Below are 230,686 nucleotides of genomic sequence, written 5' to 3'. Positions count from 1 at the left end.
TCGATGATGATCTCCGGCAGCTCCGCGCCAAAATCCTCGTGCAGGAACCGGGCAATCTCCTCCGCGTACACCTTCAGCTCGTTGGTGCGGGTGATGTAATTGGCCGGGAAACCGCCACCCATGTTGATCATCTTCAGCTCGATGCCGTCCTCTTCCTTCAGGCGCTCGAAAATCACCTTCACCTTGTTCAGGGCCGCGTCCCAGGCGCCGATTTCCCGCTGCTGGGAACCCACGTGGAACGACACACCGTAAGGTACCAGGCCCAGGTCACGGGCCAGGATCAACAGATCCATGGCCATGTCAGTCTGGCAGCCGAACTTGCGGGACAGCGGCCAGTCGGCGGTCAGGGTGCCTTCGGTCAGGATGCGCACGTACACCTTCGAGCCGGGGGCCGCCTTAGCGATGTTGCGAAGGTCTGCTTCCGAGTCTGTGGCGAACATCCGAACACCCTTCTCGTAGAAGGTGCGAATGTCCTTCGCCTTCTTGATGGTATTGCCGTAGCTGATCCGCTCACCGGTCACGCCCAGGGCCATCACCTTGTCCAGCTCATACACCGATGCGATATCGAAACAGGCACCTTTATCACGCAGCATGGTCAGTATCTGCGGCGCCGGATTGGCTTTCACCGCGTAGTAGACCTTGGCGTAGGGAAAACCCTCGATGAGCTCGTCGTACTGACGATCAATCGTTGCGGTATCAATCACCACAAACGGGGTTTCCTTGCCGTCGGCAAAGTCCTTGATGCGCTTGAAAGTCTCAGCTTCGTAGTAATCGGCGATGTTAGCGTTAGCGGCTTCGGTCATGGGTGGTGTGTCCCTCCACAGGGCAAACAGACATAAAAAAAGGCGCCACAGCAAGGCTGCAGCACCCATAAGATGGCGCGATCATCGGGCTTTTTTTCAGGCCCGGATATGAGCATATCTACCCATAAGTAATGAACGACGTCAGCACCGCCAATGGCATGAAATCTCGCGGGAAAACCCTCAGACGGCCACTGGCCAGAGTGGCGTCGGCTCTGTGGGCCCATCCGGGTCTTCCGGCGCAGTCTGCTTCCTAAGATAGCCCAGTATCGCCTCCTGCAATTCGGTACCCTGACCGAGACCCTGATTGCCAAAAAGCCGGTTGAATTCCAGCACGTAGGGATAGCCTTCCACCAGGGCAATATCAAAACCGGCGTGATCAACACCCAATTCCCGGGCAAGTCTTAACGCCAGATCGGTCATTACCTCGGGTACCGGACTCGTATCGATGCGGCCGCCGCGAGCGACGTTATTGTAGAAGCCCTGATCAGCCTGAGTTCGCCAATAGGCCGTCAGCACCCGATCACCAACCACCACAACACGGGCATCGCGGTCGAGAGGCAGGTATTCCTGGGCATACAGAACATCAGTGCACTCGCAATAGCGCCGCCAATCCTCACGGGTTTCGATCAGCCAAACCCCCTCGCCCATACTGGCCTTCGGCAGCTTCGCCACGAACGGATGGGACATGGTGTCCCAGATCATGTCCCGTTCCAACGGGCCATTCGCCTCGACCATCGTCCAGGGTGTGTGCTCCGGGGCCACCGCCTGAAACGCCCGGGTCATCTCGACCTTGTCATGGCCGATGCGGTAGCTTGCAACACTCGGAAATACCCGGCATTTGAGTCCATGAACCAGGGCGTTCAGCTGCCAGTATTCGGGGAACAGGACCCAATCAGCCTCCCGCAACAATTCTTTATGGCGCAGAAACTGGTCCGGCTTCAGAACGGTGGTGTTGGGAAAGCCCAGGGTCCGGAAAATATCGAAGGAAACAAGGTGCATGGATACTGCGCACTCAAGGATTGAATTGCGCGTATTTTATACAGGGATACACTTCAGGCAAGCGGTATTTTCCCGGCGGGGCATCAGGAAAAAGCCTTACTGGTGCTACCCTTGAATCATGCAAGGTGAAGGGACAGACAGAATGCAGGGACTTGATTCCAGAGCACAGTCCATCCTGACCGGGCTACGAGCAGACGTTCAGTCCGGCGCGACCCAGTTGGCGCTGAATACCCTCAACGAACTTTTGTCCTACCTGGACGAGGTTGCGCCGGACGTCGAGATCCTTTCCCGTCTGCTAGCGGAACTGAGGACGGCCCGACCTAGCATGATCGTGATCGACAATGCGCTGGCCATGATCGAACAGCGATTGAGCAGCGATCCACACGCCGCGCGAGCGGCCATCCTCGATACGCGCGATCAGTTACAGGACGCCACCACCACCATTGCCCGGCACGCCCGTGAGCATTTGCCGACAACCCCCGTGATCATGACCCACAGTGCCAGCTCAGTCGTCCTGGCCCTGTTCCGGAGCATGGCCGAGAACCAGCAGAGCTTTTCCGTTATCTGTACCCAGAGCAGTCCGGGGTTTGAGGGTCACTCCCTGGCACGTGCCCTGGATGAACTCTCAGTGCCTGTCACGCTGATTACGGATGCGCAGATGGGCCTCTTTGTCCCGGAAGCCGATGTGGTGATCACCGGGTGTGATACCTGGCTGGACGATGGCTGTTTTATCAACAAAAGCGGAACCTACCTGCTGGCCCTGGCAGCACGGGCTGCCGGCAAATCTTTCTGGGTTCTCGCGGACAGCTTCCGCAATAGCGACGCGAATCCCGGTTTGGTCGAGCTTGAGGAAATGCCAGCCGACGAGCTCAACGCACCTGAAGGGGAGTGGATAACTCACCGGAACGTCTATTTTGAGCGGGTGCCACACGCCTTGGTCAGCCATCGGATCAGCGAGCAGGGCGTTTTTTAGTACCCTGCTGGGCCTCGGCGGTAAGGGGATCTTCCGGCCAGGGATGCTTGGGGTACCGTCCACGCATGTCCTTGCGCACCTCGGGATAGGTGTTGCACCAGAAACTGGCCAGATCCGCGGTGACCGCAAGGGGGCGCTGGGCCGGTGACAGCAGATGGATCACCACCGGTTTCCGCCCGCCTGCCACGGTCGGAGTCTCCGTCCAGCCGAAAAGGGCCTGCAGCTTGGCCGCCAGAACCGGACCATTGTCGGCGGTATAGTCCAGGCGCACCCGCTGTCCCGTCGGGATGGTCAGGTGCGTCGGCGCCAGGGCCTGAAGCTGCTGCTGGGCCGGATAATCAAGCAAACTGTTCAGGGCCTGCAGCAGGTCGATCCGGGCCAGATCAGACCACCGGTTCATGCCGGCCAGAAACGGTCCAAGCCAGTGCTCCAGATTTTCCAGCAAGGCCGCATCGCTTGTGTCCGGCCAGCCATCATCCGGGAAAGACCCGGCGAGCAACCGCACACGGGCCCGCCACTGAAGGCCATCGTCAGTCCAGGGCAGGCTTGCCAGGCCCTTTTTCCGGATGGCATTGATCAGGCCCTGCTGAACCAGTTCCGGGTCCACCTGCGCAATGGGTTTTTCCTGCAGCACCAGTTCGCCCAGCTTACGGACCTCTCTGGCGATAATCTTGCCCTGCCCCTCGTCCCACAGTGCCTCATCGGAGTCGTGGATATGGTCAGCCAGATCCGACTCCAGATCCGGGATATCCACCGGCGCCGCAAGGTAAATGGTGGCTTCCCGGGCCCTGCCATCCAGCTCCGCAGCCACCAGCCACTCGTGCCGCGCCAGGGGATCATCCTCTCTCAGTGCGGCGCCTTTGCCATTGCTGAGTTGATACCTGGGCGCCTTGCCAGGGCGTCGTCGCGCGATACGATCCGGATAGGCCAGGGCCAGCAACCGCCCTACCTCCGTCTCGGACGGCATGGGCGCATCCGTCGCAGCAGGCCCGGCAAGACGCCTGGCCGACTGGCGCACGGCCTTCAGGCGAGCAGCATCCAGCGTGCGATCACGTCGCTCCCCATAGAAAACACGAATCCGCTCGTGCATGTCTGCCCCGGCACCAGAGCCCAGAAGATCCCGCTCTTCCAGCAGGGCAGCCAGTGCAGCAGCAGGCCCTCCAAGCCCGATTACCCGACCTTTCAACACCATATGTGCGAGGCGCGGGTGAGCCCCCAGTTCCCGGGCCGCCTTGCCATGATCCGTAATGGCCCCATTGGGTTCGAGCAAGTCCAACCATTGCAGCAGTGTCACCGCCTGTTGCCAGTGAGCGGCCGGTGGCTGATCGATCCAGGCAACGGACGCGGCCTCCCGGGCACCCCATTGGGCCAGCTCCAGAACAAGAGGCGCCAGATCGGCCTCCAGGATTTCCGGGGGCGTGTAGTCGGCCAGACCGAACTGTTCCGATTCGCTCCACAAGCGATAACAGACCCCCGGTTCGACCCGACCGGCCCGGCCCTTGCGCTGCTCCGCCGACGCTTTCGACACCCGACCGGTCACCAGTCGCGTCATGCCGCTGTTGGGATCAAACACCGCCCGGCGCTGCTGGCCGCTGTCGATCACAACCCGGACGCCTTCAATCGTCAGACTGGTTTCGGCGATGGCCGTGGCCAGCACCACCTTTCGTTGGCCCACGGGCGCGGGAGAGATGGCCTGATCCTGCTGCTCCGATTTCAGGTTGCCGTAGAGCGGTGCAACCATCACACGGGCTGGCAGGTTGCCAATCAGCTGCTGCTCGACCCGGCGAATCTCTCCGGCACCGGGCAGGAACACCAGCAGGGAGCCGGTTTGATCCCTCAAGGCCTCCTGAACCACCGACGTAACCTGGTCCACCGGGCGGCTGTTGCGAGACATCGGCCGGTAATGGACCTCCACCGGAAACGCGCGCCCCTCACTGGTAATAACGGGCACGTCGCCCAGCACCCTTGCGATGGGTGCGGTATCCAGGGTCGCGGACATCACCAGCAGCCGCAGATCCTCCCGCAACGCCTGCTGCGATTCCCGCACCAGGGCAAGGCCAAGATCCGCCTGAAGCGAGCGCTCGTGGAACTCGTCGAAGATGACCGCCGCGTAGTCCTCCAGCATCGGGTCGGCCTGGATCAGCCGGGTCAGGATGCCCTCGGTCACCACTTCAATGCGGGTCGCGGGAGAAACCTGTGTATCCAGCCGTGTGCGATAGCCAACCGTCTGGCCTGGCTTTTCACTGAGTTGCCTGGCCATGAATCGGGCCGCAGACCGCGCCGCCAGGCGACGGGGCTCGAGCATGAGGATCCTGCCATCGCCACGCCAGGACGCATCGAGGAGCGCGAGGGGAACACGGGTGGTTTTGCCGGCGCCCGGTGGGGCCTGCAGGAGCACGGTACTGGTTTGCTCCAGAGCTGCTTGTAACTCTGGGAGAATGGCATCAATCGGGAGCATCGGTTCCGGGTTCTATGGCGTCAGGAGCTTACCCGGTCGCGATTGGCTTTCGCCCACTGGTAGATCCGCTCGAAGGCCTCGGCCAGGTTGTGCGGATTATGGGGTGGCTGGATCACCGCAGCCAGTTCGCCATCAGGATTCAGCAGGGCGAAGTGGCCGCTGTGATCCACCAGCAGCTCGCCGTCCACCTCCCGGTGCACGAACACAGCGCTCAGGCTTTTGGCCAATGTCCGGAGGGTGTCGAGATCGCCGGTCAGGCCGTGGAAGTTCTCACCGAAGAAACCGGTGTAGGCTTTGAGTTTTTCCGGAGTGTCATGCTCGGGATCGGCGCTAACCAGTAGGTAATCGGGCTGGGGCAGCTCCTTCGAAAGCAGCTTGTCGGTCTGGCGCAGATTGGCCATGGCCGCCGGGCAGATATCCGGGCAATTGGTGTAGCCGACGAAGGCAAAGGTCCATCGACCCCTCAGGCTTTCCCGGGTGACCGTTTCACCGTTCTCATCCGTCAGCGTGAACTCTGCCAATTGCCTAGGCTGATCATAGACATAGGTATTGAAATCGGTCAGCTCCGGCGCCGGAATCGGTTCCTGGTTACCCACCAGAAATACCTGCCGACCCACAACCAGTCCAAAGATCAGAACAACGATTAGCAGAAGGAAGAACAGGGTAAGGCGAATAGAGCTGGAGCTTTTCATGCGTGGTCCACGTCGTTGATCAGATAAGCAGGCGGGGATGGCTTTCCGAAACCGTGCGGAGCCATGGATGGCGGAGCCGAGAATACACGGACGTATTTACAGCGTGTTTCGGAAAGCCATCCCCGCCTGCGTCAGCACAATGTCTGACTCAGAAGAATACAAAATGATCCACAAGCAATACCACAAACAGCGCCATGAGGTAAGTGATGGAATACTTGAAGGTATTCAGGGCTACCCGCCGGTCATCACCCTTCAACAGCCGCACTGCGTACTGCAGGAAGCGCAGGCCAAGGGCCAGGGCGCCCATCAGGTAAATGCCGCCGGACATGCCTGTGACAAAAGGTAGCAGGCTGACCGCCAGCAACATCAGCGTGTAGAGCAGAATGTGAAGCTCGGTGAACTTGTTGCCGTGGGTGACCGGCAGCATCGGAATACCCGCCTTCGCGTATTCTTCCTTGCGGTGGATGGCCAGTGCCCAGAAATGCGGAGGCGTCCAGGCAAAAATGATCAGCACCAGCAACAGGGCATGGCCCTCAACCTGGCCGGTCACGGCGGTCCAACCCAGCAGCGGGGGCATGGCACCGGCCAGACCGCCTATGGTGATGTTCTGGGGCGTAGCACGCTTCAGGAACAGGGTATAGACACCGGCGTAGCCCACCAGGGAGGCGAGGGTCAGCCAGGCGGTGAGATGATTCACCTGCCACATCAGTACCGCCATACCGACACACGCCAAGATGGCCGCAAAAAGGAACGCGTCCATGGGCGCAATTTTGCCGGTGGCCACTGGCCGCTTGCGGGTACGTGCCATCACCGTGTCGATTTTCTGGTCCACCACATGGTTCACTACTGCGGCAGCGCCGGCCAGCAGGGCAATACCCAGGTTACCCCATATCAACACGCCCCAACCGGGCACCCCCGGAGCCGCCAGCAGCATCCCGATCACCGAGGTGAGGATCATCAGCGCGACCACCCTGGGCTTGGTCAGCTCCAGGTAGTCACGCCAGGAAATGGTTGTTCTGGAGTCGCTCGCAATTGCCTGGGCCGGCAGTGCTTCCACTTGCTCGCTCATGCCGTAACCTCCTGGGTCATTGTTGTTGTGTTTGGTGCTGTGGCTGTGTGCGTTTTTGGCAACAGTTGATGCTGCCAGATCAGGTGAATCACTGACAAAAGAAGTCCCGCGCCCATGGCGTTATGGGCCACGGCAATGGACAGGGGAATATGGAAGATAACGTTGGCCAGCCCCAACAGGATCTGGGCCGCCAATACCACCGCCACCAGCTTGATGGCGTTGTCGAGTCCCGAATCGCCGCGTCGACGCCCCATCAGTGCCAGCAATGCCGTGAAATAAACCAGCACCACCATGGCGCCTAGCCTGTGGGTGACATGGATGGCGACTCGCCCGTCCGCCGTAAGCTGCCCCCCGAGATAGTTGGGGCCCACGTGCTGGGTGACATCAAAGCCGTGCCGGAAATCCATACCCGCAGGCCACCACTGACCCTGGCAGGTAGGCAGGTCGGTACAGGCAACGGCGGCGTAATTGGCGGCTGTCCAGGCCCCCAGGGCAATCTGCATCACCACCAGGAGGAGCCCGCCATACAGCCAGGGCCGGAAACCGGCCAGTGCAGTCTTTGGCGGCGGCTCCTGGTCCCGCTTCTGGCTGGCCTGCCGTCGCAGCCGGAAGGTAAGCAGTGTCAGCAAACTCAGGGTGGTAAAGCCACCGAGGAGGTGTAACGCCACCACCTGGGGCCAGAGTTTCAGGGTAACGGTCCACATGCCGAAGGCACCCTGAAGGATGATAAACCCGGCAATAAACAGCGGCAGCTTCACAGGAACACCGTCGCGACGGCGGCGAACGGCATAGGCCGCCAGCCCGAAGACCACCAGACCGAGAGTCCCGGCGGCATAGCGATGGATCATTTCCGGCCAGCCCTTTTCCACGTCCACCGGCGTATCCGGGAAACGGGCATTGGCGATAGCAATGCTGGATTCGCTCTGGGGTACCGTCAGAAAGCCATAGCATCCGGGCCAGTCCGGACAGCCGAGCCCGGCATGCACCAGACGGGTCCAGGCACCCAGCATGATGACGACAACCGCCAGCAGAACGGCGAACGTGGCCCACTTGGCCATCTTCCGGGCGGCTTGGGAGGATGATTGAAGAGACTGATTCAAGGCTGGATCCCCACTGTGACCATTAACCGATCTGCGACAGTTTGAGCAGATGCTTGAGATCCTCCAGCATATCCTTGCCGGTATGTTCGGAGCCGTAATGCATCATCACATTACCGAAGGGATCGACCAGCAGGATGCGGGGCTCGGCGTCCGGATTGATACCGGATGGCCAGTTGGGCTGAGCACCTGCTGCGGGCACAAGCCGTTCCATGGAGCTGTATTCGGAAGACCAACGCGCCTGCAGATCGGAAGGCACACTCCCCAGTGCCGCCGCCCTGGAGACACGATTGGCGTTCTTGCCAAGGGCAATATTCACCTGTCTGGCCAGATAGAGCAGTTCCTCGCACTGGCTGCCACACTGTCCGGCAGCCACGATCATCAGCCAGTCCGGGTCGGCTTTATCCGGACCGAAGCGCTCTGCCAGCGGAGTGCCGGACGCGGTTTCAAGGTTGAGCGTCGATACCGGCGCCACGGGCTGAAGCAGAACGCCGTTGTTGGTATGGCCGGCAGGGTTCAGCCAGCCGGTGTAAAACATGATGGTTGCGACAATCATCGGCCCAAAACCCAGTGCAAACAGCAGGAACGCTGTGCGGCGGCCGCGACGGGCCTGCTCCGGGGTTGGCCCTTCGTTCTGTTCCTGGTTGGATATCCGGTTAGCCATTGTCATTGTCATTATTGGCTCCTGTCTTTCGATAACTCGCGCTTTCTATAGCTCGCCACTACCGTCAATATAGTCAGCGCCACGGCCAGCGCAAACCATTGCGTGGCATATCCGTAATGGGTTTGCGGCCCCATCAGGTCCGGTTCCCAATCCGCGCGGTAAGCGCCCGGTTGGCCCTCCCCGGAAAGCCGCACAATCCTGTCGGGAAGTTCCGGGATCTCCAGCCGCGCAGCCTGCTCGGAGAGACTCTGCACTCGTTGGGGCCATTGATCCTCGGCCGCCGGCTGGTCCACCAGCACCGGAGGTACCGGGTAATCGCTGATCCGCCCTTCCAGGGTGAAAATGCCCTCGGGCGTTGCGATGTCCGGGAGCTCAGCCCGGGTTCGCGGCGCCTGTACCCAACCGCGATTGATGACCACCGGCGGCCCCTCAAGCGGTCGAAACTCTGCAAGCACCTCATACCCGGGAGCTCCGTCCCGGGTCCGGTTGTCCAGAAGCCAGGTTCGGCTTCCGTACATGCCGGTTAATGTCACTGGCCGGCCACTGGTCAGATCTCCGGACACCATGTCCTGCCATGCCAGGTTTTCTGCTTCCTGCTGCCACTGCTCCAGCAGGACCTGCTTTTCCTCGGCCCGGTTCAGCTGCCAGACACCCAGGCTGACCAGCAAAGGCAGAAATACGCCGCTGAACACCAGCAACCGCCAGTCAAAGTGCCATTGGCGGTGTGTACGCTGCGAATCAGACATGCTCTGCTATAGTGACCTCAGCGAGCCCGGAACCTGTTCCGCCCCGTACATTCACAACACCAATAAAAACAGGAATTCTCATGCTCAAGGCCTTTATCGTTTTCCTGATGCTTGCCGTGGTGGTGAGCCTGTTCAGCGGCCTTTTCTTTCTGATCAAGGATGGCGGCAAGACCCATCGGGTGGTCAACTCCCTTGCCGTCCGGGTCGCGCTTAGCATACTGCTCCTGGCGGTGATTCTGATCGCTCTGTGGCAGGGCGCCCTGACATTAAATCCGACGCCCTGACCCGCAAACCTCAAATGATGTAGACGAAAACGAACAAGCCCAGCCAGACAACATCCACGAAGTGCCAGTACCAGGCCGCTGCCTCGAAGCCAAAATGCTTTTCGGCGGTGAAGTGCCCCTTGTTGATGCGAACAAGCATGATGATCAGCATCAACGAACCCAGCATTACATGCGCACCATGGAACCCGGTTAGCATAAAGAAGGTGCTGCCATATATGCCGGAGGCGAGGGTCAGGTCCAAATCCTGATAGGCGTGCATGTACTCATAGCCCTGTACGAACAGGAACACCAGTGCAAGAGCAATGGTTATTGCCAGCCAGAGCTTGGTTTTCGCCCGATTACCCACTTTCAGGGCATGGTGGGCCACCGTAATCGTGAATGACGAGGTGACCAGCAAAATGGTGTTCATCAGCGGCAAACCCCAGGCGCTGATCACTTCCTTGGGGCCGGGGTAAGCTTCCGGATTGGGGTTGTTGATCAGCGGCCAATTGGCGGAAAACCCCTCCCACAACATATTGGTACTGCCTTTGTCACCCTCGCCGCCGAGCCAGGGCACGACAAACACGCGAACGTAGAACAGGGCGCCGAAAAACGCCGCGAAAAACATCACCTCCGAGAAGATGAACCAACTCATCCCCCATCGGAACGAGCGGTCCATCTGTTCGCTATATAGCCCAGCCCGGCTTTCTTTAATAACGTTCCCGAACCAGCCAAACAGCATATAAGCCATGATCAGGGCGCCGATCAGGAACATGATCCAGGCGCCGGTCGTGCTCTCCCCCTGCTTGCCATTGACCATGATGGCGGCCACCCCGTAGAGGGTCACCCCCAGGCCAACGGTCGCGATGATGGGCCACTTGCTTTGTTCCGGAACGTAATAGGTCTGGTTTTCCGCCATGACAGTCTCCGATGGCTTATCCGTTATCGTTTGTTGTTGTGTCTTTCCGGGAAGTTTGCGTTACCGCCGGCTGCTTGCCCTGGTCATACAGCGTGTATGAAAGCGTAAGCTTGGTGATGTGTTCGGGCAGGTCCTTGTCGACGATGAAAATGAGCGGCATTTCAGTGCTTTCACCCGCTTCAAGCGGTTGCTGGTTGAAGCAGAAGCATTCGGTCTTGTGGAAGTACAACGTGCCTTCCGACGGGGCAAGGCTCGGGACCGCCTGCCCGACCATAGCCTCGGTTGTCGGGTTTTCGGCGTAGAAGTTCACGGTCGTCGGCTCCCCGGGATGTACCTCCACGGAACGCACAACCGGTCGAAACTTCCAGGTCATTCCCGGGCCATTGGAGGCCAGAAACTGGACTTTCACCGTGCGGGTCATGTCCGCTTCGGCCACCTCGGTGGACTCGTACCTGCCACCGGTCTTGCCGTTGATCCCGGTAATCTCGCAGAACACGTCGTAGAGCGGCACCATGGCAAAGCCGAAGGCAAACATGCCAACCACCCCGGCCAGGCACCAACCGACAACCCGGTTGGTGCTACGGGAAGAGCCTGCATTATTTGCCTGCTGGTTCGACATGGCACCGGCCTCCGGTTACTTCACTTCCGGTGGTGTCGAGAAGGTGTGGTAAGGCGCCGGCGAAGGCACGGTCCACTCAAGGCCTTCAGCACCATCCCAGGGCTTGGCCGCAGCCTCTTTGCCACCTTTGATGCACTTGACCACAATCAGCAGGAACAACAGCTGAGTCGCGCCGAACATGAACGCTCCAACACTGGAAACCATATTGAAGTCCGCAAACTGAAGGGCATAGTCCGGAATCCGTCGCGGCATGCCGGCCAGACCCAGGAAATGCATCGGGAAGAACGCCAGGTTCATACCGATAAACGAGAGCCAGAAATGGGTCTTGGCCAGGGTTTCGTCGTACATGTGGCCGGTCCATTTGGGCAGCCAGAAGTAGGCGGAAGCGAAAATCCCGAAGATGGCGCCCGGCACCAGCACATAGTGGAAGTGGGCAACCACGAAGTAGGTATCGTGGTACTGGAAGTCAGCCGGCGCAATGGCCAGCATCAGGCCAGAGAAACCACCGATGGTGAACAGGATCACGAACGCCACGGCAAACAGCATTGGCGCTTCGAAGGTGAGGGAGCCCCGGAACATGGTGGCCACCCAGTTGAACACCTTTACCCCGGTAGGTACCGCAATCAGCATGGTGGCGTACATGAAGAACAGCTGGCCAACGATGGGGATCCCGACGGTGAACATGTGGTGCGCCCAGACCACGAAGGAGAGCAGGGCGATGGCACCCACCGCATAGACCATGGAGGCATAGCCAAACAGCGGTTTGCGCGAGAACGCCGGAATAATATGGGACACCGCCCCGAATGCCGGCAGGATCATGATGTACACCTCGGGATGCCCGAAGAACCAGAACACATGCTGGAACAGCACCGGATCACCACCGCCAGAGGCGTCAAAGAAGCTGGTGCCGAAGTTGATGTCCATCAGCATCATGGTGACCACCCCGGCCAGTACCGGCATCACCGCAATCAGCAGGAACGCCGTGATCAGCCAGGTCCAGACGAACAGGGGCATTTTCATCAGGGTCATGCCCGGGGCCCGCAGGTTCAGGATGGTGGCGATCACGTTGATGGCGCCCATGATCGAGGAGATACCCATGATATGGACCGCGAAGATGAAGAAGGTGGTGCTGGGCGGCCCGTAGGTCGTCGACAGGGGCGCGTAGAAGGTCCAGCCGAAGTTGGGCGCACCACCTTCCATGAACAGCGTGGAGACCAGGATCAGGAAGGCACAGGGCAGCAGCCAGAAGCTCCAGTTGTTCATCCGTGGCAGCGCCATGTCGGGTGCCCCGATCATCAGAGGCAACATCCAGTTGGCCAGGCCGACAAAGGCCGGCATGACCGCACCGAAGACCATGATCAGGCCATGCATGGTGGTCATCTGGTTGAAGAACTCGGGCTGCACAATCTGCAGGCCGGGCTGGAAAAGCTCTGCCCGAATGACCATGGCCATGGTTCCGCCCAGAAGGAACATGGCGAAACTGAATATCAGGTACATGGTCCCGATATCCTTGTGGTTCGTGGTCAGCAGCCAGCGGCTGATGCCTTTGGCCGGGCCGTGATGATGATCCTGGGCGTGGGTATCTGCAACCGCACTCATGAAAACCCCCGTTACCGCCATTTATTGTGGCTGGTGATATCTGTTATCTGGCGATGATTACTGCTGGTTCTTGTAATCAAAAATTTCTTTCGGAGTGACCATTTCACCCGTGTTGTTACCCCAGGCGTTGCGCTCATAGGTAATCACCGCGGCGAGGTCCACCTCACTGAGCTGACCGCCGAAGGCCTGCATGGCCGTTCCGGAGACACCGTTAACCACAATATCGATGTGGGCGGCCATGTCTTCCAACACTACCTGGCTGCCTTTGAGCGCCGGGAAGGCTGGGGGCGCGCCGCTGCCATCAGCCTGGTGACAGGCGGCACAGGCGGTCTGGTAGGCTTTCTCGCCGCGCTCCATCAACTCGGCCAAGGTCCAGTCTTTCTGGGTCAACTGGCGTTCACGCTCCGCAGCCTCTTTCTTCTCGGCGACCCAGGCGTTGTATTCCTCCTCGGGAACCGCCTCGACAACCACCGGCATGAAGCCGTGGTCCTTGCCGCAGAGCTCGGTGCACTGGCCACGGTAGATGCCGGGCTTGTCGACCCGGGTCCAGGTCTCATTGATAAAGCCCGGAATGGCATCTTTCTTGACGCCGAAATCCGGCACCCACCAGGAGTGGATGACATCGTTGGCCGTCAGCAGGAAGCGGACCTTCTTGCCCACCGGAATCACCAGCGGGTTATCCACCTCCAGCAGGTAATTCTCGCCTTTGGCCTGGCGGTTCTCGATCTGTTCCCGTGGCGTGGAAAGGTTGGAGAAGTAGCCAAAATCCTCATTGATGTATTCGTATTGCCACTTCCACTGGTAGCCGGTGACCTTGATGTCCACCTCCGATTCGGTGGTGTCATACATATCGACCAGGGTTGCCGTGGCAGGAATCGCCATAACAACCAGGATGACAAAAGGTATGATGGTCCAGAGAATCTCTACCAGGGTGTTCTCGTGAAAGTTCGCCGGTTTGGCGCCCTGGGATTTTCGGTGGGCAAATATAGACCAGAACATGACTCCGAAGACCACGACGCCAATGACGACGCAGATCCAGAGTATGGTCATGTGAAGGCTGAAAATTTCATTACTGGTGCCGGTCACCCCCGGGGTCATGTTCAGTGTCCAGTCCGCCATGGACCAGGCGGGGAACATCAGACCGCCTAAAAGGGCACCTGCCCGCTGAGCGTGCACGCGCATACTGTGTCTCCACAGAGTGTTATTCTTGTCGGATTTTGCGTTATCCCACCGGTCTCTCTGGCGCTCGCATACACCGGAAAAACCAGAGTGGAAGCCTGCTTACGGATACCTCAGATTCGAGTATAGACACAGATCAAAAAAAGACTAAAAAATCGGCTAAATCCAAAAAAGCTAACCACGGAATTTTAAGAATCAAAAAGAATATGACTTTTCACCTCCCGGCAACCGACCGACGCCTTTGGGCTCTGGCATGGCCTCTGATGCTCACCAACCTCACCGTTCCTCTACTGGGGCTGGTGGATACTGCCGTGCTCGGACATCTGGAAAGTCCCGAATACCTGGGCGCCGTGGCCGTTGGTGCCAATCTGTTCAGTATCCTGTACTGGACCTTTGGCTTCATGCGGATGGGCACGACCGGCCTGGCGGCCCAGGCATGGGGCAAGCGCGACAGCTTCAGCCAGGTGGCATTACTGCTGCGCTCGGTGCTGCTGGCAACGGGTATTGGCGTGCTGCTGATTCTGTGTCACCAGCCACTGATCCAGACCGGGCTGACCCTGATGAATCCCAGTCAGGGCGTGACCGAGCTGGCAGCCGAGTATGCGGCTATCCGGATCTGGAGCGCGCCGGCCGTTCTGTGCCAGTACACGCTGGTTGGCTGGCTGATCGGCACCCAGTTTCCCCGGGGCCCCATGATCATGCTGATTGCCGCCAATGGCCTGAACATCGTGCTGGATATCCTCTTTGTTACCGTGCTTGGCTGGAACAGCAGAGGCGTGGCCATCGCCACGGTGATTGCCGAGTACGGTGCCGCCACGATCGGATTCCTGATCGTGCTGAGCCGGATGCCCGAGGGGCAGACACTCACCCGGGCTTTATTTGGCAAGCTGGAGGATTACCTGAAGATCCTCCGGGTGAACCGCTACATTATGGTTCGCACCATCGCCCTGCTGTTGGTGCTGGCTTTCTTTACCGCCCAGGGCGCCCGACAGGGAGACACCATCCTCGCGGCAAATGCGGTTCTGATCACTTTTCTGCTATTGATTTCCAACGCCCTGGACGGTTTTGCCAATGCCGCCGAGGCGCTGATTGGCGAAGCCATTGGCAAAGGCAGCCGGCGCCGGTTCCGGGTGGTCTTCCGCAGTGCCCTGAGATGGTCACTCTGGGGCGCCCTGCTACTGACCATTGTTTTTGTCGCCGGCGGGCACTGGCTGATCTCGCTGCTTACCGGTATCGAAGAGGTCAGGGCTACCGCCTGGCGCTTCCTGCCCTGGCTATGGCTGCTACCGTTTGCCGCAGTCTGGGGTTTTCTTCTGGACGGCGTGTTTATCGGGGCAACCCGGACCCGGGACATGCAGAACACCATGCTGTTTTCCGCCCTGGCCGTTTTTGCGCCGGTCTGGTGGCTCACCACAGGTTGGGGCAATCACGGGCTCTGGTTCGCATTGATCTCCCTGATGATCGCGCGTGCCGTGAGCATGGGGTGGCTATGCTGGTCCCACACTCGTCATGACCGGTGGTTCCAGAGCCAGTGACCCGGATTCAATCTGTAACACTACGGCTCACTATTTACACCATGGCATAAAAGCAGTTGGAAAAATCTCGGCTACACTTGTCTGAACAGGCAGGCAAGATGTGGTAGCCAGCCCTCCTCTCCTGCCCGGGAACTCGTTGCTATCAGTTGCTAACAACGGGAGGCGCCTTGCGACCTCAATTCGTTCAGACATCGGCTTCTCCTGAAATGACACCACAGGTAGTCTTAGAGATTATTGATCAGGCGCGACGCAAGGAAGCCCGCTCCGGAACCTTCCTCCGGCAGCTTCATGAAAAGGTTGCTGTGTTGCCGTCTGCCGTTACCATCGAGGGTTACCAGCCTGCCACCTGCCTGTTCCAGTTTGTGGTCGAATACATTGAAATGGCGCCGAGGCTGATTGAGTGCGTCGAAGCCTGCGCCCGTGAGGCGGGGAAAGCCGATCTGTTTGAGCCATTCGTGAACGCCGCCATCCGCTATTTCACCCAGCCGTCGGCGCTTCTGGTGCGCTATGACGGCCTTGATGGCCTGCTGATTCGCGCCTACCTGTGCCACAGGCTGATGGAAGAAATGTACGAAAATAACCGGTGTACCCGGGCCAGTGAAATCGTGGATATAGAAGCCACTCGTGCTAACCTTCTGGCTCATCAGCTGATCGGCGAGCCCTTTGCCAATGAGTTGGACGACTCCATCACCGTAACCGTGTTGCAGATAGCAGGCACGCCGGACTATTACGAGCTGAACCTCGACCCGTTTGTCGAGCAGGTGAACAACGCCGCGTGGGACTGGATGCGGCATTACTGGGAAAATCTGCTGGTAAGGAACCACATTCGATTTTCCCTCGGTTCCGGTATGGCCTGACAGGTTCAGAGGATTAATGAGAGTATCAGCGATTGCAGTACTGGCGGGCCTTTTGATGTCTGCCATGGCAGTGACAGCCAACGCCTACGAGTTGTCTGTAACCGTTACCCTGGATGGCAGCACCGAGCCCGTGGCCAATGCCGTGGTTTCCGTGGACAGCGGCCGTCAGGGCACCCCGGTTTCTGCCGAAATTTATCAGAAGGATCGCGCCTTCCATCCTCATGTGCTGGTGGTTCCCGTTGGCTCCAGCGTGGATTTCCCGAATCGCGACAATACCCAGCACCACGTTTACTCCTTCTCGCCGGCAAAAACCTTCAACATTGAACTCTACGCCGACCGCCCGGCGGCTCCGATCGTATTCGATAAACCAGGTATCGTTGAGCTGGGCTGCAACATTCACGATCACATGCAAGGGTTTGTGGTGGTTACCGATACCGCCGCGACCAGCCAGACGGATGCCTCCGGCCAGGTCACCCTGTCCATCGAGTCGCAGGGTACCGAAGGCAGCCCTGAGAAGGTGACAGTGGAGATCTGGCACCCACGACTGCCGGACAACACCCGCCCGGTCACCCGTGAAATCGAGGCTGGCGATAAGCCAGCAATCGTAACGCTCAACCTCGAACCCGAGCCTGCCGCAGAAGGTTCGCTGGACCGACTCCAGCAGCGCTTCCGGGAGCTTTGATGGGTTTGGCGTCTCGTCTCGGATTCCGCGGCCGACTGATTGCCGCCATGATTTCACTGGTGGCCCTGGTCAGCCTGGTGATCGTGGCCCTGCTGATGGTGTACCTGTTCGAGGATGAAAAAAGCCGGGCCCTGGAGCAACTGGCCATCGGTGAGCGGCTGACCAACGAAGTCATTGACCGGCGCACCGAACTGGAACTGTCCCGGCTCGGCGTCGTGGTTCAGGATTTCGGCTTTCGCTCGGCCATTGCCAGCCGCGACCCGGCCACCATCGACAGCGCGCTAGAGAACCACAGCGGAAGGGTAGGTGCCGACTTCGCGCTCCTGCTGGACAGTCAGGGGCAGCCCCTGGCCTCGACCTTACAGCGCCCGTTTCCTGAAATCACACCCGACCAGCTCGCCAACACTCGGCGCAACGGGTTTACCCGGTCATTGCGCGCTATCGACGGCATGGGCTTTGAGGTTCTTGTAACGCCGGTTGAGGCTCCGGGTCTTCGGGCCTGGCTGGTTACCGGCTTTGCCCTGGACCAATCCCTCGCGGAAGTGATCGCCCGTCTCAGTGGGACCTCGGTGATTTTCCGGGCGCGATCCGATCAAACAGAGGGCCTGAGCAGCTTTGCCACCACCACCCGCATCGACGACAATCTAGAACAAGAGCTCAAAGGGGCACCCGGCAACGCCAGGTTCATCGAAAGTGCTGGCTATTTCACCCGCATCATCAACCTTGGCGACTCGGAACCTGCAGCCATCCAGGCCGTGCTGCTGATCAGTCGCGATGCAACGCTCCAGAATTATTACCGGCGGGCCGTGGAAATCGCCCTGTTGGTGAGCGCCATCCTTGTTTTCGCCATCCTGCTTGCCCTGGTTATTGCCCGGAATCTGGGTCGTCCGGTGTTGCAACTGGCAAGCTACGCGCGGGCCATCGGTGAGGGCAATACGCCCCGGGCTCCAGCCATCCGGGCCGGCGGCGAACTGACCCAGCTCCGGAACGCCCTGAGGGACATGCTGTCCGGCCTTCGGGAACGGGAAGCCCAGATCCGGTATGCGGCGACCCATGATGATGTCACCGGGCTTAAAAACCGAAACGCCCTGATGCAAGACGCCGCCACGCTGTTTGAGCAGGGTGAACGGGGCACACTGGTGGGAATACGGCTGAACGACCTCTCCGACATCAATGATACCCTGGGCCTGGAATTCGGCGACAAAGTCCTGATTGGCATCGCCACGCGCCTGCAGGAAGAGCTTCCAGACGCGCGTATCGTCGCCCGTACCGGGGGCGGTGAGTTCTTGGCCCTGATTCCGCAACTGCCCCCGGAGCAAAGTAGTCACCGGATCCGACAACTGCACGAGCTGGTTGAATCCCCTCTGCAGGTAGACCAGACCCCCTTCTCCCTCAGGGTCACCATCGTCACCATGGAACTGCCGGAAGATGCCTCGGATACCGATGCCCTGCGTCGCAGGCTCAATCTTACCTTCGAGCAGGCCGAGGCCCACCCCGATGCCTTCACCCGTTACAAGCCCGGCCAGGATGAAAGCCATCTCCGGGAACTGAAGCTGATCACCGATCTGCACGCGGCAATCCTGAATAACGGGTTGCATATGAACTATCAGCCGAAACTCGACAGCCAGACCGGCGAGCTGGTTCAGGTAGAGGCCCTGGTGCGGTGGATTCACCCGGAGCTCGGATTCATATCCCCGGAGGAGTTCATCTTCCTCGCCGAGCAATCCGGGCAGATTCATGATCTGACAGCCCATATCCTTCAACGGGTGGCCAGCGATGCGCGGCAATGGCATAACCAGGGTGTTGACGCGGGTGTGGCCATCAACCTGTCCGCCATGGACCTGACCTGGCCTGCCCTGATCCAATACATCCGCGATACCTTCAAGGACTGGCACCACGATCTGGCGCGGGTCACCCTGGAAGTCACCGAGAGTGCGCTGATGGAAGATCCGGAAGAGGCCATGGCGACCCTGAATCGGCTCCGTGAGTTGGGCGTGACCTTGTCGGTCGATGACTTCGGCACCGGCTATTCCTCGCTGTCCCAACTGCGCAAGCTGCCGGTACAGGAGCTGAAAATCGACAAGTCCTTCGTCTTGAAACTGGATTCCGAGCCTCAGGACCAACTCATCGTGCGCTCCACCATCGATATGGCCCACGGCCTTGGGCTAAAAGTCGTCGCCGAGGGCATCGAGAATCTGGAGGCCTGGCAGCTATTGCAACACTGGGGCTGCAATCTGGGCCAGGGCTTCTACCTGAGCCGGCCGGTAGCCCCTGAGGATTTGCCAGAGACTGCCCGGTCCCTGGCCGCCCGAGAACGGGAACTGACCCACCGCAACCCGGAGTATTCAGAATGACAGCCAGACCCTTCATAACCCTGACCCTGGCGCTTCTGGTAGCCCAGACCGCGGTGGCCGACATCGGCAGCCGGATCTGGGCGACCGGAGGTGTCACTACCATTGAAGGCAGTGCCGGTGGTGGCCTGGTCCCCTGGGCCCTTCTGGGAAGTTACGCCAGCGATGAAGAGTGGGGCGGCACGCTGGCGCTCAGCCGGGCCGAAGTGGACGATTACTCGCTCTCGGTCACCGGCGCGGGACTGAACTGGAACAACCGTCTGGAAATCACCGTGGCACGGCAGACCCTCGATCTGGACAGCCTGGTGTTTACCCTCAAAGACGGCTTCGGACTTGAGCAGGACGAACTGAATCAGGACATTTTCGGTGCCAAGGTTCGGCTCGCCGGTGATGTCCTTTACACTCCCTGGGGCCAATGGTCTGCCGGCATTCAGTATAAACGCCAACGTGATTTCACCGTGCCTTCGGCCATCGGCGCCCGGGATGACAGTGGCACCGATGTGTTTGTCAGCGGCAGCAAGCTGTTCTTCGCGGCGGTGATGGAGAGGAACCTGTTGGTTAATCTGACCGCCCGGGCAACCAGGGCCAACCAGGGCGGCCTTCTGGGTTTTGGCGGTGACCGGAATAACAGCCACGAACTGATGATGGAGGGCAGCGTAGGACTGTTCCTGAACCGTCAGTGGCTGGTGGGTGCGGAGTACCGGCAAAAGCCGGACAATCTGGGTTTTGCCACCGAGGATGACTGGTGGGACCTGTTCGTAGCCTGGGTGCCGGACCGGCGCCTGGCGGTCACCGGAGCCTTGGTCAACCTGGGTGACGTCGCCACTCTGGAAGACCAGCAAGGTCTGTATCTCTCGCTGCAGGGGAGCTTTTGATCATGACAAACCTGAACCCCAAGCGCTTGATCGCCCCCCTGATGCTGGGGATGGCAATGGTTCTGGTGGGCTGCCAGAGTATGAACAGCCAGCCTGATGCATCCCTGTATCAGCAACTCGGTGAACGTGAGGGCATTGCCAACGTGGTCGAAGACCTGCTGTATCTGATTGTCGAGGACGATCGCATCAACCAGCAGTTCAAGGGCATGGATGTCGCCCAGTTCCACCACAACCTGACGGATCAGCTGTGCGAGCTCAGTGGCGGGCCCTGCACCTATACCGGTCGGGAGATGCGGGAGCTGCATTCCGACATGGCCATCACCGACACCCAGTTCAATGCCCTGGCGGAAAACCTGATACTGGCCATGGAACAGAACGACATACCCACCGGCGCCCAGAACCGGCTGATCAAACGGCTGCTGCCGCTGTACCCTGACATTCGCAATCTATAGAACGGAGAACCCTACCTTGCTCGAAAACGCTGATCTGGGAAAACTGATTGTCCGCCTGACGCTGGGCGGCCTGATGCTGTTCCATGGCATAGCCAAGCTGCTGAACGGCGTCGGCTTCATTGAGGGCGAGCTGGCCAGCCATGGCCTGCCGACCGTCCTGGCCTACGGTGTGTACGTGGGCGAAATCATTGCACCCCTGATGGTCATTCTTGGCTATCAGACCCGGATCGGTGCGTTGCTGATTATTTTCAACATGCTGTTTGCCATCATCCTCGTCCATGGTAACGAGCTCCTCAGCCTTGGGCGCAGCGGCGGATGGGCCTTGGAACTACAGGGTTTCTTCCTGTTCACGGCGGTGGCAGTGATCTTCCTTGGGCCGGGCCGGTACAAGCTGAAGAACTGAGTATCCAAGGGACGTCAGGTGCCGGGCACAGTCGCGGCCCTGAAGTCCCGGGCTACCATGACCCGGTTACGGCCGGACTCCTTAGCTGCGTACAGCGCCTCATCGGCCTGACGGATCAGCTCCTGGGGCTCCGTGTCCGGATCTGGTACCAGGCAGGCAACGCCCACGCTGATGGTAAGGTTGACCGGAGCTACCCGTTCGCCTGAGTGCACTGGCGAACGGGCCACCGCCTGACGCACTCGCTCGGCAACCCGAACCGCTCCCTCTTCCGGGGTGGCCGGTAGCAGAATGCTGAATTCCTCACCGCCGTAGCGGGCCAGCAGATCCCCGGATCGCTGGACCTCGGCGGCACACAGGGCGGCCACTTCCGTCAGGCAATCGTCGCCGACCAGGTGGCCCAGCTCATCGTTTACCCGCTTGAAGTGATCAATGTCCAGCAGGAGCAGGCTCAACGGATGACCGTGCCGCTGGGCCCGCTTCCACTCATCCTGCAGTTTTTCATCAAACCGTCGCCGGTTGGCCACATGGGTCAGCCCATCGGTGAGGCTGATTGCTTTGAGCTGCTCGTTGGCCCGTTCCAGTTCGTCGGTACGCTCCTGAACCCGCAGTTCAAGAGTCAGGTTTGCCTGTTGCTGGATTGCCAGCGCCTGTTCCTGAGCTTCGTGGCGTTTGCGACGCTCCAGGTTGATGCGGTAGGCAAGGGCAAAGGACAGCAGGACCACCTCCAGCGCCACGCCGATTTGCGGCATGAACTCGGTAAGGAAACTGCGCGGCATCATACCGAGCTTGCTGACCGCCAGAATCAGGTGGCCAATCAACAGAGGTGTCCAGGCCAGCACATAGAAACCACCCAACAACTGACCCTTGCGCCAGACCAGGAAACCGATAAGCCAGGCCGCCGGGGTAAACACAGCCGCAATCCCGCTCACCAGCACAATACCGGTCTGGTAACTGCCGAACAGGCCAAAAACGAAGCAGGCACTAATTGCAATCAGAACGCACTGCAAAAACCGGTAGCTTCTCAGGCTGTAGGACCGGATGTTGAGGAAACGAATCGCGAAGATAATGGCTGAGAAGAGGGCGAAACAGATAACCGGAATAGTAAAGTATCGGTTGATACCGGGAGCATCTGGCCACAGCCACTGAAACAGCAGGCCATTGAAATTCAGCTGAACCAGCCCGCTAAATACAACGGTCAGCACGTACCAGAGGTAAGTGGAATGGCGCACAATAAGAAACAGGAACAGATTATAGAGCGCCATGGCAACGATGATGCCCAGAAACATCGTCTGCCAGCCATAAGACAACTGCTCATTGGCAAGAAATTCAGCCGACGGAATCACCTCCATAGGGATCTGCACCGATCCCAGAGTTTTTACCCTCACGAAGGCGATGACCGGCTCGGTGTTCGACGGCACCAGGAAGACAAAGTTGCGATGGTGGATCGGACGGCTGCTGAACGGCAGTGTATCGCCGGTGTGATGGGTCTGGACCAGCTCGTCATTGAGCACCCAGTGCACTGACACTTCATCCAGCAACGGATATCCGATCTCCATTACCCGGTTTGCTGGCTCCGGCGGAATCTCGACCCTCAGCCAGAAACTGCCATCACTGAAACCACGATTGAACACCTCGCTGGAACCGGATCTCTGCCAGTCCTCGGGCGGCAGGGCGCGAACGTCTTCCAGTGCCAATTCATCAGCGGGCGCTTCCAGCCAGTCGAATGCAACGGGAGCGGCCTGAACAGGCACGCTGGCCAGACATGCCAGCGAGAATATAATCAGAAAGACGCAGTATAACTGCCGCACCATAGCTGTTTCCGGTTTCCGGGTCCGTCCTGGTGTTCTACACTTTCAGGCCCTGACTGAGTCGTACGCATCCCTGCAATTTTTTCCAGTCTAGACGGTTGCGAATGCTACGTCCTCCGTAACGACAGGGCCAGCATAGCCCGAATCCATTGAGGCCGATAATGACCGAACGCAAGAACGAGATACGTCCGGGGAAATACCGACATTACAAGGGCAAGGATTATGAAGTCCTTGGCGTTGCCCGACACAGTGAAACCGAAGAGCAGATGGTGGTGTATCGCTGTCTGTACGGCGATTACAGCCTCTGGGTGCGCCCACTGACCATGTTCCGCGAAACCGTGGAAGTAGCCGGCGAGCAGGTACCCCGATTTGCCCGCCTCGACGAAGCCTGACGGTTACACAACCGTTTTGACTACCGCGATCATTTCCTGCACATTACCGCGCTTTTCATGATGCCGGCCCCCAGAAGGGGCCGGGATAACCATTAATTCCTACCCGGAGTTTTGCCATGAATGCCGTTGTAGCTGCGGTTGCCATCATGCTCGTCCTGAGTTTGTGCCGCATTCACGTTGTTGTTGCCCTGATCATCGGCGCCGTATCCGGCGGCCTGATTGCCGGAATGTCCCTGGAAGCCACCATCGAAGCCTTCAATAATGGCCTGGGCGGCGGTGCCACCGTGGCTCTGTCCTACGCGACTCTCGGTGCCTTTGCCGTTGCCATCGGCAAATCCGGCCTGGCCCACGCCCTGGCCGACAGGGCCCTGGCACTGGTCGGACGGCAGGAAGAAGGCGCCGCCGTGAATGGCATGCGCTTTCTGATCATCGGCCTGCTGCTGGCCATTGCCATCTCGTCCCAGAACATCCTGCCGATTCACATCGCCTTCATCCCGCTGGTGGTTCCGCCACTGCTGTACGTGATGGCCAAACTGAACATGGACCGCCGCCTGGTGGCCTGCGTGCTGACCTTCGGCCTGATCACCCCCTACATGTTCCTGCCCGTCGGCTTTGGCGGCATCTACCTGAACGAAATCCTGATCGCCAAGATCAACGCCAACGGTGTCGACGCCTCCGGCCTGAGCGTCATGAAAGCCATGGCGCTGCCGGCACTGGGCATGCTCTTCGGTTTGCTGATTGCCGTCTTTTTCAGCTATCGCGGCGGCCGCTCCTATAACCTGGAAACGATTACCCAAGCTGAACGGGTGGACACCAGCTACAGCCCGCGCACCCTGATTATGGCCCTGGCGGCCATCGTTACCGCGTTCGTGGTACAGCTCTGGCTGGGCTCAATGATCCTCGGCGCCCTGGCCGGATTCGTGCTGTTCAACCTGTCCGGGGTGGTGCGCTGGAAAGAGGCCGATGACCTGTTCACCGAGGGCATGAAAATGCTGGCCATGATCGGCTTCATCATGATCGCCGCGTCTGGTTTTGCCGAGGTGATGCGGGAAACCGGAGAAATCGCCAGCCTGGTGGACAGCTCCGTGGGTGTAATTGGTGAGAACAAGGCGATGGCCGCACTGCTGATGCTGGTGGTAGGTCTGCTGATCACCATGGGTATCGGCTCGTCCTTCTCCACCATCCCCATCATCGCGGCCCTGTATGTGCCCCTGGCCCTGCAGCTGGGGTTCAGTCCCCTGGCCATCGTGGCCCTGGTCGGCACCGCCGGCGCCCTGGGTGATGCCGGCTCCCCGGCCTCCGACTCCACCCTCGGCCCCACCGCCGGCCTGAACGCCGACGGCCAGCACAACCACATCTGGGATACCGTGGTGCCGACGTTCCTGCACTACAACCTGCCATTGCTTGGCTTTGGGTGGTTGGCGGCTATGGTTCTTTGAGTTCGGAGGTGGCTTTGTAGCCTTCGTGTTGAGGGGAGTTGCGAGGGGGCCGGATTATTTTTCCCTTGGAAATGGCAACTCGCTGCGCTCAGACATCAATTTCCGGCGGGAAAAATAATCCGGCCCCCTCACATAAGAACTCACGGATATCGCTGAAAAGACCTTGTCCTAAAGAAATATCATTTGAGTCAGAAAGAGAGGGTGTGGGTGTGCTTTTCTGGCGGGGAAAAGATGTCTGAGCGAAGCGAGTTGCTTTTCCCCATAAGAAAAGCACCCCCATGGCCTCTCAGACTCTCACCAATCAGGCTGCAAAAGCCGGCCTACTCTCCATCTTCCGCAGCAGACTTGAAGAACACCACCTGCTTGACCGTGTGATCGTCCTCGTTCTTGCGCTTGTTCACCCGCGTTTCGAGTTCCGGATTGGCAGGTTGCTCGGAGTCCGACATAGCATCCGTGAAGCCACAGGCGACGCATTCGCGAATCTGCTCATCGTCGTCGGTGGTGTACATCATGATCTTGTCCATCTCCGCGCAGCGGGGACAAACGGCGCCGGCGATAAAGCGTTTTGGACTCGCCATAGTAAAACTCCCGATAAAACATCCGGCAGCCATTACGACTGCCGGCTCAGATTGGGTCAGGCAGCTTCGTCCGTGATGCCGGTTTGTTTCAGCAGCGCATCCACTTGTGGTTCTCGACCCCGGAAGGCCTTGAACAGTTCCATGGGCTCCTGTGAGCCACCTTTCTCCAGGATGTTGTGGAGGAAGGCCTTGCCGGTTTCGGGGTCGAAGATGCCTTTTTCCTCGAACAGGGAGAAGGCATCGGCCGCCAGCACTTCCGCCCACTTGTAGCTGTAGTAACCCGCCGCATAGCCGCCGGCAAAGATGTGCGAGAAGGCGTTCGGGAAGCGGTTGAATTCCGGTGCTTCCACCACGGCGATCTCGCTGCGCACCTTCCGGTGCATGTCCAGCGGGTTGGTCGGCGCCTCGTCCGTGAATTCCGCGTGTAGTCGGAAGTCGAACAGGGAGAATTCAAGCTGGCGCACCATGCCCATGCCAGACTGGAAGTTCTTGGCCGCCAGCAGTTTCTGAAGCAGGTCTTCTGGCAGCGGTTCGCCGGTTTCGTGGTGCGAGGCGATCAGGGCTAGGGATTCCGGGTTCCAACACCAGTTTTCCAGGAACTGGCTGGGCAGCTCGACGGCATCCCAGGCCACGCCGTTGATGCCGGAGACATCCAGCACATCCACCTGGGTCAGCATGTGGTGCAGGCCATGGCCGAATTCGTGGAACAGGGTGGTGACTTCGTCGTGGGTCAGCAGCGACGGCTTGCCGTTCACCGGCGGGGTGAAGTTACAGGTCAGGAAGGCTACCGGCAGCTGGAGCTGGCCACGGAGGTTGCGCCAGCGCACCCGGCAGTCTGCCATCCAGGCGCCGCCACGTTTGCCCTGACGGGCATAGAGGTCGAGATAGAACCAGGCCAGGGGCTCGCCGTCGCGACTGATGCAGTAGGCCGTCGCGTCCTCGTGCCAGGTTTCTACTTCCGGTTTCGTTTCGATCTGTACGTCGAAGAGCTTCTCTGCCACCCGGAACAGGCCGGGCACCACTTTGTTCACCGGGAACCAGGGGCGCAGGGTTTCCGGGGAGATGTCGTAGCGCTTCTGGCGGAGCTTTTCGCTGTAGTAGCCGATATCCCACGCCTGCAGGTCTTCCACGCCGTACTCGTCCTTGGCAAACGCTTTGAGCTCGGCAAACTCTTTCTCGGCCTGGGGTTTGGACTTGGCCGCCAGCTGGTTCAGGAAGCCCAGCACCTCATCGCTGCTGCGGGCCATCTTGGTGGCCAGGGAGCGCTCGGCGTAGTTGTCGAAGCCGAGCAGTTTGGCCTGGGCGTGGCGGCGCTTGAGGATTTCCGCCATCACCGGGGTGTTGTCCCACTGGCCGGCATCCGGGCCCTGGTCAGAGGCACGGGTTACAAAGGCCTCGTAGACTTCTCGGCGCAGTTCCCGGTTGTCGCAGTAGGTCATCACGGGGTAAAAGCTGGGGAAATCCAGGGTGATCACATAGCCATCCAGCTCTTTCTGGCGGGCGGTCTGCTTGGCGCTTTCAATGGCTGTCTCGGGAACGCCAGCCAGTTCATCCACGTCAGTGATCTGCTTGTACCAGTGCTGGGTGGCATCCAGCACGTTGTCGCTGAACTTGTTGGACAGCTCGGACAGCTCCCGGGACAAGTCGGCATACTGCTTTTTCTTGTCTTCCGGCAGGTCGACGCCGCCGAGGTGGAAATCCCGCAGGGTGTTTTCCACGGCCTTACGCTGGGCTTCGTTCAGATCCTTGAAATCGTCCCGTTCGGCAAGCTTCTTCCATGCGTTGCAGAGGGTCGCGTTCTGGCTCACCTCGGTGCTGTATTCGGTGAGCTTTTCGAGGCAGTTCTTGTAAACCTTGCGCAGCTCGTCGTTGTTCATCACACCGTTGAGGTGGGAAATCACGGCCCAGGCATTGCTCAGTTTGTCGTCCAGCGCTTGCATGGGCTGTGCGAGGGTCTCCCAGGTGGGATCTTCCTGCTCGGCAAGCTGGCTGATTTTCATCCGGTTTTCACTGAGAATCTGGTCGATTGCCGTTTCCATGTGCTCGGTGCGAACATGGTCGAACTTCGGCAACAGGTCGTCAGTCAGTAACGGGTTATTCATAGGTCCCCTTCTCAGCTAGTCGAATCTTGGGTAGTTTGGTTTATCAAATCTGCGGGGCAGGCACTTGTGGGAGAGGTTCTTCCAAAACGCGCTCCTGGCGGCACATCCATGTGGCGCTTGACTGTCGCCATCCATGGCGACAGACAGTTTTGGAAGAACCTCTCCCACAAGTGCCCCGGGCCTCCGGGTTAACGCTTGTAAAAACAATCTTGCAGGTAGTATGTAATGACGAATATACGTTCACACAAGGGTATCACGCCACATTTTGGGGAACGGGCATGGGTAGATCCAAGTGCCGTGGTGATTGGCGATGTCGAAACCGGGGATGATGTTTCTATCTGGCCGATGACCGTGGTGCGTGGCGATATGCACAAGATCCGCATTGGGCACCGGTGCAGCATCCAGGATGGGTCGGTTCTGCATATTACCCACGCCAGTGACTACAATCCCGGTGGTTATCCGCTCACCCTGGGCGACGATGTGACGGTGGGCCATAAGGCGCTGCTGCATGGCTGCACCATTGGCAGCCGGGTTCTGGTAGGCATGGGTTGCATCATTATGGATGGCGCCGTGGTGGAGGACGAGGTGATTGTTGCAGCGGGCTGCCTGGTGCCGCCGGGCAAGACCCTGAAATCCGGGCACCTTTACGTGGGATCCCCCTGCAAAAAAGCCCGGGCGCTGACCGAGAAGGAGCGGGGGTTCTTCAAATACACCGCCGCCAATTACGTCCGCCTGAAGGACGAATACCTTAACGATCAGTAAGCCAGTGGTCTGAACGTGAGCCCGTAGCCGTATGAATCGGGGTAACCCTGCTGCATGGCGGAGGCCTCTGTGGACACATCGGACGAACCCTTTAATAGAGCTTTGCTTTACCTGCGCGCGGCAGGCCACGATACCGGTCCCGAAACCCGGGCACGGTTGCAGAGCATGCTGCAGGCTCGAGGGGCTGGACGCCGGGCTTTGAGTACCGGCCAGTTGCTGGAGCTGATGCCTCAGTGGTTCGCCCTACCCGGGCCTCGACAGGGTCATCATCTCCCACCCATTACCCGGGCCAGTATCGGATACCCCCGTGAGTAGTTCCGATTCCTGGCGCAACGTTGCCCTGCGGCGGCGCTTGCTGCTTGTCTTCCTTGTGGCCACTCAGACACTGGTGGGCATGTTGCTGTTTTCCCGGACTGTGCCGGAGCAGGCAGGTTCCGTAACAATCGCGGCGCTGTTGACGGTGTTCGGGGTTCTGTTTGCCTGGATTGGGGTGGGTTTCTGGACGGCGGTTTTCGGGTTCGTCGCTCTGCGCTTCGGCGGGGACGGCTGGAGCCTTTCCAGGCGCGTAGGGCCCATTGGGTGCAGGGAGTTATTGTCGGCCCCAACCGCCGTTGTGATGCCCATCTGCCATGAACCGGTGCAACATACTCTCGGTGGCTTGAAAGCAATCATCGAGGACCTTGGGCAACGTGGACAAGCCCGCGCCGTGGATTTCTACGTGCTATCGGACAGTCGGGACCCGGACATCTGGCTCGAGGAACAGGCAACCTGCGAGCAAATTCGTCGGGAGCTTGGCCCCCATCAACATTTGTTCTACCGGCGTCGCAACGTCAACCTGAACTACAAGAGCGGCAATATTGCCGATTTCCTGCGTCGATGGGGCCGCCGCTACCGCTACATGGTCGTTCTGGACGCCGACAGCCTGCTCAGTGCCAACTGCATTACCCGGCTTATCCAGCTGATGGAGGCCCGGCCTGAGGCCGGGATTATCCAGACCACACCCCGACTGGCCCGTGCAGAAACCCGGTTTGCCCGCCTGCAACAGTTTGCCAACCGCTGCTATGGCAGGCTCTACAGCGCAGGACTGGCCGCCATTCAACTGGGTGAGGCCACCTACTGGGGCCACAATGCGATCATCAGGGTAGCCCCGTTCATGGCCCACTGCGGTCTGCGCAAGCTTCAGGGCCCGGGCCTGTTCCGGGGGCCGGTACTCAGCCATGATTTTATTGAGGCTGCGCTGATGGGCCGGGCAGGCTACGAAGTGTGGCTGGAACCTGCCATCGCCGGCAGTTTTGAGGAATCACCGCCAACCCTGGAAGACGACCTGATCCGCGACCGTAGGTGGTGTCGTGGCAATCTCCAGCACCTCTGGCTGCTGGCAACCATGGGCAAACTACGGCTGGCCCACCGGATGGCCCTGGTAACCGGCATTCTCTCTTACCTGGCTTCTCCACTCTGGCTGGTTTTCCTGGGCCTGTCCGGATTTGTGGCGTTGGCCGGACCGTCAGCAACGCCGGCACTGCCGGGGGTGATGGCCACAACGGAGGCGGGCTCAAGCGCAGGGGCACTGCTGGTCGCCGTGACCGCACTGCTACTCTTTGGGCCACGACTTCTGGCCGTAGGGGACCATTGGTTGGCTGGAAGAACTGCCAGATTCGGAGGTCTGTTCAGGCTCTGTGCCAATACCTTTCTCGAAACACTCGCGGCCCTGGCACTGGCGCCCATCCGGATGCTGGTTCACACGCTCCATGTGGTTCAGGCTGTGCTGAATCTCAACGTGGGCTGGCAGGGGCAAAACAGGTCCGGCGGCCTCAGTCCGGGGCTGAGTCTCCGGCTCTATGGCCTGCTCCTCGCCTCGGCGGCGGCAGGCCTGACCCTCATTCACTGGCATGCGCCAACGCTGACGCCCTGGGCCCTGCCGGTCATGGCACCGGTGTTGTTGGCACCTGCTCTGGCCTACTGGCTTGGTCGAACCCCAGGCTTGGGCACCTGGCTGCAAGTGCCAGAGGATGAGCAAACCACCCGAGTGATTGAGCTGGCCGAGACCACCGGCTCACTCAGCCATGATCCGGGTCGTTTGAGCTGGTTTGAACAGGTGGTTCTGTCGCCTGTCTTTGCCGGGGTTACAGACTACGACGCACTGCCAGCCACCGGTAGAAAGGCACGGGCGCTGGCGTGCCTGGTTGATCGCTGCGCCATTGAAGGCAAAAAGGCCCTTAATCACCGTGAACTCAGTCTGATCTGCAACCATCCGGAAGCCCTGAAAGCGCTGCATTGGCGAGCCTGGCATGCCTCGCACGAATCACCCTGGCGGGAGGTGCTGGTCCGCATGGCCCGGTCTCTTGAGCGAAGGCCTCCGGCACCGGTGTCCTTGCCCCGCCAGCCAGCAGCCCTGACATGGGCAGAGGCAGCTTCGTGATACTGGTCTGGCTGCTGCTTCTGAACGGATTATTCCTTTTGCCTTCCTTGGCTTTGCCCGGCGACACGCCCTGGTTTTCTCTGGAGGCCCTGATCGTCTGGGCCCTAATTTGCGGACTCAGTAAGCCAGAGCAAAAGTATCGCGTCGGCCAGATACTGGCTGTTCTTTATGGACTACTGGTTCTTCTTGTCCTGGCCGATGCCCTGGTGCGGGAAAGCCTGGGCCGTGGTCTTAACCTGTATCTGGAGTTGGGTCTGCTGGACGCAGCCTGGAACCTCCTGGATACCAACCTGGGTGCCGGTCTGGCGGTGCTGGCCCTCCTCATTCTGGCAGCCTTACTTGCCGGGGTGGGTCACCTGTTTCGGTACGGACTGGAACGGCTGGCACAGCACTCTCCGGCTCGCCTTGGCAAACCGCTCTGGCTGGTATCCGGACTGTTCCTGGCCGGGGCCGTAACCCCGTGGATTGGCAGCCCGGCGCTGGCCTTCGTTGCCAATCAGGCCTCCCTGATCACTCATACACACCAGACCACCCGGAACTTTGCGAAAGAGCTGAACGCCGGGCCCGGTCGACAGAGCCAACCCTCACCGCTGGCGAAGCTGGCGCAAACGGATGTGATTCTGGGGTTCATTGAGTCCTATGGCGTCTCGACCGTTACGGACGAACGCTACCGCTCCCTGGTCGGCCCGGGCCTCGAAGCGATGGGCCAGTCGCTTGACGCTGCGGGGCTCACGGTCGCCACAGGCCGACTGCAGTCGCCAATCCAGGGTGGCCAGTCCTGGCTCGGCCACCTTTCCGTTCTCAGCGGCCAGTGGATTCACAACCAGCTTGCCTACGAAACCCTGCTCAGCAGCGGCTACGCCACCCTGATCGATGATTTCCGAAGTACCGGACACAAAACCCTGGCCGTGATGCCGGCGATCACCCGGGCCTGGCCCGAGGGACGACTGTTTCGCTATGACCGGATCTACGATCACGACGACCTGGATTACCAGGGGCCACCGTTCAACTGGGTCACCATGCCCGATCAATATACCTGGCACCGGTTCCAGGCCATTCGCGACAGCCATCAGGGTCCTTTGTTCGCTGAACTTGCCCTGATCAGCAGCCACGCGCCCTGGGTTCCAATCCTGCCGGTGCTTGATGACTGGCAAAGCATTGGCAACGGAGAGGTGTTCCAGCGCTGGAAAGGCGCTGGCGAGGCACCGGTTTCGCTATGGCGCGACCCGGACCGGGTCCGCAAGCATTACGGACAGGCCATTGCCTATGCCCTGGAGGTTGCCGGAGGCTTTGCCGCCCACTATCTGAGCCAGAACGCGCTGATGATCATCCTGGGTGACCATCAGCCAGCTCCCCTGATCACGGGTGAGGAAGCCAGCCGCGATGTCATTGTTCATGTCGTCAGTGCAGACCCGAAACTGGTAGAACCGTTTTTGTCCGGTGAATTGCCGGGATTTCGACCCGGTATCCGGCCCGATCCGGAAACACCCGGAGCCACAATGAGCCGTTTCCGACCCTTTCTGCACCGTCATTTCGGTCAACCCTGAACCCGATTTGACCCTGATCAAAATTCCATCAACCTCACCCTTGAAAACATCCGCTATGCACCTACATTCGGAAATAGCAGAGGTTCACGGATAACCATCCGGCTGGCGCCACCGGCATGGAGCAGTTCCGCGATCGAAGCTGATGCTCAACTATTCAGATTCGTTTCGTTTAAAAAAGGAGGGCTGCCTTATGAGCAATCTTACCCGCTGGAATCCGGTCAATGAGTTCGAAGACCTGATGAACCGTTATAACCGCATGTTCGGCCTGACCCGCTCAGGCGGCGAGCGCGAAGGCAAGGACCTGTTCAGCCGCAGCGACTGGGCTCCGGCCGTGGACATCAAGGAGACTCCGGAAGCCTTCACCATTGAGGCCGAGCTGCCGGGCATGTCCAAGGAAGACGTGAAGGTGACAGTGCACGAGGGCGTTCTGAGCATTCAGGGTGAGCGCAAGAGTGAAGATGAAACCAAGGACAAGAAGCATCACCGGATTGAGCGCTTCTACGGTAGCTTCCTGCGTCGCTTCACGCTGCCGGAGAACGTTGATGAAAACAGCGTGAAGGCGAACTTCAAGGACGGTATGCTGACCCTGACACTCCAGAAGGCCGAGCCCAAAGAGCCCAAGGCCATCGAGGTCGACGTGCAGTAAACGCCGGAAATCTCAGTCAGCGACAGACGGCCGCACCGGGTTCAGTTTCCGGCTGCGGTCGTTGTTCTGGCGCCGGCCTTTTCCAGGGCACTGGCGTACTCCACACTGCGCCGATGCTGGGAGATCAGGTCCAGAATGGTCTCTCCGTCCGGACCTGGGGCGTTCAGATCCCGATTTTCGGCAACAAAAAACCCGATAAAGCGTTCAAAGTCTTCCGCCCGCATGGCCTGGTAGGCTTTCAACAGGGCATGGTAATCAGCATTCTCGTCAGCATCCCAGGGGCGGATATCCAGAAAACTCCTCACCCGCTCGTCGCTCCATTCTTCGCCAATCACTTTCGGCTTGTCCGGTCCACTCATGGTTGCTCTCTCGCTTTGCTGTGCCAGTCAGTTATCGGTCGCACAGTATAAAGCCCTGAAAGCAGGACAGTTATATGGATTGCTCATGAGAAGCTACGCACCGGCTATAAGACTCAGGGCATGATTTCGACAGGCAGGTCGCCAGTGGGAACCTCATCGCTGCATTCGGGGTTGCGGATGGCGATTTCCACTCGCCGGTTCAGGGCCCGGTTCTCCGGCGTGTCGTTGGGCGCAAGCGGGTTGGTCTCGGCACGCCCGGCCGCCACCACCCGCTCAGCCGGTACCTGACGGTTCATCACCAGCTCGTGCACCACCGACACGGCACGGGCCGCGGAAAGATCCCAGTTGGAGCGGTAGCGGTCGCTGGAAATCGGCCGGTCATCGGTGTAACCGGACACCAACACATCGCCGGTACACGCCGAGAGCACGTTCACCACCCGTTCGATGATCGGGATCATTTCCGGTTTGATGGCGGCATCACCGGATCGAAAAGTAGCCTCCTCGGAAAAGCGGATCACCACCTGGTTCTGGTCGTAATTGACACTCAACGCTTCGGAGGCCACCTCCGATTCCAGCTCCCGGATCATCCGGCTGGCCAGATCAATCACACCACCGGGAATCTGCGTGGGCGCGGCCCCCTCGGCCCGCTCATCGATGAATTCGGGCTCCCGGGTCTGGGACTCGGTGGGCTCGGGCAGGGAGACGGTATCCGATTCGATCATGGTCAGTGGGGAGCCGCCGATATCCTCGGCCAGGACGTTGCTGGAGCCAAAAGCCACCGCCATGGAATTCGCCATGGCACGGTACTTCTCAACGTCCATTTCGGCAAACGACAGCAGCAGGATGAAAAAAGTCAGCAGTAGGGTGGCCAGATCGGCGAAGGTAACGATCCAGCCCGGCGTCTGGTTCTGCAAACGCTTCCGGTTTTTCTTCTGGACCAGTTCCAAACCCTCAGGCCTCCCGCTCCGGCGCCAGGCCGGTGCGCTGTTCCGGGTGGACAAACGAGGACAGCAGTTCGGTCATCACCCGGGGATTCTCGCCGCGCATGATGTTCTTGATGGACGTGATGATTAGCATCTGGTTCCGGGACTCATCCTCGGCTTTCAGTTGCAGCTTGTCGGCCAGGGGCAGGGCAATCAGCTGGGCAATGAACGCACCGTAAAGGGTAGTGAGCAGGGCGATCGCCATGGCCGGACCAATGGAGGATGGGTCATCCAGGGTATTAAGCATCTGTACCAGGCCCACCAGGGTGCCCAGCATGCCAATGGCCGGGGCGGATTCACCGATACCCCGGAACACCCGCTCGGCCACTTCGTACCGCTCGGCAGTCTGTTGAGTTTCCTGGGCCAGCGCCTCTTCCACCAGTTCCGGCGGGTGACCGTCGACACACAGATTGATCGCCTTCTGAAGGAACGCGTTGTCAGTCTGGTGGTTCTCCAGGCCCAGAATGCCTTCCTTACGCACCACCATGGCCAGCGAGCCCACTTCCCGGATCAGTTCCGTTGGCCGCGCCATACGGTCGGTAAAGGCAGCAGACATGGCCAGCCGGAAAGCGCTCATCACCGATGCCATGCGGAATTTGATCAGGGTAACCGCAAAGGTGCCACCCAACACGATGGCCAGCCCCGGAAGATTCAGGAACGTCAGGAAGGAGGCATTGGCCAGCATCGCCAGAATGACGATAAGAACACCGGCGACAAGCCCGACAAGGGTAAGAATATCCATCGAAAATCCCTACGGAAGTTGACCATGAGCATAGCCCATCACGGGCACAACGGCTCAGTCGTTACGCAATTCATCGATGACGGGGCCGGTGGCAGGGCTCACCCCGCGCCAGATCCGGAACGATTCCGCTGCCTGCTCCACCAGCATACCAAGCCCGTCGTGAACGATCTGTGCGCCCTGTTCAAGTGCCCACCGGTTAAAGGTGGTGGTCTGCAGAGAATACATCATGTCGTAGACCACGGTTTTCTCTGCAATCACCTTCGGTGACAGCGGGGGCAAATCGCCCTGGAGGCTGGCGCTGGTACCGTTGATGATCAAATCAAACGGCTCAGAGGGCTGTTCGAATCCGCAGGCAGAAAGCCTGGTCTCGCCAGCCACGGGTGTAAACAGTTCAACCAGGGCCTCAGCCTTGGCTACGGTTCGGTTGGCGATGGTAATAGCGCCAGGATGCTCTGCCAGGATCGGACCCAGAACACCCCGAACGGCGCCTCCGGCACCGAGCACCAGGATCCGCGCTGCGTTCAGGGTGACACCGTGGTTTATGAGCAAGTCACGGACAATACCGCACCCGTCGGTATTGTCAGCGACAAGCACGCCATCACCATCCAGGTACAGGGTATTGGCGGCCCCGGCATTCTCGGCACGCTCGGTACGACGGTCCGCCAGCTTCCAGGCTTCTTCCTTGAAAGGCACGGTCACATTGAGGCCCTTCCCGCCCCGCTCGAAGAACTGTTTTACGGTGCCGGCGAAATCATCCCGCGGCGCCTGTATCGCCGTGTACTCAACCGGCTCACCGGTCTCGCTGGCAAACAGGCTGTGAATCCTGGGTGATTTGCTGTGGCTGATGGGGTTGCCAACCACCGCGTATAGATCGTTAGTCATGCTGCGCCTCCAGCCAGTCCCGGCCGGTCAGGAAATAGTCGGTTAGCCGGGCTTCCTCCGAGCCAGGCTCCGCGGTCCGGTTGTAATCCCAGCGCACCAGGGGCGGCAGGGACATCAGGATGGATTCCGTCCGACCGCCGGATTGCAGGCCAAACAGCGTACCGCGGTCATAGACAAGATTGAACTCCACGTACCGTCCTCGACGATAGAGCTGGAAGTCCCGCTCGCGGTCACCGTATGGATGGTCCATGCGGCGCCGGACTATGGGCTCGTAGGCTTCAATATAGCTGTCACCTACCGCTTTCATCAGGCCGAAATCCTGCTCGAAGTCGCCTGTGTTGTGGTCGTCAAAAAACAGACCACCAACGCCGCGGGGTTCATCCCGGTGTTTCAGATAAAAGTAATCATCGCACCAATGCTTGAAGCGCTTGTAGGTGCCCTCTCCAAACGGCTCGCAGGCGTCGCGGGCTGTCTGGTGCCAGTGCACACAGTCTTCTTCGAAACCGTAGTAAGGCGTGAGGTCGTAGCCACCACCAAACCAGTACACTGGCTCACTGCCCTTCGGTGTGGCGATGAAAAACCGGACGTTGGCGTGGGACGTCGGCACAAAAGGGTTGTTGGGGTGGATAACCAGCGACACCCCCATGGCCTGCCAGGGAGCACCGGCCAGATGCGGGCGGTGGGCGGTGGCGGAGGCCGGCATGGTGTCACCCATCACATGGGAAAAATTGACACCGCCTTTCTCGAACACGCGACCCTCTGTAATAACACGGCTGATACCACCGCCACCCTCAGGTCGGTCCCAGGCATCCCGAATGAAAGATGCGCCCTCATCGAGGGCCTCCAGCCGGCTACAGATCGACTCCTGCAATCCCAGCAGATACTGCTTTACCGCCTGGCTATCGGGTTGCTGTGGCATAAACGCTCCTAACGAAGTTGCTGACCGCTGACAATATCAATAATACGGCTGGGTTTGCGATTACCGCCCAATGCGCCGGGCACGATCCAGTCAAGCTGATCGCCGAAATAGCGCCGGACTTGCCAGATATGCCGGGCCGGCTGGCGCCCTGCCGGGTTGCAGGAGGTGGAAACCAGGGGCATTCCCGCCGCCTTACACAGGGCGCCCACCACGGGGTGCTCGCTGACCCGCACCGCGATGGAGGTGTGCTTCCCGCGCACCCATTCCGGGATCTGCCGCTCGACATCGGGCAGGAGGCAGGTCACAGGTCCCGGCCAGTAGCGCTCTGCCTCGTCTTGAAGCGCCTGAGACAGGGGCTCCAGAAGGAAGCGGATCTGGTCGACAGACGAAGCCACCAGAATCACGCCTTTCTCAACCGGGCGCTGCTTCAGCTCCAGAATCCGCTCCACCGCCTCCTGATCCCAGGGATCACAACCCAGGCCCCAGACAGCCTCGGTAGGATAGGCGATAACACCGCCACTGAAAATCGTGCGGCGGGCACAATGCAGTTGCCAGTCAGAAAGGGGATGGGAATCGGGCATGCGCCTCTGTCAGGGTTGATCAGGGTAGATGTTCACACCGGTTTCACGCGACTTTCTGATAGCCCCCCGGAGCCGAACTGATGAGCCCCTGCAACTCGAGAAGCAACAGGGACTGCATGAGCTGGTCGGCAGGGAGACCGGTCGCTGAACTCAGTGCATCGGTTGATTGTGGATCATACCCTAAAGCCTCAAACACCGCGATTTCCCGGCTGTCCAATCCGGCCAGGAGTCCTTTACCCTGCGGCTTTGGCTCTGGCGCCGAGTCAGGGCTGGCCTTAAGCGGCGCAGACCACCAGGCACCCAACTCTTCGAGAATGTCGTCCACCGTCTCAACCAGTCGAGCCCCCTGTTTGATCAAGTGATGACAGCCCCGGGCAACCGGACTGTGCACCGACCCGGGAATAGCGAAAACTTCACGCCCCTGTTCCAACGCCATTCGCGCAGTAATCAGGGAGCCACTGCGCAGACCCGCCTCCACCACCAGCACGCCTCGGCTCAGGCCGCTGATAATACGGTTGCGCTGGGGAAAGTGGGCGGCTCGTGCCGGCGTACCGGGGGGATACTCGGAAATCATCAGACCATGCTGAATGACCCGCTCACCAAGCCGTCGATGCTGATGGGGGTAGATGCGGTCCAGGCCGCGACCAACTACCGCGATGGTCGGAAACCCGGTAACGAGCGCACCGGCGTGGGCAGCACCATCAACACCAAGCGCCAGACCACTGGTCACCAGTAATTCCCGGGAACTGAGTTCCGCAGCAAACCGTCGGGCATGGTCCAGGCCGGCCGGCGTGGCCTTCCGGCTGCCGATTATGCCGATCTGGTCCCGGGCCATAAGCCCCGTATCACCGAGGGTATACAGCACCAGGGGCGCGTCGTGGATGTGCCGCAACTGCTCCGGGTAATGACTATCCGGCCAGGTCAGAATCCCGATGCCATGCTTGCAGCAATTGTCCCTGATCGCCCGGACCTCGCGTACCGCCGGATGGGCATCATCCTGCTTTTGCCAGGCCTGGATTGCCGCCGTGGCGTCTGCAGTCATGCCCATGGCCCGCAAGGTGGCGGCATTCATTGAAAGGAGTCGGGGCAGGTCAGGAAATTCTGTCAGCAGTTCACGCCGACGGGCACGGCCAACGTCTGGCAGGCATGTCAGAAACAGCCATTGGGCTGTGGCAGAGGAAAACACGGCATCGTCCTTGGAAAAAGCGAGGCCGGACCTTCCTGGTCCGGCCGTTGCATCTGTCGGTAATCAGTCAATCAGGGGTTGGTAACCTTGTCACCCACTGTCAAAGCACGGGTGGCCTGAAGTACCAGGCCGTAGCTCATTTTTTCGTAGGCCTGGAATACCATCAGCAGCCCGGCACGCTCGGAGGGCAGTTCGATGGTTTCTCCGGTTACCGGATCGCGAACCAGATTGCCGCTTTTCAGCACGGCCATCACGTTGCCCGCTTCCAGCCCTTCGCGGGTACCTCGGTTGATGGCCACCACATCGAACTGACCGATCTGGCTCACACCGCCGTCGACGGAGATCATCTGTCCTTCCACATCCTGGTCAGGAGCGCTGGGCACAAAGCTGGTGGTCAGACGACGGTCTTCGCTCACCATCAGCCGGTCACCAATGCGAACTTCTTCGCTGGAGCTGGTCAGATTTACGGTCAGCACGTCGCCGTTTTCCCGGGCCACGTCACCACGGGCAATACTCCGGGCCTCCAGACCAAGGAATTCGCCAGTTTCCGGGTCGCGGAACTCCTTGCTGCGGCGGAAGATACCCACTTTGTCCGCAGGCTTCTCGCCACGGGCATAGAGTTTGTCGCCGGCACCGGTAATAATCCGGCCATCTTCCCCTTCCAGAACGTAAGGGGCGCCATTGATTTCTTCCGGGCTGACAATACGGGTGTCGGTGAGGAAGCTGCCAATGGCATCCAGCGGGATAGCCGGGATCGGCGTGTCGATGGGCTCGGACCGAACCTTCGGCGACAGCTTCACCACATCGCTGCTGGCCACCTTGGTAATTCGGGGTTTGCCGTCGATGTAAACCAGGGCAAGGCGATCACCAGGATAAATAAGGTGAGGGTTGGCGACCTGCGGGTTCACATGCCATATTTCCGGCCAGTACCAGGGATTATTCAGAAAACGGGCCGAGATGTCCCAGAGGGTGTCACCCTTCACAACGGTGTAACGCTCGGGATGATCGGACCGCAGCTCCGGTGCAGCATGGGCCCAGGAGGTTATAAGCAGCGTAGTTGCTGCCAGAGCGTACAGCAGTTTCCTCATTGTGTAAGTCCTTGATCGCGTGCCTTGATTCTTTGCATTCTGTTGGGATGCAGTCAGTTACCTGCAGCTTATTACGTTGTTATTCCAGTTACTATAGAAGAAGTCTCGCAAATTGTGATGTTATCTTTTGTTCTTCCAGTAAATTCTATCCCGCCGCTGAAAGATTTTAACTATTAACTGATCAGTTTGTACTCAATCGACGAATTGTTGGATAATACGCTTATTGGCGCTGATAACCCTTCCAGCCGTTGAAAGCTGGGGCCTTGCCCCGATAATAGTAGAGGCAGGGCGGAAATTTGCGCAGTACGCTGTCGCATTTCGAAGATCGGTTTCACATTGTTACAAACAGCAGCAAAGTCATGAGGGGTGCCGCCCTGTAAACTGGGGGCATCCCGACATACAGGCAAAAGATCGACCTATGATACTAGAGATTCTCGAATACCCGGATCCCCGTCTGCGCACCATTGCCAAGCCGGTAGAAGAGGTCACGGACGCCGACCGCAAGCTGATCGACGACATGTTCGAGACCATGTACGATGCGCCCGGTATTGGCCTGGCGGCGACTCAGGTCAACGTTCATAAACAGATCATTGTCATGGATCTGTCGGAGGACAAGAGCGAGCCGCGGGTGTTTATCAATCCGGAGGTAACCGTGCTGGATGGCGAGAAAGAGGCCATGCAGGAGGGCTGCCTGTCGGTTCCGGGATTCTACGAAGATGTCGAACGGATTGAACACTGTATGATCCGGGCGCTGGACAGGGACGGCAAACCGTTTGAACTGGAGGCGAAAGGTCTGCTCGCAGTCTGCATCCAGCATGAGATGGATCACCTGAACGGGAAGCTGTTCGTTGACTACCTCAGCTCGCTAAAGCGTAACCGGATTCGCAAGAAGCTGGAGAAGCAGCACAAGAAGAGCGCCTGATCAGGCTGCAGGCGAGCGAATAACCAGACACTATCTTCCGGACCGGGTCATGACCCGGTCTTTTCGTATTACAACGAAACAGAGATCACAACACCGTGCGACTTGTTTTTGCTGGCACCCCGGATTTCGCGGCAACCGCGCTCAAAGCCTTGATTGCCGCCGGCCACACCATCGTTGGCGTTTATTCCCAGCCGGACCGTCCCGCCGGCCGTGGCCGGAAGCTGCAGCCCAGCCCGGTCAAGCAGGTGGCGCTGGACCATGAGATCCCGGTCTTCCAGCCCGAAACACTGAAAACAGCCGAAGCGCAGAAGCAGTTGGCCGACCTGAAGCCGGACGTGATGATCGTCGCCGCCTACGGCCTGATCCTGCCAAAGGCGGTGCTCGACATTCCCACCCACGGCTGCCTGAACATCCACGCCTCGCTGCTGCCGCGCTGGCGCGGTGCCGCTCCCATCCAAAGGGCCATAGCCGCGGGCGATGCGGAAACCGGCATCACCATCATGCAGATGGACGAAGGCCTGGATACCGGGGCCATGCTGTTGAAATCCCTGACCGCTATCGATACGAGCGACACCGGGGGCAGCCTGCACGACCGTCTCGCGGAGCTTGGTGGCAAGGCCATCATCAAGGCCCTGGAGCTTTTAAAGAAAGGGGAACTTACCGGGGAACCGCAGAACGACGACCTCGCCTGCTACGCCAGCAAACTGAGCAAAACCGAGGGCCATATTGACTGGGCCACGGACGCCACAGCCATTGAACGGCTGGTTCGCGCTTTCAACCCCTGGCCCGGAACCTACACCGATCTGGGCGATCAACGGATCCGCATTCACGAAGCCAGGGCCCTTGTGACAGACAGCGACGCGTTTCCCGGCACCGTGGTGCATAGGGATCGGGACGGGATCGATATTGCCTGCGGCAACGGCACCCTGCGCATCACCCGCCTGCAACTGCCAGGCTCCCGCGCCCAGAGCGTGAATGACCTGATCAACGGCGGCAAAGAACTGCTGATGCCCGGCCAGGAGCTGCGCTGACATGGGGGACCGACAACAACCCATGCGCGCCATCGCCGCAGGCGTGATGCTGGCCGTGGAAAACGGCCAATCCCTGTCCCAGTGCCTTCCGCCAGCCCTGAACCGCCTGCCCGCCAACGAACGCCCCGAACTCCAGGCGCTTTGTTATGGTACGTGCCGCTGGTTTCACCGACTGGAGGGCGAACTCAATGGCCGGCTGAAAAAGCCCCTGCGCAAACCGGACCGCGTCGTCCATCACCTGATGCTGGTGGCCCTGTTCCAGTTACGCTTCAGCCAACAGGCCACCTACGCCATACTCAATGAAACCGTCGAAGCCTGCCGGGCCCTGGACAAACCGCACCTGACCGGCCTGGTGAACGGGGTACTCAGGGCCGCGGAACGGGAAGGCGCACCCGAGCCAGCAGACGATTCTGCCCGTTTCAGTCACCCCGTCTGGATGGTGGAAAAACTCCGCCATAACTGGCCGGAAGACTGGCAGCAGATTCTGAACGCCAACAATGCCCAGGCGCCCATGACATTAAGGGTGAACGCGTTGCGTTTTTCCCGTGACGAGTATCTCGGCCTGCTGAAAGAGGCTGGCATTGAGGCGAGCCCGACCCGTTTCGCACCCCACGGCATTCAATTGGCCCATCCTGTGCCTGTCGACCAACTACCCTGGTTCGCTGACGGCGCCGTGAGCGTGCAGGATGAAGCGGCGCAGCTGTGCACCACACTGCTGGATCTGGCCCCGGGCCAGAGAGTTCTGGATGCCTGCGCCGCGCCTGGGGGTAAAACCTGCGCAACCCTGGAAAGTTGTGGCGAACTGGCAGAAGTGGTCGCCATAGATGAATCCGCGGAACGCCTGCCCCGGGTCCAGGAGAATCTGGATCGCCTGGATCTGGACGCCACTCTGAAACAGGCCGATGCCGCGGCCACCGACCAATGGTGGGACGGCGAGGCATTCGATCGCATTCTGCTGGACGTGCCCTGCAGCGCCAGCGGCGTGATTCGCCGTCATCCCGATATCAAGTTATTACGCCGTGAATCGGACATTACTCCCCTTGCTGCTATACAGCTCGGGTTACTGGACGCGATGTGGGCTATCCTGAAACCCGGAGGCCGGCTGGTGTATGCCACCTGTTCGGTGTTCCCCCAGGAAAACCACCGTATAATTCAGCGGTTCTGCAAGCAGCAGACCGATGCCATCCTTGTTGAGCCAGAGGCTCAGTGGGGGCGCGATATGGGTGCGGGGCGGCAACTACTCCCCGATCCGGACAGCCATGACGGCTTCTTCTATGCCGTGCTGGAGAAACCCGAACCATGAAAATCCTGATTCTCGGGGCCGGCCAGGTCGGCGGAACACTCGCCGAAAACCTTGCCAACGAAGCCAACGACATCACCATCATCGACTCCGACAGTGCCCGGTTGCGGGAGCTGCAGGATCGGCTTGATATCCGCACGGTCCAGGGTGCGGCGTCCTATCCGACGTCACTGCGCCAGGCCGGGGCCGAAGATGCCGACATGCTCATCGCAGTGACCAACAGCGACGAGACCAACATGGTGGCGTGCCAGGTCAGCAAGCTTCTCTACAAGACACCGACTACCATCTGCCGGGTGCGGGCCAACGCCTACCTGGCAAAATCGGAGCTGTTCTACCAGCGTGACCAGACCAAGGATCTGGACAGTCTCCGCGGCTTCCCGATCGACGTTCTGATTAGCCCCGAGCACCTGGTGACCAAGCACATTACCCGGCTGATCGAAAACCCCGGCGCCCTGCAGGTGCTTGAGTTCTCCAAGGGGCTGACCCGTCTGGTGGCCATCCGCGCCACGAAGGGCGGGCCACTGGTGGGCCATGAGCTGTCTTACCTGCGCACACACATGCCCAAGATCGATACCCGGGTGGCGGCAATTTTCCGGAAAGACCGGGCAATCATGCCGGAAGGAAACACGGTAATTGAGGACGGCGATGAGGTGTTCTTCATTGCTGCGGCCGACCACATCAAGTCTGTCATGAGTGAGCTCCAGCCGCTGGTAAAACCTTACAAGCGCATCTTTATCTGCGGCGGTGGCAACATTGGCCAGCGCCTGGCCAACACCCTGGAAAGCCGTTACCAGGTCAAGCTGCTGGAACGGGACCACGAGCGCTGTGTGATGCTTTCAGAAAACCTGCGCAAGACCGTGGTGCTCGAAGGCAACGCCGCCAACAAGGACATCCTGCTGGAAGAGAACATCGAAAACACCGATGTATTCTGTGCGGTGACCAACGACGATGAAGCCAACATCATGGCCTCACTTCTGGCCAAGCGCCTCGGTGCCCGCAAGGTACTGACCCTGATCAACAACCCGGACTACGTGGACTTGATCCAGGGTGGCGACATCGACGTGGCCATCTCGCCCCAGCAAACCACCATCGGCAGTCTACTGACCCACGTACGCCGGGGCGACGTGGTAAACGTTCACTCACTGCGCAGGGGCGCTGCCGAGGCGATCGAAGCAATTGCCCACGGCGACCATCGATCGTCCAAGGTAGTGGGCAAACGGCTGGATGAAATCAACCTGCCGGAAGGCACGACCATCGGTGCCATTGTCCGTCGCAACGAAGTTCTGATCGCCCACGATCACCTCCGGATACAGCCGGATGACCACGTTATCCTGTTCCTGGTCGATAAAACCCGCATCCGCGATGTGGAAAAACTGTTCCAGGTTGGGCTCACCTTCTTCTGACTTAGAAATACACAGCCAGCACGCGTATAATGCGCCTTTCTTTTTTCAGAGCGTCCCGAAGGATAACCGGGGCGCCACACACAGACTGATCAGCAGGCAACCGTCGTGACAGACAAGGCAACAAAACAGACTACTCCGGATATCGGGACCTTCCAGGGCCTGATCCTGGCTCTGCAGAATTTCTGGGCGCAGCACGGCTGCGTGGTGCTCCAGCCACTGGATATGGAAGTGGGCGCGGGCACCTTCCACCCCGCTACCTTCCTGCGTGCTATCGGGCCGGAAACCTGGAACGCCGCCTACGTTCAGCCCAGTCGCCGGCCTACGGATGGCCGCTATGGTGAAAACCCCAACCGCCTGCAGCACTATTACCAGTTCCAGGTGGTTCTGAAGCCATCGCCCGATAACATCCAGGAGCTGTATCTGGATTCACTGCGCGCGCTCGGCCTGGACCCGCTGGTGCACGACATCCGGTTTGTGGAAGACAACTGGGAGTCCCCGACGCTGGGTGCATGGGGGCTGGGCTGGGAAATCTGGCTGAACGGTATGGAAGTCACCCAGTTTACCTACTTCCAGCAGGTTGGCGGCCTGGAGTGCTTCCCGGTCACCGGCGAGCTGACCTACGGGCTGGAGCGCATCGCCATGTACCTGCAGGGCGTGGACAGCGTATACGATCTGGTCTGGACGGAAGGCCCTGACGGTGTGGTCACCTACGGTGACGTGTTCCACCAGCAGGAAGTGGAGATGTCCACCTACAACTTCGAGCACGCCGACACCGAGTTCCTGTTCCACAGCTTCGATGTTCACGAGCGGGAAAGCGCTCGCCTGATTGAAGCGGGCCTGGCACTGCCAGCCTACGAGCAGGTACTCAAAGCCTCCCACACCTTCAACCTGCTGGACGCCCGCCACGCCATCTCGGTGACCGAGCGTCAGCGTTTCATCCTTCGGGTTCGCACCCTTGCTCGAGCCGTTGCCCAAGCCTACTTCGACAGCCGTCGCTCGCTCGGCTTCCCGCTCGCCCCCGAGGCGCTGCGTAAGGAAGTCCTCGCCGCTGCTGACGCCGCCGACGACAAGGCGAAAAGCAAGAAGGGCAAAAAAGCGAAGAAGGCACAGCAGGAACAGGGGAACGCATAACCATGGCTACACAGGATTTTCTGGTCGAACTGGGCACCGAAGAGCTGCCCCCCAAGGCCCTCAAGCCGCTTTCTGATGCCTTCACCCAGGGCATTGCCCGGGGTCTGGAAGAAGCAGGCGTCGAATTCGCAAAGGTTGAAAGTTTTGCCGCTCCGCGCCGTCTGGCCGTGCGCATCCGGGATCTGGCCGATTCCCAACAGGACAAGTCGGTTGAAAAGCGTGGTCCTGCCGTCAAGGCGGCATTCGACGATGCAGGCAACCCGACCCGCGCGCTGACCGGCTTTGCCACCTCCCTGGGCGTCACCCCGGATCAGCTCGACACCCTGGAAACCGACAAGGGTGCCTGGGTGGTATACCGCACGGTCGAGCAGGGCAAGCCCACCGTGGAACTGATGCCGGAACTGGTGGAGCAATCCCTGGCCAGCCTGCCGATTCCCAAGCGCATGCGCTGGGGCGCCCACCGCACCGAGTTCGTTCGCCCGGTGCACTGGGTCGTCATGCTGTTTGGCAACAAGGTGATTGAAACGCCGATCATGGGGCTGAACCCGGGCAACAAAACCCGCGGCCATCGCTTCCACTGCCCGAAATCCCTGATCGTGCCCACGCCGAATGATTACGAAGTCGTTCTCAAACAGGAAGGCTATGTGATCGCTGACTTCGCGGAGCGTCGGGAACAGATCCGTGCCGGCGTGACCCAACTGGCCGAAAAGGAAGCTGGTGGCAAAGCGGTCATTGATGAAGACCTGCTGGACGAAGTCACCGCACTGAACGAGTGGCCTGTGCCTTTGATGGGCCGCTTCGAGGAGCGTTTCCTCGAGGTACCGGCAGAAGCGCTGATTTCTTCCATGAAGGAACACCAGAAGTACTTCCACGTGGTGGCCGCCGACGGGGAAATGCTGCCGCTGTTCATTACCGTTGCCAACATCGAGAGCAAGGATCCGTCCCAAGTGATCTCCGGTAACGAAAAAGTGATCCGGCCCCGTCTTTCCGACGCCGCGTTCTTCTATGAAACCGACCGCAAGACCAAGCTTGAGGATCGCATCGACGCCCTCAAGCCCATCGTGTTCCAGGAGAAGCTGGGTAGTATCTACGATAAATCCGTACGCGTAGCGGCCCTGGCCAGGAAAATTGCCGACGCAATCGGCAGTGATCCGGCCCTGGCAGAGCGCGCCGCCATGCTGGCCAAGACCGACCTCGTCACCGAAATGGTCCTGGAGTTCACCGATCTTCAGGGCATCATGGGCCAGTACTACGCTGCCAACGATGGCGAGCCGGAAGACGTGGCCAAGGCACTGAACGAACAGTACATGCCCCGTTTCGCCGGCGACGACCTGCCGACTACCCTCACCGGCTGTGCCATCGCCATTGCCGATCGGCTGGACTCTCTGGTGGGTCTGTTCGGCATCAACCAGCCACCGTCCGGTACCCGGGATCCGTTTGCCCTGCGCCGGGCATCCCTGGGTGTGCTGCGGATCATCATTGAGCGTGAGCTGCCGCTGGACCTGCAGACCTGCTGCGAGTGGGCAGAAGAGAACTTCACGGTGCTGACTGAGCAGAATACCGCGAGCACGGTTGTCGACTACATGCTGGAGCGTTTCCGCGCCCATTACGACGAGCAGGGCATTGGTGCCGAGGTTTACCTGGCCGTTCACGCCCGCCGTCCGACTCGCCCGCTGGATTTCGACCGCCGAGTTAAGGCGGTGGAAGCCTTCCGCCAGCTGCCTGAAGCGCAGGCTTTGGCCGGCGCCAACAAGCGAGTTTCAAACATCCTGACCAAGCAGGGTGGTGACAGCATCGGAGAAACCGTCGACGCCAGTCTGCTGCGGGACAGCGCGGAAAAGGCATTGGCCGAGCAGGTCGACCAGCAGTCCGCCAGGGTTCTGCCGCTGTTCGAGAACGGCGATTACGCCAGCGCCCTGAGTTCTCTGGCCAGCCTGCGGGAACCGGTGGACAGCTTCTTTGACGAGGTGATGGTGATGGCCGACGATGAGGCCACCCGGAACAACCGTCTGGCCTTGCTGAACCGGCTGCGGAACCTGTTCCTGCGCGTTGCGGATATCTCCCTCCTGCCCACAGCAGGTTGAGGCCGGACGAAGGGGCGCGCACACAGCGATGCTGATCATTCTGGATCGGGATGGGGTCATCAATGAATACGATGGCAATTACATCTGCTCGGCGGATGAATGGCATCCCATTCCCGGCAGCATAGAAGCGGTGGCCCGGCTGTGTAATGCCGGCCACCGTATTGCCATCGCCACCAACCAGTCCGGCATCGGTCGGGGCTATTACGACACCGACGAGCTGGATGCCATGCATGAAAAGCTGGAGCAGCTGGTGGAAGCCCAGGGCGGCTGCATCGATTTCATTGCCTTTTGTCCCCACCATCCCGACGATCAGTGTGGCTGCCGCAAGCCACTGACCGGCCTGCTGGAACAGATTCGACAGCACTTCCACCTGACCAGCCTCCAAGGGGCCATCATGGTCGGCGACAGCCGAAAAGACCTCGAAGCGGGGCACGCCGAAGGTTGCCACCCGGTACTGGTACGAACCGGTAATGGCGAGGAAACCGAGCGCCACCTGGACACCAGGCCCATACCGGGCGCCGATGTCAGTATCTACGATAATCTCAGCAAATTTACGGATGCCCTTTTGTCCGCCGAGGGCTGGTAAAACCAAAGCGAATCCGTATAATACCGGCCGTTGATCGGCGTGTGGCGCAGCTTGGTAGCGCACTTCGTTCGGGACGAAGGGGTCGCAGGTTCGAATCCTGCCACGCCGACCATTTTCCCGCGCTCTCTCCCCTGTTTATCTCCTACTTGAAGCTTCACGGAAGCACAGCAATGACGACGCATCTGGTGTCGGCTTTGTCGTTACCTCCTTAAAGCAAAGGCTCCACCGGCAACAGCGAAAACAGATACACCAATGCCCTCTTGAAGGCGCCGACATTGGGCTCATGATGGTGCTCAATCGTCTCCGATCCATTGAATTCCAGCCAACGCAGTTCGCCGTCCTCGCCCAGTATTACTTCGTAGGCCGCCAGCCTGACCTGTTCGGGAAAGGCCGACTCCAGAGCATCGGCCAGTTCCGGGCTCTTGATCAGAAAACCCAGCTCGGTGTTGAGGTTTGCTGAACGGGGGTCGAAGTTGAAGGAACCGACAAAGAGCGTCTCACCATCCACGGCAAAGGTTTTGGCGTGGAGGCTGGCCGCAGAGCTCCCAACCATACCGCCAGAGCTCTGGTGCTCGTCTTCATTTTCCGACCTGAATTTACGCAATTCGAACAGTTCGACACCCGCTTCTAATAGAGCCTCCCGGTATTTCGCATAGCCTGAATGCACCAGGGCAACGTCGTTGGCTTCCAGGGAATTGGTGAGAATCCGCACCTCCACGCCGCTCGCTTCCAGATCGCGGAACAACTCTACGCCGGGGTTACCCGGAACGAAGTAGGGCGAAACCAGGGCTACTGTCTTTTCGGGTTCACCCAGGGCCAGGGCCAGCTGTTGGCTCAATAAACCGTGTTCCTCTTCGAGCCCCTGGGCTTTGGCCGGATCATCGCTCACCATCTCGACCGGTGCCCAGACAAACGAAACCTCCTGGTCCAGTAACTCTTGAAGGAAATCTGAATTGCGCAAAGCCGCTACAAAACGACGGGCCTCGGCATTCTGTTCAACGGCCGCAAGACTGGTTTCCAACGCATCCAGATCTTCATCGCCGACTGCAGACAACAACCGATCCGCCGGATACGAGGACTCACTTGCCCAGTAACGATCAAAATCCTGCGAAACACGGTCCACGACAGGCCCGATGGCCAGGACATCCAGGTCCGAGAACAGGGCACCGCTGCCAACCCCGAAATACTCATCGGCAACATTCCGGCCGCCAATGATGGTGGCCTGGTTGTCAGCCGTAAATGACTTGTTGTGCATCCGGTGGTTCAGGCGGCCGAAGTCGGTCAGGAAGCCGAGGGCCCGGGAACTGCGAATGACGAACGGATTGAACAGCCGAACCTCGACGTTGTCATGATGATTCAGCGCAGAAAGCCACTCATCCATGCCTGCGATGCCGTTGTCATCCAGAAGCAGCCGGACCCGCACGCCGCGCTCGGCGGCCCGATACAGCGAGTACAGAAGCAGCTTGCCAGTAATATCGTCCTGCCAGATATAGTACTGAACATCCAGGGATCGATCGCTGGCCTCGGCAAGCAACGCTCGGGCAACGAAAGCATCAAGGGGATTCTGCAGTGCAGCAATACCACTCAGGCCAGGGTGGTTTTCGAATTCGTAGCCAACTGCCCGGCCAAGGCGGGTGCCTGCTGTCTGCTCCTGCGAGAAAGCTTCAGACTGTGACCGGTCTTTCAGAGAGGGCAGTGCGCAGCCGGTCAACAGACTCGTCAGCAGGAAGAGCGTCAGCGTGAAGGTTGTTCGGCTTTCGGTCATTTATACAAGGAGCCATCGCGTGATGAATCAATCAATTGAAATCATGGCACAAAGAAACCTGTTGGACTGGTTGCAGAGCCGCGTTTCAAAAATATTGCCAGTTCAATACTGAGGGTCGCGGCTTCAATTCGTTAAACCTATTTGTTCTATAGATATAACTATATTGGATAACGACTGCTGAACGGGTTATTGTTATTCCGACATCAAGAGGCCAACAGCCTCCACCAGTAAAACCCGACAGGAGATTCATCATGAGTTTATTGCTTGGCTCAACCGCCCCGAACTTCACCATCGACAGCACTGCAGGCCAGATCAACTTCCACGACTGGGCCGGCGATTCCTGGGTATTCTTCTTCAGCCACCCGGCCGACTTCACGCCGGTGTGCACCACTGAAATGGGCCGCACCGCTCAGCTGGCGCAAGAATTCGAAGCCCGCAATGTAAAGCCCCTGGGCCTGTCCACCGACACCGTGGAAGAGCACGTAAAGTGGATTGACGATGTCAACGACACCCAGAACTGCAATCTCCAGTTCCCGATCGTTGCGGACGCAGACCACAAAGTGGCCGAACTGTACGAAATGATCCACCCCGGCGAGAGCGAAACTGCGGCCGTACGCAGCGTGTTCATCATCGACCCAGACAAGAAGATTCGTCTGACCATGACCTACCCGATGGCGGTGGGCCGCAACTTCGACGAAATCCTCCGGGTCATCGATGCCCTGCAAACCGGTGATGCCAACAAGGTTGCCCTGCCGGCCGACTGGCGCAAAGGAGGCGATGTGATCATTCCGCCCTCCATTTCCAATGAGGAAGCCAAAGGCCTGTTCCCACAGGGCTGGAATGAGATCCGTCCGTACCTCCGCACCACCAAGCTCTGATCCGGTTCGCGGATAATATCGGGGCCCGCCGTTTGGCGGGCCTCCCCAATGCAGGAGGCCCCCCAAATGAAACAGATTCTGACAGTTCTGCTTGTCACTCTTGCCATCGGCTTCAACGCCCAGGCGGAAGACGCGCTTTACCTGACCTCACAGGAAACCTATGACCTCGTTCAGGAGCAAGGTGATCGCCTGCTATTTGTCGACGTCCGGGATCCAATTGAAATTATGTTTATCGGCTTCACCGATATGGTCGACAAGAATATCCCGTTCAAACTGGCGGATCGCTCAGACTTTCTCTCGGATAAAGGCCGGTTTGCCATGAACACCAATCGGGATTTCGCTTCACAGGTAGAAGAAGCCCTGAGAGAAAAAGGCCTCACCAGGGATGACCTGGTCATTACCATGTGTCGTTCCGGTTCCAGCCGCGGCAAGCCCAGCGCCGAATACCTGATGGAGCGGGGCTTCACCAATGTGAAATACATTGACCACGGCTTTCAGGGCAGTGGTGCCAAAGAAGGTAAAAAGAAAGGCATGAGAATTGTGAATGGCTGGCAGAATGAAGGCCTGCCATGGTCTATGACGCTCAATCCAGAGAAAATCTATCGTCCGTGATTGGAATGTAAACGCCCGGGGTCGGCCCAGCCCCGGGGCTTCCGCCCTCAGAAGGTGAATGTACGCATCTTCGGGTTCAGCATCTGGCCGGCCATTTCCGGCGGCATGGCCACCCCAACGCCATCAATCAGATCATCTTTGCTGTATTCACTGTTCGGTAGATACAGCGCACAGACTTTAGCATCACCACCGTTTTTCAACAGGCCGCGCAGCATCTGCCCCGGCGTTACATTCTTGGGTTTGAGGGCAGGCGCTTCGTAGGACTTGAGTGCCAGGTCACCGGCTTTGTCACAAAGCAACACGTTTACCTTGGCTCCCTGCTGGGCCATGGTGTTCGAAAGCACCATTGCCATGCCCTGGGTTTGCAGCGAATCGCTGGACAGGATGACCAGCACCTCTTCGACGCCGCCTTTGTGGCTGTCGGCCTGAACACTGAAAGGTACGGCTGCAATCAGTGCAGCTGCGGCGACGGCCTTGATTGATTTGATCATGGGAAAAACTCCTTTTTGGTTGATCGAAAGACTTCAAAATCAATGTATCTGGCCAGGGAATGAGCTTCAGTGACAAAGTCACTTTCAGAGCTATGCCTGCCTTAAAGCTGACCCCGCCCTTATATTTCCTTTTATTCTAACGATAGACTCATAAGTTTGGTACCCTTTGATATATCTCAAGCTCACTCGCGCGCAGCAAACAAAGACAAGAGGTTCGAGGCATGACCAGCAACACAACCACCACGGGCAACGTCAAAACCCATACGGTCGTAATCGTAGGCGGCGGGGCGGCCGGTATCTCGGTGGCGTCCAGCATTCATAAGCGGGACAGCAATATCGACATTGCCATCATTGAGCCCGCTACCCGGCATCATTACCAACCGGGCTGGACCATGGTGGGTGGTGGGGTTTTCCGGCCGGAAGTCACCTCCAAGCCTATGGCAGAAGTCATGCCCGCTTTTGTTTCCTGGTACCAGCAACCGGTAAGCGCCATCGACCAGGACAACAACCGGGTTACTCTGGGTGACGGTTCTTCCATGGAATACAAAGCCCTGGTGCTCGCTCCAGGGCTGGAGCTGAACTGGGGCGGCATCGAAGGCCTGGAGGAGGCGTTGGGCTCCAATGGGGTCACGTCCAATTACCGCGAGGGCATGGCCAGCTACACCTGGGACCTCGTCCAGAATCTCAAGAACGGCCGAGCGCTTTTCAGTCAGCCTCCCATGCCGATCAAATGTGCAGGCGCGCCCCAGAAAGCCATGTACCTGTCTGCCGATTACTGGCTCAAACACGGCGTGCTGAACAATCTGGATATCCAGTTCCATAACGCCGGCGCCGTTCTGTTCGGTGTGGCCGATTACGTCCCGGCCCTGGAAGCCTATATCGAAAAATACGGCATCAACCTGAATTTCCAGAGCACACTGGTTGCCGTAAACGGGCCCGCACAGACAGCGGTATTCCGCTCAACCGACAGCGAGGGCAACAGCCAGGAGCGCGAGATCAGCTTTGACATGCTGCACGCCGTCCCACCCCAGCGGGCACCAAAGCTGATTCGTGAATCTGCCCTGGCCAACGAAGGCGGCTGGCTGGATCTTGAGGACGATACCCTCCGCCATAAAACCTACACCAATGTCTTTGGGCTTGGGGACGTTAGCGGAACCGGCAACGCCAAAACCGCCGCTGCAGTGCGTAAACAGGCGCCAGTGGTGGCTGAGAACCTGGTGGCCACGCTCCGAAACCAGCCGCTTGAGGCCGCGTATCTGGGCTACGGCTCCTGCCCGCTGACGGTGGAAAACGGCAAAATTGTACTGGCGGAGTTCGGATACGGCGGAGTACTGCAGCCCAGCTTCCCGAAATGGATCAACGATGGCACCAAGGCCACCCGGGCCGCCTGGTGGTTGAAGGCCAAGCAGCTGCCAACGCTGTATTGGCACGGGATGTTGAAGGGGCATGAGTGGCTGGCCCGGCCCGCAAAGCGTTAACCCCTGGGAGAGGCTTACCAATGGAGGCTGCCCCACGAACAAACAGCCCGCCAGCGCCATGTGTCGCGTTGGCGGGTAGCGCCTCGGGCGTTGTCATTAGGGAAATTCCTGAGGCCCTTCACCGTTCCCACCGATAGAGTTATTGCAATATTTGTCCTACCCTGACTTAGTAATAAGTCTTTTACGCTAATGTCAGGGTTGATAATGCGCAGAAACCTACCGGTTACGGACAACGAAAAAACCTTCTCACCCAATCAGAAACTTATTTCCTCCACAGATCTCAAAGGTAAGATTAGGCACTGTAATTCGGCCTTTGTAGAGGTAAGTGGTTTCAGCCGGGACGAGCTGATTGGCCAGCCTCACAATATTGTCCGGCATCCCGATATGCCACCCGCCGCCTATGAGAACATGTGGGCACACCTTAAGGCCGGACAGCCCTGGATGGGCCTGGTAAAGAACCGTTGCAAGAACGGCGATTTCTACTGGGTCAGTGCCTACGTTACCCCGGTCACCGAAAACGGCAAGGTAGTCGGCTACGAGTCCGTGAGATCCTGTCCCGACAGGAAGGACGTCGAGCGCGCAGAAAAGCTATACGCAGCCCTGAGGGCGGGCAGAACAGGAACCCCTTTCTGGCGCCGTGTCCAACCCCCCACCATCTTTTTGGCGCTTGTTTTCATTGTCACAGGGGCACTGTTTCTTGCCGATCAGAAAATGTTGTCCGAGCTTGTGCTGGCTGGGGGCGTGATTGCCTATGCCGGCTGGATGCATCTGGCCAGAAAACAGCTGATGGGCTCGGTCACCAGGCTACTGGCACACAGCTTCACAGATGATCTGGCCGCAAGAAGCTACACTGATGACGATTTGCCACTTGGACGTATCAAGGTTGCAGTAAAGGCCCAACAAGCTCACCTTGATGCGGTACTCACCCGGCTTGAAGACTCCGCCGATGAGATGCGACTGTATTCTGTGAAAGGTCGCGAAGTCAGCTTCGAAGCTCAGGAGGCCCTCAAACAGCAGCAGGCCGAAACCGAACAGGTTGCGGCAGCCGTACACGAGATGTCCCATACCATTGCGGAGGTCTCCTCGAACGTCCAGTCCACGGCAGAGCGGGCGGATGGCGCAAAAGAGTTTGCCAATGAGGGGCGTTCCGTTGTGCGCGGGACCCGGGAAGCCATTGAATCTCTCAAAGGTTCCGTTCATGGCATTAGCGCTTCCGTTGGCGAGTTGGCTCAGCAGACTCAGCAGATAGCCTCAGCCGCAAAAATTATCGAAGAGATTGCAGAGCAGACCAACCTGCTGGCCCTGAATGCCGCCATTGAAGCGGCGAGGGCCGGCGAGCATGGACGCGGATTTGCCGTTGTGGCCGAAGAGGTAAGGGGCCTGGCATCCCGGACCCGCAATTCAACGAGTGAAATCCATGGCATTGTCAGCGAACTGATTGCCCGCTCCGAGGAGGCCAACCAGAAAGCCGACGATGGCAAGCTTTCGGCAGACGAGGGCATGGAAAAAATGCTTTCGGCCGAGAGCACCCTTAATGACATTGCTGAATCCGTCTCCAACATTGCCGAAATGGCAATGCAGATGGCAGCTGCCGTGGAGGAGCAGGCCCAGGTGTCGGATCAGATCAACGAGCAAGTGGAGAAAATCTCGGATCTGGCATCCAACAACCTGTCCAAAGGTGAAGAGTCCACCGAGTGCGTTAAAAACATTGAGCAGATTGCGAACGATTTGCACGAGCTGGTCGTACGTTTCAAGTGACAGGAGGATGGACGCCGCCGAGCTTTGTTCAAAAAATAACCACCTGGCCTAGCAAAGTGAGTCACGACCATGGATAGCAGTACCCTGGAAAAACGACGGCTCACCGCCCTTGAGCGTTTGGGCATTCTCGATACGCCCCCGGAAGACCGTTTTGAAAGGCTTACCCGGATTGCCCGCCAGTACTATGGTGTAAAAACGGCGCTTTTTTCGGTGCTTGATGCCAACCGTCAATGGTTCAAGTCGCGTCAGGGCCTTGATGTCAGCGAGACCCCCCGCCCTGTTGCTTTCTGTGATTATGCCATTCAGCAGGACAAGGCGTTTATCGTCTGCGACGCTACAAAGGACCCTCGCTTTTCACAGAACCCACTGGTTACAGGACATCCCAACATCCGCTTCTATGCCGGCATGCCGGTACGTGAGCCGACCGGTTTCAAAATTGGCACCATTTGCATCATCGACGATCAGCCCCGTGATTTCGGGGAGCTGGATCTGGACATCCTCCGAAACCTTGCCACGATGATCGAGGACGAGCTCGAGCGAACGTACCTGTCGATCGAGAACCATGAATTCGTGGAAGTGTCTCACCTGAACCGATCGATCCAGCGAGCTTTGAATGTCTTTCTGACCAGTGACAACCAGAATGCGGCCTTCGAGCAGATGCTCAACGATCTCCTGTCGCTCACCGGCAGCCAGTTCGGGTTTATTGGCGAAACCCTGTCAAAAGAGAATGGCGTCCCTTATCTGAAAATCGGAGCGATCACCAATATTGCCTGGAACCCCAAAACCCAGGCGTTGTATCAACAGGTCGAACGACGGGGGCTTGTGTTCGATCGCCTGGACACCCTGATTGCACTTCCCATGACCTCGGGGGAGGTGGTCATTTCCAGCGATGTCGCGACCGACCCTCGCCGCGGCGGGCTCCCTCAGGGGCACCCAGATATTGATGCCTATATCGGTATTCCGGTGTTTTCCGGAGATCAACAAGTTGGACTGGTGGGGCTGGCGAACCGTCTCGGCGGATACAAAGTAAAACTGGCCGAAGAGCTCGAGCCTTTGCTGCAAACCCTCGGCAACCTGATCGAGCGCAAAAGGTTGCACCATGAGAAGCAGCAACACCAGAAACGCCTTGAAAAAGCGGCGAACTACGATGCCCTCACCGATTTGCCCAACCGCCGGAAACTCACTGAGATTTTCACCCAGGAGCTGCACGAGGCGAACCTGCGAGAAGGCACAGTTGCCCTCTGTTTTATCGATCTGGATGGCTTCAAAGGCATCAACGACCAACATGGCCACGCAGTTGGTGATGCAGTCCTGAAAATCATCTCCGAACGCCTGAAAGCAACTGTGAGGCAACATGACGCCATCGGTCGTCTCGGGGGAGACGAATTTGTCGCCATACTCCGGGATGTGGAGGATTCGACGGTCTACAACCGCATTCTGGAAGTTGTACGCCGCCCGATCAGTTACCAGAATTCTGTCATGAAACTGTCGGCCAGCATGGGTGTGACCGTTTATCCTGACGACGCCGAGGATCCGGATACACTGCTCCGGCATGCCGACCAAGCGATGTATGCGGCAAAAGATGCGGGCAAAGACAGCTACAGCCTGTTTGACCTCGCCTCCCACTATACCCGGAAAGAGCGTGTCCGCGTTCTCGAGCAGGTTGACGAGGCACTGGCGAAAAAGCAGTTCGAGCTCTACTACCAACCCAAGATCAACTACCGCACCGGATCGGTAGAGGGTTTTGAGGCACTGATCCGTTGGAACCACCCGGAGGAGGGGCTTCTGTCGCCGGCCCGATTCCTGGAGCACCTTGAATTCACCGAATACGCCAGACAGGTTGGCCTGTTCGTGATGGAAAGCGCAGTCGGCGTGATCTGCGAATTCATGAACCTGGGGTTGCCGTATACCGTCAGCATCAACCTGAGCCCCTCCCACTTCCTGAGCGAACACTTCCCGGATGACATCACCGGCACCATGAACGAATGCCCTCACGAGGTGCGGGACCGGCTGATCATAGAAATCCTTGAAACCACTGCCCTGGACGACACCACCACGGTCATGAAAAACCTCAGTGTTTGCCGCAATGCCGGACTGGGCATTTCCCTGGACGATTTCGGCACCGGTTACTCATCATTGAACTATTTCCGGACGTTGCCGGCCCAGGAAGTGAAAATAGATCGAACCTTCGTGGGAGATCTGATCGGGAACCAGGATAACTCGATGATCGTAGAAGCGATTTTGCGCCTGTCCCAGAGTTTTCAGAGGCGTACTGTGGCAGAAGGGGTAGAAACGGCCGAACAGGAGGAGCGTCTACTGTCTCTTGGCTGCGATGTTGGCCAGGGTTATCGTTACAGCCCACCGCTTCCACTTGCAGAAGCGCTCGAATGGGCCAACACTTTCACTTGGGCCCGTTATCGTTCGGGCCAGAACTAGCCGCGAAATCGCGGCCTTCGTGTGAGGGATCACATGCATCTGTCTGCAGAAACAAGGCTCAATGCCATTCTCGATGGTACTGGCGCGGGTACCTGGGAATACAATCTGGACACCGGCGAAATTATCTTCAACGAACGCTGGGCCAGTATGCTCGGCTATACCCTGGAAGAGCTTGAACCTCTATCCTTCGAGACGTGGGAGCGCCTCAGTCATCCCAGCGATGTCGAATCAGCGCACGAGGCTCTCAATGCTTACCTTAACCGGGAGGCCACCAAGTTCGAGTGCGTAGTTCGCATGCTTCACAAGGACGGTGACTGGCGTTACATCCACACCCGCGGAACCCTGTTCAACAATGACCAGACGGCAGAAAGCCGTTGGCTGATGGGTACGCATCTTGATGTCACGGAAGAGAAAGTTTCCCAGCACCAGCTGCAGCAGCTTGCCGAATCTCTCCCCGGGGTCATATATACCTTTACTCTCAATAAAGATGGCAGTTTTCACTTCCCCTATATGAGCCGCAAGGCCAAGGATTTCTATGGCGTAACGGCCGCGGAAACCCAGAGCAACCCGGAACGGATGTTCGAAACCATTCACCCAGAGGATGTCGCAAAAGTTCACGAGACTATCGAACTCTCCCGCAAGACGCTAAGCGAATGGGTTTGTGAATACCGCATCATCAAAGATGGCCAGCCCCGATGGTTGCGAGGGGTTTCCCAGCCGGAGAGAAATCCCGACGGTAGTACTACCTGGCATGGCGTTATTACGGATATCGACGACCAGAAGCGCCTGGAATTCCAGCTGGAGGCCCTCACGATTACCGATGAACTGACAGGGCTCTACAACCGGAGATACCTGCTCAGAAAACTCGAGGAACTGGCTGACCAATCCGCCCGCTATAACCATCCGTTCTCATTGCTTTCCCTGGACATCGATTTCTTCAAAAGCGTCAACGATTCCTGGGGCCATCTCACCGGCGATAAGGTATTGCGCACGGTGGCCAATCTGATCGAAACGCGGACTCGCAAAACCGACATTGTTGCGCGCACCGGAGGCGAAGAGTTTATCGTTCTGATGCCTCACACCACCTTGGGTGATGCTCGCCAAGTTGCCGAGTCCCTGCGTATCGGTATGGAGACAGAGAGTTTTCTCAGTGAAGATGACACTCCCTTCAACGTTACCTTGAGTGCCGGGGTCGTATGCTGGGACCAAAGCATAAACGGTGTGCGGGATCTGCTGTCCACATGCGACCAGTTGCTTTACCAGGCAAAACGGGCAGGCAGAAATCAGGTCGTCGTCAGCGAAATCGGCGCTGAATAGAGCTGACAGCCAAAAAACAGCGTATTCTGGCGTTCGACAACAACCCGAATGGAGAAAAAGCATGATCGGATACGTCACCCTTGGCGTCAGTGATATGGAACGGGCAAAGGCCTTCTATGCGGAACTGTTGAGCGACCAGGGAGCGAGGCTGCTGCTGGATATGGGGCGTATCGCCTTTATCGGTAAGAGCATGAAAGCGCCCATGATCGCGGTTTGCGTTCCCTTCAATGAAGAACCCAACCATCCCGGCAACGGCAACATGGTTGCCCTGCCTGCGGAGTCGAAAGAAGGTGTGGATGCCTTGTACAAGAAAGCCATCGAGCTGGGTGCCACCTGCGACGGTGAGCCGGGGCAACGGATTCCCAACCAGTTCTACGGCGCCTACGTGAAGGACCCCGACGGTAACAAGCTGGCGTTTTTTGTATTCGGTTAACAGCATGCAGAAGGCCCTCAGTTGAGGGCCTTCGCTTGTTAAGGTTCAGCTTGTTGCAGCCGCCACTTCCGCCTTACCGGTTTTCAGCAGTGCATAGCCGAAACCGATTACCAGGGACCCCACTGCAATCGCAATCAGATAGGGCAGCACCGCACTTACCGCATTGGGAATGGCCAACACAAACAGCCCACCGTGTGGTGCCATCAGCTTGACGGTAAACAGCATCGACAGGGCACCGGTTATTGCTCCTCCGACCATGCACACTGGAATAACCCGCAAAGGATCCTTTGCCATAAATGGAATGGCACCTTCAGAGATAAAGCACAAACCCAGTACGAAGGAAGCCCGACCGGCCTGCCGTTCCACCTCTGCAAACTTGCGGCGCGCGATAAAGGAAGCCACGCCCATGCCAATGGCCGGCACCATACCCGCCGCCATAATGGCCGCCATGGGTGCAGAGCCGCCACTGCCCTCGGATAGCAGGCCAACGCCAAACGTGTAGGCAGCCTTGTTAACCGGCCCCCCCAGGTCAAAGCACATCATGGCGCCCAGAATGCCGCCCAGCAGGATCGCATTGGTGGTTCCCATGCTCTCAAGGAAGCCGGTCAGACCATCCATGATCGCGGCCATAGGCTCGCCGATCACATAGATCATCCCCAGACCTGTCACCAGGCTGGCGAACAGAGGAATGATAAGAATGGGCTTCAGCGATTCGATGCTCTCCGGCATTGGCAGTTTCTGGCTGATAAAGCGCGCGACATAACCAGCAAGGAAACCCGCCACAATACCGCCGAGGAATCCAGCTCCCAGTTCACCCGCCAGAAACCCACCGATCATTCCCGGCGCCAGGCCGGGACGGTCGGCAATAGACCAGGCAATGTATCCGGCCAGCAACGGAATCATCAGTTTGAAGGCGGTGCCACCACCGATCTGCATCAGGGCGGCAGCCAACGTACCTTCCTCCTGAAACGCTTCAATCCCGAACACGAAGGACAGGGCGATCAGCAAACCGCCAGCAACCACCATGGGCAGCATGAAGGAGACGCCGGTCAGCAGGTGCTTGTAAGGCCCTCTTTTCTCACCACTTCCGGAGGTGCCCGAGGTTTTCTTCTGGCCAGCGTCCAGAACCACGGCTTCTTCGAGGGCGTCGTGGATGGCATCGGCTGGTTTTTTCAGGGCGGCACCGGTCGAGGTCCGCCAGACCCGCTTGCCAGAGAAGCGACCCGGATCTACCTCAATATCACAGGCCAGGATCACCACATCTGCCGCCGCAATTTCCTCCGCCGTTAGCGGATCCTGGGCGCCGACAGAGCCCTGGGTTTCTACGCGGATCTTGTGGCCTGCGGATTGCGCCGCGGCGGTCAGTGCCTCTGCCGCCATAAAGGTATGGGCGACGCCAGTGGGACAGGCAGTAACGGCAACGATCCGTTTACTCCCGGCGGCGCTGCCGCAAGACGAAGCTGACCCCACCGGTTCCTGACTGGTGCTCGCCGGGTCCCAGGGTGTTGCTTCTGACTCGGCCTTGACCAGCACAGCATCGGGATCAGGGAGCGCGGCCGTGACCGGAATCTGTAGCAGGCGTTTGCCCGCGTACGCGTCGAGATCGACCGGGACGCCGACCGCTGCAATAACCAAATCGGCCTGCCGGATTGTTTCGTCGCTGGGCTTGCTGTTCGCTTTACCATCCGGACCGCGAGTATCGGTAGTCACGGACCAGCCACGCCGGTTCGCCGCCCGCTCCAGGGCGCGGGCGGCCAAAAAACGGGTTGCCACGCCCTGCGGGCAGGCAGTCACAATGATCAGATTCATAACCGTATCTCTCCGGTGTTATTTTGCCCAGGCCAAGGCTGCACCCGGGTTTGTTGGAGAAGGGAAGGAAAGTCCGGTGCCTCAGGGTCTCCGACACCAATGTGTTGCACGCATTCGGCAGACAAGGCTGTCGCGTACCGCAGAACTGCTTCATCACGCTCGCCACCAAGTACGCCATGAAGCATCCCTGCCAGCAAGGTGTCGCCGGCACCAACGGTGCTGACCAGCGAGACCGGAGGCACCCGGGATCTCAAGAGGCCGCTCGGCGATGACCACAACACGCCATCTGCACCCATGGACACCACCACGTGCGACACGCCGTGAGTGCGCAGGCGGGCAACGGTCGTTTCCACGGCTGCCACATCGTTTATGGGCAGGCCGGCCCAGCCAGCCAGCTCATCCGTATTAGGCTTGATAGCAAACGGTCCCGCCTCGATACCCGCTTTTAGTCCCTCGCCACTGGTATCCAGCCATACCGGCTTGCCTGCCTCGGACGCCTGCTGAACGAGTTCCGCCACGCCAGAAGGCAAAAAGCCGTCTGGCAAGCTGCCACCGATGACAACCACGTCACACTCCGGCAGCAGCGATTCCAGGCGATCTTCAAGACTCTGGAGGGCAGTTTCCGGCGCGCGGAAACCTGGGCCATTCAGATCAGTCACCCGTCCGCCGGCCTCAGCAATCTTGATATTGATTCGGTTTCGGCCAGGAACACGGACAAAACGGTCCTCGAGGCCTTCCGCCTCAAACAGACGTTCAAAGGGCCCGGGATTAGCGTCACCCAACAGTCCTGCCACGGTGACCGAGTGCCCCAGACGGGCCAGCACCCGGGCCACATTGATGCCTTTCCCAGCCGGCTCAATCAGGGTATGACCCGTTCTGTTAACTTCTCCGAGGGTGAGGGGCGGCGTTTCAACGCTGAGGTCGAGGGCCGGATTCAGGGTGATTGTCAGGATACGCGCCATCACCAGGCCTCCAGGGCATCGCGTACCTCTGAGGCGGTTGCCAGCGACAGAGCCTTTTCCGCCTGTTGTCGGGCTGTTTCCAGGTTCAGACCACGGATGCAGGCCTTAACCAGGGGTACCCGTCGACTGGTCACAGACAGCTCGTCTACATCCAGCCCAACCAGAACCGGAATCGCCTGGGGATCAGACGCCAGTTCCCCGCACACACCTACCCAGCGATTGTGAGCATGAGCGGCTTCCACAGTCATCCGGATCAGCTTCAGTACCGAAGGATGTAAGCCATCCGATTCCGCTGACAGCTGGCCGTGACCACGATCGATGGCCAGAGTGTACTGGGTCAGGTCATTGGTTCCGACCGAAAAGAAATCCACTTCCGGCGCCAGGGTAGATGCCAGCAGGGCACAGGAGGGTACTTCGATCATCACGCCAACCTGAACGTCATTGGCCAACACCTCGCTCTGGACCTTTGAAACAATGGCCCTGGCCGCTCGGAACTCCTCAAGATCCTTGACCATGGGGAACATGATGCGAAGGGGGCGATCACCTGCCGCAGTCAGCAGGGCCCTGACCTGGGTTTCCAGGATGTCCGGGCGGGTCAAAGACAATCGAATACCACGCATGCCCAGAAACGGGTTGTCTTCCTGGGGCAAAGGCCAGTAATCCAGCGGCTTGTCGCCCCCCACATCCAGGGTGCGGGCCACCAGAGGCAGGCCGTTAAGGGCATCAAATGCGTGCTGATATTCACGTACCTGAGTCGCCAGATCCGGCGCCTCCGGATGAGCCATGAAGATGAACTCGGTACGAAGCAGGCCGACACCGTCTGCGCCGCGGTCCACCGCATCCGGAGTGTGGGCTGTATTGCCAAGGTTGGCACCCACCTGAACGGTGTGACCGTCTTCGGTAGTGGCAGGCTGGTTGCGGTTCTCGTGGGCCTGGGCCTGCAGGGCTTCAAGTTGTTGCAGGCGGCGGCGTATCTTGTCGCACCGCTCGACACCCGGGTTCGGCACCACACAGCCCCGTTCACCATCCACAACGAGGTCCGCTCCGTCCGCGATGGCGAGTATGGATTCACCAGCACCGACGACCGCTGGCAAACCAAGGGCACGTGCCAGTATCGCGCTATGGGAGGTTGCGCCGCCTCGGGCAGTAACGAGACCGCGCACGCGAGAGGTATCCAGGCGGGCGACATCGGAAGGCCCGAGATCGTCGGCCACCAGAATATACGGGGCATCAGGCGGAGTCGGCATTGTCACGCCGCACAGATTGGCCAACACCCGACGGCCGACATCCCGCAAATCCGCTGCGCGCTCCGCCAGCAACCGGTCTGCCAGGGCTTCCTGGGCCCGGGCTGCGGTATCAATGGCTCTCCACCAGCCCGCCTCGGCAGACGTGCCTTCATTAATCGCTTCCAGCGTTGCCTGATAGAGGTCTTCGTCCTGAAGCATTTCAACGTGAACCGAGAGTATGGGCGCCGCTTCACCGCCTTCCGCCTGCCGGATCAGGGTACGAAGCTGGCCATCGGCATCGTCAATGGCCTGATTGAGACGCTGGATCTGTTGCTCGCTGTCTTCGGCAGACTGCTCGTACCTGAGTTTGGGCTGGCGCATCACGAAGGCCGATGCGAGGGCCAGTCCGGGTGAGGCTGCAACAGCTTTCAGGGGCTGATCATCTGTCAGTTCCCGAGCTGGCTCAGCTTCAGGCACCACCATCCGCTGTTCCGCTGATTGCAGCGGAGCGACTGTCTCGCCCAGCCCCTCATCAATGGCTTTCGTCAGTGCCGCGATGGCTTGACGTGCCTCGTCGCCAGTCGCTGAAAGCAGCAGGGTCTGGCCCCTGCGGGCGCCCAGGCCAATCACCCGGGTCAGACTGGTTGCAGAGACCGCACTGCCGTCGCCTTCGAGAAGACGCAGGCGAATGCTGGCATTGTGGCGACGAGCCTCCTGGACGAGTTGCTTGGCGGGCCGTGCGTGAAGGCCGTGGGTATTCAAGAGGGTCACTTTAGCGGTAACCGCATCGGCGGCTTCACCGGACAGCCTCGCCAGCACTGCCTCCGCATTCAGCCCGTCAATCGGCTCGTTACGAGCAAGGAAGTTATCTATTCGCTCCAGCAGGTCATGGCACTCATCACCGGGCCCCGCCAGGCAGAAAACACCCCGGAGTTCCGAGCTTGGCCGCTTTGGAGTTGCCAATGACAGGGTCGGACGCCTGGCACCAACGGTGTGATGCGTCAGCCAGAACCCCTCCCCGAGATCCACTGGCGGTTGGCCGATAATGCTGGCCAGAAAATCTGTGTCTACGCATCGCAAACTCTGCAGACGCGCAGCAGCAATCAGGGCCAGTTCATTAGGGGTAGATGCATCAATACCGAGACAGAGAGTCTCCGTATCGCATTTGGCAACCGCCGGCGCTTTGGAGAGCAGGGCAACCAGTTCCGCGGCATCCGAGGCGTGACCCAACTTCTCAGCCAGCCCTGGCTTATCCAGTACACGGGTCAAATGCCGGAGAATATCCAGGTGCTCATCGGACTGGGCCGCAATCGCAACCAGCACATACACCCGCGCACCATCGTGCCAGGTGATCCCCTCGGGGAACTGAAGAATACGGATACCGGTGTTCAGAACTGCATTCCGGCTTTCCGGTGTGCCGTGGGGAATAGCAATGCCGTTGCCCAGTACCGTGGAAGATTGCTGTTCACGGGCGCTCATTCCGGCCAGGTATTCCGAAGAGGTCCGGCCAGCGCTCTCAAGGTCCCGAGCAGCCTGTTGCAGCGCGTCCTGCCAGTCATCGGCAGTTGCACCCAGGCGAACGTCATTGGCAGTCAGCGTCAGCATAATGTGTGCCTCGCTTTTTGTTTTGATGGTGCGCATCTGTTTTTGTTTGCTGAATCGTGTCAGCATGCTTAAAATCGATGATGAAACAGATATGATCAGAAATCAAGCAATCTTTTTATCGGAGCTGTCGTCCATGACCCTTGCGGAACTTGCCCGGCTTGCCGGCGTTTCAAGAACCACCGCCAGCTATGTCATCAACGGCCAGGGGGCTGCCCGGCGCATCAAGCCGGACACCATCGAGAAAGTGCTGGCGGTGGCTCGTGAGCAGAATTTTCAGGTGGACACCCAGGCCGCCGCCCTGCGAGGCGGCGCCAGCCGGACTCTGGGCTTTATACTGCCGGACCTTGAGAACACGAGTTATGCCAGGCTGGCCAAGCTGCTCGAGCAGGGTGCGAGGGCAAAAGGCTACCAGCTCCTGATTGCAGGCTCCGATGACGATCCCGAGACGGAAAAGTCCCTGGCCCGCGCGCTGAGAGCCAGACGCTGCGACGCGCTCATTGTTGCCAGCGCCCTGGCCGGGGATGACCCTTTCTATCGACAATTACAGAAAGAGGGTCTACCAGTGATCGCTGTTGATCGGGCGCAGTCACCCGATGAAATCCGTTGCGTGGTGAGCGATAACCACGCGGCTGCTGAAATCCTGACCCGTTCGGTGTTGGATTCAGGAACCGCCAGTATCGCCTGGCTCGATGCCGTACCGGAGATTGCCATGACCCAGGAACGTCGAGCAGGTTTTCTGGCCGCTGCCGATAAGGCCGGTACCCGTGCCCGGGTTGAGAGCGGCCGACATTACGACCGCGCGTCTGGTGCAGAAATGATGCGGCGGATCCTGAGCGAGCATGGTCTGCCGGATGCTCTGGTTACGGCCTCGTACACCCTTCTGCAAGGGGTCCTGGACGTGCTTCTGGAACAGCCGGATGGACTACCGGAGACGCTGAAGCTTGCAACTTTTGGCGACGACAGGCTTCTGGACTTTCTCCCACTGGCGGTGAACTCTTTACCGCAGAATCACGAGGCCATTGCCAGGTCCACCCTGGAACAGGCCTTCTCAGCTGTCACACAGGAAGGTCCCGTGGACACCGTTGTTATTAGCCGGACTCTGAAGATTAGGCGTACTGATCGTTCTGGCGGGGTTCGTCGAACCACCAGCGGGGCAACAACCCCTTGATGCCCGAACTGAGGAAACGGTCATCTATCAGCCAGATCACACCCCGGTCCTCCGGGGTGCGAATCACCCGACCGGCCGCCTGGGCCACTTTCTGCAAGCCCGGAATCAGATAGGTGTAGTCATAACCGGCGCCAAAGCGCTGTTCGAGTCGAGCCTTGAGAATGTCGTGCCAGGCATCAAACGGTGGCAAGCCCAGGGTCGCAACAAACGCCCCGATGAGCTGATCCCCGGGCAAATCGATGCCTTCGCTGAACACCCCACCCAGAACAGCGAACGCCACGCTGCCACCCGGCTCCCTGAAACCTGCCAGAAACTCAGCTCTCTGTTGCGGCGACATGCCCGGCGCCTGTGCCCGCTGGGGAATATCCGGCGCCTGCCGGGCCAGGGCATCACTAACCTGCTGCGCGTACTTGAAGCTGCTGAAAAACGCCAGGTAATGCCCGGGCCGCTCCGTGAACTGCCGGGCGATCAGCTCGGCGATGGGTTTGAGTGATGCCTCCCGATGAACCTGGCGCGTGCTAATTCCCGGCGTGAAGTGCACCTGCAACTGGTCTGCGCTGAACGGACTGGGTAGCGTGGTAAAACGCGAATCCTCAGGCAGCCCGAGCAAATCCCGGTAGTAAACACCGGGACTCAGGGTGGCGGAAAAAAGCAGAACCGAATGCGCTGCCTCGAACCGCTCCCGCAGGAAATCCGCCGGAATCAAATTCTGGATCGTCAGGCTGGCCCGCCCCCGACCGGCGCGCCGGAATTCACACAGGGAATGATCTCCAAAGGAGTCGGCCAGCTTCATGAAGGCAACACTCTCAAACAACAGTTCCTGCAGGGACAAATCCGGCGGATTGTCCGCCAGGTAGTCGGTCAGGCTGGAGACCATCGACTGCAGCGCACCCAGCAACTGGGCTGGCAGTGATTCCAGAAACACCGGGGTTTCATCCGCGGCCTGGTGATCGCGGATGAGACTCTGCCAGGCGCGGGCTGTGCGGTCGATCGCAGACTTCAGCGGTTTTGGCGCTGTCTTCTTGATCCTCAGCAAACGCTGCTGATCCAGCCGAACCGAGTACATGCCCCGCCCCCGGTCCACCAGATTGTGGGCCTCGTCCACCAGTACACTGGCCTTCCAGTTGTTCTGGCGAATCAATCCATGGAGCAGGGCGGATTGATCAAACAGCCGGTTCACGTCACCGATCACTACATCGCTCCACCGCGCCATTTCCTGGGCCAGAAAATACGGGCAGATATCGTGACCGGCAGCAATCTTCGCGAGCGTGTGCTGATCCAGTATCCCTTCGGTCTGGGCCGCTTCCGCCCGGGCATCCGGCAGTCGGTCGAAAAATCCTTTGGCCAGTGGGCAGGAATCGCCATGACAGGCTTTGTCCGGATGTTCGCAGGCGTCGTCTTTGGAGACCAGTTCCAGGGTTCTCAGGGGCCAGGTCGGGCCGGCTTGAGCCGAACGCAGGCGAGCCACCGCATCCATGGCCAGCTGACGGGCAGTATTGCGACAGGTGAGATAGAACAGTCGGTCCTGTCCGGCAGAGGGCATGGCCATCAGCGCCGGAAACAGGGTGCCGAGGGTCTTGCCCAGGCCGGTCGGGGCTTCCAGAAGCAGAGTGCCGGACTTTACCGCGTTCTTGTATACCGTCTCCGCCAGCTGGCGTTGCCTGGGACGAAATTCGGGGAAGGGAAAGGCAAGGCCGGCGAGCAGCGCATTGCGCTGTTCGCGGTGATGCTCTTCCTGTTCCGCCCAGGCCTTGTATTGACCGCATAGGGTTTCCAGTTCCTGCCAGAGCTCATCGGCACTGGCGGTCTCCACCACCGGTGTTTCCTTGTCCCTGCCGGTGTCGTAATAGATCAGCGCCAGCTCCAGGGTTTTGACGTTTTCCTGTCGACACAAAAGCGCGCCGTAGGCTCGCAACTGGGCCCGGTGGAGCGCTCGCTGATGCTCACGGATCCGGGACAAGTCACCGCGATGGGTCTTGATCTCCTCTAGCCGGCCGCGGTGCGGGTTGTAGATATCGGCGCGCCCGGAAAGCAATAACCCCAGGCATTCACCAGTCAGTAAATACTCGCTTTTATAGCCATAGCCGCGACGGGATTGTATTGCCTGGTGGCCGGCGATGCCCTCTTCGGCACTGGGAGCCGGGGTGTAGCGGAAGTCCAGATCGCCCCTGCGCGCGGCAAATTCGCACAGGGTTCGGACGGCTACCTTCAGCGTCATTCCATTACCCCATCGTCTTGCCAGCGCACGTAGCAGACACTGGCGGGGATACCCTCAACGGCAAAAAATTCGAGCCAACGTATCTGATGGTCCTGCAGCCGATCGCCCGGACCTTTCACTTCAACCATTTCATAACGCTTTTCGGTATCGGTGACGCCGGGAAAGAAACGAATCAGATCGGGGAAGCCACTGCGGTGCTCCCGGACATTCCGTAACAGGCGGCGGAAGAGGGTTTCCAGATCCTCTGCTGGAATGCAGTCCAAGGCCAGGCTGAGGAGTTCCTCGTTGATGACGGGCCAGATCACGAAAGGATTGGTGGTGCCCTGTTTCGCCCGGTAATTCGCCAGAATTCGCTCCGGGTAGCTGCCATCGGCTAGTAGAGCGAAGCACTGTTCGAAGGCGGCCTGACGGCGGCTGACGAAATCCTCCCGGGTCAGGTCCGCAGGGCCAACATGGAACGGATGGAAAAACGCCCCCGGCACCGGGGCAAAGATGGTTTGCCAGCAGAGCAGGCCAAACAGGCCATTGATCAGGGTGTTTTCCACATAGAACGCAGGCGTCTCTTCCCGATGCAGGTGTTGCTGTACGGCGTATTCAACCGATCCCATTGCCGGCTTCGGCAAGGTAAGGCTGATGTCCCGGATTGCTGGTCGCGCTGGCGGCACTGGTGGTGTCTTTCCAAGCCTGCTTGCGAGCCGTTTCAGGATCCGTGCCAGGCCCTGGGCTTCGGCGTCGCTCAGATCATGGCTCCGCCACTCCGACGCAATGGCCCAGGCTTCCTGATGACGTTTCAGCCGCACGAGCAATCGAAGCTGCTTCAGTCGCGCTTCCCGATGGCCGCTGCTGGCGAAGGCATCTAACGCCAGCTCCCGATCTCCCTGGCGCTCCGCCTGCCGGCCCAATTCCAGCAACAACCGGTCCCGGCGGCTGGTCAACCAGGCATTTTCACAAGGGCCAGGTACGTCGAGCCAGACCTCTGCGGCAGGTACGCCTTCATCCAGCCTTTCCCGGCACCGATGCATGGCGAGGTAAAGGTCAACCTCGGAACGATGCTGGAACGCCCGGGAATCCGGTGTAAACGGGACTGGTTCGTACTGCTGATGACCCAGTTCCACCAGCACGAAATCCGACCAGCTCTGGCGAAGATTGCCAAAGAACATCAGGCGAACCCGATCAAACAGCGCCATGGTTTTGAGCCGAACCACTGGCTTGGCGTGCTGACCCAGCCAGTCGCCAACGGTAAGAGGGTCGGGAAATTGCGAAAACAATGCATCGCGCATCTGGCCCTTGGGCAGGTTGGCAGGCTTTCCGGCCGCCTCCAGCAAAGGCCTCGCAGCAGGCCGCAGCTCTCCCAAGGTAAACAGCCGGAAAAGTTCATCCAGGCTGAGCAGGGGGTCGGTATCCAGCCAGTCCGCACCATCAAGTTCTTCCAGGGCGCGGCTTTCCGGAACGCCCAGCTCCGGGTAATTGAGTTTGTCCGAGCGAAACAGATCGCCTGTGCGCATCACCATGCGGGTCAGCAGAGCCCGCGCCGGCCGGGAAAGGGAATGGAAGCTCGCAAGTCGATCCAGCTCGTCCCCGGTCAGCAAGTCGCCGTGGTGGCTCTGCACCCAGCCAAGGACGGTTTCCATATTTTCAAGGTAGTACAGCGGATTGTTGAGATCTGCGGTACCCGGTTGTTTGCTCTGTGGCTTCGCCGATGACATGGCCTGGAGGATCTTCCTTCGAGTTGGTTCCGGAGTATGACGCTACCACGTTGAGCCGGAGACCGGACATTAACGTAAGTCTATGACTGATTACAGGAGAGCATCATGACCGCACCCATTCTGATCACCGGCGCCGGCCAACGAATTGGCCTGGCCTTCGCCAGGGCCTGCCTGGACCGGGACCAGCCCATCATCGTTACCTACCGCACCTATCGACCGGCGATTGATGCACTACAGAAAGCCGGTGCCGAATGTATCCACGCGGACTTTGCCACAAACGAAGGTATCGAAGCGTTCATTCAAACTCTGAAATCCCGGACCGACAGCCTGCGTGCGATTATTCACAACGCTTCGGACTGGCTGCCAGAAAGCGAGGATTCAGATCCGGCGGATGTGATGAGCGCGATGATGCAGATTCATGTAACCACGCCCTACCTGATCAACCTTGCCTGCCGGTCGATGCTGGAGCAGGGTGAGTCGACAACCGACATCGTCCATATGACGGACTATGTGGTGGAGAAGGGCAGCGCAAAGCATATCGCCTACGCCGCCAGCAAGGCCGCACTGACCAACCTCACCTTGTCTTTTTCACGGTTACTGGCGCCCAGTGTGAAGGTTAACGCCGTAGCGCCGTCCCTGATCATGTTCAACCAGGGCGACAGCGAGGCTTACCGGGAGAAAACCCTGAAGAAGTCGCTTATGGGCATAGAGCCCGGGGCCGAGGTCGCAGTCGCCACCCTGCAGTTTCTACTGGACAACCCCTACATCACCGGTCGGACGCTACCTTTAGATGGCGGACGACATCTGGTCTGAGACCATTAAATGCCCAGTTCGGCCGGCTGGAGTCTCACGCCGGCCACCTTCCAGGCACCTTCAGTGAGCACCATCCGGTAATAGGCATCCCAACGCTTGCCCTCTGGCCCCTGCAACCGAACCACCTGGATCTCGAAGGCGCCGTGGGGCACGCGCTGGGTAAATTCGATGGCCGTGGCGTTGTGCACGGCCGGGTAGGCTTCACGAACCATGTCGACAAACACCTGTGACGAGCCGAATCGACGCTTGATGCCCTCTGAGGCGTGAGCCCAGGCCTGTTCCTGATCGTTGTTGGCGAAGGCTTCGATCTGGCGAAGGATGGTGTCTCGAATTTCCGCGTCCTTGTCACTGGCGACGGTCTGTGATGACCCGAAGATGGCCAAGCCCATGAAAGCCAGCAGGACGGGAATCAGCCACTTTCCGAAACGGATATTTTGGTGACCCATGATGGCACCTCGCTATTGTTCATCTTTTAAACAATACGCCCAGATCAGGACTCCGGATTCGCCCACCTGTCAGGGCGTTGAACTCACCGACTCCCGCGCTCCGGCCAGATGATCTTCATCAGTGCCCGACGCTTTGGATCCGGGAAGGCGATAGCCGGTCTGCAGCCTCTCCGGGTACACGTACAGATCCTTGATTTCCTGTTCAATTTTTACTTCTACGTGATCCGGGGGAAACAACAGTCTCATGGCCAGCAAATCGTAGCTGTCATCCAGATGCTCACCGACGGCGGTTTTGACCAAATCAATCCTGCTCATAATTGCTCGTTTTATGACCTGTAACGAAAAGCTTTCCGTATTGTTTCTTACGACAACGAACCTGCGGGAGACTTCCGATGCATATGGACACTGGCGAATTGAAGAAGCACAAGCACGACACCATTTCCTTGCTGGAGATCGTCTCCATGGAGGGGCGCTATTACATGGCGAGGTTCTACCTGGATGGTCAGGGCTACGTACTCACCGACGCCTACGACAAGCCGGTCATGTTTACCGGGGCCTGTGCCGTACGAGAGTACTTCCATGAATATGAAGTTGAGCACACCGATGTGATTCCGCCAACCGGAACCGATGAAATGATCGGCATGCCCGACAGCGGCTCGGAAACCATGCGGGTGCCCCTGTAGGGCCCCGCTTGACGGTCGCTCAGCTTCCAGCGAATGACAGGGAATCCACCAGATCGGCGCCGTTGAAGACCGCGCCGTGAAAATCACTGTCGGGAACCTGATTCAGCGTAAACACCAGCGCACTGGCCGCCTGCTCGGCGGTCAGGCATTCCCCCGCCTCCAGGCGCCCCGCCAGCCACTCTGCGTGCGGCAGGTTCAGGTCACCGGCCTTCTTGATGTGGCTGCGGATGCCCGGCGTATCCACGAGACCCGGTTGAAACAGACTTACAACCGGCCCATCCGGCATGGTGTCGAATTCCACAGACATCTGGCGCACCAGCCGACGCAACGCCATTTTGCTGATTCCGTAGCTGCCGGTTCCGGGTTGTGCGTGCTTGTCCATTCCAGCACCGATCATCACAATCCTCGACGCCGGGTCTCCGCCTTTTAAAAGCGGAAGCAGGGATTGGGTGAGTAACAGGGGCGCAGATACGTTAACGGCCAGGGCCTCCTGAAAATCAATCAGACCAAGGCTGGCGAAATCGGCTGCGGGTTCACCCACACCGGCACAGTAGACAAACGCTGAAAGGTGGTCGACCGCATCACCGACCTGGTGGGCCAGGTTACGAGTACTCTCTGGATCCGCCAGGTCAACTTCAAGGGTCATCAGTTCACAGTCAGGCGCTTCAACGCGGACTGTGTCTGCCACGTCCTCCAGCTTTCGCACAGTACGGCCAGCGAGAATCAGGTTATGGCCGCGGGGGGCAAGCTCGAGAGCCAGAGCCCGCCCGATGCCCGAACCGGCGCCGGTGATCAGTGTCCACATAATGCCTCTCTCCTTCGCAGATGGTTCACGACACCGTCTGTCGCAGCGGGCCGCGATAATTTGCGGTGATCAAACGTTTCAGACTGTCCGCATCTGTGGTCACATACGGTAACCTGTGGCAACAGGATTGAACTGCATACCAGACAAGGAAATTCATGGCTGCTCTGTCCACCGATAAGCCCGCCACCATCGACCCCGGGTTTCACGCGATCCACGCCAACCATCTGGAAGACCTTCGCCGGGCGGTGGTCTACATCTGTCGGAACAACCCCATGCCGCCACTGGAGAGCGAGACCTTCCTGGTGCAGAGCAACGGCATTGCCCAGTGGCTGAAGCTCGCGCTGGCGGAGAAACGCACGGACGATGGCATGGAGGGCGGTCTGGGTATTGCTGCAGGCATGGATTTCCTGTTTCCGGCCCGGTTTATCTGGCAGGCCTACCGGGCGGTCCTCCCGGACGGCGAGGTGCCGGAACAGTCACCCTTCGACAAGCGTCGCCTGGTGTGGCGGCTGTACCGGTTACTACCCAGCCTCGTCGGTCAGGACGAAGCCTTCACACCTCTGGCCCGGTTTCTGGAGGGCAACGATCCGGACCTGCGTAATTTCCAGCTAGCGGAAAAAGTGGCGGATCTGTTTGACCAATACCAGGTGTTCCGGGCCGACTGGCTGGCCGCCTGGGAGCAGGGCAAGAATGTGATTATCACAGCCCGGGCGGAGGAAAAGCCGCTGGATGCAGAAACCCGCTGGCAGCCTTTGCTCTGGCGCCGGCTCGTAGAGGATGTGGGCGCGGAAGCCCACACCAGCCGATCGCAGATCCACACCCGGTTTATGGAGCAGGGCCAGCGTATCCCGGCACCGGCAAATCCGTCGCGCCTGCCGAACCGGATCGTCGTATTCGGCGTTTCCTCGCTGCCGCGGCAGGCACTGGAGGCGCTGTATGTACTGAGCCGGTTCAGCCAGGTGGTGCTCTGTGTTCACAACCCCTGCCAGTTTTACTGGGCCGATATCATCAGCGATCGGGAGCTGCTCACGGCCGAACGCAAGCGGGGCAGAACCCATCCCACGCTGTCCGACGTTGAAGATCCAGACCAGCTACACCAGCACGCCAACCCGTTGCTGGCCGCCTGGGGCAAGCAGGGCCGTGACTACATCCGCCTGCTGGACGAGTTCGACAACCCGGAGGAATACCGGGGCAGCTTCCAGACCCCGGATCAGAAAATCGATATCTTCTCGGACCACGGCAACCAGGACGCACCGCGCCTCCTGCACCAGCTGCAGAACGATATCCACAACCTGACGCCCCTCCGGGAAATCCGCCAGCAGCATCGACAACTGGATTTGCGGCAGGATCACTCCCTGGCGTTCCACCAGGCCCACAGCCCCCAGCGTGAAGTGGAGATTCTGCACGACCAACTCCTGGCGGCTTTCAACGCCGACCCAACGCTGCGGCCCCGGGATGTTATCGTGATGGTGCCCGATATCAACGTGTACGCGCCTCATATACAGGCGGTGTTCGGCCGTTACCAGCCTGGGCGCAAGCGCCACATTCCCTTTACCATTTCTGATCAGGGCCAGCGCCACCACGAACCGATGTTGATTGCCCTGGAAACCCTGATGTCACTGCCCCGCAGCCGCTTTGCGGTGAGCGAAATCATCAGCCTGCTGGAGGTGCCCGGCATAAGGGACCGCTTCGGGATCGGCGAAGACGAGATTCCCCTGGCCCGTCGCTGGGTGGAGGGCGCCAATATCCGCTGGGGGCTGCATGGGCTGCACCGGGAAAGCCTGGATCTGCCCGCCGAACTGGAGCGCAACACCTGGCAATCCGGGCTGCGCTCGATGCTGCTGGGGTATGGGATGGGCGACGATGAGCCCTGGGGTGGCGTGGAACCCTTCGGCGAGATCGGCGGCCTGCAGGCCAGCCTGGCGGGCCGCCTGAACGACTTTGTGCATCAGCTGGAAACCCTCTGGCTGGCGCTGCAGACCCGCCGCACGCCCGAAGACTGGGAACACCTGTTTTCAGACATGCTCGGGCAGTTTTTCCACAAGGTGGAAGGCAGCGACCTGTTGCTGCTGAACCGGTTCCGCCGCCAGCTGGAGCAGTGGCTGGAAGACGCCCTGGCCGTTGGCCTTGGGGAACAGACCCTGCCCCTGAATATCGTCAAGGATGTGCTGCTGGAAGGCCTGGATGAGGGCGGCCTCAACCAGCGCTTCCTCGCCGGCAAAGTGAATTTCGCCACCCTGATGCCGATGCGCGCCATTCCCTTCCGGAATGTGTGCCTGTTGGGCATGAACGACGGTGATTATCCCCGTTCCCGACCACCGGTGGATTTTGATCTGATGGCCCAGGATTACCGCCCTGGGGATCGCTCCCGCCGGGAGGACGACCGCTACCTGTTCCTGGAAGCTTTGTTATCCGCCCGGGAGCAGCTTTACATCAGCTGGGTGGGCCGGAGTATCAAAGACGATTCAGAACGGCCACCGTCGGTGCTGGTGGGCCAGCTGCAGGATCATCTCGACAGCTTGTGGTCCGTGGCGGGCCTACCGGACGCAAAGGTCACAGAAGTGCTCACCACCCAGCATCCGCTGCAACCCTTCAGCCGGGCCTATTTCCCGAAAGCCAATGGCCTGACAGAGGGCGAAGACAGTGAGCCGCGGCCTCTGGCGGAGGTTCTGCAAGCCCGCCATCTATTCACTTACGAGCGGGAGTGGCGCAGTGCCCATGGTAGTGAAGCTGCGGAACACACCCGGTCTGCACTACCGTACCAGACGCCCGAAGAACCCATCAGCCTGAACGATCTGGCGGCTTTCCTGAAAAAGCCCATCGACACCTTCTATCAACGTCGACTGCAGGTGCACTTCGAGGATGTTGAGGACGACGACACCGACAACGAGAATTTCGACCTGGACGGCCTCGACCGCTGGCGTCTGGACAATGAGTTGATTCAGGATGGACTGCTGAAAGCCGGCAATGAAGAAGAACTGGAAGACCGGTTGCAAACAATCCTGGACCGGATGGCCCGCCGCGGGGACCTGGGCATGGGCGTGACCGAGCACCGCCTGCGTTCCGAGTTGGCCGGGCGCTTGCCGGACCTGTTCGACCGGTACCAGAGTGCACTGGCAGACTGGCCGGAGGCGGTCGCCGAGCCTCTGCCTTTTGACTACCAGTTTGAGAATGCCCTGGGTTCGGTCGCCGTTGCCGATCTGATCGACCGTCTTCGCTCCAATGCCGCGGGCGATCTGTGCCGTCTGGTGGTGGCCAGCTCCAGCCTGCTGACCGGCTCCGGTTCCAGCAGGAAAGTGCGCTATGCCAACCTGATGCGGGACTGGCTGATTCACCTGGCCGGGCAAATGCGAGGGCAGCCGTTCGACACCCTGATCCTGGGTAAGGAGGAGGGCCGCCGCTTTCACTTTGCGGCGTTAACGCCGGAACAGGCCAGACCGCTGTTCGAAACTGTGCTCACCCGGTGGATGGAGGCCACCACACGTGCCTTGCCCATTCACTGCGAGGCCGGCTTTGCCTGGATCACCAGTTACTACGGCGGTAAAAAGTACGTCGGTGACCACGAGCGGGCTATCAACGAGGCCGAGCAGGCCTATACCACCGCTCTTGAGCGGGACGTTGGTTACCTGATGGGCACATTTGAAACGCCGGAACGGCTGATGGCCAGCGGCGAATTCGAAGCCCTGTTGCATCAGCTCTACGTGCCGGTTTGGGAAGCCGAGCAGGGCAAATCAGCGGCGGACCAGATCGGGAGTGTGGAATGACGGAACAGAAAAACAACCGGAACCCGAATCTGGATCCCCTGGCCCTCGCCCTGAACGGCAGCGCCCTGATCGAGGCCAGTGCCGGCACCGGCAAAACCTTCACCATAGCCATTCTTTACGTGCGCCTGGTGCTTGGCCACGGCCAGTCCCCGGACAGCCCGCTGCAGAATCTGCTGCCGCCCAACCTGCTGGTGGTGACCTTCACCGAGGCCGCCACCAAGGAACTGCGAGACCGTATCCGCACCCGGCTGACCCAGGCCGCGGAGGTGTTTTCGGAGGCGGCCGACGAGTCTGATCCGCCTGCAGAAACGGCACTGATCTACCAGCTAAGGAATGAGAGTTATCCGGATCCGGCCAGTTGGCCGGAATGCCGCAAAAAGCTGCTGCTGGCCGCAGAGTGGATGGACGAGGCGGCGGTATCTACTATCCACAGTTTTTGTAACCGCATGCTCAGCGAGCACGCGTTCGACAGCGGCAGCCTGTTCAAACTTACTCTGGAAACCGACCAGAGCGAGCTGCTGGACGAGGTCGCCCGGGATTACTGGCGCACCTTTGTCTATCCTCTGCCCCCGATGCTGATGGACGAGGCACTGAGTCACTGGAAAACACCCGGGGATCTGCGCCAGGGCGTTCGCAACCTGATTGACGATCCCCAGAGCCTGGGCACACCGCCCGACAGCGTTCACCAGGCCATCGATCAGGTGGTCAGGCGGCGCCTGGAACAGTCACAGGCCCTCAAGGCTCATCCCTGGAGCCAGTGGCGCGAGGAAGTGACCCAGCTGCTGAACGATCTGAACAAGGCCAAACGACTCCATGGCGGGAGCAAGAACGCCATGATCAAGGTCTGGGACTTTTTGTTTGCCTGGGCAGAATCAGACGACCTGTTGCCCGAAAAGATCGATAGTGCCGCAGGCTTCAAGAATCAGACGCCCGAGGGTCTGGACAATATTCTCAAGGGAGATGGATCCGCCCCCCATCATCCTGCCTTCGACGCCATCGAAGCGCTGCTGGATTTCAGCCAGAACCAGCCCAGCGCCAAATCCGACATTCTGCGCCACGCCAGCCACTGGATAGCGGAACGGCTGGAATCGGAAAAGCAGAAACGCTCGGAAATGGGCTTTGACGATCTGCTTACCCGGCTGGACGAAGCCCTGCACGGCCCCCGTGGCGATCAGTTGGCAGCCACTATCCGGCGCCAGTTTCCGGTGGCCCTGATCGACGAATTCCAGGACACCGACCCGGTGCAGTACCGCATTTTCGACCGCATCTACAATGTGGCGGGCGGCGACCCCGACACCTGCCTGCTGATGATCGGCGATCCCAAGCAGGCTATCTACGGGTTCCGGGGCGCGGACATCTACACCTACCTGCAGGCAAGGCAGGGCGTGAAAGAACGCACCTACACACTGGGTAAAAACTTCCGCTCCGCCAAAACCATGGTGGCGGCGGTCAACCGGGTCTACGAACACAGCGACCAGCACAGCCGGGATGGGGCCTTCCTGTTCGGCAAAGGCGATAACTCACCGCTGCCGTTCCAGGGTGTCGACGCCAACGGCACCAAACGGGTCTGGGCGATCAACGGGGAGGAGCAGCCCAGCCTGGTGTTCTGGACCCACGAATCCGGCGAAGAGGACAAGGACGGCAACCCGAAAGGTATGGCCAAGGGCACTGCCACGGCCGATGTGTCAGAAACCTGCGCCAGCGAGATCGCCCGCTTGCTGACCCTGGGCCAGGCCGGGCAGGCTGGTTTCGCCTTGCCTGAGAATCCGGAAGATCTGGACCCGGTTGCCCCGAAAGACATCGCCATACTGGTCAACAATCGCAACGAGGCCAGCGCGGTGCGGGACGCCCTGGGTCGCCGGCGCATCAAGAGCGTCTACCTGTCAGACCGGGATTCGGTGCTGACGTCCCGGGAATCCAAAGAAATACTGTGCTGGCTGCGGGCCTTTGCCGAGCCCCGGCAGCTGGCCCATATCCGCGCGGCCCTGGCCACACCCACCCTGGGTCAGTCCTGGCATGCACTGAATCAGCTGCTTACCGACGAGCTGGTGCTGGAGCGGGAAATCGAGCGCTTTATCGGCTATCAGCAACAGTGGCAGAAGCAGGGTGTGCTGCCGATGCTGCGCAGTTTCCTGATGGATTTCGAGGTGCCGGGCCGGTTATTGCAACGCCCGGACGGCGAACGGCGGCTGACGGATATTCTGCACATTGCCGAGTTGTTGCAGCAGGACAGCCTGCAACTGGACGGCGAACATGCCCTGGTGCATCACTACACGCAGATACTGCGGGCGGCCGACGAAGAAGACGAGCACCGCACCCTGCGGCTGGAAAGTGATGCCGGCCTGGTGAAGGTCATCACCGTACACAAGTCCAAGGGTCTGGAATACCCCCTGGTGTTCCTGCCCTTCGGCACGGCGTTTCGTGCCCAGAGTGAAAAACAGGCCTTCGTTCGCTATCACGATGACGGGGGCAGGCTGATCACGGTGTTCGATCCAGAACCTGAGGATGTGGCCCGGGCCGACCAGGAGCGTTTGGGCGAGGATATCCGAAAACTCTACGTGGCCCTCACGCGGGCCCGCTTTGCCACCTGGGTGGGCACGGCGGCCCTGGATAACTGGCAGCAAAGCGGTCTGGGCTACCTGATTGCCGGCGGGGGCCAAAGCCGCGTCAGCGACTGCCTGGAGGAACTGGCGCAGGGCAGAGCAGAGATCGGGATTACTCCATTACCGGATCCGGACGAAACACAGTATCAAGAGCAGGCCCCAGAAGCCCTCGGCCCGGCACTCGTCTCCAAAAGGGAGGCTAGAGAGGACTGGTGGATCGCCAGTTACTCCTCCATCGAATACACCGGCATGACCGGCACCGGCATCGCCTTTACCGGTGAGGTGGAAGACGCCGAGACCCAGAACCTGCTGGAAGAGAGCAGTCAGGAAGGCAGCCAGGAAGAGAGCAACGAGACGGCTCAGCTGGCCGTTCACCGCAACCAACACCATTTCCCAAAAGGCGCTGGCCCCGGCACCTTCCTGCACGAACTGCTGGAGTGGTGCACGCAGCAGGGGTTTCAGCGGGTTGTGGACAACCCGTCCCTGCTTCACGAGCAACTGACCCGTCGCTGCGGCACCCGCGGCTGGAGTGACTGGGTGGAACCGCTGCAGCGCTGGTTGCTGGCTTTGATCAGCAAGCCCTTGAGCCTCGACCGGGCCGGCACAGAAACCGTCTGCCTGGCGGACCTGGCCACCCTGCGCCCGGAGCTGGAGTTCTGGTTTGAAAGCCGCAACGTCAGCGTGCGGAAGCTCGACCAGTTGGTGACCGCACACACCCTGAACGGCGCAGACCGGCCCCGGGTCGAGGAGACCCGCTTCAACGGCATGCTCAAGGGCTTCATCGATCTGGTGTTCGAACACGAGGGACGGTATTACGTGCTGGACTACAAATCCAATACCCTGGGGGAGGACGACAGTGCCTACACCGACCAGGCCATGGGCGACGCCATTCTGGATAAACGCTACGACCTGCAGTACGTGCTCTACCTGCTTGCCCTGCACCGGCTGCTGAAAGCCCGTTTGCCGGATTACGACTACGACCGGCACATTGGCGGCGCGGTGTATCTGTTCCTGCGGGGCGTTGAATCCCCGGGTGGTGGTGCATTCTCTGACAAACCACCCAGAACCCTGATTGAACAACTCGATGCCCTGTTCGATGGCGAGTCCGTATCCGGGGAGGTGGCCGCATGAGCCGTTCCCGTTCTCACATCAAAAACTCCGACCACCAGATTGATCTGTTCGCCGACGATACCACCCCGGAATCGCCAACCATGGCGAAAGGCGGGGATAACATGATCGAGATCAGGGGCCTGCTCAACAGCCTGGATAGCACCGAGGCGCTTCTACAGCACTGGCAGCAGGCCGAATGGATCCGCCCACTGGATGTTGGTTTTGCCCGGCTGATCCGGGTGCTGTCAGAAGAGCAGGGCGAAGAGCCGGACCCACTGGTTCTGCTGTTGGCTGCACTGACCTCCCACCAGGTGGGGCGCGGCCATGTGTGCATTGATCTTGGCAATCTCCTGGCCGATGCTGTCCAGACCCTGTCACTACCGCCCGAAGAGTCGAGTTACCAGCCACCCAAGGATACCGACACCAGCGAAAGGCACCAGCCGGAACCGGCGGAGCTGCTCGCACTCGTGACGCTGTCGGAATGTCTGGCATTGCTGGGAGCATCCTGCGCCGTAAGTGATGGCTCACACACCACTCCCCTGGTGTTGAACGATACCCGGCTCTATCTGCGGCGATTCTGGCGCTACGAGCAATGCATTGCCGAGGGAATTCGGCAACGGCTGGCTCTGCCGTCGCCCCTGGCGGATCCGGAATCCGGGCCTGCCCGTACCCTGTCCCGCGCCCTCGACCAGCTGTTTCAGTCGTCAGAAGCGGTGGACTACCAGAAACTGGCCTGCGCCCTGGCAGCCCGAAACCGTTTCGCGGTCATCACCGGCGGACCCGGCACCGGAAAGACCACCACGGTGGTTAACCTGCTGGCTGCTTTGCAGGCGGTTGCCGGTGAATCCCCGGACAGGGCGGGCCGGAAATACCGGATCCGGCTGGCGGCCCCGACCGGCAAGGCTGCCGCCCGACTGAACGAATCCATCGGCGGTGCAGTCAGCCGCTTGCCGCTGGCCGACTTACCCGGCAACGTGGAGCTGGCGGATATTCCCACCAGGGTCACCACCCTGCACCGGTTGTTGGGCAGCCGGCCCGATACCCGCAGATTCCGCCACAACCGTGATAACCCGTTGCTGGTAGATATTCTGGTGATCGACGAAGCCTCTATGGTGGACGTCGACCTGATGGCATCGGTGTTCGATGCCCTGCCCGCCAACGCCCAGCTCATCCTGCTGGGCGACAAGGACCAGCTGGCCTCGGTAGATGCCGGCGCAGTACTCGGTGAGCTGTGCCAGCGGGCCTTCCAGGCTCACTACACACCGCAAACAGCGCAGTGGCTGGCCACCATGACCGGTAGCCGGCTACCTGAGTCACTGGTGGACGAATCGGGCCATCCCCTGGATCAGGCCGTGGCGATGCTGCGCAAGAGCTACCGGTTCCGGGAAGACAGCGGTATCCGTGCCTTTGCCGAAGCCGTGAATACCAATGCGCTGGATCGCGCCATGGTGCGCCGGATCCGGGAGGCGGCGTTCGACGATGTCATCCTGCTCAGCAGCCCATCCGGAAAACCGGATCCGGAAGACACCCTGGAGCTGGTGTGCAGGCACGCCATCACCGGCTCGCCGGAGGCCTTCCGCAACGCCGGACAGGGTCGACAGGTGAACGATCAGCCGTTGCCGCCACCGGTCGGCTACCGTCATTATCTGGAGCAGCTACAGTATCATGACCTGGATGAAAACAGCTCCCGGGGCGACTGGGATGCGATGGCAGTGCAGCTGCTTGAAGCTTTCAGTGACTTCCAGGTGCTCTGTGCCCTGCGCAAGGGGCCCTGGGGCGTGGAAGGGCTGAACGACCGGATCGCCAAGCAGTTGCTGGCTGAAAAGCTGATTCCGCGCGCCGAGGGCTGGTACCCGGGCCGGCCAGTGTTGATCACCGGCAACGATTACAACCTGGGCCTGATGAACGGTGATATCGGCATTACCGTCAGCGTGCCGTGGGACCGGACGGCAACCGGGGAGCCCCGATACACGCTGAGGGTGGCCTTCCCCAGCAGCGACACACCCGGCGGTATTCGGTGGATCTCGCCCAGTCGGCTGCAGCAGCTGGAAACCGTGTACGCCATGACGGTGCACAAATCCCAGGGCTCGGAGTTCGATCACACCTGTCTGGTGCTGCCAGACCGGCTCAGCCCTGTGTTGACAAAGGAACTTGTCTACACCGGCATCACCCGGGCCCGGAACTGGTTCAGCCTGATTACTGGCAACCCGAACGTTCTCCGGGAGGCCGTCGGTCAGCAAGTAGTCCGCGCCTCCGGGTTGGCCGAAAGACTCATGGCCGACTAATCGTTGGTGCGCTCCTGGTCATCATGTCCGGTTTCATCACGGTTGTGCTGCTGCGCCCACAATTGGGCGTAGTGTCCGCCGGCGGCCAGCAATTTGCCATGACTACCGCTCTCAACAATGCGTCCGCCATCCATCACCAGAATGGTGTTGGCATCCCGGATAGTCGACAGCCGATGGGCAATAACCAGGGTGGTCCGCTGCTGGCTGACTTCGTTCAGCGCCCCAAGAATAGCCTGCTCCGAGAGTGAATCCAGGGAGGAAGTGGCCTCATCCAGAATCAGCAACGGCGGGTTCTTCAGAATCACCCTGGCAATGGCCACCCGCTGTTTTTCACCCCCGGAGAGCTTCAGGCCACGCTCGCCCACCTTGGTTTCATAGCCCTCCGGCAGGCTGTGGATAAAGTCTTCCAGGTGAGCCATGCGGGCCGCCCGATAGACCTCCTCCTCGGTGGCTTCCGGCCGGCCATAGGCCAAGTTCCGGTACAGGGTATCGTTGAACAGCACCGTATCCTGGGGCACCACACCAATCGCCGACCGCAGGCTGTCCTGAGTTACCGTCCGGATATCCTGGCCATCGATACGGATAGCGCCCTGATCAACTTCATAAAATCGGAACAGCAGGCGGGCGAGGGTGGACTTGCCGGCGCCACTGGCCCCCACCACCGCCACCGTGTGTCCCGCCGGGATGGAAAAGCTCACATCGCGCAGGATCGGCCGGTCCGGGCGGTAGGCAAAGTGGATATGATCGAACTGCACTTCGCCTTTATCCACAGCCAGTTTCGTTGCTTCCGGGGCATCCTCAATGGCCGGCTTATCCCCCAGCAGCTTGAACAGACGCTCGACGTTCACCAGGGCCTGTCGGATTTCCCGGTAGACAAAACCCAGGGCATTCAGGGGTATGAACAGCTGCAGCAGATAGGCGTTGATCATGGTGAAATCCCCGAGGGTGATCTCGCCGCTGGCCACCTCCCGCACCGCCATAGCCATGATGACGATCATGGCCAGACCAATAATCAGCGCCTGGCCGGAGTTCAGTGCGGCCAGTGACAGCCGGTTCTTCAATCGGGCCTGTTCCCAGTCGTCCAGGTCCCGGTCATAAACCTCCGCCTCATAGCGCTCGTTGTTGAAATATTTCACCGTCTCGTAGTTCAGCAGGCTGTCTATGGCCCGCGAGTTCGACTGGTTGTCCCGGGCATTGGCTTCGCGCACGAATTTGGTCCGCCATTCGGTGATCTTGATGGAGAAAACCACATACACCACGACAGCCACCAGGATCGCCAGCACATAGCTGACGTTAAACACGACGAACAGGATGCCGGCCACCAGCAGGATCTCCAGCAGGGTGGGCACGATGTTGAACAGGGTAAAACGGAGCAGGAAGCTGATTCCATTCGTGCCCCGCTCAATATCCCGGGCCAGGCCGCCGGTCTTCCTGTCCAGGTGAAAGGCCAGTTCCCGCTGGTGCAGGTGTTCGAACACCCGCAGGGACACCCGGCGCATGGCCCGTTCAGCCACCCTGGCAAACACCGCGTCCCGAAGCTCGTTGAACAGGGTTGCACCAAAGCGCAGTGAACCGTAGGCGACCACCAGGATCACCGGAATCCACAGGAGCATATCGGCGCCCCGGTTCTGGTCCAGGTAGTCGACGATGTATTTCAGGGCGATGGGTGTGGCAACGGTGGCCAGTTTGGCCAGCACCAGCAGAGCCAGGGACAGGATCACCCGACCGCGGAATTCGGCCAGGAAGGGCCAGAGGCCTGAAATGATTTTCCAGTCCGGTTTATGATCTGCCGGGTAGTCGTTGTCGGCGTAGGCTCTCAATTCATGTTCCTTTCGCTTCAGAGTAATCGAGCGCGCAGGTGGAGCAGCTTGCCAGGACACGCTGTGAATACGTCCCTGTACGCTCGGCGAAAGCCATCCCTGGCTTTCGACGGTCCTGGCAAGCTGCTCCACCCGCACGCTCTTGCGTAGCTGTATGATAGATCTTGTATGGTGTACAAACCGTATTGTTGACGGAGTCTACAGCACCCCGTATCCAGGAGGCACATCATCAACACCCGTCACCAAAAAGCCCTGAAACTGGTCATCGACTTTATCAGCCCCTATCGCCGAGCTGTCGCCGGTGCCTTGGTGGCGCTGGTTTTCACGGCCGGTATCACGCTGGGGTTAGGGCAGGGTTTACGTATCCTGGTGGATCAGGGATTAGCCACCGAGTCGCCGGAGAATCTGGCCAGGGCGATCGGGCTGTTCTTCGTACTGGTGCTTGGCCTGGCATTCGGGTCATTCGCCCGGTTCTACCTTGTGTCCTGGATCGGTGAACGGGTGGTGGCGGATATTCGCAAGAAAGTGTTCAACCACCTGATTGATCTTCACCCGGGCTTTTTCGAACAGAATCGGGCCCTGGAGATCCAGTCGCGGTTTACGGCTGACACCACCGTTCTCCAGTCGGTGATTGGCTCCACGGTGTCCATTGCCCTCCGGAACGCCCTGATGTTGATCGGTGGCTTGCTGCTGCTCTTCATTACTAACGCCAAGCTGGCCAGCATTATTCTGTTGGGCTTCCCCCTGGTCATCGCGCCCATCCTGTTTTTTGGCCGGAGGGTTCGTGCGCTGTCCCGGCTCAGTCAGGATAGGGTGGCTGATGTCGGCAGCTATGTGGGCGAGAGCCTTACCCAGATCAAGACGGTTCAGGCCTTTAATCACCAACCCCATGATCGCAGGTACTTCTCCGAAGTTTCTGAACGGGCTTTTGATATTGCCCGTCAGCGCATCCGTCAGCGTGCCTGGCTGACCACACTGGCCATTTCCCTGGTCATGGGTGCTGTTGGCATCGTTATCTGGATTGGGGGCCTGGATGTAATTAATGGCCGTATCAGTCCTGGCGAGCTGGCCGCCTTCGTGTTTTACAGCCTGCTGGTGGGTGTAGCCGCAGGTGCCATCAGTGAGGTGATCGGCGAGCTGCAGAGGGCCGCCGGTTCAGCAGCACGGCTATTCGAGTTATTACAGACCGAGCCGGCGTTTGAACGCACAGAAGCAACCGGAGGCCTTCCGGAACCGGTGAAAGGTGAAATCCGCATCGACCACTTGAGCTTCAGCTATCCGGGACGCACTGAAAAGCCGGCGCTGTCGGATTTCTCTCTAACGGTCAGGGCTGGTGAGACCCTGGCCCTGGTGGGCCCGTCCGGGGCTGGTAAATCCACCCTGTTTGATCTGCTTCTGCACTTCTATCAACCGACGGAAGGCAAAGTGCTCATCGACGGAATGGACGCCGCGGGTCTGTCTCTTGAGGCCCTGCGACGGTGTTTTTCCCTGGTGCCCCAGAATCCAGCCCTGTTCCATGGCACCGTAGCCGATAACATCCGCTACGCGAGACCCGATGCCAGCCAGCAGGACGTCGAGCGGGCCGCGACGATCGCCCATGCCCATGATTTCGTCCAGAGCCTGCCAAAAGGCTATGAAACGCCGCTTGGAGATGCCGGCCTCGGTCTTTCAGGTGGCCAGAAGCAGCGCCTTGCCATTGCCAGGGCCCTGCTGGCGGATGCACCAGTCCTGCTTCTGGATGAAGCCACCAGTGCCCTGGATGCGGAAAGCGAAAACCTGATCCAGCAGGCCATGCCGGCTCTTACCTCAGGGCGAACCACCCTGGTGATTGCCCATCGCCTGGCTACCGTGCGTGATGCTGACCGCATTGCGGTACTGGACGAGGGACGCCTGCTGGCGGTAGGCAGCCACGACGAACTGATTCGCCACAATGCCTTGTATCAGCGGCTGGCAAAACTGCAATTCCGGGACGATGCCGCCTGAGGAATACAATAGTCGGTTTGTTTCCTGTCACCGTACTACTTACACTGTTAGATGAAACTTTCGAACCTGAACCCAGGGAGAATGGCAAAGTGAGCAATAAAGAATTGCAGGCACTCAAAGAACGCTACGTTGCGGCGGGCGCGGCAAGTCCCAATGAACAGTTTGCCGACCATGCAACGAATGCGGAATTGTGGGATGCAGACGGCAAACGCATGATCGATTTTGCCGGCGGCATTGGTGTATTGAACATTGGCCATCGCCACCCGAAGGTGGTGGAAGCGGTCAAGGCGCAGCTGGACAAGCTGATGCATACCTGCCAGACGGTCATGCCCTATGAGGGCTATGTGAAGCTGGCTGAAAAACTCAGCGGCGTGGTACCGGTACGCGGCCATGCCAAGGTAATGTTGGCCAACTCCGGTGCGGAAGCCCTGGAAAACGCCATGAAGATTGCCCGTGCGGCAACTGGCAAGACCAACGTAATCTGCTTTGACGGCGGTTATCACGGCCGTACCTTCTACACCATGGCGATGAACGGCAAGGCGGCCCCTTATCAGACAGACTTCGGTCCCATGCCTGGTACCGTCTACCGTGCCCCCTATCCCGTGCCTTATCACGGGGTCAGCGAAGACGAAGCGTTGCGTGGCCTGAAGATGGCCATGAAGGCGGACTCCCCGGCCCACAACACGGCTGCGATCGTCATCGAGCCGGTTCTGGGTGAGGGCGGCTTCTACGCGGCACCGACCAGTTTCCTCAAGGAAATCCGCAAGATCTGCGATGAAAACGACATCCTGATGGTTGTGGATGAAGTCCAGAGCGGCTTTGGCCGGACCGGCAAGATGTTTGCCATCGAGCACAGTGGCGTTGAGCCGGATCTGATGACCATGGCGAAGAGTATGGCCGATGGCATGCCGATATCCGCAATCGTCGGCACCGACAAGTATATGGATGCTTCTGGCCCGAACTCGCTGGGCGGCACCTATACGGGTAGCCCGACAGCCTGTGCCGCAGCACTGGCCGTGTTTGATGTGTTCAAGGAAGAGGATATCCTCAGCAAATCCCAGGCGCTGGGCGAGAAGCTCAAGCAGCGCTTCGGCCAGTGGCAGGAACAGTTTGCCCATGTCGACAACGTCCGAAATCTCGGACCCATGGCAGCGTTCGAACTGGTGGAAAGCAAAGAAAGCCGGACACCGAAGCCGGAACTGGCGGCGGCGGTAACCAAAAAAGCGAAGGAGAAGGGACTGATTCTTCTGAGCTGTGGCATGTACGGCAACACATTGCGCTTCCTGATGCCGGTCACCATCGAAGATGATGTACTGGAAGAAGGGTTGGCAATTGTGGAAGAGAGCCTCAAGGAAGTTGGTGCCTGATCGGCACTGAGCTTCGTGAGGAGTCAGAGAAGCCGGGCACGAGCCCGGCTTTTTTATGTCCGGGGCTGCTTCGGGGTAACCCTGATCACTGGCGTTCAGACCACCGAATGTGACCTCTCACTATACCCTTCCTACCACTACGCCCCTTTTAATCCTTATGAGGATGTTTTGGCCAATTGTTGATCACTGCATGTTGTCTGTTAGCAGGTGAGAAACGTCGACTGACGCTCTCGTGCCTGTTCGATGCACCAAAACAAAGACAATACAGGAGCATGCAATGATTCAATTACCTCGGTTTATCGTCGGCGCCGCTCTTGGCGCGATCATGACCACCCTGCCGATGAAACAGGCCCAGGCAGGGGTGTTTGTCCATCTTTTCGAATGGAAGTGGAGTGATGTTGCCCAGGAGTGTGAGAATTTCCTGGGGCCAAAGGGATTCAGCGCGGTGCAGGTATCGCCCCCTCAGGAACATATCCAGGGTGGCGCCTGGTGGACCCGGTATCAGCCTGTCAGTTATCAGTTAAATAGCCGCAGTGGCGATTCCAGCGCTTTTTCGGATATGATCCAGCGCTGCAACGCCGCCGGGGTTGACGTCTACGCTGATGCGGTCATCAATCATATGGCCAATGGGTCCGGGACCGGGACGGCTGGATCCTACTACGATTCCGGTTCGTTCAGTTTTCCGGTCTACAGTGGTAACGATTTCCATACGCCCTGTGGTATCAATCCCGAGGATTATGGAACCGACGCCTGGCGGGTTCGGAATTGCCAGTTGGTGGGCCTCCCAGACCTGGATACCAATGCGGCCTACGTTCAGAACACCATAGCCGGTTATCTGAATCACCTGACCTCTCTCGGTGTGAAAGGCATCCGGATTGATGCAGCGAAGCATATGGCGCCCGGGGACATCAGCGGGATCCTTTCGAGAGTGAACGAGCCGTTATATGTGTTCCAGGAAGTGATTGACCTTGGCGGGGAAGCGGTGAGTGCTGGGGAATACACCGGCACTTCCGATGTCACCGAGTTCCGGTACAGCTCTTCTATTGGCAATGTGTTTAAAAATCAGAAACTTGCCTACCTGAACAGTTTTGGAGAGAGCTGGGGCTTTCTGGCCGGAGGTAACGCCGTCGTGTTTACCGACAATCATGACAACCAGCGCGGCCATGGTGCCGGTGGCAGTAATGTGGTGACCTACAAAGACGGCAGTCTGTATAACCTCGCCAATGTGTTCATGCTGGCGTGGCCTTACGGCTACCCGAAGGTGATGTCCAGCTATGGGTTTTCCAATGGTGATCAGGGCCCGCCTGCCCAGTCGGTTTATCAGAATGGCAGCGCTGAATGTGGCGGCGCCTGGATATGTGAGCACCGCTGGGATTCCATTGCCAATATGGTGGCGTTTCGTAACATGACTGATGGAACTGGCGTCTCGGGATGGTGGGACAACGGCAACAATCAGATAGCCTTCAACCGTGGCGATAAAGGCTTTGTGGCGATTAACCGGGAAGGGGCCAACCTGGCCCGCACGTTCAGCACTTTCCTGCCCGATGGCAACTATCGGAACGTCGCGGGTGATGGCAGGTGTGTCACTGTCCAGGGTGGGCAGGTTACGCTGGATATTCCGGCAATGCAGGCTGCAGCCCTGCATGTTGGCGCGGATTGCAACGGGGATAGTGGAGACAACAACTCAGGCAACGACAACGCCGGGGATACTGACAAGGTATCGGTTACCTTTCAGTGCGCCAACGGGATAACCAATTGGGGACAGAGCGTCTATATCACTGGGAATAACAGTGACTTAGGTAACTGGTCGCCGGCCAGTGCCCGGAAACTCGATGCCTCCAACTATCCCACCTGGGCCGGCACCTTTGACATACCCGCCGACAGCAGCGTCGAATGGAAGTGTATCAAGCGCAGTGAATCCGATGCTTCGGCGCAACTGGAATGGCAATCCGGAGCAAACAACAGTCTGCAAACCGGCGGTTCTGGGTCGTCCATGACCGCCCAGGGAGGCTTCTGACAGCGGTTACGTCCGAGCTCGGATTCGTCGTATACTGCCGGGAGTTTTCCGGCAGTGCCGTTCGGCCTGCTACAGTTTCACCAACCAGGCTAGAACATGACGTCTCCGAGCTCCGTGAACAGACCGGACCACAAACCAAGACCCTGGGTCGATTTGCTGGTCAGCATTATCATTCCCTCCGTGATCCTGATGAAGTTCAGTGGCGAGGAGCACCTGGGCAACGTCAACGCGCTGCTCATAGGCCTCGCATTCCCTCTGGGCTGGGGCCTGTTTGAACTGATCAAATACCGGAAGAAAAACTTTATTGCAGTACTCGGTCTGGTCAGCGTGGGCTTGACCGGTGGCATTGGTCTGCTGGAACTGGATGCCGGCTGGCTGGCCATCAAGGAGGCCGCGATTCCCGCAATCATTGGCTTGGCGGTACTGGCCTCCACTAAAACCAAGTATCCGCTGGTACGCACGCTATTGTATAACCCCAGTGTTCTGGATGTGGATAAGATCCACAAGACGCTTGAGGAACACGACCGGGTGGAGGAGTTCGAAGCACGTCTTCTGAAAGCCAGCTACTTCTTCGCCGGCACCTTCCTGTTCTCATCGATCATGAACTATGTGCTGGCCAAATGGATTGTTGTCAGCCCATCCGGCACCCAGGCGTTCAATGAGGAGCTCGGCCGGATGACCCTGGTGAGCTATCCCATGATCGCGATTCCTTCGATGATCATGATGATGCTGATTTTCTATTACCTTTGGCGAACCATTCGTCGACTGACCGGTTACACCCTGGAAGAGGTAATGGCGCCGCATCTGGCGGAAAAAGAGAAGGAAAGGAACAAGTCCTCCGAATCCACTACCGGGAAATAGCGCTCCAGACGGTTTTCTTTGAGGCCGGGCATAAAAAAAGCGGCGGAGGTTTAAAGCCTCCGCCGCTTTTTTTCACCTGGAGCGCCTGTTGATCAGATGTCCAGGTTGGTCACTTCCAGTGCGTTGGTCTGGATGAAGTCGCGACGGGGCTCAACATCGTCACCCATAAGGGTCGTAAAGATCTGGTCGGCCGCAATGGCATCTTCGATCGTTACTTTCATCATCCGACGGGTCTCCGGATCCATGGTGGTTTCCCACAGCTGTTCCGGGTTCATCTCGCCCAGCCCTTTGTAGCGCTGGATGTTCAGGCCACGCTGGGCCTCTTTCATCAGCCAGTCCAGGGCGCCTTCAAAGGACAGAACCGGCTGCTTGCGCTCACCACGCTGGATAAAGGCGCCTTCTTCAATCAGACCATCCAGAGTCTCACCCATCCGGGCTATGGCCGCGTACGAGGACGATTCAAAGAACTCATGGCTGAACACATGCTCGTAAGGAATGCCATGAACATAGATCGTGACTTTCGGGAGGAACAGACCCCGTTCAGTATCCTTGGTCACCGAGAAGGTGTACTTGGTCCCGGTGCGAGTGTCCAGATCCAGACCATCACCCAGGCGCGCTACCCAACGTGCCACTTCTGCTTCTTCTTTCAGGTGCTCAGGCTTGAGCGTGACATTCTGAAGCATCTGCTCCAGCACCTTGGCTGGGTAGGCCCGTGACAGGCGACCAATCATGTTCATGACGGCCTGGTAGTCCTTGACCATGGTTTCCAGCGCAGAATCCTTGATGGCCGGAGCCTCGGGGTTCACAAAGAGCTGGGCGCCTTCCAGTGCGGTCTGGGTAAGGTAGGCTTCCTTGGCTTTCTCATCCTTCAGGTATTGCTCCTGCTTGCCACGCTTGACCTTGTACAGCGGTGGCATCGCGATAAAGACGTGGCCACGCTCAATGATCTCGCGCATCTGACGGAACAGGAAGGTCAGCAGCAGGGTCCGGATGTGGGACCCGTCCACGTCCGCATCCGTCATGATAATAATGGAGTGGTAACGCAGCTTGTCCGGATTGAACTCTTCCCGTCCAATGCCGCACCCCAGTGCCGTAATCAGGGTGCCCACTTCCGCAGAAGAGAGCATCTTGTCAAAGCGCGCTTTTTCCACGTTCAGGATCTTACCCTTCAACGGGAGGATGGCCTGGGTTTTACGATCGCGGCCCTGTTTTGCGCTACCACCTGCCGAGTCACCCTCCACAATGTAAAGTTCGGAGAGGGCGGGGTCTTTCTCCTGGCAGTCCGCCAGTTTTCCGGGCAGGCCGGCAATGTCCAGGGCGCCTTTTCGGCGGGTCATGTCCCGCGCTTTCCGGGCGGCTTCACGGGCCCGTGCAGCCTCGATCATCTTGTTAACGATCAGCTTGGCTTCGTTCGGCTGCTCTTGCAGGTACTCCGCAAAGCTCTGGTACAGCTCCTGCTCGACCGCGGTTTTCACCTCGGAAGACACCAGCTTGTCCTTGGTCTGGGAGGAGAACTTCGGATCCGGAACCTTGACGCTGATGATGGCGGTCAGGCCTTCACGGGCATCGTCGCCTGATGTGGCAACTTTTGCTTTCTTGCCCAGACCTTCCTGCTCAATGTAGTTGTTGAGAGAACGGGTCAGGGCGGCGCGGAAACCGGCGAGGTGGGTACCACCGTCCCGCTGGGGAATGTTGTTGGTGAAGCAGTAGATATTCTCCTGGAAGGCGTCATTCCACTGCATGGACACTTCCACCGCAATCCCGTCTTCGCGTTCGCGGTTGAAGTGGAACACCCGGTTGATCGGCGTCTTGTTGGCGTTCAAATGCTCAACAAAGGCTCGCAGGCCACCTTCGTATTCAAAGACTTCTTCCTTGCCAGAGCGTTCGTCGGTCAGACGGATTCGCACACCACTGTTCAGAAAGGCCAGCTCGCGAAGGCGCTTAGCGAGAATGTCGTAATGGAATTCGATGTGGGTAAAGGTTTCCGGCGACGGAATGAAGTGCACCTTGGTGCCGGAGGCATCGGTTTCACCAACCGCCGCAAGAGGCGCGTTGGGAACACCGTGAGTGTAAGTCTGCTCGTAGACCTTGTTGTCGCGACGGATAGTCAGGGTCAGAGTAGAGGACAGTGCGTTCACTACAGAAACACCAACGCCGTGCAGACCACCAGACACTTTGTAGGAGTTATCGTCGAATTTACCACCGGCGTGCAGCACGGTCATGATAACTTCCGCGGCGGAAACGCCTTCCTCTTCGTGCAGATCCACCGGAATTCCACGGCCGTTATCCTTGACCGTCACCGACTCGTCCGGGTGAATAATCACACCGATCTCTGAGCAGTAGCCCGCGAGCGCTTCATCGATGGAGTTATCCACCAACTCAAAGACCATGTGGTGCAGGCCGGTACCATCATCGGTATCCCCGATGTACATGCCTGGCCGCTTTCGCACCGCATCCAGTCCTTTCAAGACTTTGATACTGGAGGAATTGTAGTTCGATTCACTCATTCGGAAACTCCTGAAGCGTGATAGGCCGGGGCTGTCTGATTCGTCGCACCGGTCTTATTCTTCCGTCAATTTGCCATGTTCCACGTGGAACAATCTGTAATCCGGTGCCTTACCGTCGGGCCAGAGCTGCTCCACCTGGGGACGCTCGATAGACGTAATAAACACCTGACAACGTAATGCCTGCAACCTGCTGGCGAGCATGGCCCGATGCCCCTCATCCAGTTCGGCGTTGATGTCGTCCAGCAAAAACGTCACCTGCTTGCCCATGTCACTCAACACCATGCCTTGGGCAATCTTCATCAAAATCACCAGGGTTTTCTGCTGGCCCCGGGAGAAGGTTTCGGCAACAGGCCTGCCCTGAAACTTCAACCGGATGTCCGCCCGGTTCGGACCATACAGCGTGTGTCCAACCTTTCGCTCCTGCTCCCGGTGGTCTGCAAGCAATTCCACCAGTGGACGAGTGACATCCCAGCCCGGGTAGTATTCCAGCTTGAGTCCTTCGGTCCAGGGTACTTCTACTTCCCCAACCAGCTTTTCAAAAGCCGCCTTGAACCGGTCAAAGGTGCCGGAACGAGCCTCGGTAATACGCTCACTCAGGGTAGCGTACTGATGGTCCCAGACCCGCATTAAAGCTTCTTCTAGTCTACCATTTCTCAGCGTTTGATTCCGCTGTGATGTGACTCTCTGGCATTGCTGCCACACAGAACCGAACGAAGGTTCCACGTGGAACACTAACCAATCCAGAAACTGCCGGCGCTTACCCGGCCCGCCCGCAACCACATCAAACACACCAGGGTCTATCACCGATACCGGAAGATGTTTTGCAAGACCGGACAAGCTGCGAACCGCTTCGCCATCCACCCGCAACACCGTTTCCTTCTGCCCCACATCCCGGGCAATTCCAAGCCGATGCACTAGTTCAGAGTCATTCCCCTGGTTGTTTCCCTCGAGACCATGATCCAGACCGCCGAACACCGTGAGTCGCTGCTGGCCATGACTGACCACCGCCTGGTGTCGATTCACTCGAAAGGAGCGCCCCAATCCCAGGTAACCGATCGCTTCCAAAACACTGGTTTTACCGCTGCCGTTTTCTCCATAGAGCAAATTGAAGGAAGGCGAAAAACTGACAGGCGCAGGCGACAGATTGCGGAAATTTTCAGTCTGGAATTTTACAAGCGCCATAGAAAAGCAAACTCGAGGGGGAGGGGAAGGAACCGGAACACGCGTAGAACGAAAAAGGCAGCGTTACCTCCCTTGAGTAACGCTGCCCTAGTGTACAAAAGCCACTCGCTCAAGGCGACAGCCTTAGTGGAGCATATTCAACCGTTCGTCCATAAACACATCCATTTCCGGAGCCAGGATGTGAACGTAGCGATCGAAATACAGGAACTGTTTCAACAACAGGGCGAACTCCCTGGGGAAATGCAGGCCGTGGCTTTCACCGATCTTAACCATGTCCATGAGAATGTGATTAACATCGTCCTCCGCCTGGTCCGCCTCATAGGGCACTTCATCCGGTACCATCTTGTCCATCTGCTGATACAGTCTTCTCAGATCCCCGGCGAGGTCTTCAACCCGAACCGTCTGTCGCGTAATGCCAATACGTATCATGGCATCGGCCATCCCCTCAAAATTGCCGACCATGACCGCCGAAATAAAGTCACTGACAGCCTGCCAGGTGTCCGGTTTGATCCGACCGACAATCCCGAAATCAATAAAACCGACCCGGCCATCCTTCAGAACCATCAAGTTACCCGCATGGACATCCGCGTGGAAAAATTCGCACTGGGTCAGGCTGGCAAACCAGGTGTTCATGGCGGTGATCAGAGTGCGCTCCGGATCGCGGGCGTAGCCGCGAATACTTTCCAGATCCGTCAGGGAAACACCGTGGAAGCGTTCCATGGTCAAAATCCGGCGAGTGCTGCAGTGCTCGAACACCCTCGGCACCGCCGCATCTTCGTTATGAGTGTCGTGCAGGAAATCCCGAAACACCTTCAGGTTGTTAGCTTCCTTGATAAAGTCACACTCTTCCATCATGGTCCGCTGGATTTCCTCCACAATACCGGACATGGAAGTCCAGGACAGTTTCGGCGCCAGGGTTTCAAGAATGCGGGCAGACAGATACAGAAAGTTCAGATCCGTCAGCAGAATGTTCTCCACCCCCGGCTTCTGGACCTTGATCACCACCTCTTCACCTGTCACCAATCGGGCGGCGTGAACCTGGGCAATCGAGGCCGACGCCAGCGCCACCGGATCAATTTCCGCATAAACTTCATCCAGCGGTCGACCCAGTTCCTCCCGGATGATCTTCTTGATCACACCAAAGGGCAGGTTAGGGGTCTTATCGAGACAGTACTGGAATTCCTCCACATACTCCTTGGGGAAAAACGTGGGAGAGCTGGCAATAAACTGACCCAGCTTGATGTAGGTCGCACCCAGTGATTCAAACGTCTGCCTTAACAGCCTCGGCGTGGGAGGCCGATCCCCCCGCAGCCAATTGATCCCGGTGCGCCCGAGTACCGACACAGTCTGGCCAATCCGGAAGGCGCCTTTGATTCCATTCGTTACGGTACCCATCAATCGATTCTCCTCCTATAGCCTCATGGGCATGACGACATAGAGGCAGCGGTTATCATTTTGCGCCTCGATCAACGCACTGCTGTTCGGGTTGGACAGGGTAATCTTTACCTGATCCTCATCCAGCGCGTTCATGACATCCACCAGATAGCCTACATTAAACCCGATCTGGAGTGATTCGCCCTGATAGTCCACCGGCAGCGCGTCTTCGGCCTGTTCCTGGTCGGGGTTGTTGGCAAACACCTGGAGCTCATTGGATGCCAGGTTCAGTCGCACACCCCGGATATTCTCATGCGACAGAATCCCTGCACGCTGGAGGGTATTCTTCAGCGTCGCGCGATCGGCCAGAACTACCTTGTCGCCACCACGGGGAATAACTCGGTTGTAATCGGGGAATTTGCCCTCGATGAGCTTCGACGTGAAGGTATAGGACCCAACCGTCGCCCGTAGATGATTGTCACCAATAACCAGAGTAACCGGTGTTTCCACATCATCAAGCAGACGGGAAAGCTCCAGAACCCCTTTGCGCGGGACAATTACCTGTCGCAACTCCGGGCAATTGGTTGCCAGTTCCAAGTGTGCCATGGCCAGTCGGTGACCGTCGGTGGCCACCGTCCGAACGTGGTCCTTGTCCACTTCCAGCAACAGGCCGTTCAGGTAGTAACGAACATCCTGCTGGGCCATGGCGAAAGCCGTTGCATCCAGCATCCGGCCAAGTTCTTTCTGGGGCAGCTCCAGACGGAAGCTCTCGTCTTCGTCTTCCACATTCGGAAAATGTTCGGCCGGCAGTGTGGATAAGGTGAAATGGCTGGCGCCACAGCGCAGATGCAACCGATCGCCTTCAAGGGACAACTCCATTGGCGCTTCATCACCAAGGGCCCGGGAGATATCGGAGAGCTTGCGGGCCGGTACGGTAATCCGCCCGGGCTGATCCACATGTACCGGTGTTACCCGCGCCACCAGTTCCACTTCCATGTTGGTACCGGTCAAGGTCAGGGTATTGTCCTCGGCCACCAGCAACACGTTGGACAGCACGGGCATGGTCTGTTTCTTTTCCACCACGCCGGCAATACTTTGCAGCGGGGTAAGCAGGGATTCACGGCTGATCGTCAGTTTCATGGCACTCAGCTTTCTTTATGTTGGAAGGGTGAATGTTATTCGCCAACGCCCTGCATCAGGTGGTCAGCAGTCTCATAAAATTCTGATAATCCTCGCGGATGCCCGGATCAGTCTCCTGCAGTTCCACGATTTTCTTGCACGCATGCAACACGGTGGTATGGTCGCGACCGCCAAACGCGTCGCCAATCTCCGGCAGACTGTGATTGGTCAGTTCCTTCGACAGCGCCATGGCCACCTGCCGGGGCCGGGTGACCGTTCGTGTTCGACGCTTGGAGAGCAGATCGGCCACCTTGATCTTGTAGTACTCCGCCACCGTGCGCTGAATATTATCGATGCTCACCTGCTTCTCGTGCAGCGCCAACAGGTCTTTCAGGCTTTCACGGATAAACGGTGGGGTGATTTCCGAACCGGTGAAGTGAGCATTCGCTATCACCAGGCGCAGCGCTCCTTCAAGCTCCCGGACATTGGAACGAATCTTCTGGGCAATAAAGAAAGCCGCTTCGCTGCTAAGCTTCACATTGGCCTGGTCGGCCTTCTTCATCAGAATCGCGACCCGCGTTTCCAGTTCCGGTGGCTCAACCATCACAGTCAGGCCCCAGCCAAACCGGGATTTGAGCCGCTCTTCCATGTCGACAATTTCTTTCGGGAAACGGTCACAGGTCACGATAACCTGCTGCCCCCCCTCCAACAAAGCATTGAAGGTGTGGAAGAATTCTTCCTGGGAGCGCTCCTTACGGGCAAAGAACTGGATATCGTCGATCAACAGGGCATCCACCGACCGGTAGTAGCGCTTGAACTCATTGATCGCATTCAGCTGCAGCGCCTTCACCATGTCTGCCACAAACCGTTCCGAACGGAGATAAGCCACTTTGGCTTTGGGATTTCGACGGACAATTTCATTTCCGATGGCGTGCATCAGGTGTGTTTTACCAAGACCAACACCGCCATACAGAAACAATGGATTGTAGGCACCACCCGGATTCTCGGCCACTTGCATGGAGGCGGCACGTGCCAGTTGGTTGGATTTACCTTCAACGAAGGTTTCGAAAGTAAATCCCTCATTCAGGAAGCTCTGGTGCTTGATATCACCTTCCACCTGGACTGGGCGCCGCTCATTACCGCTTTTCGGCCGAACAGAGGGAGAACCGGCTACGGTGGCAGCCACACCCTTCTCTTCTTCCGTAACCCGGCTGCCAGCTTCTTCGTGGACCTGTCCATTAACAGGCGCCGGTGCTTCCGAGCGTTTGACAGGTTCATCTTCGCGGGGTGCCGACCCCACTTTCATATTGACCCGGGGAGCCTGCCCGCCGTTCAGATCCTTAAGCACCTCTTCGATGCGCCTCAGATACTTTTCATTAACCCAATCCATTACGAAACGGTTGGGCGCGAACAACATCAATTGCCCCTCCCGATGATCGGATTGCAGGGGCCTGAGCCAGGTATTGAACTGTTGTGCGGGAAACTCGTCCCGGAGTACTTCAAGACATTGATGCCACATACTGTTTGGCACGACAGCCTGCTCCCGATAACCCTGAAATGTCTCTGAACGGACAAGGGACTTCCTGTCCAGTGAGATGACCCCGGATTCTAACCCGACCGGCCTGTCAGTGAAAGAGCCAAAGCCGGTTCATGAACAGCCTGTGGAAATTAATCTCCTTAAATTTCAAATTGTTACAAACTTACCTACAACCTTGTGTACAGAAGATATCTTCTTGAGAAGTTACCCACAGCCCTGTGTGTACAGGCCGGGTTTAACCCTGTGAGGAACCCCGGGACGCAAACGGGGATAACTTCAGTGAATCCACCAAACCCGACTTACCCACATTCCGCCCTGCGATCGTCCACAGAACTCAGGCCACCTTATCAATACCCTTATAAACCTTTCAGTGATCTGTTTTTTAATAATTTTTTTGGCTTATCCACAAAAACCCTCGATGCTAATAACAGTAATAATTAATCCTTAAAAGAATTCTAAAAAGACTTACTGAATTTATTACCTGGGCAAGGCGTTGCGGAATTACCAGCATGCGCACAACCCACTAGCAATAAGCATTGAATTCCCACCGGTATTTGCATAGAATGCCGCTCCTGTTTTGGCTGTTCATTTTCCAGCCAGTTACTGAATTTCCAACTTACGAATTGTGAGATCATCACCATGAAAAGAACGTTTCAACCAAGCGTCCTGAAGCGTAAGCGCGTTCACGGTTTCCGTGCCCGTATGGCCACTGCCAACGGTCGCAAGGTTATTTCCCGTCGTCGTGCCAAGGGCCGCGCACGTCTGTCCGCGTAAGCTCTGATTGCCTCATGAAGGCTTTGGATTTCCCGAAATCACATCGTCTCCTGCGACCAGCTGATTACGGCAAAGTCTTCAACGACGTGCAGCTGAAGGTTCCACACCGGAATTTTCTGATCCTGGCAACACCGAACAACCTCGGTCACGCCAGGATCGGTTTGATCTTCTCAAAGAAGAACCTGAAGCTTGCTGTCCAGCGAAACCGGGTTAAACGCCAGGTCAGAGAAAGCTTCCGGCACCAGACGGATCTACCCGGTCTCGACCTGGTAGTTCTGGGACGCCAAGGGCTGGTTTCCCTGGACAACCCGTCGCTGAGGACGTCCATGGACGATCTCTGGCGACGTCTCAAGAAAAAGTACGCTCAATCTCAGCCATCTTTGGCAGCGACATCAGAGACTGCCGGTCGAGGAACGGGTTAATGCGTAAGCTCCTGCTTCTGCCCATCCGCTTCTACCAGTACGCAATCAGTCCACTGATGGCTAGCCACTGCCGCCACTACCCCACCTGCTCACAATACGCCGTTGAAGCCATAACTCACCATGGCGCGCTTAAAGGATTATTTCTCGCAATCCGGCGTCTGTTAAGGTGTCATCCCTGGGCGGAAGGCGGTTATGATCCAGTACCGGGAACCGCAGACCCCCGGAGTCAGAAAGCCGTCGCAAACTGCGTACACGCTGATCATTCCCACACAACAACCCAGACCAGACAGTAACTCTATGGATATTCAACGCATCGTATTATTTGCCGGCCTGGCTATTGTCAGTTATCTGATGGTGCTTGCCTGGAATGAGGACTACCATCAGCAGCCGCAGACGGCTCAAGTCGCTGAATCCCAGCCTTCACAGTCGAACGGCAGCATAGCCGGTTCAGACGATATGGTGCTCCCGGAAGACAATACAGCGCAGGTGGACGGTGATGGCGAATTCACGACTCCGGAAACGGGACAGGCTGTAGTCAGCTCAACGGTAAACAACACCACGGTCAGTGATCAGTTCATCACTGTTCGCACCGATGTGTACGATCTGCAGATTGATCGGGTGAGTGGCAACGTCGTGAAGGCTCAGCTACTCAACTACGACAAGTCGCTTAACAGCAAAGAACCGCTCACACTCCTGAATAATACCCAGAACCGTCTTTACGTTCTGGAAAGCGGCCTGATCGGTCGTGATGGTCCTGACAGCCGTAAGAACGGCTCCGCTCCCGTCTACAGTGCCGAAGCCTCCAGCTATGAGCTGGCTGAAGGTAACAAACAACTTCAGGTTGACCTGACTTACACCACCGATAACGGAGTCAAGATCACCAAGCGCTATCTGTTCGAGCGCAACAGCTATGAGATTGGCGTCAAGTACCTGGTGAACAACCAGTCCAGTGACAATTGGCAGGCCAATTTCACCGGCAAGATCGTCCGTGACCAGTCTCCGGACCCGACCTCCCAGACCAGCATGGGCATCCAGGCATTTCTTGGGCTGGTGATCAGCTCACCTGAAGATCCGTACGAGAAGTTTGATTTCAGCGACCTGCAGGAAACCCAGATCAACCAGTCGGTTACCAACGGTTGGCTGGCATTCCTCCAGCATTACTTCCTGTCTGCCTGGGTACCCGAGCGGGACATCCCGGCCCAGTTCCAGACCACGCGTCGTGGCAACAACTATGTAATGGGGTTTGTCTACCCGGCAACCAGCGTGGCGCCGGGTGAGACCGCCGAGGTTGGCGCCCGCGCCTACGTCGGTCCCAAGATTATTGATCGTCTCGAGAGCCTGGCGCCAAACCTTGACCGTACCGTTGATTTCGGCTGGTTGTTCTTCATCTCACTGCCATTGTTCATCATTCTGGAATGGTTCCATGGTCTGGTTGGCAACTGGGGCGTCGCCATCATTCTGCTGACGGTCCTGGTGAAGGCGGTGTTTTTCCATCTGTCCGCCACCAGTTACAAATCCATGGCCAAGATGCGCGCAGTCGCGCCGCAGCTGACCCGGCTAAAGGAACTGTACGGTGACGACCGACAGCGCATGTCCCAGGAAATGATGGCTCTGTACAAGCGGGAGAAGATCAATCCGCTCGGTGGCTGCTTGCCGATCCTGGTTCAGATGCCGGTCTTCATTTCCCTGTACTGGGTCCTGTTCGAAAGTGTTCAGCTGCGCCATGCGCCGTTCATGCTGTGGATTCAGGATCTGTCGGTGATGGATCCCTACTTCATCCTGCCGATCCTGATGGGTGCCAGCATGTTCCTGCAGATGAGCCTGAACCCGACGCCGCCGGACCCCATGCAGGCCAAGATCATGAAGATGATGCCGTTGATTTTCACAGTATTCTTCCTGTGGTTCCCGGCAGGTCTGGTTCTGTACTGGCTGGTGAACAACATTCTGTCCATTGCCCAGCAGTGGTACATTACCCGCAAGATCGAAACAGAAATGGCCGGCAAGAAGCACTGACCGGTGCCCTAACCGACCCGGCAAAGGCTCCTGTGTGGAGCCTTTGTTGTTTTCAGCCTGTGGAAAAAGCATGAGCCAGAGTTCTGACACCATCGCAGCCATTGCCACCGCGCCGGGACAGGCCGGTGTCGGCATTGTTCGCGTATCCGGACCGAGGGCCCGGGTCATAGCGCAGAAAATGCTTGGGTTTGAGCCAAAACCCCGATACGCCCATTACGGTCCCTTCCACGATGGCCAGGGTGAGCTGATTGATGAGGGTATTGGGCTGTTTTTCCCCAACCCGCACTCCTTCACAGGTGAGGATGTGTTCGAGCTTCAGGGTCACGGCGGTACCGTGATCCTCGATCTTCTGCTGCGGGAAGTGTGCAGCCAGGGGGCAAGACTGGCCCGCCCCGGTGAGTTTTCCGAGCGGGCGTTTCTGAACGACAAACTGGACCTGGCTCAGGCCGAGGCCATTGCCGATCTGATTGAAAGCAGCTCGGAACAGGCCGCCCGCTGTGCCGTTCGCTCCATGCAGGGCGTGTTCTCCAGACAGATAGAGGATCTGGTGGATGCGGTGACCCACTTGCGGATCTACGTTGAAGCGGCGATTGATTTTCCCGAGGAAGAGATTGATTTTCTGGCCGATGGCAAGGTGGCCAGTGATCTTCAGGACCTGCTGGACCGGCTCGAGAAAATCCTCGCGGAAGCCCAGCAGGGCACCATTCTGCGCGATGGTATGAAAGTGGTCATCGCCGGCAGGCCCAATGCCGGCAAATCCAGCCTGCTCAACGCCCTGGCCGGTCGCGAGGCTGCTATCGTCACCGCTATCGAGGGCACAACCCGGGATGTGCTGAGGGAACATATCCACATCGATGGTATGCCACTGCACATCATTGATACTGCAGGCCTGCGTGACAGCCCGGACGAAGTGGAACAGATTGGTATTGCCCGGGCCTGGGATGAAATCCGACAGGCTGATCGTATTCTTCTGATGGTGGATGCCACCACCACCGAGAAAACCAGTCCCCACGAAATTTGGCCGGATTTCATCGACCAGTTGCCGGCCAATGCGCCAGTCACTGTTATTCGCAACAAGGTGGATCTGTCCGGTGAAGCCGTTGGTATCACTGCTGAAGATCACCAGAGCGCCCCGGTTATCCGGTTGGCGGCCAAATCCGCCGAAGGGCTCGAAATCCTGAGGGACCATCTCAAGCAGTGCATGGGTTTTGCCAGCACCACTGAAGGTGGCTTCCTGGCCCGGCGCAGGCACCTGGATGCTTTGGAGCGGGCCCAGGCCCTGCTGATTCAGGGCCAGAGCCAGTTAGAGGGGTTTGGTGCCGGTGAGTTGCTGGCTGAGGATCTACGAGCAGCCCAGGACAGTCTGGGCGAGATCACCGGGCATCTTACGCCCGATGAGCTTTTGGGCAAGATCTTCAGCAGTTTCTGCATCGGGAAATAGGACTAACCGGTTTTCCGGCGTTCGTCGTCTGACACTGGTACCAGTGCTTCGGTGTTACTGCGATTGCCTAAAAAATCCGGCCGTGGTTTGTTGCCGCAGAATGGGGCCTGGAGCTGGTTTTCCACACTGTTATAGACGAAGAACAGATTGCTACGCGGCCAGGGCGACATATTGGCATTCGAGGCGTGGAGTGTGTTGCACTCAAAGATGATCAGCGAGCCGGCGGGACCGGTGGGGGCCTTGATGCCGTATTCGTCTGCCATGGCGGCAAGATCCCGATTGTTGGGAACACCCAGTTCCTGTTTTTTCAGGGATGACTGGTAGTTGTCTTCCGGGGTGCGGCCGACGCAAGGCACAAAGGTCTTGTGGGAACCGGGAATCAGCATCAATGGGCCGTTGAAGGGCGTGTTGTCGGTGAGGGCGATGGAAAAACTCACTGCCCGCATCCGTGGCATGCCGTCTTCGGCGTGCCAGGTTTCAAAATCGGAGTGCCAGTCAAAGCCCTTGCCGTGGAAGCCGGGTTTGAAGTTGATCCGGGATTGGTGGATATAGGCGTCGCTACCCAGAAGCTGGCGTACCATTGCCAGAATTTTCGGATCCCGGGTCAGACGGTCGAAGCGATCGGACAGTTCGTGAATGCCGAATATCGAGCGGATTTCCTGTTTGCCGGGCTCAGTGATGGTGCCCTCTGAGCGAAGGATGCTCTCATCGTCTTCGTAGGCGCGGAGATCCTCACGGAACTGACGAACGGTGTTCTGGTCGAGGAAGCTGTTGAACACAAGAAAGCCGTCGCGTTCATACTGTGCCAGCTCGGTTTCACTCAGTGGTCCATCGGTTCGGTGCGAACCGCTGCTGTGTACCACGGGGTCCTTGCGCTCAAAGCTTTTGGTCGGACGTTCCAGGCGGGTTGGATAAAAGTCGTCAGCACGAGTGTCCATATTCGAACCTCCTTCTTTTATTCACAATTCAAAGGTTTTTCATTTAATTCAGTAAGTTAATGTCTCCGAAGTGGAAATGCACCTGTGAAGTGGGGTCGGGCGGCAGTATTTCAAGGGCAAAAAAATCCCGGGCCTTGCCCGGGAGTAAGAGCTACCGGATGAGTCATCCGGTAAAGGCCAGATCCTCGGCATTCAGTTGCATCAGGTTTTTGCTGGGGCTGAGCATGCTGGCAGCGTGGCTCTGGGCCCGGGGCAGCAAGCGCTCGAAATAGAATTCGGTGGTGCCGAGTTTGGCCTGGTAAAAGCCCGCTGACTCTTCGCCCTCATTGTCGAGTTTATCCACAGCCACGGCAGCCTGGCGCAACCAGATATAGGCCATGGTGACGTAGCCGCTGTACATCAGGAAATCATACGCTGCAGAGCTCACCACATCCCGGTCCTTGCGGGCTGCGAGCATGATCCGGACCGTCAACAGGTTCCACTGGCCGGTCAGCTTGAGCAACTCAAGCGCCCAGGGTCGCAGACGTTTGTCAGTGAGGTGCTTGCGGGCAAAATTGGCAATCTTCAGGGTGAATTCGCGCACCGCGCCGCCCTGGGTCATCAGCAATACCTTCCGACCTAGAAGATCCAGTGCCTGGATACCCGTGGTGCCCTCGTAAAGTGTGGCGATGCGGGTATCCCGGACAATCTGTTCCATGCCATGTTCACGGATGTAACCGTGGCCCCCAAAGACCTGAACCCCCAGATTGGCCGCTTCGCAACCGAGTTCGGTCAGAAACCCTTTCAGGATCGGCGTCAGGAACCCCAGCTTGTCGTCGTATCTGTCCGCCTTTTTATCGTCGCCTTCAGTGAAGCCCTCCACCATGTGATCGGCCAGCCGGGCCGCGTAATACAGCATGGCCCGACCGCCCTCGGCGATGGCTTTCTGGGTCAGGAGCATCCGGCGCACATCGGCATGGTGAATCAGGCTATCGGCCACCTGATCCGGCTCTTTTTTACCCGAGAGTGCCCGCATGGAGCGTCGATCCTTGGCATAGGCCAGCGCCCACTGATAGGACAGTTCCGCTGGCCCGACACCCTGAATGGCAGTGCCGATCCGGGCAGTGTTCATGAAGGTGAACATGCAGTTGAGCCCTTCGTTCTCGGGCCCGATCAAGTAACCGGTGGCCCCGTCGAAATTGAGCACGCAGGTGGCCGAGGCCTTGATGCCCATTTTCTTTTCCAGACTGCCACAGACCACCGCGTTACGTGCACCCAGGCCACCCTGTTCGTCGGGCAGGAACTTGGGCACGATAAACAGGCTGATACCCCGGGTGCCCTTGGGAGCGTCCGGCAGACGAGCGAGGACAATGTGGACAATGTTCTCGGTCAGGTCGTGATCGCCGGAGGAAATGAAAATCTTGGTGCCCGACAGGCGATAGCTGCCGTCGGCCTGTGGTTCGGCCTTGGTTTTCACCTGGCCCAGATCGGTGCCGCACTGGGGTTCGGTCAGGCACATGGTGCCGGCCCAGCGGCCTTCGGTCAGAGGTGCAAGGTAGGTCTGCTTCTGTTCCTCGGAACCGTGCAGGAAAATGGTATTCATGGCGCCGAGGGACAGGCCGGGGTACATGGAGAAGGGCCAGTTGGCGGTGCCCATCATTTCCTGCTTCAGCAATCCCATGGACGCCGGCAGGCCCTGGCCGCCATATTCCTCGGGTGCTGACAGCCCCTGCCAGCCACCCATGGCGTATTGCTGGTAGGCTTCGCGGTAACCGGCGGGCGTGGTGACCTCACCGTTCTCGAGTTTGCAGCCTTCCTCGTCGCCGGAGAGATAGAGTGGGCTCAGTACTTCCTCACAGAATTTTGCGCATTCGCTGAGAATCGCATCCACGATATCCGGTGTGGCGTTTTCACCGCTGGCCAGGGTGGCGTAATGGCCCGGGTAGTCGAACACTTCGTTCAGCAGAAATTTCATGTCGCGCAGGGGCGCCTTGTAAACCGGCATAGCGGAATCCTCTGTCTCTTTCTCGGTATCTCAGGTGGGCAATCTCTGCCCATTACCCGCTGTTTTACGCCAATAGCCGGGCACTGCCATTGACGAAAAGCGCTCAGCGGACTGTCAGAATGGACAATTGGCCGAAATGACGTAGCCAGACTCCGGCCATTCCTGTTGCTGATCGCTAGAGTCGATTGAGACGTATTTAATTGTTTGTAGATCCGCAATAAACCTGTTCGGAGAGTGTAAAAGTCATGCAAAGCCTGTTAACTGAGATATCGAAACGTCTGTCGACACCTATACTCTGGGTACTGGCTTCGGCACTGTTGCTCAGTGGCTGTGCCAGCCCCTCCCTTGAGGACTACGCAGACCGCACGCCCGAGCTGGTTCCTGAAGAGTTTTTCACCGGCGAACTTTCCGCCCGGGGAGTGGTCAAGAATTTCTCCGGTGAGGTGATCCGCACCTTCGATGCGGACATCAGCGCGTCGTGGGACGATGAGGGTGTGGGCACCCTGGATGAGGTGTTCCGCTTCGATGACGGCGAGGTGCAGACGCGGGTCTGGACCCTGACGCCGATCGACGAGGGGTATCATGCTGATGCCGGCGATGTGGTTGAACCAGGAACCATGCGCTGGAGCGGCAACGCCATTCATATGAATTACGTTCTCCGCGTGGCCTACGGTGACGGTACCCTGGATGTGCGGATGGACGACTGGATGTACCTGATTACGCCCGACACGCTGATCAACCAGACCACTATGAGCAAGTGGGGCATCGACGTGGGTGAAGTAGTACTGGTGATCCAGAAAAAAGATCAGACGACTAACTAAAACCCGGAATAGCTGGAAGTCCTATGTGGAAACAGTGGTTGATTGCGTTGGTACTGGTGGCAGTGGCTATCGGCGGTGCCTTTGTGTACCAGAATCTGGATGAGGGTACTGCCGCTCAGAGCGGTGGTGAGCGTCCTGCCAGTGCTGTCAACACGCTTCTTCCGAAGATGGAGATGGTGCGGGATGTGGTCAACGCCGTTGGCAGTCTGAAAGCCCTGAATGCTGTGGAGTTGACCACGGAAGTCAGTGGCCGGGTGGTGGAACTGAATCTGGAAACCGGCCGCCGGGTAGAGCAGGGTGATGTGCTTTTACGACTTGACGATCGCCAGGCCAGGGCGGACCTGCAGGTGATCGAGGCTCAATTGGCGGATGCCCGCCGGCAACTCGAAAGAGCACAGCGGTTGCGTTCCAATAACAGTATTTCCCAGTCCCAGGTGGATGAGCTCAGAACGGCCGTCGATGTGGCGGAGGCGCAGAGACAGTCGGCAAGGGTCCGTCTGGAAAACCACCGCATTGAGGCGCCGTTCACCGGTGTGGTTGGGCTCAGTGATATCAGCGTTGGGGCCTATATCACTGCCGGAACCTCGGTGACCACTCTGGATACCACTGACCGCATGGAACTTGGTTTTTCCATTCCGGAACGTTTTCTGGGGCAGGTAAGTCTTGGACAACAGGTTCGAGGGGTGTCGCCCGCCTATCCGGACCAGGCGTTTTCCGGCCAGTTGGTTGAGCTCGGTTCGCGCGTCAGTGAACTGAGCAGGTCATTGCCCGTGCGGGCATTGATCGATAATCCGGATGGCCTGCTCCGTCCGGGGCAGTTCATGTCTGCGACGCTGACGCTTCGGGAACGGCAAGCACTGGTGATCCCCGAACAGGCGGTGATGATCCGCGGTGACGAACAGTATGTGTTTGTCGCTGAAGACGGTGTCGCCAGGCGTGTTTCGGTCAACCTGGGGTCGCGCATGCCCGGTTTTGTCGAGGTTTCGAAGGGTTTGAGCCAGGACGATCCTGTTATCGTGACCGGTCAGGATCGCCTGAGCAGCGGCGACCGGGTCCGGGTACTTGAAAATGACAAGGCCATCCCCGAGAACCGTTTTATTTCGGCCCGGGAGTCGTAACCGGTGGTCCTTTCTGACGTTTCCATCAAGCGGCCGGTATTCGCAACGGTTCTCAGCCTCCTGATCGTGGTGTTCGGGCTGGCAGCCCTGTTGGGCCTGCCAGTGCGGGAATACCCGGATATCGACCCACCGGTCGTTTCCATATCCACCGATTACACCGGCGCGGCGGCTGAAGTGGTGGATACCCAGATTACCCAGGTGATCGAGGGCGCCATCAGTGGCATCGAGGGTATTCGCTCCATCGAATCCTCCACCGAGCAGGGCGAATCCCGAACCAGCATCGAATTCACCACGGCCCGGGATGTGGATATTGCCGCCAATGATGTCCGTGATGCGGTGTCCCGTGTCGCCAACCAGCTGCCGGATGAGGCCGATCCGCCTGTTGTCCGTAAGGCGGATTCCGATGCCCGCCCGATGATGTGGGTGACCCTGCGCAGTGATGTCTGGGACAGTGCCGAGCTCAGCGACTTTGCTGACCGGGTTCTGGCGGATCGTCTGTCGGTGCTCGACGGTGTTGCCGATGTGCGTATTGGTGGCGAACGGCGCTACGCCATTCGGGTGTGGCTGGATCGTGAGCGGCTTGCGGCCCGGGATATCACCGTGGCGGAAGTTGAACGGGCCCTGCGGGCCAACAACGTGGAGTTGCCGGCCGGATCGGTGGATTCCTCCACCCGCAACTTCACGGTTCGTGCCGAAGGCCGGCTGTCGAATGTGGAAGAGTTCCGCGAGCTGGTGATTCGACGGGATGGCAATGATCTGTTGCGGCTCGGGGAAGTGGCCAATGTCCAGATGGGCGTGGAGTCGGATGTCAGCCGCCTGCGCGCCAACGGCCAGACCGCCATCGGCATGGGGATTATTCGCCAGTCCAAGGCCAACACCGTGGCTGTTTCGGATGCGGTCCGTGCCGAGCTGGAGAAAATCCGCGAAACCCTGCCGCCGGAAGTCACCATCGCGGAAAGCTACGACGAATCCATCTTCATTCGTGCCTCGATCAAGGAAGTGGTCACCACCCTGGCCATCGCGGTGTCCCTGGTTATCCTGGTGATTTTCCTGTTCCTGCGTTCCTGGCGCGCCACCCTGATCCCGGCGGTAACCATTCCGGTGGCGGTGATTGGTGCGTTTATCGGCCTCGGCTTTCTCGGTTTTTCCATTAACGTGTTGACCCTACTGGCGGTGATTCTCGCCATCGGCCTGGTGGTGGACGACGCCATCGTGATGCTGGAAAACATCCAGCGCCGGATTGATGAGGGTGAACCGCCATTGCTGGCCGCCTACCGGGGCGCAAAACAGGTCGCCTTTGCGGTGATTGCCACCACCCTGACCCTGGTGGCGGTGTTTGTGCCCATCTCGTTCATGGGCGGCAATATCGGCCGGCTGTTTGCCGAATTCGGGTTCACCCTGGCTGCGGCGGTGGTGTTTTCCAGTCTTGTTGCCCTGACACTGGCACCGATGCTGTGCTCCAAGTGGCTCAGTCACAGCCCGGAATCGGCAGAGGGGCATCGTCTGTGGGCAGCCAGCGAGAAGGTCCTGAACGGCCTGACCAACGGTTACCGCAGGTTGTTGCAGTTCTCCCTCAGGCAGCCGGGCCTGTTGCTGGGCCTCGGTCTGGTGGGGCTGGTCATTGCGGCCGTGGTCTACCCAAAATTGCCCCAGGAACTGGCGCCGACCGAAGACCGTGCGGTGATTATCATGCCCACCAGCGCGCCCCGGGGCTCAACGGTGGAATACACCGATCACTACGTGCGCCAGGTGGAAGAGTCTTTGTTGCCGTATCTGGATGAGGGCATCGCCAATCGCCTGCTCTCCATCGTCGGGTTCCGCAACGAGGAGGACAATGCGTTCCTGATCATGGGTCTGGTGCCCTGGGAGGAACGGGACATCAAGCAGCAGGAAGTGACCAGCGAAATCCGCAAGAAACTGGCCGATGTGTCTGGCATCCGGACCGTGGCCGTGAATCCGCCGGGTCTGGGCCAACGGGGTTTCAGTCAGGCAGTTGAGTTTGTGGTAGCGGGTCCGGACTATGAATCGGTGCAGGCCTGGAGCGAGGAAATCGTGGAACGGGCCAAGGAAAACCCGAATCTGCAGAACCTGGATACTGACTTCGAGCTGACCCGGCCTGAGCTGCGGGTCAATATCGACCGGGAGCGGGCGGCGGATCTGGATATTACGGTAGAAGACGTCGGCCTTACACTACAGACCATGCTGGCCTCACGGCAGGTAACCACCTACATAGATCGGGGCCGGGAGTATGATGTGATCGTCCAGGCCGAGGAATCCAACCGGGCAACGCCGGAAGATCTGGGCCAGATTTTCCTGCGGCCCCGTGAGGGTGGCAATCTGATCCCCCTGCAGGCATTGGTCTCGGTGCAGGAAATCGGCGCCAACCCGGACCTGCGTCGCATCGACCGCCTGCCTGCCGTGGTCATCAGTGCCTCTCTCGCCGATGGCTATGACCTGGGTTCGGCACTGACTTACCTGAACAATCTGGCTGTGGATAACCTGCCGCCGGAAGCCCGGGTCAGTTACAAGGGCCTGAGCCGGGAATTCCAGGAATCCTCGGCGGCCATCTACGTTACTTTTGCGCTGGCCTTCGTCATCGTGTTCCTGGTGTTGGCGGCCCAGTTCGAAAGCTGGATTCATCCGTTGATCATCATGCTGTCGGTGCCATTGGCGGTGACCGGTGCCCTGTTGGCGCTCTGGTGGACCGGGATCAGTCTCAACATTTACAGCCAGATAGGCATCATCATGTTGTTGGGGTTGATGGCCAAGAACGGAATATTGATCGTGGAGTTCGCCAACCAGCTCAGGGACAAAGGCTATGAGGTGCGGGAGGCCATTATCGAGGGGGCGAGTCTTCGGTTCCGGCCTGTTTTGATGACCACCATCTCAACCATCTTCGGAGCTGTGCCGCTGGTGATTGCCACCGGCGCCGGAGCGGAGAGCCGGGCAGCCATTGGCATGGTGATCCTCGGTGGCCTGATTTTCGCCACCACGCTGACCCTGTTCATCATTCCGGTGCTCTATAACCTGTTGGCGCGGTTTGCCAAATCGTCCAACGCCGTCGAGAAGGAACTGGAACGCCAGGCGTCGGGCCAGGCCGGTGGTACGGGCCTGGCGGCGGCGCCCCAGAAACGCGCGGATGATTTCTGATCAGTTCAGGATCAAAGGGTAGCCGGGAACTCGAGCTGGCCACCGAAAATTTCATCCGGATGGATATCAACGCAGAACACCCGCTGTCCCGGCAGCATGGTTGAGAGAGTTACCGTGCGTTTTGCGTCCGGAAGGCCGACGTAGGGCCGACAACTGCTGATGTGCTGCGGTCGTTCCAGGGCATTACGGAAGTATTCCCGGTGCGTCCATCGCGCGCCGGCCGAGTGATACAGAGGATTGAACTTTCCGCGATGGATGTCCGGGTTGGCCCGGGCAAGATTACCCTGTTGGATACCCTGGGGGTTGAGCAGGAAACAGCGTTTCACACCGTCGACGCCCAACAGCTTTTCACAGGCTGAATTGAAAGGTAGCTCCCGGCTCAGGGAGTGACAGGCTTCCAGAATTTCGAAGCGAAGAAGCCGAAAGTAGCTCTCCTGGTCCCGGATATCCTGGGCCGAAGACTCACTGGAGTCAGCTATAACGCCCTTCAAGGCGAGTTCTATCAGTTCCGGCTCGTGTTCTTGCAGCCTGGTTGGTCTGGCAAACAGAAACCCCTGCAGCAGGTCCGCTTCCGTTTGCAGGGCGATATGAGCTTGTGTACTGTTCTCGATGCCTTCCAGAAGTACGAGGCTTCCGCTCTCGCGAATCATTTTCACCAGGCTCTCCAACAGCATTCGGGCCCGGCTGTGGTTCTCCGCATTTACCAACAGGCTGCGGTCAAGTTTGACGATCAGTGGGTTGATGCGCCACAAACGCTCGAAATTGGAATCGCCCATACCGAAATCGTCAATGGCAATCTGGAAACCGTGGGCCTTGGCTTTCAGGATGAACTCCAGCAATGCTGCTGGATTGTCGGATGCTGTCTCCACCAGTTCCAGAACCACTTTTTCAGGATCGATTCCGCTGCTCTGGCACTGCAGCGCCAGCTTTTCCAGGGAGGCTTCTGGATGAATGCAGGTGCCGGGATTTATATTGAGGAACAGCCACACGGGCTGTGAGCTTGCGGCAAAGTTATCCAGATGAATCTGCAACAGATGTCTGTCCAGTTCGGCAGTCAGGTCTTTGGCTTCCGCCTGCTCAAAAAGCTCGAACGGAGAGATGTTCTCGTTATCTTTCCGGACCCTTACCAGTGCTTCGTAACCCACCAGTTTTCGATGGGTCGGACTCAGTATAGGCTGGTAAACAGAACTGAAATCATAGTTGTTGATCATGTCCGGAGCCCGGGTTATTTCGGCTCCGCGATAGATGCGTCGGGGAAGTCGGACTACGCTGCTCATGGTCAGGAACCTTTAAACTGCCGATGTTCTGGCCATCCTGGCCTGATGTTTATGAGTGTCTGAACATGCAGGTAAAGCGAATTTCGTACCAGATAGCCAAAAATCAAGCGTTTAAGTTAGATTAGTTCCGTCAAATAAATGAACTGCGCTATCGGTTTCCGAAACATTGCACCAGAGCCGGGCAGATTCCGAGCGGCAAGGCTGGCAATGCACCAAAACAGGATTTCTTGATGCCATCAAAAAGTCAGTTTCGTCTGCTGGGTCAACGCCGCTTTCTGCCGTTCTACCTGACCCAGTTTTCCGGCGCCTTTAACGATAACCTGTTCAAAAACGCGCTGCTGCTGCTGATCACCTACAGCGCCGGCGGTCTGATGGGGCTTTCGGTGAATGTGGTGGTCAACCTGGCAGCCTTCCTGTTCATTTTGCCGTTTTTTCTGTTCTCGGGCATTGCCGGCGAAATGGCGGACCGCTATGAAAAAGCCCGGATCATCCGCAATGTGAAGCTGGCGGAAATTGTGATCATGTCTGTTGCCGCAGTTGGGCTCTGGTTCGGCTGGTACGAGTTGTTGCTGGTGCTACTGTTCCTGATGGGCACCCAGTCCACCTTCTTTGGTCCGGTGAAGTACGCCATCCTACCGCAGGTGCTGTCGGACGATGAGCTCGTCGGTGGTAATGGCCTAGTAGGTATGGGCACCTTTGTTGCAATCCTGCTGGGCACCATTGCCGCAGGCCTTTTGATGGGCTTCGAGACGGCTGCGCGCCTGACGGCGATTGGGGTCGTGGTGATGGCGGTGCTTGGCTACCTGGCGGCGCGCCAGGTGCCCGCAACCGAGCCTGATGGTTCCGGCGTTACGGTGCGTTTTCGGCCGGTGGTGGAGACCTGGCGGCTGATGGCCCTGGCCGCCGAGCGTCGGCAAGTGTTGCTGGCGGTGTTGACCATCTCCTGGTTCTGGTTTCTTGGCGCAGCGTACCTGACCCAGTTTCCTAACTTTGCCCGCACCAATCTGCTGGGTGATGAAACGGTTGTCACCCTGTTGCTGGCCATGTTCACCATCGGTATCTCTATCGGCGCCATGATGTGTGAGCGGCTTACCAAACACCGGATCACTCTGGGGCCTGTGCCCTGGGGGGCTCTGGGCCTGAGTCTTTTTGGCATTGACCTGTATTTTGCGGTGCCGGACGATCCCATCGCCTCGACCTGGTGGACCCTGTTGACCGACCCCGTCTATCTGCGGGTATTGATGGATCTGGTGGGTATCGGCATCTGCGGTGGTCTGTTCATCGTTCCCCTGTATGCCTTTATTCAGCACGAAACGCCCCGGGCAAAACGGGCCCGAATCATTGCCGCACTGAATGTCATTAACGCGTTATTCATGGTGGTGAGTGCCCTGGCCGGCATCGTGGTGCTGGGTCTTTTTGGAATCAGCATTCCGGGATTTTTCCTGTTGCTCTCGGTCTTGAACGGCCTGGTGCTACTGGTGGTCTGGCGGCTTCGCCGCAAAACCGCCTCGCATTCTGTGGATAATTAATGGGAAAACCTGCGGAAACACTCCGGATAAATTATAAAATAGGTTTAATAAACAATGTTTTATATAGCTTTTTAGGGTGTTTAACAACTAGCCTTGCATGTGGATAACTTTCTTGAAAACTTTTCTAAGAAGACTGATCCAAGCGACTGAAAAGCCATGAATTTCGGTTTTCCACTATCCTCTGAACATGGTGAGGGAAGCCCACGGCTAGGGTGCATGGGGGCAATGAGCTTTCAACCCCGGCTACCTCTGGTTAAAATTTGCACATTCTGACTGCAATTTCTTGGGTGAGGCGTTATACTCGCCGCCCTATTTTATCCCCGATTTCCGAGGTGAGCTGTGGATTTTCCGACCCGTTTCGATGTCATTGTCATTGGTGGTGGCCATGCCGGTACCGAGGCCGCGTTGGCGGCTGCACGCATGGGTTCCCAAACCCTGCTGCTGACCCACAACATTGAAACCCTGGGTCAGATGTCCTGTAACCCGGCCATCGGCGGCATTGGTAAAAGCCATCTGGTGAAAGAGATAGATGCCCTCGGTGGTGCCATGGCTGAAGCCACCGACAAGGCCGGTATCCAGTTCCGGGTACTGAACAGCCGCAAGGGGCCGGCCGTGCGAGCCACCCGTGCCCAGGCTGATCGAGTGCTCTACAAGGCGGCGATCCGCCATACCCTTGAGAGCCAGCCGAACCTGACGTTGTTCCAGCAGGCGGCGGACGACCTGATTGTGGAAAACGACCAGGTGACTGGCGTTGTTACCCAGACTGGTATCCGCTTCAACGCCAAAACAGTGGTACTCACCACCGGTACTTTCCTCGGCGGTGTTATTCACATTGGTATGCAACACCATTCCGGCGGTCGTGCCGGCGATGCGCCGGCCAATGCCCTTGCCCAGCGTCTGCGGGAACTGCCGTTTAACGTCGGCCGCCTGAAAACCGGCACGCCGCCGCGCATCGACGCCCGGTCTGTGGATTTCTCGGTGATGCAGGAGCAGTGGGGGGATGACCCCACCCCGGTGATGTCCTTTATTGGCAGCCGTAGCCAGCATCCGGAACAGGTGTGCTGCTACGTGACCCGGACTACCGAACAGACCCACGATATTATCCGCAGCGGTTTCGACCGCTCGCCGATGTTCGCCGGCAGCATTGAAGGCGTGGGCCCGCGCTACTGCCCGTCCATCGAGGACAAGGTGAACCGCTTTGCCGACAAGGATTCCCACCAGATCTTTGTGGAGCCGGAAGGCCTGACCACCAACGAGCTGTACCCGAACGGGATTTCCACAAGCCTGCCGTTCGATATTCAGCTGGCAGCGGTGCGCTCTATTCCCGGCTTTGAGAATGCTCACATCACCCGTCCGGGTTACGCCATCGAATACGATTACCTGAATCCGCAGGACCTGCGCCATACCCTGGAAACCAAATTTATCCAGGGTCTGTATTTTGCCGGCCAGATCAACGGCACAACCGGCTATGAAGAAGCGGGCGCCCAGGGCCTGCTGGCCGGGATCAACGCTGCCCTGCGGTCCCAGGAAAAAGACGAGTGGTACCCGCGCCGGGACGAGGCTTACCTGGGTGTGCTGGTGGATGACCTGATCACCATGGGCACGTCCGAGCCCTATCGCATGTTTACCAGCCGCGCCGAGTACCGTCTGATCCTGCGTGAGGACAATGCCGATCTGCGTCTGACCGAAATCGGTCGCAAGCTCGGCCTGGTTAATGATGAGCGCTGGCAGAAGTTCAATGACAAGCGCGACGCGATCGCCACCGAGCGTAGCCGCCTCGAGGCCACCCGGATTCACCCGAATACGGAGGCCGGTGAGCGCGCCAACGGCTTTCTCAAGCAGCCGATGACCAGGGACCAGTCCCTGGCCGAGCTGCTGCGCCGGCCCGAGATTGTCTACAGCCACATTGCCGAGATTGGCGCCGAGAAAGCGGAAGATCCGGTGGTCGCGGATCAGGTGGAAATCGAGATCAAGTACGAGGGTTATATTTCCCGTCAGACGGACGAGATCGAGCGGCTCCGTAAAAACGAGAACACCGCCTTGCCGGTGGATCTGGATTATGACGTCATTGGCGGCCTGTCCAACGAGATCAAGCAGAAGCTCAAGACCGTGCGGCCGGAAACCGTGGCTCAGGCCTCACGTATCCAGGGTGTGACCCCGGCGGCGGTGAGCCAGATTCTGGTGCACCTTAAAAAGCGCGACCTCCTGCGCAAACAGTCGGCCTGATCTGCGCCCATGACCAAGTCACTCTGGCACGGCCAGCTCCGGGATGGACTGGCCACAATGGGTCTGTCCCTGGATGAAGATCGGCAGGAAAAGCTGCTGGCTTTTCTGGGCCTGCTTAACAAGTGGAACCGGGCTTACAACCTCACGGCTGTGCGTGATGAGCGTGTGATGGTGTCCCGGCAACTGCTCGACAGCCTGAGCATTCTGCCCTGGATCACCGCGGAGCATCTGTTGGATGTGGGTGCCGGCGGCGGTCTGCCCGGTATCCCTCTGGCGATTGCCCTGCCGGAAAAGCGATTTACCCTGCTTGATAGCAACGGCAAGAAAACCCGCTTTCTCAATCAGTGTGTCCTGGAGCTTGGTCTGGATAATGTCGAGGTGATTCACGGTCGGGCGGAAGATTGCAGCCCCCCGGAACCCTTTGCCCAGATCAGCAGCCGCGCCTTTACCGCTCTGGAGAACCTGGTGAACTGGTGTGGCAATCTGTTGGCAAATGAGGGCGAGTTCCTTGCCATGAAAGGCCAGTTTCCGGATGATGAAGTGGCTGCCCTCCCGGCTGGCTGGCAGGTAAAATCCAGCCATCCCCTGGACGTTCCCGGTGCCGATGGCGAGCGCCATCTCCTGGTGGTCGCCCGGGCGACGATTTCCGGATAATTCGGCAGTCGAATTTCAATACCGCTAACCTATCAACAAGGAGGCAGGACATGGCGCGCGTGATTGCAGTGACCAATCAGAAAGGCGGTGTGGGCAAAACCACCACCTGCGTCAACCTTGCTGCCTCCCTGGCCGCCACCAAGCGCCGGGTGCTGCTGGTGGATATGGACCCCCAGGGTAACGCGACCATGGGCAGCGGTGTGGATAAAAACGCTCTGGAACTGTCCGGCTACGACATGCTGACCAAGCGCGCCAGCGCCGCCGATGTTATTATTCCGGCCGAGGCGTCCGGTTTCGATATCCTGCCGGCCAACGGCGATCTCACAGCCGCCGAAGTTGAGCTGATGAACGAAATTGGCCGGGAACATCGCCTGCGCCTGGCGCTGAATACAGTCCGCGACAATTACGATTACATTCTGATTGATTGCCCACCTTCACTTAGCCTGTTGACGGTGAATGCCCTCTCCGCCGCAGACTCCGTGCTGATCCCCATGCAATGCGAGTACTACGCACTGGAGGGGCTGGCAGCGTTGATGAACACCGTAGAGCAGATTCAGGAGACGGTGAACCCGAATCTGCAGGTGGAAGGCATTCTGCGTACCATGTACGACCCCCGGAACAGTCTGACTCTCGATGTGTCCGGTCAGCTGAGTGAGTACTTTGGCGACAAGGTGTATCGAGCGGTGATTCCCCGCAATGTTCGCCTGGCGGAAGCGCCCAGCTACGGCGTTCCGGCCCTGAAATACGACCGCGCCTCCAAGGGTGCCATTGCCTATCTGGCGCTGGCCGGTGAAATGGTCCGCCGCCACGGTTCAAAAAAGACATCCGCGCCGGTTGCGGTGTAACATACCGCCCTGTCACTCACTTAAGCACAACGATTTTCAACGGGAAGAATGACTGACACCATGGCGGCGAAGAAACGAGGACTGGGTGAGCGTGGACTGGGCGCCCTTCTGGCAGGCTCCAAGGTCAATCTTGACCAGGAGCTGAAAGACCACGACGGTGAGCTCCGCGAAGTTCCCATTGATCTGATCCAGCGTGGCCGGTATCAGCCCAGGCGCGATATGGATCCTGCAGCCCTGCAGGAACTGGCGGATTCCATTCGCCAGCAGGGCGTGATGCAGCCGGTGGTCGTTCGCCCGATCGCGGAAGGTCGCTACGAGCTGATCGCCGGTGAGCGTCGCTGGCGTGCCACCCAGATGGCAGAACTGGACAGCATTCCTGCGATCATCCGGGATGTGCCCGATGAAGCCGCCATCGCCATGGCGCTGATCGAGAACATCCAGCGTGAAAATCTCAATCCGATCGAAGAAGCCTTCGCCCTCCAGCGCCTGCAGGATGAGTTTGGTCTGACCCAGGCTCAGGTTGCCGAGGCCGTTGGTAAATCCCGCACCACAATTACCAACCTGTTGCGACTGATCGGTTTGTCGGAAGACGTTCGTATCATGCTCGAGCATGGTGATCTCGAGATGGGCCACGGCCGCGCGATGCTGACTCTCGCCCCGGAACTGCAGATGCAGGTGGCTAAACAGGTGGTGGCAAAATCGCTATCTGTACGCCAGACCGAGGCTCTTGTTCGACGTGTGCAACAGGAAACCCCGGACAGCAAATCCCGGAAAAAGGGAACGCTGGATCCGAACATTCGCGCCTTGCAGGATGATCTGGCCGAACGATTGGGCGCCCGGGTATCAATCGATCATGGCCAGCGCGGTAAGGGCAAACTGGTCATTGAATACAGCTCGCTGGACGAGCTGGACGGTATTCTGGGCCATATCAAATAAAACGTCGGGGTTTTGTAAGCCTTCCGGCCCCCCTACGAAAGTTCGTATCTGGCCACGCACACAACATGTAGTGGTGAAAATCTGAACGGCCGTCTATTTGTGACTGAAATTGCCGAAACCCAGTTATTCCGCCGTGTTTGACGGATCAGCCCGCGCCCGGTTTTGTTGATTCGTGCACATTGAACACATATAATCTGCGGCGCTCGTATCGGTGTATTTGCTTACTTTTTAAACGACATCGACTGAAAAGCACCGTACTTCCGGGACGAACATGACGAAGGCAGTTTCAGGCGGTATTCGCCGCCCGCCCATCGCACGATGGTTTGTAATAGAAGGTGTGGTACTTGTCTTCGTCAGCCTGGCGTTTCTCTTGCGAGGCCAGGTTTCCGGTTATTCAGCGCTGCTGGGCGGACTTATCTTTCTGATCCCCCATGGTTATTTTGCGCTCAAGGCATTCCGCTACGCCGGCGCGCGGTCTGCCAAGAAGATCATGACTTCTTTTTACCAGGGTGAGGCCGGCAAGCTCATCCTGTGCGCCATCCTTTTCACGATGGTGTTCAAATGGATTCAGCCGCTTGATATAGCGGCACTTTTTTTAACATTTGCGATCATGCTGGTCACCAACTGGTTGACACCGCTACTGGCGGGCAGCAATACGCAGCAAAGCTAACTGGACCTGGGAAACCGTTATGGCAGGAAGTGCATCCGAATATATCCAGCATCACCTCCAGAACCTCACCTACGGTAAGCTGCCGGCAGGCTATGAGCGTGCCGACGGAACCGTGCTTCAAGATGCAACCTGGACGCTGGCTCACACCGGCAAGGAAGCATCCGACATGGGCTTCTGGGCATTGCACATTGACTCACTGGGCTGGGCGGTAGCGCTCGGTGCCCTGTTCCTGTTCATTTTCCGAATGGCCGCCAAGCGTGCTACCTCGGACCAGCCCGGGGGCCTCCAGAACTTCGTTGAAGTGATGGTCGAGTTTGTTGACCAGAGCGTGAAAGAAACCTTCCACGGAAAGAACAAGGTCATTGCTCCGTTGTCACTGACCATTTTCTGCTGGGTATTCCTGATGAACCTGATGGACCTGGTTCCGGTGGATTTCCTGCCGCAGCTGTTCCACCTGATGGGTCTGGAATACATGAAGGTGGTTCCGACCACGGATGTGAACGTGACCCTGGGCATGTCCCTGTCTGTCTTTGCGCTGATCATCTACTACAGTCTGAAGGTGAAAGGAGTTGGTGGCTTCGTGGGTGAACTGACCCTGCACCCCTTCTCTTCCGACAATATGTTCCTGAAGATCCTTCTGGTTCCGGTCAACCTGCTGCTGGAAGGCGTGAGCCTGATCGCCAAGCCGATCTCACTGGCACTGCGTCTGTTCGGTAACCTGTACGCTGGCGAGTTGATCTTCATCCTGATTGCGCTGCTTCCCTTCTGGGCGCAGTGGGCACTGTCTGTTCCCTGGGCGATTTTCCACATCCTGGTTATCACCCTGCAGGCATTTATCTTTATGATGTTGACGATCGTGTACCTGAGCATGGCTCACGAAGACAGTCACTGATCGGACACCATTAAGCCGTAGTTCTAAACCCTAAACCCTTAAACTGAAAAACCTAACTGAAAACTGGGAGTTATCATGGAAACTGTAGTTGGAATGACCGCTATTGCCGTTGCACTGCTGATTGGCCTGGGTGCCCTGGGTACTGCGATTGGCTTTGGTATCCTCGGTGGCAAGTTCCTGGAAGGCGCTGCGCGTCAGCCGGAAATGACCCCGATGCTGCAGGTTAAGATGTTCATCGTTGCAGGTCTGCTGGACGCCGTAACCATGATCGGTGTTGGTATCGCTCTGTTCTTCACTTTCGCCAACCCGTTTGTCGGCCAGATCGCCGGTTAATCGAGTCGCCAGAGCCGGGGTTTCGCCCCGGTCAGATGATTCTTAACAAAACAGGCGAGAGGTGAAGACGTGAACATTAATTTGACGATGATTGGTCAAGCCATCGCGTTCTTTATCTTTGTCGTCTTCTGCATGAAATATGTGTGGCCGCCAATCATGGCCGCACTGCAGGAGCGTCAAAAGAAGATCGCTGACGGACTGGCTGCCTCAGACCGCGCTGCGCGCGATCTGGAACTGGCTCAGGAAAAGTCAGCTCAGGAACTGCGTGAAGCCAAGCAGCAAGCTGCTGGTCTGATTGAACAGGCCAACAAGCGCGCGGCCCAGATTGTGGAAGCATCCAAGGATGACGCCCGCAAGGAAGGCCAGAAGCTGATTGAGCAGGCCAAGGCCGAAATTGAACAGGAGCGCAATCAGGCTCGTGACGCTTTGCGTGCAGAAATTGCCACCATTGCCGTTGCCGGTGCTGAGAAGATCCTGGAAACCTCTGTCGATGCCTCCAAGCACAACGAGATGTTGGAAAAACTGGCGGCAGAACTTTAAACGACGAGGTTCATCATGGCAGAACTGAGAACGCTGGCCCGTCCCTACGCAAAGGCAGCATTTAGTGCCGCTCAGGAGCATGAACAGCTGGCTGAGTGGTCCCAGGTGCTGACAATTGCCGGGCAGGTCACCGCGAACAAAGACATTCGACAGCTTCTCGCGAATCCGGGTCTGGAAGAGCAGAAGAAGGCAGAGCTGATTCTGGAGGTCGCCGAAGAGGGCGTCACCGATCAGGTCCGCAACTTTTTCGCTGTACTGGCTGAAAACCGCCGGCTGACTCTTCTTCCTGAGATTGCAGCGCTCTTCAACACGTACCGGGCTGATCTGGAGCGCACTGTTGATATCGATGTCACCGCGGCTTTCGAGCTGACGGACGAACAGCAACAGAAGCTCGCCCAGGCACTTTCGAAGAAACTCGAGCGGCAAGTGTCACTCGCAGCGTCATTGGACAAGTCTCTGATTGGCGGCGTGATTATTCGCACCGGCGATCTGGTCATTGACGCATCTGTACGCGGAAAGCTGACCAAGCTGGCCGACGCTCTGGGCTCCTGATTTCAGCACAAGGTTTGAGGATATTGGCATGCAGCAACTGAATCCATCCGAGATCAGTGACATCATCAAGAAGAGAATCGAAAAACTCGATATCTCTTCCGAAGCAAAGAACGAAGGTACGATCCTGTCGGTTTCCGACGGTATCGTGCTGATCCACGGTCTTGCCGACGTTATGTACGGTGAGATGATTGAATTTGCCAACGGCACGTTCGGTATGGCTCTGAACCTGGAGCGTGATTCCGTTGGTGCGGTTGTGCTGGGCGACTACGAAGATCTGGCTGAAGGCCAGAAAGTTCGTTGCACCGGTCGCATCCTGGAAGTGCCGGTTGGTCCGGAACTGATGGGCCGCGTTGTTGACGCGCTGGGTAACCCCATCGACGGCAAGGGTGACCTCGGTACCGACCTGACCTCTCCTGTCGAGAAGGTTGCACCGGGCGTTATCGCACGTCAGTCCGTTGATGAGCCGGTTCAGACTGGTCTGAAGGCAATCGACACCATGGTGCCGATCGGTCGCGGCCAGCGTGAGCTGATCATCGGTGACCGTCAGATCGGTAAGACCGCTGTCGCCATCGACGCGATCATTAACCAGAAAGACACCGGCATCAAGTGTATCTATGTTGCCGTCGGTCAGAAGCAGTCTTCCATCGCTGCCGTTGTGCGCAAGCTGGAAGAGCACGGCGCGATGGATCACACCATCGTGGTTGCCGCCGGTGCCGCCGATCCTGCAGCGATGCAGTTCCTGGCTCCGTACTCCGGTACTTCCATGGGTGAATACTTCCGTGACCGTGGCGAAGACGCCCTGATCATCTATGATGATCTGTCCAAGCAGGCCGTGGCTTACCGCCAGATCTCCCTGCTGCTGCGTCGTCCGCCAGGCCGTGAAGCCTACCCGGGTGACGTATTCTACCTGCACTCCCGTCTGCTGGAGCGTGCGTCCCGTGTAAACGCTGACTACGTTGAGCAGCTGACCAGTGGTGAAGTGAAAGGCAAGACCGGTTCCCTGACCGCCCTGCCGATCATCGAAACCCAGGCTGGTGACGTGTCCGCGTTCGTACCGACCAACGTAATCTCCATTACCGACGGTCAGATCTTCCTGGAAACCAACCTGTTCAACTCCGGTATCCGTCCGGCGATGAACGCCGGTATCTCCGTATCCCGGGTAGGTGGTTCCGCCCAGACCAAGATCATGAAGAAGCTCGGCGGTAACATCCGTCTGGCTCTGGCCCAGTATCGTGAACTGGCCGCTTTCGCACAGTTTGCTTCCGACCTCGACGAAGCAACCCGTCAGCAGCTTGAGCACGGTCAGCGTGTAACGGAACTCATGAAGCAGAACCAGTACAGCCCGATGTCTGTGGCTGAAATGGGTACGGTTCTGTTCGCAGCCAACGAAGGCTTCCTGGACGACGTTGATGTCGACAAGGTAGTGAAGTTTGAAGCGCAGATGCTCGACTGGATGCGCTCCGAGCAGAAAGACCTCCTCGACAAGATCAACGAGAAAGGCGATTACAACGACGAAATCGCTGCCGGCCTCAAAGCTGCACTTGAGAAATTCAAGACCACTCAGAGCTGGTAAGAAAACGGGCCTGCGGCAACTGTCGCGGGCCGCTTTTCGTAGCAACGAGTGTCTAACTTGAGAAGGCAGTGAGTTATGGCCGTCGGCAAAGAAATACGTAACCAGATATCAAGCATCAAGAGCACGCAGAAAATCACCAGCGCCATGGAAATGGTGGCTGCGAGTAAAATGCGTAAGGCTCAGGAGCGCATGCAGGCAACCCGCCCGTATGCCGACAAGATGCGTCAGGTGATCGGGCACATTGCCAAGGCGAATGCTCAGTACAAGCACCCGTTCATGGTCGAGCGCGAGGTCAAGCGCGTGGGCTATATCGTGGTGTCAACTGATCGTGGCCTCTGCGGTGGTCTGAACATTAACCTGTTCAAAGCGCTTGTCCGTGAAATGAAAGCGTGGAAAGAAAAAGGAGTGGAAACCGATCTGTGCGCCATCGGGCAGAAAGGGGCTTCCTTTTTCCGGAGCTACGGCGGCAATGTCGTCGCGGCGCTGACCCATCTTGGGGACAGCCCGAGCTCTGAAAAACTCATCGGCAACGTCAAGGTTATGCTGGATGCGTTCTCGGAAGGAAAGATTGATCGCCTGTACGTGGTCAGCAACGAGTTCGTTAACACCATGACCCAAAGCCCGAAGGTGGAGCAGCTTCTGCCCCTGCCGGAGAGCGAAGACGAGGAAGAGATCAAGAACCAGTGGGATTATCTCTACGAGCCCGATGCCAGGCAGATCCTCGATGGCCTTCTGCCACGTTTTATTGAATCCCAGGTGTACCAGGGTGTGGTAGAAAATCTGGCATGTGAACAGGCAGCCCGGATGATCGCCATGAAGAGCGCAACTGACAACGCCGGTAGCATTATCGACGAGCTTCAGCTGGCTTATAACAAGGCGCGTCAGGCAGCCATTACCCAAGAGATATCGGAGATTGTGAGCGGCGCCGCTTCGGTCTGATCCAGCCCACAATCCAACTGGTTTTATTGACTATCAAGATAACGAGGAACCGAGCATGAGTAGCGGACAAATCGTTCAGATCATTGGCGCGGTTATCGACGTGGAATTCCCACGTGACTCCGTACCCAAAGTATATGACGCACTGCTGCTTGAAGGTGGCGAAACAACTCTGGAAGTCCAGCAGCAGCTGGGTGACGGCATTGTTCGTACCATCGCCATGGGCAGCACCGAAGGCCTGAAGCGTGGCCTGAAAGCAGAAAACACCGGTAACCCGATTTCGGTACCGGTTGGTACCCAGACTCTGGGCCGTATCATGGACGTTCTGGGTCGCCCCATCGACGAAGCCGGCGATATCGGCGAAGAAGAGCGTTGGGCGATTCACCGTAAGGCCCCAGGCTACGCCGACCAGGCAGCGTCTGCGGACCTGCTGGAAACCGGCATCAAGGTTATCGACCTGATCTGCCCGTTCGCCAAGGGTGGTAAGGTTGGTCTGTTCGGTGGTGCCGGTGTTGGTAAAACCGTAAACATGATGGAACTGATCAACAACATCGCGAAAGAGCACTCCGGTCTCTCCGTATTCGCAGGTGTTGGTGAGCGGACCCGGGAAGGTAACGACTTCTACTATGAAATGAAGGAGTCCAACGTTCTCGATAAGGTTGCCATGGTTTACGGCCAGATGAACGAGCCCCCTGGAAACCGTCTGCGTGTGGCCCTGACCGGTCTCACCATGGCTGAGAAGTTCCGGGACGAAGGTCGTGACGTACTGTTGTTCGTTGACAACATCTACCGTTACACCCTGGCCGGTACCGAAGTATCCGCACTGCTCGGCCGTATGCCGTCTGCGGTAGGTTACCAGCCGACTCTGGCTGAAGAGATGGGTCAGCTGCAGGAGCGTATTACCTCCACCAAGAACGGTTCCATCACGTCCATCCAGGCGGTCTACGTACCGGCGGATGACTTGACTGACCCGTCGCCTGCAACCACCTTCTCGCACCTGGATGCGACCGTGGTACTGAGCCGTGACATCGCTTCCAAGGGTATCTACCCGGCGATCGATCCGCTGGATTCCACCTCTCGTCAGTTGGATCCGCTGATCATCGGCCAGGAGCACTACGAAGTGGCCCGTGGCGTGCAGACTAACCTGCAGCGCTACAAGGAGCTGAAAGACATCATCGCCATCCTGGGTATGGACGAACTGTCAGAAGAAGACAAACTGACCGTTGCCCGTGCCCGTAAGATCGAGCGTTTTCTGTCCCAGCCGTTCCACGTTGCTGAAGTATTCACCGGTTCCCCCGGTAAGTACGTTTCCCTCAAGGAAACCATCAGCAGCTTTAAGGGCATCCTGAATGGTGACTATGACGAATTGCCCGAGCAGGCGTTCTACATGGTTGGTACCATTGAGGAAGCGGTCGAGAAAGCGAAGGAAATGAAGAGCAAGGCAAAGAGCTAATCTGAGCCGACGCATTTGTTTCCGGATCGATCAAAGAGGCAACTGACATGGGTATGACCGTGCATTGTGATGTGGTAAGTGCCGAAACAAAGATCTATTCCGGATTGGTGGAAATGCTGATCGCAGCCGGTTCTGAAGGTGACCTGGGTATTGCCCCGGGTCACACTCCGCTGCTGACCCAGCTGAAGCCGGGCCCTATTCGGATCATCAAGCAGGGCGGTGAAGAAGAGATTCTTTACGTGTCCGGCGGGTATCTGGAAGTTCAGCCCAATCTGGTGACTTTGTTGGCGGATACCGCGGTTCGTGCAAAGGATGTGGACGAAGCAGCCGCGCTCGAAGCTCAGAAAGAAGCCGAGAAAGCACTTGCCAACAAGACCGGTGAATTCGAGTACTCCCGTGCCGCTGCAGAGCTGGCCGAAGCTGTTGCTCAGCTTCGTACCATCCAGCAGCTGCGTAACAAAATGCGATAAGCATTTCCGTTTCGGGTTTGCCGAACACCGAAGCCGCATCCTGAGCGGCTGGAAGACCAACGTGTTACGTTGGCCATCCGGCCCTGAAGGGTGCGGTTTTTTTATTTTCAGTATTCAGAGACTCAACACTCCGGGAGCCTGACTTTTCCATGAGCCCGCTACACGTCGTCATTCTGGCCGCCGGCCAGGGATCGCGCATGAAATCGACATTACCGAAGGTTCTCCACACCCTCGCAGGTCGACCCATGCTTCAGCACGTAATCGATACGGCACACGAACTCGGTGCCGATACGATCCATACCGTCATCGGGCATGGTGCCGATCAGGTTCGCCAGACTATCAGCGACGACATCATACACTGGGTGGAGCAGCGTGAGCGCTTGGGTACCGGCCATGCTGTGATGCAGGTTCTGGATCATCTACCGGACGACGCCCGTGTGCTTGTGCTGTATGGCGACGTGCCACTGATCCGGAAGCAGACCCTCGCGATTCTGGTGGATCATGTTTGCGGCGATAGCTTGGGTTTGTTGACGGTTACGATGGACGATCCAACGGGCTATGGCCGGATCGTTCGGGACGCCGACGGCAACGTCACTCGCATTGTCGAGCAGAAAGACGCCAGTGTCGATCAACAGGCGATCCGGGAGGTTAACACCGGGATTCTTGGTGTGAGTGCTGCACATTTGAAGCGTTGGTTGCCGCAACTGTCGAACGACAATGCTCAGGGGGAATACTACCTGACTGACATCATCGCCATGGCAGCTAAAGATTCTGTGGAAGTGGCTTCCAATCAACCCGCGGATGTCATGGAAGTTCAGGGCGTGAACAACCGCGTTCAGCTGGCCGAGCTTGAACGCTGGTTCCAGCTCCAGCAATCGCAGGAACTCATGCTGCAGGGAGCTACCCTGGCCGACCCGGCCCGAATCGACGTCCGGGGTAATCTCTCGGTTGGTTGTGATGTGTATATTGATGTAAACGCCGTGTTCGAGGGCGAGGTGACGCTGGGAAATCGCGTTCATGTTGGCCCGGGCTGCGTTATCAAGGATGCCCATATTGGTGACGGAACGGAGATCAAGGCCTACAGTGTGATTGAGAGCTCCACCATCGGGGAGAATGCGCAGATCGGACCGTACGCCCGGTTCCGTCCCGGTAACCGACTGGCCGCCAATACAAAAGTTGGCAATTTCGTAGAGCTGAAAAAATCCGTAATTGGTGAAGGGAGCAAAATCAGCCACCTCAGTTATGTTGGTGATGCCACCCTCGGTGCTCGTGTGAATGTGGGTGCAGGAACCATCACCTGCAATTATGATGGGGCGAACAAGTACCAGACGATTATAGGGGACGGCGTCTTCGTGGGCTCCAACTGTTCGCTGGTGGCGCCAGTCACGGTAGCGCCTGAGGCCACCATTGGTGCTGGCTCGACCATTACACGGGACGTCGCCGCGAGCGAACTGGCCGTTGCCAGGGGCCGACAGCGGAATATCTCCGGTTGGGAAAAGCCGAAGAAACACTGATTTAAACGATCGACAGACAGGTAGAGCAGCATGTGTGGAATTGTAGGCGCGGTTTCGGAAAGGGACGTTCAGGGCATCCTTCTTGAGGGTCTGCGCCGTCTGGAATATCGCGGGTATGACTCCGCGGGCATGGCCGTGATCGGTGGTGATCACAAGGTTCAACGAGCGCGGGAGGTGGGCAAGGTTGCCGCGCTCGGCGACGCCATGAAAGCCAACCCGCTTGCAGGTCATCTGGGCATTGCGCACACCCGCTGGGCCACCCACGGTGAGCCCTCCCAGATCAATGCCCACCCTCACATGTCCGGCGAGCGGCTTGCGATCGTCCATAACGGCATTATCGAGAACTATCAGGAGCTGCGCGAAGAGCTACGGGCGGACGGTTTCGAGTTTTCCTCTCAGACTGATACTGAAGTCGTTGCCCACCTCATCGAGAAGAACTACCGGACCCTGGGGAATCTCCATGATTCGGTACGGGCCGCCATTGCCCGTCTTCGTGGCGCCTATGCCCTGGCCGTTGTTCACGCCGATGAACCGGACCATCTGGTCGTGTGCCGTGAGGGCAGCCCCCTGGTGATCGGCGTGGGTATCGGTGAGAACTTCATCGCGTCGGACCAGCTCGCGTTGCTGCCGGTCACCGATCGCTTCATGTTCCTGGAAGAAGGGGACATTGCGGACATCCGCAAGGATGCCATCACTGTTCTCGATCGCGAGGGTCAGTCGGTGGAGCGGGAAGTAACCCGTTTCGAACATGGCGCCGATTCGGCCGACAAGGGCGAATACCGTCATTTCATGCTCAAGGAAATTTATGAGCAGCCCAAAGTGATCAAGGCCACCATGGAAGGCAGGGTCACCAAAACCCGGGTGCTGGAACAGGCATTGGGTACCGAGGCAGCAAATCTGCTTGAGAACGTTCGTCACGTACAGATCATTGCCTGCGGCACCAGTTACCATGCCGGTATGGTGGCTCGTTACTGGATTGAGGAGTTGGCTGGTATTGCCTGCTCAGTGGAAGTGGCCTCTGAGTTTCGCTACCGCAAGCACGTGATCCAGCAGGACACCCTGTTCCTGTGTATCTCCCAGTCCGGCGAAACCGCCGATACCCTGGCGGCCCTGCGCCAGGCCAAGAAGGCCGGCTTCCGGGCGGCACTGGCCATCTGTAACGTGCCTGGCAGTTCCCTGGTGCGGGAATCCGACCTGGTGATCATGACCCAGGCCGGACCGGAAATCGGCGTGGCCTCCACCAAGGCCTTTACCACCCAACTGACCGCACTGCTCCTTTTCACCCTGGCTCTTGCTCGTCACAACGGGCTGCCGGAAGAGCAGGAAGCAGAGATCGTTGAGGCTATCCATCTGCTGCCTGGCCAGGTCAGTGATGTGCTGGCCCTGGATGCCGAGATTGCCGAGATGTCCAAAGCCTTCATGGACAAGAACCACAGCCTGTTCCTGGGCCGCGGTTCCCAGTTCCCGGTTGCCCTGGAAGGTGCCCTCAAGCTCAAGGAAATCTCCTACATTCACGCCGAGGCCTATCCGGCCGGTGAACTGAAGCATGGTCCTCTGGCCCTGGTCGACAGCGAAATGCCGGTGGTCACCGTCGCGCCCAACAATGATCTGGTTGAGAAGCTGAAGTCCAACCTCGAAGAAGTGCGGGCCCGCGGCGGCGAGCTGTTTGTCTTTGCGGATAAGAAGGCCGATGTGAAAGCCGAAGAGGGCCTTCACGTGATGCAGATTCCTTCTGTGCATCCGATTACGGCCCCGATTGTCTACACCGTTCCGTTGCAGTTGCTGTCCTATCATGTGGCGGTGCTGAAGGGTACTGATGTGGATCAGCCCCGCAATCTGGCGAAAAGCGTTACCGTTGAATGAAAAAAGCCCCGCATACGCGGGGCTTTTCAGTCAGAGCCGCAGAACCTCAGAAGCGATAGGAAACAGACGCCTCTACCGTTCGCTCCTCCCCAAACCAGCAGTTGGAACTGTCGAAACAGCTGTAGTAGCGCTCGTCGGTGAGGTTGTTAACTGACAGGCCCAGTTCGGTACCTCGCAACGTGTGGGAGACTCGGCCGAGGCTATAACGCAGGGCGATATCCACCAGTGTTGTATCTGGTACTTTCCCCTCATTGGTGGCGGCGTTGTATTCAGCTTCGCCGATGTACCGGGCACCAATGCCTGCAACCAGGCCATTCAAAGGTCCGTCATAAAAGCCATAATCGGCCCACACAGACAGAAGGTGCTCGGGTACCCAGACCGGCGTTCGACCTTTCAGTCCGGTATTGTCCTTGGTGACCTCAACATCCTGCAGCGTGTAGTTGGCGGTCACCAACAGGCTGTCGATGGGTTGTGCCCGGGCTTCTAGTTCGATGCCCTGGGAACGTACTTCCCCGGCCTGGATCTGATCATAAGGGCCACCGTTGGGGTCGCGAGTCGGCACGTTGTCCTTGGTAATCTGGTAAAACGCAAGGTTGGCTGATGTTTGCTGATCCTGGGACTGGTATTTCAAACCCAGTTCCCACTGGTCGCCTGTCGACGGATCAAACTCATTGCCATTGCGGTCACTGCCGGTTTGTGGCTCAAAGCTTTCGGCATAATTGATGTAGGGTGAGAGGCCGTTGGCACCCCGATACATCACGCCCGCGCGAGTGGAAACGTTGTCCTGGTCAAGCTTCCTGTCGACCGTGCCACCGTATTGTCTGCCTTTTTCCTCACCGGTGAAATCATCCCAGCGGACGCCGCCAATGATTACGAACCGGTTCAGTTCGATCTGGTCCTGGAAATAGATGCCAAGCTGCTTCTTGCGAATATTGAAGTCAGAAGACAGTGCGGTGTTCTCTATAGTTATGTTGTCTTGAGTGATCTGGTAGTGGTCCGGATCAAACAGATCGATGGCGGGGGCTGCGGTATCCTCGTAGATTACGTCTGAGTCGAGACTGAGGTAATCCAGGCCCACCAGTATATTGTGCCGGGCCGATCCGGTCTGAAAGCGTCCCGAAAACTGGTTGTCCACGGTGAAGCCGGTGGTCGTTTCATCTGTAAGATAGGCCTGTCGGGAGAGAGTCCTGCCATCTGCGGCGAGACCCGTTCCGTAGGTGTTGGTCTGAAACGCTTCCGCGTCGGTGTACCGGAAGTTTTGCAGGAAATTCCAGTTGTCGTTGATGTTGTGGTTGACCTTGTAGCCGGCCAGCAACACCTCTTTTTCAAACTCGTTCCAGTTGGCGTCGCCGGAGAAGGCATCCTGCGGCAGTTCGCCATTGGGGTTGGGCAGGAACAGACCGGAAGCGGGCAGGGTGGTATAAATCCCCATGGCCGGATCGTTCTGGTAGTAAAGGTTGAAGTTGATGAGTGTGTCCTCGCTCACCTGCCAATCCACGGACGGCGCGATCATGTGGCGCTCCTCCTCGGAGGTTTCGGCCTGACCATCCCGGGTACGGGTCAGACCCACCAGGCTGTAGGACAGGCTGGAATCGCCCAGTTGACCCCGGCTCTCAACGGAGGCTTCCGCCAGATTGCGGGAACCACCCGCCACCTCAATCTTGTTAAAGCTCTCGGTGGAGGGCTGTTTGCCGATCAGATTCACCATCCCGCCCGGAGGCATGGACCCGTATAGCGTCGATGTAGGGCCCCGGAAGACCTCAACTTGCTCCACAGCCTTCAGATCAATCTGGGGCTGCAGATTCCAGTCGTTGTAGAGCAGTTGCAGGCCGTCATAATAATTCTGGTAGTTGATAAAACCGCGGATGCTGAACAGATCCAGTCGGCCCACCGCCCCGCCTCGCAACTCGGTGTTCACACCCGGCGCATAACGAAGCGCTGACGCAACCGAGTCCGCATCGCGCATTTCCAGGGCCTGTTGGTCCAGAACGGAGATGCTTTGCGGGGTTTCGCCCGGTTCCAGTGCCGTCTTGGTGGCGGTGTTTCGGTAGGTCTCGCCGTACACCGTCATGGTGTCCAGTTCCAGGGGGTCATTGGAGTCTGCGGCAGCCATCTGGCTGACAGCCAGGCCAATGGCAACAGCCAGTGCGGAGGGTTTGATAACGTGTGAATGCATAATGGGTCCTGTTAAACCTCGAATGATTAATTGCGAATCATTCCCATTATATTTATCTGGTTGAACAGGACTTAACCGATTGGTGCATGCCGGTAATTAATGGTGTCTCAAGCACGACTGGAATCCAGTATTCCATGCTCACTTCCGGCGCCCGGACGTCGAATTCCGGAGGGTAGACCTCCAGATCAAATCCATAGATCGCCTTGCAGCCGGCATGTGGAAGCCAGGCATTGAAAAACCATTTCAGGATTTCAGCGAGTGAGCGGATGGGGCCCTGAAAGGAGACCACCGCGTAATTCTGGGCAGGCACCTGAAGCACTTCGAGACCTCGAGAAGCATGGGCTTCACCGGTTTCAATACCAGCCAGATAGTGGAATTCGGGACCCGCTCCCCCGGAGAGATCAATAACGCCAAACCTGGGTTGCGCCTCTGGTAGCAGCCCGGCGGCCGATAACGAACCCCAGAGCGCAGGGACCTTGACGTTGAAATCAGGATTGGACGAGAACAGTCCCCGTATCTTCTCGGAGCGACCGGCCACGGTGAACGCCGGCCTTGAATCAAGCCGGATGGCAGGGACTCGGGCCCGGAGGGAGGCATCCGGCAGAAGGGCCGGGTCGAGACATAAAGGCGTGCTCAGCAGGCACGGCAGTCCGCGGCGCCGGTACTGGGCCGGTGGACACCCGAAATGCTGTTTGAAACTGCGGCTGAAGCTGATGTCCGAGCCAAAGCCGCAGGCCAGACCAATATCGATGATGCGCTGATTGGTAAACAGCAGCATTTCCGCCGCCAGGCTCAGCCGCAGTTCCCTCACATACTGCCCGACGCATTGACCGGTCTCGAACGCGAACACGCGGTTGAATTGCCAGCGGGACCATCCCCCGATCCTGGCAAGGCTGGTAACGGCCAGCGGCTTGTCCAGGTTCAGGTGGATGTAATCCAGAACCTTCCCGATCCTGCCCAGCTGGGTTTGCCGGCTTGACGGGGTCATCGGGGACTCCTGTTACCGGGCAGGAGATTTACCAGCGATAGCTCAGGGTGCCGACCACACTGCGCTCTTCACCGTAGTAACAGTAGAACTCACAGCTGGCGACGTATTCGCGATCAGCAACGTTGTTCACGTTCAGCTGTGCGATCCAGTTGTCCACGAACTGGTATTGCGCCATCAGGTCCACCACCGTGTAAGAAGGCACCTCGGTTCCCGTGAAGCTGTCGTCGGTACTGCCAACGTACCGGGCGCCACCACCGAGCTTCAGACCCGGCGCAAAATCCTGGAAGGCGTAGTCCAGCCAAACCGACGCAGAATGACGGGGGATCAGATTCGCAGCGGCCGCGGGCTGGTTGTCGGAGGTGTTGTCCGTTGTTGCGTCGTTGTAGGTGTAGGCAGCTGTCAACTCGAGCTGTTCGGTCAGATAGGCGACACTCTCAAGTTCAAAGCCCTGGGTTTCCCTGACGCCTTCCTGAACCTGAAAGCCGGAAGGACTGGTGACCAGTGAGTTTTCTTCCTCAATGTTATAGATGGCCGCCGTCACATAGCCGTCCAGACTGTTCGGAGCGTATTTGACGCCGAATTCCAACTGTTCACCAACCCGCGGTTCGTAAAGGTTGCCGTTGTTATCCACGCCGGCAATCGGTTGGAACGACTCGGTCCACGAAAGGTATGGCGAGAAGCCATTATCCGCCAGGTACATAACCCCACCTGAGAGAGATATCTGATCGTCGTCGGCTCTCTGCCGGGAATCCGCGGTCAGGTTGCGATCAACCACTTCAGCCTGGTCGTACCGCGCGCCCGCGAGAAAAATCCAGCGATCGTCCAGTCGGAGCTGATTCTGGAGATAAAGGCCGGTTTGCTCCTTGGTGATGTTTCGGCGGGTCAGGTCTGCAGGCGATACCGGCGTGAAATTACCGTAAGTCGGGTCGAAGATGTCGATCGTGGAAAAGGCGAAATTATCCAGTTCCAGACCATTGGTTTCGAGCTCCTGATAGTCCACACCAATCAACAGGGTGTTTTCAGTGCGGTCAGTAAACCAGGTTCCCACCAGCCGGTTATCCACCGTCCAGCTGGACAGATCCCCATCGCGATAGACGATGCCGCGGGTCCCTTCTCTCGGGCCACTCTGGAACGACATGTAGATACTGCGCAGTAGCAGGTCGAGCTCGCTGTAACGGGTGTCCTGTTGAAACTCCCAGGTGTTGTTGAAGCGATGTGAAAGGCTGTAACCGACAGAGAACTGGGTACGTTCGTTGGTGTCGTATCCGGGTTCGCCGTAAAAGGTGGAAGGTTCAACCTTGCCAAAGGGCGTGTCCTGGATCGTGCCGTAAGCCAGCTTGAAGCCATTGTAGGGTACGGCATCATCCTTCTGAAGGCTCGCCAGGAACGTCAGGGAGGTATCCTCGGACACATCCCAGCGCAGGCTGGGCGCCACGTAATAGCGCTCGTTTTCGGTGTAGTCAATATCACCGTCGGCGGAACGGTACAGGCCAACCAGGCGATAGCTGACCGAATCGCTGTCTCCAATCGGGCCTGAGGTGTCCAGACCCAATTGGCGGTGCTCGTTGGTGCCAGCCTGAATCTGCAGTTCTCCCTGCGCCTGATCGGTCGGGCGTTTACTGATGGCGTTGATTACGCCGCCCGGGGGTGCCTCACCGTAAAGAATGGACGCGGGTCCCTTGAGAAGTTCCACGCGTTCAAGGCCATAGGTTTCCGGCAGCCACTGATAGAAACCCTCGCGATAGATGCGCAAGCCGTCCTGATAGGTGGCCTGGTCGAAACCCCGGATTTTGAACCAGTCAGTGTCGTTGTCCGCGCCGTAGTGGCCGGAAACCACGCCGGCGCGATAGCGGAATGTTTCATCAAGGGATTGAACGTTGCGCTCAAGAAGCTCTTCTTCATCGACCACGGAAGCTGGCCTTGGTGTTTCAACCAGCGGGGTTTCAACTTTCAGTGCGGTGGCTGAGACCACGAGTGCATCCAGGCTGGTTTCGGCTTCGTCCTGCGCCAGAAGTGGCGTTGACGCCGTCGCAATACCAATACTCAGGGTCAGACGGATTGCGAGGGCCAAAGGCTTGGGTAAAACGACGGCGGGCATAATGGGAACACCTTCATAGCGGACAGTGGTTAAGTGGTGAAAGTCATCAAATCCGCCGAATATTATTCTTAAATAAATCGTAATGCAAACCAATATCATTTAGATGCAGTGGTTTTGAACGGAAATGACACGGTAAATTTTTAATGAAATCACCGCATGACCGCGGAAATCGGTTAAAATGCCGTCGCATTAGGGGTTTAATTTAAGTAATGTTACGAAAATAATCGTGTTGGCGAGACCTTTGAGCTTTTCTTTTTGCTATTAAGACCAAAAGTGGTCTCAGATTTGTACCTTTGGACCATACCCCGGTACGCAAATATCAAGGAAGATTCGGGCCTGCTGCCACACAATACCAATAACCCGTTTTCTCAGAAGATTTCCGTAATGCCCACTACCGTTATTTCCGGCTTTACCCACAACTTCCTTGGCAAGGCGCCCGTCTGGTACAAGCAGGTCATCCTGTTGTTTCTTGTCGCCAACCCGATTGTCATGTGGACCCTGGGGCCGGGAACGGCCGGCTGGCTTCTGATTGCGGAGTTTATTTTTACCCTGGCCATGGCCCTGAAGTGCTATCCGCTGCTGCCGGGTGGTCTGCTGGCCGTTGAGGCCTTGTTGATCGGGTTGACCACGCCGGACGCGGTCTATCTGGAAGTGCTCACCAACTTCCCGGTTATCCTGCTGCTGATGTTCATGGTGGCGGGCATCTATTTCATGAAGGAGCTGCTGCTGGTGACGTTCACCCAGATTCTGGTGGGTGTGCGCTCCAAGTCGGCTCTGTCATTATTGTTCTGCTCCGCGGCGGCGATTCTTTCGGCTTTCCTGGACGCCCTGACGGTGACCGCGGTAATCATCAGCGTCGCAGTGGGTTTCTACTCGGTTTACCACAAGGTGGCTTCCGGTAAGGGCTATCAGCACAAGGATCACAACGCTGGCAGTGACGACGAAGTGATCGAACTGCACCGGGAAGATCTGGAAAACTTCAGGGCCTTTTTGCGCAGCCTGTTGATGCACGGTGCAATCGGTACAGCCCTGGGTGGCGTGGCCACCATGGTGGGCGAGCCGCAGAACCTGCTGATTGCCAAGGTAGTGGGTTGGGATTTTGCCGGTTTCTTCCTGCATATGGCGCCGGTGAGCCTGCCGGTGCTGGCGGCCGGGTTGTTTACCTGCTGGGCTCTGGAGAAGCTGCGTTGGTTTGGCTACGGCGGTCGCTTGCCCAAGCCCGTGCGCCGCGTGCTGGAGGAGTTTGCCGAGAATGAGCGGGCCAAGCGTACCAAGGCTGATCAGGCCGCGCTCTGGGTACAGGCGTTTGCCGCGGCAGTTCTGGTGGTGGGCCTGGCATTCCACCTGGCGGAGGTCGGCTTGATTGGCCTTCTGGTGATTATCCTGATTACCTCATTTACCGGTGTCACCGACGAACATCAGATTGGCAAGGCTTTCCAGGAATCCCTGCCGTTTACCTCTCTGCTGGTGGTGTTTTTCGCAGTAGTTGCGGTAATCCACGAACAGCACCTCTTCAAGCCGATCATTGATTACGTTCTGTCGCTTCCCGAAGCCCGGCAGCCAGGCATGTTCTTTATTGCCAATGGCGTACTGTCGATGATCAGCGACAACGTGTTTGTTGCCACCGTGTATATCAGTGAGGTGAAGCAGGCCCTGGATGCAGGTGCTATCAGCTATGATCACTTCCAGAAGCTGGCGGTTGCCATAAACACCGGCACCAATCTTCCCAGTGTGGCGACCCCGAATGGCCAGGCGGCTTTCCTGTTCCTGCTGACGTCTGCCATTGCGCCGCTGGTTCGTCTGTCCTATGGCAAGATGGTGATCATGGCGTTTCCCTATATGCTGGTAATGGGCGGTGTGGGCCTGTACATGGTGATTAACCATATTTGACATTCTGTTCAGATTTTTGCGGGCGGTATCAGTGCAGATTTGCGCGGGTCTGTTAATCTTTGCTTAACCAGATCACAACAATAATACGGATTCCATGCCCAGAAACTGTTCAGTCCAGCTTTCCCTGATGTCTGAAGCCATGCGCTTTGTCAGTATCCGCATTTGTGCGTTGCTAGCAGGATTATTTTTAGCAACCGGCGCGCTTGCTGAAGCGGGAACAGCCAGCAAACTGCTCAAAATCGCCTATGTCGACTTTCCTCCGATGACCTATCAGAAAGCCGATGGCAGTCCGGCGGGCACGTTCATTGAGATTACCCGAAAAGTGGCTATCGAAGCGGGCTATGAACCAGAATTTCTCTATCTTCCCATCAGTCGTGTTTACCTGTATCTGCGGAACGGCCGGATTGATGTTTGGCCTGGATCAGCCAACGTCCCGGCTCTAAAGGGTGAAGTTCTCGAGACCTGGGTGAGTCCCTTCGCTTCCCAATTGAGCGCCTGGTATCTGGAGGGAACAGAACCACTGTCCCATTTTGATCAGTTGCAGGGTAAGACAGTAATCACGATTGCTGGATACACCTATGGCGGGCTTTTGTATTGGCTGGAAGGCGAGAGTTCAATTGACGTCACTCAGGCACCCAATTATCGAGCGGCTTTGGACATGCTCAAGCTTGGCCGCGGACATTACTTGTTCGGACACCGGGATCCAGTTCTGGAAACTCTGGCAATGTCCGAAGACGAGAAGATTCGCGAATCAGAGATTCGTTTAAGAAATCTAACCTGGCTGTTTTCGCTTGCTAATCCCAGAGCAGCGATTTTGCGGGAAGAGTTTGATGATGCCTACCTGCGTCTGGCTGAACAGGGTGAAGTGCCCCCGATACGGGAGTTCGGGGAGAGCTTTGTGATACCGGGCTTTCCAGAACAATACCGATAACCATCTTTTGGTGTTCACGATTCGGGATCAAGAAAGATATCCCCATACCAGGCCGTTGCTTTCTCCCCGGTGTTGTCGGAATCCGACATAATGGCAATTCCGACCACCGGTGGTGGTTCCTCACCAAACGCTTCCCGGTAGTCGGCCATAATGTCACGTTCCACGGTGACCCATTCACCGATCTGTTCTGATCCTGAATTCACCGCGATCATCATGGTTTTCTCGGTGTAAGGGTTGGGCACGATCTCGCCCTTGGGCAGGCTATTGGCCCAGATGTAGTTCAGAGCGTTGCCCGGGAGAGACTCTCCGAATAACACTTCAACCGTCTTGCGTTTGGCGCGTTCGAAGAAGCCAGCTTTTTCAGGCTGGAACTCGAACGCAACGTAGATCCTGGCAGGATAATCGTCACCGGACTTTTCCCGGGCATCACCCTTCTCGAACACGTTCGAGACCTTCCAACGCCACTGCAAAATCAGTGAATCGGCGGGCTCCAATCTTACCCGGGCAATGAGGCCAGATGCCCCGCCTTCGGTGGTGGCCCTGACAACCTGCTGACCGTCCTCTGTGGTCAGTTCATACCGACTGAGCTGATCGATCTTGGGAAATTCCAGGGGTTCCCAGCCGTCATTGAGGGACTGCATGTCAGAAAACGGTTTGAGAGCGGGTGATTGCTGAGCAACCAGGAATCCAGAAATGCCTGCAAAAAACAGGAGTGACAGGAATCTTGTCGTCTTTCTCATCAGGCTTCTCGATGTCTGGAAGGAGGTATACCCGTGGACAGACGCTTTGCGCAAAAGTGCCCGAAACGATTACTGAATCGCCAACACCCGGATCGCGCTGGCCGCAGCTGCCGTCCGGTTCTCCACGCCCAGCTTCCGGAATACCTGCTCCAGATGCTTGTTGACGGTCCGGGGGCTCATATCCAGTATCTGGCCAATCTCCCGATTGGTCTTGCCGTTAGCGATCCACAGTAACACGTCGGATTCCCTCAATGTCAGTTCGAACCGTTGCCGCAAAGCGGCTGTTGCGCTGTTAGGGTTCTGCGGTGTTTTTAGCCGAAGCAGGTATTCCCGGTTATCCACAAGGGCCAGAAACTCCACGGACCTAGCCACGCCCATGATTTCCATTGGCATGCTGTGGCCTGGTTCGGGTTGGTGCCCCAGCCATTCTGCCAGGCGGGCGCGGACATCGGAGAATTCAGGGTTCGCCGCATCGGGCAGGTACTGACAAACCTGGGGCGTGCCCCAGAGCAGATTGCCCGCCTGGTCCACGGCAAACAGGTTCTGACCGGCTGTATCCAGCGCGCTGCGGGCGCTTCGGGTCATGCGGGCGTTGGTCAGGTGCACATCCATTCTGGCCAGCAGCTCGGTGGTGTTGATGGGCTTTGTCACGTAATCCACGCCCCCGGCATTGAGCCCCATAACAACGTGTTCCGTGTCGCTCAGCCCGGTCATGAAGATGATAGGAATGTCGGTAAATGCCGGGTTCTCCTTCAATCTTCGACAGGTTTCGAAGCCGTCCATGTGGGGCATCAGAGCATCCATCAGCACCACGTCCGGCGTTATATTCTGGCTGATGGTGAGGGCCTGGTTCCCTTCCAGGGCAACCAGCACCGTCATGCCGGCCTCTTCCATAGCGTCGTTGATCATTCGAATGGAGTCGACCGCGTCATCCACGACCATCACGACAGTTTTCCGGTCATTATGAAGCTTCATGTTCGGCTACCTCGAGTAGTTCAAGAATTTTCTCGAACTGGAAATCATTGGTGAGTCTGGTGAGCTCACGCGCAAAGGGTTCAGCTGCATCGCCGCTGTGTTTCAGGGCATGCAAGGCTTCAAGCAAGCCCTTTCGATGCCCGATCCGGGCCAGGTCGGCCAGAGCCAGACGATGCTCCAGTTCTGGTAAAGGAAGAACGCCATGCTCGGGGGCGGGAATGGCCGCGAGGGGCTCCGGGCTTTTATCGAAACGCCACCCGAGATCCAGCACGCTGGCAATGGTGTCAAGCAGCAGATCCAGTCGCACGGGTTTAATGATGTAGCCATCGTGCAGCCGGGGAGAGTCAGCCGCGTGGTGACCTTCATTGGCGTCGGCTGAAACCATGACAACCGGGATGGTGTGCTTGTGCTCGCGCAGTGATGCCAGCACGTCCCAGCCGCTCATTCCGGGCATGGAGACGTCCAGAAGCACGAGGTCAGGGCGCTCAGCCTCAACGGTCGCCATTACCGTCAGTGCATTACCGGTGTCGACGATTTCAAAGCCCAGGGGTGAAAGCATGGCACGCATGACCTGGCGGTGGGAGACATCGTCATCGACCAGCAGCACTTTTCGCCGCGGGCCGTGGTACCCGTAGATGCGCTTGGTCGGCGTCGAGATGGAGCGGGGAGCGGAGGCATGCAGGCTCGATAGCATGAGGCTCACCCGAAAGACGCTCCCCTGCCCAGGCTCGCTTTCAACCGAAATATCACCCCCCATGATCTCGGTGAGCAGGCGGGTAATGGTCAGGCCAAGACCCGTGCCTGTCCGGCTTTGTCCCGGTGTGCGGATGCGCTCGAAGGGCCGGAAGATACGTTCCACATTCTTGGGGGCTATACCCTCGCCGGTGTCGCGCACGGTGAACTCGGCTACCTGACTGCGATAGCGCAGGGTCAAGGATACTCCGCCCCGGTCAGTATATTTAATGGCGTTGGACAGGAGGTTGATCAGAATCTGCCGCAGTCGTTTTTCGTCCGTGGTTACCAGTTCCGGAAGCGGATTGGGGCAGTGATAATCAAAGGCCAGGCCTTTGTCTTCTGCCTGCAAACGGAACATGGTCACCAGTTGCTCCATCAACAGTTCAATGCGGACCTGATCACGGTGCAGGTCCAGCCGACCCGCTTCGATTTTGGAAATGTCCAGCAGCCCCTCAATGAGGTCGGCCAGGTATTCACCGCTGCGCCGAATCACACCCAGGGCTTCCTGCCGGTGCGCGGGAATGGTTTCGTCGTTCTCCATCAGCTGGGCGTATCCGAGAATGGCATTTAGTGGAGAGCGGAGTTCATGACTTATTCCGGTCAGATAGCGACTTTTCGCGCCATTTGCGGCCTCCGCTTGCTCTTTCGCCTGCTGGAGGGCCTGGTCGGTTCGTTCATGGGCGATGATCTCTTCCATCAACAGGCGGTTCTGACGACGGGACTCTTCCTCGGCCACCACCCGGCTTTCATGGGCAAGCACGAACAGCCAGCAAATCACACCGGTTACGATGACCAGTATGAAGAACACCTTCCAAAGCGTAATCGACAGCAGCAGACCCTCGGCCGGTGAAGCCACCGGAGTCTTGAAATAGATTAATGACAACAGCAGTCCCGAAAGCCCGTTGATCAATATCAGCAGACTCAGGAAATGCCCGATCCGCGAACGCAGACCGTCCAGCAGCGGTTTCGGCATCAGGGTTCCGAGAAACTGATTGAGCTGCTCCTGGTAACCCGCTCCCGGCTTGCACACGTCGCCACACCGGGCATCCAGAGAGCAGCACAGGGAGCAGATGGTGCCCTCGTAGGCGGGACAGGTCGTGAGGTCCTCGGGTTCAAAGTGGTGCTCGCAGATCGTGCACTGAACCGGGTGATGATCGGTCGCAATCGGGACGAAGGGCCGTGCGGTGTAAAAACGGCCGCCAGTCCTCCAGGCAATCAGAGGCGCCATGATCAAAGCAACGGCCATCGCGATGAAGTGGGAAAGCGCCTGGGGATAGTCTCCCAGTATGCCGGTGTGACAGGTGATGCCGACAACCGAAGCCGTCAGCATGGAACCAACGCCGACAGGGTTGATGTCGTACAAGTGGGCGCGCTTGAACTCAATGTGCGCGGGGCTGAGCCCCAGTGGTTTGTTGATCACCAGATCGGCCACCAGGGAGCCTACCCAGGCAATGGCGACAATGCCGTAGAACCCCAGGGTTTCCTCCAGAGCCCGGTAGACACCGAGTTCCATCACCAGCAGGGCAATAGCGACGTTAAAGAACAACCAGACGACCCGCCCGGGATGACTGTGGGTCAGACGAGAAAAGAAATTGGACCAGGCAATGGAGCCGGCGTAGGCGTTGGTGACGTTGATTTTGAGCTGGCAAAGAATGACAAAAATGCCGGCCATGGCCATGGAAATCTCGGGCGAATGGGTAATGTAGTTGAAAGCGATCAGGTACATCTGGGTAGGGTCGGCGGCTTCAGAGGCCGTAACGCCCTGATTCAGGGCAAGCACGGCCAGGAAAGAGCCTGCCAGAATCTTCAGCATACCGATCACGATCCAGCCAGGGCCGCCCGCCATAACGGCAACCCACCAGCGCCGTTTTTCCTTCGCGTTCTGGGGCTCGGGGATAAAGCGCAGGAAATCCACTTGCTCGCCGATCTGTGCGATCAGGGAAAAAACAACCGCCGCCGCGGCTCCAAACATCACGATACTCAAGCCACCGGTATTCACCGGGTTAACGCCCTCGAATTGCGTCCAATCGCTGATTGAGGAGGCGTCCGAGTAGATGACAAAAACAAAAGGCACGATCTGCAAAAGGATGAAGGCTGGCTGGGTCCAGACCTGGAAACGGCTGATGGTGGTGATGCCATGTATGACCAATGGAATGATGACCACGGCACAGATCAGGTAACCAAGCACCAGGGGAACCCCGAACAGCATTTCCAGTGCCATGGCCATGATCGCCGCCTCGATGGCGAAGAAGATAAACGTGAATGAGGCATAGATCAGGGAAGTGATGGTGGAGCCAATGTAGCCGAAGCCGGCGCCGCGGGTCAGCAGGTCAATGTCGACCCCGTAACGGGCTGCGTAGTAACTGATCGGAATCGCCGTCAGAAAGATCACCAGGCTGACAGCGAGGATCGCGGCGACCGCGTTATCGAACCCGTAGTGCAGGGTAATGGAGCCGCCAATGGCTTCAAGCGCCAGGAACGAGATCGCTCCCAGAGCGGTATTGCTCACCCGGGCAGCTGACCAACGCCGGGCGCTTTTGGCAGTAAAGCGAAGCGCATAGTCCTCCAGGGTCTGGTTGGCTACCCACTGGTTGTAGCTGCGCCGAACCCGAAAAATAGTCTGTCTTGCCGCCATGACTGCCTTGCCTTTGGTTTCTGGGTGCCCCGCGTTAGTGCAGCTTCAAGCTGAAATGCACCGGATGAGAAAGCCGGAACAATATCCGTGCCATAGACCGGTACCGGGATGTTCTTCTTCTGTGTGCCTGCGTTTGTAGCCTGTCCTGCGGGCAACCGGAATGCGTCAAATGACGTAGCGCGCTGGGGCGATTGCCGAATGGGCACCCAAGAGGGGGCCGAGCAGAATGATTCTCGTGGGCACTGTGCTTTCGAAGGGAAGCGCGGATCCGGACTTCAAAAACTGCGAGGAATCACCATGGATACGACAGAACAAACCGCCGGTGGGCGGTCATTCGGCAAGGGACTGGGGCTTCGAAAGAGCCTGATGACGCTGGCGGCTTCCGTCATGCTCGCCACATCCGCACAAGCGGCCGCACCGGCTACGGCCGAGGTCAACACCACCGGCCTGGCGGTTACGGATGACACCGTCACCGTGGGCATCCTGCACTCCATCACCGGCACCATGGCGCTGAGTGAGATTGGTTCTGTCCAGGCAGAGAAGCTGGCCATTGACCAGATCAACGCCTCAGGTGGTGTGCTTGGGCGTCAGATCGAATACGTTCAGGAAGACGGCGCCAGTGATTGGCCAACCTTCGCTGAAAAGTCGCGCAAGCTTCTGCGTCAGGACAATGTCGCGGCCATCTTCGGGGCCTGGACGTCCGCCTCACGCAAGGCCATCTTGCCAGTCATCGAGCAGTACAACGGCATGCTCTATTACCCGACCTTCTATGAGGGGCTGGAGCAGTCGCCCAACGTCGTCTACACCGGCCAGGAAGCCACCCAGCAGATTCTTGCGGGTATCGACTGGGCCGTCGAGAACAAGGGCGCCAAGACCTTCTATTTGCTCGGCTCCGATTACATCTGGCCGCGTACCTCCAACAAGATCGCCCGCAAGCACATCGACAAGCTGGGCCTGAAAGTGGTGGGCGAGGAGTACTACCCCCTGGGCCACACGCAGTTCAACTCCGTCATCAACAAGATCAAGCTGAGAAAGCCTGACGTGATCTTCGCCTCGGTTGTTGGTGGCTCCAACGTGGCCTTCTACAAGCAGATGAAAGCCGCCGGTGTTGATTTCACCGACGAGAAGCCGCTGCTGCTTACCATCTCGGTTACCGAGGACGAAATCCGCGGTATCGGCGGTGAGAACGTTGAAGGCATCTACGCCTCCATGAAGTACTTCCAGAGCCTTGATAACCCCAACAACAAAGAGTTTGTTGCGGCCTTCAAGGAAGCCTACGGCGACGACATGGTCATCGGTGACGTGACCCAGGCGGCCTACCTTGGCCCATGGCTGTGGAAAGCGGCGGTTGAGAAAGCCGGCTCCTTCGATATCGACAAGATCCGCGAGGAATTTGCAGGCATCGAGTTCACCAAGGCACCGGAAGGCTACGTGCGAATCCACGAGAACCATCACCTGTGGTCCAAGACCCGTATTGGCAAGGCTCAAACCGACGGCCAGTACCAGGTTGTCTACGAGACCGAGGAGCTGATGGAGCCGGACCCCTTCCCTGAAGGTTACCAGTAAGACTGGATGGCCGGCGCCAGAGTGCGCCGGCCTTTATCGCCTCCATAACGCAAAGCATGTTGGTTCGAAGGGGAGAAGGGTCATGTTCGATGGCTACACCAGCAGTGAATTGATGTCGATATTTGCCATGCAGGGGTTTGCCGGGCTCTCCCTGTTTTCAGTGTTCGTACTGATGGCAATGGGCCTGGCCATCATCTTCGGTCAGATGGGGGTGATCAACATGGCTCACGGGGAGTTCATGATCCTCGGCGCCTACACCACCTATCTCACATCGGGCTTTTTCCAGAGTTATCTACCGGGACTGTTCGGCGGTTACTTCCTCATCGCCATGCTCCTGGCGTTTCTTGTCTGCGCCGCGCTTGGGGCGCTGATTGAATGGTTGATGATACGGCATCTCTATCATCGGCCTCTCGACACCCTGCTCGCTACCTGGGGCCTCAGCCTGATCATGCAGCAGGCCTATCGATCCATTTTCGGCGCCCGTGAAGTGGGTGTGGAACTGCCGGACTGGATGATGGGTGCCTTCCAGGTGACCGACCTTGTAGAGCTGCCGATTAACGGCCTGTTCGTCATGATCATTGCGCTCTCCATTGCAGTGGGCGTTTACCTGCTGATGTACCGGTCCGGCTACGGCAAGAAGGTGCGGGCGGTGGTTCAGAACCGGCCCATGGCCGAGGCAGTCGGCATCAACAGCGCCGGCATCGACCGGGCCACCTTTGCCCTTGGCTGCGGCATCGCGGGCATAGCGGGTGCCGCGTTCACCATGATCGGTTCAACGGGCCCGTCCTCCGGCCAGGCCTACATTGTGGACACCTTCCTGGTGGTGGTTTTCGGCGGTGCGCAAAGCCTGATCGGCACCATTGTCTCTGCCTTCGGAATTTCCCAGGCCCAGTCCACCATGGAGTTCTTCCTCAGCGGATCCATGGCCAAGGTACTCACCCTGCTGGTCGTCGTCGGCATCCTGATGTTGCGTCCGGAAGGACTCATGGCCCTCAAGGTCCGTCGCTAGGAGACTGTCATGAAGAACTCATCCCCCCTGAAATGGTTTGGCTCCCGCGAGGGACTGTATTACCTGGCACTGGCATTCCTGCTGGTGGTTCTCCTGCCCCTGATGCTGGACCCGTTCCGGCTGAACATGGTGGGCAAGTATCTGACCTACGCCTTTGTCGCAATCGGTCTGGTGATGTGCTGGGGTAAGGCCGGCATTCTCAGCCTGGGCCAGGGCGTGTTCTTTGGCCTGGGCGGCTACTGCATGGCGATGTTCCTGAAGCTGGAGGCCTCCACGCCGGAGGCCACGGCCATCCAGTCCACCCCTGGCATTCCTGACTTCATGGACTGGAACCAGCTCACCGAGCTGCCCTGGTTCTGGGAACCGTTCCACAGCTTCTCGTTCACCCTGATTGCGGTGATCGGTGTGCCGGTGTTGCTGGCCTTTGTAATTGGCTTCGCCATGTTCACCCGGCGTGTCGGTGGCGTGTACTTCGCCATCATCACCCAGGCCATCGCGGCAATCCTGACCATCCTGATCATCGGGCAACAGGGTTACACCGGCGGCGTCAACGGCATCACCGATCTGCAGACTTTGATGGGCTGGGACATCCGCACAGATGCAGCGAAGACAACGCTGTATTTCATCTGCGTGGGCATGCTGTTCCTGTGCCTGTTCATCGCGCGTCTGGTGCAGAACCGGAAGCTCGGCCGCATTCTCGTGGCCATGAACGCCCAGGAAATGCGGGTTCGGTTCTCCGGCTACGACGTGGCCGCCTTCAAGATCTTCGTGTTCTGCCTGGCAGCGGCGTTTGCCGGTATCGGCGGTGCCATGTTCACGCTGATCGTTGGCTTCATGTCGCCGTCGTTCATCGGCATCGTCGCCTCCATCGAGATGGTGATCTTCTGTGCCCTGGGCGGCCGCCTGTCGATTCTTGGCGCGGTCTACGGTGCCCTTCTGGTCAATGCTGCCAAGAGTGGCTTTTCGGAATCCTTCCCGGAGCTCTGGCCCTTTGCCATGGGCGCGCTGTTCATTGGCGTGGTGCTGGCATTCCCGAATGGCCTGGCCGGTCTCTACCAGACCTATGTCATGCCCCTTGAGGACAAGCTCTTCAAGCGCAGCAAAGGCGCCAAGGTTGAGGCCTCGCCTGCGAAACCAGCCGCGGAGCGAAAGCCGAAAACCGAGAAAACTGATGATTACGATCCGATGATCGATTCCTACAGCCCGGAGAAATCGTGATGAGTGCAGCCAAAAGCAAAGCCAAAGATTTCCTGCTGGCAGTCGAGGGCCTGACGGTTTCCTTCGACGGCTTCAAGGCGGTGGATGATCTTTCCTTCTATCTGGATCCGAAGGAGATACGGGTCATCATCGGCCCCAACGGGGCCGGAAAGACCACGGTGCTGGATCTGATCTGCGGCAAGACCAAAGCCACCTCCGGCTCGATCAAGTTTGATGGCAAGGAGCTCACCAAGCTAAAGGAGCACCAGATTGTTCACTCGGGCGTGGGTCGGAAATTCCAGACCCCGTCCGTGTTCGAGGACCTGACGGTGTTCGAGAACCTGGAGGTCTCCTACCCCCAGGGGCACAGCGTTATGGGCGCCCTGGCGTTCAAGCGCGATCGGGCGGTTATCGAGGCTGTGGAAGAGGTGGCAGAGACCATCTTCCTGTCTGATGCCCTGAACGAACCGGCGGCGTCGCTCAGCCACGGTCAGAAGCAGTGGCTGGAGATCGGGATGCTGCTGATCCAGAAACCGGATCTGTTGATGCTGGATGAGCCGGTGGCTGGCATGTCGGTCACCGAGCGCAAGAAAACCGCCGAGCTGCTGAAGGTAATCACCAAGGACCACACGGTGCTGGTCATCGAGCATGACATGCAGTTTGTCGGCGACATAGCCGACCGGGTCACGGTCATGCATCAGGGCAAGGTTCTATCCGAGGGGTCGATTGAGCACGTGAAATCGGACCCGAAAGTCATCGAAGTCTATCTGGGGCACTGATCATGCTGAGCTTGAAACATCATTCGGTGGCCTATGGCCAAAGCACCATCATCAATGACCTGAACCTGGACGTGGCAAAGAACGAAATCGTTGCCGTGGTGGGCCGGAACGGTATGGGCAAGACCACGCTGATGAAGTCCCTAGTGGGCATGACGCCGACCAAGGGCGGCCAAGTCAATCTGGACGGTACCGACCTGGCGGGGCTGAAAAGCTTCCAGCGCGTGCGTGCCGGAATCGGTTTCGTACCCCAGGGACGGATGATCTTTCCGACCCTGACGGTGCGGGAAAACATCGAGACCGGCCTTGCCGCGGTGGGCGAGAAGAAGGTACCGGAAGACCTTTACGAACTCTTCCCGGTGCTGAAGGAAATGCAGAACCGCCGGGGCGGCAACCTGTCCGGCGGCCAGCAACAACAGCTGGCTATCGCCCGCGCCCTGGCCACCCGGCCCAAGGTGTTGTTGCTCGACGAGCCTACCGAGGGTATCCAGCCCAACATCATCAAGGACATTGCCCAGACCCTCCGACGCATCCGCGACGAACGGGGCCTGTCGATTGTGGTTTCCGAGCAGGTGCTGAGCTTTGTGATGGATGCGGCGGATCGGATCCTGGTGATCGAAAAAGGCGCGATCGTGCACGAAGAGAGTCGAGAAGAGGCCGATCAGGACAAGATTGCGAGTTATCTGGCCGTTTAACGAGGAGCAGAGCAATGAGACACGGTGATATTTCCAGCAGTAACGATACCGTTGGCGTGGCGGTGGTGAACTACAAGATGCCGCGGCTGCATACCAAGGCCGAGGTGTTGGACAACGCCCGCAAGATTGCGGACATGATCAAGGGTATGAAAGTGGGCCTGCCGGGCATGGACCTGGTGGTGTTCCCGGAATACAGCACCATGGGCATCATGTACGACAACGAGGAGATGATGGAGACCGCGGCCACCGTGCCCGGTGACGAGACCGCCATCTTCTCTGCTGCCTGTCGCGAGGCCAATACCTGGGGGGTGTTTTCCCTCACCGGTGAACGCCATGAGGATCACCCCAACAAGGCGCCTTACAACACCCTGGTATTGATCAACAACGAGGGTGAAGTTGTCCAGAAATACCGCAAGTGCATCCCCTGGTGCCCGATTGAAGGCTGGTATCCGGGTGACACCACCTACGTGACCGAAGGCCCCAAAGGCATGAAGATCAGCCTGATCATCTGCGATGACGGCAACTACCCGGAAATCTGGCGGGACTGCGCCATGAAGGGCGCGGAGCTGATCGTGCGCTGCCAGGGCTACATGTACCCGGCCAAGGAACAGCAGGTGATGATGGCCAAGAGCATGGCCTGGGCCAACAACTGTTATGTGGCCGTTGCCAACGCCTCTGGTTTTGACGGCGTGTATTCCTACTTTGGTCATTCGGCCATTATCGGCTTTGATGGCCGAACTCTTGGCGAATGTGGCGAGGAGGATATGGGCATCCAGTATGCCCAGCTGTCGGTTAGCCAGATCCGCGATGCCCGCGCCAATGACCAGTCCCAGAACCACCTGTTCAAACTGCTGCACCGGGGCTACACCGGCGTGCATGCCTCCGGTGACGGTGACAAGGGCGTGGCAGACTGCCCGTTCGAGTTCTATCGCACCTGGGTCATGGATGCCCAGAAGGCTCAGGAAAACGTTGAGGCGATGACCCGAAAGACCGTGGGTACCGCCGAATGCCCGGTGGGCGAATTGCCGTTTGATGGCAAGGAAAAATCTGCAGGGGCATAAGCCCGGGAGGTGCTGATGCCGTTTATTAACGAACGGCTGGAAGCCAACCGGGAGTCCATCGAAAAGAACCGGGCCGCTTCAGGCCCGGTTCGTGCTTCCCGGTTCCGTTTCGAGCCTGATCTTGTCATGGCCCGCCTGCGGCAAAACATCGTCGGCCAGGACGAGGCCCTTGACGCCATGGAATCCATGCTGGTGCGGGTAAAAGCCGACATTGGCGAGGAAAACCGGCCGCTGGCGGTGCACCTGTTCCTGGGGCCTACGGGGGTGGGCAAGACCGAAACCGTGCGCCTGATCGCCGAAGCCATTCATGGCAACCGGGATGGCCTGTGCCGGATCGACATGAATACCCTGGCCCAGGAGCATTACGCGGCGGCACTCACCGGCGCGCCTCCGGGCTACGTGGGCAGCAAGGAAGGCCATAGCCTGTTTGATCTGGACAAGGTTCAGGGTTCCTTCAGCAAACCCGGCATCGTGCTGTTCGATGAAATCGAGAAGGCCAGCAAGGAAGTGGTCCGAACCCTGCTCAATGTGCTCGACACCGGCCGACTGGTCTTCCCCTCCGGCAATCGGGAGATCGACTTCCGCAACACCCTGATCTTCATGACCAGCAACGCCGGTGCCCTGGACGCTGAGACCCACCAACAGCGATACCAGCGGGGATGGCGGCGCTGGCTTGGTTTATCGCCCGGCAAGGGCGAGGCCATTCGCGATGCTGCCTTGCGACGCCATTTCGACCCTGAGTTTCTCAACCGGATTGACCAGATCCTCACCTTTAACCGCCTCACCGACAACTGGCTGGAAGCCCTGCTGGACATCGAGCTGGCGGGCCTCAATCGCCGGCTTTCGAAGAAACACGCGGAGCTCATTCTGTCGCCAGCATTACGTACTGAACTCTGCCGGAGTTACGACGCCCGCTACGGGGCAAGGGAATTGTTGCGAGCATTTCGCCAGCGCCTGGAGCCGGCGGTAGCGCGGGCACTGCTGGCCTATCCTGAGTGCCGTCGGTTCCGTGCCGGACTGAAGGGCAACACGGTCACCGTTGACCAATACGTCGAATGACGTAGTCACCGGGGGCATTTCGCGAATACCTCACCGGCACGGGATTCCGGATAGTAAAGGCGTTACCTAATCGTGCAAGCCAACACCAAGGAGCGCCCGTTATGGCTGAAACCATTATCAAGATCGATCTGAACAAGTCGGCTTATGAGAACGACAAAATCCACAACCGCTGGCACCCGGACATTCCGCTGGTAGCCACCGTCAAGCCGGGCGACGATTTTATCGTCGAGTGCTACGACTGGACCGGCGGCCAGATCAAGAACGACGACAGTGCCGACGACGTGCGGGATGTCGATCTCAGCCAGGTGCACTTCCTGTCTGGCCCGATCGGCGTGGAGGGTGCCGAGCCCGGCGACCTGCTGGAAGTGGACATCCTCGACATCGGCACCTTCGAAGAAAGCCAGTGGGGCTTCAACGGGTTCTTCTCCAAGCAGAACGGTGGCGGCTTCCTGACCGAACACTTCCCGGAAGCCCAGAAATCCATCTGGGACTTCAACGGCATGTTCACCAAATCCCGCCACATTCCCAACGTGGAATTTGCCGGCCTGATTCACCCGGGCCTGATCGGCTGCCTGCCCTCCAGGGAGCTGCTGGAAACCTGGAACAAGCGGGAAGCTGGCCTGGTGGCCACCGATCCTGAGCGTGTGCCGGAACTGGCGACACTGCCCAACGGCGAGACCGCCCACATGGGCCAGATGACCGGTGAAGCGGCCAAAGCCGCCGGCGCTGAAGCCGCACGTACCGTGCCGCCCCGTGAGCACGGTGGTAACTGTGACATCAAAGACCTTTCCCGCGGTTCCAAGGTTTACTTCCCGGTTTACGTGGATGGTGCCGGCCTGTCCGTGGGCGACCTTCACTTCAGCCAGGGCGATGGCGAAATCACCTTCTGCGGCGCCATCGAGATGGCCGGCTGGATTCACCTGCGGGTTAACCTGATCAAGGACGGCGTGAAGAAATACGGCATCAAGAACCCGGTGTTCAAGCCCAGTCCGATCAAGCCCCGTTACGACGACTATGTGATCTTCGAAGGCATCTCCGTAGACGAAGACGGCGGCCAGCATTACCTGGACGTGCATGTGGCCTATCGCCAGGCCTGCCTGAACGCCATCGAGTACATGACCAAGTTCGGCTACACCAAGGCCCAGGCCTACGCGATTCTCGGTTGTGCACCGGTGGAAGGCCACATCAGCGGCGTGGTGGATATCCCCAATGCCTGCGCCACACTCTGGCTGCCCACGGGCATCTTTGACTTTGACATCAACCCGTCCGCTGAAGGCCCCCAGAAGAAAGTCAGCGGGGGCATGGACGTACCGTTGTCGAAAGATAAGGAGTAATCACCATGCCTGTGTATGACTACAAGTGCCGGGAGCACGGCCTGTTCAATACCCTGGCTACCATGGAGGATGCGGCCAAGCCGGCGGAATGTCCGACCTGCAAGGCGCTTTCGCCCAGGGTGATCGTGTTGCCATCGCATATTGCGGCCATGGACCCGGCTAAAAGGGCGGCTGAGGACCGGAACGAGCGGTCCCGACACGAACCGGTTTTTTCCACCGCGGACCGACGGGCCCACGATAAGGAGCACAGCCGGGCCTGCGGCTGCGGCTCCCCGAAACCCGGTAAGTCCATGCTGTTCTACACCGCTGATGGGAAGAAGATGTTTCCCTCCATGCGGCCCTGGATGATCAGCCACTGATTGGCTGAGTTGATACTGTCACGTGTTTGGCCCCCTCTCCGGGGCCTTTTTTTATTCTGCTGGTTGTTCCTTCTGGATATCGTGTATATAGTGTTTTTATCCTTGGTCAAATACCAGATGTAGTGATCAGTGCGTAACCAAATCGGTCAGCGCGTGATCGCCCCACACATTCTGGTATCGGGAATCCGGTGAGACTCCGGAACTGACGCGCAGCGGTATTGGGGAACAAGCACGGCATTAAGACACTGGTTGATACCGGGAAGTCGCCGAGCGAGGCCGAATCGAACGATTCACGCCCCTGAGTCCGAAGACCTGCCAGGGATACGGAGCTTCACGGCTCCTGACTGCACCTTCGCGACCCAGGGTGAGCAGACCGGTTATGCCCAGCCATTCCTATGGCGAGGTGTGCCCCTGCGTACGCGATGGTGAAAGGAATTCAACGCGTATTCAGGAGAACACACATGTCCGCCTCAGCCCTGGCCGAACCCCGGCCAACCTCGCACACCGATACCGAATCCCTCCAGGTCATCAAGCGCAACGGCACGCTCGTAGGCTTCGACCCGTCGAAGATCAGCATTGCCGTGACCAAAGCCTTCCTCGCCGTCGAGGGTTACAAGGCCGCCGGCTCCGCCCGAATCAACGATGCCGTACATCGGGTGACTGACCAGGTGATCCAGGCCATCGGTCGCCGCCTGAAAGCCGGTGGCAAGGTGCATATCGAAGACATCCAGGATCAGGTGGAACTGGCCCTGATGCGGGCGGAGGAACAGAAGGTGGCCCGCGCCTACGTACTGTACCGGGAAGAGCATGCCCGCGAGCGTGCCCGCCATGCCCCGGTTGAGGCGCACCCGCACCTGACCGTGAAAAAGACCAGCGGTGAAATCGCTCCCCTGGATCTGGGGCTGATGAAATTGCAGGTGGAGCAAGCCGCCACAGGGCTGGAGGGCATTGACGGCGATTCCCTGGTGGACGATGCCCTTACCAATCTCTATGACGGCATCGCCGAGGAAGACGTGCTGTCGGCCCTGATCATGACCGCCCGCAGCCGGATTGAGCGGGAGCCGGACTACAGTGCCGTCACCGCGCGCCTGCTCCTTGAGCAACTTCGTCTGGAGAATGCCGCCGCCCTGGGCCTGCCCATCAGTCTGCCATTGGCGGAGATTTATCCACAGGCCCTGAGTGCCTTTATCGAGGCAGGTATTCGTTATGAACTGCTGGATGAAGCCCTGGCCGCTTTCGACCTGGAGCGCCTGGGAGCCGCCCTGAAACCGGAGCGTGACCTGCAGTTCGGCTTCCTGGGCCTGCAAACCCTGTACGACCGTTACTTCCTACACTGGAACAAGGCCCGCCTCGAGTTGCCCCAGGTATTTTTCATGCGCGTTGCCATGGGCCTGGCCCTGCGCGAAGACGACCCGAATGCCCGCGCCATCGAGTTCTACAACCTGTTGTCGTCGTTCGACTACATGGCGTCCACGCCCACGCTGTTTAACAGCGGCACCCGCCACTCCCAGCTGTCGTCCTGTTACCTGACGACGGTGGGCGACGACCTTGAAGACATCTACGGCGCCATCCGCGACAACGCCATGCTGTCGAAATGGGCTGGCGGCCTGGGCAACGACTGGACACCGGTTCGGGCGCTGGGCTCCCACATCAAGGGCACCAACGGCCAGAGCCAGGGTGTGGTGCCTTTCCTGAAAGTGGTGAATGACACCGCGGTGGCGGTAAACCAGGGCGGCAAGCGCAAGGGCGCGGTTTGCGCCTACCTGGAAAGCTGGCACCTGGACATCGAGGAATTCTTGGAACTGCGCAAGAACACCGGCGACGAACGCCGCCGCACCCACGATATGAACACCGCCAACTGGGTGCCCGATCTGCTGATCGAGCGCATGCGCGAAGACCGTGACTGGACTCTATTCTCCCCCAGCGATGCGCCGGATCTGCACGACCTGTACGGCAACGCCTTCCGGGAACGCTACGAGCATTACGAGGCGCTGGCCGAGCAGGGCAAGATCAAGCTGTTCAAGAAGATCCCGGCCAAGCAGCTCTGGCGCAAGATGCTGACGGTTCTGTTCGAAACCGGCCACCCCTGGATTACCTTCAAGGACCCGTGCAACCTGCGTTCTCCCCAGCAGCACCGGGGCGTGGTGCACAGCTCTAACCTGTGCACCGAAATCACCCTGAACACCAGTGCCGACGAGATCGCTGTATGCAACCTCGGTTCCGTGAACCTGGCGGCTCACATCGCCAACGGCGAGCTGGATGTGCAGCGCCTGGAACAGACGGTAAACACCGCCGTGCGCATGCTCGATAACGTTATCGACATCAACTATTACGCCGTGCCCCAGGCCCGCAAATCCAACCTCAGGCATCGCCCGGTCGGCCTTGGCCTCATGGGTTTTCAGGACGCGCTCTATCAATTGGGCCTGCCGTATTCCAGCCCGGAAGCGGTTGAGTTTGCCGACGTTGCCATGGAGCAACTCAGCTACTTCGCCATCCGGGCGTCCGCCACGCTGGCGGGTGAGCGAGGCGCCTATGAAAGCTATGAGGGTTCACTCTGGCAGCAGGGCATCCTGCCGATCGACTCCATCAATCTGCTGAAGGAAAACCGCCGGGAAGGGGATCTGTCTGTGAACAGCAACGCCCGGCTGGACTGGTCGCCGGTGCGTGAACTGATCGCGAAAAACGGCATGCGCAACAGCAACGTCATGGCCATCGCCCCCACGGCGACGATTTCCAACATCGTGGGTGTGTCCCAGTCCATCGAACCGGCGTACCAGAACCTGTTCGTGAAATCGAATCTCTCCGGCGAGTTCACGGTAGTGAATCCGTCCCTGGTGCGGGATCTCAAGGCCGAAGGTCTGTGGGACAACGTGATGGTGAACGACCTCAAATACTTCGACGGCTCCGTTCAGCAAATCGACCGCATCCCGGCGGAACTCAAGGCCCGTTACGCCACCGCCTTCGAAATCGACGCAAGATGGCTGGTGGAAGCCGCCGCCCGGCGCCAGAAGTGGCTGGACCAGGCCCAGAGCCTGAATTTGTACATGGCCGAACCCAGCGGCAAAAAGCTGGACGCCCTGTACCAGCTGGCCTGGGAACGTGGGCTCAAAACCACCTATTACCTGCGCTCCCTGGGCGCCACTGGCGCTGAGAAAACCGCCCCGGTTGCCGCACCGCAGCCGCAGGTTTGCAGCATCGATGATCCCGACTGCGAAGCCTGTCAGTAACTGCTCACTTAACGATTGCGAGGCATAACCATGCTTGATTGGGACGACGAACCAAAAACCGAATCCAAAGCCACGCATCCCGGTGCCCCGGCACCGGTGAACGTGGACGACAAACGCGTTATCAATGGCGAAACCGACATCAACCAGCTGGCACCGTTCAAGTACCCCTGGGCCTGGGAGTACTTCATGAACGCCAACAAGAACCACTGGACCCCACTGGACGTGAACATGGCCCAGGACGTTCACGATTACCATCACCGGCTGACTGCGCCGGAAAAACATGTGTACGAGAACGTGTTGGCTTACCTCACCACCTCCGACATCCTGGCCATGCGCAACATCGGCCTGGCGGTGATGGAGAAGATGAGCGCGCCCGAGCTGCAGATCTACCAGGCCCGGCAGGTATACGAGGAGGCCATGCACACCTGGGCCTACCAGCACTGCATCGAAACCCTCAACCTGGACCAGAGCGAGATCTACAACCGCTACCGCGTGGTACCCGCCATCAACGGCAAGATCCAGATTGCCAACCGCCGGCTGGATGCGGCCATGCGCCCGGACATGAACCTGCGTAACAAGGACGACCTGCAGGAATTCATCATGTCCTACCTGTTCTTCGCGGCGGTGTTCGAAGGCACCTGGTTCTACAACGGCTTCAGCCCCATCTTCGCCCTCCAGCGCCGTGGCCTGATGCGAGGCACCGGCGAACAGCTGCAGTACATCCTGCGGGACGAGGCCATGCACTTCTCATTCGGCCTGAAAGTGGTCAACCAGATCGTGGAAGAGGAGAACATCACCTTCGACCCGAAGGCCGTGCGCGAGATGTGGGACGAATCCGAAGCCGCCGAGAAGGCCTATGCGGACTACATCCTGCGGGACCCGATACTCGGCTACTCCGCCGAGTATCACAGCGAACAGTTCCGTTTCGTGGCCAACCGCCGTGCCCGCACCGTCGGACTGGAAGAGCCGTTCCCTGGGGCGAAGAACGTGTCGCCCTGGCTGGACGAGCAGGCCACCTTGCGGAAGGAAAAGAACTTCTTCGAGACACGGGTGATCGAGTACCAGACCGGTGCTCAGTTGGAGTGGTAAACCCGCCTGAACAGCCGGAGTTATACGAACACGTTCGCATAACTCCGGGATACCCGGTGCGAAATGAAGGTAACTATCTGCTAGGGTTGAATCAGTCACAATGGCCGGCGGAGATATACGAACGCGTTCGTATAATTAGCTGTTATAAGCACGGGGCAATTAGGCTCCGGTAAAAGTAGGTGAGAGTTTTTGGGAGAACTACTGTTTGACGGGTTGTTTAGGGGAGGGATTCGCTTCCTCGCAAGACTTCTCGGTTGTGAGCAAACCTGCGAAGGCGGTACAGGACTCCTTCTGTTGGTCCTTTTGCTGATCTTGTTCATTTGTGTAGTGGTTCTTGTAGTTGGCCACCTTCGGAAACCGGCCAAGAAGAAAGGTCGCTGAAACCGTGCCTTTTATAACAAGGCAATTAAATACGTTCCGGCCTTTGGCCTCCACCGGACGCCCTTTTCAGGGCGCCGTTTATTGCTGGCGTTAAATGCCGGTGATAGCCAGGTCCAAAGCTCCAACAATCTGGTCTCTGAAATGTGAGAGAGAGCCAATAGGGCTCTTGAGATGTTTTTCAGGCACGGAGGAAATTTGCGGAGTTAGCAGCAACAGCTCTTGATCGGCAAAGCTGATTTCGGGGGTGAGCCCTTGCATGGCTTCGCCACCGAAGGCAGAACGTTTGCCCAAAGGGATAACAATGCGAGTTGCCAAATCGCTCAGAAGGCCGCTTTGAATATCCACAAGGTAAGGATAGTGAGCCTTGCTGATTTTGCTCGGGTTGGGGTACACATCGAACTGTGCCATCAAAAATCCCTGAATTCGTCGCCGAAGCATCCATGTTGTTCGACGAAATCGTTGTAGCTTTTTATCGCAGCGCGGTTCTCTTCAACCCATTGAGCGGCTTCGCGTTTCGAAAGCTCTTCTTTCAGAGCTCGTTCCAGGGTGGCAGACAAGTTAATGTTCAGTTCCCGGGTCTTACGCAGAAGATCGCTATTGATTGAGAGGTTCGCTGCCTTTTTGGGGGCGGCTGAGTCATAGAGTTCGGCCATGAGGGCCTCCCAGAAGATTTACAATACAAAGCTTGATCCTATGCGCATCGCTGTGCGCATGCAAGCAGTTAACCAATGGCTCTTGTCGGACGTGCCTACGCTGGCGCTCTGTCACGCCGCAAAGTCAAGGCGTTAGAACTCAGAGAGGAAACGAATGTTTGTTGCCGTTTATGAGTTTGAAATCAAGGAAGGGGCAGAGACTTCATTTCGCGAAGCCTGGCTTGAGGTGACGAAAGCGATCTATGAGCACTGTGGCAGTTTTGGTTCAAGACTCCACACTTCAGACAAGCCGAATATCCTGGTTGGTTATGCTCAGTGGCCTGATCGGGAAACGTGGGCGAAAGATCGTCACGTAATCGATGAAAAATATCACAGGGCACGCAAACAAATGCTCGACTGCCTGGTTCAATCGAAAACTGTCTATGAATTGGAAGTCAGTGACGATTACTTGCGTGCCGGTCAGTCCCGTAGTCCCAACCAGGACTGACTGACCGCCTTCCCCTATTCAGCAAGACGCGCAACCTTCTCCATGCCATATCTCACTTCAGGCTGCGCGCACGGCTACCCTCGTTCCATTGAACGCCGCATTGCCCGTCAGTGCGTCAATGCGCCCGGAATCAGTGACGTCGTTCATGCTTACGCCGGGTTGTCCCTCGGCGATCGACATGGCGGTGTCGGGCCGGTTGTGGCCCCAGCCCTGGGGCATGCTGATCACACCCTCGAACATATCGTCGTCGATTTCCACCGGCAGGTTGATGCTACCGGAAGCCGACGTAACCGTGGCCAGTTGTCCGTCTTCAAGCCCGATTTTGAGTGCATCTGACGCGTTTATCTGCAAAGTGCACGGGTTCTTGCCTTTTACCAGCCGGTGGGAGTTCTGGGTCCAGGTATTGTGGCTGCGGGGCAGGCGGCGGCTGATCAGCGTGAACGGATAGTCGCTGTTCTCATCTGCCTGCAACAGGCCTGAGGCATCCAGGCGTTTGAGATCGTCCAGATACAGCTGCGGAGCTAACCGGATCTTGCCGTCTTCGGTCTGGATGCGCTGCGCCAGGCAGGGCTGCAGCGGTCCCAGATCCACGCCATGAGGGTTGGCTTTCAGGGTCTCCAGGCTCATGCCCTCTTTTCCGTAGGCGCCGTGTTTCAGGCCCAGATCCAGCATGGCCTCCGGAGTCACGCCATCGTTTTCCAGGCCCGTTAACTGCAGGGCCAGATCCCGCAGAATTTCCCAGTCGTGTTTCTGGTTTGGCGCCTTTTCGAACATCGGTTCCGAGAATTTCGCGGTATTGCGAACGGCGAAAGAGTTGAAGAACACATCGAAGTGCGGCACTTCCAGCCCGGTCGTGGCTGGCAGGATGATGTCGGCGTGACGGGTGGTTTCGTTCAGGTAGATATCGACCGACACCATGAAATCCAGGGCATCGAAAGCGTCTTCCAGTCGGGCTCCGCCGGGCGCAGAAAGCACCGGATTACCGGCGATGGTAATCATCGCCCGGATCTGGCCCTCGCCCGGAGTGAGGATCTCATCGGCCAGGGTGGCCACGGGGAATTCGTTGTTGAAGTAGGGCAGTTTTCGCACCCGGGACTCGTAACGGCCATAGGAACTGGGCTTGCCCTTTTTGTCCCGCACCAGATCAAAGGCCGGCTGGGGGAACATGGCGCCGCCGCGGCTATCGAAGTTGCCGGTAAGAATGTTCAGCACGTTGTTCAGCCACTGGCAGAGGCCGCCGAACGACTGCGTCGAGGCGCCCATGCGGCTGTAGCAAACCGCACTTTTGGCGGCGGCCATCTCCCGTGCCAGCTCGCGGATGGCGCTAGCGCTCATACCGCAGGCGTCCGCCACGGATTCCGGAGCATGAGGTTTGACGGCATTGGCCAGTTGCTCCAGCCCGTCAATCCGGTCTTCCAGGTGGCCAAGGGTAACCAGCTGTTCCTCGAACAGGGTGTGAACCATGGCCAGCATGAACAGGGCATCGGTTTCCGGGCGGATGAACAGGTGCTGGTCGGCCTTTTTCGCGGTTTCGGTGCGCCGTGGATCAACCACCACCACCTTGCCGCCCCGTTGCTGGATGGCTTTCAGGCGTTTGCCCACGCCGGGGGCGGTCATCAGACTGCCGTTGGAGACAATCGGGTTGGCACCAATGATCAGCATGAAATCCGTATGGTCGATGTCCGGGACCGGAATCAGCATGCCGGCACCGAGCATGTAATTGGAGGCCACGTGGTGCGGTAACTGGTCGGCGGAGGCGGAGCTATAGCGGTTATTGGTGCCCAGCGCTTTGAAGAACCGCGGCAGCATGATGGCGTTGCCGAAGTTATGGGCGTTTGGATTACCCAGATAAACCCCGACCGCATCCTGCCCGTGTTCCTGCTGGATGCCCCGAAACCGCGAGGCGATTTCCTCAAACGCTTCCTCCCAGCTGATTTCCTGCCAGCCGTCGGCGGTGCGCTTCATCGGTGTTTTCAGGCGGTCCTTGTCATTGTAGAAATCCTGCAGTGCAACGGCTTTCGGGCAGATATGGCCGTGGCTGAACGGGTCGTTGTTGTCGCCCTTGATGGACAGGATCTCGCTACCCCGATGCTGGATTTCGAGGCCACACATGGCTTCACAAATATTGCAGGTGCGGTAATGGGTCTGGGTGTCGGTCATGGCAAACACTCACTCGGGATATTGTCATTATTGATTCTGGCAGTGTGGCACAGGCCGGCGAAAAATCAGACGGTCATAATTCACACAAAACCGGTCAATCCCGCCAAATGATGTTTCTCCCGGTGCCTGAAAGACAGCCTGGTTTTTCATCGTACAATAGCGCCATGGCCAGATCTTTTTACCGTCAGGGCCCGGACCACCGTGCCGGTGCGCCGGTTACCTTTCTCGACGTCCGCCGTCGTTTCCAGTTCCGTTCCATCGAGCTTGGCCGCTGGGTCACCGAGCCGGAGAAACAGCGCAGTGCGTCGCTGTTCTACGATGCCCTGTGCGACCTGATGACCATTCTTGGCGGCACCGAGTCGCTGGTGTCCCTGCGCGGCACCCTGGCGTTGCAGTACGGAATTGGCGGCCGGCCCGGCGTGTCGGCCCATTACACGCCGGCTACCCGCAGTTTCTCACTGGCCAAGAACGCGGGCCCCGGCAGCATTGCCCACGAGTGGTTTCACGCCTTCGATCATTACATCGGCGAGAAGCTTTTCGGCGAGGCCGAGAGAGGCCAGTTTGCGTCGAAACTCTGGCTAGGCCGCGACGATGCGATTCGTCACCCTTTGAATGACCGTCTGCAGGCCTGCTTTAAAGCGGTTTTGCTGGACGAAGACGGCGCAGAGCCCAGCGAGCTCTTCCGTTGCTCGATAAAGGCCGACAAAGCGGCCGGGATTCAGTACTTCAGCCTGCCCGAAGAACTCTGCGCCCGGGCATTTGAGGCCTTTGTGCAGGATGCCGACGTAAAGAACGCCTTTCTGGTAAGCGGAACCCGGGAATCCGAAGAGGCAAAACTGGGTCTCTATCCGGTTGGCGCGCAACGGGAAAGAGTCAACCGCGCGTTTCACCGTTATTACACGTCTCTTGGCCGGGCGCTCCGCTTGGCAGAGGAGTAAACGTCTCCTCGGCCCGGGACTTGTCTTTCAACATCTAGCCAGGCTTTGAGATCTTCAAGTGACTTCGGTGGGCAGATCCAGTAGCCCTGGAGCATTTCGGCTCCGAGCGATTCAAGGAGGCGTGCCGATTTTTCGGTCTCAATGCCTTCGGCAACCACCCGATAACCGAGGCCCTGGCCCATACTGATGGCGGTTTCCACGATCATCCGGGCGCTGTCGCTGGACTCGATGTCCTGCAGCAGGGTGCGGTCCAGCTTTATTTCGCTGGCTGGCAGCTTCTTCAGGTAGGAGAGTGAGGAGTAACCGGCGCCGAAGTCGTCAATCGAGAGCTTGAGCCCGATCGCCGTCAATTCATTCAGGGCTTTCAGGCCTCGGTGTGGATCGTCCATGGCCGCGGTTTCGGTGAGTTCGATTATGACCTGTTCCGCCTTTAGCTGATATCGCTTTATGCGGGTTTCAAACAGGCCAATCAGTTCTGGAGAACTGAGGTCGCGAGCGGAGATATTCACTGAGATGGTCAGCTCCGGATCAATCTCGTGGAGTGCCTTGAGATCGTTCATCGCCTGATCCACCACCCAGCGTGTCAGGTGTTTGATCACACCGGTTTTCTCCGCCATGGGAACGAAGTCGATCGGTGGCACCCAGCCCCTTTCCGGATGGTGCCAGCGAATCAGGGCTTCCACACCCACCACCTTGCCCGTGGCCAGACTGGTTTTGGGTTGGTAGTAGAGTTGGGTCTGATTGTTGTGCAGAGCCTCCCGAAGGTCAGACATCAATGTCAGCCGGCTCTCGTCGTAGATATCGTTTTTCCGGGAATACAGACCGGTCTGATGGGGACCGTGAGGTGCCATTTCCATGCCAACGTGGGCGTTGCGGATCAGGAGAGCCGCTTTTTTTCCATGTTCCGGAAAGCTGGCGGCACCGAACCGGGGGTTGGGTTCTATGGCGATGTTGTCCAGTAACACCGGTTCGGCCAGTTGCTTCAGTGCATTATCCAATGATTTGAAATCGTCCCCCGTTTTGCCGATATCCACCAGCAGGCCAAAGCTGTCTCCGGAAAGCTGATAGACCAGCTCCTCACGACCTTCGGAATTGACGGTGGAGTGAACCATCGGTAGTTCGGCTGCCAGCTTGATCATCTGTTCTGCCATTGCTTTGAGCAGGCGCTCACTGCGGTCGAGGCCCAGGGTGCGGTTGATTTCCTCAAGCTGGGTTATGCGGGTAACCCCAACCATGAAGCGGCCATTGGGGTGTTGCCGGAATTGCTCATCCACCATCCACTCGAAGCGGTTGCGGTTTGGAAGACCGGTAACCGGGTCATGGGTGAGCGCTTCATTCAACCGGGTCTGGGCATCGCTGCGGGCTTTCTGCTGTTGCAGGATGTCGGCCTGGGCCTGGATTTTCTGCTCCCGTTCCCGATAAAGGCGGTCGGCAAGGGCGAGCGTGAGAATGAAAGCTTCGAGCCCGGATCCTATCTGCATGGCGTATTCGGTAAAGAAGTTCTCCGGCAACAGGCCAAGAGCGCGACCGGCCGTTGCCGATACTCCTACCGTGAGTGGTGTCCAGGCAATGGTGAAGAAAATGCCGGCCCGAACACCGGCGGCCCAGGTGACAGGACCTGCCACCAGCAGCAGCGAAAAGAATCCGAATGCGGAGATCGCCGCAACCCGGATGCCGGTGTCGTAGCTCAAGAGTGGAGCGCTCAGGAAATACAGGATCTCGAACGCCAACATAGCTTGCAGAGCGCGGTAAAGCCGCGGGCTATGTGAGCGGACTTTCAGAAACTCCATGCAGAACAGCAGTGAAAACATCGCCAGGAAAGGAATGGAGAGCATCAACACATGGGCATGCAGAAACGGTGATTCCGGATAGATATGCTGGAGGGTGTAACCGCGAACCGCGGCAAAAAACAGGAAATACCCGGATATGGCCAGCGCGTAGTACAGGTACAGCCGTTCCCGCAGGGTCAGAAACACGGCCAGGTTGATCAGAATGATGACCGCCAGGCTGCCGTAGTAGAAAAAGTGCAGTTTTTGCTCGTTGGCGGCGGCCTCGTAAAACTCACTCTGATGCCATATCTGCAGCGGCACTACCATCGTGCCTTGTGTTGCTACCCGTATGTAGAGCGTTTTCAGGTTGTCCGGTGCCACCTGGAATCTGAACAGCATGCTGGGATGGTCAACATCCCTCGGATAGAAGGGGCGGGTATCGCCGGTGCGGAATTCGCGAAGCAGTGTGCCCCCGGAGAGCTCGTGGAACACCACGTCATCGAGCTGCGAGTAGGCCAGCTCGGCGATCAGCAATTGGTCACGATCGGTCTGGTTATGCAGCTCAACCCGCAGCCAATAGGCGGAATCGGTGATGCCAAAGGTGGCTTTGCCAGTGGGCCTGTGTTGCCAGGCGGATTCTGGAAGAGCGCGAACCTCGGCCAGTGTGGCGTTGGCACCGGTGTCTTCCCAGTACTGGAAGTGGCTCTCAATCGGTGTGCCAGAGACCACCGAAACCGGGCCGGCATCCGCGTGGACAGACTGGAACACGCTCAAGGCCAGCATCAGAACAAGGATACGCAGAGCATTGCTGAGGATCACGAACAGTAGACCCCGTTATTTAGCCAGCAGGCTTTTATTTTTGTCTCAAAGTTCAGCTTATCAATCTTTCTGCGCCAGAAAAGCCGCCAACCGATATTTAATGTAGCGAAATGTCTCATATTTCGAGTTTTCCAGCGTTTCCTGCGCGCGCCCCGGGCTCCCGGTGACCAGGCTTGCCTGTCTGGATGGCGGCGCATCTGCTACGTTTAAGGGGTAAAACCTATCCCGAGGAGGCCTCCATGTTTGTCGCTGAAAAAGCAACCGGGCACCTGATTGAAGTACTGGATACCCAGGCACTGTTTGATCCCCATGTCCAACAGGTTCGCGGCAGCCTCCATTACGGGGAAGAGGCGCAGGACCCGGAATCCTTTGCAAAATCGGACCTGGCCTTTCCCTCCGGTGAAGCGCTTCCTGTGTGCTGGACCAATCCCGACTACCGCCGACAAAGCTGACACTTGCTTACCCCTCCTGTAGCCACCACAGGGTCGCGCTAGCGTCGCCCTGAGATTGGCTATTTTTTGCACAGGTTTGAATTTCTTATCCTGCTTCTGTAAACTTTTTGTTAATTGAACGTTCAATTAATAAAAAGCAGAGCCAAGTCGCGCTGCTTTTCAACACCGGAATCAAGACGAGTAACCGAAGCCGCCATGCCAAAAGTTGGGGTTAAAGACACACGCAAGCAGCAACTGATTGAAGCCACCATGGATTCGATTGCTGAGCTGGGTATGCAGAACACCACCATTGTCAGCATCAGCAAGCGGGCGGGTATGTCCTCCGGGATTATCAGCCATTACTTCGGGGGCAAGCAGGGTCTGATTGAGGCAGCTCTGCGTTATCTGCTGGATCAATTGGGCAAGGAACTGCGGGAGCGCATGGCCAGGACCGACCGCTCCCCCGAGCAGCGGCTGAACTGCATCATCGAGTCGAACTTTTCTGAGTTCCAGCGCTCGGCGTTGGCCGCCAAGACCTGGCTGAGCTTCTGGGCCCGATCAATGCATGAGCCCGGGCTGAAGCGATTGCAGCAGATCAACAATGCCCGGCTCTACAGCAATCTGCGGTACTCGTTTGCGCAGGTGCTCGAGCCAGACGCAGCCACAGAGGCGGCCCGGCAAACCGCAGCAATGATTGACGGTTTCTGGCTGCGCAGTGCCCTGAGCCTGGACCCGGCAGAAAGCTTTGAAGCCGGCGAGCGGCTCTGCAAGAAATTTGTCCACGAGACACTGGCCCAGGCCACCGCCTGAGCCGCGATAGATTCAAATGGCCCACAAGGCCTGAAGACACCGAACCGAGGTATCTGATTACTATGTCTGCATCTCTTCCTGTTGTTCAGAATTTCGTCCATGGCCGTTTCCTGGCCAACAGCACCGGCGAAACCTTCCCCGTGGTAAACCCGGCCACAGGCCAGGTTATCTACGAAGTGGAAGTGGCGGATGAATCCGTGCAGCAGGCTGCCATTGAAAGTGCCCGCGCCGGTTTTGCCGAGTGGTCTGCCATGACTGCCATTGAGCGCAGCCGGATTTTGCTTCGGGCGGTTGCGCTTCTGAGAGAGCGTAATGACGAATTGGCTGCCGCAGAGGTGCGCGATACCGGGAAGCCCTGGCAGGAAGCAGAAGCCGTGGATGTGGTCACCGGTGCCGATGCGGTTGAGTTCTTTGCCGGCCTGGCACCCTCCATCGAAGGTAACCAACAGGACCTGGGCGGTGATTTTTACTACACCCGCCGGGAGCCCCTGGGCATCTGCGCCGGCATTGGGGCCTGGAACTACCCGATCCAGATTGCCTGCTGGAAATCCGCGCCGGCCCTGGCCTGCGGTAATGCCATGATCTTCAAGCCATCCGAGGAAACCCCAATGGGTGCGGTGAAGCTGGCGGAGATCTTTACCGAAGCCGGTGTACCGGCAGGCGTGTTCAACGTGGTGCAGGGCGCCGCCGAGGTGGGCCAATGGCTGACCCATCATCCGGAGATTGCCAAGGTCTCCTTCACCGGCGAAGTGGCTACCGGCAAGAAGGTAATGGCAGCGGCATCCTCCACCCTGAAAGACGTCACCATGGAGCTCGGCGGTAAATCCCCGCTGATCATCTTTGACGATGCCGACCTGGAAAACGCCATCTCTGCCGCCATGGTGGGCAACTTCTACACCCAGGGCGAGATCTGCACCAACGGTACCCGGGTGTTTGTCCATGAAGATCTGTACCCGCGTTTCATGGAACGCCTGCTGGAGCGCACCCGCAAGAACATCAAGCCGGGTGATCCGATGAATCCGGATACCAACTTTGGCGCCCTCATCTCGGCAAAACACCGGGATCTGGTGCTCGATTACATCGCCAAAGGCCTCTCTGAAGGGGCCACCCTGAGCCACGGCGGTCGGGCCTTTGAGCCGGAGGATTCCAAAGGCGGCTATTTCGTGGAGCCCACCATCTTCACCGACTGCACCGATGACATGACCATCGTGAAGGAAGAGATCTTCGGGCCGGTGATGTCGGTGCTCACCTTCCGCGACGAGGACGAGGTGATTGCCCGGGCCAACAACACCGACACCGGTCTGGCCGCGGGCGTGTTCACCAACGACATCCGCCGGGCGCACCGGGTGATTCACCAGATCCAGGCCGGTATCTGCTGGATCAACAGCTACGGTGCCTCCCCGGCGGAAATGCCGGTGGGCGGCTACAAACTCTCCGGCATCGGCCGGGAAAACGGGCGCGAGACCATAGCGCATTACACCCAGATCAAGTCCGTCTACATCGGCATGCAGGATCTGGATGCCCCGTTTTAAGCCCGCAAGCCACAGAGGAGAACGCGTATGACAGAAAACCGATACGACTACATCATCGTGGGTGCGGGTTCCGCCGGTTGTGTATTGGCCAACCGCCTGACCGAGGACGCGCGCCACCGGGTGCTGCTGCTGGAAACCGGCGGCAGCGACAAGAGCATCTTCATCCAGATGCCCACCGCCCTGTCCATTCCCATGAACACCAAGAAATACGCCTGGCAGTTCGAGACCGAGCCGGAGCCGTATCTGGACAACCGCCGCATGCATTGCCCCCGGGGCAAGGTTCTGGGGGGCTCTTCCTCCATCAACGGGATGGTGTATGTCCGTGGCCACGCCCGGGATTTCGACGAATGGGATTCCGAAGGCGCCACCGGCTGGCATTACCGGAATGTCCTTCCGTATTTCAAAAAAGCCGAAACCTGGGCCTTCGGCGGCGATGATTACCGGGGTGATAAAGGCCCGCTCGGTGTGAACAACGGCAACAACATGCAGAATCCGCTCTACAAGGCCTTTATCCAGGCGGGTTCCGATGCTGGATATTTCGAAACCGGCGATTACAACGGAACCCAGCAGGAAGGCTTCGGCGCCATGCACATGACCGTGAAGAACGGTCGTCGCTGGTCCACTGCCAACGCCTATCTTCGCCCGGCCATGGAGCGCCCGAACCTGACTGTGGTCACCCATGCCCTGGTCCACAAGGTATTGCTGGACGGCAAAACCGCCACCGGTGTCCGTTACGAGCAGGGTGGCAAGGTACACGAGGCGAAGGCCGCCGAGGAGGTCATCCTGTCGGCCGGTTCCATTGGCTCACCCCACCTGCTTCAGCTGTCCGGAATTGGCAAGCGTGAGGTACTGGAAAAGGCTGGTATTGAGGTAGCGCACGAGCTACCCGGCGTTGGTGAGAACCTGCAGGACCACCTGGAGTTTTACTTTCAGTACCGCTGCAAGCAGCCGGTGTCGCTCAACGGCAAGCTGGACTGGTGGAACAAGCTGAAGATTGGTGTTCGCTGGATTCTCCGTAAGGACGGTTTGGGCGCCACCAATCACTTCGAGTCCTGTGGCTTTATCCGGTCCAAGGCCGGCGTCGAGTGGCCCGACCTGCAATATCACTTTTTGCCGGCAGCCATGCGCTACGACGGTAAAGAAGCCTTCAACGGAGACGGATTCCAGCTGCACATTGGCCACAACAAACCGAAAAGCCGTGGCTTTGTGCATGTGCAATCGGCCGATCCGAAACAGGCACCGACCATCCGCTTCAACTATCTGCAGCACGAGGCAGATCGGGAAGGCTTCCGGGATTGTGTGCGCCTGACCCGGGAAATCATCAATCAGCCGGCCATGGACGAGTATCGGGGCGCGGAGATCCAGCCCGGTGCCGAGGTCCAGACCGACGAGGAAATCGATGCGTTTGTCCGCCAGGCGGTGGAGAGCGCCTACCACCCGTCCTGCTCCTGCAAGATGGGCACCAACGAGCTGGCGGTGGTGGACCCGGAGACTCGGGTTCACGGCATCCGGAATCTCAGGGTGGTGGATTCGTCCATCTTCCCGACCATACCGAACGGCAACCTTAATTCGCCCACCATCATGGTGGCCGAGCGGGCAGCCGACCTGATTCGGGGCAGGGAGCCCCTGCAGCCTTCTGATGCCCCTGTGGTTATGGACGACCAGTGGCAGGTGCGTCAGCGCCCGGGACAGGCAAAGCGCGCGCTCGCGTAGCGCGTCGTCATCCCGCCCGGTCGTGCAACGCGCCCGGGGTTTTGCAAGCCCTCAGGATTTCCCTATCAGCGCGACGGTGTTCTGCCGTTTTCGGGCGCCGGATAGGCAAGTCCTGGGTTTGTGTCCGATTCGAACCAAGTAGAGGAGGAACACCCATGCTGTTTATCAAAAAGAAAGAAAGTAACCGGAGGACGTTATGACACTCTGGTTATCCGCAGGTCTGATATTTACCTTCGCCGCCATTGCCCTGATTCTGTACAAATGGTGGGACATCCAGTGCATTGGCGTCACGCCGGTTCGCACCTTCACCTTTATTGCCATACTGTTCACGTCCGGTCTTGATGTGGGCCTGATCATGTTCCCGCTCACCGAGTTTGGTGGTTATGGCGATCTGTCTGCCAGCCCGGAGTATGGTTTTGCCAACCCGCTGGCCATTGAGTTCGGGTTCTGGGCATTTCTGATCTGGGGCTTCTATTTCCTGACCTGTTTTTACTTCGCGATCATCGAGCCGCGGGTGAAGTTCTTTGAAATTCCGCTGGTGAAGATCGTTAACAACGTTGTGATCATCGGCACCTGCGCTTTCACCGCCTATCTGTTGCTGGTGAACCTGCCCTGGTATCTGCCCATGCTGGGTGACGGCGAGTCCGTGGTACCGGCGTTCTACTTTATCGTGTTTGCTGCGATTGGGCTGGCGGTCTACTCCAGCTCCAAGATCAAGTATGTGCGCATCCTGAGTCTGGGCTCGAGCCTGCTGTTCATTGCCCTGATTGCGGGCATGTGGTTCCGGGCGTTTGTCATGGGGGCCGGCTCGCCGGCAGATTTCCTCGGCACCGCCGGATTGATCGGCGAATACTTTGCCAACATTCATCAGTTTGTCCTGCCCATCAATGACTACCACGAGTTCTACCTGTTCTGGTGGTTTGCCTGGAGCATCATGATCGGTCAGTTTACGGCCCGCTTCGTTAGCGGTATTCGTACCTGGCAGTTGCTGATTGCCATGCTGGTGGTGCCGTCCATCGCCATTGGTGTGTGGTTTACTGTGCTTTACCACTATCATGCGGAAGGTTTGCAGATTGCGGCGTTTACCAACCTTGCCATGATCTCGGTGGGCGTGTTGATGGTGGTGAACTCACTGGATTCGCTGATCCGTCTGTACACAGACAACCTGAATCTCACCGCCCAGCGCCTGGGACGGGCGAATTACGTGGTGTTCAATTTCCTCGCGATGGTGGGTCTGACCATGCTGTTCCAGCTGGATTTTCTCCGGATTCAGTGGGTAGGCGCCCTGGTGATCGCACTGTATTTCGGCTGTTTCGTCTACATCCTGGCGAAGAAGCGGGCCGAAGTGGCTGCCATTAAAGCGTCACCGAAAGAGAATATTCTGGACTTTGGCAAGATTGAACTTGCCGGTTAAGACCCCATAAATAGGCAGAGCCTATCCTTGGCTTGGAAATTATCAATTTTATCGCGGCGCTGCATGTCAGTACCTTTAGCGTTGTAAATTCATCCACTTATTGAATCCATCAACAAGGAGTTATCTTTAATGGGCATCATTAACAGCGAGATCAAGCCGTTCAACGCTACCGCTTTCAAAAACGGCGAGTTCGTTGAGATCAGCGAAGCCGATGTAAAAGGCAAGTGGGCAGTATTTTTCTTCTACCCGGCCGACTTCACTTTCGTTTGCCCGACTGAGCTGGGCGACGTTGCGGACAAGTACGAAGAGCTGCAGAAGTTGGGCGTTGAAGTGTTCTCTGTGTCCACCGACACCCACTTCACCCACAAGGCATGGCACGATGCTTCCGAGACCATCGGCAAGATCCAGTACTACATGGTAGGCGACCAGACCGGCACCATCACCAACAACTTCGGTGTAATGCGTGAAGGCCAGGGCCTGGCAGACCGCGCCACCTTCCTGATCGATCCGGACGGCGTTATCCAGGCTATGGAAATCACTGCCGAAGGTATTGGCCGTGACGCTGACGACCTGATGCGCAAGGTCAAAGCGGCACAGTACGTTCGCAAGCATCCTGGCGAAGTATGCCCGGCCAAGTGGAAAGAAGGCGAGGAAACACTGGCTCCGTCTCTGGACCTGGTTGGCAAGATCTAAGCTCTCCTTCCGGAAAGCTTATGAACGAAAAACCCCGGATTTTCCGGGGTTTTTTGTGTCTGAAGAAAAGCGATCTCTCAGAGCGACTCGAGAATGGTCTCGGCGCTGGTCAGATCCAGCCCCTGCGGGTCGACGTGTAGCTGCTCCACCTTGCCATCGTTGACGATCATGGCATAACGCTGGCTGCGAATGCCCATGCCGTTGGCGGTACGGTCCTGGGTCAGGTCCAGAGCCTTGGCGAATTCTGCCAGGCCATCGGCCAGCATGACGATCTCGTCGGCATTGTGGGCCTTGCCCCAGGCGTCCATCACGAAGGCGTCGTTGACCGAGGTGCACACGATGGTGTCCACGCCCTTCGCGCGCAGCTTGTCGGCGTTCACCACAAAGCCAGGCAAATGAGCGGCTGAACAGGTCGGTGTGAACGCACCCGGTACGGCGAAAAGTACCGCTTTCTTACCGGCAAAGAGCTCGCTGGTACGGATTCTCTCCGGCCCTTTTTCGCCCATTACCTGAAGTTCGATATCTGGCAGGGTATCACCCGGCTGAATTGGCATTGCTCTGGTCTCCACGGTTGTTCTTGTTGAAATAGTCGGCGCCGCGGGCCTTGAGGCGATAGAACTCTTCAATCACGCCGGCCATCGCCTCTTCGGAATACGGTCGCAGACCACTTAATACGAGCCGTTTGGTCACTTCGCCCACCGGTTTGCCGTTAGCGGTAAGGCGGTATTCCAGGAAGACATTGCCGCGCTTGCCGGCCTCTTCCAGTGTCGCGTTGTGCAATTCGAGCTCAGGGGACGGAAGATCGAGGTTGTCCAGAGCCAGGCTCATGCTCTCGTACATCACCATGGGGCGATCGGGATTGAACATCACCCCGTTCGACTCCATCAATGGTTTCAGGGTGTGGGGGAAATTCTTCCCCGAGGCCGCCACATAGGCGCGGGTAATGGCCTCGATCAGCTGTTGGTCGTTGGTTGTGGCGCCACTGCGGGCCACTTCAATATAGACCTTGCCGGCATCGTCGCAGACCTCAATCGTATCCCCGGTTTCGACGAATTTGAGAGGTACATTCTCTCCGAGCAGGCTGCGGAACCGGAAGGTCATGTTTTCCGACAGTCCGAAGCGCGCCAGCACGATGGCAAACAGCAGGTCGCCTGGCACACAGAAACGGCGGGCATCCGGATCATGGATGGGATTGAAATCCCCGGCGATTTCCTTGGCGAACTGGCTGGCTTGCAGAGCGGAAATTACGACGTGTCCGTCCTGGACGGAGTGGAAACGGTCTAGAAACATGCGTTGCCTATTCTGGGTACCGGAGAATGATGTTGCGACATTATGACAACATCATACTGCGGCAGGCTTTCGGTGGATATGCGCTATTGGTCAAGTCCCGGGCAGAGGCAAGTCTCAAGATATAGCAAAGTTCTATCAAACAGTTTGGGTCAATTAATTTGAGCATCGGGTAGCCGGACCGTATCTTTGCACCAACTTCAATTGACCACCGTATTTTTTCAAATACTTAGTTTCGAAATTTAAAGGAGAAGTCGGAATATGTTGGATGCCAATATCAAGGAACAGCTCAAGGCCTACATGGACAAGCTGCAGCAGCCGATCGAGCTGGTTGCGGCCTATGACGACAGCAAGAAGTCCCAGGAACTCCGGGAACTGCTGGAAGAACTGGAACCCATGTCTTCCAAGATCAGCCTGCGCACCGAAGAATCCAATGATGTGCGTCGTCCTTCCTTCGCCATTAACCGTGTAGGCACCGATATTGGCGTCCGCTTTGCCGGCATTCCCATGGGCCACGAATTTACCTCGCTGGTACTGGCCTTGCTTCAGGTGGGCGGCCACCCCTCCAAGGCTTCCCAGGATGTGATTGAGCAGATTCAGTCGCTGGAAGGTCGGTTCGAGTTCGAGACCTATTTCTCCCTGTCCTGCCAGAACTGCCCGGATGTGGTTCAGGCACTGAATCTCATGAGCGTGCTGAACCCGAACATCAAGAACACCTCCATCGACGGAGCCTTGTTCCAGGATGAAGTGGAGCAGCGCGAAGTCATGGCGGTGCCCAGCGTTTACATGAACGGTGAGCCCTGGGGCCAGGGCCGTATGACCCTGGAAGAGATTGTCGCCAAACTGGACACCAGCTCCAGCGAGAAAGACGCCGAGAAGATCAACCAGAAGGATACCTTCGAGGTTCTGGTGATTGGTGGCGGGCCGGCCGGCGCCTCTGCCGCCATCTACGCAGCCCGTAAGGGAATCTCTACCGGCATCGCAGCCGAGCGTTTCGGTGGCCAGGTGGCTGACACCATGGGCATCGAAAACCTGATCTCCGTACCTTATACCGAAGGCCCGAAACTGGTCTCGGCCATGGAGCAGCACGTCAAAGAGTACGACGTGGATATCATGAACATGCAGCGCGCCGAGAAGCTGATTCCAGCCTCGCGCCCGGGCATGCCCCACGAAGTGCGTCTGGAAAACGGTGCCACCCTCAAGGCACGCAGTCTGGTTCTGTCCACCGGTGCTCGCTGGCGCCAGATGGGCGTACCGGGAGAGGAAGAGTACCGCAACAAGGGCGTGGCCTACTGCCCGCACTGTGACGGTCCCCTGTTCAAGGGCAAGCGTGTTGCCGTAATCGGCGGTGGTAACTCCGGTGTGGAAGCCGCCATCGACCTGGCCGGTATCGTGGGCCACGTGACCCTGATCGAGTTCGGTGCCGAAATGCGCGCTGATGAGGTCCTGCAGAAGAAACTGCGCAGCCTGAAGAACGTGGAAATCATCACCTCCGGACAGACCACGGAGATCACCGGTGAAAACGGCAAGGTAAATGGCCTGAACTATACCGACCGTAAGTCCGGTGAGCAGCACCACATCTCCCTGGAAGGTGTGTTCGTGCAGATTGGCCTGGTGCCCAACACCGAATGGCTCAAGGGTGACATCGAACTGAGCCAGCACGGTGAGATCATCGTCAACGATCGCAATGAAACCTCTATTCCGGGTGTCTTTGCGGCGGGCGACGCGACCACTGTGCCCTACAAGCAGATCGTGATCTCCATGGGTGAGGGTTCGAAGGCCGCCTTGAGCGCCTTTGACTTCCTGATCCGCAACTCCGTGGATGAAAGCGAAGGCGAAGCGGCGTAAACCAGAAAACAGCCGCCTGATGAGAGAGAAGCACCGGAGCGATCCGGTGCTTTTTTTATGGCTAAACCCACAGGTTTAACAAGGTTTTTCTGGCACAAGTGAAACGTCGTTGTCATACTTCCAGTCCTGTATGAAAAATAGTCACTTTTACCGTCATGGACCGATGCGCGTGGTATGAAACGCTTCCTCCTGTCTATCCTTGCGTTACTGTTTGGTGCAAGCATCCTGAGCGCCCCTGCAGTGGCCGATCCGGCCGTTCGGATTGCGGTTCCGGACATCACCAGTCTGCTGACCGAAAACGGCGACGGGGTTTACCAGAAAATCCTCTATCGGGCCCTGGATGGTCTGGACGTCACAGTGAGTGAAGAGTTCTATCCCTACAAACGGGCGATGCTGGTGTTCGAGCAGCGGGGCGCCGACTGCATCTATTCTTTTACCGAAGTTCTCGAGCGGCGGCTGGGGGAAGACGCCGTTGTCGCGAGTTTTCCCCTCGGCAAGTTCACTTACTATCTGTTTACCCCGCCGGGTGACGAGCCCGTCAGTGCTTTGTCCAAACTGGAGGGCAAAACCGTAGGGGCGGTCATTGGCCATGAGACCTATCTGGATGGGGTTTTGGAGGCTCACAATGTCGATGTGGTCTGGTCCAAGAGTGATGCCCAGAATCTGGCCATGCTTGAGCATCAGCGATTTGGCGCTATGATCGCTGCCGTTCCCGATGTGCGTCCGTTCCTGGACAAGCTCAGCTACGATCCTGCAAGTCCGCTGCTTGAAAGTTATGACCGGCTAACCTGTCACAACACACAAGCCAACCGGCAATTCCTCAGAAGCCTGTCGGCCGAGATGAAGCGCCTGAAAAACGCCGGCGTCTATGAACAACTGGCCGGAAAGCTCTATGTCGAATTTGAAGAGCCGGCCGCCGCGGCTGAACCTTCTTCCCTGAACTGAGACTTCGGTTACGCATCTCCGCTTGTCTGTTACACGGCAGGTCGGTAGCTTAGGCTCCACGAAAGCCAACCCAGGCAGATCCTCCAGAGGGTGATTTGTTTCATGAGGTCTTATCCAGCCCGCTTGTTGATCAGTTTCCTGCTCCTGCTTGCAGCTCCTCTTGCAAACGCCAGTCTCAGACCCAGTGTTGTTTTTCTGTCTCCGGACGACTCCCGTTTCTGGCAACTGGTGGCCGGTTTCATGGAGGCGGTGGCGGAGGATCTCGAGGTAGATCTGGAGGTTCAGTACGACCGGGAGAGTCATCGATTCAGCTATCTTCGCATGGCGAAGGACGTGCTGGGCCGTGACGAAAAGCCGGACTACCTGCTGTTCATGTGCAAGGAGAATGTCACCGAACCCATGCTCAGGCTCGCGGATGGGGCGGGGGTAAAGGCGTTCACTTTCAATACCGATGTGCCTGACGCTGCCCGAGCCAGCATCGGTATGCCGCGAACCGTCTTGCCAAGCTGGCTGGGCCATCTCTCTCCGGACAATATTGCTGCCGGCCGCACACTGGTAACGCTGCTGGGCAAACAGGCCGAACAACTGGCGCTCGCCCCCCGAACCAGCATCCCCATGGTGGCCCTCTCGGGAACGCTGGATTCCTCTGCTGCCAAGGATAGGGATCGGGGGTTACTGGCGGCTGCCGTCCAGCAGCGCAGTGAGCTCCTGCAGCTGGTATACGCCAACTGGAGTCGTGAGCTGGCCAGGGAAAAAACAGAAGTCCTGCTGGAGCGCTATCCGAACACTGCCGCTGTCTGGAGCGCGAGCGATGGCATGGCACTGGGGGCCATTGAAGCTGCCCGGAATGCCGGCCGGGTCCCGGGGCAGGATCTGCTGGTGGGCAGTGTCGACTGGCAACCCGAAGCCCTGGATAAAATCCGGTCCGGGGAGTTACTGGTCAGCCTGGGGCGGCATTTCATGGGTGGTGGGCTTGCCTTGCTCCTCCTGCATGACTACCACAATGGCCGGGACTTCGATGATATGTCACCGGACTATGTGTTCCGCTACAAGCTGGAACCGGCAACCCGTGACAATATCGACCAGGTACAGCGCATTGCGGATCCGGAGAATTGGGGCAGTGTTGATTTCCGACAGTTCAGCCGTGTTGGCGAGTCTGAGACTGCGAAGGCCGTGCCTGACCCTGATGCCGTGCTGGATGCGATCACTGGAGCGCTGACAAGGCAGGAAACGGGCTCGGTAGCGAGCAGGCTCTAGGGCCTCGATATATCCTGCTCGAGACTCCCCTTGGGCATGTCAGGTTCTTCCTCGTCCTCGAAGAGATGGCCGTAGGCCTCACGCACACCGGAGACGATGAATTCGTGGGGCACGTCGTCGAACAGGCCGTGGTCGTTCACATATTCCATGTGCGCGTGACCGTCCTCGGTGTACTCCTGGAACATGGAATCGTGCACCCCGTCGAATTCCAGCGGTTCCACCTTCATCAGCTCGCACAGTTGCCGGTTGAACGCAGGGGTCGCCTTGACCCATTGCCCGTTCAGGAAAAGCTCAATGTAACCGTGCATCCGGAAAATGTCCGACTGCAGCCACTCGATCAGTTTCGGGCTTGAGAGATGATTGCGCACATCGGCCAGCCCAAGCCGGCTGGGAATGCCAATCGAGCGAGCTGCTGCGCCCAGAAGAACGGCCTTGGGGATGCAGTAGGTTTCGCCGGTTTCCAGGGCATAACTGGCGCTGAACGTATTGGCATCAGTCCGGAACACGTAGGGGTTATAGTTAATACTGTCGCGAACAGCGAGATAAAGCGTCTTGATCTGCTCCACCGGCTCATCAGGAACACCCTCCAGCTGTGACTCAATCCAGGCGGCTAGCCGGGGGTGGTCATAGTCGAAAAAGGCGGTGGGCTGGAGATAGCGTTCCATAGTCATCGGTCCGGTTTCAGGATCAACCTCTGATCGTGCTCAATTGGCAATCGTCAGGCAATGGCGGAATCCACCAGAACCATTGCCGAAAGTGCTCAGAGCATGGGGTTTGCAGTCTAAAGCTCCCGCATTAATTCGTAGGTGCACATATTAACCGCTGAAGCCAGGTTCAGGGATTCGATTTGGCCCTGGCCTTGAATGCTGTAGGGCGCCGCCTTTAGATGGTCGAGAGCTTCGCGCGGCACACCCCGGGCTTCGTTACCAAACAGATAACAGTCGTGCTGGCGGAAAGCCTGCGATGTCATCGAACCGCCATTGAGATCGAGGCAGGCGAGGCTCTGGTAGCGGTCGGCAAGGCTGGTCAGATTAACGTCGGTCTCAAGAGGCACGTGAAAGATCGCGCCCATGCTGGCACGCACCACCTTCGGGTTGAAGGGGTCGACACTGCCAGGGCTTAGCAGGCACCGGAAACCGCCGAACCAGGCCAGGCAGCGGAGTATGGTGCCCAGGTTGCCGGGGTCCTGAACCTCGTGCAGATAAATCGCTTTCTCCCCGGGCACCGGTTCAGCCGGTCGTTCCGGCATGGGGACCACCGCCAGAATCCCCTGGGGTGTTCGGGTGTCGGCAAGCTGTGCCATCTGGCGATCGCTGATGACATGGGTTCGGAATGGGCTCTGCCAGTGCTCATAGGCACCGGTGACGTACAGTTCCGAAGCCTTCAGAGCAGGTTGGCTGGCAACGGCTTTCTGCAGCTCAAGAATCAGGTGTTCACCCTCAACGAGGTAGTGGCCAAACGACTGCCGGTATTTTTTCTGGTGCAGCTTTTTGATGTCGGCCAGATTCACGAGGGGAGTCTCCGGTGAGGTGGGCTTGGTCGGTTCTGAAAAATCACAGAATGCTGGCCGGATTGTACGTGTGGCCAGCCCGGTTGTCAGGGTTTTGCCGCGGCCCGGCGCGGCACGTACAATGAGCGCTTGGCTTTCCCGTTCTGAAGAGACCCCATGGCCCGATCCAAAAGCAGTAACCGCTGGCTCGAAGAGCACGTCAACGACCCCTTCGTGAAGCAGGCGCAGGTGGATGGCTACCGCTCGCGTGCCAGTTACAAGCTACTTGAGATCAACAAGAAGGATCGGCTGATCCACCCCAACATGGTGGTTGTGGATCTGGGCTCCGCCCCCGGTGGCTGGTCCCAGGTGGCGGCCAAACTGGTGGGCCACAAGGGCCGTGTCATCGCCTCCGATATCCTGCCCATGGATGCCATTGCCGGCGTCGATTTTATCCAGGGTGATTTTACCGAGAACGACGTGTTTGAATCGATCATGGCCACCCTGGGCGATGACTCGGTCGACGTGGTGATTTCCGACATGGCGCCGAACATCAGCGGCGTGACCGTTGCCGACCAGGCCTCGTCCATGTACCTGGTGGAACTGGCGCTGGACATGGCAAGTCAGGTGCTGAAGCCCAAGGGCAGTTTCCTGGCCAAGGTGTTTCAGGGCGAAGGGTACGACGAGTACCTGAAATCCGTACGCGCCGTCTTCGACAAGGTGGTGGTGCGAAAGCCGGATTCCTCCCGCTCCCGCTCCCGGGAAGTCTACGTCCTCGGCAAGGGCTTCAAGGGCTGATTCAACCTGCAGCCCGGTCGAATCCCTGCATCACGTTCACCGCATTGACGCCGATGGCGTCGACGTCGTACCCGCCTTCCATGGTAAATACCGTTGGTAGTCCAAGCTGTGCGAGGCGCTGGCCCAGGGTCAGATAATCGCCTGAGGTCAGTTTGAAGAAAGAGATCGGGTCCTCCTCGAAAGTGTCGACACCCAGCGCGACCACAATGGCATCGGGCTGGAATGCCTGGATGCGCTCACAGGCTTTCTCCAGCCCCTGACTCCAGACACGGTATGGCGTGTTGGGCGGATAGACAATGTTCAGGTTGTAGCCTTCGCCTGAGCCCTCGCCAATCTCGTCTTCGAAGCCCAGAAAATGGGGAAACACCAGGTCTGGATCGCCATGCAGGCTGATGGTCAGCACGTCGTTGCGATCATAGAAAATCGCCTGGGTGCCGTTACCGTGGTGAAAGTCCACATCCAGGACCGCGACCTTGCCATAACCCTGGTCGCGGAAGGCCTGGGCCACGATGGCGGCATTGTTGAAGAAACAGTAGCCACCAAAAAGGTCGGCGTGGGCGTGGTGGCCGGGCGGGCGGCACAGGGCGAAGGCGGCGCGTTCGCCTTCGGCCACCAGTTTCTGGGCGGTCAAGGCCACGTTGGCGGAGGCCCGGGCCGCTTCCCAGGTGCCGTCCGAAATCGAGGTCTCCGCCGCAAAGCTGTAGTATCCCAGCCGGCCGTCGATGTCTTTGGGTAGCCGGTGGCGCATGCCGCGCCCGGCCCAGACCGCCGGAATCGCCTCGCCCGGTTTGCCGGCCGCCAGCCAGTCCTGCCAGCAGGTTTCCAGGAAAGCCACATAATCGGCCGTGTGAACCCGTTTGACGGGCTCCAGGCCAAATTCCTCCGGTTCCAGAATCTCCCCCAGCGCCTGATCCTTCACCCTTGCCAGGATGGTTTCGGCACGGGAAGGCTTCTCGTGGGGTTCGATCAGCAGCCCACCGTCCAGTTCGGTTTTGACCTGTCGGCGGCTGTGCAGTGGAGAGAATACGGTTTTCATGGTCCTGGGTGGGTCCTTGCTGAATGACGTGAGCACTTTGGCACAGGGAGCTTGATGGCTCAAAGGCATTGATTGTGGCAGGCTGAAACCTTTTGCAGACAGAGGGGATTACCGATATGGCGACGAGCGACAGGCCAGTAAAGGATGATTGATCTGATCGCGGACATGACCCTCGCCGAGGTGCTGGGCCAGGTGTGCGGTCTGGTAGCCTTGGGTTTCTGCATAGCCGGTTTCGCCAACAAGAACGATGACCGGCTGATGGTGCTGCTCATTTCCGCCAATGTGGCCTTTGCCCTGATGTTCGCGTTTTTCCAGAGCTGGACAGCGTCGGCACTGACGGTTCTGGTGATTTTAAGGATCGCCCTGGCCCGCAGATACCAGGGCAACTGGTCCATTATGCTGGGCATGCTGGCGGTGAACCTGCTTGTCGCCTGGGCGACCTGGAAATCGATCACCGACGTGTTCCCCCTCGCCGCCGCGGTATTCGGCACCGTGGGCATGTTCATGCTCCGGGGTATTCCCTTGCGTATCGTCCTCGGGCTGGCTGCCCTGGCGTGGATGCTCAACAACATCGTAATCGGCTCGGTGGGTGGCACACTGGCCGAAGGCATGGTGTTGGTCACCAACATCATCACCATCATCCGCCTCTACCGGCTTAAGAAGAAATACCCCGATTTCACCCCAGGCAGCTGATCCCGGGTGTCAGGCCAGCCGTTCCCGGCTCAGCTCTGGTGATGCAAGCTCACGGCTGGTCACACAGAGCGCTCCGCAGATTGCGCCGGCCCTCAGGCAGTCTGCCAGTTCGGCGCCTTGCAGGTAACGGTGCAGAAAACCGCTGAAAAACGCATCGCCGGCGCCGTTGGTATCGACCACCCCGGAGACTGGCATCACGGGTTGCTCCAGCCACCGTCCTTCCTTGTTCAGCAGCGTCGCCCCCTCCGAGCCGTGGGTGCACACCACAAACTCCTTACCCCGAGCTATCAACCCTTCCATGGTGGTGCGGTAGTCCGGAAGATTGTCGCTGGACAGGAAGATGGCCCGCGCGGCGTCGATAAAGGGTTCGTGGTAGGAGTTGTGGCCGTCGTAGTCGTGCAGGTCGGTCCAGATGGGCGTGCCTGAAGCCTTCAGCCACGGCAGGGCAGAGCGGGTGTAACCGAGGATGTTTACCACCGCCACGGCGCACTCTGCCAAAGCCTGTTGCGCCTGGTTCCAGTCCACCTGTTCCGGCTCCGGGGGCGGCTGGATGAACAGGGAAATACGTTTGCCGTCCGCGGACATCAGGTTCACATGCTGTTCGGTCGGGGCGTCGGTCTGTTCCGTCAGAAGCCGGATCCCGGGGTGGCCGAGTGCGACCTGAATCTGCTGGCCTTCCGGATCCTCGCCCAGCAATGTATGAAAGACGACGGTTTGCCCAAGAGCAGCCAGGTTCAGGCTTTTGCCAGCACCGGTGCTGCCCAGGGCCCGGTAGCTTTCCCTGGGCCAGATGGTCTGTGGCTCCGGCGTTGGTAGTGCCGGGAGGTGAATGATGGTATCCAGCGATGCGCCGCCGAGAATAAGGATCGGTTTTGTCATGGTGGTCTTGTCCGCAATCCGGTAGGAATTGCCATTGTAGGCGGGGTTTCAATTCTGCAGATCCTCCCTCCGACTACGCCCCCGGCGGACGACTGGCTGAAACAACCAGGGGCGGGGACCGCTTTGGCCAATTCCCGGGCCGCCAGCCCTGCGCTATCTTGATGACAGACCATTGATTATAAAAAGCGGACTGGAATCCGAGAGGGCAGGCAATGAGCAACCAGCATTTCGATGTACTGATCGTCGGCGCCGGTGTTTCCGGCATTGGCATGGCGTGTCACCTGAAGCGCGAGTGCCCAGGGAAATCATTTGCCAACCTCGAGCGCCGGCAAGCCCTGGGGGGCACCTGGGACCTGTTCCGCTATCCGGGTATCCGGTCGGATTCCGACATGTTCACCTTCGGCTACAACTTCCGTCCCTGGACCGGCGGCAAGGTGCTGGCGGATGGTGCGTCGATCAAGAATTATGTGTCGGAGACCGCCAGGGAACACGACGTGGAGCGCCACATTCGTTTCGGGCTGGCGGTCAAGACGGCAGACTGGTCGGGCGTGGACAAATGCTGGAAGCTCACGGCCCTGAACGAAGCAACAGGTGAAACCGAGCACTACACTGCCAACTTCTTGGTCGGGTGCACCGGTTACTACAATTATGATCAGGGCTACAAACCGGACTTTCCGGGCGAAAGTGATTTCCGCGGCCAGATCGTACATCCCCAGCACTGGCCCGAAGATCTCGACTACACGGGCAAGAAGGTGGTGGTCATCGGCAGCGGCGCAACCGCGATTACCCTGGTGCCGACCATGGCGGAGAAGGCCGCCCACGTGACCATGCTCCAGCGTTCACCCACTTATCTGATGCCTCTGCCGTCAACCGACAAGGTCACTCTGGCCTTGCAAAAGGTCCTGCCCGAGAAGACCGCCTACCGGCTGACCCGGGCCAGGAATATTTCTATTTCGCGTTTTCTCTACCAACGTTCCAGAAAGAGCCCGCAGTTCATGCGTCGGCTGTTCCTGGGCATCATCAAACGTAAGGTTGGCGACACCGCCGACATGCGGCACTTCACGCCGGATTACAATCCCTGGGACCAACGCCTGTGTGTGGTGAAAGACGGGGACCTTTTCCAGGCCATGAAAGCCGGCAAGGCCTCCATCGCCACCGATCATATTGATCGCTTTACGGAAACCGGCATACGCCTGAAGTCCGGCGAGGAATTGGCGGCGGATATCATCATTCCGGCCACCGGCCTGGATATCCAGATGCTGGGCGGAATCCGACCGACCGTGGATGGCCGGGAAGTGGTGATGAAAGACAAGATCATCTACAAGAACGTGATGGTAGAGGGTGTGCCCAATGCCGGCATGATCTTCGGCTATACCAATATCTCCTGGACACTGAAGGTGGATATTGCCGCCGAGTACCTCTGCCGGTTGATGAACCTCATGGACAAGCGAGGGTATCGCACCGTGGTAGCCCGTGATACCGAAAACAGCCGGGGCGAGGATACCGTCCTGGGCTCTCTCAATTCTGGCTACATCCATCGCGCTGCGGATCGCCTGCCCCGACAGGGTACCCATGGGCCCTGGAAATCGTCCCAGAATTACCTGGAGGATGTGAAAATCCTGAGATTCGAGCCGATCGAAGATGGCTATCTGGAATTCGATGGCAAGCGGACCCATGCGAGTCACAAGGAATCCGGTGGTTTCCTTCGGCCCCTGCGCTCGGCCCTGTTCGGGGCCTGAGCACGGAAGCCGTTCAGGCTCTTAAGTCATTCCCTGCCAAGGTACGCGGCTTGAATGGCAACCCATTCCTCGGATTCGGTCACTCGCAGTATCTCCTGGGAAACCGGTGCCCGAATTGGACTGCCCTCGGGCAAGGCCAATGCATAAAGCTGCTCTGCAAATACCCCCGGCAGGATAGTCAGCCGCTTCTCGCCCAGTTGCTGGTTGCGGTACTGCATCAGCGGCCGGTCGTAAACGATGGCATCGCTCTCGCCGTCGGCAACCGAGGTCATGGCAGCAGTGAGGTTGGGGTAGGTTTGGTAGCGAATGCGCTCTTCTTCCAGATAGCGCTGGCTGGCAGTCTGGCCAATGGTGGCGACAATTTTTCCTGGCAGGTCCCCAACGCCCTCGATACCGGTGCGCAGGTTGCTCACGGTCAGAGAGGAGGTGATGGCCGCGGTGAAGCTGGCGACCATGATCAAACCGGCAAACATCCACACCAGGGCAATCAACCGGCCCGGGAAAGTAACTGGAGCCTTGTCTCCGTAACCGACGGTGGTCATGGTGACAGCCGCCCACCAGAAGCTTGAACCGATCCCTTCGGCCGCAGAGCCCCCGAACTGTTCCGGATTTCGACGTCGCTCAACCAGCCAGAGCAGGAAGCCGACGGCCAGGAGCAGAGCGCCGAGAGCCAGTACCACGCTTACGAACTGCCAGCTGACCATGGCTCGCAGGCTACCGAGGAGGCTCTGCTCCGGCACCGGCGGAACTGCTATGGATAGACCGGTCTGATAGAAAGGGTGGCTGAAATCAAACCGGCCTTCGCGGTCTGCGGTCATGGTAAGGGCGCCGACGGCCACATCAATCTCGCCGTTTTCGGTGGCGTTCAACAGTTCGTTGAAGCTCATCGGTACCCATTTGAAGTCCCGGTCAATCCCGGCTGCCACTTCCTGCCAGAGGTCAACGCTGATGCCTTCCCAGCGTCCGTCACCGTTTTTCATTGCAAAGGGCGGCACCTCGGTAATTCCGACCCTCAGAGGGGAGGTCTGGGCATGGACCTGGACTGAGATCGCCAGTGTGAGCAGAAAAAACCAGGTGAAAATCCTGTTTACCATAGCTTGTTGCGGCCCGTTTCGGGGCCGCGCTCCCTTTTAATTATCAACAGGTTATTCGAAGGCGGAACGAATCACGTCCCGGTAGTTACGGATTCGCTGCACATAATGCACTGGCTCGTAGCCCCGGGCGTATCCGTAGCGGGTGCTTGGGTAGTATCGCTTGTCCGCCTTGAGGGGTAACACCTCGGTCATGTCCTGCCAGGAGTCCGGATTCTTGTTCAGGGTCCTGGCGAGCGCGCGGGCATCCAGCAGATGTCCACGTCCGATATTGTAGCTGGCCAGGGCCAGGAACGTGCGGTCCGGCTCCGGAATGGTTTCCGGCAGGCGGCGGTGTCTGTCAGCCAGATAGCGTGCACCGCCATCAATGGCCGCCTCAGGGTCCAGCCGGTTGGTCACGCCCAGTGATTCGGCAGTCCGCTGGGTCAGCATCATGATGCCGCGAACACCGGTGGGCGATTTTGCGGCCGGGTCCCAATGGGACTCCTGGTAGGACAGGGCGGCGAGCAGGTCGGCCGGCATACCGGTTTTCGCCTCGGCTTCCCGGAATTCGTCGATGAACTCGGGCAGACGGTCCTCGATCCGGCGGTTCAGCGCTCTCAGATCGACAAAATCGAAATCACCAATGTAGGAATAATAGCGGTTTTCCATCAGGCCGATGGCTTCATCGCCGTCGACGCTGTTCATCCATTCATGGGCGTCGTCACCGAGCGCCTGAAAGTTCTTGGGCAGGTACCACCCCAAATTACGACCGTCCGTCAGCGTCATGGCGACTTCCAGGTGCGGGAAATGCCTGCGCATCACCTGAACTATGTTGGAATCGGCGACGGTGCACCCCACCTCCTGCTCGGCAACGTCGGAGAGAATCACCTCTGTGGTACGGTCTGCATCCTCTTCGAATTCGATGCCGGGGTGTTGCTCGTTGAGCATGTTCAGTGTTTCGACATAGCTGGACCCGGCAGTCACGACGATATCGGTGCCGGGGATGTCCTCGGGTTTGCGGGGCATGGGTCGCGAATCGCGATGGCAGACCAATTGTTCGGTAATCTCGGTGTGGGCCGGTCCACGGGCAAAGCGTTCATCCCGTGAGGCCAGGTGAGTCAGGCCCGCTGCCGCCAGATGGGTGTTGCCGGCCTCAAGGGCATCGAGAACCTCGCTGGTGGACTCCAGCATGGTCCATTCCACTTCCCATCCACGTTGCTCGGTATAGGCACTGATAAGCGCGTGCTCGGGGCCGACGGGGTTTTCATGCCGATCCAGGTAATAAGTCGTGGAGCCGTTGCGGGTGGCGACTTTGAGAATGCCGGTTTCCGATGGCGGTTTGAGTTCTGCTGTCGGCTGAGTTGTCGTCTGTTGGCTATTATTTTCACTGCAGCCGGCGAACAGCAGCGGCAAAAACAGAATACCGGGTGCGAACTTCCATCGAGACATAGCGAAGTCTTTCCTGTCTTTTGGGATTATGCCTACGTATAAACACGTATCTCCCTACCATAGTACTCGCTATCTGCCCTTTCGGATTCCTCCAACCAGATTTGCTCGCGTTTTGCCCCTCCTCGAAGCGCACTGATGAGTTGTGTTCTATGCTGAAATTCTCTGCAAACTCTCCGGAGGACACCATGCGCTGTATTCTCAGACTTGCCCTGATAACTTCAACTCTGCTGTTCGCAATGCACGCACAGGCGGCAGACGGGTTAGTCACGGTCAAAAGCAGCCACGACGTCAAAGCCACGGCGGACAAGCTCGAGTCTGTGCTGAAGGAAAAAGGCATGACGGTCATGGCGCGGGTTAACCATCAGCAGGGCGCTGAAAAAGCCGGGCTGGAACTTCGTCCGACCGAAGTGGTTATTTTCGGCAACCCCAGAGTCGGAACGCCCCTGATGCATTGCGCCCAGAGCGTCGCCATTGATCTGCCCCAGAAAGCCCTGATCTGGGAGGATGCCAACGGCGAGGTGTGGCTGGGGTATAACAATCCACAGTACCTGAAGAGCCGCCATGGCATTGACGGTTGCGATGAGGTGCTGGAAAAAATCAGCGGCGCACTCGGGAATTTTGCCACCGCCGCAACGCAGTAGATTAGCGTATTTCAACCGCCCGGGAACCGCTCCAGTATCGGCTGTTTACCGCCCGGTTCCTTCGGATGCTTATTATAATCACCTATGGCTAATTGGCCGGGGCTCTGTTAATGTGCCCGCATCCTGCCTCTAGGGATTCCGCAGTTTAAGGCTCCAAGCCCGTGCGACCTATCCATACGACCTGTCAGAGGACGTCACCCCGTTAACGGCGCGTGACCGTAGTCGTCTTTTATTCCATGAATGTTCATGGCATCTGCCCGCATTCACCTGTAACGGTGTTCGTGGAGGCAGAACAATCAAGAGTTTATCTATATGAGTTTTTCTTCACTCGGTTTGTCCGAGCAGCTGGTTCGTGCCACGTCTGACCAGGGTTATGACACCCCGTCGCCCATCCAGGCCCAGGCCATTCCTGCCGTGCTTTCTGGCCGGGACGTTATGGCGGCTGCCCAGACCGGTACCGGCAAAACCGCCGGCTTTACTCTGCCTCTGCTGCAGCGCCTGGGCGAAAACCCGCGCACCGGCAAAGGCCCCCGCGCCCTGATTCTGACGCCTACCCGTGAGCTGGCGGCGCAGGTTCATGACAGCGTGAACCTTTACAGCAAATACATCCCCACCAAGGCGGCTGTGGTCTTCGGTGGCGTGAAAATCAATCCGCAGATGATGAAGCTGCGCAAGGGCCTGGACGTTCTGGTGGCAACGCCCGGCCGTCTGATGGATCTTTACCAGCAGAACGCGGTGCGCTTCAACGAAGTGGAAATCCTGGTTCTGGACGAAGCCGACCGCATGTTGGATATGGGCTTTATCCGTGACATTCGCAAGATCCTTGCGCTGCTGCCGGCCAAGCGCCAGAACCTGTTGTTCTCTGCCACCTTCTCCAACGATATTCGCAAGCTTGCCGAAGGCCTGCTGAATAACCCGGTGCAGGTGGAAGTCGCCGCCCGGAACACCACCGCTGAAAAGGTAAAACAGTCGGTGTATCCGGTAGACCAGAGCCAGAAGACGGCTCTTTTGAGCAAGCTGGTTCGGGACAACAGCTGGGATCAGGTGCTGGTCTTCACCCGGACCAAGCACGGTGCCAACCGCCTGACCCAGAAACTGGAGAAGGACGGCATCACCGCGGCTGCCATCCACGGCAACAAGTCACAGGGCGCCCGCACCCGCGCGCTGGCGGACTTCAAGGCCGGCGAAGTGCGTGTTCTGGTAGCTACGGATATCGCTGCCCGCGGCCTGGACATCAAGCAACTGCCCCAGGTGGTGAACTTTGAGCTGCCGAACGTGCCGGAAGACTATGTGCATCGTATCGGCCGAACCGGTCGCGCTGGCGAGAGTGGCCATGCCCTGTCACTGGTCAGTGCCGATGAAGGCAAACTGCTCGCAGGCATCGAGAAGCTGATCAAGAAGCAGCTGCCACGCAAGGAAGTGGAAGGTTTTGAGCCGAAGAACAACCTGCCGCTCAAGCCCAAGGCAAAGGCTGACCCTAGCCGCGCCCGTAACCGTAATGGTAACGGCGGTGGCAATGGTCGTCCCGGTGGAAAGCCGAAAAGCTTCGGTGCCAAGCCGGGTGGTCGCAGCGGTGGCCGTAGCCAGAATGGCGGTGGAAACCGGGGCCGATCAGGCCAGCGTCAGAGCGCCTGAAGGCAGTTAACACCTTTCAGAAAAGCGGTGCCTTGCTCCGCTTTTCTGTTTGTGGCGCCTGACTTTCCTGCACGGTTTGCTCTAGTATTCAGGGTCTGAATTCTGGCCGGCCAGGCACTCTCAGCTTATGCAGGAATCCATCTCCCTCCGGGCTCAATTGGGCCTGATTGCCCCCAAACGGCTGATGTCGGATTGGCAGTTCTTGGTTGCGCTGGTGGCCGGCTGCCTGGTCAGCATTGTGCTGACCATTCTATTCGATGGGAGCGGCTGGCAGGACGCGGATCTTCTGTCGATCCTGTCTTTGATTCTCTGGGCCCCCGTTATTGAGGAACTGGCCTTCAGGGGGGTGGTACAGGGCTGGCTGTCGGGAACCTCCCTGGGCAAACGGGGTGTTGCGGGTCTGTCATGCGCAAACCTGTTTGCAGCGCTCCTTTTTACCGCCTGGCATCTGGTTTATCGAACCCACCTCATGGCCTGGCTGGTTTTTGTGCCTGCGCTGGTTTTCGGATACTTCCGGGACCGCCACGGGTCTCTCGTGCCCTGTGTGATTCTACACGCTGCCTACAACGTGTCGCTTCTGCCAGGCTGGTATTTGCCCTGATGAAATTTTGATCAGGGTCAAAGTCAGGGTTTCGTTTGTGTATCAGTCTGAAACACGGGAAATTTTTCGAGGTGTCTATGAAAGCATTCAGCCAGCATGGGGCATTTCTGCGGCGATTTGTCGCACTTTCGGTAATCGTCCTGACCGCCTGCAGTGATGGTGGCGGGTCGGCAGAGAACGCTGGCGATGACACCGATCCGAACGAACCACCCGAGGATGTTCTGCCGTCACTGACAACCCAGGTCGAGCACTGGAGCCCAACCGGTGTATTCCTGGCGGCGGCGGACTGCGGGCAGTGCCATACGGCCAGCAATCCTGGCGATAGTCCGGCAGTGCTGAGGGCTCCGGACCCGCAAGTATCGGCGGTGCAGCCGTCACCGGGTGGAGTGGATATCAGCCCTTTTGCAGACTGGAAAAGCAGCGTCATGGCCAACGCGTTTACTGACCCGTATTTCCGGGCCAACATGATGCATGAGGCGGAAACCTTCCCGCATCTGGCCGGTTTTATTGAAGACAAATGCCTTACCTGCCACAGCCCCATGGCCAGAACCCACGCGCATCAGACGGGAGTAGGGCTTGAGGATGGCTTTTATCGGGCAGAACAGGCCCTGGTAGACCCCCATGCCCGCGAGGGGATCAGTTGCACTGCCTGTCACCAGATCACCGATTCTGTCCTGACCGGAAATGCCTACCCGGACGGCGTGCATTCCGGAGATTATGAGATTCCGGCAGCGGGCGAGCCAGGCGCATTCACCATCCATGGCCCCTATCAAAACCCTCAGGGACAGGCGATGCAGAATCAGGTTGGTTTCATGCCCGCGTACGGCCAACAGATGCAGGATTCGCGGCTCTGCGCCAGCTGCCATGAGCTGTATACCCCGACCATTGATATAGAAACGGACCAGCCCAACGGTGAAGACTTTCCCGAGCAGACGCCCTTCACGGAATGGGCAAGCAGCAATTTCGGCCCCAGTGGCAGCAACACCCGTTCCTGCCAGCAGTGCCATATGGCGCGGGAAGAGATCGGGGAGAACTTCCTGACCCGGCTAGCGGTGAGGCCGGATGGCAGCGTGAATGCAAACTGGCCCGAGCGCCAGCCTTTTTCACCGCACGTTATGCTGGGCGGAAATACCTGGTTGCTGGAAACGCTCGAGTTGTTCCGGGAGGAGCTCGGGCGCGATTCGATCAATGAGGAAGGCGACTTTGCAGCCACGGCGGAACTGACCCGCGAGTTCCTGAAAACCGCTGCGACCCTCTCGGTCACCGGCGAAGGCATAGCAAGCGGTGAATTGGTTTTCGATCTGACGATCCAGAATGAAAGTGGCCATAAACTGCCCACCAGTTTCCCGTCACGCAGGGTCTGGGTGGGAACCCGAGTGATCGATGCCAATGGTGCGGTGGTTTTTGCAAACGGTGCACCAGACAACAGCTTCCGTTTACCCATGGATGAGGATTTCACGTCGGAGGCCTGTCTGGCGGCCAAGAAACCTCCCGGTTTCGATTCGGAGGCCTGTTATCTCGGGCATGTCAGTGAAGTCCGTTCCGAACAGGATGTACCCGTCTACGAGGCCGTACTGGGCTCCACGACCGGAGATATAACCCATATTCTGCTTTATGCCTCGACCCTCATGAAAGACAACCGTATCCCGCCCCGCGGTTTTGACAACGCCGCAGTACCGAACGATGTCCGCCCAGTTGGCGTTCAGGGCGACAGTGATTTCAACGCGTCCAATGAAGGCCGTGACACTATCCGTTATCGCATTCCCGTGGGCACGTCACTGGCGTTGCCTCTGCAGGTTGAAACAACGCTTTACTACCAGGCCATCCGCCCTACGTTTATCGACGGTTTGCACGGTGAGCACGAATGGGTTGACGAGTTCCAGACGATTGCGAGGCTGAACCCACCGCCCGCCGAGGTGATGGCTGAGCTGAGTTTCCAGGTTCAGTAGGATTGAATTAAGAGGCTCAGGGAAGAGTGGTTTAATGGTGGCGAGTGGGCAAAAAAAGGCGGGGCCGGAGAAGCCCCGCATAGGAAAGCGCACCTTCCGCCAGCCAACAGACCGTGGCGACTGGCGGAGGCACGGGGATCAGAACTTGTAGGATACGCCTACCATGTAAACCCAGGGGTCGATATCCACATCAATGGTGCTGGTATCAGCAACGGCATTGCCTGCATAAGCGTTGATGGTGGCTTCGGTGTCGATGTCGATCCACCATACCGCCGCGTTGATACCCACGTTTTCGGTGATCATGTAATCAAGACCAATCTCGGCGGCCAGACCAAAGCTGTCATCCAGTTCGATGTCGGTGCCATTGATACCCGGGTTTCCTGCCACCGCATCATAGGTGGTGGTCAGCGTCTGGGTGGTCTTCTCTTCAAAGAAGTTGGTGTAGTTTATGCCGGCACCAACGTAGGGCTGGAATTTGCTACCACTGGGCATCGGGAAGTACTGCAGCGTGATGGTGGGCGGCAGGTGCTTGGTTTCTGCCAGCTTGCCAGTGCCACCCAGAGCTGCGCCGTCACCCTTGATGTCGTGCTTGAACGGAGTCGCCGCCAGCACGCCAACACCGATCTGGTCAGTCAGCATGTAGGTTGCAGTCAGGCCCAACTGGCTGTTGGAATCGACGCTCACTTTGGCGCCATCAATTTCGCCGAGAGCGTTGGAGTTCAAGTTGCTGCTGGAGGAATCCGGATCAACCGTTGCCACACCAACGCGACCAATAAAATCACCGGCTTCGTACGCCTGAACAGCCGGAGCTGCCGCCATCACTGCTGCAGCCAGAACACCAAGTTTGAATGTACGGGACATATCCATCTCCTTAACCTGAATCGTTGATGACTGCAGATTAATGACATCGGGAAATGGAAACTTGATATAGCGCAAGAATGCCCGGGCAGTTGCACGGGTTTGATCGGCGGATTGATTCAACTCAAAAAAACAGACGGTGGTGCTTTGACTGTGGGTATTGCGGATGGTCAGGCCGAGTGCTTTTTCCCTGCTGGCAAGCTCTCTTCCGGGACAAACACATCCCGAATGGAAAGGGCCTGGCCGTCGGCGTCCTGAACTTCCACCGTGTGAATCGGTCGACCGGTGGCGCGGTCGCGCAGGTCGAGGGGGGGCTCGTCTGGAGCCGGATTCCATTTATCCCCCCACTGACGAAGGGCAATAACCACCGGAAAGAGGTCCCGGCCCTTTTCGGTCAGGCGGTATTCGAAACGTGATCCATGCTCGCCCACGTCAACTTTGCGCAACACGTCATTGTCCACCAGCCGTGCCAGACGATCGCAAAGGATATTCTTGGCAATGCCCAGCTCCTGCTGGAAATCGACGAAGCGCCGGGTGCCATACATGGCGTGCAGCACAATGAGGAGGGACCACCAGTCACCCACTTCATTGAGGGCGCGGGCGACGGAACAGCTGGAATCATCAAAACGTTTTCTGGCCATTTCCGGAGTGTACCGAATAGGGTTGCATTTTAAAACCAGATTCAATAGGGTTGCTTTACGAAACCAAATTAATGAGGTTGCACATTACCATGAGCATGAATCTTGGACCGCTTTTCGAACCGTTTGAACTCCACAACCTCAAACTGCGCAATCGTGTGGCCATGGCGCCCATGACCCGCAACTTCTCGCCGGATGGTGTTCCGGGGGAAAACGTGGTGGCCTATTATCGCCGCCGTGCCGAAGCCGGTGTGGGCCTGATCATCACCGAAGGTACAACGGTGAATCATTCCGCCGCCAATGGTTATCCGAACGTACCGGCATTTCATGGGTCTGAGGCCCTCGAAGGCTGGAAGAACGTGGTAGACGCGGTACACGAGGCCGGCGGCGCGATTTTTCCGCAGCTCTGGCATGTGGGTGCCGTCCGGAAGGAGGGAACACCTCCGGATCCCGCAGTTCCGGGCTACAGCCCCTCCGGTCTGTTTGCCCCGGGCAAGCCCAACGGCAAGGCTATGACCAAAGAAGATATTGACGACGTGATCACCGCGTTTGCCGACGCAGCCCAGGATGCCAAAGCCCTCGGTTTTGACGGCGTGGAGATCCATGGTGCCCATGGTTACCTGCTGGACCAGTTCCTGTGGGAGGGCACCAACCAGCGCGATGACGAGTACGGCGGCAGCCTGGAAGATCGCCTGCGCTTTGTGGTCGAGATTGTGGAAGCAGTGCGTCACCGGGTAGGCCCCGACTTCCCGATCATGCTGCGCTTCTCCCAGTGGAAGCAGCAGGATTACGAAGCCAAACTGGTTCATAGCCCCGAGGAACTCGAGCGGTTCCTGAAGCCTCTGGTGGAAGCCGGTGTGGACATTTTCCACGCATCCACCCGCCGTTTCTGGGAGCCGGAATTCGAGGGCTCGGATCTGAACCTCGCTGGTTGGACCCAGAAGCTTTCGGGCAAGCCCACCATGTCGGTAGGCAGTGTCGGGCTGACTGAGGATTTCATCAGCGGCACCTTTGCGAGCAAGCAGGAAGCGGTTGAGAAGGCCGGTATCGATGAACTGGTGGAGCGGATGAACAACCACGAGTTTGAGCTGATCGCCGTTGGTCGAGCGCTTCTGCAAGACCCTGAATGGTTGATCAAGGTGAAAGAAGGCCGCCTGAACGAAGTGGAATCCTTCGCCAAGAAGTCTCTCGCCAAGCTGTATTGATTATCCCCTTCGATCGGACGATCGACACTTGCCGCAGTGCCTTCGGGCCTGCGGCTTTTTTATCCGATGAACCTGTCGTCTTCGTAATCGCGTCTGCTCAGAGACACGTTATGATGGATGAAATTCACCCGAATATGAGGGATCAGTATGTCGATGATTAGTTCGATTAGAGCGCTGTCTGTGGCACTTGTGATGGTTGCCATGGTGGGTTGTGCGACCGTTGGTAAAGACTTTGCCACCCACAATGTCGACCAGATCCAGATTGGTGAAACCACGCGAGCCGATATCCAGGAGATGTTCGGCGAGCCGTGGCGTACCGGTATCGAGGATGGCAAACGCACCTGGACCTATGGCAAGTACAAGTGGTCTGCCTTTGGTGATGCGGAAACCACCGACCTGGTCGTTCGGTTCAACCAGGACGGCACTGTCTCGTCTTACGTTTACAACACGACTGAGTAATCACTGAGGTAAACAGGCGCGGGGCTGGCTCAGCCCCGCAGACCTGACACCAGCTTGTCGATACTTTCCTTGGCATCGCCGAACAGCATGCGGGCGTTATCCTTGAAGAAGAGCGGGTTCTCCACCCCGGAATAACCGGTGGCCATGCCTCGCTTGAGAATAACCACCTGGTGAGCCTTCCAGACTTCCAGCACCGGCATACCGGCGATCGGACTGCCGGGGTCTTCGGCGGCGGCCGGGTTCACCGTGTCGTTGGCACCGATCACCAGCACCACGTCGGTATCCGGGAAGTCCTCGTTGATCTCGTCCATCTCCAGCACGATGTCATAGGGCACATGGGCTTCTGCCAGGAGAACGTTCATGTGCCCGGGCAGGCGACCGGCGACCGGGTGGATGCCGAAACGCACGTTCACACCCTTGTCCCGCAGGATCTTGGTCATTTCGCTGACGCCGTTTTGGGCCTGGGCCACCGCCATGCCGTAACCGGGCACGATGATCACCGACTGGGCGTTGCGCAGCTCTTCACAGACGTCGTCGACACTGGATTCGTGCACCGTCTGGTCGGCATCGGCGGCCGCCGAACTGCTGCTGGTCTGGCCGAAGCCACCAAGAATCACGCTGATGAACGAGCGGTTCATGGCCTTGCACATGATGTAGCTGAGAATGGCACCACTGCTGCCCACCAGGGCGCCGGTAACAATCAGCAGATCATTACCCAGCATGAAGCCGATGGAGGCCGCGGCCCAACCGGAATAGCTGTTGAGCATGGAGACCACTACCGGCATATCGGCACCGCCGATCGCCATGATCAGATGAATACCGAGGACGGACGCAATGGCTGTCATCAGAACGAGCGCCACGATGCCCAGGGCCATGCTGTCGGTACCGAGGAACCAGGCGCCCAGGAACACGCAGACAATAACGGCCACCAGGTTCATCATATGCCGGCCGGGTAGGGTCAGAGCCTTGCTGTCGATGCGACCATCGAGCTTGCCACAGGCAACCAGGGAGCCGGTGAAAGTCACCGCGCCAATGAAGATGCCAACGTAGACTTCCACCAGTTTGATGGTGTGCTCGGCACCGGAGGTGGCAATCAACGGCTCGATGTAGCCGGAAAAGCCGACAAACACGGCAGCCGCGCCCACGAAGCTGTGCAGCAGGGCCACCAGTTGTGGCATCTGGGTCATTTCCACCTTGTTGGCGATGGCAATGCCAATGCCCGCACCCAGCAACACGGCAATCACGATCGAAACGATACCGCCGTCAACACTGGCCAGGGTTGCGCCCACGGCGATGATAATGCCGGCGACCCCGTAAAGATTGCCGCGCCGCGCGGATTCCTGGTGGCTGAGACCACCCAGGCTGAGAATGAAACAAATGCTTGCGACCACGTAGGCCACGCTCACCAGTCCTGTGCTCATATCGGGCGCCTCCTACTTGCGGAACATTTTGAGCATGCGATGGGTGACCCGGAAGCCGCCCCCCACGTTGATGCTGGCGATCAGCACCGCGACAAAAGCCATGATGCCGACGGCAATGTTCTCCGCCTGGGCCAGGTGCAGAATGGCGCCGATAACGATGATGCCACTGATCGCATTGGTGACGCTCATAAGTGGCGTATGCAGGGAAGGCGTAACGTTCCAGATGACCTGCCAACCGATGAAGCAGGACAGAACAAACACCGTAAAGTGTTGCAGGAAGCTCTCCGGTGCGTGAGCGCCAACGCCGTAGAGGGCGAGGGCCGTTACAACCAGAAGAACGGTTTTGCCAATCAGGCTTTTGCGATCGGCGTCTTTCTTGGCCGCTGCCTTGTCGGCGGCCGAGGGTTCCTCGGTGCCGGGTGCAGGCTTGGGGCTGACCGGCGATTCCGGTTTTGGTGGCGGCCAGGTGATGTCCTCCTCGTGCACCACCGTCAGGCCCCGGATGACTTCGTCATCCATGTTCACCACGGGTTTGCCGTCTTTCTCGGGGGTCAGCTCGGTAAGCAGGTGCACCAGGTTGGTGGCGTAGAGTTCACTGGCCACCTTGGCCATGCGACTGGGCAGGTCGGTGTACCCGATCAGGGTAACGCCATGATGGTGCGCCACCTTGCCTGGCTCGGTGAGTTCGCAGTTGCCGCCGCGCTCGGACGCCAGATCCACGATGACACTGCCAGGCTTCATGGATTTCACCATATCGGCCGTGATCAGTTTCGGCGCCGGCTTGCCGGGAATCAGGGCGGTGGTGATGATGATGTCCACTTCTTTTGCTTGTTCGGCGAACAGCGCCATCTCCGCCTTGATGAACTCGTCGCTCATCTGCTTGGCGTAGCCGCCACTGCCGCTGCCATCCTCGTCCTCAAAGTCCAGAACCAGGAACTCGGCCCCCATGCTCTCGACCTGTTCCTTCACCTCAAGACGGGTATCAAAGGCCCGCACGATCGCGCCCATGCTGTTGGCGGCGCCGATCGCTGCGAGGCCTGCAACCCCGGCACCGATCACCATAATTTTCGCCGGAGGTACTTTGCCTGCGGCGGTGACCTGCCCGGTAAAGAATCGCCCGAAGTTATTGGCCGCCTCAATCACCGCCCGATAGCCGGCAATGTTAGCCATGGCACTGAGAGCGTCCATTTTCTGGGCGCGGCTGATCCGGGGCAGGCTGTCGATGGCGAAAGACGTAATTTTTCTGGCCGCCAGCTTTTCCAGCAATTCCGGGTTTTGCGCCGGCCAGATGTAGCTCACCAGAAATGCGCCCTCCTTCATCAGATCCGCTTCGTGCTTGCCCAGTGCCGGATTCTCCATGGGCGCGCGAACCTTCAGGATAAAGTCGGCCTCTTTCCAGAGAGAGCTGGTATCCGTTGCGATGGCTGCCTCGACTTTCTCGTATGCAGCATCGGAGTAGTTCGCGGCTTCGCCGGCGCCGCTTTCAACGATCACCTCATAGCCGAGCCCGATTAACTTGTGAACAGAAGGTGGCGTCGCGGCTACTCGCCGCTCGTCCTCAAAGATTTCCTTGGGGATACCGATTTTCATTATTGGAGTGCCTCCGGATTTCCCGATCAATCACTTGTTCTGGTTATCTACATACTAGTGCAGGTTGCCAGATCTGCCCGGAAAGCGGAGTTATCGCAGGTTTTTCAGCTGTGTTTCAGGGCGAGGCGTTCGACTTCTGTCTGCGACAGGTGATCAAGCATTGCCCCGCGGAACTGCCGGTTGATGAAGTGCTCGGTTTCGGTCTGGATGGTTTCCCGCTGGGCGGGTTTCTCGATGTAATCCATGGCCCGGAACAGGATGTAGCGGATCGTCATGCGGGAGATTTCATGAATGGTTTCGGGCGGCACGGCGCTCACCAGCTGCCGCTCGATAATATCCTCGGCCATTTCCCGGGCGCTGGCTTCAAGTTGTGATTCCAGGGCACGGCGCAGTATCGGGGAAGGGCCGTGGAGTTCCCGGACAGCCACCGTAGTTGCCGCCGGATTGGCGAGAAAGTAGTGATACACGAACGCCACCGTATCTCGCGATGCCTGTTCGGACGAGTCCGCCATCTGCCGCAAATCCCGGACGCCGGCTTTCATCTCTTCGGCAATGTAGCCCAATACCGTCAGCCCAAATTCATCCAGACTCTTGAAGTGCCGGTAAAACGTATTCGGATTCAGCCCCGCCTCACGGGCAAGCTCCCGCAGTCCCAGCGACGTCAGGCTCCGGGTTTCGGTAATCAGCCGAAGCGCCGCCTGAATGAGTTTCAGTTTTCCGCCGGTTAATCCGTTCATCTTTTCCTCTTGGTGGGGTGCAAGAGCGGCTGTCGGGGCCACCTTCCCACAAACGGCCAGCCCCCCAACCAGAGCCCGCCGTAAAGGCCAACTACCAGTCAACCGAGGCCAATCACCGATCCAGGAGTATACGGTTGTCTACCAATCTGTGTATACATGTGTCTACCAGTCATCATGACCAACTAGACAACAACAGACAAGGCCAGGCAGGCCAACACAGGAGTGCAGCAATGGAACAGAACACACAGATCGCCATCATCGGCACCGGCTTCTCCGGCCTGGGCATGGCCATCAAACTCAAGGAAGCCGGCTACAACGACTTCGTGATCCTGGAGCAGAGTGACGACATTGGCGGCACCTGGCACCAGAACCACTACCCGGGGTGTGCCTGTGACGTGCAGTCTGCACTCTACTCCTTTTCCTTCGAACAGAACCCCAACTGGAGCCGGATGTATGCCCAGCAGCACGAGATCAAGGCCTATCTGAAGCACTGTGCCGAGAAATACGGCCTGATGAAGCACATCCGCCTGAACACCCATGTGGCCGGGGCGCGATTTGACGAAAACCGACAGCGGTGGACCCTTGAGACCTGTGATGGCCCAGCATTGTGGGCGTATATGCAGGACAAGGGTATGAAGCCTGGAGACCGGTTGGATCGCACCGATGAAAAGCTGCCCGAATTCAGCACGTTGAAGGCGGATATCCTTGTTTCCGGGATGGGGGGATTGAGTACACCAGCTTATCCGGAGATCAAGGGAATCGAGTCCTTCACCGGCAAGCGCTTTCATTCCCAGGACTGGGACCACGACTACGATCTGCGCGGCAAGCGGGTGGCGGTGATCGGCACCGGTGCCTCGGCCATCCAGTTTGTTCCAGAAGTGGCAAAGCAGGCGGCACGGGTGGATCTGTACCAGCGCACACCGCCGTGGATCATGCCCAAGCCGGATCGCGCTATCCGACGGCTGGAGAAGCGGCTGTTCCGGGTGTTCCCGCAAACACTCAACGCCTTCCGCCAGAGTATCTACTGGTCGCTTGAGGCGCGGGTGCTGGGCTTTGTGGGCAACCCCCGGATTCTGAAGCTTGGCGAGTTGCAGGCCCGCCGGCATATCCGTAGCCAGATCCCGGACAAGGCGCTGCGCAGGAAGGTCACTCCGGATTTCCATTTCGGCTGCAAGCGGGTGCTGATTTCCAACAACTACTATCCGGCGCTGGCACAGGACCATGTGGATGTGGTGACCGAGGGTATCCGTGAGGTGCAGGGCAACACCGTGATCGACGGTCAGGGCAACGAGCGGCAGGTGGATTGCATCATCTACGGAACCGGTTTCCGGGCCCAGGATCCGATCCCTGCGGGCATGATCTTTGGCCGCAATGGCCAGGACCTGCTGGATGCCTGGAAAGACGGCGCCGAGGCTTACAAAGGCACCACCGTCAGTGGCTTTCCCAATTTCTTCATGCTGATGGGGCCGAATACCGGCCTCGGCCACAGCTCCATGGTGTATATGATCGAGAGTCAGATCCAGTACGTGCTGGATGCCCTCCAACAGATGCGCCGGCAGCAGTGGACCAGCATCGACGTGAAACCGGATGCCCAGAGCCGTTATAACGCCTCTGTTCATGCCAGGCTGGGCGACTCCGTGTGGCAAACCGGTTGCAAGAGCTGGTACGTGAATGAAAACGGTAAGAACACCACACTGTGGCCGGGCTTTACGTGGCAGTTCCGGAACCAGACGCGGCGCTTCGACTCAGAGCAATACCTGTGTAAAGGCGCGAGTGACAGCGTTTCCGGAACTGAGACTGCCATGGCTGTCTAGCGTCGGATTTTCGGGGGCATCCGGTCGGGTTTCGTGGTAGTTAAGTTGCGTTTTGGCCCGAATGGCCAATACTTGAAGCAATGGTCTTGCCGGTATCGGCCAAGGATGTCCCCCAATGAAGCTGTTTCACTGCGGCCGATGCGCCAACCTGCTGTATTTTGAAAACTGTCGTTGTACCAGTTGCGGGTCTGGCCTCGGCTTTGCACCCGATGTCATGGACTTGCTGGCTATCGAGCCAAAAGATGATGGCACCTGGGCGGCAGTCGCCCGGGGCGATCTTTACCGGCTCTGTGGCAACTACCAGAGCCAGGGCACTTGCAACTGGCTGATCCCTCAAACCGACCTTCACGCTTTCTGCGTTGCCTGTCGCCTCAATCGCACTATTCCCGATCTCAGTGTCCCCAAAAATCAGGATCTCTGGCGCCGTCTTGAGAAGGAAAAACGGCGCCTGGTGTATTCCGTGCTGCGTCTCAAGCTGCCCTGCGAACCCAGGAACGAAGATCAGTACGGCATGGCATTCGATTTTCTGGCCGACCAGCCCGCGATGTTTGACGAGCGGTCGAAGGTAAAAACCGGCCATGCCAATGGTGTGATCACTGTGAACATTGCCGAGGCGGACCCGGTGGAACGGGAACGGATGCGCAGCCAGATGGCTGAACCTTATCGCACCGTTTTGGGGCATTTTCGCCACGAATCCGGCCATTACTACTGGGATCTGCTGGTCCGGTCCGGGCCATGGCTCGGGCCGGTCCGGGAGATGTTTGGCGATGACACCAGAGACTATAAACAGGCGATGGACCAGCATTACCAGTACGGTCCGCCGGGTGACTGGCAAAGCTGGTACATCAGCGCCTACGCCAGCAGCCATGCCTGGGAAGACTGGGCCGAGACCTGGGCACACTACCTGCATATGGTGGACACATTGGAAACGGCCTGGCAGTTCGGCCTGCGACTGCATGCCGAACAGAGCCCGACGCGCAGTGAACTTGATCCTGCCTTTGATCCCTATCAGGCAGACGACTTCGATGCGCTGATCAAGCACTGGTTTCCCCTCACGCTCGCACTCAACAGCCTGAACCGGAGCATGGGGCACGAGGACGCCTACCCCTTCGTGCTGGCAGCTCCGGTGGTCGAAAAGCTCCGTCTGGTGCACCGAATAGCACGCGGTGGTTAACGAAAGGACCCCAAATGAAAAAGAACAAATCGATAGACTGGAAAAATTACGATCCAAATGACTTCTACGATGAGCTGATCGCTGCAAAGGGGAAGCCCCGACGCGCGGCCACGGCGATTACCGACTACCTGGGCAATCTCGGTTCAGAGGAAATCCAGGCACGCCAGCAAGCGGCCGAGCTTGCGATACTGGAGATGGGGATCAGCTTCACCATCTACAGTGAGGGCGAGAATATCGACCGGGCCTGGCCGTTCGACATCATTCCCCGGGTGATCTCGCTCCGCGAGTGGGAGACCATTGAGCAGGGACTTGCCCAGCGCCTGACCGCCCTCAACATGTTCATCAACGACATCTACAACGATCAGAACATCGTCAAGGACAAGGTGATCCCCAAGTACGTGTTCGCCAACTCCAAGAACTTCCGCGAGCAGTGCCGGGGCTTTACGCCACCCCTGGGGGTCTGGGCCCACATCTGCGGATCGGACCTGGTACGGGACAAGGACGGCAAAGTTTATGTCCTGGAGGACAACCTGCGGGTTCCCTCGGGCGTTTCCTACATGCTGGAGAACCGTCAGCTCACCAAGCGGGTATTCCCGGAGCTGTTCGACAACACCAGCATCCTGCCAGTGGATGACTACACCAACCAGCTGTTCGACATGCTGGCGTCTATATCGCCCAGGCCACAGGATCATCCCAGAATTGCGGTGCTCACGCCGGGTATTTTCAACTCTGCCTATTTCGAGCACTCGTTCCTGGCCCAGCGCATGGGCGCTGAACTGGTGGAGGGAGCTGACCTGGTGGTGGGTGAGGACGATTGTGTCTACATGCGCACGGTCGAGGGACTGGAGCGTGTCGATGTGATCTATCGCCGCATTGATGACGACTTCCTGGACCCCGAGGTGTTCCGGGCGGATTCCACTCTTGGTGTACCAGGGCTTATGCGGGCCTGGCGCAACGGCAAGGTTGGTCTTGCCAATGCGCCTGGTGCCGGCGTGGCCGATGACAAGGTGATCTACGCCTTCGTGCCGGACATGATCCGCTACTACCTCGATGAGGAGCCGATCATCCCGAACGTGCCCACCTATATGTGCGTAAACAAGCAGGATCAGGAGTATGTGCTTGAGCACCTCGACGAGCTGGTGGTGAAGCCGGCGAACGAATCCGGTGGCTACGGCATGCTGGTGGGGCCGCATTCCACCAAGAAGCAACGCACCGAGTTCGCCCGCCTGATCAAGAAGAACCCGCGCAATTACATCGCGCAGCCTACGCTGAGCCTGTCGGTGGCGCCCACCCTGTGCGACGAGGGGTTGGCGCCACGGCATCTGGATTTGCGGCCTTTTGTGCTGCAGGGCGTGAGAACCTATGTAACGGCCGGCGGGCTGACGCGGGTAGCGATGCGCAAGGGCTCCCTGGTGGTGAATTCCTCCCAGGGCGGTGGAAGCAAGGATACCTGGATCGTGGACGAGGAGAACTGATGTGCTGTCACGTGTAGCGGAAAGACTGTACTGGATGGCCAGATACCTTGAACGGGCCGAGAACAACGCCCGGATGATCATGGCTTTCAATTCCCTGGCGCTGGATATGCCCAAGGAGACCCAGCTGTCCTGGAAGGGGCTGGTGGCGGTAACGGGCATGGGCGCGTTGTTTGACCAGCACCACCAGAAGGCCGATGAGCGCAACTGTGTGAAGTTTCTGATGGCCGACAGTTACAACCCGAGTTCCATCGCCTCCTGCATCAAGGCTGCCCGGGAGAATGTGCGCACCACCCGGGACCAGGTGCCGACCGACGCCTGGGAAGTCATCAATGAACTGTACCGCTACATCCAGGAGCACATCGACCAGGGAGTGGGGAAACGGGCGCGGTACGAGTTCCTGAACGAGATCGTCGGTCGCTGCCAGATGCTCAATGGTTTGCTGGCCGGGTGTATGAGTCACGACGAGGGCTACGACTTCATCCGGGTGGGTCGCAACCTTGAGCGGGCCGACATGGCCACCCGTCAGATTGAAGTGGGAGCTCTGCAGTTCCTCGATGGCTGGGACGGCACGGAAACCTACGGCGGGCTATTGTGGACGAGCGTTCTGCGCTACCAGAGTGCCTTCCAGATGTACCGCCACAACGTGCGGCGCAAGGTCAGCGGGCCTCTGGTGATTCGCTTCCTGTTGCAGAACGAACCCTTCCCGCGCTCGGTGCTACACAGTCTCAGCGAAGTGGCCGGTGCCCTCGGTCGCCTGCCCAGGAACGAGATTCCGCTGCGCACGGCGCTGCAGGCGGTCCGTCACACCCGTGAAGGCGACGTGGATGCGTTGATCCGCAAGGAGGACGTGATCCTGTTCCTGGAGAACCTGCAGCTGGAGATCGGTGAACTTCACGACGACATTGCAGAGACCTGGTTTCCTGTCTACGAGACAGCCTGAAACTCCCAACACTATTCGCCTGCGAGATAGGTTCCATGTCGATTCACGTTGCCCTGAGCCACACCACTCACTATCGCTACGAGCGGCCCATCACCCTGGGGCCGCAGATCGTTCGTTTGCGCCCCTGTCCACATGCGCGAACCCGAATTCTCAGTTACTCACTGAAGGTTGAGCCGGAAGGTCACTTCCTGAACTGGCAACAGGACCCGCAGGCCAACTATCTGGCCCGGCTGGTGTTTCCGGAAAAGACCGACGAGCTGAAAATCACGGTGGACCTGGTTGCCGAGATGGCGGTGATCAACCCTTTCGATTTCTTTCTGGAACCCCGGGCGGAGACCATTCCCTTCGACTATGAGGAATGGCAGACGGCGGAGCTGGCGCCTTACTTGCAGAAATTGCCGGAAACACCGGAATTCCGTAAATGGATGGCCACCATAGACCGCAAGGAAACGCCCAGCGTCGATTTCTTGGTGGGCGTAAACCAGCGGCTAGCCAACCGGATTGATTATCTGATCCGGATGGAGCCGGGCGTGCAGACGCCGGAAGAGACCCTGAAAAAAGGCTCCGGATCCTGTCGGGATTCCACCTGGTTGCTGGTCCAGACGCTTCGGCACCTTGGGCTGGCGGCGCGGTTCGTCTCCGGTTACCTGATTCAGCTCAAGGCGGACCTGAAAGCACTGGATGGCCCCTCGGGCGCGGAGGAAGACTTCACTGACCTGCACGCCTGGTGCGAGGTCTTCCTGCCCGGCGCCGGTTGGGTGGGACTGGATCCCACGTCTGGCCTGTTTGCCGGGGAAGGTCACATTCCGCTGGCCTGCAGCCCGGATCCGTCTTCGGCCGCGCCCATATCCGGCATGGTGGAAGACTGCGAGGTCGAATTCGAGCATCAGATGGGCGTCCAGCGCATCTGGGAAGCGCCGCGGGTGACCAAACCCTACACCGAGGAGCAGTGGCAACGCGTCGTGGATCTGGGGCATGAGGTGGACCAGCGCCTGACCGAGCTCGATGTGCGTCTGACTCAGGGCGGTGAACCCACTTTCGTGGCCAATCACGACCGTGATGAGCCCGAGTGGAACACCGAGGCCATGGGCCCCACAAAGCGCAAGAAGGCCATTGAGCTCTATCACCGGATGCGGGACCGCTATGGTGCCGGTGGGCTGGTGCATTTCGGCCAGGGCAAATGGTACCCGGGAGAGCCGCTGCCCCGCTGGTCACTGAACTGTTTCTGGCGCAAGGATGGCGAGCCGATCTGGCATGACGAGCGTTGGCTGGCGGACGAACGCACGGAAGGCAAGGCAGGCCCGGAAGATGCTCACCGGTTTTTGTCGGCCCTGGCGACGGAACTGGGTGTCGATGAAAAGCACCTGTTCCCGGGGTTCGAGGATGCCTTTTATTACCTTTGGCGGGAACGACGGCTGCCGGTCAACGTCGATCCCTTTGATGCCAAGCTTGAGAATGCCCTTGAGCGGAAGCAGCTTCAGCAGATATTCAGCCGGGGTCTGGATAAGCCCGTCGGCTACGTGCTGCCACTGCGTGTTTCCGAAAAGGAGAAGGCCTGGGAGACCGGACCCTGGTTCCTGCGCAGTGAGCGTTGCTACCTGATTCCGGGCGGCTCCCCCATGGGCCACCGGCTGCCCCTGGACAGTCAGCCCTGGGTGGAAGAAGCGGATTACCCCTGGATCCACGAACAGGACCCGTTTGCCCCTCGCGGGCCCTTGCCTGTCAGCGAACAGATCCGTCAGTGGAACAGCCACAGCCAGGCTGGCCAGCCGTCTTCGGAGCTGAAGCCACCTGTCAAAGGCAAGTCAGCACCCGAGATTGTCCGAACGGCCCTTTGTGTGGAGCCCCGGGATGGCATCCTTCGCGTTTTCATGCCGCCGCTGGCGGAGCTTGAGCCTTATCTTGCGCTGGTCTCGGCCATCGAGAAGACCGCCGCAGAGCTCAAACAACCGGTCTTGCTGGAAGGCTATGAGCCACCCAGCGACCCACGGTTGAGTCATTTCCGGATTACGCCGGATCCGGGGGTGATCGAAGTGAATGTGCAGCCGGTCAAGACCTGGGATGAGCTGGTTGAACAGACCGAGACGCTCTATGCATACGCCTACGAATGCCGGCTCACGTCCGAGAAGTTCATGATGGACGGCCGTCATACCGGCACCGGTGGCGGTAACCATTTTGTGCTGGGCTCGCAAAGGGCCGAGGATTCTCCGTTCCTGCGGCGCCCGGATCTGTTGCGCAGCCTGATCAGCTACTGGCATAACCATCCCAGTCTGTCCTACCTGTTCTCCGGCCTGTTCATCGGCCCCAGCTCCCAGGCCCCCAGGATTGACGAGGCCCGTAACGACCATGTGTTCGAAATGGAGCTGGCCTTCAAGGAGATGGAGCGGCTCTGTCCGGTGGGCAAGAAAGTCGCGCCCTGGGTGGTGGACCGCTTGCTCCGGGATCTGCTCACGGATGTCACGGGCAATACCCATCGAGCCGAGTTCTGTATCGACAAGCTCTATTCCCCGGACGGTCCGGGCGGGCGTCACGGTTTGCTGGAGCTGCGTGCCTTCGAGATGCCGCCCCATGCCCGCATGAGCCTGACCCAGCAGCTGCTGTTGCGCGCGCTGGTGGCACGCTTCTGGGAGCAACCCTACAAGCCGCCAGGGCTGGTGCGCTGGGGCACCGAACTGCACGACCGTTTCCTGCTGCCCCACTATGTCTGGCAGGACTTCGAAGATGTGATCGACGATATGAAGGCGCGCGGTTACCCGCTCGAGAGCGAGTGGTTTGCGCCCCATTTCGAGTTCCGGTTCCCCCGGATCGGCGACTACAAGGTTAAAGGCATTACCCTTGAGCTGCGCTCGGCCCTGGAGCCCTGGCACGTAACGGGGGAGCACGGTGCGATCGGTGGCACCGCACGCTATGTGGACTCCTCCCTGGAGCGTTTGCAGGTAAAGGTGCGCGGTGCTGCGCCGGATCGCTACCAGATCACCTGCAATCGGGTGCCTCTGCCACTTCAGCCCACCGGCATGGTGGGAGAATCGGTTGCCGGAGTCCGTTACCGGGCCTGGCAGCCGTCGCAGTGCATGCACCCGACCATTGGTGTGGATGGGCCGCTGGTGTTTGATATCGTAGATACCTGGAATGAACGCAGCCTGGGCGGGTGTGAATACCACGTGACCCATCCCGGTGGCCGGAATTTCGAGACTCTGCCGGTGAATTCGTTCGAGGCAGAAGGCCGCCGCATGGCGCGCTTCTTCCGGATGGGACACAGCTCGGGGCAACAACCCCTGCGGCCAGTTCCGGAGCATCGGGAGTTCCCGTTCACTCTGGATCTGCGATATCACAAATAAGATGCATGGACGTGTGTTTTGATGCTGGCTCCGAAGAGTACAAAGCGGCTATGCTTCCAGCTCACTGACTAACGGAGCCCGAATTCACGGTGGCGAAGCAGCAAGCAGTTACTGACATCCTCCGCCAGTACCACCCGGTGCCGGATCGGTTTGATGAGCTTGGCTCACTGGGTTCGGGGCCGAAGCCACACTGGCGGCCCTTGTTGCAGCAGCTGAACCTGGAGTCGGTTGCCGGCCTCAACCTCCGGGCCCAGGCCGTTTCCAATGCCATTGCTGAAGACGGCGTAACCTACAACGTCTATGAAGACCCCCGCGGCGATACCCGGCCCTGGGAGGTGGATCTGCTGCCGCTGGTGCTGGGCGCCGATGAGTGGCAGTGGCTCTCGAAGGCGGTTACCCAGCGTGCCGAGCTTCTGGACAGCGTTCTGGCCGATCTTTATGGCGAGCAATCGCTTTTAAAACAAGGTCTTATGCCACCGGCCCTGGTCTATGGCCAGGCCGGTTTCCAGTGGCCGTGCCAGGGCATTAAGCCTGCCGGTGGCCGGTTCCTGCACCTGTACGCCGTGGATCTGGCGCGCGCGCCGGACGGCGGCTGGTGGGTGATGGCGGACAGAACCCAGGCGCCTTCCGGGGCTGGTTACGCGCTTCAGAACCGGCTGGTGATTTCCCGGGCGTTCCCGGCGCCGTTCCACAACCTGCCGGTGACCAACCTTTCTGAGTTTTTCCAGGGCTTTCAGAACAGCCTGGCGGGTATGTCGCCAGCCGGAACCGAATCGCCGCTTTGCGTGCTTTTGACCCCCGGGCGGTTCAACGAAACCTATTTCGAGCATGTATTCCTGGCCCGTTATCTGGGGTTCCCCCTGGTTGAAGGCCAGGATCTGACCGTGCGTGATGACACCGTCTACTTGAAAACCCTCCAGGGCCTGCGCCGGGTGCATGCCATCTATCGCCGGCTGGACGACGGTTTCTGTGATCCGCTGGAACTTCGCGCCGATTCCGTACTGGGCATTCCCGGGCTTCTGGGTGCAGTGCGGGCCGGCAAGGTGTTGATGGCAAATGCCCTGGGTTCTGGCGTTCTTGAAAGTGCCGCGTTGTTTGGCTTCCTGCCGGAGATTTCGAAGAAGCTGCTGGGCTCGCCTCTGGCCATGCCGTCGGTAGCCTCCTGGTGGTGTGGTGAAAAACCGGCCCTGGACTACGTGATCGAGCACCTGGATGAACTGGTGATCAAGCCGGCGTTTGCAAGCATGCGCATGGAACCGGTGTTCGGCTATCAGGTAAAAGGCGCAGAGCGGGAGGCCCTGCTCAAAAAGATGCATGCCCATCCCCATGCCTTTGTCGGTCAGGAACTGGTCCACCTATCGCAGGCGCCGGTCTGGAAGGGTGATCAGGACCAGCCGCTGGCAACCCGGTCCATCGGCTTGCGGTTGTTCGCGGCAGCCACGCCTTCGGGCTGGCGGGTCATGCCCGGTGGGCTGACCCGGGTGGCCATGGATGAGGGTGTGGAAGTCATCTCCATGCAGCGGGGTGGACTTTCAAAGGATACCTGGGTGCAGGCTCGCTATACGGCACCCTCCAAATCGCTGATCAAGAAACGTCTGCAGGTTTCCGACCTGCTGGACGGAGAGCGGGACACGCCCTCGCGGGTGGGCGAAAACCTGTTCTGGATGGGCCGGCACTCGGAGCGGGCGGAAGGTACCGCCCGGTTGTTGCGGGCGGCTTTCAACCGCCTGTCGGGGCACGACCAGGCCAGCGAGGAAGCCCTGCTCGGGCTCCAGCAGGCGGCCGAGCAGTTTGGCACTCTCCCGGAACCTGAAGAAGACGCGGTACCCGAGCCGCTTCCAGACGTGTTGCTCAGGGCGGTGAGCGACGTGACATCCCCTGGTTCGATCGCGGCCATTCTCCAGGCGCTGCTGTTCAATGCCAGCCAGGTTCGGGATAGGCTGTCCTCCGACAACTGGCACACGCTTAATCGGGTGGGTAAGCCCCTGAGACCGGCGCCAACCACCCCGGACCAGTCCATCCGGGCGTTGAATCTGGTGTTGCTGGACTGTATCTCCCTGGCCGGTTTCGCCATGGATGACATCACACGGGATGCCAGCTGGGTTTTCCTGGTGATCGGTCGGCGCCTGGAGCGCCTTGCCAATCTCTGTACCCTGATCTGCGTGCCGTTGTTGAGCGACAGATTCAGCCGTCAGGCGATGCTGGAGTGGCTGCTGGAAGTGGCCAACTCGGAAGTGACCTATCGGACCCGATACCGTCGGACACCGGAGTTGCTGGGCGTCATTCATACCCTGGTGATCGACGCGAGCAACCCCCATTCGGTGATGTTCCAGCTGCGGCAGCTACAGAAGGATCTGCCGGAGATGAGCCGGAAAACCGGCCAACTCTTCCCCCCGGACCTGAACGAATCACTTCAGCGTCTCCAGGCACTTGATCTGCACCCATTTGAGCGCAAACGACCGGACAAAGCCTGCGAGGTTCTGGCGGAGTTGTTGTACGACATCCGGTCGGAGGCCTATCGTGTATCGGATGAAATCCAGCGGCAGTGTTTCATTCACACCCGGTATTCGGACCGGCCTGTGAAACCGGATTGAGGGGGCTGTCATGACATTTGTCCGTTACCATGTGCGTCATGAGACCCTGTACCAGTACGACCAGGTGGTGGGGGAGTCCCATCATTTGCTGAGGCTGACGCCACGGGCGCTTCCGTGGCAAAGAAACCTTGAGCACCACCTGGCGATCTCGCCGGAGCCGTCGGCACGGCGCTCGTTTCTCGACTGCTTCGGCAACCGGATCACCAAGATTCATTTCACCGGTGACCACGAGTACCTGGAGATCGTCAGCGAGTTCTGGGTGGAATTGCGCGACCGGCCGAAGCCCTCGGCTGCGGCTGCCAAGGTGCCCTGGGAGGCCGTGCGCGATAGCCTGCGGTACCGTGCAGACAGGAAGTTCCCGCCGGACCATCTTCAGGCCACGGCGTTCCGGTTTGTCTCCACCAACGTGCCCATTGATTCCCAGTATGCCGCCTACGCACGAGAGGCCTTTCTTCCGGGCCGGCCCCTGGTGGAGGCGGCGGATGCCCTGATGCGGATGATTCATCGCGATTTCAGCTTCGATGCAACGGCCACGGAAACCTTCACCCCGGTCGAGCAGGCATTCAAGGCCCGTCGCGGAGTGTGCCAGGATTTCTCACACATCATGATTGCCTGTCTGCGCTCCGTCGGTCTGGCTGCCCGCTATATGAGCGGGTATATCCTGACACATCCGCCCGAGGGCAAGGAGCGGCTGGTCGGCGCCGATGCCACCCATGCCTGGGTCGCTGTATTCGTGCCGGATTTCGGCTGGCTGGAGCTGGATCCCACCAACGCCGTGAGACCGGATCTTGAACACATCACCCTCGGTTGGGGCCGGGACTTTTCCGATATCACGCCCATGCGGGGCGTGCTGCTCGGCGGCGGTGATCACGAGCCGGAGATTGCTGTTACCGTGGTGCCCGAGGCCGAATTCTCCTCCCTGTACGGAGACGGCGAGACCTATCTCGAGGAGCTTTCCACATAACCTGATCCACCCGGTAGTTGATGGTTCAGCTTCTCCATACGTTCACTTCCTTACGGCAGAGTACCCCGTAGCAAGCTATGCTTGCGGGCTTTCGACGGCACCTGGACAACACGGAATGATTGAAACATTTTTCTCCACCTACATCAGCAGCACCATTCGCTTCCTGTTCCTGCTGGCGCCTTTCTTTGTGGTGACCATGTTCCTGGCGCTTACCCGCGGCCTGCCGGCAACCGAGAAGACGTCGATTATCCGCCGGGCCTGCATTTCGGCGTTCATTCTGGGAGTCATTCTGTTCTTCGCCGGCCCGCTGCTGTTCAGCGCCATCGGCATTACTCTGAATTCTTTCCGTATCGGTGCCGGTAGTCTGCTGTTCCTGACTGCCATCAGTCTGGTCACCAGTGGTACCCGGAATCACGCCACCGGTTTGCCGGATGAGGATCGGGATGACATTGCCGTTGTGCCGCTGGCCATACCGGTGATGATTGGTCCGGCCACCATCGGTGCGATTATGGTGTACGGTGCGGAACTCAACCGGGTGTCCGAAGTAGCCGGCGGGCTGCTGGGGCTGGTATCGAGCCTGGTAATCCTGGCGGTTCTGCTGCACCTGTCAGGCTATCTTGAGAAAGTGCTGGGCAAGACCGGCCTGAACATCATGTCCAAGATCAGCGGTCTGATCCTCTCGGCCATGGCGGCTGAAATTGTCCTGACGGGTATTGCCGGTTTTATTGCCTCCACCTAAAGTATTCGGCGGTCCGTTTTTGCTGCAGGGTGTCTGATGTCTGCCAATACCATTGAACACAATCGCAAAAGGCACGATTTTTCCGGTGTCGAGTCGGTCTGGTTGTTCGGCTATGGTTCCCTGATCTACAAGGTCGATTTTCCTTTTCTTGAGCAGCGCCCGGCGTCGATTCGGGGTTGGGAGCGGCGGTTCTGGCAGGGGTCACACGATCACCGGGGAACCCCCGAAGCGCCTGGAAGGGTGGTAACCCTCATAGAAAAGCCGGAGGCCGTCTGCAAGGGTATGGCGTTCCGGGTGTCGCCCAATGTGTTCGAACACCTGGATGTCCGGGAAAAGAACGGCTATCTGCGCCTGAGTACCAGGCTCACCTTCGACGATGGCAGCCATGCCGAGGGTCTGGTTTACATTGCCACCGAAGACAACGAAGCCTTCCTCGGCCATGCGCCGGACGCCGATATTGCCAGACAAATAGCCTCTGCCTCGGGGCCCAGTGGTCCCAATGCCGAGTATCTGTTACGGCTGGCTGAATCGCTCCGCGCCCTCGGTGCCGATTGTCCCCACACGTTTGCCCTTGAATCCCACCTGAAGTCTGCCTTCGAAAACGACACGAAGGGCCACTAGAACGTCAAGCAGACCGGGCATTTCGTAAAGATCCTGCAAAGCCCGCCCCGGGGCACTGACATTCTCTCCCGGTTCGATAATCTGGGTTCAGAGGCATCCGGCACTGGGTCCGGATGCAGGATCCGTCTCTGAACAGAACGGGAGAATCATCATGAAACGATTGTTGATCGGAAGCCTGATAACGGCCTTCCTGATGGGATCTGCTCCGGTGATGGCCGACGATGACCGCCGTGGTCACGGCTGGCAAAAGCACCATGAGCGGGGCAATGCCCTGCCGCCGGGCCAACAGAAAAAGTTCCTGCAGGCCCATTACCGCGACGACCGTTATGATCGGCATCATCACAAGCCCCGGCACCACAAGCAGCATAAGTGGGACCGAAAGTACCACGATCGCCACAGATATCATGCTGACAAGCGTCACTGGGGCAAGAAACACAAGCGCGATGTCTATCGTGACCGCTATGACCGCCGGCGTGACTGGCATCGCCACGATTCGGGCCATTACCGCATCAAGCTGGGCTACGGTGACGGATTGCCACCGGAGGCCAGGATCGGTCGGATCATTCACGACACTCATGTGCTAATCGAATCTTCCCGGCACTGAATGACGCCTCCCGGCCCCTGCGTTCCTGTTGCTCAGGGGCCGGATTGAATCCCCTGGGCGGTTCCCTGCGCCGGTGCTGCAACCCGATCAGCAGCAAGGGCACAACAATCATCAGGCTGCCCGCCAGGAACCACAGGTCGGGCACTTCCCCGAACCAGATCCAGCCAATCCCCACGGCCCAGATCAGACCAGTGTACTCGGCGCTGGTAACCTGGTTGGCATCCACCTGCCGGTAGGCCAGCAGCACGGTAATGTTGTAGCCCAGAATGAACAGCGCCGAGCCCATGGCGCCGATCAGGATGCCCGAATCCCATTCGGCACCTTCCCACCAGGCCAGGGCACCAGCCGCTGGCAGAATCAGCAGGTAGTTCAGGAACAGTTTGTGGACGGTGCTCTGCTGTTTCGGCAGTTTCCTCACCAGTACGGCGTTGATGGCCAGGGCAAAGGCTGAGGCGAGTGCCGCCACGGCCGCCCAGTTGAATTCCACCGGCCGAAGGATTAGCACGATGCCGGCAAAGCCGCTGAACACAGCGGTGACGCTCAGTGGAGTCAGCTTTTCCCGGAACAGGAACACCGAGAGCACCATGACCAGGATCGGCGCTGCATAGAACACGGCGTTGGCAGTCGCCAGGGGCAGGTTGCCCAGGGCGATCACCATGCACAGAATTCCAGCCAGGTGAACGTGAGCCCGGAAGGTGTGGATTTTCAGGCCGGCGAACAGGTTTTTCCGGTCCAGTTGTTTGGCCAGCGGTAAAAGGAAGGCCAGGGTGATCAGGCAGCGCAGGAAAGCAAACTGGAACACCGGGGCGCCGGGTTCAAGCAGTTTGATGAATACGTCAGAGATCAATGCCATGGCGTTGCCGATCACCAGCAGAAGGATGGCGCTGTTTACGGTTTTTCCTGACATGTTTTTCTCCTCAATTCCTGAACTTTGGGTGCATGAGCCCGGTCAGCAAATGGCTTCCGAAAACCGCTGCGAGTACGTCCATGTACGCTTGCTCCTCGCCTTCCATGGCTCCGAGCATTTTCGGAAGCCATTTGCTGCCCGAGCTCCCCTAACTGGCTCAGGCATTCTATTTGGGCTTTAATATCCGATAAAATGATCATTATTCACGACCTATTAGAAAATTAGATAATGAAGCTGCCACCCCTGAAAGCCCTGCCCGTATTTGAAGCCGTTGCCCGTCTCAACAGCTTTTCCCTTGCTGCCGAAGAGCTGGCGGTGAGCCAGAGTGCGGTCAGTCACCAGATAAAACAGCTGGAAACCTATCTGGGGGAGCAGTTGTTCTGGCGCAGTGGGCGAACGCTGTCGTTGACCGATGAGGGGCGGCAGTATCTGGATGCAGTCAGCTCGGCGCTGCTGCAGATTGAGCGGGCCAGTGAGCAGTTGCTGGGCCATGAGGAGTCCTTGCTGCGGCTGTCGGTGTTCAGCTCATTTGCTGTTCGGTGGTTGGTGCCCAGGTTGCCGGATCTGAAGCGGTTGCATCCTCAGCTGGATCTGTCGCTGGAAATGAGCAGTCAGAATCCGGTGTTGTCGGATCGGGTGGCGGATTGCTTTGTTACCGTTAAACCCACGTCGCCGGCGTTCAGCTATGAGCTGCTTTACGAGGAGCGTCTGTTCCCGGTGTGCAGTCAGGACTATTGGCAGAAGATTCGTCGGGAACTGGACTTGGAGGAAGTGGCTGGTGACCCGTCATCGGTCTCGTTGACGCCGGAAATGGTGGCGGAGTTTCCGTTGTTATCGACCTACAGTATCTATGACCGGCAGGGCGGGGACTGGGAAGCCTGGTACCGCGAGGCGGGCCTGGAGCTGCCCCGATCGAGCCGTTTGCTGCATTCAAGCCATATGCTGCTGTCGCTTGAAGCCGCGCGCTTTCACCAGGGAATCGCATTGACCAACGATTACATGCTCAGTACCCGGAAGGATTCCAGCGACTTCGTGCGCTTGCCCTGCCATTCCGTCATGACGGGCGATATTTTCTATTTTGCATGGAAAACCAGCCGGCGCCGTGAACGAGGGATTCAGCTCCTTCGCCGGTGGCTGGTCGCAGAGGCGATCAGTTCTGGTTTGCGTCCGGAAGCTATACCTCAGTAAATTGCCCGGCGAACAGAGCTTTTGTTCTGTCAGGGAACGCAAGCCGAAGACTCAGCGTGTAGACACAAAGATCTCGTATGCTGGCCATCCAGTTTAAATGAACGCAATCCATGCCCGAGAGGAGCAAGCTATTCATGTTTAAAACTCTATCCGCTGTCGCAATGGTGCTGCTGTTCGGTGCGACCATGCCTGTAAACGCTGGCAACCATAGCGATGCATTGCCGCCCGGACTGCAGAAGAAGGTGGAGCAGGGCAAGCCGCTGCCTCCGGGCTGGCAGAAAAAGCTGGATATTGGCCGCGGCGACCGTTTGCATCGTGAGCTATACGATTACGGCGATGTTCGCGATATCGGCGATGGACGGGCAGAAGTGAGAGTGGAAGACCGCATCTATACGGTCATCAAGGACACTCGGGAAATCATCGACATCCTCGATCAGTAAAGATTCAGTCTCTACTCCCAGGTTTATCCGGCGCCTTCGGGCTGAAGGCGCACCGGTCCGGTTTGATGTCCAGTAAGGGCGTTTCGTCCAGACAGTCCAGGCCGCGCACAACCAGCGTTCCTTTTTCGATGCGAACCAGTTTAACCATGGAGGTGCCGATCGGGTTGGGCCGAACCGGCGATCGCAGGGCAAAGGTGCCAAACGTCTGGCCATCGCTTATAGGGCTTTGCCGGATCAGATCCCGGCGGCTCTGGTCGAGCCAGTAGAGCACTTCGATGGTGTCATAGTTTTCAAGGCCCTCCAGGGCCTGGTGCCAGACCGGGTCCAGTACCAGCTGACATTCGGGGCCGTCGAGCTTGCCCTGGCGCGGGCAGTCTTTGCGGTCGCGCCAGGGCGTGCGGATGGTGCCGATGAAGCGAAGCGAGGCATCGGAGGCCGGTTCAAGTTCCACGGCCTCCTCGTTGGGTCGCAGATCTCCGGGGTCGGTCATGGGCTGATCTGCACCTTATTTCTCTTCCCGTGGCGGACGTTCGACGACCTTGCGCTTACCTTTGGCGCACCTTGAAAGCGCCTTCAGGCCATCGGCGTCGAACGCATCCACGCGGATCACATCGTAGAGTGCCTCCAGTGCTTCCAGCAGCTTGTCGCACTCGTCTGCCTTGACCACGCCCTGGGCGCAGGCCCAGTCCACCAGTTCCTTGCGCTGATGCCCCATGAGCAGGTCAATGCCGCCCAGTTCGTCCTCATCGCGGTTGCGCATGGCATCGTGGAGCCGGTGACGCATATCCGCCGTTTCGTTCGCCAGCTTGTAGGCATTCAATACGCGGCCGAGCGGGTCGTCCGGATCCATGGTGGTGTAGGCGCCGCGACTGATGCGCTGGCGTACCGGGGTGTCCTTGACGATGGATTCCGCGACCTTTGCGCCGAGCTTGTCATCCGGACCGTTCAGGCCGGTGGCGCCCAGCGGGAACACCAGCAGGCGCAGGGGCCAGCGCAGGGCCGGTACCGGGAAGTTGATGATGGCCTCGCGCATGGAGTCCTGGAGGTCTCTCAGGCAGGTCTTCAGGCACCATTCCACCAGCGGCCGCTGGTCGTCCGGGTAGCCTTCCTCATGCCACTGTTTGATGACGGCGGTGGCGTAGTAAAGCTGTACCAGGCAGTCGGCCATCCGGCCGGAGAGCCGCTGGCGGGCCTTGAGGCCGCCGCCAACGGTCAGCAGGGTAACATCGGTCATCAGGGCGAACGCCGCCGAGAACCGGGCCAGTTGCCGGTAACAGAGCTTGATATCGCCCTGCCGTGGCACAGATTCAATCCAGCCTCGGGTAAGCCCCAGTAGCAATGCTCGCAGGGCGTTACGGGTGGTGTGGGCCAGGTGGCGATAGAAGATACCGTCGAATTTCTTGGCCGCTTTGTCCTCGTCTTCCATGCCCGCGGCTTCGATTTCTTCAACAATGAACGGGTGGCAGCGGATGGACCCCTGGCCAAAGATCATCAGGCTCCGGGTTAGGATATTGGCGCCTTCCACGGTGATACCGATGGGCACTGCCTGGTAGGCCCGGGCCAGGAAGTTGCGGGGCCCGGTGATCACGCCCCGACCGGCGACCACATCCATGGCGTGGTTGATGACTTCCCGCATCAGGTCGGTATTGCGGTATTTCAGCACGGCAGAGGGCACCGACGGGCGCACGCCCCGGTCCAGCATGCCGGAGGTCAGCAGCCGGGCTGCGTCCATCATGTAGGTGTAGCCGGCGATGGGCTCCAGGGCTTCCTGCACACCCTCAAACTGGCTGATGGTACGGCCGAACTGTTCCCGGGTGTAGGAATATGAACCGGTGGCCAGGCTGGCCACCTTGCCGGCTCCGGTGCCGAGGGCGGGAAGGGAGATGGAGCGGCCGATGGAGAGGCATTCCAGCAGCATGGTCCAGCCCTTGCCGAGCATGTCCTGGCCACCGATCACCTGTTCCATGGGGATAAACACATCGTTGCCCCAGGTCGGGCCATTCATGAACACGGTGTTCATAGGCAGGTGGCGGGCACCGGCGTTGACGCCCTCGGTGTCCCTTGGTACCAGCACGCAGGTAACGCCGATCTCGTCAGACTCACCCAGCAGCTTGTCCGGGTCGTAGACCTTGATGGCCAGGCCGATCAGTGTCGCCACCGGGGCCAGGGTGATGTAGCGCTTGTTCCAGGTGACTTTCAGCCCCAGCACTTCCTTGCCGTTCCACTGGCCCTTGCAGACGATGCCCTTGTCCGGAATGGCGCCGGCGTCGGAGCCGGCCACTGGCGAAGTCAGTGCGAAACAGGGAATCTCGTCGCCGCCGGCCAGTCTGGGCAAGTAGTGCTGTTTCTGCTCATCAGTGCCGTAATGCATCAGCAACTCACCGGGGCCGAGGGAGTTGGGCACCATCACGGTAACCGCTGCGGACACGCTCCGGGTGGAAATCTTCATCACGATTTCGGAATGGGCGGTGTTCGAGAAACCCAGGCCGCCGTCTTCTTTTGGAATCACCAGACCGAAAAAACCGTTCTCACGGATAAATTTCCAGACCTTGTCCGGCAGGTCGTACTGTTCGTGGGTGATTTTCCAGTCGTCGAGCATGGCGCAGAGCTTCTCCACCGGGCCGTCCAGAAAGGCCTGCTCTTCGCTGGTCAGATGCGCGGGCTTAGCGTCCAGCAGCTTGTTCCATTTTGGCTTGCCGGAGAAGAGTTCGCCGTCCCAATCCACCGAGCCGGATTTCAGGGCTTCAGCTTCGGTGTCGGAAAGTTTCGGGAGCCGGCTGCGAACCCAGCCAAGCAGGGGGCGGCTGAGCTTGTCGAGGCGCAAATCGCCGGGAATCACCAGTATCAGCGCCAGGGCCAGCAGAACGCCGCCGCACAGAATGCTGATCAGGTGCCATCCATCCTGGAACAGGCCCACAACGGTGGCAATGGACATGACGGCAGCGGCTGTGCTGCCCCCTATACCCAGATAGATCAGCACCAGGGCGCTGACCAGCAGGAGAAGAACACTCATGGGGAGACCTCCGTATCGTGAATGCAATCGCTCAGAATCAACTTTAACCATCGGTCAAAGTCCATGCGGTTGCAAGGGGTTCCGGGGCGGTATGTAAAGATTGATTGCAGTAATGAAAAGTCTTGTCAAAAAACCGGGCTGAAGACGTTATTGATTGATCCAGACTGCAACTTTTAGAGAGCACATAGCTTCATTCAATAAAAAGTGTCCGGAGTGTAAACATGTTTGGCCAGCTCACCGTTGCGAAACGCCTCGCCCTTGGCTTTGGTCTGATTCTGTCCCTGGTCATTGCGGTCAGTTTGATTGGCAACCAGCGGGTCGGTTTTATCGACCGGACCCTCACCGACGTGGGCGATGGCGCTGCCGTAAAACAGCGATACGCGATCAATTTTCGCGGCAGTGTCCACGATCGGGCCATCGCCATCCGCGATGCGGTGCTGGTGGAAAACGACCGGGATCTGCAACGGCATCTCGCCGACATCGAGCGGCTGAAAGCGTTTTACCGGGATTCCGCGGGCCCGATGGATGCCATGTTCCGGGAAGAAGGCGCAACCAGCCGGGAAAAGGAACTGCTAGCCGCGATCAAAGAGATAGAGCTCAGGGCCCTGACTCTGACCGATGAGCTCCTCGATCTCAGACTGGCCGGCAACATCGACCGGGCCCGGTCGTTTCTGCTCAGCGATGTGTCCGGCGCTTACTCTGAGTGGCTGAAGCGAGTGAACGCCTTTATCGATTACCAGGAAGACGTGGTCACCACCGGCGTGGATGAAGTACGAGAGGTCGCCAGTACATTCAATGTGTTGAACCTGTCAGTGACCGGACTTGCGGTGGTTCTCGGTGCTCTGGTAGCCCTGGTGATCATCCGCCGATTGAAGAAGATTCTTGGCGGTGAGCCGGAGGATGTTGCAACAGCCATTCGCCATCTGGCTGATGGAGAGCTGGATCAGGATATTCAAACCCGATATCCCGACAGCGTGATGGGCGCGTTGCAGGATACAGTTGAGCGACTGGGCGGCATTATCCGGGAAGTCCGGTCGGCGGCCGAAGAGCTATCCAGTTCTTCGTCTGAACTTGAAAACACCTCGGACAACAACAGCCAGCAGATCCGTCTGCAGGCCAGCGAGGCGGAACAGATGGCTACGGCCGTGAACCAGATGGCGGCCACGGTGAACGAAGTGGCCGGATTCGCCGCCAGCGCTGCAACCGCCACCCAGAAAGCCGATACCGAAGTAGAAAGTGGCAATCGCGTGGTGCAGGAAACGGCTGCTTCCATCGGAGAGCTGGCCGAGACCCTGGAGCAGGCAACCCGGACCGTACAGCGGGTGTCGGAGGACAGTGCGAACATCGAGAAGATCATCGAGGTGATCAACGCCATCGCCGAACAGACCAACCTGCTGGCCCTGAATGCTGCAATCGAGGCGGCCCGGGCCGGTACACATGGCCGGGGCTTCGCCGTTGTTGCCGACGAAGTCCGTTCCCTGGCATCCCGGACCCAGGATTCCACCCGGGAAATTCAGGAAATGGTTGGAAACCTCCAGGCCGGTGCAGGCGAGGCGACCGAGGTTATGGAAAGCAGCCGGGAACTGGCGCGCACCACGGTAGACAAGACCAGTGAGGCGGAGGCTGCCCTGGCCAGAATCCGCAGCGAGGTCGGCGCCATCAACGACATGAACGCTCAGATTGCCAGTGCGTCGGAAGAGCAGAGTTCCGTGGCGGAAGAGGTTAATCGCAATATCAGCCGCATTCACGATGCCACGGTGGAAACTTCAGCCGGCTCTGAGCAGGTGGCCGGGGCCAGCCGGGATCTGGCGGTGCTGGCCGGGCAACTGCGTTCCCGGGTCAGTGTGTTCCGGTTTAAAGGCTGAGCCCGCAGATCAACAGCGCCAGGGTTGCCAGCAGCACCGCGACGTTGATTCCCAGGAGGGTATTCAGCTGTACTGGGTTGGCGAGCGCACCTGGCAGTTTGACACTTACCCAGATCGCTGCCGGCAGAGGCGCAAGGGCAAGAGTGGCCCACACCGGCAACCAGCCGATCCAGATTGCAGCCTCGAGAAGGCCGTAGCTGCTCAGTAACAGGAGCGCTACCAGGCGGGCCGCGGCTGGCTGCCCCAGGGTAATAACCAGATGCCGACGGCCGACTTTCCGGTCGGCGTCTGCATCCGGAATCTGATTGATCAGCAGCAATTCGCTGACCAGCAAAAGGCCGATGGCAGACACAGTCACGGCAGTTACATCCAACCGTGCCCCCAGGGCGATCAGGCTGCCGAGAATCATGACCGGGCCGAAGCCCAGCCCCGGAGCCAGCAGGCAAATCAGCGGAGAACGGGTAATCCAGCGGGTGTACGTGAGCACCAGTGCCACGCCGGCGGCGCCTAACACCAGCATGGGCAGGCCCCGGAGCCAGAGGAAGTAGAGGCCAATGGCTATCACCAGTCCCAGGGTGCCAAACGCGGCCAGCAAAACCTGTCTGGCGGCCGAGGGCACTTCCGGCAAGGCCCCACTGCCGCCGGAGAACGGGGTGCGGCGGGTCATCAGATCCAGCCCGGAGGTAAAGTCCTCGTATTCGTTGAGCAGATTGACGGCGGCATGAGCCAGCAGGGCGCCAATCAGAACCAGGAGAGTATTGATCAGGGTGGGTGGTTCGCCCTGGTGCCAGGCTACCGCCACGCCAAGGCCGGCGCACAGGGGTGCGAGGACCAGAAAATTGGGTCGGGAGGCGCGCACCACCGCAACGGTTTCAGACATCCGTTCTTTCCTCAGCTAACAGAGCCGTTCACCGGGCAGGCGTTCACACGTAGCCCGCGGCAAACACCAGGCCCAGCACAACGGGCATCACCACCAGACTGCCCAGGTTGCTTAATAATACCAGCGAGGCGACCGTGTGTGGCTCCTGACGATACTGTTCCGCCACCATGTAATTGAGCACCGCCGGAGGCAAGGCTGCGAATACCCAGAGCGCTGCCACCTGCAACCCGGGAAGATCGAGAATCGCAATCATTGGCCAGGCCAGTAGCAGGCCGCTGGCAGGGCAGGCAATGGCCCCCAGCATGCCCATTTTCCAGTCGCTGAAATCGATATCCAGCATGCGCACACCGAGGGCAAAGAGCATCAGCGGAATGCACACACCACCGAGCATGTTCAGGGTTTCCAGCAGCCACTCTGGCAAATGCACGCCGCCGAGATTGACCGACAGCCCGGCAATACTGGCAAAGACAATGGGCAGCTTAAGGCGTTTTATGATGGAGGTATGGGGGTCGAGCATGTACAACCCCACCGAAAAGTGCAGCAGCATTTCCACGATGAACAGCACGATGGCCGCCGGCAGGGCCTCATCACCGAAGGCCAGAACCAGCAGCGGAATGCCCATGTTACCGGAATTGTTGAACATCATCGGTGGCAGGAAGGTCTTCAGGTTCAGCTTCAGAACCTTGGCCAGTGGATACAGGACAATCCCCGATCCGAGTACAACCACCGTGGCGGCCAATGCCAGCCTGGCATACTCCTGCAGCGGGGCCTGCTGGTCTGCGAGCACGGCAAAGACCAGCATGGGAACAAACAGCTCCATGTTGAGTACGTTCAGCCCCTGGATGTCGGGCGTCCGATAGCGACCGTACAGGGCGCCGCAACCGGCGATGAGGAATACCGGCAACATGGTGGACAGGATCTGGCCAATCATTGAAAAGGCTCCGGGAGAAAATTCGGCATTGTTATTGGATAAACCGTTAGGTTCGCAAGTATTGCACTGCCTGGGCAAGTGTTTATCGACGATGTTCGACCAAAGCCGGATATGAACACAATGACGACATCTCTGGACGACAGTTGCGATGGTCGCACGGGCCCACCACAATATCGTTTTTTACCACGTTATCTGCCCTGGAGAGTGCCCGTGTCCAGCCCGTTTGATCACCCCGTTCGCCGGGAACATACCTGTTCCGTCAAATTTGATGCCCGCAAGGCGGTATTTGGCACCGAGGATGTGATTCCGGTCTGGGTAGCCGATATGGATTTCGCGGCACCGGAGGCTGTCACCCAGGCGTTGGCGGAGAGGGCCAAACATCCGGTCTATGGCTACACGCTGTTTCCGGACAGTCTATACCAGTCGATGATTGACTGGTTCGCCAGTCGCCATGCCTGGGAAATCCAGCGAGAGTGGATACTGATGGCGCCCGGCGTGGTGCCCTCGATCAACGCGGCCTGCATGGCTTACGCCGGGCCCGGTGAGGGGGTCATCATCCAGCCCCCGGTCTACCCGCCGTTTTTCAGTTCGGTGCGGCACAGTGGCCGGGTGGTGATCGAGAACCCGCTGGTGCCGGAAGATCCGGATACCGGAGATACGGGTCATTACCGCATGGATCTGGATCACCTGGAGCAGTGTGCGGCCCGCCCCGATGCCCGAATTCTGCTGCTGTGTTCGCCCCATAACCCGGTTGGCCGGGTCTGGTCGGAGGAGGAACTGGGGGCGGTTCTCGATATAGCGCGACGACACCAGCTGGTGGTGGTGTCCGACGAGATCCATTGCGACCTGACGTTCCCTGATAAACCTCGCCACACGATGCTGGCCAACCTGGCAGGCCCTGACGACGCACTGGTCACGGCAGTCGCACCCAGCAAGAGTTTCAATATGCCCGGATTGGGGCTGTCAGCCCTTGTGATCCCCGATGCGGACCGACGCAAGGCGATGAAGACAGTGTTCGAGTCCATGCATCTGCCCCAGTGCAATCCGTTCAGTATTGCCGGGTTCGAGGCCGGCTATCGCCACGGCGGCCCGTGGCTGGACGACCTGATGGTCTATTTGCAGGCAAACCGGGACTATGTGGTGGAGGCTGTTGGTCAGCGACTGCCTGGCATTCGCGTATCCGCTCCCGAGGGTACCTACCTCATGTGGCTGGATTGTCGCGAGCTGGGCCTGGACGATGCGGGCCTGAAACGCTTTTTCGTCCGGCAAGCCGGGGTGGGCATGAACCCCGGAATCTCCTTCGGCGACCCGGGCAGCGGCTTTATGCGCCTGAATATCGGCTGCCCGCGGTCGGTTCTGGAAGAGGTTGTCGGCCGGATAGAAGCGGCTCTCTGACTACTGGCCAGGAGGGTTACTGTCGCTCCATGGAACAGTGATCCTCCACCAGTTTCCAGCGCGGAGGCTTGTTCATGCCGGGCATATCGCCATTGGTTGGCCGAATGGCCTCCCAGATCTGACCGCCATGGGTAGCGAGGCTGCCAACCGTGTAGCTTTTGGAGAAGAGCCATGGGTCGGGCCGGACGCACATGCCGGAAGCCGTCTCGCCCCGCTTGCTCTTGCCGGCAGTCTGGCTGGTACCGGCCTCGGGTCCCTGTTGACCTTCTTCGGTCTGGGACTGTTCAACCGCTTGCTTACGGCCCTCGCAGTCCGGCACAGAATCCAGCTCTTTCCAGTCGAAGGTAATGCCTGGCTCCAGCCCCTGATGCAGTTCGCGGGATTCGTACCAGTTGCCCTTGTGAAACACTGCGGAGCCTGCCGGGTAGTAGCGGCTGGGTACCCACTTGGACTCTTCAGGATCGCAGGGTTCTGCGGCAGCCGGCAAAGACAGGCCGGCGGCCAGAAGGACCAGAACCAGGCAAAAGAAGCTGTGAGCGTTTCCTGGGATAGATCTAATCATTGGGGTCTCCTTTTGCTGACTGTTCTGGGGTTGGGTAGTGGGTGCGTTTTCGGGTCTGCGTGGCCAGCACCAGCCCGGCAAGAATCAGCGCACCTCCAATAATGTGAAACAGCCCGAGGGATTCGGCCAGGAAAATGCTCGCCAGAATCGAGGCGAAGACAGGCGTCAGGTACATGAAGATGGCCGCTCGGGCCGGGCCAATTTTATGCACACCATGATTCCAGAATCCATAGGCCAGGATCCCCGGGAAGATTGCGAAATACAGGAGTGGCAGTGCCGTGCTCCGGGAAAGCTCGAAGCCACCGGAAAAGAAAATCAGATCGGTCAGGTAGAACGGCAGTACAACCAGGGTTCCCAGAAGGATCTGCGTGGTCAGAAAGGTCAACGCAGGCAGAGGCACGGCCTGTCGCCGCAACAGCACTGAAAACAGTCCCCAACTGAATACCGCCGCCACCATGATCAGATCCCCCGGCTGGGCTTCAAGGCTGGTCAGCACCGAGAGGTCACCGCGGGCGATTACGGTAACGATGCCTGTAATGGCCAGGGCTATCCCGAAGGCCTGGATCGGACGGGTGCGGTCCCCGAGCAGAATCCACGCCAGCAGTGCGACGAAAATGGGAATGGTGGCGTTGATCAGGGCAATATTGGTGGCGGTGGTTGTGGTGGCCGCCAGATACAGCAGAGTATTGAACGCGCCAACACTGAAAGTCGCCAGGGCCAGCATGGAGCCGAAGCGCTGACGGATAACCTCGCGGTGGCGCCAGATTCCCGGAAGCCCGAAAGGCAGCAGGATAGCCAGGGCGATAACCCAGCGCCAGAACGACATGGAGAGTGGCGGTATGCTCTCTACCGTGCCCCGGGCCACAACCGCGTTGCCGGCCCAGAACAGGGGTGTAAGAACCAGGCCAATGTAGGCCAGGCCGGGAATACGTGACAAGACTCCGGCGTTCTCGGAAGACACAAAGGCTCCTGTGGGGTTGGTGGTGCCCGAAAAAAGCCTAGCATACTACTCTCCGGGAACTTCTGCCTCCGTACCAATGTGGTAGGCGGCGAAACCGGCCATCACCACCTGATCCACGGCCATGCCGATAACCCGGCCATCGCTGGTGGACCGAATCGGGTGCTGGGCATTGGTGATCGGGTCGGAGACGTAACCGAGAATTTCCCCTTCCGACACGTTTGCCCCCAGCTCGATTTCGCTGAACAGGATTCCGCCGTGGTCCGCGCGGATCCAGTCGGAATCGTAATAGACCGGTTCCGGATCGCCCCAGACGAACATCCGGGAGATCATGCCCTGGCGTTCCATCAGGCTGGTCAGGCTGTTCACGCCGGCGCTGATCTGGTGTTGCTGGATGCGGTGAGACTCGCCGGCTTCCAGGGTGACTGTTCGAATCCCGGCTTCCACAGCCGCCGTGCGCAGCATGCCTGCCGAACCTGTGCTGTGCACCACTGCCATGCGATCAAAGCCGCGAGTGAATTCCGCCACGTCCGGGTTGTTCATGTCGGCACGAAGTTGCGGCAGGTTGGTGCGCTTCAGTGAGCCGGTGTGGATGTCCACCAGCATGTCGCACTTGCGAATCACGTTCTCGAACAGCGAATGGGCAATGCGGTCGGCCAGGCTGCCGTCGGGGCTGCCCGGGAAATGCCGGTTGAGATCGCGACGATCGGGCAGATACCGGCTGCCCTGCTGGAACCCCGGCAGGTTCACGATCGGCACACCCACCACCGTGCCCGACAGTTTTTCGGGGTTCAGGTCATACATGGTCTGGCGGATGATCTCGATGCCATTCAACTCATCCCCGTGGATGGCGCCGGTGAGGCACAGGGTGGGGCCGGCGTTGATGCCGTTGACCACCAGAACCGGGGTTGTCTGGGACAGGCCGGCAATCTGGATGCCGGGTGTCCACGCCAGGCGGGTAGAGGTGCCAGGCATGACATCGTTGTCGAGCAGGGTAAACACCTTGCCCTCGCGAATCTCGGGTTGCGGCTCGGGTTCAGCCAACGCTTCCGTTGCCATGACCTCGGATTCGGCAGCGTCCGCATCGGTTTCAGGCGGCGCAGAGGTCTGCGCCTCGGGTGGTGGCGCTACCTCTTTCAGATCGATGTTCGGAGCCACCTTGCGGGAAGCTGATGAGGGGGTATCAACACCGGCACCGCCCCGTGAGGTTTTTGGTTTCGGCGCTTTTTCTTTCTGTCCGTCCCGCTGCAGCGGAGCCGAATGCTCGACATCCTCGACGCTCTCGTCTTCGGCCAGCTCCGCAATCAGCACCTCGGATTTTTTGCCGGCTTCTTTCGAATCGGTTTCGGCAAACAGGGGGGCCGAGAGCCAGGGAATAACCAGGGCAATCAGCAGGGTCCGGTGGGACGGTTTTTGAAGCCGCTCAAACAGCATATTTCCTCACGGTTCGTCAGTGTGCGCTCAAGGATAGAGTGCCTCTGGCGGTCATGAATACTGCTGTGACAAAGGTTTAATGCCACTTTCATGAAATCCGGGCAAGTGATATCGGCAATAGTTATACGCCGCAAAAGCGATCAACTATATGGTTATTTTGCGAAATCCGGTGTGCTTTCGTTACTGCCGCGTTAGCTGTCGTGTACGGCGTGCCACAGGTCGTGCTCCCGGAACGCCCGGTGCTCGGCCTCCAGTTTCAGCAAATGCGCCAGTGCTGATCGCGCCGCAAGGCCATGGATGGCGGCCGGAACATCGTCATAGGCTTTCGCTGTGAGGGTTTTCAGATCCACTGGAGCCAGGGCCTCCAGCGCCCGGGCCACCTTGTGCTCACGGGACAATCGATGGGTAATCAGGAAATCGATCACGGCCTCGGGCTGCCCCATCAGGAAACCGTGTGCTGGCGCAATGTAACGAACGGACTCGGCCAGCAACTCGTACAGCGACTCGATATACGCCTTCATGTCGCCGTCCGGCGGATTAATCACCACCGTTGAACCCTGCATGATGTGATCGCCGGAAAACAGCAGCTTCTGCTCGGTCAGCAGAAAACACAGGTGGTTCGACGCATGGCCCGGGGTATGCAGCACCTTCAGAATCCCGGCCTCGGTCACAATCAGATCGCCGTGCTCCGGCTCATCGTCGGCACGGAAGGTCTGGTCTTGCCCCGCACCTTCGGGCGCCGGCCAACCGAACACCCGGCAGCCTGTGCGCTCTTTCAGGGCGGCTACGGCCGGCGAATGGTCCTGATGCGTGTGAGTCACCAGAACCTGATCAACCACGCCACCGGTCACCTCCAGAATCCGCTCGATATGAGACTCGTTGGCGGGACCTGGATCAATCACCGTGAAACGCTCATGGCCCAGGATATAGGTGTTGGTGCCCGGCCCCGTCATCATGCCCGGATTGGGCGCCGTCAGCCGTATCACCCGGGCCGCAACCTCAACCGGTTCACCAGGAATAATCTCTGCCCGGGTTGAGCCTTCACCTTCCGGATCCAGCTTCGCCGCCTCATCATAGGCTGGCGCCCCCGGTTCCAGAGTCACCGCCTTGCCCTTTTTCAGGGCCGGCCAGGGCTGACTCGGGTAGGGCTCCGGCGGATTGGCATGGGCGTAGCGCATCAGCGCCTCAGCGGTGTCGAAATCACTGAGCACCCGCAGCGTCCGGATCGTCGGCAACCCCAGCAACCGCTGGCCATTCCGATGATCCTCAAGGGCCTGCTCCGGGCGAATCCAGACATGATCAATGGTCTCCACCCCGTCGTGACCGGCCAGTTGACCTTCCGGCGCGGGCGTCACAAAAAACCGCGTATCGAAACGCCGTGGCGGCCCCGGCGGCGTGATCCAGTGGCCAAGGTAAGCCAGCCTGTCCAGCGGAATTGCCAACCCATACTTTTCACACAGATTGGCCAGAGAAAGCTCGCCGTCGAACACCGACTTCCGGTCAGCGTGAACAGGATGATCGCCGGATATGGGATTCCCCTGTTTATCCACGGCAACTAGAACCCCGGACTCCTCAAAACATTCCCGAACCGCCGCCAGCATATAGTCCGCGCCGCCTTCATCGACGCTCATGATCTGACTGATCTCGGCGTCTCCGGCCCCGATCACATGCTCCTGGCCATGAGTCTCGTCTTCCTCGACCCGCCCGCCAGGAAACACAAAATAGCCGGGCATGAACACTGCGTCCCAAGTGCGTTGCAGCAACAGGACCTCAAGGCCATCGGAAGTATCACGAACCAGAACCAGTGTGGCAGCAGGACGAATTTCCATAAGACTCCATCTTCAAATATTTATTGCCAGTGCGCGGGAGTGATACGAACGATGGCAGGGAAGGGCTTTCCAAAACTGTCTGTCGCCAGGGATGGCGACAGTCAAGCGTCACATGGACGTGCCGCAAGGAGCGTGTTTTGGAAAGCCCTTCCCTGCCGTCGCTCCACCAAAACCAACGGCGCGGAGATCTCATAGCAAGATAACCGATTTGGGACGGGGCGTCTTGAGATGAACACTAAAGTCGAACAGCGTATGATTCGCCCCAGGATACGAAACGAAAACAGGAACCCCCGTGGCCCGAATCAAACTCTCCTTCCCGGACGACGTCTTCTGCTTCGAAACCAGAATGCCGGTAAGAATCACCGACATCAACGGCGCCAACCACCTCGGCAACGACGCCCTGATCTCCATGCTGTCCGAAGCCCGGGCCCAGTTCCTGGTCAGTTATGGCATCCAGGAAGCCAGCAAGGATGGCACCGGCATCATCGTCACCGACCTGGCCACCATGTATCAGTCCGAATCCTTCTTTCCGGAAATGCTCAGGTTTGAAGTAGGCGTTATGGACTTCAACAAGTATGGCGGGGATTTCGTATTCCGGGTTACCAAGGCCGAAAGCGGCCAGCCCGTGGCCCTGGCGAAATACGGCTTCGTCTTCTTCAACTACCACCGCAAAGAAGTGGTGCCAATACCCGAAAGCTTCCGTTCACGCTTTGCCTGAGGCCACCTCGGCCTTCAAGCGCGCCATGCCGGACCGGTAAAAGCTGTACGCCATGGCGCCGGCAAACAGATTGCCGACCAGCGCACCACTCATCAGGCCATAGATGCCATTGATCTGGCTGCCCAGCCAGAGCAGAGGCAGGAAGCACAGAAACAGGCGCAGGGTGGACACCAGCAGGGCCCGCATTGCCAGCCCCAGGGCATTGCACACCGACACCATCAGCATACACACGCCCAGACCGCTGTAACTGAGTGGCACCCGCAACAGATAACCGGCCAGAACCTCCTGAACGTCACCGTCGCTGGAGAACAGCTCGGACACCAATCCGGATGCCACCACCCAGGCCAGGCCAATGGCCAATTGCCAGACCACCACGAAACGCACGGCCAGACGAACCAGCTTCCGGATCTGCTCGATATCGCCAGCCCCCAGCATGCGGCCAATCATCGGCGGCATCGACATGGTCAGTGCCAGTACCACCACAATCGAGAAGAATTCCAGGCGGGTGCCCAGGCCCCAGGCGGCCACCGAGGCCGAGCCGAATCCCGCTACCAGGGCCGTCGCAAGCATCGCGGAAACCGCCGGCATCAGTTGGCTGACCATGGCCGGCGCCATGATGCCGTTGAGCTGTTTCAGGGCCTTCCAGAGCGCAAGCTCCTGAAGATCGAACCGAACCCAGTGGCGTTTCAGGAGCTTCGGGTAGATCACCAGGCAGCCGATACCAAAAGAGGTAATGGTGGCCCAGGCGGCACCGGGCAGGCCCCAGCCGAAAACGAAAATGTACAGCGGGTCCAGGGCGATGTTGGTAAGGCTGGTAGCCACCATCATGTACCCGGGCAATTTGGTGTCGCCATGGGACCGGCAAACGCTGTAGCCAAAATACAGGAACGCGCCGGTCCAGGCGGCCATCAGCCAGGGCACCCAGTACTGGCGGATCAATGGCAGCAGTGATTCCTCCGCGCCCAGGGCTGTCATGATGTGCTCCTGCAGAAACCACAGGGCCACGCAGATGACGAAAACGAGGCTGCCGCCAACGGTGATGATCAGCCCGCCCAGGCGATAGGCTCGAAGCTCATCGCCGGCACCCAATGTGCGGGAGACGATCGCCGTGGTGGCAATACCCAGACCCACTTGAAGGCCGATGATCAGTTGCTGCATCGGCAGGGTAAAGCCCAGGGCCGCCAGCGGATCCCGACCCAGTTGACCCACGAAGGCACTGTCGGCCAGCTGGAAGGTCATCAGGGACAGTACCCCGAAGAGCATGGGCCAGGTCATGCTGTAGAGCTGGCGGGCCAGGGATGGGTTCTGGGTGGTGGTCTGCACGGGGCGTCAGGGGCCTTTGGTTAGGATTCGGGCTTTGTGCGGGGATTCTAACAGGTCCTGGCTTGGGTGTTAGCAGGCCCTTCGGCGCGGCTTTGGGTGCATTCAGCCAGATGGGGGCGACTTTCTGAAACACGCTGTAAATACTTCCGTGTACGCTCGGCTCCGCCATCCCTGGCTCCGCACGGTTTCAGAAAGTCGCCCCCATCCGGCTGCCCCGGCAATTGGCGGTTAAGCCAACCGCTCGGTTTTGGAGAAAACGATCAAAGTGCCTTCAAGGCCGCATCGTAATCCGGCTCGTTCTTGATCTCATCAACCAGCTGGCTATGGATTACCTTGTTGTTTTCATCCAGTACAACCACCGCCCGGGCGCAGAGACCGGCAAGGGGGCCGTCCTGGATGGCGACGCCGTAATCCTGCTGGAAGCTGTAGTTCCGGAAGGTGGAGAGGGTTTCGACGTTTTTCAGGCCTTCAGCGCCGCAGAAACGGGCGGCCGCGAAGGGCAGATCGGCGGAGACGACGAGTACCACGGTGTTGTCCAGGCTGCCGGCTTTTTCGTTGAACTTCCGGGTAGACGCGGCGCAGACGCCGGTGTCGATGCTGGGGATGATGTTCAGGATCTTGCGCTTGCCGGCCCAGTTGTCGAGTTTGACTTCTTCCAGGCCGCTGTTGGTCAGGGTAAAGGGAGGCGCGTTGTCGCCTGTTTCGGGAAATTTGCCGCTCAGTTCAATGGGATTGCCGTCCAGGTTAACGCTGCTCATAGTCTTTGCTCCTCGGTGTCTGGTTTAGAGTGTTAAGTACTCTGTGTAGACCACTTTGGATGATTTTGCCTTAATTGCCGGTCGCGCCTTGTGGCTCGAAACCTTTCGCAGGATAACGCTGAACCAGCACCAGATAACAGCCCATGGCGATTGCGGCGCAGGCTGCAATGATCAGGGCCATGACCAGAGAGGTGCCATCGTGCAGGTGGCCCACCAGCATACCGGCGACGGCCGCAACGGCCATCTGGGTGAAGCCGAACAGGGCAGAAGCGGAGCCCGCCATGCTCGGGAAGTTGGCCAGGGCACCGGCCATGGTCTGGGGCAGCACCATCCCGGTTCCGATCATGAACAGGGCCTGGGGCAGGATCACCGCCCAGACGTTGAACACTTCACTCAGTGCCAGCACGGCCATCAGACTGCCACCAGCCACGGCAATGATTAGTCCCCGCATCAGGATCTGGTCCGGCAACAGGCGACGGCCGAGACGGACGGCAGTCAGGTTTCCTACGATGTACCCGGCCACCATGCACGCAAAGTAAAGACCGAACTGCTCGGTTGGCACGCCCAGGAAATCGATCAGGACGAACGAAGAACCAGACAGGAAGGCGAACAGACCGGAAAAAATCAGCGCATTGGTCAGGGTGTAGCCCACGAAGCTGATGTCCTTCGAGATAGTCCGATAGTTCCGCAGCAGACTGCAGGGCTTCAAAGATTGCCGATGTTCCGGGCGCATGGGCTCGGGAATGCCGAAGGCCACTACCAACGCCATGACCAGGGCATAGCCACCCAACGCCAGGAACACAGAAGCCCAGCCAAGGCTGGCGGTTAGTAGACCACCAATGGTCGGCGCCACGGCCGGCGCCAGGGCCATGATGCTGGCCAGAATTGCCAGGATCTTCGCGGCTTCGCGGGGCGTGTAAATATCTCGAATCGCCGCCCTACCCAGAACCGGCCCGGCAGAACCACCAAGCGCTTGCAGAAAACGGCACAGGATCAGGGTTTCAATATTGGTCGCCAGGGCACAGCCAATACTGGCAATGGCGAACAGCACAAAACCGCCAATCATGATCGGCTTGCGACCAAAACGGTCGGCCAACGGACCGCAAATCAGCTGAGCAATGGCAAACCCCACCAAATAAAGACTCAGCGTCAGCTGAACCTGATCGGTACCGGTGCCGAAGTCTGAACCGATTTGTGGCAGCGCCGGCAGATACATATCCGTCGCCAGCGGCCCAAGGGCCACAGCGGCGGCGAGAAGTATCGTTGTCCAGACACTGGTTAAAGTCAGCATGGTTTTCCTGATGTGTTATCTCAAAAAGTCCAACAGCCCTACCCGACCCGGCCGACACGGGAGTAAACGCAGTCTAGGGCAGAAGGAGATGGAAGATAACGGCAAGAAGGCTCATACAACCTATGAGCAAAACTAATTGATTAACTTTTCAGACCGTTGAGCGTAGCGGCCACGGCATTCACCTGATTGCGCAGCCACTTGTGGGCAGGGTCATTCTGATTGCGGCGATGCCACAGCATAAGCAAGGTGAACGGCTTGAAATCAAAGGGCAGGGGAACCCAGGCGAAGTCGCGAAGTAAGTGTTTGCTCATGCCTTCAGGCGCCGTCGCCAGCATGTCGGTACCCCGCAGAAACTCAGGCAGACCCGAAAAATTGGACACCGTCACCACATTGCGACGAACCAGTCCACGCGCCTCAATCGCGGTTTCCACAGTGGGTTTCTCACCGGTAGCGAACAACAGGGCGATGTGGTCTGCCTTCAGGTATTCCGGCAGATCCACTGGCGGTTTCCGGTATTCAGGGTCATAGAACACCACCATCCGGTCGGCCATCAGACCCCGCTGCATAATGTCCGTCGCCTCCGGCGCGTGGGGCGAAATCACCAGATCGCATACATCCTTCCGCAACAGGTCAGCCCGGGGAATGCCAGAAGGAATAACCTGCAGACTGATACCCGGGGCCTCTTGCCGCAACGTACGTACGAGACCGGGCAGCAGAAGATCCCGCTGGTAGTCATTGGCGGCAATCGTGAACGTAAACTCGGCCGTGGCCGGACTGAACGGAGGGCCAGAAGACAGCGACTGCAGGTCGTCCAGAATCTGGCGAACATGGGGGCCCGCCTGGAGTGCGTAGCGGGTTGGCACAATGCCCCGCCCCGACTTCACGAACAGCGGATCGCCCAATGCCTGGCGGAGGCGTTCCAGGGTGTGACTCACCGCGGACTGGGTAACGCCTAGCCGAATCGCAGCGCGGGACACGCTGCCTTCATCGAGCACTGCCAGAAACGTGCTCAGGGCCCGGAAATCCAGGTTGAATGTATCAATCGGGTTCATGAATGGCAGTGTAACCCGATGTCCTCGGTGGCGCTACGGCTCCTCGGCTGAAGCGTGTGTACGAATAAATGCCCCAATCGCCTCTGCCAGATCATCGAACCAGGGGTTGTAGGTCAACCGGCTGG

191 protein-coding genes, 1 tRNA gene and 1 riboswitch (2 of these 193 cut by a window edge) are annotated in these 230,686 nt (G+C 58.5%); of the genes, 113 read left to right on the top strand and 79 right to left on the bottom strand.

The window, feature by feature from the left end:
- Positions 1-803: the 5' portion of a type III PLP-dependent enzyme gene (locus GJU83_RS09585; RefSeq protein WP_069182477.1), read on the bottom strand. Its footprint begins 373 nt before the window's first position; the window shows 803 of its 1,176 coding nt (coding positions 1-803); its start codon is at positions 801-803; its stop codon lies off the left edge, out of view.
- 180 nt (positions 804-983) lie between these two features.
- Complete coding sequence (locus GJU83_RS09580) at positions 984-1,802, bottom strand: ATP-grasp domain-containing protein (RefSeq protein ID WP_153634178.1); 819 nt, start codon at positions 1,800-1,802, stop codon at positions 984-986.
- 142 nt (positions 1,803-1,944) lie between these two features.
- Here GJU83_RS09580 and GJU83_RS09575 point away from each other — a divergent pair, with 142 nt between their 5' ends.
- Positions 1,945-2,775, top strand: a complete 831-nt coding sequence (locus tag GJU83_RS09575; RefSeq protein ID WP_153634177.1) for an eIF2B alpha/beta/delta subunit family protein — start codon at positions 1,945-1,947, stop codon at positions 2,773-2,775.
- On the opposite strand, the gene hrpB is transcribed toward GJU83_RS09575, so the two are convergent.
- The 6 genes from hrpB to GJU83_RS09545 form a co-directional block, all read right to left on the bottom strand.
- Positions 2,753-5,233, bottom strand: a complete 2,481-nt coding sequence (gene hrpB / locus GJU83_RS09570; protein WP_153634176.1) for an ATP-dependent helicase HrpB — start codon at positions 5,231-5,233, stop codon at positions 2,753-2,755. The two genes, GJU83_RS09575 and hrpB, sit on opposite strands and share 23 nt — an antisense overlap.
- Before the next feature lie 20 nt (positions 5,234-5,253).
- The gene (locus GJU83_RS09565) at positions 5,254-5,925 is read right to left on the bottom strand and encodes an SCO family protein (protein WP_153634175.1); all 672 of its coding nucleotides are present in this window, start codon (positions 5,923-5,925) and stop codon (positions 5,254-5,256) included.
- A gap of 148 nt (positions 5,926-6,073) precedes the next feature.
- Entirely contained in the window at positions 6,074-6,994 is a 921-nt protein-coding gene (gene cyoE / locus GJU83_RS09560; RefSeq protein WP_069182472.1) for a heme o synthase, read from the bottom strand.
- Entirely contained in the window at positions 6,991-8,052 is a 1,062-nt protein-coding gene (locus tag GJU83_RS09555) for a COX15/CtaA family protein (protein WP_153634430.1), read from the bottom strand. The genes cyoE and GJU83_RS09555 overlap by 4 nt, the downstream gene beginning before the upstream one ends.
- Before the next feature lie 64 nt (positions 8,053-8,116).
- The gene (locus tag GJU83_RS09550; RefSeq protein ID WP_069182828.1) at positions 8,117-8,755 is read right to left on the bottom strand and encodes a redox-active disulfide-containing membrane protein; all 639 of its coding nucleotides are present in this window, start codon (positions 8,753-8,755) and stop codon (positions 8,117-8,119) included.
- Between the two features lie 11 nt (positions 8,756-8,766).
- Positions 8,767-9,501, bottom strand: coding sequence for an SURF1 family protein (locus tag GJU83_RS09545; protein ID WP_227514438.1), 735 nt, complete (start codon positions 9,499-9,501; stop codon positions 8,767-8,769).
- 80 nt (positions 9,502-9,581) lie between these two features.
- On the opposite strand from GJU83_RS09545, the gene GJU83_RS09540 reads away from it, so the two are divergent.
- Entirely contained in the window at positions 9,582-9,785 is a 204-nt protein-coding gene (locus GJU83_RS09540) for a twin transmembrane helix small protein (RefSeq protein ID WP_069182470.1), read from the top strand.
- Positions 9,786-9,795: 10 nt separating this feature from the next.
- Here GJU83_RS09540 and GJU83_RS09535 read toward each other — a convergent pair whose 3' ends face one another.
- The 4 genes from GJU83_RS09535 to coxB are packed head-to-tail and all read right to left on the bottom strand — an operon-like array spanning position 9,796 to position 14,083.
- Positions 9,796-10,683 carry a cytochrome c oxidase subunit 3 gene (locus GJU83_RS09535; RefSeq protein ID WP_069182469.1) on the bottom strand — a complete coding sequence of 296 codons (888 nt, stop codon included), beginning with the start codon at positions 10,681-10,683 and terminating at the stop codon, positions 9,796-9,798.
- 16 nt (positions 10,684-10,699) lie between these two features.
- Positions 10,700-11,302 carry a cytochrome c oxidase assembly protein gene (locus tag GJU83_RS09530; protein WP_153634174.1) on the bottom strand — a complete coding sequence of 201 codons (603 nt, stop codon included), beginning with the start codon at positions 11,300-11,302 and terminating at the stop codon, positions 10,700-10,702.
- Between the two features lie 15 nt (positions 11,303-11,317).
- Entirely contained in the window at positions 11,318-12,901 is a 1,584-nt protein-coding gene (ctaD, locus tag GJU83_RS09525) for a cytochrome c oxidase subunit I (RefSeq protein ID WP_069182467.1), read from the bottom strand.
- A gap of 57 nt (positions 12,902-12,958) precedes the next feature.
- A complete protein-coding gene (coxB, locus tag GJU83_RS09520; protein WP_069182466.1) occupies positions 12,959-14,083 on the bottom strand; it encodes a cytochrome c oxidase subunit II in 1,125 nt (374 codons plus the stop codon).
- Between the two features lie 203 nt (positions 14,084-14,286).
- On the opposite strand from coxB, the gene GJU83_RS09515 reads away from it, so the two are divergent.
- The 7 genes from GJU83_RS09515 (at position 14,287) to GJU83_RS09485 (ending at position 21,235) form a co-directional block, all read left to right on the top strand.
- Entirely contained in the window at positions 14,287-15,615 is a 1,329-nt protein-coding gene (locus GJU83_RS09515) for an MATE family efflux transporter (protein ID WP_069182465.1), read from the top strand.
- 206 nt (positions 15,616-15,821) lie between these two features.
- The gene (locus GJU83_RS09510; protein ID WP_069182464.1) at positions 15,822-16,472 is read left to right on the top strand and encodes a hypothetical protein; all 651 of its coding nucleotides are present in this window, start codon (positions 15,822-15,824) and stop codon (positions 16,470-16,472) included.
- A 16-nt stretch (positions 16,473-16,488) separates the two neighbouring features.
- Entirely contained in the window at positions 16,489-17,154 is a 666-nt protein-coding gene (locus GJU83_RS09505; protein WP_069182463.1) for a methylamine utilization protein, read from the top strand.
- Positions 17,154-19,508, top strand: a complete 2,355-nt coding sequence (locus tag GJU83_RS09500; protein ID WP_069182462.1) for a putative bifunctional diguanylate cyclase/phosphodiesterase — start codon at positions 17,154-17,156, stop codon at positions 19,506-19,508. The genes GJU83_RS09505 and GJU83_RS09500 overlap by 1 nt, the downstream gene beginning before the upstream one ends.
- The gene (locus GJU83_RS09495; protein WP_069182461.1) at positions 19,505-20,380 is read left to right on the top strand and encodes a DUF3034 family protein; all 876 of its coding nucleotides are present in this window, start codon (positions 19,505-19,507) and stop codon (positions 20,378-20,380) included. Before GJU83_RS09500 ends, GJU83_RS09495 begins: the two co-directional genes overlap by 4 nt.
- A 2-nt stretch (positions 20,381-20,382) precedes the next feature.
- Entirely contained in the window at positions 20,383-20,832 is a 450-nt protein-coding gene (locus GJU83_RS09490; protein ID WP_069182460.1) for a group I truncated hemoglobin, read from the top strand.
- A gap of 16 nt (positions 20,833-20,848) precedes the next feature.
- Positions 20,849-21,235 carry a DoxX family protein gene (locus tag GJU83_RS09485; protein WP_069182459.1) on the top strand — a complete coding sequence of 129 codons (387 nt, stop codon included), beginning with the start codon at positions 20,849-20,851 and terminating at the stop codon, positions 21,233-21,235.
- Between the two features lie 14 nt (positions 21,236-21,249).
- Here GJU83_RS09485 and GJU83_RS09480 read toward each other — a convergent pair whose 3' ends face one another.
- Entirely contained in the window at positions 21,250-23,046 is a 1,797-nt protein-coding gene (locus tag GJU83_RS09480) for a sensor domain-containing diguanylate cyclase (protein WP_174805023.1), read from the bottom strand.
- A 158-nt stretch (positions 23,047-23,204) separates the two neighbouring features.
- Between GJU83_RS09480 and GJU83_RS09475 the strand changes: the two genes are divergently transcribed.
- Positions 23,205-23,435, top strand: a complete 231-nt coding sequence (locus tag GJU83_RS09475) for a DUF1653 domain-containing protein (protein WP_069182458.1) — start codon at positions 23,205-23,207, stop codon at positions 23,433-23,435.
- Positions 23,436-23,551: 116 nt separating this feature from the next.
- On the top strand, positions 23,552-24,874 hold the full coding sequence (locus GJU83_RS09470) for a Na+/H+ antiporter family protein (protein ID WP_069182457.1): 1,323 nt from the start codon (positions 23,552-23,554) through the stop codon (positions 24,872-24,874).
- A 320-nt stretch (positions 24,875-25,194) separates the two neighbouring features.
- Here GJU83_RS09470 and GJU83_RS09465 read toward each other — a convergent pair whose 3' ends face one another.
- Both GJU83_RS09465 and prlC read right to left on the bottom strand, forming a co-directional pair.
- Positions 25,195-25,452, bottom strand: coding sequence for a YheV family putative zinc ribbon protein (locus tag GJU83_RS09465; protein ID WP_069182456.1), 258 nt, complete (start codon positions 25,450-25,452; stop codon positions 25,195-25,197).
- A 56-nt stretch (positions 25,453-25,508) separates the two neighbouring features.
- Positions 25,509-27,554, bottom strand: a complete 2,046-nt coding sequence (gene prlC / locus GJU83_RS09460; protein ID WP_069182455.1) for an oligopeptidase A — start codon at positions 27,552-27,554, stop codon at positions 25,509-25,511.
- Between the two features lie 225 nt (positions 27,555-27,779).
- On the opposite strand from prlC, the gene GJU83_RS09455 reads away from it, so the two are divergent.
- The 5 genes from GJU83_RS09455 to GJU83_RS09435 all read left to right on the top strand — a co-directional run bounded on the left by GJU83_RS09455 (position 27,780) and on the right by GJU83_RS09435 (position 32,928).
- Positions 27,780-28,316 (top strand): gamma carbonic anhydrase family protein, encoded by a 537-nt coding sequence (locus GJU83_RS09455; protein ID WP_069182454.1) that lies wholly within the window; start codon positions 27,780-27,782, stop codon positions 28,314-28,316.
- 69 nt (positions 28,317-28,385) lie between these two features.
- Positions 28,386-28,631 carry a hypothetical protein gene (locus tag GJU83_RS09450; protein ID WP_083231758.1) on the top strand — a complete coding sequence of 82 codons (246 nt, stop codon included), beginning with the start codon at positions 28,386-28,388 and terminating at the stop codon, positions 28,629-28,631.
- Complete coding sequence (mdoH, locus tag GJU83_RS09445) at positions 28,624-30,735, top strand: glucans biosynthesis glucosyltransferase MdoH (RefSeq protein ID WP_153634173.1); 2,112 nt, start codon at positions 28,624-28,626, stop codon at positions 30,733-30,735. The genes GJU83_RS09450 and mdoH overlap by 8 nt, the downstream gene beginning before the upstream one ends.
- On the top strand, positions 30,714-32,282 hold the full coding sequence (locus GJU83_RS09440) for an alkaline phosphatase family protein (protein ID WP_069182453.1): 1,569 nt from the start codon (positions 30,714-30,716) through the stop codon (positions 32,280-32,282). The genes mdoH and GJU83_RS09440 overlap by 22 nt, the downstream gene beginning before the upstream one ends.
- A gap of 190 nt (positions 32,283-32,472) precedes the next feature.
- Positions 32,473-32,928: an Hsp20/alpha crystallin family protein gene (locus GJU83_RS09435; RefSeq protein ID WP_069182452.1), complete on the top strand. Its 456-nt coding sequence runs from the start codon at positions 32,473-32,475 to the stop codon at positions 32,926-32,928.
- Positions 32,929-32,969: 41 nt separating this feature from the next.
- Here GJU83_RS09435 and GJU83_RS09430 read toward each other — a convergent pair whose 3' ends face one another.
- From GJU83_RS09430 to GJU83_RS09395, 8 genes are all read right to left on the bottom strand, one after another.
- Positions 32,970-33,287, bottom strand: a complete 318-nt coding sequence (locus tag GJU83_RS09430; RefSeq protein ID WP_069182451.1) for a PA4642 family protein — start codon at positions 33,285-33,287, stop codon at positions 32,970-32,972.
- A 113-nt stretch (positions 33,288-33,400) separates the two neighbouring features.
- A complete protein-coding gene (locus GJU83_RS09425) occupies positions 33,401-34,234 on the bottom strand; it encodes a flagellar motor protein MotB (RefSeq protein ID WP_069182450.1) in 834 nt (277 codons plus the stop codon).
- Between the two features lie 4 nt (positions 34,235-34,238).
- A complete protein-coding gene (locus GJU83_RS09420) occupies positions 34,239-35,012 on the bottom strand; it encodes a motility protein A (protein ID WP_069182449.1) in 774 nt (257 codons plus the stop codon).
- 54 nt (positions 35,013-35,066) lie between these two features.
- Positions 35,067-35,894, bottom strand: a complete 828-nt coding sequence (gene aroE / locus GJU83_RS09415; RefSeq protein WP_069182448.1) for a shikimate dehydrogenase — start codon at positions 35,892-35,894, stop codon at positions 35,067-35,069.
- Entirely contained in the window at positions 35,887-36,813 is a 927-nt protein-coding gene (gene hemF / locus GJU83_RS09410) for an oxygen-dependent coproporphyrinogen oxidase (RefSeq protein ID WP_069182447.1), read from the bottom strand. Before hemF ends, aroE begins: the two co-directional genes overlap by 8 nt.
- Positions 36,814-36,821: 8 nt before the next feature.
- A complete protein-coding gene (tsaC, locus tag GJU83_RS09405; protein ID WP_069182446.1) occupies positions 36,822-37,394 on the bottom strand; it encodes an L-threonylcarbamoyladenylate synthase type 1 TsaC in 573 nt (190 codons plus the stop codon).
- Positions 37,395-37,437: 43 nt separating this feature from the next.
- The gene (gene dprA, locus GJU83_RS09400; RefSeq protein WP_153634172.1) at positions 37,438-38,580 is read right to left on the bottom strand and encodes a DNA-processing protein DprA; all 1,143 of its coding nucleotides are present in this window, start codon (positions 38,578-38,580) and stop codon (positions 37,438-37,440) included.
- A 71-nt stretch (positions 38,581-38,651) separates the two neighbouring features.
- On the bottom strand, positions 38,652-39,668 hold the full coding sequence (locus GJU83_RS09395; protein WP_069182444.1) for a LysM peptidoglycan-binding domain-containing protein: 1,017 nt from the start codon (positions 39,666-39,668) through the stop codon (positions 38,652-38,654).
- 418 nt (positions 39,669-40,086) lie between these two features.
- On the opposite strand from GJU83_RS09395, the gene def reads away from it, so the two are divergent.
- The 8 genes from def (at position 40,087) to GJU83_RS09355 (ending at position 48,237) form a co-directional block, all read left to right on the top strand.
- On the top strand, positions 40,087-40,590 hold the full coding sequence (gene def, locus GJU83_RS09390) for a peptide deformylase (protein WP_069182443.1): 504 nt from the start codon (positions 40,087-40,089) through the stop codon (positions 40,588-40,590).
- A gap of 95 nt (positions 40,591-40,685) precedes the next feature.
- Positions 40,686-41,621: a methionyl-tRNA formyltransferase gene (fmt, locus tag GJU83_RS09385; protein WP_069182442.1), complete on the top strand. Its 936-nt coding sequence runs from the start codon at positions 40,686-40,688 to the stop codon at positions 41,619-41,621.
- Between the two features lies 1 nt (position 41,622).
- On the top strand, positions 41,623-42,924 hold the full coding sequence (gene rsmB, locus GJU83_RS09380; protein WP_069182441.1) for a 16S rRNA (cytosine(967)-C(5))-methyltransferase RsmB: 1,302 nt from the start codon (positions 41,623-41,625) through the stop codon (positions 42,922-42,924).
- Positions 42,921-44,324, top strand: a complete 1,404-nt coding sequence (gene trkA, locus GJU83_RS09375) for a Trk system potassium transporter TrkA (RefSeq protein WP_069182440.1) — start codon at positions 42,921-42,923, stop codon at positions 44,322-44,324. The genes rsmB and trkA overlap by 4 nt, the downstream gene beginning before the upstream one ends.
- A gap of 105 nt (positions 44,325-44,429) precedes the next feature.
- The gene (gene glyQ, locus GJU83_RS09370; RefSeq protein WP_069182439.1) at positions 44,430-45,455 is read left to right on the top strand and encodes a glycine--tRNA ligase subunit alpha; all 1,026 of its coding nucleotides are present in this window, start codon (positions 44,430-44,432) and stop codon (positions 45,453-45,455) included.
- A gap of 2 nt (positions 45,456-45,457) precedes the next feature.
- Entirely contained in the window at positions 45,458-47,539 is a 2,082-nt protein-coding gene (glyS, locus tag GJU83_RS09365) for a glycine--tRNA ligase subunit beta (protein ID WP_069182438.1), read from the top strand.
- A 28-nt stretch (positions 47,540-47,567) separates the two neighbouring features.
- Entirely contained in the window at positions 47,568-48,125 is a 558-nt protein-coding gene (gene gmhB, locus GJU83_RS09360; RefSeq protein WP_069182437.1) for a D-glycero-beta-D-manno-heptose 1,7-bisphosphate 7-phosphatase, read from the top strand.
- Positions 48,126-48,160: 35 nt separating this feature from the next.
- Positions 48,161-48,237, top strand: a tRNA-Pro gene (locus tag GJU83_RS09355).
- A 96-nt stretch (positions 48,238-48,333) separates the two neighbouring features.
- On the opposite strand, the gene GJU83_RS09350 is transcribed toward GJU83_RS09355, so the two are convergent.
- On the bottom strand, positions 48,334-49,890 hold the full coding sequence (locus tag GJU83_RS09350; RefSeq protein WP_153634171.1) for a phospholipase D family protein: 1,557 nt from the start codon (positions 49,888-49,890) through the stop codon (positions 48,334-48,336).
- A 251-nt stretch (positions 49,891-50,141) separates the two neighbouring features.
- On the opposite strand from GJU83_RS09350, the gene GJU83_RS09345 reads away from it, so the two are divergent.
- A complete protein-coding gene (locus GJU83_RS09345) occupies positions 50,142-50,768 on the top strand; it encodes a peroxiredoxin (RefSeq protein WP_153634170.1) in 627 nt (208 codons plus the stop codon).
- A gap of 66 nt (positions 50,769-50,834) precedes the next feature.
- Complete coding sequence (locus GJU83_RS09340) at positions 50,835-51,380, top strand: rhodanese-like domain-containing protein (RefSeq protein ID WP_228715163.1); 546 nt, start codon at positions 50,835-50,837, stop codon at positions 51,378-51,380.
- A gap of 47 nt (positions 51,381-51,427) precedes the next feature.
- Here the strand turns inward: GJU83_RS09340 and GJU83_RS09335 are convergent, their stop codons facing one another.
- Entirely contained in the window at positions 51,428-51,871 is a 444-nt protein-coding gene (locus tag GJU83_RS09335; protein ID WP_136630754.1) for a DsrE family protein, read from the bottom strand.
- Positions 51,872-52,092: 221 nt separating this feature from the next.
- Between GJU83_RS09335 and GJU83_RS09330 the strand changes: the two genes are divergently transcribed.
- The 5 genes from GJU83_RS09330 to GJU83_RS09310 all read left to right on the top strand — a co-directional run bounded on the left by GJU83_RS09330 (position 52,093) and on the right by GJU83_RS09310 (position 59,293).
- On the top strand, positions 52,093-53,349 hold the full coding sequence (locus GJU83_RS09330; RefSeq protein WP_069182432.1) for an NAD(P)/FAD-dependent oxidoreductase: 1,257 nt from the start codon (positions 52,093-52,095) through the stop codon (positions 53,347-53,349).
- Positions 53,350-53,553: 204 nt separating this feature from the next.
- On the top strand, positions 53,554-55,107 hold the full coding sequence (locus GJU83_RS09325) for a methyl-accepting chemotaxis protein (protein ID WP_069182431.1): 1,554 nt from the start codon (positions 53,554-53,556) through the stop codon (positions 55,105-55,107).
- Positions 55,108-55,176: 69 nt separating this feature from the next.
- Positions 55,177-57,543, top strand: coding sequence for a sensor domain-containing phosphodiesterase (locus GJU83_RS09320; protein WP_069182430.1), 2,367 nt, complete (start codon positions 55,177-55,179; stop codon positions 57,541-57,543).
- A 33-nt stretch (positions 57,544-57,576) separates the two neighbouring features.
- Positions 57,577-58,860 carry a sensor domain-containing diguanylate cyclase gene (locus tag GJU83_RS09315; protein ID WP_069182429.1) on the top strand — a complete coding sequence of 428 codons (1,284 nt, stop codon included), beginning with the start codon at positions 57,577-57,579 and terminating at the stop codon, positions 58,858-58,860.
- Between the two features lie 61 nt (positions 58,861-58,921).
- Entirely contained in the window at positions 58,922-59,293 is a 372-nt protein-coding gene (locus GJU83_RS09310; protein ID WP_069182428.1) for a VOC family protein, read from the top strand.
- A 45-nt stretch (positions 59,294-59,338) separates the two neighbouring features.
- Here the strand turns inward: GJU83_RS09310 and GJU83_RS09305 are convergent, their stop codons facing one another.
- The 3 genes from GJU83_RS09305 to ptsP are packed head-to-tail and all read right to left on the bottom strand — an operon-like array spanning position 59,339 to position 64,895.
- Positions 59,339-61,102 (bottom strand): PTS fructose-like transporter subunit IIB, encoded by a 1,764-nt coding sequence (locus GJU83_RS09305; protein WP_069182427.1) that lies wholly within the window; start codon positions 61,100-61,102, stop codon positions 59,339-59,341.
- The gene (gene pfkB / locus GJU83_RS09300) at positions 61,099-62,064 is read right to left on the bottom strand and encodes a 1-phosphofructokinase (RefSeq protein ID WP_069182426.1); all 966 of its coding nucleotides are present in this window, start codon (positions 62,062-62,064) and stop codon (positions 61,099-61,101) included. Before pfkB ends, GJU83_RS09305 begins: the two co-directional genes overlap by 4 nt.
- A complete protein-coding gene (gene ptsP / locus GJU83_RS09295; protein ID WP_069182825.1) occupies positions 62,064-64,895 on the bottom strand; it encodes a phosphoenolpyruvate--protein phosphotransferase in 2,832 nt (943 codons plus the stop codon). The genes pfkB and ptsP overlap by 1 nt, the downstream gene beginning before the upstream one ends.
- Positions 64,896-65,028: 133 nt before the next feature.
- On the opposite strand from ptsP, the gene cra reads away from it, so the two are divergent.
- Complete coding sequence (gene cra / locus GJU83_RS09290) at positions 65,029-66,063, top strand: catabolite repressor/activator (RefSeq protein WP_069182824.1); 1,035 nt, start codon at positions 65,029-65,031, stop codon at positions 66,061-66,063.
- On the opposite strand, the gene GJU83_RS09285 is transcribed toward cra, so the two are convergent.
- Positions 66,002-68,281: an ATP-dependent DNA helicase gene (locus GJU83_RS09285; protein WP_227514435.1), complete on the bottom strand. Its 2,280-nt coding sequence runs from the start codon at positions 68,279-68,281 to the stop codon at positions 66,002-66,004. The two genes, cra and GJU83_RS09285, sit on opposite strands and share 62 nt — an antisense overlap.
- Positions 68,278-69,987: a VRR-NUC domain-containing protein gene (locus tag GJU83_RS09280; protein WP_069182425.1), complete on the bottom strand. Its 1,710-nt coding sequence runs from the start codon at positions 69,985-69,987 to the stop codon at positions 68,278-68,280. Before GJU83_RS09280 ends, GJU83_RS09285 begins: the two co-directional genes overlap by 4 nt.
- A gap of 105 nt (positions 69,988-70,092) precedes the next feature.
- Between GJU83_RS09280 and folM the strand changes: the two genes are divergently transcribed.
- On the top strand, positions 70,093-70,800 hold the full coding sequence (folM, locus tag GJU83_RS09275) for a dihydromonapterin reductase (RefSeq protein ID WP_069182424.1): 708 nt from the start codon (positions 70,093-70,095) through the stop codon (positions 70,798-70,800).
- Positions 70,801-70,805: 5 nt separating this feature from the next.
- On the opposite strand, the gene GJU83_RS09270 is transcribed toward folM, so the two are convergent.
- Positions 70,806-71,246, bottom strand: a complete 441-nt coding sequence (locus GJU83_RS09270; protein ID WP_069182423.1) for a DUF4864 domain-containing protein — start codon at positions 71,244-71,246, stop codon at positions 70,806-70,808.
- 69 nt (positions 71,247-71,315) lie between these two features.
- Positions 71,316-71,561 (bottom strand): hypothetical protein, encoded by a 246-nt coding sequence (locus tag GJU83_RS09265; RefSeq protein WP_153634168.1) that lies wholly within the window; start codon positions 71,559-71,561, stop codon positions 71,316-71,318.
- Positions 71,562-71,638: 77 nt separating this feature from the next.
- Here GJU83_RS09265 and GJU83_RS09260 point away from each other — a divergent pair, with 77 nt between their 5' ends.
- Complete coding sequence (locus GJU83_RS09260; protein WP_069182422.1) at positions 71,639-71,929, top strand: DUF6482 family protein; 291 nt, start codon at positions 71,639-71,641, stop codon at positions 71,927-71,929.
- Between the two features lie 19 nt (positions 71,930-71,948).
- On the opposite strand, the gene GJU83_RS09255 is transcribed toward GJU83_RS09260, so the two are convergent.
- Complete coding sequence (locus GJU83_RS09255) at positions 71,949-72,734, bottom strand: SDR family NAD(P)-dependent oxidoreductase (protein ID WP_069182421.1); 786 nt, start codon at positions 72,732-72,734, stop codon at positions 71,949-71,951.
- Positions 72,735-72,889: 155 nt separating this feature from the next.
- On the opposite strand from GJU83_RS09255, the gene recC reads away from it, so the two are divergent.
- The 3 genes from recC to recD are packed head-to-tail and all read left to right on the top strand — an operon-like array spanning position 72,890 to position 82,496.
- Positions 72,890-76,498: an exodeoxyribonuclease V subunit gamma gene (recC, locus tag GJU83_RS09250; RefSeq protein ID WP_153634167.1), complete on the top strand. Its 3,609-nt coding sequence runs from the start codon at positions 72,890-72,892 to the stop codon at positions 76,496-76,498.
- Positions 76,495-80,232 (top strand): exodeoxyribonuclease V subunit beta, encoded by a 3,738-nt coding sequence (recB, locus tag GJU83_RS09245; protein WP_153634166.1) that lies wholly within the window; start codon positions 76,495-76,497, stop codon positions 80,230-80,232. The genes recC and recB overlap by 4 nt, the downstream gene beginning before the upstream one ends.
- Entirely contained in the window at positions 80,229-82,496 is a 2,268-nt protein-coding gene (recD, locus tag GJU83_RS09240) for an exodeoxyribonuclease V subunit alpha (protein WP_153634165.1), read from the top strand. Before recB ends, recD begins: the two co-directional genes overlap by 4 nt.
- Here recD and GJU83_RS09235 read toward each other — a convergent pair.
- Positions 82,493-84,316, bottom strand: coding sequence for an ABCB family ABC transporter ATP-binding protein/permease (locus tag GJU83_RS09235; RefSeq protein WP_153634164.1), 1,824 nt, complete (start codon positions 84,314-84,316; stop codon positions 82,493-82,495). The two genes, recD and GJU83_RS09235, sit on opposite strands and share 4 nt — an antisense overlap.
- A gap of 252 nt (positions 84,317-84,568) precedes the next feature.
- Here GJU83_RS09235 and GJU83_RS09230 point away from each other — a divergent pair, with 252 nt between their 5' ends.
- The 4 genes from GJU83_RS09230 (at position 84,569) to GJU83_RS09215 (ending at position 90,544) form a co-directional block, all read left to right on the top strand.
- Positions 84,569-86,299, top strand: a complete 1,731-nt coding sequence (locus GJU83_RS09230; protein ID WP_069182416.1) for an ABC transporter transmembrane domain-containing protein — start codon at positions 84,569-84,571, stop codon at positions 86,297-86,299.
- 89 nt (positions 86,300-86,388) lie between these two features.
- The gene (gene gabT, locus GJU83_RS09225) at positions 86,389-87,666 is read left to right on the top strand and encodes a 4-aminobutyrate--2-oxoglutarate transaminase (protein WP_069182415.1); all 1,278 of its coding nucleotides are present in this window, start codon (positions 86,389-86,391) and stop codon (positions 87,664-87,666) included.
- Positions 87,667-87,943: 277 nt separating this feature from the next.
- Entirely contained in the window at positions 87,944-89,683 is a 1,740-nt protein-coding gene (locus GJU83_RS09220) for a carbohydrate-binding module family 20 domain-containing protein (protein WP_174805022.1), read from the top strand.
- A 96-nt stretch (positions 89,684-89,779) separates the two neighbouring features.
- Complete coding sequence (locus GJU83_RS09215) at positions 89,780-90,544, top strand: VC0807 family protein (RefSeq protein ID WP_069182414.1); 765 nt, start codon at positions 89,780-89,782, stop codon at positions 90,542-90,544.
- A 92-nt stretch (positions 90,545-90,636) separates the two neighbouring features.
- On the opposite strand, the gene gyrB is transcribed toward GJU83_RS09215, so the two are convergent.
- The 5 genes from gyrB to dnaA all read right to left on the bottom strand — a co-directional run bounded on the left by gyrB (position 90,637) and on the right by dnaA (position 98,257).
- A complete protein-coding gene (gyrB, locus tag GJU83_RS09210; RefSeq protein ID WP_069182413.1) occupies positions 90,637-93,051 on the bottom strand; it encodes a DNA topoisomerase (ATP-hydrolyzing) subunit B in 2,415 nt (804 codons plus the stop codon).
- A 54-nt stretch (positions 93,052-93,105) separates the two neighbouring features.
- Entirely contained in the window at positions 93,106-94,233 is a 1,128-nt protein-coding gene (recF, locus tag GJU83_RS09205; RefSeq protein ID WP_069182412.1) for a DNA replication/repair protein RecF, read from the bottom strand.
- A gap of 123 nt (positions 94,234-94,356) precedes the next feature.
- Entirely contained in the window at positions 94,357-95,628 is a 1,272-nt protein-coding gene (locus tag GJU83_RS09200) for an ABC1 kinase family protein (protein WP_069182411.1), read from the bottom strand.
- Between the two features lie 15 nt (positions 95,629-95,643).
- A complete protein-coding gene (dnaN, locus tag GJU83_RS09195) occupies positions 95,644-96,747 on the bottom strand; it encodes a DNA polymerase III subunit beta (RefSeq protein ID WP_069182410.1) in 1,104 nt (367 codons plus the stop codon).
- 55 nt (positions 96,748-96,802) lie between these two features.
- A complete protein-coding gene (dnaA, locus tag GJU83_RS09190; RefSeq protein ID WP_069182409.1) occupies positions 96,803-98,257 on the bottom strand; it encodes a chromosomal replication initiator protein DnaA in 1,455 nt (484 codons plus the stop codon).
- A 645-nt stretch (positions 98,258-98,902) separates the two neighbouring features.
- On the opposite strand from dnaA, the gene rpmH reads away from it, so the two are divergent.
- The 5 genes from rpmH (at position 98,903) to mnmE (ending at position 102,913) form a co-directional block, all read left to right on the top strand.
- On the top strand, positions 98,903-99,037 hold the full coding sequence (rpmH, locus tag GJU83_RS09185; protein WP_008172542.1) for a 50S ribosomal protein L34: 135 nt from the start codon (positions 98,903-98,905) through the stop codon (positions 99,035-99,037).
- Between the two features lie 14 nt (positions 99,038-99,051).
- Complete coding sequence (gene rnpA, locus GJU83_RS09180) at positions 99,052-99,459, top strand: ribonuclease P protein component (protein WP_153634163.1); 408 nt, start codon at positions 99,052-99,054, stop codon at positions 99,457-99,459.
- Positions 99,459-99,752 carry a membrane protein insertion efficiency factor YidD gene (gene yidD, locus GJU83_RS09175; protein WP_153634162.1) on the top strand — a complete coding sequence of 98 codons (294 nt, stop codon included), beginning with the start codon at positions 99,459-99,461 and terminating at the stop codon, positions 99,750-99,752. Before rnpA ends, yidD begins: the two co-directional genes overlap by 1 nt.
- A gap of 4 nt (positions 99,753-99,756) precedes the next feature.
- Positions 99,757-101,472 carry a membrane protein insertase YidC gene (yidC, locus tag GJU83_RS09170; RefSeq protein ID WP_153634161.1) on the top strand — a complete coding sequence of 572 codons (1,716 nt, stop codon included), beginning with the start codon at positions 99,757-99,759 and terminating at the stop codon, positions 101,470-101,472.
- Positions 101,473-101,542: 70 nt separating this feature from the next.
- On the top strand, positions 101,543-102,913 hold the full coding sequence (mnmE, locus tag GJU83_RS09165; protein WP_153634160.1) for a tRNA uridine-5-carboxymethylaminomethyl(34) synthesis GTPase MnmE: 1,371 nt from the start codon (positions 101,543-101,545) through the stop codon (positions 102,911-102,913).
- 2 nt (positions 102,914-102,915) lie between these two features.
- On the opposite strand, the gene thpD is transcribed toward mnmE, so the two are convergent.
- On the bottom strand, positions 102,916-103,851 hold the full coding sequence (gene thpD, locus GJU83_RS09160) for an ectoine hydroxylase (protein ID WP_136630219.1): 936 nt from the start codon (positions 103,849-103,851) through the stop codon (positions 102,916-102,918).
- A gap of 163 nt (positions 103,852-104,014) precedes the next feature.
- Positions 104,015-105,835: an acyl-CoA dehydrogenase C-terminal domain-containing protein gene (locus tag GJU83_RS09155; protein ID WP_153634159.1), complete on the bottom strand. Its 1,821-nt coding sequence runs from the start codon at positions 105,833-105,835 to the stop codon at positions 104,015-104,017.
- A gap of 245 nt (positions 105,836-106,080) precedes the next feature.
- On the opposite strand from GJU83_RS09155, the gene GJU83_RS09150 reads away from it, so the two are divergent.
- The 3 genes from GJU83_RS09150 to GJU83_RS09140 are packed head-to-tail and all read left to right on the top strand — an operon-like array spanning position 106,081 to position 110,924.
- On the top strand, positions 106,081-106,656 hold the full coding sequence (locus GJU83_RS09150) for a DUF3833 domain-containing protein (RefSeq protein ID WP_153634158.1): 576 nt from the start codon (positions 106,081-106,083) through the stop codon (positions 106,654-106,656).
- A 23-nt stretch (positions 106,657-106,679) separates the two neighbouring features.
- Positions 106,680-107,774, top strand: coding sequence for an efflux RND transporter periplasmic adaptor subunit (locus tag GJU83_RS09145; protein WP_153634157.1), 1,095 nt, complete (start codon positions 106,680-106,682; stop codon positions 107,772-107,774).
- A 3-nt stretch (positions 107,775-107,777) separates the two neighbouring features.
- On the top strand, positions 107,778-110,924 hold the full coding sequence (locus GJU83_RS09140; RefSeq protein WP_153634156.1) for an efflux RND transporter permease subunit: 3,147 nt from the start codon (positions 107,778-107,780) through the stop codon (positions 110,922-110,924).
- 11 nt (positions 110,925-110,935) lie between these two features.
- Here the strand turns inward: GJU83_RS09140 and GJU83_RS09135 are convergent, their stop codons facing one another.
- On the bottom strand, positions 110,936-112,201 hold the full coding sequence (locus GJU83_RS09135; protein ID WP_153634155.1) for an EAL domain-containing protein: 1,266 nt from the start codon (positions 112,199-112,201) through the stop codon (positions 110,936-110,938).
- Positions 112,202-112,431: 230 nt separating this feature from the next.
- Between GJU83_RS09135 and GJU83_RS09130 the strand changes: the two genes are divergently transcribed.
- The 16 genes from GJU83_RS09130 to glmS all read left to right on the top strand — a co-directional run bounded on the left by GJU83_RS09130 (position 112,432) and on the right by glmS (position 129,187).
- Positions 112,432-113,730: an MFS transporter gene (locus tag GJU83_RS09130; protein ID WP_153634154.1), complete on the top strand. Its 1,299-nt coding sequence runs from the start codon at positions 112,432-112,434 to the stop codon at positions 113,728-113,730.
- 339 nt (positions 113,731-114,069) lie between these two features.
- A complete protein-coding gene (mnmG, locus tag GJU83_RS09125; RefSeq protein WP_153634153.1) occupies positions 114,070-115,956 on the top strand; it encodes a tRNA uridine-5-carboxymethylaminomethyl(34) synthesis enzyme MnmG in 1,887 nt (628 codons plus the stop codon).
- 9 nt (positions 115,957-115,965) lie between these two features.
- Positions 115,966-116,610, top strand: coding sequence for a 16S rRNA (guanine(527)-N(7))-methyltransferase RsmG (gene rsmG, locus GJU83_RS09120; RefSeq protein ID WP_153634152.1), 645 nt, complete (start codon positions 115,966-115,968; stop codon positions 116,608-116,610).
- A gap of 50 nt (positions 116,611-116,660) precedes the next feature.
- On the top strand, positions 116,661-117,455 hold the full coding sequence (locus GJU83_RS09115; protein ID WP_153634151.1) for a ParA family protein: 795 nt from the start codon (positions 116,661-116,663) through the stop codon (positions 117,453-117,455).
- Positions 117,456-117,515: 60 nt separating this feature from the next.
- Positions 117,516-118,391 carry a ParB/RepB/Spo0J family partition protein gene (locus GJU83_RS09110; RefSeq protein WP_069182821.1) on the top strand — a complete coding sequence of 292 codons (876 nt, stop codon included), beginning with the start codon at positions 117,516-117,518 and terminating at the stop codon, positions 118,389-118,391.
- Between the two features lie 271 nt (positions 118,392-118,662).
- Entirely contained in the window at positions 118,663-119,061 is a 399-nt protein-coding gene (locus GJU83_RS09105; RefSeq protein ID WP_069182396.1) for a F0F1 ATP synthase subunit I, read from the top strand.
- Positions 119,062-119,080: 19 nt separating this feature from the next.
- Complete coding sequence (atpB, locus tag GJU83_RS09100) at positions 119,081-119,953, top strand: F0F1 ATP synthase subunit A (RefSeq protein WP_069182395.1); 873 nt, start codon at positions 119,081-119,083, stop codon at positions 119,951-119,953.
- A 75-nt stretch (positions 119,954-120,028) separates the two neighbouring features.
- The gene (gene atpE / locus GJU83_RS09095; protein WP_012138088.1) at positions 120,029-120,286 is read left to right on the top strand and encodes a F0F1 ATP synthase subunit C; all 258 of its coding nucleotides are present in this window, start codon (positions 120,029-120,031) and stop codon (positions 120,284-120,286) included.
- A 69-nt stretch (positions 120,287-120,355) separates the two neighbouring features.
- Positions 120,356-120,826: a F0F1 ATP synthase subunit B gene (locus GJU83_RS09090; RefSeq protein WP_174805021.1), complete on the top strand. Its 471-nt coding sequence runs from the start codon at positions 120,356-120,358 to the stop codon at positions 120,824-120,826.
- A gap of 15 nt (positions 120,827-120,841) precedes the next feature.
- Positions 120,842-121,378 (top strand): F0F1 ATP synthase subunit delta, encoded by a 537-nt coding sequence (locus GJU83_RS09085; RefSeq protein WP_069182394.1) that lies wholly within the window; start codon positions 120,842-120,844, stop codon positions 121,376-121,378.
- A 28-nt stretch (positions 121,379-121,406) separates the two neighbouring features.
- Positions 121,407-122,951 (top strand): F0F1 ATP synthase subunit alpha, encoded by a 1,545-nt coding sequence (gene atpA, locus GJU83_RS09080; RefSeq protein ID WP_069182393.1) that lies wholly within the window; start codon positions 121,407-121,409, stop codon positions 122,949-122,951.
- A gap of 75 nt (positions 122,952-123,026) precedes the next feature.
- Complete coding sequence (atpG, locus tag GJU83_RS09075) at positions 123,027-123,890, top strand: F0F1 ATP synthase subunit gamma (protein ID WP_008172593.1); 864 nt, start codon at positions 123,027-123,029, stop codon at positions 123,888-123,890.
- Positions 123,891-123,945: 55 nt separating this feature from the next.
- Positions 123,946-125,340, top strand: a complete 1,395-nt coding sequence (gene atpD / locus GJU83_RS09070; RefSeq protein ID WP_069182392.1) for a F0F1 ATP synthase subunit beta — start codon at positions 123,946-123,948, stop codon at positions 125,338-125,340.
- Between the two features lie 47 nt (positions 125,341-125,387).
- Positions 125,388-125,810, top strand: coding sequence for a F0F1 ATP synthase subunit epsilon (locus GJU83_RS09065; protein WP_008172596.1), 423 nt, complete (start codon positions 125,388-125,390; stop codon positions 125,808-125,810).
- A 149-nt stretch (positions 125,811-125,959) separates the two neighbouring features.
- On the top strand, positions 125,960-127,324 hold the full coding sequence (gene glmU / locus GJU83_RS09060; protein ID WP_069182391.1) for a bifunctional UDP-N-acetylglucosamine diphosphorylase/glucosamine-1-phosphate N-acetyltransferase GlmU: 1,365 nt from the start codon (positions 125,960-125,962) through the stop codon (positions 127,322-127,324).
- 30 nt (positions 127,325-127,354) lie between these two features.
- Entirely contained in the window at positions 127,355-129,187 is a 1,833-nt protein-coding gene (gene glmS / locus GJU83_RS09055; RefSeq protein WP_153634150.1) for a glutamine--fructose-6-phosphate transaminase (isomerizing), read from the top strand.
- A gap of 46 nt (positions 129,188-129,233) precedes the next feature.
- On the opposite strand, the gene GJU83_RS09050 is transcribed toward glmS, so the two are convergent.
- The 3 genes from GJU83_RS09050 to GJU83_RS09040 are packed head-to-tail and all read right to left on the bottom strand — an operon-like array spanning position 129,234 to position 134,449.
- Positions 129,234-131,363: a TonB-dependent siderophore receptor gene (locus tag GJU83_RS09050; protein ID WP_153634149.1), complete on the bottom strand. Its 2,130-nt coding sequence runs from the start codon at positions 131,361-131,363 to the stop codon at positions 129,234-129,236.
- 52 nt (positions 131,364-131,415) lie between these two features.
- Positions 131,416-132,351, bottom strand: a complete 936-nt coding sequence (locus tag GJU83_RS09045; RefSeq protein ID WP_069182388.1) for an AraC family transcriptional regulator — start codon at positions 132,349-132,351, stop codon at positions 131,416-131,418.
- Positions 132,352-132,379: 28 nt separating this feature from the next.
- Positions 132,380-134,449, bottom strand: a complete 2,070-nt coding sequence (locus tag GJU83_RS09040) for a TonB-dependent siderophore receptor (protein WP_153634148.1) — start codon at positions 134,447-134,449, stop codon at positions 132,380-132,382.
- 384 nt (positions 134,450-134,833) lie between these two features.
- Here GJU83_RS09040 and nhaB point away from each other — a divergent pair, with 384 nt between their 5' ends.
- A complete protein-coding gene (nhaB, locus tag GJU83_RS09035) occupies positions 134,834-136,339 on the top strand; it encodes a sodium/proton antiporter NhaB (protein WP_069182820.1) in 1,506 nt (501 codons plus the stop codon).
- A 127-nt stretch (positions 136,340-136,466) separates the two neighbouring features.
- Entirely contained in the window at positions 136,467-137,270 is an 804-nt protein-coding gene (locus GJU83_RS09030; protein ID WP_227514434.1) for a substrate-binding periplasmic protein, read from the top strand.
- 14 nt (positions 137,271-137,284) lie between these two features.
- Here the strand turns inward: GJU83_RS09030 and GJU83_RS09025 are convergent, their stop codons facing one another.
- The 3 genes from GJU83_RS09025 to GJU83_RS09015 form a co-directional block, all read right to left on the bottom strand.
- Complete coding sequence (locus tag GJU83_RS09025; protein WP_228715183.1) at positions 137,285-137,911, bottom strand: DUF3047 domain-containing protein; 627 nt, start codon at positions 137,909-137,911, stop codon at positions 137,285-137,287.
- A gap of 168 nt (positions 137,912-138,079) precedes the next feature.
- Complete coding sequence (locus tag GJU83_RS09020; protein ID WP_069182384.1) at positions 138,080-138,985, bottom strand: response regulator transcription factor; 906 nt, start codon at positions 138,983-138,985, stop codon at positions 138,080-138,082.
- Entirely contained in the window at positions 138,972-142,355 is a 3,384-nt protein-coding gene (locus GJU83_RS09015; RefSeq protein ID WP_153634147.1) for a hybrid sensor histidine kinase/response regulator, read from the bottom strand. The genes GJU83_RS09020 and GJU83_RS09015 overlap by 14 nt, the downstream gene beginning before the upstream one ends.
- A gap of 297 nt (positions 142,356-142,652) precedes the next feature.
- Here GJU83_RS09015 and urtA point away from each other — a divergent pair, with 297 nt between their 5' ends.
- The 11 genes from urtA (at position 142,653) to GJU83_RS08960 (ending at position 155,727) form a co-directional block, all read left to right on the top strand.
- On the top strand, positions 142,653-143,921 hold the full coding sequence (gene urtA / locus GJU83_RS09010; protein ID WP_069182382.1) for an urea ABC transporter substrate-binding protein: 1,269 nt from the start codon (positions 142,653-142,655) through the stop codon (positions 143,919-143,921).
- Positions 143,922-144,003: 82 nt separating this feature from the next.
- Positions 144,004-144,930: an urea ABC transporter permease subunit UrtB gene (gene urtB / locus GJU83_RS09005; RefSeq protein ID WP_153634146.1), complete on the top strand. Its 927-nt coding sequence runs from the start codon at positions 144,004-144,006 to the stop codon at positions 144,928-144,930.
- A 9-nt stretch (positions 144,931-144,939) separates the two neighbouring features.
- Positions 144,940-146,148 (top strand): urea ABC transporter permease subunit UrtC, encoded by a 1,209-nt coding sequence (gene urtC / locus GJU83_RS09000; protein ID WP_153634145.1) that lies wholly within the window; start codon positions 144,940-144,942, stop codon positions 146,146-146,148.
- Entirely contained in the window at positions 146,148-146,906 is a 759-nt protein-coding gene (urtD, locus tag GJU83_RS08995; RefSeq protein ID WP_069182379.1) for an urea ABC transporter ATP-binding protein UrtD, read from the top strand. The genes urtC and urtD overlap by 1 nt, the downstream gene beginning before the upstream one ends.
- Before the next feature lie 2 nt (positions 146,907-146,908).
- Positions 146,909-147,598, top strand: coding sequence for an urea ABC transporter ATP-binding subunit UrtE (gene urtE / locus GJU83_RS08990; RefSeq protein ID WP_153634144.1), 690 nt, complete (start codon positions 146,909-146,911; stop codon positions 147,596-147,598).
- Between the two features lie 14 nt (positions 147,599-147,612).
- A complete protein-coding gene (locus GJU83_RS08985) occupies positions 147,613-148,659 on the top strand; it encodes an aliphatic amidase (RefSeq protein WP_069182377.1) in 1,047 nt (348 codons plus the stop codon).
- Positions 148,660-148,674: 15 nt separating this feature from the next.
- Positions 148,675-149,718, top strand: a complete 1,044-nt coding sequence (locus GJU83_RS08980) for an AAA family ATPase (protein ID WP_153634143.1) — start codon at positions 148,675-148,677, stop codon at positions 149,716-149,718.
- Positions 149,719-149,819: 101 nt separating this feature from the next.
- Entirely contained in the window at positions 149,820-151,052 is a 1,233-nt protein-coding gene (fmdA, locus tag GJU83_RS08975; RefSeq protein ID WP_053113347.1) for a formamidase, read from the top strand.
- A 5-nt stretch (positions 151,053-151,057) separates the two neighbouring features.
- Positions 151,058-151,411: a zinc ribbon domain-containing protein gene (locus tag GJU83_RS08970; protein ID WP_069182375.1), complete on the top strand. Its 354-nt coding sequence runs from the start codon at positions 151,058-151,060 to the stop codon at positions 151,409-151,411.
- Between the two features lie 155 nt (positions 151,412-151,566).
- Positions 151,567-151,745, top strand: a riboswitch (cobalamin riboswitch).
- A 127-nt stretch (positions 151,746-151,872) separates the two neighbouring features.
- A complete protein-coding gene (locus GJU83_RS08965; protein WP_153634142.1) occupies positions 151,873-154,638 on the top strand; it encodes a ribonucleoside-diphosphate reductase subunit alpha in 2,766 nt (921 codons plus the stop codon).
- 30 nt (positions 154,639-154,668) lie between these two features.
- Positions 154,669-155,727, top strand: coding sequence for a ribonucleotide-diphosphate reductase subunit beta (locus tag GJU83_RS08960; protein WP_069182373.1), 1,059 nt, complete (start codon positions 154,669-154,671; stop codon positions 155,725-155,727).
- Positions 155,728-156,198: 471 nt separating this feature from the next.
- Here GJU83_RS08960 and GJU83_RS08955 read toward each other — a convergent pair whose 3' ends face one another.
- Positions 156,199-156,516, bottom strand: coding sequence for a CcdB family protein (locus GJU83_RS08955; protein ID WP_069182371.1), 318 nt, complete (start codon positions 156,514-156,516; stop codon positions 156,199-156,201).
- Positions 156,516-156,761: a type II toxin-antitoxin system CcdA family antitoxin gene (locus GJU83_RS08950; protein ID WP_069182370.1), complete on the bottom strand. Its 246-nt coding sequence runs from the start codon at positions 156,759-156,761 to the stop codon at positions 156,516-156,518. The genes GJU83_RS08955 and GJU83_RS08950 overlap by 1 nt, the downstream gene beginning before the upstream one ends.
- 154 nt (positions 156,762-156,915) lie before the next feature.
- Between GJU83_RS08950 and GJU83_RS08945 the strand changes: the two genes are divergently transcribed.
- A complete protein-coding gene (locus GJU83_RS08945; RefSeq protein ID WP_069182369.1) occupies positions 156,916-157,248 on the top strand; it encodes a putative quinol monooxygenase in 333 nt (110 codons plus the stop codon).
- A gap of 57 nt (positions 157,249-157,305) precedes the next feature.
- Here the strand turns inward: GJU83_RS08945 and GJU83_RS08940 are convergent, their stop codons facing one another.
- A complete protein-coding gene (locus tag GJU83_RS08940; RefSeq protein ID WP_069182368.1) occupies positions 157,306-159,408 on the bottom strand; it encodes a molybdopterin-dependent oxidoreductase in 2,103 nt (700 codons plus the stop codon).
- Positions 159,409-159,572: 164 nt separating this feature from the next.
- On the opposite strand from GJU83_RS08940, the gene GJU83_RS08935 reads away from it, so the two are divergent.
- Positions 159,573-160,346, top strand: a complete 774-nt coding sequence (locus GJU83_RS08935; protein WP_069182819.1) for a CLCA_X family protein — start codon at positions 159,573-159,575, stop codon at positions 160,344-160,346.
- Here the strand turns inward: GJU83_RS08935 and GJU83_RS08930 are convergent.
- Positions 160,304-162,934 carry an EAL domain-containing protein gene (locus tag GJU83_RS08930; RefSeq protein ID WP_153634141.1) on the bottom strand — a complete coding sequence of 877 codons (2,631 nt, stop codon included), beginning with the start codon at positions 162,932-162,934 and terminating at the stop codon, positions 160,304-160,306. The genes GJU83_RS08935 and GJU83_RS08930 overlap by 43 nt on opposite strands.
- Positions 162,935-163,173: 239 nt before the next feature.
- Here GJU83_RS08930 and GJU83_RS08925 point away from each other — a divergent pair, with 239 nt between their 5' ends.
- From GJU83_RS08925 to ahpC, 6 genes are all read left to right on the top strand, one after another.
- Positions 163,174-163,386 (top strand): acetyltransferase, encoded by a 213-nt coding sequence (locus tag GJU83_RS08925; protein ID WP_153634140.1) that lies wholly within the window; start codon positions 163,174-163,176, stop codon positions 163,384-163,386.
- Between the two features lie 195 nt (positions 163,387-163,581).
- Positions 163,582-164,175, top strand: a complete 594-nt coding sequence (betI, locus tag GJU83_RS08920) for a transcriptional regulator BetI (protein WP_153634139.1) — start codon at positions 163,582-163,584, stop codon at positions 164,173-164,175.
- A 62-nt stretch (positions 164,176-164,237) separates the two neighbouring features.
- On the top strand, positions 164,238-165,707 hold the full coding sequence (gene betB, locus GJU83_RS08915; RefSeq protein ID WP_153634138.1) for a betaine-aldehyde dehydrogenase: 1,470 nt from the start codon (positions 164,238-164,240) through the stop codon (positions 165,705-165,707).
- 27 nt (positions 165,708-165,734) lie between these two features.
- Positions 165,735-167,420 (top strand): choline dehydrogenase, encoded by a 1,686-nt coding sequence (gene betA, locus GJU83_RS08910; protein ID WP_153634137.1) that lies wholly within the window; start codon positions 165,735-165,737, stop codon positions 167,418-167,420.
- A gap of 196 nt (positions 167,421-167,616) precedes the next feature.
- Positions 167,617-168,834 (top strand): choline transporter, encoded by a 1,218-nt coding sequence (locus tag GJU83_RS08905; protein WP_069182362.1) that lies wholly within the window; start codon positions 167,617-167,619, stop codon positions 168,832-168,834.
- Between the two features lie 129 nt (positions 168,835-168,963).
- Positions 168,964-169,527 (top strand): alkyl hydroperoxide reductase subunit C, encoded by a 564-nt coding sequence (gene ahpC / locus GJU83_RS08900; RefSeq protein ID WP_069182361.1) that lies wholly within the window; start codon positions 168,964-168,966, stop codon positions 169,525-169,527.
- Positions 169,528-169,604: 77 nt separating this feature from the next.
- Here ahpC and GJU83_RS08895 read toward each other — a convergent pair whose 3' ends face one another.
- Positions 169,605-170,081, bottom strand: a complete 477-nt coding sequence (locus GJU83_RS08895; protein WP_153634136.1) for a peroxiredoxin — start codon at positions 170,079-170,081, stop codon at positions 169,605-169,607.
- The gene (locus tag GJU83_RS08890; RefSeq protein ID WP_153634135.1) at positions 170,062-170,817 is read right to left on the bottom strand and encodes a DUF3581 domain-containing protein; all 756 of its coding nucleotides are present in this window, start codon (positions 170,815-170,817) and stop codon (positions 170,062-170,064) included. Before GJU83_RS08890 ends, GJU83_RS08895 begins: the two co-directional genes overlap by 20 nt.
- A 258-nt stretch (positions 170,818-171,075) precedes the next feature.
- On the opposite strand from GJU83_RS08890, the gene ahpF reads away from it, so the two are divergent.
- The 3 genes from ahpF to GJU83_RS08875 all read left to right on the top strand — a co-directional run bounded on the left by ahpF (position 171,076) and on the right by GJU83_RS08875 (position 174,864).
- Positions 171,076-172,662: an alkyl hydroperoxide reductase subunit F gene (gene ahpF, locus GJU83_RS08885; protein ID WP_069182358.1), complete on the top strand. Its 1,587-nt coding sequence runs from the start codon at positions 171,076-171,078 to the stop codon at positions 172,660-172,662.
- A gap of 174 nt (positions 172,663-172,836) precedes the next feature.
- Positions 172,837-173,607 carry a transporter substrate-binding domain-containing protein gene (locus GJU83_RS08880; RefSeq protein WP_069182357.1) on the top strand — a complete coding sequence of 257 codons (771 nt, stop codon included), beginning with the start codon at positions 172,837-172,839 and terminating at the stop codon, positions 173,605-173,607.
- Positions 173,608-173,709: 102 nt separating this feature from the next.
- The gene (locus GJU83_RS08875) at positions 173,710-174,864 is read left to right on the top strand and encodes an ABC transporter substrate-binding protein (RefSeq protein WP_069182356.1); all 1,155 of its coding nucleotides are present in this window, start codon (positions 173,710-173,712) and stop codon (positions 174,862-174,864) included.
- Here GJU83_RS08875 and GJU83_RS08870 read toward each other — a convergent pair.
- Complete coding sequence (locus tag GJU83_RS08870; protein WP_069182355.1) at positions 174,861-175,529, bottom strand: transglutaminase-like domain-containing protein; 669 nt, start codon at positions 175,527-175,529, stop codon at positions 174,861-174,863. The two genes, GJU83_RS08875 and GJU83_RS08870, sit on opposite strands and share 4 nt — an antisense overlap.
- 116 nt (positions 175,530-175,645) lie before the next feature.
- A complete protein-coding gene (locus tag GJU83_RS08865; protein ID WP_153634134.1) occupies positions 175,646-176,374 on the bottom strand; it encodes a TrmH family RNA methyltransferase in 729 nt (242 codons plus the stop codon).
- Positions 176,375-176,530: 156 nt separating this feature from the next.
- On the opposite strand from GJU83_RS08865, the gene rlmE reads away from it, so the two are divergent.
- Positions 176,531-177,151 (top strand): 23S rRNA (uridine(2552)-2'-O)-methyltransferase RlmE, encoded by a 621-nt coding sequence (gene rlmE, locus GJU83_RS08860; RefSeq protein ID WP_153634133.1) that lies wholly within the window; start codon positions 176,531-176,533, stop codon positions 177,149-177,151.
- Position 177,152: 1 nt separating this feature from the next.
- Here rlmE and GJU83_RS08855 read toward each other — a convergent pair whose 3' ends face one another.
- Positions 177,153-178,187, bottom strand: a complete 1,035-nt coding sequence (locus GJU83_RS08855) for a histone deacetylase family protein (protein WP_069182352.1) — start codon at positions 178,185-178,187, stop codon at positions 177,153-177,155.
- A gap of 144 nt (positions 178,188-178,331) precedes the next feature.
- Between GJU83_RS08855 and GJU83_RS08850 the strand changes: the two genes are divergently transcribed.
- The gene (locus GJU83_RS08850; RefSeq protein WP_153634132.1) at positions 178,332-178,880 is read left to right on the top strand and encodes a YgjV family protein; all 549 of its coding nucleotides are present in this window, start codon (positions 178,332-178,334) and stop codon (positions 178,878-178,880) included.
- A gap of 9 nt (positions 178,881-178,889) precedes the next feature.
- On the opposite strand, the gene GJU83_RS08845 is transcribed toward GJU83_RS08850, so the two are convergent.
- Entirely contained in the window at positions 178,890-179,759 is an 870-nt protein-coding gene (locus GJU83_RS08845) for a carbohydrate kinase family protein (protein WP_153634131.1), read from the bottom strand.
- Between the two features lie 212 nt (positions 179,760-179,971).
- Here GJU83_RS08845 and GJU83_RS08840 point away from each other — a divergent pair, with 212 nt between their 5' ends.
- Positions 179,972-181,498, top strand: coding sequence for a flavin-containing monooxygenase (locus tag GJU83_RS08840; protein WP_153634130.1), 1,527 nt, complete (start codon positions 179,972-179,974; stop codon positions 181,496-181,498).
- A gap of 26 nt (positions 181,499-181,524) precedes the next feature.
- Here GJU83_RS08840 and GJU83_RS08835 read toward each other — a convergent pair whose 3' ends face one another.
- Both GJU83_RS08835 and mltF read right to left on the bottom strand, forming a co-directional pair.
- Complete coding sequence (locus GJU83_RS08835) at positions 181,525-182,592, bottom strand: transporter substrate-binding domain-containing protein (protein WP_153634129.1); 1,068 nt, start codon at positions 182,590-182,592, stop codon at positions 181,525-181,527.
- A gap of 51 nt (positions 182,593-182,643) precedes the next feature.
- A complete protein-coding gene (gene mltF, locus GJU83_RS08830; protein WP_153634128.1) occupies positions 182,644-184,020 on the bottom strand; it encodes a membrane-bound lytic murein transglycosylase MltF in 1,377 nt (458 codons plus the stop codon).
- 185 nt (positions 184,021-184,205) lie between these two features.
- On the opposite strand from mltF, the gene GJU83_RS08825 reads away from it, so the two are divergent.
- The 4 genes from GJU83_RS08825 to GJU83_RS08810 all read left to right on the top strand — a co-directional run bounded on the left by GJU83_RS08825 (position 184,206) and on the right by GJU83_RS08810 (position 188,846).
- The gene (locus GJU83_RS08825) at positions 184,206-184,661 is read left to right on the top strand and encodes a DUF302 domain-containing protein (RefSeq protein WP_153634428.1); all 456 of its coding nucleotides are present in this window, start codon (positions 184,206-184,208) and stop codon (positions 184,659-184,661) included.
- 312 nt (positions 184,662-184,973) lie between these two features.
- Positions 184,974-186,296 carry a DEAD/DEAH box helicase gene (locus GJU83_RS08820; RefSeq protein ID WP_153634127.1) on the top strand — a complete coding sequence of 441 codons (1,323 nt, stop codon included), beginning with the start codon at positions 184,974-184,976 and terminating at the stop codon, positions 186,294-186,296.
- Between the two features lie 127 nt (positions 186,297-186,423).
- Positions 186,424-186,897 (top strand): JDVT-CTERM system glutamic-type intramembrane protease MrtJ, encoded by a 474-nt coding sequence (gene mrtJ / locus GJU83_RS08815; protein WP_228715162.1) that lies wholly within the window; start codon positions 186,424-186,426, stop codon positions 186,895-186,897.
- Positions 186,898-186,974: 77 nt separating this feature from the next.
- On the top strand, positions 186,975-188,846 hold the full coding sequence (locus tag GJU83_RS08810) for a cytochrome c3 family protein (RefSeq protein WP_153634126.1): 1,872 nt from the start codon (positions 186,975-186,977) through the stop codon (positions 188,844-188,846).
- Between the two features lie 138 nt (positions 188,847-188,984).
- On the opposite strand, the gene GJU83_RS08805 is transcribed toward GJU83_RS08810, so the two are convergent.
- Complete coding sequence (locus GJU83_RS08805) at positions 188,985-189,707, bottom strand: OmpW/AlkL family protein (RefSeq protein ID WP_153634125.1); 723 nt, start codon at positions 189,705-189,707, stop codon at positions 188,985-188,987.
- 167 nt (positions 189,708-189,874) lie between these two features.
- Positions 189,875-190,345, bottom strand: a complete 471-nt coding sequence (locus GJU83_RS08800) for a winged helix-turn-helix transcriptional regulator (protein ID WP_153634124.1) — start codon at positions 190,343-190,345, stop codon at positions 189,875-189,877.
- Positions 190,346-190,434: 89 nt separating this feature from the next.
- On the opposite strand from GJU83_RS08800, the gene GJU83_RS08795 reads away from it, so the two are divergent.
- Together GJU83_RS08795 and bamE are read left to right on the top strand one after the other, a co-directional pair.
- Positions 190,435-191,547, top strand: coding sequence for an NADH:flavin oxidoreductase (locus GJU83_RS08795; RefSeq protein WP_153634123.1), 1,113 nt, complete (start codon positions 190,435-190,437; stop codon positions 191,545-191,547).
- A gap of 153 nt (positions 191,548-191,700) precedes the next feature.
- The gene (gene bamE, locus GJU83_RS08790) at positions 191,701-192,006 is read left to right on the top strand and encodes an outer membrane protein assembly factor BamE domain-containing protein (protein ID WP_069182339.1); all 306 of its coding nucleotides are present in this window, start codon (positions 191,701-191,703) and stop codon (positions 192,004-192,006) included.
- A gap of 29 nt (positions 192,007-192,035) precedes the next feature.
- Here bamE and pntB read toward each other — a convergent pair whose 3' ends face one another.
- The 3 genes from pntB to GJU83_RS08775 all read right to left on the bottom strand — a co-directional run bounded on the left by pntB (position 192,036) and on the right by GJU83_RS08775 (position 195,754).
- Positions 192,036-193,427 carry a Re/Si-specific NAD(P)(+) transhydrogenase subunit beta gene (gene pntB, locus GJU83_RS08785; protein WP_153634122.1) on the bottom strand — a complete coding sequence of 464 codons (1,392 nt, stop codon included), beginning with the start codon at positions 193,425-193,427 and terminating at the stop codon, positions 192,036-192,038.
- Positions 193,428-193,439: 12 nt separating this feature from the next.
- Entirely contained in the window at positions 193,440-195,017 is a 1,578-nt protein-coding gene (locus GJU83_RS08780; RefSeq protein WP_153634121.1) for a Re/Si-specific NAD(P)(+) transhydrogenase subunit alpha, read from the bottom strand.
- Between the two features lie 104 nt (positions 195,018-195,121).
- Complete coding sequence (locus tag GJU83_RS08775; RefSeq protein ID WP_153634120.1) at positions 195,122-195,754, bottom strand: TetR family transcriptional regulator; 633 nt, start codon at positions 195,752-195,754, stop codon at positions 195,122-195,124.
- Between the two features lie 230 nt (positions 195,755-195,984).
- On the opposite strand from GJU83_RS08775, the gene GJU83_RS08770 reads away from it, so the two are divergent.
- The 10 genes from GJU83_RS08770 to GJU83_RS08725 all read left to right on the top strand — a co-directional run bounded on the left by GJU83_RS08770 (position 195,985) and on the right by GJU83_RS08725 (position 210,017).
- A complete protein-coding gene (locus GJU83_RS08770; protein WP_153634119.1) occupies positions 195,985-197,568 on the top strand; it encodes a flavin-containing monooxygenase in 1,584 nt (527 codons plus the stop codon).
- 115 nt (positions 197,569-197,683) lie between these two features.
- Positions 197,684-198,742 (top strand): zinc-binding metallopeptidase family protein, encoded by a 1,059-nt coding sequence (locus GJU83_RS08765; RefSeq protein ID WP_153634118.1) that lies wholly within the window; start codon positions 197,684-197,686, stop codon positions 198,740-198,742.
- 14 nt (positions 198,743-198,756) lie between these two features.
- Positions 198,757-200,217: a circularly permuted type 2 ATP-grasp protein gene (locus GJU83_RS08760; protein ID WP_153634117.1), complete on the top strand. Its 1,461-nt coding sequence runs from the start codon at positions 198,757-198,759 to the stop codon at positions 200,215-200,217.
- 1 nt (position 200,218) lies between these two features.
- The gene (locus GJU83_RS08755; RefSeq protein ID WP_069182332.1) at positions 200,219-201,157 is read left to right on the top strand and encodes an alpha-E domain-containing protein; all 939 of its coding nucleotides are present in this window, start codon (positions 200,219-200,221) and stop codon (positions 201,155-201,157) included.
- Positions 201,158-201,192: 35 nt separating this feature from the next.
- The gene (locus GJU83_RS08750) at positions 201,193-204,495 is read left to right on the top strand and encodes a transglutaminase family protein (protein WP_153634116.1); all 3,303 of its coding nucleotides are present in this window, start codon (positions 201,193-201,195) and stop codon (positions 204,493-204,495) included.
- Positions 204,496-204,584: 89 nt separating this feature from the next.
- Positions 204,585-207,089, top strand: a complete 2,505-nt coding sequence (locus GJU83_RS08745; protein ID WP_153634115.1) for a circularly permuted type 2 ATP-grasp protein — start codon at positions 204,585-204,587, stop codon at positions 207,087-207,089.
- A 10-nt stretch (positions 207,090-207,099) separates the two neighbouring features.
- Positions 207,100-208,053, top strand: coding sequence for a transglutaminase family protein (locus GJU83_RS08740; protein ID WP_153634114.1), 954 nt, complete (start codon positions 207,100-207,102; stop codon positions 208,051-208,053).
- Between the two features lie 115 nt (positions 208,054-208,168).
- Positions 208,169-208,792 (top strand): MarC family protein, encoded by a 624-nt coding sequence (locus GJU83_RS08735; protein ID WP_153634113.1) that lies wholly within the window; start codon positions 208,169-208,171, stop codon positions 208,790-208,792.
- Positions 208,793-208,828: 36 nt separating this feature from the next.
- Complete coding sequence (locus GJU83_RS08730) at positions 208,829-209,413, top strand: gamma-glutamylcyclotransferase (protein ID WP_153634112.1); 585 nt, start codon at positions 208,829-208,831, stop codon at positions 209,411-209,413.
- 151 nt (positions 209,414-209,564) lie between these two features.
- On the top strand, positions 209,565-210,017 hold the full coding sequence (locus GJU83_RS08725; protein WP_153634111.1) for a hypothetical protein: 453 nt from the start codon (positions 209,565-209,567) through the stop codon (positions 210,015-210,017).
- Here GJU83_RS08725 and GJU83_RS08720 read toward each other — a convergent pair.
- The gene (locus GJU83_RS08720; RefSeq protein ID WP_153634110.1) at positions 209,974-210,924 is read right to left on the bottom strand and encodes a DMT family transporter; all 951 of its coding nucleotides are present in this window, start codon (positions 210,922-210,924) and stop codon (positions 209,974-209,976) included. The two genes, GJU83_RS08725 and GJU83_RS08720, sit on opposite strands and share 44 nt — an antisense overlap.
- A 228-nt stretch (positions 210,925-211,152) precedes the next feature.
- Here GJU83_RS08720 and GJU83_RS08715 point away from each other — a divergent pair, with 228 nt between their 5' ends.
- Positions 211,153-212,112, top strand: a complete 960-nt coding sequence (locus GJU83_RS08715) for a LysR family transcriptional regulator (RefSeq protein WP_153634109.1) — start codon at positions 211,153-211,155, stop codon at positions 212,110-212,112.
- Between the two features lie 134 nt (positions 212,113-212,246).
- Complete coding sequence (locus GJU83_RS19205; RefSeq protein WP_228715161.1) at positions 212,247-212,552, top strand: hypothetical protein; 306 nt, start codon at positions 212,247-212,249, stop codon at positions 212,550-212,552.
- Between the two features lie 4 nt (positions 212,553-212,556).
- Here the strand turns inward: GJU83_RS19205 and tsaA are convergent, their stop codons facing one another.
- Complete coding sequence (gene tsaA / locus GJU83_RS08705; protein ID WP_153634108.1) at positions 212,557-213,042, bottom strand: tRNA (N6-threonylcarbamoyladenosine(37)-N6)-methyltransferase TrmO; 486 nt, start codon at positions 213,040-213,042, stop codon at positions 212,557-212,559.
- 15 nt (positions 213,043-213,057) lie between these two features.
- Positions 213,058-215,565, bottom strand: a complete 2,508-nt coding sequence (locus GJU83_RS08700) for an acyl-CoA dehydrogenase (protein ID WP_153634107.1) — start codon at positions 215,563-215,565, stop codon at positions 213,058-213,060.
- A 221-nt stretch (positions 215,566-215,786) separates the two neighbouring features.
- On the opposite strand from GJU83_RS08700, the gene GJU83_RS08695 reads away from it, so the two are divergent.
- Positions 215,787-217,430, top strand: coding sequence for a methyl-accepting chemotaxis protein (locus GJU83_RS08695; protein ID WP_153634106.1), 1,644 nt, complete (start codon positions 215,787-215,789; stop codon positions 217,428-217,430).
- On the opposite strand, the gene GJU83_RS08690 is transcribed toward GJU83_RS08695, so the two are convergent.
- Both GJU83_RS08690 and GJU83_RS08685 read right to left on the bottom strand, forming a co-directional pair.
- Complete coding sequence (locus tag GJU83_RS08690; RefSeq protein WP_153634105.1) at positions 217,420-218,310, bottom strand: prenyltransferase; 891 nt, start codon at positions 218,308-218,310, stop codon at positions 217,420-217,422. The two genes, GJU83_RS08695 and GJU83_RS08690, sit on opposite strands and share 11 nt — an antisense overlap.
- A gap of 43 nt (positions 218,311-218,353) precedes the next feature.
- Positions 218,354-219,241 (bottom strand): AEC family transporter, encoded by an 888-nt coding sequence (locus GJU83_RS08685; RefSeq protein ID WP_153634104.1) that lies wholly within the window; start codon positions 219,239-219,241, stop codon positions 218,354-218,356.
- A gap of 210 nt (positions 219,242-219,451) precedes the next feature.
- Here GJU83_RS08685 and GJU83_RS08680 point away from each other — a divergent pair, with 210 nt between their 5' ends.
- On the top strand, positions 219,452-220,636 hold the full coding sequence (locus tag GJU83_RS08680) for a MalY/PatB family protein (RefSeq protein ID WP_153634103.1): 1,185 nt from the start codon (positions 219,452-219,454) through the stop codon (positions 220,634-220,636).
- Positions 220,637-220,652: 16 nt separating this feature from the next.
- Here GJU83_RS08680 and GJU83_RS08675 read toward each other — a convergent pair whose 3' ends face one another.
- The 4 genes from GJU83_RS08675 to GJU83_RS08660 form a co-directional block, all read right to left on the bottom strand.
- A complete protein-coding gene (locus GJU83_RS08675) occupies positions 220,653-221,198 on the bottom strand; it encodes a carbohydrate-binding protein (protein WP_153634102.1) in 546 nt (181 codons plus the stop codon).
- Positions 221,191-222,159 (bottom strand): DMT family transporter, encoded by a 969-nt coding sequence (locus GJU83_RS08670; RefSeq protein ID WP_153634101.1) that lies wholly within the window; start codon positions 222,157-222,159, stop codon positions 221,191-221,193. Before GJU83_RS08670 ends, GJU83_RS08675 begins: the two co-directional genes overlap by 8 nt.
- A 45-nt stretch (positions 222,160-222,204) precedes the next feature.
- On the bottom strand, positions 222,205-223,590 hold the full coding sequence (locus tag GJU83_RS08665) for a succinylglutamate desuccinylase/aspartoacylase family protein (RefSeq protein WP_153634100.1): 1,386 nt from the start codon (positions 223,588-223,590) through the stop codon (positions 222,205-222,207).
- A 191-nt stretch (positions 223,591-223,781) separates the two neighbouring features.
- The gene (locus GJU83_RS08660; RefSeq protein ID WP_069182315.1) at positions 223,782-225,419 is read right to left on the bottom strand and encodes an MBL fold metallo-hydrolase; all 1,638 of its coding nucleotides are present in this window, start codon (positions 225,417-225,419) and stop codon (positions 223,782-223,784) included.
- A 292-nt stretch (positions 225,420-225,711) separates the two neighbouring features.
- Between GJU83_RS08660 and GJU83_RS08655 the strand changes: the two genes are divergently transcribed.
- Entirely contained in the window at positions 225,712-226,137 is a 426-nt protein-coding gene (locus tag GJU83_RS08655) for a thioesterase family protein (protein ID WP_069182314.1), read from the top strand.
- Here the strand turns inward: GJU83_RS08655 and GJU83_RS08650 are convergent.
- The 5 genes from GJU83_RS08650 to GJU83_RS08630 all read right to left on the bottom strand — a co-directional run.
- On the bottom strand, positions 226,123-227,460 hold the full coding sequence (locus GJU83_RS08650; protein ID WP_227514432.1) for an MATE family efflux transporter: 1,338 nt from the start codon (positions 227,458-227,460) through the stop codon (positions 226,123-226,125). The two genes, GJU83_RS08655 and GJU83_RS08650, sit on opposite strands and share 15 nt — an antisense overlap.
- Positions 227,461-227,720: 260 nt before the next feature.
- Positions 227,721-228,218, bottom strand: a complete 498-nt coding sequence (gene tpx / locus GJU83_RS08645; RefSeq protein ID WP_069182313.1) for a thiol peroxidase — start codon at positions 228,216-228,218, stop codon at positions 227,721-227,723.
- Between the two features lie 70 nt (positions 228,219-228,288).
- Positions 228,289-229,509, bottom strand: coding sequence for a Bcr/CflA family multidrug efflux MFS transporter (locus GJU83_RS08640; RefSeq protein ID WP_069182312.1), 1,221 nt, complete (start codon positions 229,507-229,509; stop codon positions 228,289-228,291).
- Between the two features lie 140 nt (positions 229,510-229,649).
- The gene (locus GJU83_RS08635) at positions 229,650-230,561 is read right to left on the bottom strand and encodes a LysR family transcriptional regulator (protein ID WP_069182311.1); all 912 of its coding nucleotides are present in this window, start codon (positions 230,559-230,561) and stop codon (positions 229,650-229,652) included.
- A gap of 33 nt (positions 230,562-230,594) precedes the next feature.
- Positions 230,595-230,686 carry the final stretch of an alpha/beta hydrolase gene (locus tag GJU83_RS08630; RefSeq protein WP_228715160.1) on the bottom strand. 1,021 nt of this gene lie beyond the right edge of the window, so 92 of the gene's 1,113 nt are visible here — the last part of the coding sequence; its start codon lies off the right edge, out of view; its stop codon occupies positions 230,595-230,597.

The sequence above is a fragment of the Marinobacter salsuginis genome (assembly GCF_009617755.1).
Lineage (GTDB): Bacteria > Pseudomonadota > Gammaproteobacteria > Pseudomonadales > Oleiphilaceae > Marinobacter > Marinobacter salsuginis.
This window is presented reverse-complemented; position numbering and strand designations above follow the sequence as displayed.

Bases quoted from the DNA above. Each gene is read 5' to 3' on its own strand.
- GJU83_RS08875 (WP_069182356.1), top strand. From the start codon at position 173,710: ATGAGGTCTTATCCAGCCCGCTTGTTGATCAGTTTCCTGCTCCTGCTT.
- GJU83_RS08750 (WP_153634116.1), top strand. From the start codon at position 201,193: ATGTCGATTCACGTTGCCCTGAGCCACACCACTCACTATCGCTACGAG.
- fmdA (WP_053113347.1), top strand. From the start codon at position 149,820: ATGGCTGAAACCATTATCAAGATCGATCTGAACAAGTCGGCTTATGAG.
- GJU83_RS09475 (WP_069182458.1), top strand. From the start codon at position 23,205: ATGACCGAACGCAAGAACGAGATACGTCCGGGGAAATACCGACATTAC.
- GJU83_RS08740 (WP_153634114.1), top strand. From the start codon at position 207,100: ATGACATTTGTCCGTTACCATGTGCGTCATGAGACCCTGTACCAGTAC.
- GJU83_RS08775 (WP_153634120.1), bottom strand. From the start codon at position 195,754: ATGAACGGATTAACCGGCGGAAAACTGAAACTCATTCAGGCGGCGCTT.
- rpmH (WP_008172542.1), top strand. From the start codon at position 98,903: ATGAAAAGAACGTTTCAACCAAGCGTCCTGAAGCGTAAGCGCGTTCAC.
- GJU83_RS09465 (WP_069182456.1), bottom strand. From the start codon at position 25,452: ATGGCGAGTCCAAAACGCTTTATCGCCGGCGCCGTTTGTCCCCGCTGC.
- GJU83_RS08720 (WP_153634110.1), bottom strand. From the start codon at position 210,924: ATGTCAGGAAAAACCGTAAACAGCGCCATCCTTCTGCTGGTGATCGGC.
- atpA (WP_069182393.1), top strand. From the start codon at position 121,407: ATGCAGCAACTGAATCCATCCGAGATCAGTGACATCATCAAGAAGAGA.
- tpx (WP_069182313.1), bottom strand. From the start codon at position 228,218: ATGAGCAGCGTTAACCTGGACGGCAATCCCATTGAACTGAGCGGCAAA.
- GJU83_RS09045 (WP_069182388.1), bottom strand. From the start codon at position 132,351: ATGACCCCGTCAAGCCGGCAAACCCAGCTGGGCAGGATCGGGAAGGTT.
- GJU83_RS09315 (WP_069182429.1), top strand. From the start codon at position 57,577: ATGCATCTGTCTGCAGAAACAAGGCTCAATGCCATTCTCGATGGTACT.
- GJU83_RS08980 (WP_153634143.1), top strand. From the start codon at position 148,675: ATGCCGTTTATTAACGAACGGCTGGAAGCCAACCGGGAGTCCATCGAA.
- folM (WP_069182424.1), top strand. From the start codon at position 70,093: ATGACCGCACCCATTCTGATCACCGGCGCCGGCCAACGAATTGGCCTG.
- GJU83_RS08850 (WP_153634132.1), top strand. From the start codon at position 178,332: ATGATTGATCTGATCGCGGACATGACCCTCGCCGAGGTGCTGGGCCAG.
- GJU83_RS08675 (WP_153634102.1), bottom strand. From the start codon at position 221,198: ATGATTAGATCTATCCCAGGAAACGCTCACAGCTTCTTTTGCCTGGTT.
- GJU83_RS09495 (WP_069182461.1), top strand. From the start codon at position 19,505: ATGACAGCCAGACCCTTCATAACCCTGACCCTGGCGCTTCTGGTAGCC.
- GJU83_RS09085 (WP_069182394.1), top strand. From the start codon at position 120,842: ATGGCAGAACTGAGAACGCTGGCCCGTCCCTACGCAAAGGCAGCATTT.
- GJU83_RS09015 (WP_153634147.1), bottom strand. From the start codon at position 142,355: ATGGCGGCAAGACAGACTATTTTTCGGGTTCGGCGCAGCTACAACCAG.
- yidD (WP_153634162.1), top strand. From the start codon at position 99,459: ATGCGTAAGCTCCTGCTTCTGCCCATCCGCTTCTACCAGTACGCAATC.
- GJU83_RS08700 (WP_153634107.1), bottom strand. From the start codon at position 215,565: ATGAGTGTTCTTCTCCTGCTGGTCAGCGCCCTGGTGCTGATCTATCTG.
- recF (WP_069182412.1), bottom strand. From the start codon at position 94,233: ATGGCGCTTGTAAAATTCCAGACTGAAAATTTCCGCAATCTGTCGCCT.
- betB (WP_153634138.1), top strand. From the start codon at position 164,238: ATGTCTGCATCTCTTCCTGTTGTTCAGAATTTCGTCCATGGCCGTTTC.
- GJU83_RS09350 (WP_153634171.1), bottom strand. From the start codon at position 49,890: ATGACCGAAAGCCGAACAACCTTCACGCTGACGCTCTTCCTGCTGACG.
- GJU83_RS08735 (WP_153634113.1), top strand. From the start codon at position 208,169: ATGATTGAAACATTTTTCTCCACCTACATCAGCAGCACCATTCGCTTC.
- urtD (WP_069182379.1), top strand. From the start codon at position 146,148: ATGAGTGCAGCCAAAAGCAAAGCCAAAGATTTCCTGCTGGCAGTCGAG.
- GJU83_RS09325 (WP_069182431.1), top strand. From the start codon at position 53,554: ATGCGCAGAAACCTACCGGTTACGGACAACGAAAAAACCTTCTCACCC.
- GJU83_RS09065 (WP_008172596.1), top strand. From the start codon at position 125,388: ATGGGTATGACCGTGCATTGTGATGTGGTAAGTGCCGAAACAAAGATC.
- nhaB (WP_069182820.1), top strand. From the start codon at position 134,834: ATGCCCACTACCGTTATTTCCGGCTTTACCCACAACTTCCTTGGCAAG.
- rnpA (WP_153634163.1), top strand. From the start codon at position 99,052: ATGAAGGCTTTGGATTTCCCGAAATCACATCGTCTCCTGCGACCAGCT.
- gyrB (WP_069182413.1), bottom strand. From the start codon at position 93,051: ATGAGTGAATCGAACTACAATTCCTCCAGTATCAAAGTCTTGAAAGGA.
- GJU83_RS08665 (WP_153634100.1), bottom strand. From the start codon at position 223,590: ATGCTGTTTGAGCGGCTTCAAAAACCGTCCCACCGGACCCTGCTGATT.
- GJU83_RS09430 (WP_069182451.1), bottom strand. From the start codon at position 33,287: ATGAGTGGACCGGACAAGCCGAAAGTGATTGGCGAAGAATGGAGCGAC.
- GJU83_RS19205 (WP_228715161.1), top strand. From the start codon at position 212,247: ATGTTTAAAACTCTATCCGCTGTCGCAATGGTGCTGCTGTTCGGTGCG.
- GJU83_RS09050 (WP_153634149.1), bottom strand. From the start codon at position 131,363: ATGCATTCACACGTTATCAAACCCTCCGCACTGGCTGTTGCCATTGGC.
- rsmB (WP_069182441.1), top strand. From the start codon at position 41,623: ATGGGGGACCGACAACAACCCATGCGCGCCATCGCCGCAGGCGTGATG.
- tsaA (WP_153634108.1), bottom strand. From the start codon at position 213,042: ATGACCGACCCCGGAGATCTGCGACCCAACGAGGAGGCCGTGGAACTT.
- recD (WP_153634165.1), top strand. From the start codon at position 80,229: ATGAGCCGTTCCCGTTCTCACATCAAAAACTCCGACCACCAGATTGAT.
- GJU83_RS09305 (WP_069182427.1), bottom strand. From the start codon at position 61,102: ATGAATCTGATCATTGTGACTGCCTGCCCGCAGGGCGTGGCAACCCGT.
- GJU83_RS08685 (WP_153634104.1), bottom strand. From the start codon at position 219,241: ATGATTGGCCAGATCCTGTCCACCATGTTGCCGGTATTCCTCATCGCC.
- GJU83_RS08950 (WP_069182370.1), bottom strand. From the start codon at position 156,761: ATGGCCGAACTCTATGACTCAGCCGCCCCCAAAAAGGCAGCGAACCTC.
- GJU83_RS09260 (WP_069182422.1), top strand. From the start codon at position 71,639: ATGCATATGGACACTGGCGAATTGAAGAAGCACAAGCACGACACCATT.
- GJU83_RS08730 (WP_153634112.1), top strand. From the start codon at position 208,829: ATGTCTGCCAATACCATTGAACACAATCGCAAAAGGCACGATTTTTCC.
- hrpB (WP_153634176.1), bottom strand. From the start codon at position 5,233: ATGCTCCCGATTGATGCCATTCTCCCAGAGTTACAAGCAGCTCTGGAG.
- GJU83_RS09255 (WP_069182421.1), bottom strand. From the start codon at position 72,734: ATGTGGACACTGATCACCGGCGCCGGTTCGGGCATCGGGCGGGCTCTG.
- GJU83_RS09550 (WP_069182828.1), bottom strand. From the start codon at position 8,755: ATGGCTAACCGGATATCCAACCAGGAACAGAACGAAGGGCCAACCCCG.
- GJU83_RS09310 (WP_069182428.1), top strand. From the start codon at position 58,922: ATGATCGGATACGTCACCCTTGGCGTCAGTGATATGGAACGGGCAAAG.
- GJU83_RS09535 (WP_069182469.1), bottom strand. From the start codon at position 10,683: ATGGCGGAAAACCAGACCTATTACGTTCCGGAACAAAGCAAGTGGCCC.
- ahpC (WP_069182361.1), top strand. From the start codon at position 168,964: ATGGGCATCATTAACAGCGAGATCAAGCCGTTCAACGCTACCGCTTTC.
- GJU83_RS09505 (WP_069182463.1), top strand. From the start codon at position 16,489: ATGAGAGTATCAGCGATTGCAGTACTGGCGGGCCTTTTGATGTCTGCC.
- GJU83_RS08825 (WP_153634428.1), top strand. From the start codon at position 184,206: ATGCGCTGTATTCTCAGACTTGCCCTGATAACTTCAACTCTGCTGTTC.
- GJU83_RS08725 (WP_153634111.1), top strand. From the start codon at position 209,565: ATGAAACGATTGTTGATCGGAAGCCTGATAACGGCCTTCCTGATGGGA.
- thpD (WP_136630219.1), bottom strand. From the start codon at position 103,851: ATGGACACTCGTGCTGACGACTTTTATCCAACCCGCCTGGAACGTCCG.
- prlC (WP_069182455.1), bottom strand. From the start codon at position 27,554: ATGAATAACCCGTTACTGACTGACGACCTGTTGCCGAAGTTCGACCAT.
- GJU83_RS08925 (WP_153634140.1), top strand. From the start codon at position 163,174: ATGTTTGTCGCTGAAAAAGCAACCGGGCACCTGATTGAAGTACTGGAT.
- GJU83_RS08820 (WP_153634127.1), top strand. From the start codon at position 184,974: ATGAGTTTTTCTTCACTCGGTTTGTCCGAGCAGCTGGTTCGTGCCACG.
- GJU83_RS08940 (WP_069182368.1), bottom strand. From the start codon at position 159,408: ATGACCGACACCCAGACCCATTACCGCACCTGCAATATTTGTGAAGCC.
- GJU83_RS08810 (WP_153634126.1), top strand. From the start codon at position 186,975: ATGAAAGCATTCAGCCAGCATGGGGCATTTCTGCGGCGATTTGTCGCA.
- GJU83_RS08760 (WP_153634117.1), top strand. From the start codon at position 198,757: ATGAAAAAGAACAAATCGATAGACTGGAAAAATTACGATCCAAATGAC.
- GJU83_RS09555 (WP_153634430.1), bottom strand. From the start codon at position 8,052: ATGGCCAAGTGGGCCACGTTCGCCGTTCTGCTGGCGGTTGTCGTCATC.
- GJU83_RS08800 (WP_153634124.1), bottom strand. From the start codon at position 190,345: ATGGCCAGAAAACGTTTTGATGATTCCAGCTGTTCCGTCGCCCGCGCC.
- GJU83_RS08965 (WP_153634142.1), top strand. From the start codon at position 151,873: ATGTCCGCCTCAGCCCTGGCCGAACCCCGGCCAACCTCGCACACCGAT.
- GJU83_RS09580 (WP_153634178.1), bottom strand. From the start codon at position 1,802: ATGCACCTTGTTTCCTTCGATATTTTCCGGACCCTGGGCTTTCCCAAC.
- GJU83_RS09335 (WP_136630754.1), bottom strand. From the start codon at position 51,871: ATGATCAAATCAATCAAGGCCGTCGCCGCAGCTGCACTGATTGCAGCC.
- GJU83_RS09280 (WP_069182425.1), bottom strand. From the start codon at position 69,987: ATGTCATCGGCGAAGCCACAGAGCAAACAACCGGGTACCGCAGATCTC.
- GJU83_RS09340 (WP_228715163.1), top strand. From the start codon at position 50,835: ATGAAACAGATTCTGACAGTTCTGCTTGTCACTCTTGCCATCGGCTTC.
- GJU83_RS09215 (WP_069182414.1), top strand. From the start codon at position 89,780: ATGACGTCTCCGAGCTCCGTGAACAGACCGGACCACAAACCAAGACCC.
- gmhB (WP_069182437.1), top strand. From the start codon at position 47,568: ATGCTGATCATTCTGGATCGGGATGGGGTCATCAATGAATACGATGGC.
- GJU83_RS08640 (WP_069182312.1), bottom strand. From the start codon at position 229,509: ATGCTGACTTTAACCAGTGTCTGGACAACGATACTTCTCGCCGCCGCT.
- GJU83_RS08880 (WP_069182357.1), top strand. From the start codon at position 172,837: ATGAAACGCTTCCTCCTGTCTATCCTTGCGTTACTGTTTGGTGCAAGC.
- GJU83_RS09040 (WP_153634148.1), bottom strand. From the start codon at position 134,449: ATGCCCGCCGTCGTTTTACCCAAGCCTTTGGCCCTCGCAATCCGTCTG.
- urtB (WP_153634146.1), top strand. From the start codon at position 144,004: ATGTTCGATGGCTACACCAGCAGTGAATTGATGTCGATATTTGCCATG.
- GJU83_RS09420 (WP_069182449.1), bottom strand. From the start codon at position 35,012: ATGGATATTCTTACCCTTGTCGGGCTTGTCGCCGGTGTTCTTATCGTC.
- atpD (WP_069182392.1), top strand. From the start codon at position 123,946: ATGAGTAGCGGACAAATCGTTCAGATCATTGGCGCGGTTATCGACGTG.
- bamE (WP_069182339.1), top strand. From the start codon at position 191,701: ATGATTAGTTCGATTAGAGCGCTGTCTGTGGCACTTGTGATGGTTGCC.
- GJU83_RS09020 (WP_069182384.1), bottom strand. From the start codon at position 138,985: ATGAAGCTTCATAATGACCGGAAAACTGTCGTGATGGTCGTGGATGAC.
- GJU83_RS08805 (WP_153634125.1), bottom strand. From the start codon at position 189,707: ATGTCCCGTACATTCAAACTTGGTGTTCTGGCTGCAGCAGTGATGGCG.
- hemF (WP_069182447.1), bottom strand. From the start codon at position 36,813: ATGCCACAGCAACCCGATAGCCAGGCGGTAAAGCAGTATCTGCTGGGA.
- atpB (WP_069182395.1), top strand. From the start codon at position 119,081: ATGGCAGGAAGTGCATCCGAATATATCCAGCATCACCTCCAGAACCTC.
- GJU83_RS09145 (WP_153634157.1), top strand. From the start codon at position 106,680: ATGTGGAAACAGTGGTTGATTGCGTTGGTACTGGTGGCAGTGGCTATC.
- GJU83_RS08780 (WP_153634121.1), bottom strand. From the start codon at position 195,017: ATGAAAATCGGTATCCCCAAGGAAATCTTTGAGGACGAGCGGCGAGTA.
- GJU83_RS09135 (WP_153634155.1), bottom strand. From the start codon at position 112,201: ATGAGCAGCGTAGTCCGACTTCCCCGACGCATCTATCGCGGAGCCGAA.
- GJU83_RS08855 (WP_069182352.1), bottom strand. From the start codon at position 178,187: ATGAAAACCGTATTCTCTCCACTGCACAGCCGCCGACAGGTCAAAACC.
- urtC (WP_153634145.1), top strand. From the start codon at position 144,940: ATGAAGAACTCATCCCCCCTGAAATGGTTTGGCTCCCGCGAGGGACTG.
- GJU83_RS08960 (WP_069182373.1), top strand. From the start codon at position 154,669: ATGCTTGATTGGGACGACGAACCAAAAACCGAATCCAAAGCCACGCAT.
- ctaD (WP_069182467.1), bottom strand. From the start codon at position 12,901: ATGAGTGCGGTTGCAGATACCCACGCCCAGGATCATCATCACGGCCCG.
- coxB (WP_069182466.1), bottom strand. From the start codon at position 14,083: ATGCGCGTGCACGCTCAGCGGGCAGGTGCCCTTTTAGGCGGTCTGATG.
- GJU83_RS08845 (WP_153634131.1), bottom strand. From the start codon at position 179,759: ATGACAAAACCGATCCTTATTCTCGGCGGCGCATCGCTGGATACCATC.
- cra (WP_069182824.1), top strand. From the start codon at position 65,029: ATGACCCTTGCGGAACTTGCCCGGCTTGCCGGCGTTTCAAGAACCACC.
- GJU83_RS09565 (WP_153634175.1), bottom strand. From the start codon at position 5,925: ATGAAAAGCTCCAGCTCTATTCGCCTTACCCTGTTCTTCCTTCTGCTA.
- GJU83_RS09130 (WP_153634154.1), top strand. From the start codon at position 112,432: ATGCCATCAAAAAGTCAGTTTCGTCTGCTGGGTCAACGCCGCTTTCTG.
- GJU83_RS09330 (WP_069182432.1), top strand. From the start codon at position 52,093: ATGACCAGCAACACAACCACCACGGGCAACGTCAAAACCCATACGGTC.
- GJU83_RS09320 (WP_069182430.1), top strand. From the start codon at position 55,177: ATGGATAGCAGTACCCTGGAAAAACGACGGCTCACCGCCCTTGAGCGT.
- glmS (WP_153634150.1), top strand. From the start codon at position 127,355: ATGTGTGGAATTGTAGGCGCGGTTTCGGAAAGGGACGTTCAGGGCATC.
- mltF (WP_153634128.1), bottom strand. From the start codon at position 184,020: ATGTCTCGATGGAAGTTCGCACCCGGTATTCTGTTTTTGCCGCTGCTG.
- GJU83_RS09515 (WP_069182465.1), top strand. From the start codon at position 14,287: ATGACTTTTCACCTCCCGGCAACCGACCGACGCCTTTGGGCTCTGGCA.
- GJU83_RS08840 (WP_153634130.1), top strand. From the start codon at position 179,972: ATGAGCAACCAGCATTTCGATGTACTGATCGTCGGCGCCGGTGTTTCC.
- GJU83_RS09285 (WP_227514435.1), bottom strand. From the start codon at position 68,281: ATGACGCTGAAGGTAGCCGTCCGAACCCTGTGCGAATTTGCCGCGCGC.
- GJU83_RS09510 (WP_069182464.1), top strand. From the start codon at position 15,822: ATGACACCACAGGTAGTCTTAGAGATTATTGATCAGGCGCGACGCAAG.
- urtE (WP_153634144.1), top strand. From the start codon at position 146,909: ATGCTGAGCTTGAAACATCATTCGGTGGCCTATGGCCAAAGCACCATC.
- GJU83_RS09030 (WP_227514434.1), top strand. From the start codon at position 136,467: ATGTCTGAAGCCATGCGCTTTGTCAGTATCCGCATTTGTGCGTTGCTA.
- atpE (WP_012138088.1), top strand. From the start codon at position 120,029: ATGGAAACTGTAGTTGGAATGACCGCTATTGCCGTTGCACTGCTGATT.
- GJU83_RS09435 (WP_069182452.1), top strand. From the start codon at position 32,473: ATGAGCAATCTTACCCGCTGGAATCCGGTCAATGAGTTCGAAGACCTG.
- mnmE (WP_153634160.1), top strand. From the start codon at position 101,543: ATGAGCCAGAGTTCTGACACCATCGCAGCCATTGCCACCGCGCCGGGA.
- recC (WP_153634167.1), top strand. From the start codon at position 72,890: ATGGCTGCTCTGTCCACCGATAAGCCCGCCACCATCGACCCCGGGTTT.
- GJU83_RS08905 (WP_069182362.1), top strand. From the start codon at position 167,617: ATGACACTCTGGTTATCCGCAGGTCTGATATTTACCTTCGCCGCCATT.
- GJU83_RS09455 (WP_069182454.1), top strand. From the start codon at position 27,780: ATGACGAATATACGTTCACACAAGGGTATCACGCCACATTTTGGGGAA.
- GJU83_RS08870 (WP_069182355.1), bottom strand. From the start codon at position 175,529: ATGGAACGCTATCTCCAGCCCACCGCCTTTTTCGACTATGACCACCCC.
- betI (WP_153634139.1), top strand. From the start codon at position 163,582: ATGCCAAAAGTTGGGGTTAAAGACACACGCAAGCAGCAACTGATTGAA.
- GJU83_RS09470 (WP_069182457.1), top strand. From the start codon at position 23,552: ATGAATGCCGTTGTAGCTGCGGTTGCCATCATGCTCGTCCTGAGTTTG.
- GJU83_RS08770 (WP_153634119.1), top strand. From the start codon at position 195,985: ATGGAACAGAACACACAGATCGCCATCATCGGCACCGGCTTCTCCGGC.
- GJU83_RS08955 (WP_069182371.1), bottom strand. From the start codon at position 156,516: ATGGCACAGTTCGATGTGTACCCCAACCCGAGCAAAATCAGCAAGGCT.
- GJU83_RS08895 (WP_153634136.1), bottom strand. From the start codon at position 170,081: ATGCCAATTCAGCCGGGTGATACCCTGCCAGATATCGAACTTCAGGTA.
- GJU83_RS08835 (WP_153634129.1), bottom strand. From the start codon at position 182,592: ATGGTAAACAGGATTTTCACCTGGTTTTTTCTGCTCACACTGGCGATC.
- GJU83_RS08985 (WP_069182377.1), top strand. From the start codon at position 147,613: ATGAGACACGGTGATATTTCCAGCAGTAACGATACCGTTGGCGTGGCG.
- GJU83_RS08765 (WP_153634118.1), top strand. From the start codon at position 197,684: ATGAAGCTGTTTCACTGCGGCCGATGCGCCAACCTGCTGTATTTTGAA.
- GJU83_RS09500 (WP_069182462.1), top strand. From the start codon at position 17,154: ATGGGTTTGGCGTCTCGTCTCGGATTCCGCGGCCGACTGATTGCCGCC.
- GJU83_RS08890 (WP_153634135.1), bottom strand. From the start codon at position 170,817: ATGTTTCTAGACCGTTTCCACTCCGTCCAGGACGGACACGTCGTAATT.
- GJU83_RS09395 (WP_069182444.1), bottom strand. From the start codon at position 39,668: ATGAGGAAACTGCTGTACGCTCTGGCAGCAACTACGCTGCTTATAACC.
- yidC (WP_153634161.1), top strand. From the start codon at position 99,757: ATGGATATTCAACGCATCGTATTATTTGCCGGCCTGGCTATTGTCAGT.
- GJU83_RS08635 (WP_069182311.1), bottom strand. From the start codon at position 230,561: ATGAACCCGATTGATACATTCAACCTGGATTTCCGGGCCCTGAGCACG.
- GJU83_RS09490 (WP_069182460.1), top strand. From the start codon at position 20,383: ATGACAAACCTGAACCCCAAGCGCTTGATCGCCCCCCTGATGCTGGGG.
- rlmE (WP_153634133.1), top strand. From the start codon at position 176,531: ATGGCCCGATCCAAAAGCAGTAACCGCTGGCTCGAAGAGCACGTCAAC.
- GJU83_RS09150 (WP_153634158.1), top strand. From the start codon at position 106,081: ATGCAAAGCCTGTTAACTGAGATATCGAAACGTCTGTCGACACCTATA.
- GJU83_RS09345 (WP_153634170.1), top strand. From the start codon at position 50,142: ATGAGTTTATTGCTTGGCTCAACCGCCCCGAACTTCACCATCGACAGC.
- GJU83_RS08690 (WP_153634105.1), bottom strand. From the start codon at position 218,310: ATGTCTGAAACCGTTGCGGTGGTGCGCGCCTCCCGACCCAATTTTCTG.
- GJU83_RS09530 (WP_153634174.1), bottom strand. From the start codon at position 11,302: ATGTCGAACCAGCAGGCAAATAATGCAGGCTCTTCCCGTAGCACCAAC.
- glmU (WP_069182391.1), top strand. From the start codon at position 125,960: ATGAGCCCGCTACACGTCGTCATTCTGGCCGCCGGCCAGGGATCGCGC.
- GJU83_RS08935 (WP_069182819.1), top strand. From the start codon at position 159,573: ATGGCCAGATCTTTTTACCGTCAGGGCCCGGACCACCGTGCCGGTGCG.
- recB (WP_153634166.1), top strand. From the start codon at position 76,495: ATGACGGAACAGAAAAACAACCGGAACCCGAATCTGGATCCCCTGGCC.
- GJU83_RS09270 (WP_069182423.1), bottom strand. From the start codon at position 71,246: ATGGGTCACCAAAATATCCGTTTCGGAAAGTGGCTGATTCCCGTCCTG.
- GJU83_RS08695 (WP_153634106.1), top strand. From the start codon at position 215,787: ATGTTTGGCCAGCTCACCGTTGCGAAACGCCTCGCCCTTGGCTTTGGT.
- GJU83_RS08715 (WP_153634109.1), top strand. From the start codon at position 211,153: ATGAAGCTGCCACCCCTGAAAGCCCTGCCCGTATTTGAAGCCGTTGCC.
- GJU83_RS09540 (WP_069182470.1), top strand. From the start codon at position 9,582: ATGCTCAAGGCCTTTATCGTTTTCCTGATGCTTGCCGTGGTGGTGAGC.
- pntB (WP_153634122.1), bottom strand. From the start codon at position 193,427: ATGAGCACAGGACTGGTGAGCGTGGCCTACGTGGTCGCAAGCATTTGT.
- glyS (WP_069182438.1), top strand. From the start codon at position 45,458: ATGGCTACACAGGATTTTCTGGTCGAACTGGGCACCGAAGAGCTGCCC.
- ahpF (WP_069182358.1), top strand. From the start codon at position 171,076: ATGTTGGATGCCAATATCAAGGAACAGCTCAAGGCCTACATGGACAAG.
- GJU83_RS08795 (WP_153634123.1), top strand. From the start codon at position 190,435: ATGAGCATGAATCTTGGACCGCTTTTCGAACCGTTTGAACTCCACAAC.
- atpG (WP_008172593.1), top strand. From the start codon at position 123,027: ATGGCCGTCGGCAAAGAAATACGTAACCAGATATCAAGCATCAAGAGC.
- GJU83_RS09440 (WP_069182453.1), top strand. From the start codon at position 30,714: ATGGGCAGAGGCAGCTTCGTGATACTGGTCTGGCTGCTGCTTCTGAAC.
- GJU83_RS09115 (WP_153634151.1), top strand. From the start codon at position 116,661: ATGGCGCGCGTGATTGCAGTGACCAATCAGAAAGGCGGTGTGGGCAAA.
- GJU83_RS09025 (WP_228715183.1), bottom strand. From the start codon at position 137,911: ATGCAGTCCCTCAATGACGGCTGGGAACCCCTGGAATTTCCCAAGATC.
- GJU83_RS09265 (WP_153634168.1), bottom strand. From the start codon at position 71,561: ATGAGCAGGATTGATTTGGTCAAAACCGCCGTCGGTGAGCATCTGGAT.
- rsmG (WP_153634152.1), top strand. From the start codon at position 115,966: ATGACCAAGTCACTCTGGCACGGCCAGCTCCGGGATGGACTGGCCACA.
- GJU83_RS09200 (WP_069182411.1), bottom strand. From the start codon at position 95,628: ATGGGTACCGTAACGAATGGAATCAAAGGCGCCTTCCGGATTGGCCAG.
- cyoE (WP_069182472.1), bottom strand. From the start codon at position 6,994: ATGAGCGAGCAAGTGGAAGCACTGCCGGCCCAGGCAATTGCGAGCGAC.
- betA (WP_153634137.1), top strand. From the start codon at position 165,735: ATGACAGAAAACCGATACGACTACATCATCGTGGGTGCGGGTTCCGCC.
- tsaC (WP_069182446.1), bottom strand. From the start codon at position 37,394: ATGCCCGATTCCCATCCCCTTTCTGACTGGCAACTGCATTGTGCCCGC.
- GJU83_RS08660 (WP_069182315.1), bottom strand. From the start codon at position 225,419: ATGGAAATTCGTCCTGCTGCCACACTGGTTCTGGTTCGTGATACTTCC.
- aroE (WP_069182448.1), bottom strand. From the start codon at position 35,894: ATGACTAACGATCTATACGCGGTGGTTGGCAACCCCATCAGCCACAGC.
- dnaN (WP_069182410.1), bottom strand. From the start codon at position 96,747: ATGAAACTGACGATCAGCCGTGAATCCCTGCTTACCCCGCTGCAAAGT.
- urtA (WP_069182382.1), top strand. From the start codon at position 142,653: ATGGATACGACAGAACAAACCGCCGGTGGGCGGTCATTCGGCAAGGGA.
- GJU83_RS08945 (WP_069182369.1), top strand. From the start codon at position 156,916: ATGTTTGTTGCCGTTTATGAGTTTGAAATCAAGGAAGGGGCAGAGACT.
- GJU83_RS09220 (WP_174805022.1), top strand. From the start codon at position 87,944: ATGATTCAATTACCTCGGTTTATCGTCGGCGCCGCTCTTGGCGCGATC.
- GJU83_RS09545 (WP_227514438.1), bottom strand. From the start codon at position 9,501: ATGTCTGATTCGCAGCGTACACACCGCCAATGGCACTTTGACTGGCGG.
- ptsP (WP_069182825.1), bottom strand. From the start codon at position 64,895: ATGCTGACGCTGACTGCCAATGACGTTCGCCTGGGTGCAACTGCCGAT.
- mrtJ (WP_228715162.1), top strand. From the start codon at position 186,424: ATGCAGGAATCCATCTCCCTCCGGGCTCAATTGGGCCTGATTGCCCCC.
- GJU83_RS08970 (WP_069182375.1), top strand. From the start codon at position 151,058: ATGCCTGTGTATGACTACAAGTGCCGGGAGCACGGCCTGTTCAATACC.
- GJU83_RS09155 (WP_153634159.1), bottom strand. From the start codon at position 105,835: ATGCCGGTTTACAAGGCGCCCCTGCGCGACATGAAATTTCTGCTGAAC.
- GJU83_RS09105 (WP_069182396.1), top strand. From the start codon at position 118,663: ATGACGAAGGCAGTTTCAGGCGGTATTCGCCGCCCGCCCATCGCACGA.
- GJU83_RS09110 (WP_069182821.1), top strand. From the start codon at position 117,516: ATGGCGGCGAAGAAACGAGGACTGGGTGAGCGTGGACTGGGCGCCCTT.
- GJU83_RS09480 (WP_174805023.1), bottom strand. From the start codon at position 23,046: ATGGTGCGGCAGTTATACTGCGTCTTTCTGATTATATTCTCGCTGGCA.
- GJU83_RS09575 (WP_153634177.1), top strand. From the start codon at position 1,945: ATGCAGGGACTTGATTCCAGAGCACAGTCCATCCTGACCGGGCTACGA.
- trkA (WP_069182440.1), top strand. From the start codon at position 42,921: ATGAAAATCCTGATTCTCGGGGCCGGCCAGGTCGGCGGAACACTCGCC.
- pfkB (WP_069182426.1), bottom strand. From the start codon at position 62,064: ATGGCGCGTATCCTGACAATCACCCTGAATCCGGCCCTCGACCTCAGC.
- def (WP_069182443.1), top strand. From the start codon at position 40,087: ATGATACTAGAGATTCTCGAATACCCGGATCCCCGTCTGCGCACCATT.